Raw genomic sequence first — 230686 nt, 5'->3', positions numbered from 1 at the left:
GAAGGTTTCGGTGGAGCCCTGAAAGGGCGGAACGAAATGCATCAACTTGTTATGCGAATATTCTAATCTGCACTGACATCTCCATTACAAACATAGAAAGTGGCGTTTGAAATCTGCATGCTGATCAGTGGAACTGAGATTAACTGATGCCGAGCACATAGCCAAGCCTGAAAATGGGCTTGGTAAGAGCTGGTACAACTATATATAATGCCATTAATTTACAGAAGCCTATATGTATGTTTGCTAGGCGATACTTTGGTATGCTTTTGGATTACGACTAAAGGTGATCAAGCAAAAAATTTCCAAAATTTTAAACGTCTGTTCTCCTAACAACATCCCAGCTCCGATTATTCACAAGGAAAAAATATGGGTGAAACCAACTTTGAATTCATGCTCGACTACGATGCTGTTGAAGAAGCAAAAGCTATGGAACAGCAGCTGGATCAGCTCAACGAGCAACACCGCGGCGATCTCGTCCCGATAATGAAAGCTCTGCTGAAGGCTGACTATGTTGGTGACGAAGAAATTAACATCGAGAATATCCAACGCAAGAAGAGTTCGGTGTATCTATTTGGCTACGGAGGTCGGTCCGCGCAACCACCCTTCGATCTAGCTGCTTCGTTCAATGAACTTGGCTGCCAGCGTGCTTATCTTCAGGTCTATTATGATGAAGGTGGGCAAGCTCAGTACTTCATCGGCAATAAGCGTGTGAGCTTGGATGTCTTTACGACTGCCATGCGAAGAGATAAAGACAAAGGTGCTTTAAAGAAACTGTTTTTACCCAATGAGCGCATACAGGTAAATGCTACGCTGAAAAAACATGCGTGGGAGTCCAACAATCATGGTGACGTTTGCGTTATGCAGTTTGAAACGGACGATGGGCACACATTCTACTACAGAGGAAAATCACAAAATTTATTGTTATTAACTCAGGATGAGTATTCGCCTCACATAACATTCACTGCTGCGTTTGAACCCGGCTATCTCGACCACAACGCCCCTCCTGTTGCACTTGCCAAGAGACCGACCAAAATCAGCGTTAATAAGCTTAATGTACGTAAATGCGGGTTGCCGCTATTACGTGGCGATAACCACAAGTTCGCAAAAGAACGTGTCGGGTTGGCAGTGCACAAATACTTCAATACATTTGACTCTGACTGCAATACATACCTTAAATCCCTGACCGGAGAAAGCTTCCTCGGGACGGGGTTCAACAAGTTACTCAGGTATGCAGCGAACACTAAAGTTTATTCGTTTCTAGCTTTCGGACTTTATATTCGCATCGACAACGAACCCGTGAGACTGGAAATTCAAATTGAAGACCCTGAAATAAAAATTGATACGCCGGACTTGATCAAACACCTCAAATCAATGGATGTAGACTTCTTGAAGTGTGGGCAAGACGGTGCCAATTTCTGCTCCGCTTGGGCGACTACTAAGGTTTACATAGAATGTCGCGTCAATAACCGTCGTATCAATCTAAAGCTGGCTCGACGAATAAATGTTCTGGAGGATACTCGATCAGTCAAAGAGGTTTACAAGCACTTTGAGCACAAACACGGTATGGCCAGTGATGCTGATTGGCTTGATCTCTTTCAACGTTCGGAGAAGGAAGCCAAGGCTGGCAGTACTGATGCCATGTACGTTTTAGCCTTCCTGTTGGACACTTCCATCAGATGCTGGGAGCGCCAGCCTGAAGAAGCCAAAAAGTGGCGTGATAAGGCTGGTGAAGCCGGAGATTCCAAAGCATTACTTATAGCAGGTTTGAGATTAGGTAATCAGCGCAATCCTACGCCCGAAGACGTAAATGAAGCTATGGGATATTACCAGCGTGCTGCCGCGATGGGTGAGGATAGAGCCTGGGACGAGATATCTTATCTGCTTGATCGATATCCTGAAATGATAGAGTCGATCACGTTGGATAGTCCTATAGATTTGGAATTTGATCGCTCAGCTTGGCTGCGGAACGATAAAGAATGGCTTCGCGAGAGACGAGCAAGCTGGAATACGTTAGAGCCTTTGCTCAAGTCTCAATACAAGGTGAAAGATTTAGCCAAACTGAAGAAATACTACCTGAATGGAGAGTTGCCCGTTAGCGACTACGGCGACCAGCAGCCACCCATATTCAACCTTTCCCTTTTTGATGTGCTCTGGTTACACCCCAGTGAAGATTATGACGAGTTGATGGCGCTGCGCCATAAAGTGTTTGCACATCCTCAATTTGGACGTAGGAAGTTTCATGAGTGGCAAGATGTGTTTCATCGAAGGCTCGTGATGCAACCGATGACCTTTCAAGCTGGTCATGTTTTTTACGGAAGCAGTCTGCATATTCTAAATACTGCTATGTATTTCAGGATTATCAATAATAACTACACTCAACACGGTTACCATCGTCATGGTGAATTCATTAAACTTCGCCCGCCAGCAGATCCCTTGAGAGACTGGATGGACTTGGCAGTGTGGTTTTGGCTACCCGAGCTTAAGGAGGCCAACCTTGCGTTTACTCTACTTGATCCGGATGCTTTGGAATGGTGGTATAGCCTTATGCCAAACAATATAGATTTCTTCAAACGGCTAAATGCCGATAAGCTGCCATACATTTTTCTGACTTTTTACCGAATGTCCCGTTTCGATGAACGAGAGATTGATTGTCCTGTGCGTAAAGAATTTAATACACGCCTGCAGGGCTTGCTCAACAAAAAACCATTCTGTGAAAAAATCGATCGTCTCTGGGTATATGTGCGCGATACTGATTTTACGCTTAAAGACGCTTGGGTTGATATGTATGGTTCTGTGGATGAGTGGAAGCTCCACAAAAATAAGTACTGATTTAATTCAAAGGTAAGTGGGAACGAGACTTCGATTACGTGTATTCATTGAACTTGGTGCGCGTATTTAATTTGCATAACGCCTAAATCAGGTGCGCCGCAGGCGTCGCCTGGATTTACTTGTTAGCTGCATATTTTAATTTGTACTCTTCAGCAAGTTTTTCGGCTTTGCTGATATCAGAGCCTAAAATTTCTTTGAGTTGGGCAAGGTTTTTTAACGCTTGACCATCTCCAGCTTCGGCAGGCATTTTGATCCATGCATAAGCTTTAACATAATCAAGTTCAACGCCATGTCCTTGAGCAAACATTAGCCCGTACTCATTCTGTGCTTGAATAACACCACTTTCAGCTGCACTCCCATACCATTGAGCCGCTTTTTCTTGGTTCGGTTCTACACCAAAGCCTTTACGATAAAATTGGCCAAGGTTGAAAATACTTTGCAAATCACCAAGTTCTGCTGCTTTTTCAGTGTACTTAAATGATGAATTTGGATCTTGCTCTACACCGTCACCCTGCATATACATAAGACCCAAATTAGCAATAGAAGGTAGATACCCTCCTTCAGCAGCTTGCTTGAAGAGCTTTACTGCAATCTCTAGGTCTTTTTCGACTCCTAACCCTTGGTAATACAAGCTTGCAGTTAAATGCTGACCAGCAGGGTCGCCTTTTTCAGATTCAGCATTAAACATTACAAATGCTTCTTTGTATTTTCCTGCATGATAAAGCTCAATTCCTTCATCAAGACCCGCATATGTGTTCATTGAAATGATTAATCCTACTACTGAAATTATCTTCTTCATTTACTCGTACTTTTAGGTGTGGGAGTAGCTAACGCCTCAAGCAGCGGCGCGCGTTAGCGCGTCCAGCCCCGCAGGGGCGATGCTGCCTTGACTTGTTAAGGGCTGCTCTACCATTTGTTCAGTGAATTCATAAGCAATTGGGCAGAGTGAAACCGTAATTATTATGGCAATCAAAATGGACTGTTCTTTATCAGCGCCAAGTTGCCAGTATAAAGCTAAAAATGAATATGCTAGCAGTAACCCTGATATTGCCATAGCTAGTGGTAGAATAGACAGCTGCTGGAAAAACAAAATAAACAGAACCGAGAGCGATTTACAGACGAGCGCTGCTATTAATGGTGCTATAGCCCTAGAAGAAAATTACGCAATTTGGGATAAATGCAAGATACGAAGCACAAGGATATAGAGCCGAATATATAGAGCAGCCAGTAGAGTTCTGTGAATCCCGCGATCCAATTGCCAACGAGCAAATACGCACTGAAATTTTGCGTGAAATACATAGCAAGAAAGCAGATGGTAACAAGTACCGAGATGGATAGACGTAACTTCATGTGACCCTTAACGCCGCTAGCAAGGGCAGCCGAAGCAACGCGTAGGCTGTCCAGCCCAGCCCCGTAGGGGTTGGGCGAGCTTGCCTAGCCTGGTTATGGTTGGCGCGCTCGGGACCGACTACCAGCACTTTGCCAGCCATAGTTTGGCTGGCCGCTGCCCAATATTTACGAGGAAAGAATACCGCACTTTCCCCAACCAATTCCTATTTTACTGGCACTCCACGAAATTGCAGCGGACTGCCCACCTCTACCACACTTGAGCAAATACCCTAGGAACGAAACTGCTTGAATAGCAACCAGTAAAAAGGGCTCAATATCGGCTGCAATTTAGTAGCACTAAAGCTTCAGTTACTACGAAAAATCAATAAAATCGACCGCCACAATAACGCCGGCCACACAGGCGAGCGCTTTTCGCGAGTCCAGCCAAATGCGTTTTTCGCATTTGGCGATTGTGCTGGCCCTTGTTAAGCGCTACAGGTGGACACATTACTAAACCCCGCTTTTGTAATGATTCCAGACAAAACACCTAATATTGATTCTTCGTCTGAAAGCTTATTTTTTCCCGTAAGCACCTGGACAATAGAGCGAGGCTTTGTGACCATAACACGCCACTCACCATTATTCTTACCCTCAGTCTCTGGTGTGCCACCAAGGCCTATAAAGTATTTATTACCTTTGAAAGAACAGCTGATTTCCCAGCCCCAATCCTCCTGGTAGGTATCAAGAACCTCAATGCCGGCTGATTCCATTTGAGGTTTAAACCAGTCAGCAGCATCTTCGCCAAAGCAGCAAGGATTGATAAAGTTATCCTTCTCTTCAGTAAGATTGAAAACATCAGTTTCAAACGTAATTTCTTTCATGGGATCGCTTAACGTCGCCATATCGGGCAGCTTTGGAGTTGATTTGTTTTGTGCTATTCAAGCATAAAACAAATCGGCGGAAAAGCTGTCCCTATGATGGCTTTGTTAGGGCGAACCCTCTAATACCTCAAAGACTTTCTTAACCAAGAATTTAGTATCCTCGCTTACATCCGCTCTATCAAAGAAGTCCTCTGAATTCCAATCACTTCGTATAATTCGAGAAGGGCCACATAAATCAACAGAGCCACTAACATCTGCAAACACTATATATTCATACCCTAGCTGAAATTTTTGGAACTCATAATTCTCAGCGTAAACCTGGGCCACACCATCTAAGCTCCCTTTGATTTGTTTCATCACATCAAATCGATAGAGAACCTTCCCCTCGAAATCCTTGCTTATTAATTTCGCCTCCACAGGAACTCCCCAAAAAATGGTAGAGCTTTCACTTGCAAAATCATTGATACTGAATTTCGGGCAGTCCATTGAAAAGGAAGCAACCGGAAGTATGAATATCATAAAGGTAATCACAGCTCGATGCATACTTAGCCCTAACGCCTCAAACACCGGCTTGGTGAAGTTGGCGGCTTTTTTGGAACAAAAAAGGTGACAGCTTTACCAAGTCCGCGTGCTTTGATTTGTTAGCACTAGTCCTCATCTTCAACCCATATACTCATTGCTGAATTCTTGCCTACACATAAAATGCCACCATCAAATGTAGAGCTAGTGAAAGGGCTTAAACCGAAGGAACTTGCACCATGGTATTTATGCCACTCTGCATTTGTATAGAAAGTAGATTCAGCCGGTGCCATAGAATAAACCAAATACTCTGAATATTTCTTTGCCTCTTCTCTTGGCATGATTTCACCACTATACGCGAGATCTCGCCAAAGTATTGCTTCTACGATCTCACTGGCAATATCAATTGATATCTCTATGAGGTTCTCCTCATTCGGAAAAAGCCCAAAGCCACTTAGAATTGACTTAATAGGATAATTCCAATTTGGTGAGAAATTGATTCTTAGCTCACCACAATCTCTTTTCTCGATTATTTCTGTAATGCTCATAGTACGTATAGGGTGCTAACGCTTAGATAACCTGCACTGCAGGCGGTAAAAAAAATGATCTGGCATTGAATTTAGGCCGAACTAAAGAGGCCCATTCCTGCAGTGTCTGGTTCATCGCCATGTTGTACATTCCCGCCGGCACTATCTTGCCGAGCCGCCCCCTTTATAAAGGAAATTCCTTTTTTCGCCTTAGACCACACTCTGCCAGTCAACTTTGTAGATTCATGGCACTGCCCACACTCTACCACCAGATCTTGGATTTGCAATCCAGCTGGGAGTCGTTGATCTTTCATTAAACCCACTTGATTACTACATAGATCGTGCTTTTTCTTATTGCACCCAGCATATAATCCATAACTCCGTACCATGTGTTTTCCTATTGGAGGTATGTGCTGCAAGACACGTCTTAAGAACTCTTCAGGCTTTAATCTTAGTCGCTTGCGTCGCTGGTCACGGTGATCAAAATAACGAAATTCCAGCCCCTTATGATCCACGTTTAATATCTGCTTTGGCTTCAGCGGGCCACCTTTGATATATCGTGAAAAATACAGCAGAACGCCTTGTCCATGCTCATATCGATCCTGAATACGAACTGACCATTCTTTGCGATAGCAAGCTTTAAAGAGAATATCAAACTGGCCAATGGGCCAACTGGGAGGCAGCTTGATTAGCCCAGCACGATACTGCTCTAGTAACAGCGCTTGAAACTTTCCCCTATAAAAACTCTTAACCACTCGCACAGGTAATAAATACTCACCTGTTTCTTTCCAGTTTTCTCTTAAAGTCAAACCGCCAGCGGTGATCAGGCAGTGTATATGTGGATGTAAAGTTAACTGTCTTCCCCAAGTATGCAGAGCCATAAGCATCCCGGGGGTTACGCCGTGATAGTCCTTACTTGCCATCAATTCAAATAGCGTTTCTTTACTCGACAAAAAGAGTATATCTGTAAGCTTCTCCTCGTTGTATTGCCATATCGGCAGATACTCATGAGGTATAGTAAAGACCACATGAAAATGATCTGTATCAAATAATTTACGACGCTGCTGATCAACCCACTGGAGCTGTTTTCTGCCTGAGCAGAGGGGGCAACTTCTATGCCTACAAGAATGATGCTGTTCAGTGACATGGTTGTGCTTACAACGATAATAACTGCTTCCCATCGATTTTGTACGGCATTCTTGTATCGAGGAGATAGCCTTTAAATTTTTTAGTGGTTGCGCAGTTTTAGATAAATAACCACTGTACGCAGAAAATATATTTTGCAATACCCGGTTATGCATTTTCTAAAATGCCTCTTATAATTTAAAAGTGGCACCACTCCCGCGCAGCGGGTTTGTACAACATTTATATAGTAATCATTCTGATCACTATTATCCTGATTACTATCCTGGAACCAATCTAACGAAAAAACACACAAAACCCAAGCAAAATCAATATGTTATCCATCCTTCAGAACCATTGTACCAAATGGAAAAACGATCACTTTGACTACTATCTCAATTTCACCCTACTCACGTAACCCCATAATTTATAAGTTTTTTTTACCGCTTTTCAACCGAACCCAGAAATAACACTCATCATGATCATATTTCATTAAGATGGCACTTTCTAACTGGCGTAAATTATAGTCTAACCAACATTCGAATGATCTTAGCCGTGAACTGCGAGTAAGCTCCTGAAGATTAATATTTAGAAAGAGGGAGCAACTTGAGGGCAGGCATGCCTGGATGGCTTAAGTAGATTTTAAAGGCCAAGAAACTACCTCTACACAATAATCTGTTATACCTCTAACCTTTCTTACTGCCAAAAATCTATTTTTGAATATTTAAACGTTCTATCACTTCCAACACCGAATCAAAACCCTTGGTATGAAACGCAGTCATACCCACCTTATTCGCCACCTCTACGTTTCTAGAGATATCATCCATATACACAACACTACTGGCTTCGACTTCCAGCTGCTCAAGCGCATGCTTGAAAAATGCTTCATCGGGCTTTGCCATACCTATAAGGTGGGAAGCGAATATTGGGCCCAAATAGTTATGTGCATTAAATTCATGAGTGATGCGTGGCCAGTGAAGTTCATTGGTATTTGTCAATGCGGCCACTCTGTAATTTTTCTCTAGAGAACTGAGTAATTCAATTGCTCCTGGATAGAATCCCGTAGGCCAGTTTGTGAAATGATCGATTATCGTCTCTATCGATTCCTCTATTTCCAATTGAGACTTTAAAGCGTTTGCAAATTCTTCTGTGGTGATTTCTCCTCTCTCAAACTGCCTTACCGGACCGGAGATAATAACATCAGTCACAGGCGCTTTACCGGTTGGTAATGGACGGCCTTTTAGCTCTATTAGTACGCCGCCGAGATCAAACAGTAATACATCAACTTTCAAAACCCATAACCCTCATATTTTCAACGGCCAGAAATGCGCTGCTCACTCCTCACCATCAGATACACCTCGGTGAGACCAAGGCTAGTGCTATCAAATTAGCCAATATCATTCTTATCGTCCTACTTTCTTCCTCTCTATGATCTAAGATCCCAAGTACAATCAGAAGCTAGTAAGCAAACTATGACGACTTCCCTTCATGAGCTTGTGGAGATGGTGCTCGCAAGAAAGATTAGCGCAGTATCACTGATTGAAGAAGCTTGTGACAATGCAGTTGCTCATTCCGAACTCAATGCTTTCATCTGCCTCGATCGGCATGGCGCCCTTCAAAAAGCCAAATGCATTGACAGGGAATTGGCCTCCGGTAGCCACCGTAGGCCCCTTGCCGGTATCCCCATCGTTGTTAAAGACAATATCAATGTAAAGGGTATGCATACCACTGCTGGGACCCTTGGCATGAACTTTCTGCCGAAGTCCTCTGCCCCAGTAGTTGAGCGACTCGAGGGATGTGGGGCCATAGTGGTTGGGAAGACCAATCTACATGAACTCGCCTTTGGTGCAACCTCCAATAACGCTGCATTTGGTGCCGTAAGGAATCCGTGGGACATCGCTTGCTTCCCCGGCGGTTCATCGGGGGGCACCGCTGTTGCTGTAGCCGCGGGGATTGTGCCCGCTGGCCTCGGCACCGATACCGCCGGCTCCGTCAGATTACCCGCGGCGTTAACTGGTATTGTTGGCTTTCGCCCTTCAACTGGCAGCCTTAGCAGCCAAGGAGTCGTACCCTCTGTGCCAGCATTTGACACAATCGGCCCTATGGCTGTTAGTGTCGAAGATACCATCTATCTGTTTGAAGTGATGACAGGGGTCTCCGTACCCCAATGCAAGCCGATCAATCAGTTGCGCTTGGGGCTTGCCCACCCTCTATTTGACAACCTCTCACCTGGAGTAAACCAGTCTTTCAGGGCTCTAATCAGTACCCTTATTGATGCCGGAGTAGACCTGGTAGAAGTAGACCTTTCGCCAATAGTCAGCGCCGCTCTCGAAATCGGATTTCCCGTCGGGTTTCATCAGATGCGGACAGCCATGGGGCATTTTCTGGCGAATTATCAACCACAAACTCAACTAGAGGGTTTGGTAGCAATGATCAAGAGTGAGGATGTGAAAGCGGTCTATCAGGAATCAGTGCTCGGCCCTAAGTCACCGTCAGACTCAGCCTATCAAGCGGCCTTAAAGAAATTGCCTGCTGTGCGCGACAGCTATTCGAAGATTATCCAGCAGCATCAACTGGACGCGATCGTATTTCCAACTGCGCCAATCGAAGCGCAATCCCTGGAAACATCCTCATACCAACTGGAGCTAAATGGACAGACACTCCCCACCCTGGACACACTGATATACAACAATGTCTCCGCACCAGTTACCGGTGCCCCAAGCATCAGCATCCCCATCGGGCCTGGCACCAATGGATTACCGGTGGGCCTGGAGATAGATGGGTTACCTGGAGCGGATTTGGCACTACTTGCCGTAGCTAGACAGCTCGAACAGGTACTAACACTCCAAAAGTAAGAGGAACTATCCCCCCTCTTCCCCTCGGGGAATTGTCTTCCATATAGCGGTGTTACTTGATGAATAAATTGCTTTACCGTCAGTTGCTACGCTATACACGCCGCCGGGAACAGGGTAAAGATTAACCAGGGAGCCGTTCTCTCGATAGTGTCGCAGCCCGTCACCTGCCGCCACCCACAGATCATTTTTGGGGCCAGTAACAATAAAACCATCAGGAATCCCTACTGGTACCGACAAAACCCATTGCTTCTCTTCCAATTTTTCCGGGGATGGCAAAGCGCTTACATAAATGTCTTTTGTTTTTTTGGGGTTGTAAGGATTCTTTCCATCGATAGCTGCAGTATCACCAATATAAATTTGGTTGCCTATTGGAGAGATTGCCAACCCATGAGGCATCATGTACTCCGCTGACAAGCGAATTAACTTTTTTGTTGAAGGATCAAAAGCATAGACAGCTGGCGTTAACATTGGCTCAGGCTTGAAGCCTTGGTTGTAGCCATAATCTGGATCGGTGAAGTAGATCCAGCCAGAGGGTGACTGTACAACTTTATTGGGTGAATTAAATGGCTTGCCTTTATAGGCATCTACAAGCACTTCTCGTTGACCGTCTGAAAGGCTTATGCGGCTGATAGCGCCCGGGGTTACTCCTTTCCCCTGCTCTGCAACCAATAAATGTTCACCGTCATTGCTAAGCCACATGCTATTTGCCATATTGCTTCGGTGCTTCCAGGTTACAACTTCTCCAGTAATAAAGTCGTAGTAACGGATCGATATTTGTGGATTCTCAATCTCTAAATCTGGAACACTGGTGAAGTAGAGACGTTTCTGGGAGGGTACATAAACAAGCCCCTCATGTGCATCCGTTTCCACCAAGATCGAATGGGTAGCCTGCATCGGGGAATTCCCCAGTAGATAATTGCTGTAAGTAATAGCCAAGAAAAGGACTGAGCTGAAAAGCAGAGAAGAGAAGACACTGGGGGGTTTAGTAGTCATATCGCCCCTAATTAGACTTTATCTGTACGGATAGTTCTGCAACTACTCTACTGTGAGCCGCTGAAGGTATCATCAGGGTCATTCTCTGACCCCACACTGGAAACGGCCTTATCCAGCATTCTATTGATCTCCCCACTCTCCTTTAGGCTTTCTAGAGCAGCATTTAGTCGCTCGAGCAGTTCCTTATTCCCTTTCTTAACACCGATACCAAAGGGTTTTGGGGGGAAGTCTCCACTAATATTCACCAGACGATATAAAGTCGGATAGGCTGATGCCTTACGCAAAAGTACCAGGTTAATAATGTCGTTGGAGGCAGCATCAGCATTTCCACTTTGAACAGCCTCTAAAGTTGCTGAGCTTGTGGGCGCTACAACCAATCTGGCCCCCTCCAATGACGGCAGGACAGCACGCATTCTTTTCAGGGAAAGTGAGCCTTTAGTAACAGCAATTATCTTACCTTCCAGATCGATAAAACTCTCAATATCACTATCTTTATGGACCAGTAAACCCTCCCCCGTAACGTAATAAGGAATCGAAAAGTCCACTTTTTCTTCGCGCTCTGGAGTGATGGTAAACTGGGATACCACCATATCCACTCTTCCGTCTTCAAGTGCCTTTATACGATCCTCATCCAGCACACGGGTTAGCCTTATATAGCCAGGGCCGCCAAATAACTTCTCCCCAATTGCCCTAACCAGGTCAGGCTCAAAGCCTTCTATCGCGCCAGAAGAGGGTTCTCTATACGCCAACCCTGGAATATCATAAGTAACCCCAGCAACGAGCTCTCGGTCCTCAAGATCAGCCCAAACATACCCCACATAAATAACCGATAAAACTAGCAAGCTGCCTATTAGACGGGACACTAGATACATAGCTAAGATCCAGTAATTTCAAATATATTGGCTCAGAGCCCCCTAAGTAATTCTGTAATATCCATTGAGACACCAAAGGCCGAAACCTTAGTCGACTAGCAGAAAGAGGCTATAGGTAAATATAGGCGTATATAAAACCAATACAGGTGATACTGCACTTTAAGCTACTAAGGATATTGGCTTGCTGGCGTATCTATAATTGATAAGCGGACTATTCGTGCCACCAATACAATAAGCGCAATGTTTTTTCATTTTCATAATTACTAACATTGCGCTTGTTGACACCCACTTACTGCTTAGCACCTAACCCTTTCTCTTTTTCAACACCATCAGTTTTGCAAAGGTACGCACGGAAACTGTCTCCACCAAGTAGAAAGGACTATCACTAAAGAGTTGGTTCCATTCACTCAACGTTCGCTCCCGCCCACGAGTTCCCATCAACATCTGCATGTCCATGGCAGCCAAATTAAGGTCTGCGCCCTTTTCAGGTAATACTGCGTCAACAATGGCGAGCGTAGCATTTTTCCCTTGCATGGCAGAGTAAATATTATTGAGGAGTCGCTTTGCCTTACTGTCATTCAGCAAGTGAAAAACGGCCGTACACAAGTAGATATCCTTATCACTATTAGCTACCGGCAGCCTATCGTTAATAATATCTGCCGGGAAGAAGTCCAATCGCTCTTCAACTGAATCACTCAATGAGTTTTTCCAGTACTCTCTTGCCGTCCCCTCAACATTATTCCTGTCGACCACCATCGCCGTCATGTGTTTATATGAAGAGAGGACACTCGCACTTTTGCTGCCTTTTGCCCCACCCAAGTCAATAATCCTATCAAACCTGCTCCAATCAAAATCTTGTAAATACTGTAGCCCGGTAAGATTATCAACGGTATCCATAGCGTCCGAAAACAGCGTGCTCACAGATTGATGATCATTCATATAATCAAACATTTCCTGATCATAAACACCTTCAAAAGGCACACTCCCATCTTTAATATGATCTTCAAACCCATTAAACCAAGGCTTGCTGAATTCTGGGGAGTTATGCATAAGCACCATGCTTCTTACGCTGTTACTGGCATCACTGCGCAACACTTCAGAGTTTCGATTGTGCGAAAAGTGCCTTGCTTTTACCTCCTTAAAAATCCCCATTGCACACAACATCCTCATCAATCGATATAGATGCTCTTTATCTGCATTACAATCATTTGCCAGTTTTTCTACTGGAACGACTTCACTGTTAATATGATCAGCTATATTTAATCGGACAGCCGTATACAGACATCTAGACTGCCAAAATAATGATCCAATTTGCATTATCCGAAATGGCGGCGGCATCAGAGCATTAGGAATATTACAAATACTATTAATCATATTAGAAGCGCGCTGAAAGACCCAATTTACGGCTCTATTTCTTTGCATTGACTGGGGCATAAGAACTCCTCAGAAATAACATCTGATTAAAAATAGATATAAGAGACCGGCCTCAACTTGCTGAGGCCTTATCGCTATAAGCTTTGCAAACCTGACTTCAGAAGTCGGCCATTAAACTCTGCAAGCTGTTTTAAGAAATCGGGGTCCATAACGTGCCCCATTTGCTCTTCCAGGACGGGTTTGGCCAACATCGGCAACATAGCCAAACTGACAAATGAAATCCTGAGTAAATCATACTTGGGGTCTTCAGGTTCAGCTTCTTCACCCTTAATTTCAGCTAACCGCCGAGACCCCCTTTGACGCCCCCGCTCCAGGAGCTGACGGATCACATTTTTCCCCGGCCCTTGATTAAGGGCCATGACTTTCAGGATCAGAGCCGGAAATTTGGGATTCTCTTGCATGGTGGAGTAGTAAAGGGCAAAGAAATCTCCAAAATCCCAATCGCCATCAAGGCTGAGTTGCTCTACGGCCTCGATCAATGGCAGAAGGGTTTGGCGGATCATATCTTCATAGAGGCCATCCTTGCTACCGAAGTAATATCGAATCATCGATACCGCCACTCCAGCCTTAGCAGCAATCTGGCGAGTTGTGACCCGGTGGTACTCATCGTTCAAAAAGCACTCTCGCGCCGCATCGATTAGCCGATTGGCAACATCCGACTCCTGCATAGGCTCGCTCCTTCCTATCTAGCTTGCAAGAGAGGCTAACAGGGTACCCTACTGCCTTCCAGGCTATTTGTTGTTCAATTTGAGGGGTTTGTACGACGGGTTGAGGTGGCCCCATATCCTCAAACTGGATACGACCCCACTCATTCATATGAAATTGTCTCGAAGATATTCGTAGTTTAGAGCAAGTGGATTTGGATCTGGCACTAATTACCCAGCTAACAAAGCACCTAGGTGATCTCTAATATTCAGAACACAAGTATTGCTAATAACACCAAGATATACATTCAAAAATTGATAGTCATCCTCTACATTTTATCGCTTTCGTGAGTTCGCCCTTCGAGAAATGCCACGAATCAAATTTCGCATTCTGAATCAACTTAAAACCACCTATCGACCTCAAATCCAAACATCGGTATTCTCCCGCGCGGCGGCATATTCATCCTGACTTAACTTGTTGCCAGAGTTAATCAGACATGCCTTCCACTCGACTATTTATGGATAAAAGTTTGGCAAAACTTTAAAAACATTTTCAAAGCAGGAACATGAAAATGAAACTATTTACCAGTACAGCACTGGGAATTTCAGCGACCTTGACTCTAACCTTGCAGTCGGCAGTGGCATACAGCCAGACAGCTAATAAAGCGATACCGAGTTATACCAGCAATGAGTTTGCTCAACTGGAAGAGCATCCAATATCAAGCCAAGTCATTATTGATGGCAAGCTATACCAGCTGACCGGAGATATGCTGGAGCCAGTTCAAGAGGATTCCGGTCAAGTTAGCATTATGTCCGCTGTTGAAATATCAGCGAATAAGTGGCCTGATGGAATCATATATTACGACTTTTACGATAGTGTCACCGAAGAAAATCAACAGCGTTTTATCGACGCCACCAAAGTCTGGGAAGAAATTGCGGACTTACAATTTTTAAGGCGCACCGATCAATCTGACTACGTTCACGTAAGAAACGGAACTGAAAACCGCTCCATGGTTGGAAAGACTGGCGGCGGACAATTCTTCAGCATGAACAACTGGAATACCAAGTACATTATTGTCCATGAATTGGGCCATGTTATTGGTATGAGGCATGAACATCAGCGATCTGATCGTGATGAATATGTCGAAATTATTGAGGACAATATTAAACCCGAGTATGTCCACAATTTTGATATACGGCAAACCCACAACTACAGTAACTATGACTTCCTGTCTGTAATGCACTATCCATCACGTGCATTTTCGGTTAATGGGCAAGAGACTATTGTCCCTAAAACGGGTTATGAGCACTTCAGCCGTATAATGGCCCAGCGTATCGACTTGGGCGGCGGTGACCAGGTTGCAGCAGCATCCCACTATGGCGTGGTCAATATTAATATTCCTGACCCTGCATTCAAGTCATATTTGACCTCCTATTTCGACACAAACAATGATGGTGAGATCGACAGCCTGGAAGCAGCAAACATTGAAGAAATTCGCACTCCAGGCAATGGGGAAATCCAGTCACTGCAAGGTATTCACGTATTCCGATACTTAAAGCACTTAACCGCTGTTAATGAAAACCTCACCGAGTTACCCGAACTACCTAAACGTCTAGAAACGTTAAATATTGCCGGCAACTACTTGGATACTGCGCAATTCGAATGGGTAATGGATCGACATTTCTTAACCGCTATTGATGTTACGGACAACCTCCTCGATGTCTACTCCTGCGAGGCACTTGAGTTAATTGATTCTTATCTTAATGAAGGGAGCATTAGCTTCAGCCCCGCTAAAGGCGGTAATTCATTAGTTTGTGATGAGGAGGCAGAGCTAACTCTTATCCCATCAAAAACACGAGAGAATTTAAGTAGCAAAGGCGAAAAAGTATTCCATATCGACGTGCCCGAAAATGCTCAAACCCTGACAATTATTACTGACAATTCAGGCGATGAACTGGGCGGTGAAATGAATATGTACGTGGCCTATAATCGCCAACCTACCCCAGCCGATTTTGACTTCAGTTCTGAAAATAGCGGTAATATTGAAGATATTGAGGTCACTTCGCCGGAAGCCGGCCGCTGGTACATATTACTGTCTCCTATCGAACGCTCCTTCGAGGGTGTAGATTTAACGGCAACGGTAACCCTGGCTGATCAGTCCGACAATATTCTGGTTAATCAGAAACCTGTCAGCGGTCTTAATGCCAATGCAGGAGAGTCGTTGTTCTACACCATCACAGTACCGGAAAATGCCAGCGACCTTTCATTTGAGATAACCGGTGGTAGTGGCGATGCGGATCTCTATATTCGTTTTGCTAGCAGACCTACTGAATCAGTCTATGATTATCGGCCCTATTTAGGTGGCAATGAGGAGTCCGTTGCTATAGCAAACCCAACTCCCGGGATCTGGCATGTCATGCTCCACGGCTACTCAGACTTCGATCAAGTATCCCTGACCGGCTCTTTTACTGAATCATCTACTGATGAATTTTTAATCCCCGGCGAGGTTATCTCTGACCTGAATGGCCATGCAGGAGATCAATTAGAGTTTAAGATTGAAGTTCCTGAAGGAGCGACCCAGCTTTCTGTAGCTACGGGGGCTGCTCTATTCAACTCCGTTGGTGATGCAGATCTCTACATCAAGCACGGTGAACCCGCCACTGAGTCAAATGCCGACTACGCTTCTGAAAACTGGGGCAACTATGAATCCATAGATTTGAACGCTCCTCAATCGGGCACTTGGTATATTACCATCTATGGTTATACCGACTTTGAAAATGTTTGGATTAGTGCTGATTATTGATGCATGAATAATTAACTAATATGTTGGTAGTAGAGCTTCGTTAAATCAACGGACTCTACTACTCCTCTTGAGGAGTAAATTTGCATAGAATTTTACTAATAACTTAACCACTTGTAACATTACAGTATGTATTTAGAGGTTAAGAAATGACTATTCCAACGCGCCAGATCCGCGCTAGCTTTAACAATCACACCATTCGCGTCTACCAAGCATACAATACAGCCATTGCAAATTCCGCCCTACAAAACGGAACCTTTGTATCCCCACCATTCAAAATGGAACGTATGACTTGGATTAAACCCTCTTTCCTATGGATGATGTACCGTTCGGGTTGGGGAGAAAAAGACAACGGACAAAACCGCATTCTGGCGATAGATATCACTAGAGAAGGATTTGAATGGGCCTTACAGAATAGCCTGCTTAGCCACCAAACCAATCAATACCCTACGAAAGAAGCATGGTTGGAGGCTAAGAGAACTACACCTGTCCGTATTCAATGGGACCCTGAACGGAATTTAGATCTGGAACCCCTTCCTCACAGAGCTATTCAGATTGGGCTGTCGAATAAAGCTGTAATGCTTTACGTTAACGAATGGATTCAGAAAATTACTGATGTAACTGAAAGCGCCCACAGAATTCACCAACTAGTCAAAGCGGGAGAATTTGAGCAAGCGGAGAATCTTCTTCCCTCAGAGGTTGAGTACCCCTTAAGTGTTTCATTAAAAGAAAGATTGGAAATGTAAATCTGCACGGCCAATACCAGCGTTAAGCCCCTGTGACACATCCAAAAACCGCAAAGTCCGATGAAAATTTTGGTCAGCAAATGGGGCTCAATTGAACTGATGGTATTACTTTTAAAAACCAATATAGAGAATGACAAGCAGCGTTATCCTTCTCCCCAGAAATACAACAACCCACAGTAGACTTTTCAAAAAAACACAAAAATATAGGCACTAAAATGATCTTATTGGATTTTATTAAGTTTGTTTTAGTGTCAAAGCTGCGTAAAATTGATGAATATTTATCGGAATTAGAGTCTTACCCAGCAGTTTTTTAAGGATTGTTGATTCAAGTAAATCCAAGACTCATTTCTCAAAGGAGAACAGTAGCGTGACGTAAAAGTAAGAAAAACGCGCTGACCCAAGGTGCTACCAACACCAGGGGCCAGCTAACCAACTTGATAATCACAGTATCAAAGGTCGAGTAGACCAAAGGAACTTCCCCTTCGACCTCTCACAGAACCGTACGTGAACCTCTCAATTCATACGGCTCTTCGTATTCAGCACATTTTCAATCTTCCCATTCTCCAGTGTGCAAACAAGCCGCGCATTTGTTGACGAACTTTTCCAATAAAGGCCCAACTTTTGAAACAGCTTCGCTTTAGATGCTTAAACTTCTTCCTGGCCCAACGCATCAGCGTTTGGTCAAGATACTTCTGAAGTCGATAAACACCATATCTCCGCCCAAAGTGACCATAGTAGTTCAGCCAACCCTGTATTGCGGGATTAAGTACTTTTGCCATTTCAGATAGTGATCGATCCACCCAGTTTATTACTCGCCATTGCCTGACCTTATCCTTAATCCTCTTGAAGGCCTTAGGGCTCATTGAAGGACTAAATGCGGTGAAGATCTGTCCTTGGCGATTCCTTGCTTTTCTGGGACCAAATCGAAAGCCCAGAAAGTCAAAGTGGATCACTGGGTGGGAGTCTTTACGATTACTGTTCTTGCAATAGACCTTGCGCGTTTTCTCTGGATGAGCCTCAAGCCCGCAGGTAGTCAAGCGTGCTTTTAGAGCCGCCAGTAAGCGATCCGCCTCTCGAGGATTACGACAATGGTAAACAGCATCATCCGCGTAACGCTCAAAAGGAATATCTCTGTGCGTTCTCACCATCCAGGCGTCCAGCGCGTAGTGCAAAAACAAGTTTGCCAGTAGAGGGCTGATTACACCCCCTTGTGGAGTACCTTGTGTTCGCTCTTCAAGCTGTCCGTCCCGATGTTGTACTGGAGCCGTTAACCAGCGCTGTACATAGAGTCTGACCCACTGATGATTATTATGTTTATCTAATGCCTTCAGCAGGAGTTCGTGATTAATATTGTCAAAGAAACCCTTGATATCTAAATCAACTACCCAGATTCTATCCCAGCATCGTTGTCGAGCTCGGCGCACTGCGTCTATAGCAGATTTGCCTGGCCGATAGCCGTAGGAGTCAGGGTGAAATACCTTCTCCAATTCTGGCTCCAGCAGTTGCTTAGCCACCATTTGCGCAATGCGATCTTCGATTGTGGGGATACCCAGTGGTCGCAGGCTGCCATCGAGTTTCGGAATATCCACTCGTTTGACGGCTGATGGAAAATAGCTGCCAGATGACATCCGATTCCATAGCTTGTACAGGTTTTTGACAAGACTCGATTCGTATTGCTCTATCGTTATCTCATCAATCCCCGCTCCGCCGCCATTAGCCTTAATCTGCTTCCACGCTTCCCAAACCGCTCGCTTGGGAATATTGAATGGCTTTGCGCTAATCGTTAATTCCTCCCCATCTGGGTTGATTACACGGTTAGTCGCCGAATACGACAACCCCTTCGCTCCACGTCCATTACAGCCGCTTCTCCACTACTACGGGTTGTTCCGCCCCTGTGACCAGTCTTGGTACTCAACGTCTTGTAGGGCCTCTACTTGACGCTCTTCCTTAACACCTGGACGACAGGTTCTCCTGTTCCACCCAAAAGCCTGTTGTGTGTTCACGCCACCTCTATGCCGGATGCCACTCGGTCGGTAAACAGGTAACCTCCAAGCTTATCCCCGCACTTAGCCAGTGCACGGGTTTTGACATCATCTTGGTAATACGCTTTCGACACCTCATCAGTGGTTCATTTGCATTCGTCTCTACACAACATACCTGACGTATCTCTTACGCCTTTTCCTCAAGCGCTTCTAACCAAAGCTCTTTACTCCGATCACCTTGAGGCGGTTTGTTATCACTTCCTGCAAAGCGATAACGGAGGGCCGACCTCCATCTCCTGGATAGCACGTATTTATTTTTTATTTATAAAAATAAAAAAAAAATACTCAGGACGCACTGGCTATATGCATAGTACGCTAGAAACCCGCTCGTCTTCAATAAAGTCGAGAAGATCCAGTAGTTTGGAGCGATTTCCCAAGCTCTGGGAGCGTAGTGCCCGCCTTTTCTTCTTTCATGCTTACCGTTCTCGCGCTCCTCCCTGCCCTTCCTGCAATCACGTCTTTCTAAGCCTTCCGGTTTCGGAGCCAAAAAAATAGCTTGAAATTCAGTAGGACAAAATATGTTGATCTTGAAGCGTCGGACTGGTGAAAACCTAAGAATTGGAACAGACATCTCACTCAAAGTACTGGAGGTTAAGGGCAACCAAGTAAAGATCGGGATCCATGCCCCCAAATCCCTAGCAGTTCACCGCGAAGAAATTTATATTCGTATTCAAAGGGAGCAGAAACTCAGCAACAAAAAACGCTGAGAATCAACTTCCCCTTAAATGAGGGCCCACAGCGGGCCTCAACCTCGCTCTATCGGCCAAGGCTTTCCAACTCTTCCACAAAGAGCAACTCACTAAGCCAGCCCAAAAGAAATCCATAGACTCCTTGAGTATCCCATCTAAGTTAGCGCCCTTACATCCTGGCCCGCTAAATCCAAAGCCACTAAAACTACCACCTTTGCCCACTTGATCCGCAAATGCGAATCATTATCATACTCAGCAGTTTACTTGCTGGAAGTCCTCTCATGTTTCGCAAAACCCTGCTAGCTACCGCTCTCGCAGCCGCAGTACCCGCCTCCCTCGCCAATGAAACTCCTTCAGATCAGCCCACTGTAATGGAGGAAACCGTAGTAATCGGTGTGCGCCAGCGCCTCTATGAGCGCGGAGCCTTGCTGGATGCAATCCAGAAAACTGAGGTTGTTGATGAAAGCCTGATCAAATCCCTACAGGCAGTTAACCTCACTGACGCTATTGAAAAGTCCCCCGGTGTTCGGGTTTCCAATGAGTGCTCCATGTGCGGGGTTAAACGAATAATGCTGAACGGTATGCGCGGTGAGCATTCCACCATCCTCACCGACGGCGTTCCTCTTCACACCATGATGGCTGGCTATTACGCAGTGGATGCACTGGCCACAACGGGTGTCTCTCGTATCGAAGTGGCCCGAGGTGCGGGAGCATCGCTGCTCGCACCCGAAGCGATCGGAGGAACCATCAATGTCATCTCCAAGGAAGTCGAGGAAACCGGCCTCAACATCAATGCCTCTATGGAGGACAACGACAGCTATTTCCTAGGCATGATGGGCGGCTATGTAAGCGATGATGAACGCACCCGTACATCGCTGGTCATTCAGGATGATAAGCACCACCAGATGGACAATGATGACAACGGTGTTAGCGAAGCACCGCTGCAAGAGAACACCAGTTATGTAGTTCGCCTCTCCCATGACCTGGGTGATCGGGACAACGTGGTACTGCGCACAGCCTATACCGACTCCAGTATTTTTGGCGGCCCCCAGGGATACAGCATTGGTTCCGTCCTGCAAGGCTACGATGGTGTGGAATCTAATCACTTGTTTGTCGACGACGATGTGCGGCAGCAATACATTGGCAAACCCTGGGAAACCACCGAATGGATCTCTACCACTCGCAGTGAAATTTCCTCAAGTTGGCTCCACGAATTCAGCGAATCCTATAACACGCTGTTTACTGTCGCCTGGTCTGAGCACAAGCAGGACTCCTTCTACGAAGGATTCGATTACACCGCTACAGACACACTCAACTACTTCGACCTGCGCAACAATTTGATCCTTAACGATCAGCACATGCTCACATTTGGTGTCGATCTTCGCAATGAATCCATGCGTTCCGACTCTGTCGCAGGGGAGGAAAGTGATAATTACATCGAAGACAGTTTCGACTACCAAACTACCGGCCTCTACATACAGGACACCTGGACCGTTTCACCAGATCTTGAAGTGGCACTGGCCATACGCGTGGACAACGCCAAAGCCGACTTTGTCGCCGAGCAAAAACCCGGTACAGAAATCGATGAAACGGTGGTGGCCCCGCGTATAGACCTCCGCTATCTGCACGACGATCAGTGGACCTCCCGGGTAGCGCTGGGACGAGGCTACCGAGCCCCCCTATCCTTTTTCGAAACAGATCACGGCATTCTTGATGCCGGTGATGGCTTTGCTATCGAGATCGAAAACCTTGAAAAATCTCTATCCGCAACTTATGCATTGAGCTTCGAGGGAGAACGCCTCAACAGCACCCTGTCACTGGCATTTACCGAAGTCGATAACCTCGCAGCACTGAGCGAAACCGAGGATGGAGTACCACTGCTTACCCAGATGCAGGAAAGCGCCTCCGTAAGTGCTGCCGATATCACTCTCGGCTATGCGCTCACCGAAAATTTGTCTATCGGTGGCACACTGGAAACCTATGATTACGACGATGTTTTCCGGGAATCTTTTGCCATTGCTCCAGTAGAGCAGCGTGCACTATTCAATCTGGATTACAAAGCGGATTACTGGATGCTATACGCCAGCGCTACCTGGGTGGGCTCCCGGGACTTGGATGAATTTGGCTACGAAGGTTTCAACCAGTTGGGCGACTCCACGTTAAAAAGCACAAGCGCAGACGCCTATTGGACAGTAGATCTTAAATTAACCTTTGACGTCACTGAAAACCTGAGCCTGTATTTGGGCGGAAACAACCTGACAGATTACACCCAAGTCGAGGAAGGTGAGAGCCCTCTATTCTGGGATGCCAGTGGTGCCTACGACGTAGCCTATATCTACGGCCCCCTGCGTGGACGAGAATATTACCTGGGCTTCGACTGGAACCTGTAATGCGAACCTGGCTCGCACTAATCACACTTCTGTTCGCGCCTGCTGGCGCGACAGAAGCTGCCATTTCCCTTTACGATTTTGAACTGCGCAGCCTCGCCGGCCCCGAGCGTATCAACCTGCAGCAATTCAAAGGGAAACCCAGCCTGATATTACTGGTTGAACCTGACTGCCCCTGGTGCTTTCGCCAGGTTCGAACACTCAACCGGCTTACTAGCGAGTGCTCCCAACAGTTTCAACCCATCGCTCTAGGTATCAATGGCTCCCGAAAAGCCCTACTGACTGAATATCGAAAGCTACGCCCGGAATTTCCCATGCTTCAGGCAAGCACACAGCTTCAACAAGTACTGGGCGAAACTCCCGGCACTCCATTTAGCTTCCTTATCGCCTCCAACGGAGAGCCGCTCAGCTGGCTAAGGGGTTATATTCCGGATAAGAAACTACAGCCGATTTTGGAGAGGAGCTTTGGTTTTAAATGTGAAAGTAGCTTTACGTTTCAACCTGGTTAAGCAAGAAAGATGAATTATAGACTTGAAAAACCCCGTGATTAGAGCGACCAGCCAAGCTTGATAGACACATCTATCGCCCCTAATTATTGACATCAAAAACTAGTACTTATCACCTCCGAACTTCCCCCCAAAGAAACCACAACTAAATATTAGTACGATCATGCTTATTAACTGAAAGCAAGAGGAGCACCTCTTCTACATCAAAACACGAGCCCCCACTAATAAGCCTTCCCAACAGATCCTTCTACGAAGCCTATACAATCACGCATAATTTTTCCTACTTAATAAAACCAATACCAGATCAAGTAGCAGTTTTTGATGGCTACTTCAGTAGTCAAGTCCAGCCTCAGCACGAAGACGTAGCAAACACCCAAAGCCAAAGAAACCGTCGAGTAAGATGTTAAGACAAATGGAAAAAAGATATGAAATGAATAAAATGGCTCTTTATGCCGACACAAAAAACAGCATACTCTAGAAAGGCTCACAATGTTAGAAACAGGTTACTATTGAATCTGCCTGTACAGACTAGTGATTACCTCAACCCCGCATTACCTGAATTAGCTATTTACACTGACAGGGTGAATTGATCAGCCCCCTGAAAGGGTCAAGTGAAAATATCCAGGGGGTAAAGTGTCAAATGGGATTAATTGCCGGAAACATAAAAGTAACCAAATGTTGGGTACCCTCCTGAGTGGCACGTATCAGCCAAGTAAAAATTAACCTTCTTTTTTGCATGAAAAGCAGCCATCAACTGAGCTAAAGTCTCTTGCCCATTTACTGCATCACTACTCCAACGAACAGAATTCTTTGAACATTCTTCCGGCCCTACCACCTCATCAATTGTTACATAACAAGTTGAATCATTAAGGTGGCAGCCCATCCTTATAATCTCTTTTTCACCTGACATATCAGCGAGAGTTGAAGCTGAATAGCCCACTCCAAGGATAGAGACTAAGAAACCAATGAAAAAATCCTTCTTAAACATATCTGTACCAAAATTTAGCAATTTGTTATACACGGACATCGTGTTGAATAGCAACCATTGTAAGATGGCTGCCAGCCATCAACTTATTAAGCACTATCGATTTTTACAAATATTCTTTAAAAAGTACACAACTACAACAGGGGAATTGGGGCTTATTTACTACTTAAACTGAACAATTAAAAGAGGACAAATAAAGCTAACATCAGCCTCTAGCCCAACTTTTACTATCTATACAGTTAAGACCGCTACTAAATCCCTTTTTAGTCATATAATTTTATTTGCAACATGGAGAGGGTAGTTTCATGTTTAAATTACCTACTTTTTTATTAAATCAATCACGACGAAAAACAGCACGCTCGTACTTAATCATAAGCCACAACACTTCCCTAAATGTCATTTCTATACCGGTATCACTCTCCTGAATCCTCCCTAAGTACCGTGTGTTATTGCCCACTCCCTTCGGCTCCCATCATTTGATGAAAGAGAGTAATTCATAAAACTTCAAGGAAGCTATAGAGATATGCTACGTCCACCCTTTCAAATACCAGAAAGCACAAGTTTTAAACGCTAACAACGTCATTTCTCTCATACACCAAGTAGTAATTCTTGTCTAGGTGGCAACCGTTTAAAATTTAATCGCCACCCAAATAGAATAGCGTATATTATCCTATATGAAATACTAATCGACTTACATGATTTGCATAAACAAACCATTAAATTAAACACCTTTTGTATATTTCATCTAAGGAACCTCTTATCAATGGAGCATTTTTCTAGAATTAAGCTGAATTGTTTTAAAAAACTCACTTTTCTATGCAAATACGCTTAATTTCCGCGCAATAGCTCCCTAATTTTTTACCTGAAAACCCCGGTAGGCGAATTTCAGACACACCCCCTAAGCGGCCAAGTATTCTCTCCCTATTAGTAAGTTGGTAAAACCTGCTAGCAAGCACAGCCGCTCAGTATTTTTTAACAGTCCCCGATAGCGGACCTTGTCATAACCAAATACCCGTTTAGTATAGCGAAAGGGGTGCTCTACCTTCGCTCTTATCTGTGCCTTGATCTTTTCTACCTTACGTAGCACATCACGCCCTGGAAGAGTTTTTAGCTTGCTCGGCTTCATTGCTATGTGCCAATCCATCTCCCGCACCTTCAACTCTTCACGCTTCTCCGCACCAATGTGCCCAGAATCACCCCAGACTCTTCCTTCTTCCCCGTGGGGGACTCGCTCTGCGGCTGTGACATCATGTGAGCTCGCTGCTGTTGTTTCTACGCGATGTATTACTCCGAGCACGTCTTCAACCCCGATATACATCTTCATTCCAAAGTGCCGCTGATTGCCTTTCTTTGTTTGATGCATTTCTGAATCACGCTCTTTCTTTTTATTCATAGTTGAAGTTAGCGTAGAGATAGTAGCGGCATCTACAATGGTGCCTTCACGCAGTCCCACGCCATTTTCAGCAAGATGTTTATTGATTTCATCAAATAGGGCTGTACCTAGCTGATTCAGCTCCAGTAAGTGGCGAAAGTTAAGAATCATTATTTCGTCGGGAATTGGGCCGCTCAAAGTCAATCCAGAAAAATTACGCATAGATTCAATCTCATATAACACATCTTCCATGGAAGGGTCACTTAAATTGTAAAACAACTGCATGCAATGAATACGGAGTATGATACTCAATGAATATAGTTGTCGGCCACGTTTGTCTCGGGGATTACAAGGAGTGATCTGAGTTTCTAGTCACTGCCACGGGATGAGGGCTTCCATTTGAGAAAGAAATTTTTCCCGACGAGTTATACGGCGCTTTAGATTGTATTCTGCTTCAGCAAAGGTGACTTGGTGCATAATCTATCGTAGCCTTGACGGATAACTGAATACTACCAAATTGGCTCGGAATTATTCAGAGGTTCCCTAGGTTTAATACCCAAATCAACGATTCTAGAAACCTCATCAGTAGAAGCTCTATGATCCTCATCATCCCTTTTACCTGGAGCTGTGTATTCCGAATCACTCCACATTCTCATCACATACTTTGCATCTTTAACTTGCTTGGGGGTAAAGGATAATATCTGCTTATCTTTAGCTCCTGGCTGCCTCTGAACTTGAACAAGGCGTTCAGATAAATCATAAGTGAGACTCAAATCTAAAGAATCTATAATACGCTGCACAAACCCAATGTAATTTCCCCCGAAACACGCTCACATACTCGAAATGCATTACCGTCATTCGATGCATAGCGAGCAATATTAAAACTAAAACTTAAAAAGTGCTTATCTGTAAGTGCAGTATGCCAGCTAACTTTATCAAGCTTATTTCGCAAAGGCTGACTTTCAGAGTACAACCAACTCTTATTAGCCTGCTTTATCTATTGGCAATTAACAGGCCCCAAATAGTTGGGCCATCGATATTGAGTCAAATCAAATGGGTCGCTTTTTAAACCTGGATCAAAGTTATGAAGGTCTCTCAATTCATATCGGCGATATGCTTCTTTTGTCAGTACTCTCGCATCAAATAAACTTTCATTAACTGGAAGATCCTCTATTGAAGTAACAGCAACTACTAGGCCAACTTTACCGCCATCCCCCCCTATAATGGGCAGCCCCTTAAACCCCCAACTCTTAGATACGTAACATCTGGAAATTTGACTTTATCGTCCAAGTTATCACTCGAACGGTATGAAATTGGGCAAAAAATATTAGCCTTATAAATATCAAATTCCCCAGTCTCTGCCTCCCATTTTTGAGTAGAGGGAAATGGATCCGCTGGAGGGGGGGGGCATGAAAGAAAGTTTAGAGCCGGATAGTGTTTTCTCTATCCTTCTCGCACTACGGAAGTTTGGCCCACGAGAAAAAATATCTTTCAAAAAATTCATATGAAACCTATTTTTTGACCACACTTTTCTTTAACAATTACTTCAAGGGCATAGTTGACCCACTATAATATTGTTTATTTAAGCTTGGAATACTTGCTAACATTGTATTGGCTATAGCGGCCGCTAGAATCCCAAACAATGCTTTTGCACCTGCAAAAGAAAGATTCGAAGCAGCCTCTACAGTAGCAAAAGCTACAACATTCGAATCAGCTCTTTTATAGATTTTTACAGCAGAATCAAAAGCACCTACAAGTTTATTGGCTAACTCTTCTCTTGCTCGCGACTTGCACAGCTCACTTACCTCCATTGCTTCCTTTCCAAGTCCTAATTCAAAGCCATCAAAAATCTGGGCAACACCTGACGTGGCTTTATACCAGGTTGAACCTGTAGTGGTCTAATACTTCCAGACACTTCGCTAAGATAGTAAAACTACCAAGCGGGGTGAAATATGACAAAAGAAGGTGCACATCGGCAGTTCAAGCCGGAATTAAAGAAAGACGCCGTAGCCCTAGTCTCTGAGCAAGGGTACTCGATTTCTAAGTCCGTAGAGACTGTAGGAACCACTCCCAACAACCGGCGACGCGGGATGCCCGCGAGTGAGCGGAATTGGGTCGGTTGCGACACGAAATCAAGCAATTGCGGATGGAGAAAGAAACCCTAAAGAAGGCCTTGAAATTGGGTGTTACCGAGTGCGTAGGCTCATTAACAAGCTAGGTTTGGCAGTAAAACGCAAGAAGCGATTTATGTTGACGACAGAGAACAAACACCAGCTTCCGATTGCAGATAATCTTCTGAATAGGGAATTCTCATCAAGTGTTAAAAATCAATTTTGGACGACTGATTTTACGTATATCTGGATTGTGCAGGGCCGGTTGTACTTGGCGGTAGTGATTGATCTTTATTCGCGTCGGATTGTTGGTTGGCATCTAGGTCGCCAGATGGAGACTGCCTTGGTAAGCCATGCGTTGCTGATGGCTACCAATTTGCGTACACCGCCAAAAGGCTTTTTACATCACTCTGATCAAGGTAGTCAGTATGCCAGTTATACTTACCAAGCACTGTTCAAGCAGCATGGGATGGCATACTCAATGAGCCGCAATGGAAATTGTTGGGACAACGCGCCAGCTGAACGTTTTTTAGTGGCCTGAAATGGGAGTGGTTAACGGGAAATCCCATGCAGCAAGGGAGTATGCCATAATCGATATGAGAGCCTATATTACTTATTACAACTCACGCAGAATACATACAACTCTGGGCCCCTATCGAATTTGAGAAATGTGCTTAAAGAGGTGTTCGGTTGGACTTGACCACAACACCGACGTATGGACAACTCTTAAGGTCTCTCACTACATAATCTACATGTACTCCGGCGCCCTTTAACATAGGGTGGCCAACAGACATTGAGCAGAGCATTTCCCAACAATACCGACATATTTGTCCCGGTGGTGGGTATTCGGATACAGGGGGGGCAGCAATACCAAGTCATTTCTGCAAAGACATCCATACCGTGGGTCTTAGCTCAACGCCCCCTAAGCTGCAGCCATTCATAGTCGTCCGCAACGTAATAACAACCGGCAACGATGCTTACTGGAGCGCGACACTACATGCCAAAGCTGTTCTCCCGGCTGGTGTCGACCTCAGCACTCAACTATGATCCTGCCATGTCAGCTAGAAAGTCCAGCCCGCCATGACCATGTCGACATTGTTTCGCTCCGCCGACCACCGTAATGATGGCGGGCGCCTGCCTTCTTTTTCTCGGCGGACTCTTAATCGGTATTCCTGTCAGCGCTCCGGGTGCGTCGATCATCGGCATGGCACACACGCTCGGTCTACTCGAAACCGTGTTCATGCTCGCTTTCGTCATGCTCCGGCCGTCTCTCCGGTTCAACTCGTACAACGCCTGGTTTTTTTGCGGAGTAACGATAGCCTGCTTCTATTGCAACTTTGCAGGTGTCTCCCTGACGATACTGACCGGCGCCGGCCAATATCTAACGCCATGGAGTACGTATCTCGGCAACACGCCATCGCCGGCGAACACGGTGGTCGCCTCTTAACTTAATGTCAGCGCACTCGCGCTAGTGCTTCCGTTCATGCTGTTCTCCGGCTGGATCGACAAGACGTGCCAGAGCGACTGGCTTCAGACCGTTATAGCCATCGTCGCGACACTGGCAACGATCGCGCTTGTGGCCCTCACAGTGGTGACGTCCTGAGCCGGGCCCAACCGCACAACACTTTCCGCTCGGATAGCGGTCGATTGATCCCTCCCTTCAACAACGGACACACCAATGAGCAACTGGTTTTTCCTCAACGGCTGTTCCCCACTCACGCCCAAGAATCAGCAGGAAGCTAGCAGGTTGACCATAAAGCGACAAACTGGCGAAAACCCAAGAACTGATACGAATGACTTGATTACAGTATTAGGAGTGAAGGGAAAGCAAGTAAAGTTAGGCATCCACGCCCCCCATATCTTTACCAGCTCACAGTAAAGAGATCTTTGTATGTGAGCCTAGCTACCTACCCCACGAACGTACCAATAAAAAATTTAGCGGTTAGCATAAATTAAGGGACAAGCCAATCTTCTAGAAGATACAAAAAAGACATAAACCTATCAAATAAAACCTATTTTTCTTTATCTTGTTTTCAAAACAACAAAAGCTAAGTCCATAAAAAAACTCCTTGACTCTCTCCCTCATTCAAAACCAGTATAGGTCCTGTCTATTTTGACATTTAAGAAAAAACAAAATTTTTTACACTATAGAGCCAAATCAACATGAAAATTTCAAAGTTATGTTTACTACTTCCCGCTCTGGCAATTTCCGCTCTATCAACTGCTGAGGAGAACCCCTTCTATTTTGGGGTTGGTTACGGCCAGCAAGATTTCGAGGGAAAAAGTAACCTATCTGTAGATTTTATTGATGGGGAACGATTTAAAGATCAATCCAATTCAATTGATATCTATGCTGGCTATCAGATAAACCCGTATTTTTCTGTCGAAGCTGGATATAGTCACTATGACAAGGCAGCCGATACTTACACCTATAACCTCGCGTCAATAAATGACAAATCTATCGATAGCCTCGATGAAAACCCATTAAGCAACAACTACGAAGAAATACAAGTAGATAGCGCACAACTTAATGCCGTATTTCATTACCCTATACTCGACAGAGCTACCATGAGCGCCTACCTCGGACTTGCCTATACCAGTATTGATAGCGAGCTCAGATTCCCACCGGGAACTGTTTCTATATATCCCGAAATAGTCACCCGATCCAGCGACAAAGACTATGACCTGGCCTACGGCCTCGGCGTGAAATATGATTTTACCGATCGCTTCGCAGGCAAACTACAGTGGAAGAACATTGATAACGGCACCCTCGAAATAAGTGGGTTGCACCTGTCACTAGAGACCCGCTTCTAAGTTGCTGAACAAAAGGGGCTTCTAAACAAGCAGTCACCAAACAAATACTCGCACCTTTGTGGGGCCCCTTCCCTACATTAGAGTCACCATTACAATGCGCTCGCATCTGCGGCCCATTCCAGCATAGCTCTGTGGAAATTCCAGGCGTATAGCGCCAGTTCCTATTATAGTGACGCCTTGGCGAAGATTATCCCAATAGCAACAGTTCCGGACACCCACCAAATAGAGTGTTGGCATTGCTTCAGTAGAGCAGCGTGCACTATTCAATCTGGATTACAAAGCCGATTACTGGATGCTATACGCCAGTGCTACCTGGGTTGGCTCCCGGGACTTGGATGAATTTGCTTCCGAAGGTTTCAATCAGTTGGGCGACTCCACTTTAAAAAGCACAAGCGCAGACGCCTATTGGACAATAGATCTTAAATTAACCTTTGACGTCACTGAAAACCTGAGCCTGTATCTGGGCGGAAACAACCTGACAGATTACACCCAGGTTGAGGAAGGTGAGAGCCCTTTATTCTGGAATGCCAGTGGTGCCTATGACGCAGCCTTTATCTACGGCCCGCTACGAGGGCGTGATTATCACCAGGGCTTCGACTGGAACCTATAATGTGTAGTAGTTCAGACTTGATCTGACAGTTACTGGTCTTTCAGGAGGTACTCTGTCAGGTCAAGTCTGAACTACTACAGCTGATAAGCTCCACCTGAGACTCAATGTCTACAAAATAAGCACAAAGACATGTGCAAACCAGTTCTAGCACCTGAATCTATTGATGCCTACAGCATTAACTTATTGACCGATTTATCTGATACAACAAGCAAATAGATTGAAAAAATAATTACAGTTCAATTTTTGCCCGCTACATATTTGAAGGCCGAAGCTTCTCAATTATTGGTTTGTCATTGTCACTCCCCCTATTCTCGCCTAACCCCTATCAGCTCAACCCAAATAAATTAACATTCACTTAAAGAATAGATAGAGACTAGACCATCGAAAGTGCAATAAATTTACTTTGCAATAGTCTATGCTGCTATGAGACAAACCTCCTCAAACAATGCGGTTTTTCAGCCCCCCAGAAAACCTTCCTGCTCCAATACAATTTAGGCAAGCTAATGAGGCTAGTGTGTATTTTTCGTTTTCATTAATCCGTGGAGCCCTCTGTATTTAGCACATAAACTTCAAGCTTTTATACCGCCCTTCATGCTTTATTTTCTTTGACAGCCATCACATTGTCACAAAACACCAAAAATGATTTCATTTTTTGACCCACTACTCAAGCAACTATTGATTAATGGAAACGTAAATTTTATTAAAACATGTTAATTCATGTATGGCATGGAACCCATGTCCACGTGAAAGGTCTGTCTTATTAGCAATTTTTAACGGGCAATTATTTATTTACTAACTGAATTTTTTGATCCTGGTGACAAGGAAAGAATGGCCGACATCCTCAAACACCAACTTATTTCACAGTATTCACCAGGAAATTGAACTTAATATTCCAGTCGTTCTAAATAAATCGACGAGAATAATGTAAACCAGGAGTAACCTTATGCTTTTAAGAAAAAAAAGCGCGCTTGCGACAATGTTGCTGATACCTTTCAGCTTACAAGTACACGCTCACGGCTGGTCTGAATTTCCAAAAGCCAGGCAAAAAATTTGCTATGATCAAGGCAATATCTGGTCTGGAACACCATCCAATCCAGGCTGTGCCCTGGCAAAATCCATTTCTGGATCTTATCCTTTCCAACAACACAACGAATTCTCCATTAACATCCCTGACTACAATAATTCTGCCGCTGTAAAAAGTGCCATTCCTGATGGAACTCTTTGCTATGCAAATGACTCGCAGAAAAAAGGAATGGGAGCAGCAACTGATGCCTGGACCCGTGTAGAAGTCAATGCGGGAACATTCGAATACGTATTCCAGGCAACAGCGCCACACAACCCATCTTTTTGGGAGTTTTACCTTACGAAGGCGGAAGCAGACCTGTCACAACCACTGGCATGGGATGACCTTGAGCTTATCCAGGAGGAAGGGGACGTACCTGTCGTCAATGGTCAATATCGCATGAATGTCACCATTCCAGAAGACAGGGTAGGTAATGCAATTTTATTTGTACGTTGGCAGCGAGTAGACCCAGTTGGTGAAGGCTTCTACAACTGTAGTGATATCACTATTGTAAATACTGATGTTGAACCGCCTAGCGAACCTGATCCCGGCACCACACAGCCGCACCTGATTCAAGGCAACACCTTTATTCCAGAAGACAATAGTATAGATTCGGTTAATGTGGGGGACACCGTCAATTATACGGTATTCAATAAAAATGGTGAGGAACACTCATCATTTTCGCTGGCAATTACCGAGGATAATAAGAATGACTGGGACAGGCTTTTAGCTTCTCAAGTCACCGGCTGGTACCAATCAAACCACAATGGAAATGTTTTTATTGGTCGCTGGCATGAAGAAATGAATCATTACATGTACTTCCAGGGTGATTTACATGGTAACTACTTCAACTCCAAAGACTCACGTGCCTCCGGTCAATTCACTATTACAAGCAACGGAAGTGAATTAATCGCCACTATCACACCTAAGGTTTTAAAACCGCTTGATATAGCTAGAGTAGAGCATGGGGATTTAGTGGTACTTTCATCGGGAGAAAGTGTCGGAAATATCAATAATACGGAATGGTCACAGGTAAGTGGGAGCCCTGCTGAAACCGCAACCGGGCCCAGCAGTGGTGCACTGGTTATCGACACGTCAAGCTTAACAAATGAACAGCATGAATTAAGTTTCAAGTTAACCGTAAGCGGTGACTCTACTGTTGATGACGAGATCTACTCATTTACTGTTGAACCATCAACTACCACAGATCCCACAGATCCCACAGATCCCACAGATCCCACAGATCCCACAGATCCCACAGATCCCACAGATCCCACAGATCCCAGTATTCAAGCTTGGGATAGCAACGAAATCTACACCGCAGGTGATATCGTTAGCCACAATGGTGAAACATGGACTGCCGGATGGTGGACAAGGGGCGAGGAGCCGGGTACAACCGGCCAATGGGGTGTTTGGCGTTAAGTTAAAGGTCACCAACCAAAACAAGTAGCTAGTAGAAAATTATCTGCTAGCGCTTATCTGAAAGGCCTCAATAATCCTGAGACCTTTCATTATAAAAGCTCACCCCAAAAGAGTTACCTTTCAACTGGATCAACATTTGGAGATTGTGGACTGGAGTAGTCGACATTTAGATCCCAGAAAGCGCGGCGCCTTTACTGAGAATACTCCCCTATTCTCCAGCAGCTGGAAATTCCATCAAAATACTGATCAATCTCAATCGAAATTTTGAAAGCCACTATAAAGATAACGTAAGCGTTGAAGAGGCTGTGCGACATGCTTGCAGCGAGCGCGATAAGCGCTGGGTACACAGCATAAGGACTGTCGGCACAACCTTTCTCCAGCGCCCTGCTAACTCCACTCCGTCACCACCATCATTACTTCCAGCTTTCACCTAAAACCACAATTTTTAATCCAAATCTGAATTCTTGATACTTTCATTACACCTTAGAAAACTAACAGACTGGGAGAGCATCTGATTCACCGCCAGCGCCTCTAGCACCACTCTTCAATCTGTTGGCATGCTGGTTTTCTGATGCACCGAATCAGGAAAGGATTGGTTATATCTAGCGGTAGTGATCGACCTATATAGTTGGCTAGTTATTGGTTGGGTAACGTCGAAAACGGGTGGCTAACTTATGACGCTTTTCAAATGACTATATGGAGATGTAAGAAGCCTACGAATGTTCTCCTGCATACTGACAGGAGAAGTCAGTATTGCTCTAGGAATTATCAACCTTTAATTACAGCGTATGATCTGCGGTACAGTATGAGCGCCAAGGGTAATTACTACAATAACGCCTTTGCAGGTACCTTTTTCCACTCACTTAATGCAGAGCTAATCCATGGTATCCACTGTTGATGGCTAGGATCAAAAATTGCCACTTTCAAATAGTAATACCTGCTATCTCTTGCACTTCTAGCTGCCTATCAAACCCTCTACAACTCAACTCAATAAAGATCGAAAACACTTCTCACCGAAGACAAAGTTGCATGTATATTTTACAGCAACCTCTGTTAGAGCCAAATAAACCTTACTTTCTGCCAAATCACTATTCTACTTATTTCTAGGTAAGATGGAAAATGGTAATGACTACCCATTCCTATTATTTCTTACATACAAATCAGAACTCTCGGTAGAATATTTCAAGTATCTCTGTGTATTTTTTAGAAAAATCTTAACCCTCTTATTCAGGCAATATTCACATAGATAATTTAGAATTACTTTTCTAGCGAAAACATTAATTTAAATGCTAGAAGGTTAACCTTTGTTGTTAATGGGGAAGTATGTATGAAAGTGAATTCTCAAAAATTAATTATATGCCTTGCAGTTACTGCTCTGCTCTCTGGATGCGGAGGTAGTTCTGGAAGTGACAAGTCAGCGAACAGTAATTCTGAAAGCGAACCAGTTAGTGGAGGTGGGAGTGGCTCTGGAAATGGGACAGGGAATGGTTCCGGGAGTGGATCTGGAGATGGAGATGGAGATACCACTACACCTCCAACGGACGACCCCGATGCTGGCAGCTCGCGCTTCACAGTTAGCTTTACACCTTTAAGCGGCAGTACTATTGGCAAAGATAAGGAAATCTATTTAGATTTTAGCGAAGCTATTCTGATCGACAACATTGTCATATCTGGGAGCATGGGAGAGGCCGGTGAACTTTCTCAACTCGATGAAGATACGCTTATATTGCATCCCAGGGGAGACTGGACCAACTCTTCGAACTACTCCCTAACAGTTAACGCCACAGATGATTCCGGCTATGATATCGAAGCGCTAACTGCCACCTACTATATTGATACGCTCTCCCCTTCCATTACTAGCTTCGAGCCAGATATCACTCGCCTGGAGAAAGATGACACGATCAATGTCCTCTTCTCTGAGACCATGGATATCGAGAGCCTTGCCTTATCTGGTACTCTCGTAGAAGATGACTATACAATCAACTGGTCAAAAACAAATATACCCGATGATACCTTAACGATTAGTCCTGTAGATGGCTGGAAATCAGCTCAAGATCGTAGCATTCAGATTGATATAGACGACCTTGTAGGGATTCCATTGATCACTTATGAGAATAGCTTTACTGTTCCCTTTTACTTTGAGAATTTTGATCCCGCACAGGTCGTTATAGGGCAAGATAACTTCTCCAGCACAGATTTGGGAATAAATGCTAAAAATTTTGCCTTTCAGCCATCCGGTGATGTCAGCATCGATGATGAGGGGAAACTATTTATATCAGATACTTCGTCCAATCGCGTCTTAGTTTTTAATTCAATTCCTATGACAAATGGCTCACCTGCAAATGCAGTAATAGGCAAGGACGGACTGGACACTCTGGCCTTATCAAATCCGGAACAGGAATTATTCGGTCCCTCAGACATTAGTTTTGACGGAGAACACCTGCTAATTTCTCAATACCGGGAAAGGCATATTTCTATTTACGATAGTGTGGTATCCGGAGCAGGAGCAGCGCCTACACTGACTTTAAATATTGGAGATTATGACATCTCCCCCTGTAGAAGCCTGGGACTTTGGATTAACTGGGGAGCCACCGTTACTGATGGCAAAATATTGGTTACTGATGCAGCTAATTCCAGGGTGTTAATATGGAGCCAAATTCCTGAAAGTAGTTATACCTCCCCGGATCTCCTTGTTGGTCAGTCAGGGTTAGAAAACTGTGATCCAAACGATGTAGACCAAAGTGGTATATCATATCAACTATCAGCAAGCACCCTATACGATCCAACAGATGTTTGGAGTGACGGAGAAAAGCTGGCCATTATTGACAATGGAAATAACCGAATTCTTCTTTGGAATAATTTTCCTACCAGCAGTTTTGCGCCTGCTGATATTGTTCTCGGACAACCCTCATTCAGCGAAAGGAATATTGAACTACCCGATGTGGACGGTACTGAATGGCCAGTAAATAGTAAGACCCTAAATCGTCCAGAAACTGGCATCTGGTCAAATGGCATTCAACTCTTTGTTGCCGACGCGAAGAACAATAGAGTTTTAGTCTGGAATAATTGGCCAACCAGCAATTTCGCCCCAGCAGACACAGTGCTTGGACAAGCTGACTTTGTAAGCTTCAAGCCAAATGATGCCAACCAAAACGGTATTAGCTATCCTGATGAACCTGAATCACCTACTGCTTCGACTTTAAAGGAACCAACAGGAATTTTTGGATATAAAGACAACTTATTTGTTACTGACTCTGGAAATCATCGAATTCTGATTTTTAAATCTAGATAAAAAAGATCGCTTGACAAATGGCTGTATAACCCGTAGGGGATATATGCGGCCATTTATCAATTTATGCTTAAAAGCTAACTCTGCTTATATGAGTATCTTAAACATATATACGATCTAGAAAAAAACAAAACACAAAAAACCAACTCAAGCGCTTACCAACCCCCATTTTACACTAGCGAAACAATCGACTTTTATTTATTCAGTAGGCTCTATCCAACCATAGTTTTGAGCCAAGTGTGCCGCTTCAACTCTATTACTGACATTCAATTTTTGGCAGCTGCTATGGATATAATTTCGAATGGTACCTGGGGAGAGTGAAACTTCTCGCGCAATATCCTCAGTGGTTTTCCCAGTATAAGCGAGCTGAAGAATCTTCTGCTCTTTAGTGGAGAGCGGATTGTCCCCACAATTGAGTGCTTGCTGCACTAATTCAGGAGCAACGACAGTTTTACCTGCTGAAACTTGACGGATACAGCTTGCGAGCTGGCTCGGCGGAGCATCTTTAAGAAGGTAGCCGCTTACCCCTGCATTGAGTGCTCGACGAATATAGCCACTCCTTGAGAAAGTTGTCAGCATTACAACCTTGGGAGGATTTATAAAGCGCTGTAATTGCTCTGCGAGTTCAAGACCTGTCATCCCAGGCATTTCTATATCACTAACTACCAAATCCGGGCTGCAATTATCGCAAATCTCAAGGGCCTCTCGCCCATTGCTCGCAGTTGCGACGACCCGAATATCTTTCTCCAAGTTAAGTAATGCTCTCAATGCACCGAGCACCATCGCTTGATCTTCAATTAAAAGCACTTTAATCATCATTTAATACAACTACTTATTTGAGGGGAATTGTGGCGTAGATATGACAACCACCCTGGAATTGTATTTTCAAACTGCCTCCAAGTTGGTTCCAGCGATCGCTCATACCACTAAGGCCATGCCCCATAGATACCTTTCCCACAGCCTTTCCATTGTCACAAACATGCAAAGAGAGTAGTTGCTTATCAAGCCACAGCGAAACTTCACACATGCTTGCTTGGCTGTGACGTAGAATATTTGTGGTGGCTTCGCGAATAGTCATTGCCAACGTATTGTCAACGTGAATGGGTATTTCTGTGGCCTCGATATGATGTATACAGGTAATATTCACTGATTCTAGTGCAAACTTTGAACTCGCCAGCTCATTGGCCAGTGTACTGATTTTATAATTCGATACCGTTTCTCGAACCTCGGTAATCGCTGTTCTGGAGATTTTTTTAATATCAAGAATATGCTGCAGTGCCGTTGCTGGATCAACTTCGAGAAGCCTTTCGGCAAGCTCCGCCTTTAAAGTGATACTCGTAAGACTCTGACCGAGGGAATCGTGCAAGTCTTGTGCAATACGCTCACGCTCAGAAGTCTTTGCCATAGAGGAAATTTCCTTTTGGCTTTGTTTAATAACCAGGTTAGATAAGTACTTTCTCAGTTGAAATAGAAAGTTCAGACCGTTGATAGCTGTAAAAAATAGTCCCGTCAAAACAACATATAGTGATTGTCCAGTTAAGTAGGCAGTACTCAAATAAGAAAAAGTAACAACAAACAGCAACACAAGGGATGCATAGAGTTGCCTGTACGCCGAGCAAGCTGCAGCCGCAAAGGCAAAGAAACCGATACCGGCAAGTGAATAAAAAGAAGTGATAACACCTAAAAGGTTTAGCACCAGGACAATACCAGTAACTTTGGTTCCTTTGCACCAAAATACGAGGAAGAACAAAGGGAAGAGAAACAAGTGGCAAATCACTACTACCCCAAAAGCAATTTCACTAAAAGTATGAAAAATAAAGGGCAAGTATATAAGGATCTGAAAATATGGTACTAAGTTCAGAGCACCTCTCAGATTCTTGGGGAAAGAGTAGAACCTTTGCAAATAGTGATATGCCGGCATTAGTTATTAGCTTCCAAAAATTGTACTTCATGCTCCATCCATTCTTTCACATATACAGGTGCCATGGCATGGCCCATACCTTCTACCCACAACGTTTTAGCACCAGGAATGCGAGCTGCATACTTTTTGGCTTGAGCAATACTTAACAGGGGATCTCTATCACCGTGGATAACCATAGTGGGGACCTCTAAGCCCTCCAATCGCTCTAATCTCGAGCCAGAAAGAGAGATTGCTGTAAATTGCTGGACTGGCAGATTATGATCAAATCCTTGCCTATGACGTAGTTCGTAGAGAGTAGTGTGTGCAATATGTTCAACATCAAAGCCTCCCTGCCCCTGAAGACTGTGATAAGTACTTACCATCAACTTAGCCATACCCTCATCGGAGCCACTGAGTCCATAGCGAAGAAATAGCCGAAGCATATTGTATCTGAAGGTTTTTCCCTGGGGTAACTCGGGGTCGTCGAGAAAACCTGAGGACATGATTGAAGTAAGGCTTTTCAAGCGATTGGGAAATTGCAGGGCCATTTCTTGCGCAATCATCCCTCCCATTGAGGCGCCCATAACATGAACTTGCTTAATCCCCAGGGAGTCCATAACCGCAAGGTTATCGCGCATCATGTCGGAAAGGTCGTAAGCAGTCTCCTTAGTCCAGTTGGTAACCCAACTCGAGGCACCGCAGCCACGATGATCGGTGAGTAGTACTTGATAGCCAGCAGCTAAGAGTGGCTCATAGACTTCAGATGGCCAGTACAAAGAAGAAGAGCCCATACCGTTTATCAGTAACACAGTGCCACGAACCGGTATCCCCTCTGGCCTTTTAAGCTGATACCAAATTTTAAGGCTCCCTGAGCGAACATATCCGCTCTGACCTGAGATCAGCTCAGGTAGTGGTTTCTCAAGACTCAGGTTAAGTCGTTTCTGGATATCCTCGGGAAGTTGAGGTGTTGTAAGGACCCAAATAGTACAGACTACCACCAGAAGGAACACTATCGCGCCAACGATTAAAGAAACTGTCTTGATCAATGTAAGCCTCCATAAACACCTTAATACCGGTGCAGAAATAATATTTATAGGTAATATCAGGCAATAGCGGAAATTAGGTAAGTCATTTCTGTCACCAACTATATATGACATTTGTCATCTTTTGTTGATGATTAAACTGCCCAGCTACAACGACTGGATGATAAATGTACATATTGAAATTAATCCTCCACAAGGGGGCTAAGGGTGCAACCCTATGTATGGACCTGCCTGCAGCTCATATCTTCAATAATCATGCAACAGAAACTATAAGGTATAGAAACCAACAATGGACACAGCTGCTTTATGGGCCTGATGCTCCTATAGTTCTGTATAATGCCCAGGTGGATATTATTGGTGCAAGAAAATTACTCCCACCCGCTAAAGATAAAAAATGCCCAACCTCTGTAAAAATTTGGAAGATATCAGAGTCTCTAGCAGAAATTTCACGAGCACCGGATGATTCCAGTTGAGCAGTACAAAAATACAAATGGTCAATTTGTATTACATCCAGCAGCATTGGGCACCAGATCCACCCCTCCCTGACAGGCTATATGACCAGATTTCGTCACAGCTTCCTGAAACTGTTTCCTGAAAAGGTATAAGAGATTGACTTCCCTAGCACCTGAGTAGTTCTTTGATATTTTCTATTCTTAGCTTCTGAAATATACATGAGCCCCCTAATTACCACCCTGCAAGGTCACAATGAACTCTACATAGACACGGCCATTTACTTGATTCACAGTGGTAAAGATCATGGCTTGTAATTAGGTGCAGTTCCAGGAAGGTATTAGTTTTACCCAATTCCTCAAAGAATATTGTACCGAAGACCAGTGTTTCTAGGCTCTCTGCCGGGAGGGGGTAACCATCATTGAAATCAGCGGCCAAGCACAGCAAGAATAATTGATTAAAAATATTCCTACTTCTATACTCAGTATTAGTTATGTTGGAAAGCTATTTCCCAATTACATGCTCCAGAAACATACCCTACTAAATCAAGCTCATGCACTTCTTAACCACATTAGAAAAACTTAAAAAATTGGATCAGGTAGATCCACAAGAACTGCTTGAGTTTTACGATAATCTCTCACCTATATCAATAAACTCTCTTATCGGCCGATGGGAAGCGCAAGGATTTAACACACAACATCCTTTACAGCATGAAATGGATGCAGGAAAACGCTGGTACGGCAAAGAGTTTATTAATTCTGAAACGGTCTATCCTTTACTATGCTGGGATTCAGACTTCAAATCTATCAACGCTTACGATGCCCCTTTGTTCTTCCGCACCCAACAACTACATATAACCGCAAAAGCCCAAGCCCGCCTGCGCATCTTGGAACACAGAGGGAAATCAAGTGCCACTATGATTTATGACACGATACCTATGCATGATATGATGCGAAAAGTCGATGAGGATCATATTCTAGGACTTATGGAGAGAAAAGGAATGGATGGCCGCATGTTCTTCACTATGAAAAAAACTAACTGACTTTATTGATTTCTATTGAATTGCTTCTGCCTAAATCCCAACCCCATACTTTTAACTTAAGCTCCTTTGTAGTGTGACTTTGCGCTCTCCTCACCCAGAAGCTGATCCAGTTAAATATCCCTACCCTTCCTGCGACAAAACAATCCGATACTTAGCCTTTCCTGATTTCAAATGTTCAAAAGCCGCTTCTATCTGGCTCATTGGAAAAATCTCTATCTCAGGTTTGATCTTATGATGCGCCACAAAATCAAGCATGGTTTCGATGGTACCAGGGCTGCCGACTGGAGATGCTGAAATTGAGCGCTGCCCAAATAACAAGGGAAATAGAGTAAATTGTATTGGGTTAGTTACAGCTCCAACAAAGTGTAAGCGCCCTTTAGGTTTCAGAGCCTGGATATACAGATCCCAATCAAGACTGACATTCACAGTCGACAGAATAAAATCAAAGCTCATTGCCGCTGCTTGAATCTCTGCGGGATCGCGGGAGTTCAGTGTTTTATGAGCACCGAGAGCTAAGGCTTCTTTACGTTTTTCCTCGCTGGATGTAAACGCAGTAACTTCACATCCCCAGGCATGGAAAAACTTCAAGGCAAGATGGCCCAAGCCACCAATACCAATCACAGCCACTTTGTCAGTGGGTTTTATATCAAATTGGACCAATGGATTGAATACGGTAATACCCGCACATAAAAGGGGGCCGGCCGATGCATAATCCACACCATCAGGGATAACAACCAGGCTACTCATATCCGCCCTGGCTTTATCGGCAAAACCTCCATTGGTGAGTATGGTGAACTTTGCCTCTCTACATAAGTTGAGGTCACCAATTCGGCAAGTATGACATGTCTCACAGTAGCCTGAATTCCACCCCAACCCAACCACCGTGCCCTTTTTAAGATGAGCTACTTGCTCCCCCATCGCGGTAACACGGCCGATGACTTCGTGACCGGCAACCATAGGGTATTGTCCAATACCCCATTCATTTTCAATCATGCTCAAGTCACTATGACAGATGCCACAGTACATGATTTCCAGCTCAACCTCTGTTGCACCCAACTCTCCTGCTGCAATTTGGTAGGTCTTAAATGGACCGCCGGCCTCTAAGACTGCATAGGCATTAATAGTTGATGCAGTAGACATGGCGGGCTCCTTGAAGAAAAGGAAATCACAAATGACCTTAAAAGTTTAGACGCCATTCAGCTGTAGACTTTATTGCACCCTTACAATTTTATTTTCTAGAAACTAGTGGCCCTACTATCTAGCACAGAAATTAAAAGTGTTAACCGGGAGAAAGTAAAAGATTGAAATTAAAGCTGTAAAACAGAAAAAAGGCCGGGGGTACTTCCCCCGGCCAGTGCCAAGTCCTGTGAGGTTGCTGAATAGCAGAGGACTGATGGGAAATTGGACCGCAGTTTTACGCAGAAGATCAATTCAACACTCGATATCCGCGACCAACCAGGCAATTCTTGATGATGTAGGTTGCCTCAGAGCTCGCACTACCCGCCCCTGACAAGCCCCCAACAAGCGCGCCGGCACCGGCTCCGGCTACCGCAGCACGCCCGCTGTCACCGACTATTGCACCGAGCGCACCACCTACTACAGCACCACCCGCAGCACCGGCAGCTGTTCTGCGCCCTTGGTCACTGTACGTGGAGTAAGCGATTCCCTTACACTCTGCAAGGTCCGCTTGATACTGATTCATGTTAACGCCCCAGGTATCGATAACGATTCCACCGGCACCGGGAACCTGCTCTGGCTGATTCGCACAGCCGTAAAGCAGCGACATCATAATTCCAGCAGTTGCAGAAATAGCAGTCTTCATCAAACACCCCATATCGCTTTCGCCACAGGATAGTGAGCTTGTCACGCTTTTCTTCTTTAGGTTTAGCTGCTGGTAGAACTTGGCGCCAGTCCGGCGCCTAAAAATGAATGACCCGCTGGGCAACAAATTCAACAGGCGTAAATAGTGTTGTAGCTATTAGTGGAGGGCGCCTTTTTTCTATGGATCTGCAGGCTGGGTTCCTATAGGCAGAATTGAATATTGGTAAAACACTTCTAATTCTTGAGATTTCGCTTGTGGATCGAGGATATTTACTATGCCCTTAAAACTCTTTAATCGCCGACTCTCCGTATCGTAAGTGAGATTTAAGTCCTCTACGAAAAGGCGGATAAGAGGCTGGGCAATATCTACTCGTATACAAGTATTTTCGCCTGCCGCTTGATTACAGGATACTGCCTTAGCGCGCAGCTTTATCGATCGACCATGCAGTGGCGAAGCAAAATTGAATTTAAGAGTTTTTCCTGAGGACAATAAGTCCCAGTGGTCACGCACATAAGTATCAAAGCCTGCATCAACTACATCAACACTTCGTGCCTCTCGCAAACTTACTTTCCAGGCTTCGCCCTCGTTGGCTCTATAGCGCATCATCCACTGGCCGTCATCCCAAAGGACTTCACGGACTTCACCGTGCCTCCGATCTATTTGAGTGACACTAGGTAAGGCACTGCGACCAGCTGCGGGGCCATTTCGCTCTCGAAGGGTTTTCTCTGCTATTAAATCACCCTGGGGTGCATAGTAGAAAACAGTTATTTCGCCATTATCTTGCGAAGTATAATATTCACAGTACTGTAACTGTTGATTATCCGGATCATAGGCCAGACCTTTTACCAGGAAAGGCCCTTCATAGTGACAGTTAGTTCCGGCAATAGCCGACATCGCAATAAATTCAAGCATTGCTCACCTCTTTTTGACAAATCTCTCTTGCCAAATAGGCAAACAACGGCAGGATGCAGGCCCAAATTACACTTAATGTTCCCAGGGATTGCCACAGGGGCCTGTGCAATTCCACAGTGCCATTTAGGAATGCACCGGTAAAGTAACTAAATGGTCCGAAAAAACCACCCAGGATTACCGCCAACCATAGATTTTTCTGTAAGAAAACCAAACTGTATCGCAAGGTCATGGCAAAGTTCAACCACAGGCAGATCAGCCATAAGGGAGGCCAGGAGGAGCCACTATCATTTCGCATCACCCCCAAATGAAACAAGATAGAGTCTATAGACACACCAAAGATAAACACCCCCGCTAACCAAAGCGGTTCCCTGGGCAAATTGGCGATATAGCGCAGATGTATAAAAAGGTTCAACAGAGTAAAGGGAACCACCAACCACACCTTGGCCACTATGACGCACAGTGGCCAGGCGATATCGAAAAGTAAGGCATTAGCGACAAAACGCCACATGCAGGAGAGCCTCTGGTTGATTCCGTAATATCCTTGGGTTGCAAACTCTTAAAAAGTTTAAACAGTCTCCTGAAATCACGCCTTGATCCTGAGCCATTCTGAAAGGCAAACACTTCACAAGATTAACTTGAGAGAGTTTAGAAACTGCCCAAAAACCGAGGTTTGGCGAACACAAATTGGGCGGTACCAATCACTCGTTGCAAAAATCCCCCTTCGCAATAGCATAAATAGAATTCCCACATACGGATAAAGCGCTCATCAAAACCTAACTCGCGCACTTTGGAAATTCGCTCAAGAAATGCTTTGCGCCAGTCACTTAATGTGCGGGCGTAATGGGCGGTGATGTCTTCAAGTCCAACAATCTGCATATCTGTTGAATTGGCAATATGGTTCGCAATAACCTGATTAGACGGCAGGCAGCCACCAGGGAAGATATATCGCTGGATAAAGTCGACCTCTTTACGATACTCGTGGTAGCGCTGGTCGCGAATGGTGATTGCCTGCATCACCATCAAGCCATCTTCTTTGAGTAATTCGCTACAACCAGCGAAGAAGGTCTTGTGAAATTCGTGCCCTACTGCCTCCACCATTTCAATCGATACAATTTTATCGTACTTACCTCGCAGGTCCCGATAGTCTTGTAATAAAAGAGTTATCTGATCCTCTAACCCCTCATGCTTCACCCATTGACGGGCATAGTCATATTGCTCTTGGGAAATTGTAGTAGTTGTTACTTTACAGCCATAGTACTTGGCAGCATGAATGGCCATCCCCCCCCACCCACTACCAATCTCAAGGAGGTGATCGGAGGGTTTTAACTTTAGCTTTCGGCAGATCAGTTCCAGTTTGTGATTAGAGGCTTCAAACAGGGTTGCATTTTCAGACGGGTAGACCGCAGATGAATACAGCATGGTCCTGTCCAAAAACAACCGAAAAAATTCATTGCCCAGGTCATAGTGTGCAGAAATATTCTTGCGTGAGCCATTGCGGTTATTCGCATTTAATTGATGTAACCAGCGCAAACCTAATCGGGGTAAATAGCTCCAACGACTATCGATACCTTCCACCAATTCCATGTTGTCCACCATCAGGCGAATCAGGTCCACGGTATTGGTTGAGGTCCAGGCGCCCTGCATAAAGGCTTCTCCAGAACCAATGGTTCCGTTTAATAGCACCTGTATATAGCTGGATGGATCATGTACGCAAATATGTGCCGAGATCTCTGCTTCTTCTGGTCTCTGGCCAAAGTGGTAACACTGCTCCCCCTCTTCGATTAGCAAGTGGCCACGATCAATACCCTTGAGTTTTTCCAACACCAGCTTGCGGGCCAGGCGAACGAGCCAGGACTGTGCCGATACTTCTGATTTTGACGACGAAGCCTGATCAACTTCCTGAACTGCTCTCATAGTTGTTTATCTCCTGCCTGAACCTCGGCGTCGTCGCGAGGATGCGAAAATACCGGGATACGCTTGACCCATAATTTCAGTGCCTGCCAATAAATGGCGGCTATAACTTTTACGGTCATCAAGGGGTACTGGATCAATATTGAATTAAGCGATCGGCCGCTAATTTCGCAGCGCTGTAAACTCAGGGTTGCATCAAACATTGGGCGAGTGCCGTCTTCTGTATCCTCGGCACTCGCATCAAAATTTTGCAGGTAAGCTGTCAGCTTTTCTCCAGGTTTTGTCCCCCTCCATCGATACCCTTGGGCCATGGGCATAAAAGGCGAGACATGAAATGTTTTTGCGAAGGTCGCTTTTTGCAACTTGGTATTATTACGGCAATCCAAAACATAGCTGTGACGCTCTTTCCAGGGAGTGTTGTGCACATCCAGGAGCAGCCAATCCACATTCTGTCCCTCAGCATCGAAACAATAGTAAACACTGAGCGGATTCATGTTGTAGCCAAAGTAGCGCCAATTGGCCAGCAAGCGAATAGGCCCGGAAGGCTGCTCTCCCACTTCCTCCTCCACCCGCTGTCGAACCGCCTTATCAAGGCTGAGGGATTCATCGCCAAAAAAATCACTGCGACAAAATCTCGCAGGTGCGCGCCGCTGAGAGGACCAAAGAGGTGAGAGCTGACAAATGGCTTCCACCTCTGCCAGATCGACGTACATCATAAAAACCTGATAGCGAAACTGATGAACTCTGGGCGCAAAGCGCCGGTGTTCCAACCACCCGGTATAAATCGCACTTTCCATGATACCGGCCTCCTTACCAGTCAACACCCAACCCCCGAGCCACTCGCAACGCACTCGTTACACCGTCTTCATGAAATCCATTTGCCCAATAAGCACCGCAGAACCAGGTGCGGTTAACACCATTAATACTATCCCACTGCTGTTGCGCTCGTGTTCCGGCCACAGAGAACTGGGGATGGGCGTACTCAAAACGACCGAGCACAGACTTGGGATCGATACGCTCTTCGGCATTCAGGGTGACACAATAGGTTTTCTCGGTATTCAAGCCCTGAAGTATATTCATGTTGTATGTCAAAACAGGCAGTGCATCCTGTTCACTGCGCAATTGGTAATTCCAACTCGACCAACTGCGACGGTGACGGGGTAGCAAGGTGCTGTCTGTATGCAGGACCACGGCATTTTTTGCATAGGGTATAGCCCCCAGGATTTTTTGCTCACTGCCGCTGGGGTCGGTCAAACATTGAAGGGCCTGATCGGAGTGGCAAGCGAAAACAACGGCATCAAACTCCAAATTTTCCCCTGCTGCGGTGCGAACATTCACACCTTCCCTGCAGCGCTGCACCGCCTCAATGGGCGTAGATAAGCGAATTTTATCTGCGAAAGATTGTATTAACGGATCAATATATTCACGCGACCCGCCCTTGATCACTCGCCACTGCGGGCGGCGCACCAGGTTGAGCAGGCCGTGATTGACAAAGAAGCGGACAAAGAAACTGACAGAAAACTCCAGCATTTGCGCCACACTGGCAGACCAGATAGCAGAGCCCATAGGTACCAAATAACGATTGGCGAATTCCGCGGAGTAACCGTTCGCAGGTAGATACTCACCCAGGGTCAATGTCTCGCTCAGCCTCCCCTCCTGCCAGTCGCGGAGGGCATTGCGGTTAAAGCGCACTATGTCCCAGAGCATACGCCAGTGCCCAGCGCTGACGATGTTCGAGCGCTGTGCAAACAGGCTGTTGAGATTGTTACCCGCATATTCAAACCCCTCCTGATCGCAGCGCACACTAAAGCCCATGGAGGTGGGTTGGGATTGAACTCCCAGCTCTTTAAGCAAGCGAATAAAATTCGGATAGGTCCAGTCGTTGTATACAATAAAGCCGGTATCCACTGCTAACCGGCGTCCCCCCTCGTCAATATCAACCGTAGCGGTATGCCCTCCCAGGCGCGCCTGTGCTTCAAACAGGGTGACATCGTACTTTCGATTCAATAGATAAGCGGCAGTAAGACCGGCAATGCCGCTGCCAACAATAGCGATTCGCATCAATTCTTCCTTAGTGTGCGGATTCTTGTCATTTTGGGTACGCAAAAACGGAACCAGATTGAGCTGAAAAAACCCAGAAACCGCAGAGACCAACTGAGCCGTTTGGGAAAATCGACTGTGTGCCCAACGCCACAGAGCCCCTGTTCAATACGCTCGGCAGCCTGCTCTGGAGTCATTAAAAAAGGCATGTCAAAGTCATTGCGCTGGGTAAGGCGGGTGTCGACAAACCCCGGGCGAATGTGGACCACTCGAAGTGGAGTAAGGCTGGTATCGGCGCGCACCGACTCCAGAAAATAAGCCACCGCCGCTTTGGAACTGCCATACGCTTCGGCGCGGGGAAAAGGTACCACTGACGAGAGACTGCCGAGCGCGGCAAATACCGGAGACCGGCTTGCGGCTAACAGTGGCTGCGCGCACTTTAAGGTATTCACCAAGGCAAAGAAATTGCCATCAAATACCCGTCGGTACATGGTGACATCCAATTGAAGGTCGTCGTCATATTCACAGGTACCAGCGCAAGCAATCACCATATCCAGATGATCTGTGAAGTCCGCTAATCGCCGAGCAACACCCGGCATCACCGCATCATCACTGAGGTCACAGTCCAGAACCCTGAGGCGACTGGGGGCTATGTTCTGTAACTCCGTCAGCGCATCCAGCCTGCGACTGCTGGCAATCACAAAATTATTCTGTTCCACCAGGCGCAATGTAAGCGCGCGTCCTATACCCGAGCTAGCACCTGTGACCCAGATGGTTTTATCGCGAATCCCCTGGGACACTTAGTTGCGCTCCATTCGCGACTTGATAAAACCAATGCAGGAGCCCAATACCGGCACCTGCTCGTAGACCATGGCACCCATATCGTAAAAGTCCTCGTGGTAGTGAATCTTATCGGTGTAACGCAACAGGCTACAGCCACGAAGTTGTAATGGGCGTCCACCTTTGAGTGATTGGTGTCGGTAGTGCATGATCCACGAAAGGCAGGCGCTGCCCTCGCCCACCACCGGCAGATCATCAAATTGGAAGCGGCACTGGGTAAGCCCCCTGCTCATTCCCGCAAAGTAACTCTTTAAAGCAGGCAACCCCTCTATCCGATGCAATGGGTCACAGAAGATGACATCGTCGCTATAAAGTGATCCAAGGCTGCCAGTTTCCTGCATCAGGAAATCTTTGTAGTACTCCTCTAGCTCCTCAATCAACACGCTCATCATCGGATTCCTTACTGTTCTATCTGCGGATAAATACGCCACTACCCTTCGGGTGGATCACCTCTTAATAAAAGGTAGGACAGAGAGATCCAGTTATGCTCGGCTTGCGTAAGTAGTTAGCGGACAACTTGGAAGTCTCCCCCTGAGAGCCTGCTGCAGAATGTGGTACACGGATGTACCACAACAGGTCTCAACACTAATTTCCAGACATGCTTGATTGCGTGAGTATCGACAACGACAGAAAGACCGTTAACATGGCGCATAGCCCCCAAGCAAAAAGTGAAATACGCCCGGTGAAACTGCCACAAAGAGAGGACCAGGACTGGAGTGCCCTGCTGACGCGAGTCGGTGCGGAGCGTGATCGCCAGTCCTTTGAGCAGCTTTTTCACCACTTTGCCCCACTAATTAAGGGTTTCCATCACAGCCGCACCACCCAGGCAATTAGCGCTGAAGCCGCCGATGAGCTAGTTCAGGAAACCCTGTTTAAAGTCTGGCGCAAGGCCCCCAGCTTCGATGCCAGTAAGGCTTCTGCCAGCACCTGGATATTCACCATTATGCGCAACACTCGTATCGACATGTTGCGCCGCAACGGGCGTCATCAAAACGCCGAGATTATTGAAGCCATGGATGTTTGGGATGAAACCCCCGAACACCAACCGTTGATATTTCTACAGAGAAGACGCAACGAAAAGGAAGTTGCGGAAGGCCTGCACAGCCTGCCAGCAGAACAGAGCCACGTCTTGGAAAAGGCTTATATGGAGGGAAAATCCCACAGTGAGATATCCAAGGAGCTGGAATTACCATTGGGCACGGTAAAGTCCCGCGTGCGACTGGCCCTAAAGAAGTTACAAGCGAGGTTGGCCAAGTAGGTTTAGTATGATTCGCCACCACCCCGATAAAAATTTACTCCTTGAATACGCTTCCGGCAGCCTGCCCAAAGGCGCCAGCCTGGTCGTTTCCGCCCATATACAAATGTGTGCCGAGTGTCGCGCTCAATATCGAACCATGAACACCCTGGGTGGCTCCATTCTGGAGTCCTGTGCACCACAGGCCGTAAACGATGAGGCTTTCCAACGCCTGATGGGACGTATTGATCAGGCAGCTAAACCGGCGCAACAAGTGGCTCCCGAGAGATCCAAATCCACAGAGCCCATGCTGGCGGATGCGCCGCCAGTCGTGCACAAGCTGCTGGAAAAAAATCCCCCGATCAAATGGAAAACTATCGCGCCCGCCTTAAAAATGTGTCGACTAAAAACCGGGCAGGATCAATATGAAGTGAGCTTTCATCGCCTGAGTTGTGGCGGCAAAGTTGCAGAGCACGATCACCGGGGCTACGAACTCACCCTGGTTCTGTACGGCAGCTTCTCTGATAGCGATGGTGTTTATAGTCCAGGGGACTTTCTGTTGCGGGAACCCGGCGACGTGCACCGCCCGACGGTCACAGAAGATCAAGAGTGCCTGTGCTTCTCTGCAGTACAGGCACCGGTGGCGATTACCGGTGTCAGCGGCTGGTTGCTAAACCGCCTTATCCCGTTTCGTCCGGGCTGACACCGATTAAAAGAGCTGCGGCGTCTAGGACGCCGCCAGAGAAGTCGGCTCTTGCTCCCCGTCCACAAATACTGCAGAAAGCTCATCCCAACGATCGCTGACCGCCGCGAATTTTTCCTCGCGCACATGGCCATAGCCACGCACTTGAAGGGGGATTTCGAGCAGCTCTTGTGCCTCTGACAGGTTTTCGCCGGACAGATGCGCGGCTACGCTATCAACTGCTTTGGCCACCTGTTGGGCCCAGCGCCGTTCAGCACGGCGCTCCTGGGTGTAACCGAAGACATCCAGTGCAGTACCGCGAAGAACTTTGCCCTTAGCCAACAGCGGCATCAGCTTGCCCATCCAGGGGCCAAACTGCATTTTGCGCACGCGACCACTGCTATCGGGGCGAGCAAGAAGCGGCGGCGCCATATGGAATTTCAGGGTGTAGTCGCCGCTGAATGTCTCACGTAGCTGTCGCTTGAAATCTTCACCGGTGTAGAGGCGCGCCACTTCGTACTCATCTTTATAAGCCATCGCTTTATAAAGGCTGCGCGCGCCCATACGGGTAAGATCGCCCCGAGCAGCTGGCAGTGAGGATTCTGCTTTGCGCAGCGCCTCTATATGGCGAAGGAATTCTGCCGCATAGGCCGGGCTTTGATAGTCGCGAAGCTCTGCTGCCAATCGCTCCAGCAACTGCTCCACCGACTCCTCAGGCTCCACCAATTTCACCGGCTTGGCCGGCACTGCCAATTGCTCGATCGCTTTAGGGTTCTCCGCCAGCAAACGGCCAGCGCGGAAAGCGCGCAGGTTGTTCTCTACCGCCACGCCATTGAGTTCGATGGCCCGCTCCAGGGCCGCTTCACCGATTGGCAGCAGTCCTTTCTGGCAGGCAAAACCCATAATCATCAAGTTACTGGCTACGGTATCTCCAAACAGTGCCTGGGCATATTTATTCGCATCAAAGGCAAAATACTCCACACACAGGGACTCAATACTCTGTTGGGTCGCATCGGCGGGGAATGCCAACTCGTTGTCGCGAACAAAGGCCGCTACCGGTACTTCAGCAGTATTTACCAGGGCACGCATTTCGCCGGTGGCAAATTTGGTCCGCTGGCCAGCGGCGGTGACCATATCGCAGCCCAGTAATAACTGGGCCGCGCCATCGCGAATACGAGCGGTGGTAATCGCCTCCGGGTTTTCTCCCACTTTTACATGAGCCACCACGGCACCATTTTTTTGTGAGAGACCGGTAAAGTACAAAGTTGTACTGCCCTTCTCTTCCAGGTGCGCCGCCATGCCCAGCAGTGCCGCCACGGTAAGTACGCCACTGCCACCAATGCCGGCCACCAAAATACTGAGGGGCTGGGCCAGAGTCGCGACCGGCGCAGAAGGTAATCCGGCAATAGCCACGTCCAAGGCATCCGCCAGGGACTGCACCGGGGGCTTTTTCAGTTCTCCCCCTTCCACAGTGACAAAGCTCGGGCAGAAACCATCGGCACAGCGCATATCCTTGTTGCAGCTGGACTGGTTGATCTGACGCTTGCGCCCCAACGGGGTTTCCAGCGGCTCCACGGCAATACAGCTGGACTGAACACTGCAATCGCCACAGCCTTCGCAGACCCGGTGGTTAATCAGCAACCGCTGGGATGGATCGACCATCTGTTTTTTCTTGCGGCGGCGGCGTTTCTCGGCCGCACAGACCTGCTCATAAATAATCGCCGTCACACCGGCAGTTTCCCGCAGGCGACGCTGCACGGCGTCCAGCTCGGAGCGGGGGAGAACTTCTACAGCAGCGGGCAGTTCGCTGCGGTGTTCACGCCAGTGGTCAGGGTTCTCCGTCAAAAGAATAACGGTACCAACTCCCTCGGCCAGCAACTGTGCAGCCAGGGAGGGAGCATTAACTTCGCCATCGGCGGGTTGGCCACCGGTCATGGCCACCGCATCGTTCAGAAGAATTTTGTAGGTGATATTCACCTGGCTCGCCACGGCCTGGCGAATGGCCAATAGCCCGGAGTGGTTGTAGGTTCCATCGCCCATATTCTGGAAAATATGCTCGGCGCTGGAGAAACGGTGCAGTCCTACCCATTGGGCGCCCTCGCCTCCCATATGGGAATAGGTATCGGTGCGCAGGCCTTTACCCAAAGCCATAATATGACAGCCAATACCGGCACTCCCCAAACTGCCTTCTGGCAATTTGGTGGAAGTGTTATGAGGACAACCTGCACAGAAAATGGGTTCACGAGCCAACAAGCCCTGAGCCTTTGCAGCGACATTGCCCCCCAGTTTTTCTGCCAGGGGAATAAGCTGTGGCGCCAGTTCAGTATCCACCAGCCAGCGGGCAATGGCCTTGGCCACCTGATCCGGGCCAAAGCCCCACACTGCCGGCAACAGGTCCTTGCCATCCAGGTCTTTCTTACCGACTACCTTCGGACGATAACTATCTTCCCAACCGTAGAGCAGGTTTTTCAGCTGATCCTCCACCAGGGGACGCTTCTCCTCGACTACTAGCAAGCGCTCCATGCCCTTGGCGAACTCACTGATGCCCCTAGGCTCCAGCGGCCAGGACATCGCCACTTTATAGATGGAGATGCCGGCTGAGTTCAGATCTGCCTCTGATAAGTTGAGCAGTTTCAAAGCCTCAAGCAAATCACCGTGGGCCTTACCCACCGTTACAATGCCGAAGCGTTTTCGCTCCGCACTGTGGGTGGTTTTATCCAGGCGGTTGGCATAGGCGAATGCCTTGGCTGCAGGCAAACGCTCCTCCAGCATACGGCGCTCGTACTCGAGGCGCTCGGCAGGCCAATTCAGGTGGGGATCGTAGTTCAGGCCGTGTGGCGGGATTGGGAAGTCAGCTGGAATTGTAAACTGGGGCAACTCCGGCACAATCAAGGAAGCACCGGCCTCTACAGTTTCAGTAATTGCCTTAAAACCCACCCACAAGCCCGAAAAACGGGATAAAGCAATGCCCGCGAGGCCCAGGGTCAGGTACTCATCAATGGAGGACGGAAATATCAGCGGCATCATTACCGACTCAAAAATCTGGTCGGTATTGTGGGAAAACATGGAGGATTCTGCTGTGTGGTCATCCCCACACAGCGCCAAAACACCGCCCAATTTTGAGGTACCCTGAATATTGGCTTGGCGGAAAACATCTGCGGTGCGATCTACACCGTGGCCCTTGCCATACCAAATAGAAAAGACGCCGTCTTTCGTTGCCTGCTGGCGATAGTGATCCAGCAACTGGGTACCCCAAATATTGGTCGCCCCCAGGTCTTCATTAATGCCCGGCTCAAAATGGATTTCCCGCTCGGCCAACAGCTTCTTGTGCCGCCACAGGGCCTGGTCGTAACCGCCCAATGGGGAACCGCGATAACCGGAAACAAAGCCAGCTGTATTGAGGCCCGCCAGCTCATCCATGCGCTTTTGCATTAAGGGCAAACGAACCAGGGCGTCAATTCCGGTCAGGAATACACGGCCGGATTCACGGGTAAAAGCCGCTTTCAGCGAATACTCGCTATCAAAGCCCAATTCCTGATCGCCTTCGACCATTGCCATGGGTACCACCTATTTTATCTTTATTGCTTTATTGCTTTCATCACTCCAGTTCTCGACGCCAGTAACATGTCGCGAAAATATTCGCGGCATCTCCTGAGTTACAGCAGAACAGACCAGAGCTGTTTAATAGCGCTAAAATTAACACTGCCCGGCAGAGCAGGTCATACCAAAATTGGCCCAACTCAGGCATAATGCCGCCATAACTCGCTAAAGATGACCAGCTACTGGCAACAAATCACTCAAAATGAAGTATTTTGGGGGATACAACGGAAAGGACATGCCCTCTTATGGTGCTCACCTCTGGCCTTCACACTCTGTGTGACTAAATAAGCGCCAAAGGTTCAGCTTTTTGAGAGGCATAGCCTGGAACTGATCAGGGGATATCAGTTTCCACCCGATTGCAGTTAACTAGTATCAACCGGTTGGGCAAAGTACCCATTAGCGGGAAATTAATAAAAAACGAGAAGGTCTCACAAAAGATGCGCAGTATAGGAAGCTACTGCCATAACAAACCAAAAAAAACCATGTACGCAATGCACACAATTTACCGGAGAACGCTGGGAAGCAAAGATTCACTGGCAGGTTGATGATTAGCAGCCGGCGATACCGGCGTACGTTCAGAGAGATGAGATACGGAATATAACCATGGCCTATTTACTGGATGCCATCGACAAAAAAATTCTGGAAATCCTTCAACAGGATGCCACCATTCCAAATATTGAGCTTGCAGAAAAAGTCTGCCTCTCACCCTCCCCCTGTTCACGGCGGGTTAAAAATCTAAACGAGCAAGGGTTTATAAAACGCGCAGTTACCCTGCTTGAACCGGAAAAGGTTGGGTTGCCGGTAAGTGTATTTATCCAGGTTACTCTTAACCACCAAGTGAAAAAAGAGCTGCAGGACTTCGAATCGGTTATCGGCCAATGGCCGGAAGTGATGGAGTGCTACCTGATGACCGGTGATTTCGACTACCTGCTGCGAGTTGTTGTACCCAATTTGCAGGCTTACCAGGAATTCCTGGATAAAAAACTCACTGAACTCCCAGGCATCGATCATATTAAAAGCAGCTTCTCTTTAAAGCAGGTACGTTACCGCACTGAGTTGCCGCTGGATCAGTTGTTGGAAAACCAAAGCTGAGCCTTTTTTGACGCCTGCATTTTTGCGGGCGTCTATACAGCTTTGAGTTTATTCACTGGAAAGTATTACAAGTCACTCAGCGCTTTTTGGGCTGTCTACTCGCGTGTTAAGTGACGCCCTATCCGCCTGATTTAAAAGACTATACACCAACCACTTTACGAAAAAGCCTGTCAAACTCTGGAAGATCCAATTTTGGCCTTTCCTCTATAGAATTGGCACCAGATCTATCCATATTTTCCTGTATCCAGCCATCCAGTTTGCCATCAACGGCTATCAAATCGCCCTCTTCAAGCTCCTTCTTTTTCAAAATCAAACTGGAAAGAATATCCAGAAGCCACTCACTTCCTGAGGAAGGCAACAACTCGTTATACATATGACTAAAGTCCACAGGAGGAATTTTTGTAAACTCTTTTATATACAGAGCATTAAGCAGTGAACGCAGAACATAAAGTAACTTCTTGACCTTAATCTCTTTAAAGCCTCGATCATCCTCGCGAATAAACCTGGAATAATTATTAAATCCCATGCTGACATAGTGATGAGCTAATGCTCGCGGCTGCCAACATTTTAAAGCCAAATCCTGCAATGACTTCAAAACATCTTCATTTCTAAAATAGACCTTTGGCGAAAATAGCCACTCAATTAAAGTGGGGTTACTTGCCCTCATTAAAGTTAAAGTCTTCTTGATATCCCAGCCGACCAAGTCCAGTTCATCACCAAGTTTTTTATCAAATGGAACCTCAACAACATCTCTGGGAGTACCTACAGTGAGATATTGCTGAATATTACGTTTGTAGATAAACCTTACATCCCAGTCACTATCAGGGGATTCAAATCCCCATGCGCGGCTTCCTGACTCACAGGCATAGATAATTTCAATATCTCGCTCTACTTCCAGTGATTTCAGACGGTCCTTTATCAGCGATTCCATATACATCCACCTGCTACGTCAAAACAAATCAACTATACCCGAAAAGCTCGTTGATTACTCTTAGGAGACCTATCGGTTTACTCTCATGAGAGAGACATTAGGGCAGCTGTCTCTCTCTCCTAACAACTGGACTAGGAAATGTTAAACATAAACCTCTAATAGACTATGATAAGCGCTAAAAAATGGCTCCCAGGAAGCTAGCCCCATGGACGGAAACCCAAAAGACTCTATCACTGTAAACAACCACTCTATCTCTTATTTCCAGAAGGGACAGGGAGAACCCATTGTTCTTGTACATGGCGCACTGGCCGATGCTCGCATGTGGCAAGAACACTGCAAAATTCTATCAAATGAATTTAGAGCGATTTCATTCACCCAAAGGCATTTCGGTAATCCGGGTAATCCTTCGGAAGGCCCCTTTGGAATTGATACCCATGCAGCAGACCTGGTAGGGCTGGTTGAGGCACTAGATATAGGCCCTGCCCACCTAGTAGGATGGTCCTATGGTGCCGATGTAAGCTTAAATGCTGCCATAAAGGCACCTAAATTAATCAAAAGTCTGTACCTTTATGAGCCTGGATATCCGGGATACATTGAAAGCAATAACATGGAAGAGTATCGCCAAGATGCTGAATCTATGTTTGCAGAAATTTTCAAAACAACAGCTGAAGGTGAGCTGGATACTGCCGTTAAGCTACTAATCGACGGCTCTGGGAATCAAGCAGGCTACTTCTCTCAGCAGCCCCTTAAATATCGCGTACAGCAGCTGGATAATGCCTACACCCTACCTCTACAGCTTAATCAAACTGAACAATCCGCACTGAACCCAAGTAGTCTTTCAGGCATATCTATTCCAGTTTCCGTGGCCTATGGCAGTAATACTCGCCAGCTATTTAAAACTGTATCGCTTGTGGCGGGAACATTAATTCCAGACACCCATCCACAAGAGGTAAGCTCAGCAAATCATATGCTACCTCTGGAAGATCCTGCACGCTTTTGCCAACTTGTGAGAGATCGCATTACCAATTGCTGTGACCAGCAACCTGTAACTTAATAATAAAGGGCAGGGAAAGAACACCTATAAGGCATGAATACCGATTTTAGGCTTAGTCTCTCGAGTATTCTTTCCCGCTCAACAGTTAAAAGCCTCTTATTATTACTCATTATCAATTAAATACAGGGGGTGGAATTATCCCCCCCTAAAGTGCTCTAATCAGCTTTACAAATCCTTGCGTCTGAATACCAAACTCCCGCTTGGCAGCTGGAACCCTCTTCACAGTGTTCATCTGTTTGACAATAGCACTGACCATCGGGATTGCAGCCAGGAGTTAAATAGTTTTCCAAAGGATCAGCTCCACTTACCCGATTCCAAAAGGGGTTGGAAAATATATTGTTTGGGTCCAACTCTTCTTTAACATCCATAAACTGGGACCATTTGGGGAATCGCTCAGCCATGTCCTCAAAAATAGCGACTGAATTCTTACCCCAGTGAGGCCTGGCTCCATACTTCCGGAGGGACATTTGCTCAATTTCCAAATTGACAAAGTAGTTCTTTGGCACAGCTTCACCTCGTTGACGAAGGGTATATTCAATCCCTACAAACGCTGTATCGCGGCCTGCTGTCATCCCTAAATAGCTGTCGGAAGACTTGCCAAAACGGAAATAAATACCATTCAGCGGAAAACAGGTTTTTTCACTATTTGCAATAATCTGGCGGACATCCGCAATCCAGTTGGGCAATTCTTCAAATGGAATCGCGACTTCCTGAAGTGCAATTGGAAGGTTGTCCCAGACACATTTATCTGGCTCTTTACATACGAAATGTTGCATCAGGTCCGCATGTCCAGTGGGCTTAATAAACTTTTTCAAGCCTGAGTCAACATCCCTGAAATAGGAACTGGAGCGAGCAGTATGGCGAAGAGAAGCTGCAAAACACTGCAATGCGGCACTATCGGCTTCATGAAGGCTATCAAATATCAGCCCAAATAAATATTCGGAGAAGTCTGATACATCTGCCTGGGCATTGTAGGCATTACCCTTAGTCGACAAAGGTACCTTGTTGTAAGTTGTTACGGTATAGCGCCCTAATCCCGGGAACCAGGCAACATTAGCTGAATGATTATCTCGAGCCAAATCAAGAACAACATCCTCCAGCTCATCATCGCTGTGATACCCCTTTACTTTTGCTTGTACTTTATAGCCAGGTTCAACCTCTATGGTCACTTCAACAACTACGCCTAAAACACCTAGGTTTACCCTAGCGGCATTGAGCATCTCACCATTGATTACTCGTAAGTCCCCATTGCCATCAACCAACTTCAATTCGGTGACATAATCAGAGATCATGCTGCTTTTTTGTGTAAAAGTTGAACCGTGGGTACCGCTTCCCAGCATACCGCCTATCGTGAATATGGCCAGCTCTGTCACCATCGGCACACTTAGTTCATGCTCTCGAAGATAGGCGGTCAAATCCCGGAATCTCATACCGGCCTGGACAGTAACCAACAGGTTATCTTTGTCTAGGCTAACGACCTGATCCATATTTTCCAGAGTGATTTGCACCTCTCCATTACCTGCACAGGCCGCATCAATCTGACTATTGAATCGGCGACTCCCTGTCATCACTTTACGGCCTTGATCCGCTGCATCACGTACTATCTGCTGAACTTCATCAATACTGGTCGGATCATGGATAACACCAGGGAAACAATCCTGAGTATCCTGGTAGTTTTTTAATACCTCAGGCACTTCAATTGGTGGCGGTAGCTGCTCTGCAACACTTGTAGCAGCCATGAAAACGCCCGCTATACAAAGAGCTTTTTTACACCACCTCAATAAATATTTGGATTTGGTTATTATTTCTGCACACATACCTAAACTCCCTTTATTGCATTAACTTAGACTGGATAAATCAACCAAAACGGGGAAGCAGCTCCCCATCGATAATGTCCCGAACATTACTGCTGTGATCAGGCGCTTTACTGCGAAGAAAATCAGCATAATTTGACCGGTAGGCTGATAAAGGGCGACGACCAATGGATGGCACCCACAGTGCATGATTCGTGGTTGCAAATTCCAGTGATCGGTTAGCTAGGATACAAATTGGCCCACCGCTGAGACGTGCCGCATCAAAAATCCAAAACTCTTTACCATTGGAATCGGATGTCGTTGGATATTTGCGTACAACTGCTGCAATCACATAACCGTCGTTCTGGGCCGTGGAGCCCGGGCGGGCCATAAATTGCGGTGTACGCATTACGCAATCTTCTGGGAACTGAAAGGCATCCGCAATTTTCATATTGACGCAGTCCATATGAATCAAGGCAGAGGGACGACTTTCTTCAGGCATATTCCAATAGCCGTAGTGGCGCTCAGGATAATCGCGATATGCCCAGGAAACCCGCATAGATATATGGTCAGGCCTGTAACCCACAGCAGCCCAATAAAGGTGCTCAAAGGTTTCAGGGAACTGGAAGTGCCCACGGTAAGCAGGATCATTCATATCCCAGGAAAGCGCATCATCCCGAATAACCCGGTAGTCTTCTTTTATCTCAAAAGCTGAATTTGAGTTAACTCGAATCCGGGCACGTACCAAACCTCCAACATCCAGCGGTGCCGCAGGGTATCCGGACAACCACTTGGGTACCAAACCTCCCTTCTGCAGGATTTCAAAGCGGAATAACTGTTCAGATTTATCCATTGCCCCCATATATTGGCCATACAGGGTAATCTCATCCGCATTGTCATCGTAGTTGCAGACAATGTCCGACGTATCAAAGCCAAGCTCCAGGTAATCTGCGATAATAGTTTCAGTACCCGGCACCATGTCGGCCTTCCGAATAACCCAACACCGGGTCCTGTGTTCTTGAGGCAGAACAATTCGTGTTCCAATAATTCGGGTAGACTCAACCCTCGCTGCAGTTTCAAAGACAATGATATGGTTTCGCGTTACCCCAAGGGAGTGTGAGCTTGCAGCAATATAGGCGTTGTTACCCTGACGATCCCGAATATTCCAGCTTTCAAATGCACCCTCTCGATCCCAACGGATTAAGCGAATAAATCCTGAGCTACCAGAATCACCGATATTTCCTCCATAGTTGATGGTGATACAGTTACCTGTTTCCAGATCAAAGAAAGGGTGACCGGTAGTCCGGACCTGTGGAAATAGCCACTTTTCCGGGGTTAGATTTTCAAGTAGCGGGGGTAAGCTCGATTTCCATTCATCCATTTCTCCAATAGGGGTTACCATCTCCAGAGTTGTAGCATCAAACTCATAGGGCATACCCCCTTCATAACTCATTGCAAAACGGTTATCTCCCATGTAGTTGGGGGCTGTATTGCAGTAATTCATGAATCCCAGATTCGGGCTTGAGTATATTGTTCCACCCAACAAATTAAATTTATCGAAACCTGCTAAATCCTGCTCCTGCATTATCGCAGACGCGGTGCGTATCATTTTTCGGGTATAGGGAACTTCACTTTTATTGCTCCGCCCAGTAAAGTCGAGCCGGGTCAAAGCCCCCTTTCCATTAGGTGTAAGATGGTTGGACGCCAGTGGAATACCCTCAGCCATAAGAAGATGGCCGATAACATCATCAGGTAAGATTCCCTGTATTACACTGAGTACTCCGGAGGAATCTGATAGATTACCAACCATTATTGACTCTGGGAAACTAGAGTCATCCAAAGCATTACTTGTTCCAGCCTTAGCTGATGCCACTCCCATAAGCGGTGATGCAGACATTACACCTGCAGCCTTCAATAGATCTCGACGCTTCATTTTTTATCCCTAAAAAATACGGCCGACAGCTTAACCTGACCATAAAATTAAATTTTTCAATGAAATAATTGGCGCAATTTACACCCAAAGTAAACCTTTAAGCGAAAACCATTTATTATTTTTTATCAAATCAAACCTCCAGAATTTTACCCCCTTAAAATTCACACTATCAACCTATATACCACAATAAAAATAAACCAAACCAGGAAATAAAACCTATCAAACAGAACAAAAAACAAACACCAGTCAGTCAAGCAAAAAAATATCGATAAGAAATCCGATATCACCCGAATTAGTCACCACATTATTATCAACAATAGAATTTAAAATAAGCATTAATGATCATTGAATCGCACAATATTTAATATATCTGTGAGGCATCTCATATATAAACCCCAACAGATAGAAAGCTGCACCAGTCCACACACCCTGAGAGGTACAGCCTGGAAGTAACGGATATACGAACAATTCTATTAGGCATTGAGTGAATGATTATTCATTGATGTTTAATAGTATTGGTATACAATCTTTCACGCACAACTACCCTAAAATTAATTTAAGGTGACATCAATGTTTAGTCATATTATGGTCGGGGCCAATGATATCGAGGAATCAAAGGTATTTTACGATTCCACTTTTGGAATATTGGGTTACAAACCCGGCACTATTGATGATCGTGGCCGCTGCTTCTATTTTAATGACAACGGTATTTTTGCCATCACCAAACCCATCAATGGGGAGCCCGCAAGCCATGGCAACGGCAGCACTATTGGCTTTACAGTAAACAGTTCTGAAGAGGTTGATGCCTGGCATGCTGCAGGTATTGCCAACGGTGGTACCAGCTGCGAAGAACCCCCAGGCGTACGGGATAGCGCCGTAGGCCCAATCTACCTCGCCTACTTACGAGACCCTGCTGGCAATAAGCTTTGCGCACTGTATAGAGCAAGCTAATTAGGGTTCGCTATCAGGTGCCTCCCTTTACAGGGAGGCGCTTTAGAAGTGGACTAATAGTGTAATCAGTCCCAGCGGTTGAAAATAACGTGCATACCGTGATGATCGTCACTCACGAATACGAAATAGCCGGCTCCAGTATGTGCAGTTGCGCACACCTTCGTCCCCTGGGAAGTCTCAGAACACTGCATTTTGTAGGCTTCAATTCCCGAAGTATCGTATTCACACTGACTGTATTGTCTGTCAAGAGTTTGCACTAAATCGCGGCTGCTCCTTGCCAATACATAGCGGTAATCACCAAAGTAGCGATAGTTATAGGCATCCAGGTAATATGCTTGGGAATCAATACCCCCTTCCAGAAGCTCGCTATAGCAGAGTTCAGGCCTGGCCATCCACAGCGTTTCCTGATCATTCGAGGAGTGTATTCCTGGCCAATTCTGTTGATCATGTTGAGAGAGTACTACGTTGGTTGAATCAACATAGTCTTTCACAATGACGTAATCACCTTCATCACTTTCTATTCTGCAAACTGGTGCACCGCCAATAAAATTATCACACTGAACCATATCCAGGCTGACTTGACTTGTCTCCCCAGCACAGCCTTCTGCAAAGCTTTCAGCCCAGTTTTGTACAGCCTTAACTGCATACTCTCGAGAGTCTTCTATTTCATAATAGAAGTCTGAAAAGATGCGATAAACCTCGCGATCATTAGTATTACTTGCAGAAGCCGCTACAGAACACTGACTGAACTTAGGCAGTTCAAAAGTCTGTTCTGCTTGAGCGGGAACCGCACCCGCAATAGCAATCGCAATCGCTGCTGTAAAAGTGGCAAGAGTTTTCATTAGATGTCCTCCGTGAACAATCATCCTAAAAGGGACGCGGATTCTAGCAGAGGAAAAAAACTATCAAAAGCGATGTAACGATATGAAAGTTCAGGTACTTTCTTCCAAGGTTGCAAATATCTGAATAATATTAATTATCTGCATGAGTGAGTTAACTCGATAAAACGCTCCAACTGAAATCCAGCCTCAGTCTTCCCTCCATCTTTACCTTCAAGCGGCCAACCACAATTCACCCGCACACAATCACCGTAAAGATCAAGCGTGCTGAAATCTGCACCGCCCAACAAGGCTATATTTTCTTCGGAAGCCATACGGCAAAGACTCCGGCTATCCAACCCTGGGATCTGCAACCAAATCACCATTCCTCCATGGGGATCACTGATGCGCGATTCATCGGGCAAGTTTGAACTTAAGTAGTTGCGATAGGATGCGACCTGGAAGGCAAGCTTTTGCTTGAGCCCCTGCACATGACGGGAGTATTGAGTAGTACCGATGAAATCGGCTACCGCTAATTGGACGGGCAAGTTCACACCGAAACTTTCGGTAAATCGATAGCGTTCATATTGTTTTCGATACCTTCCTGGTAAACACCACCCCAGGCGATAGCCTGCGCTCAATGTCTTGGAGATAGAGCCACACCAAAGCACATACCCGCTCCGGTCCCAGTAGCGCACGGGCATGGGCAGACTTCTTTGAAATCCGAGCTCCAAATACACATCATCCTCGACTATTGGAACCCGATATTTACCAGCCAGTACGGCCAGGTTCTCTTTCTGCTCCGAGCTCAGGGACACGCCCGTAGGATTCATATGACTGCTGCTAAAAAGACCCGCTTGGACCAATCCCTGTTGCATATAGCGCTCTAGCTGTGCGAGGTCTAAGCCGTTTTCAACAGTCGGTATCTCAACAACTTTTCGCCCCATCAAAGCCAACAGATTAAGAAGACCGTTGTAACAAGGAGAACTGATCGCAACCGCATCACCGGGCTTAGTCGTAATGGCAATCGCCGTGCGGACGGCATCCATACAACCATTCGTCACTACTAATTCATTGGCAGAGAAATGCAAATCATAGCTGGCAAAGTGTGCACTAAGCGCACTGCGCAAAAGCGGCTCCCCAGAGGAAACCGGATAGCCATGCATCCTGGCGCCAGCCTCTCGGGTTGCCCGCCGCATACTGCGCTCCAGGGAATCTAACGGCAATAGCTCTGGAGATAAAGACGCAACACCCAATGGCCCTGTTCCCAACCCACGGAAATAGCAATCGTGATTTACTGGATCTGTTGTCCGGCAGGTGAATGCGGGCATTATGGGAGGCGGGTTACTGCTGGGAGGAACTGAGGCAAAGAATCCAGATTGCGGTCGAACCTTCGCCCAGCCGAGTTCCTCCAGCAAGTAGTAGGTGCTTTGGGCTGTTGTCAGGCTCACTTCGTTTTGTGCAGCGAACCGCCTGAGGGACGGCAGTTTATGACCGCTTGGTATTCTCCCTGACTGAATATCCTCAATACAGCGTTCGGCAAGCTCTTTATACCGCACCTATCCCCTCTCCGATTCCGTCTCCGCCCAAACTGTATACCTATTTTATACAAAAATTGCATCTGTATACCTTTTTTCATTTCTTGGATAGTTAGCCCCGAGACAAATTGGAGGGGCTGATGCGGTACTCGGATTTATTACTTGGTGTGCTACTAATGGCAATGTGGGGATTCAACTTCATTGTTATTCAGATGGGAACGGAAGATCTGGACCCACTCCTTCTGGTGGCTTTACGCTTTTCTTTGGCAGCCTTTCCGGCAGTGCTTTTCGTTTCCAGGCCGACAGTCAGCTGGAAGTACGTTCTGGCCTACAGCCTGACTTTTGGCTGTGGGGTTTGGGGGATGGCCACCTGGGCAATCTCTAGCGGACTCTCTGCGGGAATGGCCTCACTTCTTTTGCAAGTAAATGTTGCGATTAGCTTACTATTCGGCTGGGTATTCCTGAAAGAAAAGATTATCCCGCAGAAAGCTCTTGGGGCTCTACTTGCCTTGGGAGGGCTGCTGCTAAGTTTGATGGTTGAAGATGGCACTGTGCCCCTGATCAGTATTGCACTTATCTTAATAGCGGCTAGCAGCTGGAGCATCAGTGGGCTCATTGTAAAGGCCAGTGGCACACAGCAAGTATTTAGCTTTATTGTCTGGGGGCTATTATTTGCACCGTTACCACTGTTCGCTGCTACCTATATTCAAGATGGTGCGGATGTATTTTATGAAATTCAAAACAACCTTAGTGGAAAGTTGATTTTCTCCATATTATTTCAGGCCTACCCAACCACTCTGCTGGGATACTGGTTCTGGAACCGGTTAATCGTTAAGTACCCGCTGTCTACTGTTGCACCTTTAGGTTTACTCTGTCCCGTTTTTGGACTCTTTTTTAGTTGGTTGTTAACTGGCGAGTCGATTGGTCCCGAAAAGTTAATGGCCGCTGTTATGATTTCCTCTGGTCTGGCACTTGGTATTGTTCATTTTTGCCAGAGCTTTAAGATGCTAAGAAACTCACGGATTTTTGGCATATTAAACATATCGCGATGAACAAGTATCCAGGTTGAGATTTGCTAATTTCCAGACAATGTACTAATGGCGCTAGTCCCCATTGGCCAGAAGCAAGGATTAGTGCAGTTACCTTTCGCAGTAACAACCTGCAACCACCTCGTTCGGTTGAAGCAGAAAATTCTATTCATTAATAAGATTTATCGTGGATTTGGCACTCAACCAAATGCCCGACTCTCCTAGTTTGGGCTAATTCTATAAGTAGCTATTTATACAGGTATCGATATCATTCTATTTTAGCCAGCCGTATAAATAATAAAATAAAGTCTTAAGCTGAATGTTATCAAGGGCAAAGGTCAAAAATACTAACCAGGTTTATTACTTTTTTCCCTCACCAGCCAGTAGGAAACTCCCAGGGCGATAGTCACCAGAGCAATACCGACTATTTGCTCTGCATTAACAAATTTCAAGTCGAGCACAATAACCTTCCGAGCTACAGCCATTAAGGCTGTAGCTAATACCAATTGCACCGGTATCACATTTGTACCCAGGTAGAGTCGGATATTGGTGAAAATTTCAATGGCAATAAGAACGGCGAGAAAGGCCCCAAAAGTCTCGAGGATATCTTCCATATCCAGCAATAGGAATGGCGTCTCCATAAGCCTTTCATAAAGCACATAGACGACATCTGCAATGGTCCAGAATATGACCAACACCATAAGAATGGCGAGAAATTTAACGGCATATTTTATTGCTCGATGTAATTGGTTGATCAGGGGATCAGCATGATCCTCATGTATCTCGTCATATTTCATGGGCTTCGCTCTGCCGATTGATACCGCACATTGCTTGAGTTCGACTATAGGCGAAATCCCCGTATTCAGCCGAGAGAGCTTCCTTTAGTGAGCGAGTAGTAAGAGGAATCCCGGCAGCATATTCACCGCCGGGATATTGTGAGTCGTTAAGGTAGGCAGGCTGCGTTAGAGAAGAAATACTTTACTTCGTAGTCACTACAATCCTCTGTTGCACAAAAGAAGCGGTAATTAGTGCCGATATCGCCTATATGCATGCTTTCGCCGGTTAAGGAATAATCCAACTTCGTATCAACAACCCTTGCCTCAATACCAGCAACATCACTGACAGCACAGCTATTGCTGATGTTTCCCGCTGACTTGTGTTCGTTAAAGCTCTCATAATCAATGCCACCTGAGGAGGGATCATCCAGGTCCAGCCACTCGGTTGCGTAGTACCCTGGATTTACCAAGCTGTTGGACAACTTGTGCACGCCCAAAGCATCGATTTCATCACCGTGGCGCCCGTGGAAAGCAAAAATTTGCTGGGATGAAGTGGAAGAATAAGTTGTACAAGTCCCCTGCTGAGTCCCCCCGGAAATAGATGAGCCATTGCTCGACGTCAATTTAAGGTAGTAAACACTACCCGTATCATGCTTTTCATCGTCGACACAAATTTTAACGTCATCCAAATACTCGCTGCTGGCGGAGTTGAAACTCAGTACACTCCCCATCGAGCCCCCATCTCCATCACCATATTCAATACAGTATTCATGATCACTGGCTGCGGCATGGCTTAGGGACTGCTTAAATTCATAGCAAGCTTTCAAACCATCAACTCGTCCACCAGAACGAATCTGGACAGATTTCAGATTCATAGTACCGCTGCCGAGCAGTTTACGTTTTACCAGGTCGATTGAATCAAACGCATCGCCTCCGGTACCACCGACGGCATCTTTTTTGATGTAGCCAAAATCCGAGTAACTATCTTGGTTGGCGATCCAGAACCCACCAAATGGTTCGTAGTAATTCACCCAAACCGAGGTAGTTACACCTTCTGAATTCCTCTTGGCATAGAGCGCGGCATTTTCCAAAGCGTTATAAGGCATTCCATAGCGGTAGCCATCAGCTTCACAGGCGGAGTAACCTTCACTCCAGGTTCCCAATGCACTGCTGATGTGCCAGTTTCGCTCATCGTCCACACAGGCAAACACTCGCTCCGTGCTACAGCTATAGTCACGAATTTCACCGTCATTACTTAACCAGGCGCAACTATTGTTACCACTGGGAGAGTCATTCCGCCAAGACCACGTAAAATCTTCAATCTGGGGTGCTTTAGAGGCACCTATAGTGGTCGCATTGGCCTCCACCAGCGCCAACTCAAGCATGTTATACCCAGATACTGCTTTCTCCAGGATCTCACTGCCGGAATACTTGATGTCATCCTTGCTATATTCCGTTGTTGCATCCAGGGCGACACTTAAATTCCCATTGTTGTAGTGGCTGGTTGCGCTGGCATTACCATCGATATCTGCTGTTAGCTGGCTGGAATTTTGTGCAAGTGGCTCATTAGAAGTGAGGTTTCCAGATGCATCCATTTCATCCACACCGATCCAGACATTGCGCCTGAATTTCGATGTGTTTGACTCGTCATGGTAATCACACAGATTGTTATCACCAGTGTGCGGATACTCTCTGGGCACCTGAATAAATAGGATAACGTTGCGTCCCGCATCCAACACATCCTGTTTAGTCAGTGTTTGCGCCGGCAGGGAGGCGCAATCATCTTCTGTATAGCCCCAGTCGGTAGGCTTAAATACCAGATCCCCCAACCTGCTTTCAATTTTCTCACCAATCTTATTGCGGAAGTTCTGGTGGTAATCAGAATCGTAAGCCTCAAACTTTAGGAATATGACTTCATCGTTATTATCGTCAAGAAAATCCTTAATCTCATCCAGCCCATCCCCCAGCGTTGCAGCTGTACCAAACATATAAATACACATAGTGGCCTCTTCCAGGCCCATATGACACAGGTGCGGTGTTGAGCTGAAATTGGAAGCGGGGTAAGTATCATATTCTACCAGACGTATTCCCCGACTGAATAATTTCTCCGGCGCGTACCACTGGTTTACATCGGTATATACACCCTGATCCCACTGATAGGATGCATAGGCATTATGCGCTCCCGCCCACAAGGTCTTTGACAAGGGAGCCTTTGTATCAATCTGCCCCTGTAAATCCAGGCGCCTCACTTTATCATCGCTAGCATCAATTTCGCCGACAACAGACATCGAAAAACTCAAAAGCAAACTTGATACCAAACCAATTGTTTTATGCATTATTCTTTTCCTGATAAGTATCTTGATAGTTACCGCTAAAATAAAAATCCCAGTAAGTATTTCCCCTCAGTTGAATTGACCAATTGGAACAAGCGTACACGCCTGTCGTGAACCGCTAAATTACAACAGTACTGACTGGTCAATTTTAGTCATTTACCCTACTTTACATTTTCATAATTTGCGCACTTTTCAGTACTGACAAACATCCATCTCCGAATTAAACATTCATAAAACTACCCGCTAGCGGGGGGCGCAAATAGTAGCTACAGAGCATGACCAATCAGTTACGAGCTTAAGGCAGTTATGTAAATATCTGCCCATTTGTAACAGGGCCAACATAAATGACAGACCAAATGTCCCTCCAGTATTTAGGGTTCAATCACAACCTTGGAAGTAATATCACGCACGTTAAATCTTCTGGTTTAGGAGCAGAGTTTGGGCATCTAATTCATCTTTTCAGATTATTGATAGTTTCAAAATATAATTGGGACAAACCTTAAAAGAGTCAGCATCACACTCATCAGCTAACATCGATAAAAAAATAGACGACAAGAAATCTTCTCCTTAAAGCGTAGAGTTGATTTAAAGCTAAGCCGGATTCAGATATAAGAAGAATACAACTTAGATATTTATACTTACCAAACAATGAATTGAGCACCCAAGGAGTGGTAGGCTTATTGAAATATTACATTCATAGAACAAATAGAAACTTATAATTTCCGCCCCAGGAAAGCAGCCTTATCAAGGAGAGAGAATGAAAAGCAAGGCACTTATCATACTGAGTAGTATTCTTATCGCCTCATGTGGATCTATGCGACCGCAAAATGCAAGCAATTATCAGCAAGACCTGATCACCCCAGAAGAAACAGATAACTTTGTACTCACCGAAAGCAGCACCTTCGATGAACCCATGCTGGGAATTGCCCTAAAGTACGATAATAAGCAGTATCCTACCGATATTATCAATGTCTATGTATACCCTATCGATAGCATCACATGGGAAAATACAGATGAAATCATCTCCATTGAAATGGGCGATATTATAGATGAAGTTGACTTTGCTATAGAGCAAGGGCATTACAAGTCAAGATCACCAGAGACTATTGAAAACTTCAGTTTTAAAATCGGTGAAAAGCTATATTCTGGAAAAAAGTCATCTTTCACACTTACCAACAGAAACGATGCTGAATACTTCTCAAATAGCTATGTATTTGTCGATAAGGATAAATATATAAAGTTCAGAACCAGCTTCGACAGCAGAGCGACCGTAGAATGGAATGGCGACTCAGCAGTGAAAGAAATACTGCCTGAAATAGTTGTTCCCGACGAGTCTGCGTACATGAAGAACCTGAGAGCTGAACACCAAAAAGAAATCACCAAGAATCTGATAAAATCACTATTCCAAGCTTCTCAAGAATCACAACCCAACACAGAATAATTTCTCAACTAACTTAATAGCAATTGCGACAAATCCAACTCTGTCAGAGCTGATGGCTACTAGGTGCCGCTTAGCACCAGAGAATTACGAGCGGCACGCTTTAACTGAAGCCTCCTGTACTTCAATGGCATGAAAGCACACTCCTTTCCCCATTGGCAGGAGTTTAGCCCTAGGCATCTCCAATTCAGAATTTAAGCAAATCCCACTAAAATCTACACAAACTGGCAAATGAATTTCTCAGGTGCTTGAGATAATACTGGTACTTCGGCGTCTATGATTAAGGAGGCACTTAGGAAAGGAAATTCGAATCATGAGCAAAATCCTGCCTCCAACTCTTGTTCTTCTGCTCGCCGCATTTGTTTTAGGCGCGCAAGCCAACAACTATGTCAGTAAGGATAGTCAAGCCACTTCGCCTCTCGGATGTATCAGTGCCACATCAGTACTATCTACCCATACACCGACAGATATTACTGCTGCCGCCAAAACATGTACCGAACAATCCAAATTTGATGAGGCAGCTGAGCTGTTAATGGTTGCCAGTGCCTTTGCTTATTTCGACACACAGAGGGTTAGCGATAAAACCGGGCACAATGTATTAAGAGTGATTTTCAATAAAAAATTTAATTCGATGCCAGAGGGAGATCGAAAAAAACTATTCGCCAGCATTAACTCTCTTGATCAGGGCGGCGCAAGGAAGCTGGAAGTTTGTAACTATTTGACAGCCGCAAAGCCGCCATCCTATATACCAAGCTATATGATTTCTCATGGGTTAAGAAAATTTACAGGCGTTACTGAAGCCCCCCTGATAAAAGATTTTGATGCCGATCAAAGTTGGTTAAACTCAATGGTGTTTGTCAAATGCCGCAGTTAATCGGTATCTTGTTGCATAGAGACGAAATACCTATATCAGGCTCACCTTTGGGCTGAATATAAGTATCTAAGGCAGTAAAGATTCCCACGCCTTAAATACTAGCCATCTAGATGCCCTCAAGCATATTCGGCCACCGCAATTCTGGTATTTCCCTGATGCTTAGCTAAATCGCCACTTCATGAGTTCCCTTTGCCACTATTTACCAAGCGTAAAGTTTCAGGCATGATTTTCCCATAGTCGAAATTTTCTCTAATCGGATTAACGGGAAGAACTGTGAAAGAAAACGGAATGCTCTTTTTATTTTGTGGAAAGATGGGCGCAGGAAAAAGTACAAAAGCTGCGGAGATAGCACAAACTACAGGAGCTATTCTTATTTCCGAAGATGAGTGGCTGTCTAACTTATATCCCCATGAGATCACCTCACTCTCCACTTACATAGAGTATTCTGCAAGATTAAAACCAATGATCAAGTCACATACTCAGGATATCTTAAGGAGTGGCATCTCGGTAGTACTGGATTTTCCCGGCAATACAAGAAAACAAAGATCTTGGTTCAAAGAGATATTTCTGGATAACCTCTTTCCCCATCAATTAATCTATCTTAAAGCCGATGATAAATTATGTTTACAACAAATTGCCCAAAGGCAAAAATCACATCCGGAACGAGCCGCCTTTGATACCCCTGAGACCTTCAAACAAGTTAATAAGTACTTTGAAGAACCTTGCCAATCAGAGGGATTCAATATTGAAGTAGTCCATCTGGGAGGCATTTAAACGTACCCACTCCCTCTAATAATTGGGAGTAACCTCTACTGGACTCTCTTTCCGTTTGCCCTATCTCCTCCAGTGTTGGAGAAACTAAAGGAAGCCTAAGTCTCGATGCTGGCTCAGTATTTTGACTCCCTGTGAACCCGTTATTCGACTAGCCGGTTCCAAGCAGATTCAGAAAGGCCCGACTGAGACTGATGCACCTTTGCTTTGCCTCATATTTCGATTATTATGGAAATATAGAAATTTGGAGGTAACTCATGATGCTACCAAACCACACCCCCATCAATATTCTTAATCGCCTGGTGGACTCCCCTCCCAATGGCGACCCTACCAGGATTCTGGTGTTGTACGGATCCCTGAGACCCAACTCCTTTTCGCGTCTATTGGCCAACCAGGTTGTTGAAATATTGCAGCATTTTGGTGCCGAGGTTCGCTTGTTTGACCCTGTCGACCTCCCTCTTTACGACGGCACCAGCCAGGATCACCCCAAGGTGCAGCAATTGCGCGAGTGGTCTGCCTGGAGCCAGGGTCAAGTGTGGATTAGCCCGGAAATACATGGAAATGTCTCGGCCGTTTTCAAGAATCAGATCGACTGGCTACCACTGGACCAATCTGCAAGCCGGGCAACCCAGGGAAAAACCCTAGCGGTCATGCAGATTTCCGGTGGCTCGCAGTCATTCAATACTGTCAACAATTTGAGGGTTCTCGGCCGCTGGATGCGCATGTTTACGATTCCCAACCAATCCTCTATTGCCAAGGCCTGGCAGGAATTCGATGAACAAGGGCACCTCAAGGATTCCCCATTCCGGGACCGGGTGATTGACGTTCTGGAAGAGCTGGTAAAAACCACCATTTTGTTGCGTGGCCAGGGTAACTATCTGACCGAGCGGTACAGCGAGAACAAATCAGAGGTGCAGTCAGCTTCGACAACATCTATTCAGACCTTGGTGGCTGAAAGCGGTGTCGCAGAACCCAGCTAAAAGTACTGGCATTTCGCTGCCGAAGGTCCACATTTAGCAAAGGTCCATATCTAGCTATGGACCACTAGCTGATAGGAACTCCGATAAGGATCTCGTCAATGAGCTTTTCCCTGGACCCGGAATTTTCACGTGCCCTTGGCAAGTTTGGCGACTTGCTGGATACCTTGGCAGAAGCGCCTATTGGGGATGTGGATACTCGCCGTAAGAATGGAGCCGTGGTCACTCAAGCACTATTTCAGGGTCGCAGTTTTCCATCAGATGTTTCTTTTCGGGACTTTACCCTAAAGAGTTCAGACCAAGAGGAGATCCAGTTACGCTGGTACCAAAAGGAGAAGAGCAAGCCAGGCTCCGCCATACTCTACATTCATGGCGGTGGGCTCATCTGCCACGATATCTCACGGTACGACTTGGTCATCGCCAAATACGTAGCTGCCAGCGGCGTGCCCTTTTTATCAGTAAATTACCGAAAGGCTCCGGAGTTCCCCTACCCTATACCGATTGATGATTGCTATCGGGCATTCATTTGGCTGGTGCAGCACTCACAGGAACTCTCCATTGACCCCTCGCGAATTGGCATCATGGGAGATAGTGCCGGAGGGGGTCTGGCTGCAGCCCTGACAATTGTCGCCCGTGACAAAAAAGGCCCGTCCCTGGCACGGCAGATTTTGTTATACCCAATGCTGGACGACAGAACGGTTACTCCCGATCCCGAGTTATTGCCATTTATTATCTGGACCTATGAAGACAATCTCACCGGCTGGACTGCTTACCTGGGTAATCAGGTGGGCAGCCCTACGGTCAGTCCTCATGCTGCCCCTGCCCGCCTGCAAGATGCCAAGGGTCTACCGCCAGCATTTATCGATGTTGGCGAACTAGATATTTTTCGCGATGAGGATATGCAATACGCCCAATTACTCACCGATGCCGGTGTTAGCACGGAGCTCCACGTTCGACCTGGCGTGATTCACTCTTGGGAGCTATTCGCCCCGGACATTCCCGTCTCACAGCGCGCTCTTGCAGATCGAGTGAGAGTCATCCAGGAAATCTAAGCGAGCACGGTGCACCCGACTATGGAACAGCAAAAACAGAGACTATTTGATAGTCACTTCCACATCATAAATCCCAAGTTCCCCCTATTCCCAAATCACGGCTACTTGCCGCCAACATTTACCGTGGATGACTATCAACTCAAGTTACAAGACTACCAGTTAGTGGGGGGCGCTGTAGTTTCCGGCTCATTCCAAAAACAGGATCAAACCTACCTTATTGATGCCCTGGAAAAGCTGGGCAAAAACTATGTTGGGGTCACACAGCTATCCGCCGACACTCCCGACAACACCATTTTGTCACTCCACAAACATGGAGTCAGAGCCCTACGATTTAATTTGGTACGGGGTGGCTCGGAACAGATCGGTTTTATCGATACCCTTGCCCGGCGAGTTTTTGACTTGGCAGGCTGGCATGTCGAACTATACCTTGAAGCCTCTGCATTGACCCCTCTCTATAATAAATTGATCGCGTTACCAGCCGCCTCTATTGATCACATGGGAATCACCAAGCAAGGTTTTCCTATCTTACTCAAACTGGCAGAAAAAGGGATAAAGGTAAAAGCGAGCGGCTTTGGCCGCCTGGATTTCGATCCCGCAGCGGCAATTGTCGACCTCTACCAGGCCAACCCACATTGCCTGATGTTTGGCTCCGATCTTCCCTCTACCAGGGCACCGCGCCCCTTCAAACCTGAAGATATTTTGTTAATTCGCGACACCCTGAATGAAGCACAAGCAGAAAATGTTCTGGTAAAAAATGCCTATCAATTTTATTTAAAAAAATAATGGAATGAGGGGGCAGTATCAGGAACTGAGTTCTTCTTCTGCTGTCATTCACTACGCTGTATTTTCTAAAAGCGCACGATATGCCTAAATTCGTGCACTTCTCTATACCCACTCAATTCATGCTACAGCAGTGTAATCTCGGGTCATCGATCATCTTTATAAATCACTGGCAATTAAAACATGCGAATTGTAGGATGCGCCGAATATTTCAGGCCACAGGGAACCTGGAAGATACAGTGCAGGAGGTTGTAGTGAAAGGACTGGTAACGGTTATTTTTTCCCTATTTGTGCTATCCGGATGTACCGGCATTGGCACAAAACCCCTGGGAGAAAAAGAGGTAGCGCTAGGCGTAGATACTGAGCAATCCATTAAAGAGAAGCTCGGTAAGCCTTATGAAAAAGGCGTGTTTGTAAAAAACAACCAACAAATTTTAACACTCGCTTATGCTTACCCCACTACTGGCAAAAAGGCGGTTAGCGAAAATATTAGCGGTACCCGTAACCAGGGTTTCTACTTTTATAACGATAAATTGGTTGGGCAGGATTTTGTCAGCTCTCTCGCTGAAGATTCCACCGATTTTGATGAGTCAAAAGTACCACTTATCAGCGAAGGCCAAACCAGTATTCTCGAAGCTCTGGATTTATTGGGCAAACCCTCCGGCGAATATCAGTACCCACTGATCAGCAATAAATCCGAGAAAGCCAAAGTGTATATGTATAGCCAAACCAATAAGGCTATTTTCCAACCGGCCTCTTATCAAAAAGTATTGATTCTCAGTTACAATACTGATGGCATCATCACGAACGTGAATTTTGCAGAATTAGGCAATAGAAATTTAAGCGAGCAATAAATCATTTCTCAGACAGGGGAGCCTTATCCGCTGGCTTCCCCGAAACAAATAAAAGGCACACCACCAGTCCCACCATCGCCAGATAGGCATTAACCGTGAAAGCGCGATCGATCCCTGTAGAAATATCGGGAGCCATTGCCACAATTGTGGTATTCATACCCAAGCCTATTGCTCCCCCACCAATCTGGAACATATAGAGAATTGCTCCCGCCAAGCTCGCTCGCTCCGGCGCTACAACCGTAATTGCGGCAGTAGTAATAGCAGAATAAAACAGGCCAATACCCGCCCCGAGAACCACCAGTCCCGGTACCATTTGCAAAAAAGTTGTTTCCTTATGTAAATGAGAAAGCATAAACATACCGATACACATGGCAATGGTGCCCGCTGAGACAATCGTTTTTGCACCGAGCGTTTCGTAGAGCCCACCGGCAATAAAAGACACCAAACCAAATGAGACCATCATAGGAAGTAGCCCCATTCCCGAGTACATCGCCGAGTGATTATGGACTTTACTCAAGTATTGGGGAACGTATACAAGGGCTGCAAAGAACACCACAGACAGCAACAAGGTAGCTATACCTGCGGCAAAGAAACCGTGATTCGTTGCTACATCTACGGGAATTAACGCATCTCTGCCCACATGGCGCTCAACCAGTATAAACGCCCCCATAAACAGCAAGGTGGCTAGTGCCAAGACAATAATCACCGGGCTCTTAAAGCCGATATCCACGACTAAATCCAGCGCCAGCAGAAGGCAAAACAGCGATGTGGTCAGGGTGATTACACCACCGTAATCAATGCGCTCGGTGACATTTTCCGGTGTGTCATCCGGGATAACCTTCCAGCAGACCCAAAATGCCAATGCAGCCACCGGCAAGTTGATAAAGAAAATCCAGCGCCAGCTCAATAAGTCTGTAAGAATGCCCCCCAATACCGGACCAATTGCATTCGCAGCGGCACACATGCCCATCACCAAGCCCCCGGCAAAGCCCGAGCGGTCCTCCGGTAACATCCCGTAGATCAGCCCCAGGATTGCCGGCCACATAAGGGCACTGCCGATCCCCATCAATCCCCGCGCCGCCAGTAGCATTGGAATATTGGTAGCTATGCCACCGAGGAGGGAGAAAAATGCAAAGGAGGCCATGCCGATGAAAAAGATTTTGCGCCGGCCAAACATATCCGCCAAACGCCCGCCCGAGATCAGCAGTATCCCAAAAGCCAATGTATAGCCGTTGATAATCCATTGGGTGGTGGTGATATTGGAGTTGAAGTCTTTTTCGATGGCTGGAATTGCTACGGAAAACGCAGTGAGATCATTTCCGATCAGAAAAATTGCCAAGCTTAGGGCAAACAGTCCCAGTACCTGAATTCTGGTCAGTTTAGTTTTCTCATCTACCATGTTTCGAGTCCAGCCACAGAGTTCGGTTTTACAAGTGTGGCTCAAACTCGGGAAACGGCAGGGACACTAACTACGCCCCTGCTGGCAAACAAAATGGTGAGAGCCTGCGACTAACGCTCACCTGAAGTGTCTTGAAAGAACTCCTCTACAGGCTGGTAATCCGGATTGGCACCACAAGAACCCCGCACGACCAACTCGGTAGGTAGTACATCTGGCATCGCCGATTTTCCAGAGAGGAGTTCCATCATTTTCTCCACCATCAATTCACCACCTCGGTGGATGTTCTGGCGAACGGTTGTCAGAGGAGGGGTAAAAAACGGCGCGATTGGGATATCGTCAAAACCCACTATGCCGACATCTTCTGGCACCTTATAGCCACGGGCCTGTAGCGCTTTTATCGCCCCCATAGCGATACTGTCACTGGCGGCGAAAATGCCATCAAAACTAAGCCCTTCCTGCGCAACCAGGTCGATAATGGATTGATAACCACTTTCACTGGAGAAGCCGGCGGTCAACTGCCTGGTAGTGCCAGACAGATCAGCTTCATTGAGCGCGGCACAGTAACCTTCAAATCGCCCATTGACCTCCGGGTGAGCTGTGTCGCCGAGAAAGAGAATTCGCCGCCGCCCCAAGCTCATTAAGTGCTCTGTGGCCTGACGCCCACCCATTTGATTGTCACTACTGACGATGCAATATTCGGCCCCCTGCCTTGAGGTCCCTCCCCAGACAACAAGAGGGTCCCCCTGCTGCTGCAGATCACGAAGTGGGGTATCGTCCACCCCTTGGCCAATCACAATAACGCCATCAGCCCGCCTGGAACTCATCAGATAAGAATGCCAATCCGAGCGGCTGGCGATACTGCTGGAAAACAGTAAATCGTATTTATGCACCGCGAGGCGATCGGCAATTGAACCAATCATATCGATCATAAATGGATCAGAAAATGTCTGGCCGCCACTGCGCCCCGTATTAATCACAACCGAAATTGTATGGCTGCGTTGCAGGCGTAAGTTTCGCGCGCTCTCATTGATTTTGTAATTCATGGAGCTCGCGATTTTTTGAATACGCTCGCGAGTCTTTTCGTTAATCAATGGATTATCGTTCAGCGCTCGCGAAACAGTAGATTCAGAAACTCCCGCCAACCGAGCAATATCGGACATGGAAACGGGAGAGGAGGACCCCTTGGGCATGGCGTACTTCACCTTGTTCGCGGGAAAAATGCCATCTTAGGCCCGTCGCCCAAGTTTGTAAAACCACCCTGCTACCCAGCCAGGGGGGCTGAGGCCTCAAGCGTCTCATCCCCCCGCTCTACGGCGCGACGGAAAAAGAACAGGGTAATCAGAATCACTGTGATGGGTACCAAGGATAAGTAGAAAGCCACCTGGCCATCAAAGGCCTCGAAAACCGACCCGGTAATCAGGGAGCCCGTTGTACCGCCCAGCGCAGAAAAAATCACCAGTAAACCTGTCATTGCAGAGTGCTGGTGGGTGGGCAATGAACTGAGCATCACAGAGTTGATAGCTGGATACACTGGTGCCATAAACAAGCCAATCAGCGGTAAAACAAAAGCCGCCACTGGGGCACTAAGCCAGTTTACATCGGGATTCGCCACAATATTACTCGCCAGGGGCAAGCTAACGACCACCAGTACTCCCATCGCAACTAAGCACACATTCAGCATCGGGTACCAGTGTACTTTACGCATCATCACACCGGCACCAAGTCGCCCCAACGCCAGCCCTGCGGCAAAGATACTTGCAGCCTGAACACTCATCGCAGCGGGCAGCTTAAGAATTTCATTATTAAAAGTCGGCAACCAACTTCCTATCCCCTGCTCAATCAATACATAGAAAAATACGGAGATCACGTAGATGTATACCAGGGGTTTGGCCATCAACTTTATCATCGCGATAAAGTCCTGTTTCGGGCTAGCCTCTTCGATTCGCGCCCCGGATTCATCCAGCTCTGTGCACCAGAGCAATACAAATGCAATCACACAGACCACCGCCAACACCCAATAGACATTGAGCCAGGCAGTCGACCCTTGGTTCGATGAATCAATAAAAGCGCTAAACAGCCAGTAACCACTGAGAACCCCCACCATAAACACCCCCTCCAGGGTGTTTAGAAGGCTCGCATGTGCGCTGCGGCCCTGCGCTAGTAATCCCACGGTGGAGTATGCGGCAACCTTTACCAATGCGAACGCAACACCCACGGACAAGAACAGTAACTTCGCCGTCCAAAACCCGGGTAACAGGGGCATAGCTGTACAAGCCAGGGTGACGATTGCCAACCCCGCCAGCATCGCCCGCTTAAACCCCAGCCGGGGAAGCTGGGAGGCAATCAGGAAAGACACAATACCGATGGGGATATCCTTGAATCCCTCCAGCACACTCGCAGCAGACTTACTCACCCCATAGGTATTGATTACCTGCAGGATCACAGTACCCACGCTGTTCAACAAAATGGCAAAGACAAAGTAGATAGCGAATAGAGATAGGAGTATGCGCTGATTCTTCATAGTGGATTCTATCTGGCTCTGTGGTTTAGGCAGTCAGCCGTACCAACCTGTTATTGTACATTTTTTACCCAGACTTTGTGGAGAAAGGCGACTTCGCCCCAATGCCTGAAGAGACCCAGTATGTATCAGTCAGGCAAAAATTTGCAATCGTTTGCATAAAAACCAATAAAAATTTGGGAATGCCTTATGCCGATCAGTCACAAAACAACTGGCAATTGACCCAAGATAAAAAAATAGTCCATATTTTTCAGTAGCTTACAGATTTTTCGGAAATGAAAATCAGGCCTATCTTCTAGTAACAGCCAGGCTTAACCCCAGATTTGCAATCGATTGCAAAAAGACATCAACTACGGATAGACTGAAAGCCAGTTGCCGAAGGCCCAGCAGGCCCGGCCCTAGGACCCAATCTCCAATCCAGTGAAAGTGGTATGAAGCAAAAACAACAAATCAAACACAAGATCCACCCCTGGGACCTGGTGGAGGACACCTTCCAGCCCGAAGATTACAGCCTCAATGCCACCCTATTCTCCCTCGGTAATGGCTATATCGGCTTGCGCGGTACCTTTGAGGAGGGTTTCGATCCAGAACCCTTCACGGATGGTTGTTACCTGAATGGAGTCTACGCTAGCGAACCTATCACCTATGGTGAGTCTGCTTATGGCTACGCGCGCAACAACCAGAGGATGTTGACGGTTCCCGACGGCAAGACCATTTATATCAGCTTGGATGGAGAACGCTTTAGTCTCGCCCAAGGCGAGCTGCTCAACTACGAGCGCCGCCTGGACATGGCCGCGGGGATCAGCGAGAGAAAACTCACTTGGCGCTCCCCAAAAGGAAAAACCATTGAACTCAAAGTGCAGCGCCTGGTTTCCCTCAGTGAGAAAAACCTGTTAGCTCTGCAACTGGAACTCACTCCCATCGATTTTGACGGAGAGGTACACCTGCAATCCTGCCTTGATGGTGACCTTGCCCAAGCAGAACGCAGTGAGGACCCACGCCTAGCCTCCCCTATTGATCGGGGAGATATCGAATGGCTGGAAAATACAGCTGAAGATGGTTATTTGGCCCTGCCTCTATCCGTTAAGAGCAGTCGCTTCTCTATACGATGCGCAGCCCTGCACCTTTGTGAGAGTGACAGCGATTACACGTCCAATAACCTCCGCAGTGAAGACTGCGTCTCGGTTGACTATCGCTTTGCTGCCCGCCGCAACACCCCTATTCGCCTAACCAAGTACATCGCTTACTTTGCACAGCAAAATGCTGAGCCGATATCAGAAGGCGAATTGCATCAATACCTGGAGCGCTGTGCGGCTAAAAGTTTTGCGAACCATGTCGAAACCCAGCGTATACAAATGGACAATTTCTGGCTCGAATCCGATATTCAGGTCAGTGGAAATGATGCCCTGCAGCAGGGAATACGTTTCAACCAGTACCACTTGTTCCAATCCCTAGGCCGGGATGGCAATACCAATATTGCAGCCAAAGGACTTTCCGGTGACGGCTATGACGGTCACTATTTCTGGGATACAGAAATCTATGTACTACCGTTTTTCCTCTACACCCAACCCGAATTAGCGCGCGGCCTACTGGAATACCGCTACTCAATCCTCGATGCCGCACGAAAAAGAGCGAGGGAGATGTCGATTCAAAAGGGAGCACTGTTTCCCTGGCGCACCATCGGCGGCGAGGAGTGCTCAGCCTATTATCCGGCAGGCACTGCGCAATACCATATCAATGCGGATATTGCCTACGCCGTACAACATTACTGCCGGGTTACCGGTGATGTCGATTTTCTGCGCAACAAGGGCGCAGAAGTCGTGATAGAGGGCGCGCGTATGTGGTTGGAGATTGGCCACTTCAACGCACTTCGCGACAACCAGTTCTGCATTAATGAGGTTACCGGACCAGACGAGTACACCGCACTGGTTGACAATAATTTCTACACAAACCTGATGGCCAAGGCCCATCTTGAATATGCTGTTGAAGTATTACAGTGGTTAAAATCATTCGATCCTGCAGCATGCGATGAGTTAATCCAGCGTATTCAACTCGACAAACAGGAAATTGATAACTGGGCCAAGGCCGCAGAAAGCATGTATCTACCCTACGATGAAAAGCAGGGTATACATTCTCAAGACGATAGTTTTCTAAACAAACCCCGCTGGAATATTGCCGAAACACCTTCCGATCAATTCCCGCTGTTACTTCACTATCATCCCCTGGTGATCTATCGACACCAAGTTTGTAAACAGGCCGATGTCGTTCTTGGCCTGTTACTGGAAAGTTCAGAGTTTTCAATTGATCAGAAGCGTCGGGATTTCGACTTCTATGAACCGCTCACCACACACGACTCCACTTTGTCCGCTTGTATTCACAGCATTATTGCCAGTGAAGTTGGGTATCCGGATAAAGCGCTGAACTACTTCCAGCAAGTCGCGCGAATGGATCTGGATAACCACCACAACAATACCCAGCACGGCATACACACTGCCTGCATGGGGGGTACCTGGATGTGTATGGTCCAGGGATTTGCAGGAATGCGCCTGCACGGCAATGAACTCAACTTCAATCCATATCTGCCTAATGGAATGGACGGCTATCGTTTCCGGTTGCAATTCCGTGGCCGCACGATCGCAGTCGATGTCGATTCTTACAGCGCCAGGTACACCTTGGTGAAAGGTGAAGCGCTCAGCCTTCATCACGGCAAGCAAATTCTATTCCTGGAGACACCAGGGCAAACAGAAACCATTCAAATAGCACCGATGGAGGAGGTATCCTGATGATCTATCGTGCAGCAATTTTTGATCTCGACGGCGTAATTGCAGACACCGCACGTCTCCACCTGATCGCATGGCAACAGCTGGCTGAAGGGCTCAACCTTCCCTGGACAGCGGATACTGAAGAGCGCTTAAAGGGCCTGGAAAGAATGGCTTCTCTTGAGGTGATTCTCGGGGAAAAAAGCAGCAATTACACTGAAGAAGCAAAAATCGCACTGGCTGCTAGAAAAAACAGCCGCTACCAGGAATTAATTCGCAGCCTCTCTCCCGCAGACTTGTTACCGGGCGCCGGTAAACTGCTCGCATGGTTAAATTCTCAGCATATTCCGGTTGGCCTCGCCTCAGCGAGTAAAAACGCGCCGGCGGTATTGGAAGCCCTGGGAATATCCCGGTGCTTTTCTGTTATTGCAGACCCGGAAAAATCTGCACCTAAACCTGCACCAGATATATTCCTAGCCGCCGCCAAAGGTCTAGGAATTGATCCAGAGTTTTGCATTGCTTTTGAGGATGCGCCCGCAGGAGTCAGTGCAATTAAGTCCGCTGATGGTATGACGGCTGTAGGCATAGGCAGCCCAGATGTCCTTAAAGATGCTGACTACACCCTGGCAACCCTATTGGAATTTACACCAAATGACTTTTTCTTATCTGTACTAGCAGAGTCCGGCATTCGTCAAAATATGAATATCGATAAACGACCCAACGAAAAAATAGATTAGAACCCTATGGCTCTACCATGCAAGCAGCAAGACTCCAATATATAACGAACCTCTAAATGAGCTAATCACGTCTATATCACACCGGATAATCCCGGTGTGATATTTTAGTAATCGGCCAAGGCTTATATTAATATCCGCGCACCCTTTCACCAAACATCAGTCAAAAGAATAAGATTTCGCTAGCCTTCTAGGGAATAATTTTACGGCTCATTGATCAATACAGGCGCCTTCTATATTATCAGCCGTATTGCCAAACCAGGTATTAAGGCAAGGTAAGGGATTAGTATCCTCAAGATCGGTAGAATTGTTATCAGTTGCCATATTGCCAACAATTACATTTCCGAATTGGCTATCCGTATCAAAAAAAAAGCAGATGGGAATGGCGAACTTAGCCAACGATATACCTACCGAAGTGCCGGGAATAGGGTTTATAAAACCAGTGAGTTCAACCGTATTTTGAGCAATGAAATTACCATTGCTACAAATTTCCATACCATAGCTATTAAATCCAGCTATCCTATTAGATATCATGGTTGAATTATCTGCCCCAAGATCAAGAAAGATACCAGTATCCGCAAATCCATCTGAACTAACAATCTCGTTATCTATCACCGTTGAGTTACTGCCTCTAATAAACACACCAATACCACCAAATGGTACATTAATTAACGAACCAGACAACGTATTGTTGTCCGAATCGAAGAAAACCCCATCTCCTGTAACATCACTTAACGTTATACCCGTAATTGTGTGGCCACCGGAACCTGTTGCAATGACTCCTGTACTACATTCATCCAATGTACCTCCAGAGGCGCCGCCAGATAATACAGCTCCTGTACCTTCAAGAATGACACCTGTTCCCCCCACACAATCAAACGTAAATCCATTCAAATTCAGGCTTCCTGTAGGGCCAGTTATTTCTACACCGGCATCACAAGAAAAGTTCCCAGTTAACACCTCTGGAGTTGTAATAGTACCGCCACACACTATGTCTGCATTTACACTTCCAGAGATTACTAACGCACTACCGAAAAATAGATAAGAATATAGTTTAGACTGCGTTCCTTCCTGCCAAATATTCATAATGAAGTCCTAAAATAATATTGTACCCCCCTAATAAAACTGTTTAGCTATTGATTACTACTCACCACCACAGCTAATTGCCACTTAAACCCGAGCTACCGGTCAGCCCAGCAACTGTTAACCCAATCAAATTACAATTGAGATCCTTACTTATTACTTCTGTACTCGCAATGGTATCAGCGTACACATCATCGGCATTTACATTATCCGAAAGAGCTGAAGTAGACCCAATAACAATTTTTAGTCATAACCATTATGCCCAGGCAATAAAAATCCTTGAAATCAGAAAAAAGAAAAAAGAAAAAAGAATATTGGGATACATTTTGAGCCCAAAGAGTGAAATATCCATAGGAAAATATTCTCAATAGCTCTGGCAAGTAAAAGGTAATGGCATAGAGAATCTTGGGCAAGTAAAATAATCAAAACTCGTGCATAGACGTGAAGTGAAAAGCTTAAAATAGACTCCATAAAATTTACGCCAAAATATCCATCAATAGTAAAGCGTAACTACAGCTTAAACTTTAGGCTTAACGAATGAAGCGACTCAAACAACTATCTATCTCACACAGTTGTTTTGCTACAGGATCATCAACCTTGATTAAATTGAAATCCGAAAATTCAAACCCCGGGCCTACCGAACATCCGACCAAAACAGAACTCCCAATTGGCTCAGCAGCCTGCCAAGCACCAGCAGGAACAACATGACAAAATGTATTATTCTCTGCGGAAATCTCAGTCCTTTGCAAACAGCTATCCCCCTCAGTCCAAATATAGAGATATAAGCCTTCCCCCCTATATAAATTCCAAACCTCATCAGATTCGACCCGGTGAAACCTAGATACTTCATCTTTCTGTAAGGAGAAGTAAATATGCGTCAATGCGCTTCGCTTCTGCCCATCCTCCCTTGTTACTTTTGAGCTCGACTTAAACACCTGAAGAAATTTTCCGCCTTCAGGATGATCAATTAAGCTATCAGGCTTCATGGATTAATCAGCACCTTGTAATCAGAGTTAGAAACATGTCTGATACTACATTACCACATAATGTATCAATGAAATTTAATCCTTATAGAACAACAAGCAAAATAGTTGAGCGGATACGAATTGAACACAGGCTCACCCAGTTTACTTTAAGGTGAATCTTGCAAAAAGCCTTAATTTAAACAACTGGGATTAGCAGTAGTAAAAGTGTTTCCACGCCAGACATTAATATTACTACATGCATTTGCATTTAGATCCTCCAAGTCAAAATCAGTATTTCCCTTGGATGTGTTGTTGAGAATAAAGTTAAAAAACTGATTAGCTGCTTCCATATAGATACCCACTGAACCATTCATCTCAGAGGTGTTCTGGCTATAATTCCCAAAGCTGGAATCAGCAATATAGATCCCATATCGATTATTATCATATATATAATTTTGGGCTAAACTTGGGGCATCACCATCCAACTGAATCCCATCTAGTAAGTTACTTTCGATAATATTTGAGATCAAGGTATTTCTTAGCCCCGTAACTAATATACCAGTATTACCATTACCATTAGCACTTGAATTAGTAATTAGATTGAAGTCGCTCGATACCGCCAACCCTACAAAGTCATTATTGTTAGCAGAAATATTGGTTACATTATGAAATCCATCACCAGCCAATCTAACGCCCGTCTGGCAGAATGATATAGTACCTGCGCCCTCCAAATACCCCACAAGACCGACAACATCTATGCCTATTGCAGAATTATTGTCACAAGTAATGGTATGACCATTCATATCCAGGCCACCAGTTGGGCCAACAATGGTTATCGCGATATTATCTGTACATACCAAATCATCATCCAAAACTTCTCGGGTGTTAATGGTATCACCACAATCAACCGCCGATGCAAGCCCGGATATTAGCAAGCAAAAAGCACCTGCAAATATAGATAAAGTACACTTCATACCTTTTAATTGCCCTAGAGCCATCTTACTACCCTCTACAAAATCAGTTAATAATGACCTACTCCTGAACAGAGTGTGATCCAGCTTGCTAAAAGGGCTATAAGAAATTTCTCTTAAAGAAATGGCAACTAAGTACGGAATCTAAACATCTGTGAATGGTAAATAGTGGCTATCTACGCCAATTAGACAAAACGCAAGAAAGCAGTGTTGGATATGAAGCCAGTGGGCCTTTACATGGGAAGTTTAAGGGGGCGGCACTCATTACCCTCCTTTTCCCTCCCCTAAAAAAAATCTGCGCAAATCTACCGCCAGCCTGATTACTATTATTGCTCTTTGTCTCAAGTAACTTTGACACCTTTAATAGTATAAATTAGCGGAATCTCATGTCCTTTAAAAGACAGGTAGTATTTCCCCTTCTCACGCTCCTCCATGCCATCAAAACAGTTGTAAGGGCTATACGGGTATTCTTTTAGTTGGGTGATTTGAATACCATATTTTAATAATGCACTCACAACATCGCTAATCGGATGTGACCAGGTGGCTAGGGTAGACTTGTCACCCCGATCATTCTCTGTATAGGTACCCTGCTCTTCAATATCTGGGTCGGCTCGATGAAAGTATGTGTAACCAGAGAAAATATCATAAAATGGATGAAATTCCGCGATGTAGAAAGTCCCCCCCGGCTTTAAGCATTGAGCAACAACTGATGCCCACCGCTCGATATCCGGCAACCAACAGAGTGCGCCGTATGAAGTAAAGACGACATCAAATTCTTTATTGTTTGACTCTCCAAAACTGTAGATATCGTTGCAGATAAACTCTCCATGTAAACCTGAACGATCAGAAAGAACCTGTGCTTCAGCAATGGCTATAGAAGAAATATCAACTCCCGTCACCTTCGCCCCCAATCGAGCCCAAGATAAGGTATCCAATCCAAAGTGACACTGTAAGTGAAGTAAACTTTTTCCAGACACACTACCTATATCTGAAAGCTCAACTTCATTTAAAGTAGATTTTCCGCTTAGAAATCCATCAACATTATAAAATTCAGACTTCACATGAATACGGGTGCGGCTATCCCAGGAGTGTCGGTTAATTTCAAAAAAATCCATAACTCACCTTCTAGTCACTTATATTTAATTATTAAGGGTAAGAAATTTAAATCTACTTGTAATCCCTATTCCGTTATATCTTGAGTTCAAGAAAACTAAAATCGCCAATCATTCTAACTATATATTTACAGCAATGCTCCAACCACAAAACGCCCTATTGAACTAAATTGCAAGTACAGATCATGATTTACTACAAAGCAGGCTGATAATTTTTGAGAGAAGCCCTAAATGGGGAAAATAGAAGGTAGAATCCTTAATCTACGATTGATTATCCTCATCATATCTTAGGCGCGCTTTACGAATCTCGGGATGATGTTCATCTGCCCAAGAGACTAACTTCCACACAGCTGCAGATAACCCCCTTCCCAGGTCAGTTAATTCATACTCCACTTTAACTGGAACCTGCGCAAAGACAGTACGGAGTACAAAACCATCGCGCTCTAAGTCGCGTAGGGTTTGCGTTAACATTCGCTGTGAAATCCCTTCAATGCGCGACTTCAGGGAGTTGAAGCGATCTGGACCATCAACAAGGGCAAACAATATCAGGATGGACCACTTGTCACCAATTTGAGCTACCACATTGCGAACGGGACATTCATCATCATTCACAAACACGCGCCTCTCACTATTTTTATTCTGCGTCCCCACCCTTCCACTCCATAGGTTATCAAAAAGTAACTTAACCACTTAATAGTGCCTTATTGGCAACCAACTCTCAAGTGAGTAACCTAGTATAAATAAGTAACTTAACCCGAAATCACCTATAGACCCATATAAATATATACCCTGTTATGACCCAAGCTCTCTTAGACAAGGCCCTGACCGAATACGCCTCCAATAGACCCTCAACCGCTGACGATACATTTACACCGCAGTTTGTCTCTGTAGGGAAATTTAACATTCGCTTTCTACGCAAGGAAAAACCTCAGGCTCCCAGCCTACTACTGCTGAATGGTCTACCCCAAAGTATTCGCATGTGGGAGTCATCCATTGAAGCATTTAGTGAAAAGTTTGATGTGCTAGCCTTTGATATCCCAGGATTTGGCTTATCAAAAGCGGAGGAAGGAGATATGTCTCCAAGCAGCCTGAGCGAAGCCCTTATTCAAATAATGAACCATTTTGGCATCAAGCAGGCCCACTTGGTAGGGCCGGATGTGGGTGTGCCTATTGCTTTAGCGGCCGTTATTAACCACCCTCAACGATTCTTGAGTCTCAATATCTTTGACGGCCCAGGCACCTTCCCTCCAAAACTCTCTCCTATTCTTATGGCCGTTGTCAGATCCCGAATGGTTCGCTGGATAGCAAAAGGCTTAAACAAGAAGTCAGTAATGAAAACCAACTTCCTGACTGCCGTCAAAGACGGCTATCACAACTACAAGCCCAGTAAACGAGCTATCCAGGAGTACTATGACATAGCCTTTGATAGTGACAGTCACAAGTGCGCCATCAGTTTCTTTGGAAGCTATTCGAAAGAGCTTCCATGGATTGAGAGAAAACTAAATGGTATTAAAGTTCCGACATTGATCACTTGGGGTAAGAGAGATCCATTTGTTTTAGTAGATAATGCGACTGCCTTATCCAAGCATATCCCCAATAGCAAGCTAGTTATATTTGACAACGCATCTCACTTCTCATCGGAAGATGCTGGACAAGAGTATGTTGACTTGATAATCAATTGGGTAGATGGCGGCTTTCTTGAGCATCGTGACACTTGAGTTTTTTAAATCTTCAAGTACCAGATACCTAATCACTAATTGAATTGAATTGAAAGTGGCGCTACCTAATCTCGCCACTGTTAAATCAGGGGGGCACTCTACAACCATCATTAGAGCGCCCTTTATCAAATTGGTTTTTTAACTCATTAACTTTGACTCTGATTCAGCATCATCCTTCCCCTTTTTGGCCTTAATCTGTGAAACACCAATCAATGCGCGGCCTAGGTCTGAAGCATAAAATCCTGCAGCCAATATTACTAAGGCGCCAAATAATGTAATTCCATCAGGCAGATCTCCGAAAATTACAAAGCCAATAACAATAGCCCAAAATAGTAAAGCATAACTAAAAGGCTGCAAAATCGAAGCTGGAGTAAGTGCCAGTGCCCTAATCAGCAAATAGTGGCCCATTGCACCTAAGAGTCCATTCAAAATCAACAATTGCCATCCTGATACTGTCGGCTTTACCCAATAAAATGGTGCTAAGCTTCCAAAAATAATAAGACCAATGGTCGCGGTATAGAAAACGGTTGTATCGGCACTATCAAAGTGTGAAACACGGCGTGAAAGCACTTGATATACGGCCCATAGGATAGCTCCTAAGATGGGAATCAAGGTTTGCCAACCCATCATTCCCATTCCAGGCCTAATGATAATAAGGGCACCTATAAATCCAGCCGTAACACTGACCCAGCTCCTTGTGTCTATTCTCTCATCTAAAAACCATCCAGCCATTAATATTGCAAATAATGGGGCTGTCGCAGCTATAGCATGCACATCAGCCAAAGACATCATACTAAAAGCAAAAATAAATACTGACACCTCAAGAGCGAGAACAATAGAGCGAGCTATTTGAGTGCCAAATATTTCACTTCGCACTATATCCGAGCTCCCTTTGAGTGTTGCCAAGCTTATAACGATGAAGAAAAATATTGCGAAACGAATCGCCATTATTTGAACGATAGAATAGTTCTGGATGAGTAGCTTACCTGTCGCATCCATACCAGCCAAACAGAGCATTGCCAAAATAGTCAGAATAATTCCACGACTGCCTTTAAACTTCACTTTAAACTCTCTAATAAAGACTACAGATTCTATAAACAGCGCCGCTGATTATAAATTAGTTATGAAATATAAGAACAGCCTGAATGCCTTGGACTACCTGTGAACAGAATGCCGGAATATAACTTATCCCGGCACTAGTACGCCTTTAATTTTCAGTTACTGTAGAGGAAAGCTTGAAGTGGCTGAGAGCCTTTTCAGCAATTTCTTTACCATATTCCTGCACAAAGTGGCCCGCCTCCGCTATTTTGAGAGGCTCGGGGCAGTTTTTGATGGTTCCCCTCAGCAACTCCATCACTTTCTCACCAAGTACAAAGTCCCTCATTCCAATCGCCATAAAGCTCTCACCACCCCAGCTCCTAGACCAGAATTCTCGAGCCCTTACCCCTAGCTCTGCTCCCTCCATATCAGGATCAACCGGTACAATTGACGGGAATCGACGAACGCCAGCCTTATAGCGGTTGTCTGGAAAAGGCGCATCATAGGCTACTATATCGAATAAATTGACCTCAGATTGAGCATCATTGGCAATGAGCCCTCCCACAGGGATTTCAGGCACATTGACAGAGAAGTTCCGCCAGTGGTAGAACCCCTCTGATGCACCATCCCCTGCTGCGATAGCCGTATTCATTACCAGTAATCGGGTAAATCTATCCGGCATATCCATTGGAAGTGTCAATCCGAGAAGTCCACCCCAATCCTGACAAACCAGCGTAATATTCTTAAGGTCCAAATCCTCAATCAAACGCATCAGGCTGTTACGATGGAAGTTAAAGGTGTACACATCTTCACTGACGGGCTTATCTGAGCGACCAAACCCAAACAAATCTGGAGCAATTACCCGGTGTCCTGCCTCAACAAAAACTGGGATCATTTTTCGATATAAGTAACCCCAACTGGGCTCCCCATGGAGACAAAGAAAGGTAGCATCCGCATCCTGCTCCCCCTCATCGATATATGCCATACGCATAGAATCGTAGCCTTCCAGGCTATCAATATAGTTGGGAGTATACGGAAAACCCGGTAGTAGGGAAAAGCGCTCCTCAGGAGTTCTCAATCGTTCAATAGACATCGGCAACCCTCTTTTAGTTGAAAGTTAAGTTAGCGCCTTGCCACTGAAAAGCTAGATCAGTGGGAATCCAGAGATTCCCCATTGTGGCGCTTCTATCGGTGCTTCATATCTGAAAAGATAACTGTAGAAAAACACCTATTATCCTACTAGATAATAAGGATAAATATGCTCCTAAAACATGGCACGATCTCTAATTTTTACATTTAGAAACCTTATTAGGCGCCAGATCACTTAAATTACCCAATAATGCCAATCTGGCAAGTCTGAAACCATTGGGCTAAGTACAACTGACCCTATCAAAGCCGATTAATCAAACTTCTTACCATTAAAAACATGTTAGATGTATTGAGATACCCATCTGGATGTAAGCTGTCTACCAGCAATACATCTCAATTATCAGTGAACTGGAATTGGAGCCTAGGGAAAATTAGGCTACAAAAATCACCGGGAGGCATATATCACTAGAAGAACAATATCTTTCATGACTATGAATCATGGACAACACCTCAATACACTTTACCAAAGCCCGCCAAGATCCAGCCCCTTTTCACTGGAGAATCCATCTCTACCTCCCTGGCGAACAGGGTTTTGGGTGCTGACTCCATGATTTTATATCCCCCATCATCAACATAAGTGACTAAAGCAACATGGGCAATATATCCTTTTTCAGTCTTTCTATAAAAAGCCAGATCCCCCAACTTCGGCTTATAAGATGCTGGCTTCAAAGATTGAATAGACTGGAAATAGGAATATAGATTTCTTGCACGGCGATGGAAAAATGGGTTCTCTGGGTTATTACCATTTCGAGCATCATAAAAATTTGGATTTTTTACAAAACTATCTCTCAATAAGACCTGAAATGAATATCCAGCCATTCCGTAAGCGATATTAGGTACATCACTACAGACAATAAATCCAAGTTTCCCTCCTATATTATTATACATCCCCATCAGTGGATCATAAGGCGTAAACCAAAGAGAATATGCATTATCGACAACCAGATTAACATTTGGAAGGCCATGATGATTGGTAAAACTTCTCTCCCCCTTATAGGTAGAAAAATAGACGAGCAGTGGTATTGCCAAAACAATAACAACAAGAAAGCCAATAATTTTTTTCATATTACCCAAAACATACCAACTCAAAACCACCAATATAAATAAAATAATACTACATCTAATTAAAGGCGAAAAAAAGAGTATAGATAACAAATCCCCGCACCACTTTTACGCCACTTTCAGCATAAAAGTCAGCATCCAGATAGCAAGGGGAATAAAGAGGGCTTTCCATAAAGCAGTAGAAGCTGCTTTCCTTAGACAAGGACACCCTTACAGACATTAACGTTGAAATCTTATATTTGACATACTCTTAGATTTTGTCTTTTTGATATTAACATTATAGTTAGTATTTATATTTCTATGAGACACCCCTCTATTAAGGGTTTCATTTAAATGAACGTTAAGAAAAACTAATTTGAACAATACTCAAAAGGTGCAATCTATAAATTTTATACTGACTGCACCTTTTACTCACCATCAAGAAGTAAGTTCTAAAGAAGGTCTATCTTACTGTTCACTCCTCATAAAGTGCCACGGTTTCCAATAACTGCTCATTGAAAGAAAAAATTTCGTCAAGTGATGAGATGGGATGCCTTGTTTCCTTCTTTTCTGCATCGAAAATACCGATGTACTTTTGCTTTGCATTAAAGTGAAGCCGACAAAGAGGCTTTCTATTATTATCATCAAGAAGAACACCAAAGTAACTCTGTGTATCTCTAGGGGCTACTCGATTAACATCTACTTTTTGCCGAAAAATAGCTTTAACAATATTAAAACCATCTATCTCTTCTTCTGTAGTTTGGATTTTAGACTCAGTCTCCTGACCGCTTTCTCCCCCCTCTTTAGCATCTCCTATAGCTTCATCCTTACTATTGACATTTGAACTTCTATCCTGATCTATAGCGGACTTTAAACGCTCATTAATGCTATCGTTCAAGAACTGCTTTAAGGCTTTACTTGTAATTTCACTAAATTGAGATTTAACTTTAGCTGTTAAAACTCCATCATAAACTCTCGATGCGAAGAATTTAACAAAATCTTCCTCTGGCGATTCAAATTGGAGTTCTAGCACTCTCTTGATTTGGCTAAGATATTTAAGCTCACCTGCAGCATCAACAACTGACTCAACATCAAAGGAGGACTTCGTTAACTTCTTCACCTCGGGGACTAAGTGCTCATCAATATCAGTCAAATCAAGAGTCAAAAAAGGCTTGTCATCCATTTTATTTGGAGCATCCAGGTCTGTATAAAATTCATAGATGCCCCCATTTGTAAGAATTGCAAGCCTGGCATTCGTCACAGAAAAATATCGGAAAAGTTGACTCGCATGCTTTGAAGTCAACTTTTCACCATATTTTTTACACTCAATTAATATTTGAACTTCACCGTCTTTTATTAGTGCATAATCTACTTTTTCACCTTTTTTAGTTCCTGTGTCTGCAGTAAACTCAGGTATTACTTCATTCGGATCAAAAACATCATACCCGAGCACAGAGTGAAGAAACGGCATCACTAAAGCATTCTTTGTAGCCTCTTCGGTTACAAGCCCAGATCCAACCTGCTCAATTTTTTTAGATAAACCTTGAAGTCTCTCAATAAAATCCATCACTATTATCCCTTCGATTTCATTACTTTATTACAAAATTAACCAGCCAAATATTTCTTGAGAAAGAATATGAATCAGACACACATTATCAATTGCTCTTGAAGCAAAACTAAATAAAATCTTGATATACCAACTGATTCACCCTCTGCAATGCAGAAAATTCTCAAACAAGTAAAGCCCCACTTACCTAAAGGTTAGCAAGTTAAGCAATTTTAATATTTAATGCACATAGTATCCCTGTCAGTACAACTCAAGCAACTTGAATTCCACTTATAGGCCACCCATAAATCAAATATTTTTTATTATTGAGCAGGCCTTTTGTTTTGCGACTTAATTTGAGCATTTGAAATCAAGATTAGAAAAGTCTATAACTTATTGATTTAATTAGGTTTAATACTTTTCACATGAGAGCATGTAGAGTGTCAAGAACTACCAATTACTTTATTGCGAGGCCAAACGGAGTAGATCTTGAGCTCAGTCAAAAATGCCCAAAGCTCTGTTCTGATTATGGTTTCGGAGGTAATTTACAACTAGATTTTAAGCAATAAAAAAGCCGCACACTGGAGAAGTGTGCGGCAAAGCTTGGAAGCCTATGGGAGAGGCATGAGGTTAAAAATCGTACGCGAAACTGAGCTTGATATTGCGCGGCAAGATGTAGCGGACATTAGACGCTAGCGGATCGCGGGGATCACCTTCAGTGATACCATCTTCATCAGTTAAGTTGTCCACAGCCAACTGGACAGTAATATCATTGATATAGGCCACCGCACCCAGATCAACTTTTGTATAGGCTGGCAAAGTTACTTCATTGTTGCTTCCATTAAAGCGATCACCTACCCGACTGATATCGGTATACACAGCCATATCAATGTTATTCAGTGTGAAATCATAATTCTGGCTCAGGCGCACCTGGTATTCAGGCTGACGCATAACCTGGTTGCCTTCATATTCACCACTCGTAATTTCTGGCTTTTGCAGGGTAGTATTTAACCCAAAGGTGAAATCTCCCCAGTGAACTTTACCGTCCAATTCGAGACCAAGCGCCTCAGTCTCTAAACGAGTACAGGTACTGCTGCCAATGATACAGTCAGGCATGCCCTGGGTTTCGTTGTAGAACAGAGTCGCAAAGAGGGAATAATCTTGCTCCTGCAATTTATAACCCAGTTCGTATTGGTCAATGTCGATTACAAGGTCAGACCCAGCAATGAAGCTATCACCGAACTCGCGATAGTTGTCAAAGTCTGCGAACTTAAAGCCGGAGTTTATGCGGAAGAAAGTGCCCATATTTTCGGCAAAGGCCCAGTCCACTGCGGCAGTATAAGCAGTGCCATCTTCGTCCGCTTTATAAGTGGTAAAATTGCCGTCTCGCTCACCATGATCCACGGAGTAATTGGTTTTGCGGTTTGCGGAACGCACGCCCAGATCGAAGGTAAAGTCCCCTAAGTAGAACTCACCGGCGACATAAAGCGCGTTTTCACGGGCATCACCCACGGCATCCACATCATATTTCCAATCACAAGTGGAAATATCTACAGATGTGTTACAAGCGAGATCACCAGTTAGCTCAGAGCCATCAGCAGTTCCTGTGATCAGCTCCCCACCTTGACCCAGTACGTAGTATTTCTGGTTACCCAGGGACCACCATTCATCAACTTCCCAGCTTGAGGTGTAATAACCGGCTGTTACTTTAAAGTTATCCCACTCTTTTGCCAGGCTAATGTCATTTGTCGTAGCCTCGATATCTTTGCGTACTACCCAGGCACCAAACTGCTGTACCACAGTATCGCCACTAAGTTCGTTTCCAGAGGCGGTTACTACTGCTTGATCAGTAAGAGAATTCAGCGATACAGGCGCACCATTAGGAACAAAACCCAAAGTATCAGCGTTACCTGCTGTAAGTCCAAAGCGTTCGGTGAGACTCCAACCATCCCCCAGGTCTAGCTCCAGATAAGCACCGGCTACATTGCCATTCCAGCCGCGCCCTTCGCCCATATCGAAAGTTTCCCAGGTAGTTTCTGAGCCGCCATTACCGTCAGCCTGAGTAATGGGTACAGAAACCTTGCGATTACTGGGGCCTACCTGGGTGTAATCTGTTTCCAGAAATGCAGCATTGGGCAAATACCAGGTACCAGTATCTTTTGTATCCCGGATGTAAAAACCCGCTTTGCCGTTATCCATCTCTTTGGTGATGTGCAGGGTAAATTGATGCCCTTCTTCCGCATCAAAACCCGCATCACGAATGCCAGGGGAGGAAGATACGTAGCCTCCAACCATGTAGTACACATCATCCGAAACCTTACCGGTCATCACGGCATCGGTCCGCTGCAGATCATAGTCAGATAAAGTGTACTTAAATCGCCCCTCAGTCTCTTCAGTACCTTCTTTTAAGATAAAGTTGGTAGTCAGACCTGGCTGGCCATTGGAGAAAACCGGATTGGGTCCACCGCGCAGAGCTTCCACTCGCTGAATAGTTTCATCGACACGAAATAGAGAAGAGTTTTCTAAAAATGAGAGTGTTGGCGCTGGATACAGAGGCAATCCGTTCATGGATACCGTGACAAAGGGTGCATCACTACCGCCAGGGAAACCGCGAACATCGATATTTGCCCCAGAAACACCGCCAGAGCTCTCAACCCACAGGCCTGGAACGGACTTCAACAGGTCTGCAGTACTTGAAGGAGAGGCTTTGCTAATCTCATCATCACTTAAAGTTGTGATAGAAAAGCTGGCATCCAGCTTACGCATGCCTGCACCGCCAGGGGTGCCTGTTGTGATGACTTCCTCCATCACCATATCGTTTTCAGGGCTAATTTCTTGGGCTGCGGCATAGCCGCAAAGACCAACGGAGAGCGCGGCCATGGATACGGCCTGCGCCAATGGTTTCTTGCTCATCAACTCTTCCCTCTCGTCGTCATTCTTATCTGTTCTGATACTTCGGTGCTATTTTTATAAAGCTTTATGCAATCGATTGCGTAAAGAGTTGCTAAACGCTACTTGATGCACCGTGCTTTAACTATAATGCGCAAATGCAATCGATTGCAAATTGAATTGATGGCTAGATTTGAGTGACTAGTCATCCGTAAGGCCATCGCAGATCAAGATTTGAGGGGTAGGGGCAGATTTTCTGCCATTGATAGAAGATCATATTTGGAAACTACACCCGGATGTTCTTAGATTTAGTATGTAGGGCTGTCCAAATGTGGCGCCAAATTATTGATTCTAGAAGCATTCGGCGACGAGTGGTTCCATGCAAGTGCCAAGCGGCCGGGAGAGTTATCGTGGAAAAAGGCAAGTGCCAACAGGCGGAGCATCATTCACATACACATAATAGCCACTGTGGCCACACAGCCATTCGCCACGGGGACCATATCTGCTACCTCCATGACGGCCACCTACACCATCCCCACAAAGACCACTACGACGAGCACGTCTTGGAAGTAAGCATCCAAAACCCGGAGGGTTGCCACCCTGTTACAGGGGGCTACGACAGCTCCCATGTCCACGGCAAAAACTGTGGCCATGAGCAGGTTCCCCACGGAGATCATGTTGACTACCTGGTTAACGGGCGACTTCACCATGTTCATGGTGATCACTGTGATGACCATGGGCCGGTCGAATTGGCTCAACATCAGTAAGCCTGCTAGCCAAAACTTGGCGAGGCCAAGATTTATAGCAATCCAAAGTTATCTGGGCGCCGATCACATAAGCTGAGATTTTATTTCTACTGACGGCGCCCTTTCATGTTCAGATCTCGTTTTAGCTGCTCTCTATGCCTATGCCGTTAATCCAACTGCTTCGAATTTGAGACTCAGATCAACTCATTAACACTAAAGACTTTTGCATTAAAAACTCCTGAAATAAAAATATCTGGGCAACCTAAATGAAAGCCCCACCGAAGAGAAAGAAAAGTACATTGGCCAACCTGTTTTCTAGCGCTGAAGATGAAAAGAGTTGCCAAGCAATTCCTTTTTGGTGAGATCATTCAAGAAGCGGCCATCCTTTTGTTCAACGCAAGGGGAATTATTAAAGAAGATCTCTTTGGTGATCTGGAGGTAAAAGACCTGGAAGTGAAAGCCGGTAAATGCCTTATTTTCTCACCCCTAAATATGCACACATCCTATGCAAACACATCAAAAGATAAATCTCGATTTTCGTTTGCCGGGAGGTATACAGCTAATTACATAAAAGTTGTTCCTTATGGCAAAGACAACATTTCAACCATGGTGGGCTTGCTGGAATTCACATTGCCCAAAGTAGGTAATTTTCAGGTGTTTGGCAAAGATTCTTACGGCTACAATAAAATTCTGGATGATAATGAGTCTACTTCAGAATCGGTGTTACCCCTTCTACTATGGGGCAATTAGCAGTAAAAGCGTTATTTCGGTAAGTTTGGTAATATAGTTTAAAGAAATATAAGTAATGTAGCTTCCTCTCAATATCCTAAGAAACTAGTGGCAGCACTAGCTTGAGCAGCCCCCCACACGACACTTTATCTTTAGCACTAAACTGTATATATTTCGACGAATATAGAACTTATGACCAAATCATGATGGAAATCGAAGAAGTAGCCAAATCGCTTAAAGAGCTGGGACACCCAACCCGCTTGTTGATCTACAAAAAAGTAGTCAAAGCTGGCCTACCGGGTATTCCTGTAGGCAACATCCAGGAGCAGTTAGATATCCCCGGGTCAACCCTTTCCCACCATATTTCCAGTCTGATTTCGGCGGGATTGATCTTCCAGCGTCGTGAGAGCCGAACCCTGTTCTGCGTAGCCGAATATCAGCACTTAACTGAGGTTATTCAGTTTTTACAAGATGAATGCTGTCACGATGATTTCAATACACCGATAAAGTGTCCTGATATCAAGTGTGCGGTACCGGATCAGCACTGAACAATGTCGCTCCTGCTTTGGGCGACCTCTATCGATGACGTCCGAACTTTCCTCTCTTCACCCCGATAGGTACATGTAGGCCCTAAATTCTGCATTAGGTACCGCTAGAATGACCATTCACAGCAATAGCCAGCTTTAGTTGGCTCCCTTCCCTTGATACCTTTCTTAGATACCTCGGAAATAACTCGAACACACACCTTTACTTAACACCTATATTTCCATTATTCTAGAAATATCATATCATTTGAGTTGTGTACCCCAGCATACAAAGGCCAGAGGAAACCATGAAAAAGAGCCATCCAAACGCCATTCAGGCAGCCAATGAAGCGGTAGAGTGGGGGCTTGCCCATGGCTTGGCTTTCAAATCTAGTCGTGGCTCAGCGAGCCATGTTCCTTTTAGCCTTACCCCAAGTACTATCGCTCTGGAACGGTTTGAGACGTTAAAGAAAGCAGTACCCCTATTGGGAAAGCTGATCCATCAAGTCTCAGAAGATCACCAATTTCTTCACGAAGCTATCAGTCCTGTTGCACATGGAGACCCGTTTTTCGGTGCCTTACTCGCCATGCATGGTCAAATAAAAAATGCGCCCCGCCTCCCCCTCCTGATTATGAGAAGTGACTTTATGGACGATGTGAGCCAAGGACCAAAGCTCATTGAGTTCAATGGAATCGCAGCAGGAATGGGGCCCTTTGGGCAGCGTAATTACGAGTTGCACCAATTCATCCGCTCGCAAAGTCCTGAGACCTATTCCAATTGGTCCAATACTTCGAACGGCCAACCTATAGAGAACCCAGCAATTGAGCGACTCTCCCAAGGCCTTGCCGATGCGACAAGAGCCATCAAAAGCGAGTTTGGAGATGGTGGCAACCCAACATTTCTAATGGTGATACAGGAGCATGAAGACAATGTCTTCGACCAACACCTTCTTGAATATGCCTTAGCTGAAAAAGGCATACGTACGGTACGAAAGACCTTTCGCGAACTCAAAGCGGGCCTGGTAACAGGCCCCAACAATAGGCTCCTGCTGCAAGGAATAGGCCCTGTAGATTGCGTGTATTTACGAGCCGGCTACAACTACTGTGATTATGTCGCCAAAGACCTGGATAGCGAGCGCTGCTGTGAAACACTGATGCAATCGCGAATTTTGCTTGAGAGCCATCGGATCGCAATTAATGCAACCGTAAGCCAACAACTGGCTACCAGCAAGCGTGTACAAATGATCCTTTCGTCCATGTCAGTAGAAACGCTAACCGGATTCAATGTATCCCAGGATGAAGCGGTTCTAATCAAGTCATTACTTGGCGAGATGCAACCAATTTCATCAGAGACGATAGGATGGTTCAGTCAGCAGAACGCCTCTAAGTGGGTGCTCAAAAATCAGGGAGAAGGCGGCGGGCACTGTGTCTTTGGCCAGGATATCAAGCTGAAACTCAAACAGCTCTCAGTAGACGAATACCCTGCCTGGGCACTAATGCCACGCTTGAGCCCGCCCCCTAGAAACAACCCCGCCCTGGTAGTCAGAGACTCTGAATTATATTTAGTAGGCGATTTAATCAGTGAAATAGGTATGTTTACGATTCATTTCAATGGTCAACCAGCTACTTCAGAGCAAGGTTTTGCCGGCTACTTAGTTCGGAGTAAATCCTCTCAGGAAATGGAGGGTGGCGTGCATAGCGGCAAGGGCGTTTTAGATTCACTGATATCCAATGTCGCCTGACAACATCACAAGCAATCCGTAAAAGGGATCTCTTGGCACCATAAATCACACTTCAAAGCTAATGAAAACACACTGACAAAATTCATTATTTCTATATTTCTAGTACTACCAATTTAATTAAGGAGCTAAAACAATGCCCCCAGAGTTCGTATCCATGCTAGAAGAAGCTCTCTCTATGTTTGCTTTTCTTGCAGTTGAGCTGACAGTATTATTTTTAGCTATCAGCTACCTCGTTGGTGTATTGCAGCAGTACATTACACCGGAAAAAATCCAAGCGACCCTAAGCTCACGCAATGGCCGAGGCTACGTAATAGCCGCATTACTTGGCTCCATTACACCTTTCTGTTCATGCTCTACTATTCCATTTTTGAAGGGTCTACTTCGCGCCCGCGCTGGTTTCGGACCAATGATGGTGTTCCTATTCTCCAGCCCTCTACTTAATCCGATTGTTATTGGCTTGTTGATCTTTACATTTGGTCTCAACGTAGCGATTTTTTATTTCACTCTAGCGATGACTGTGTCAATTTCTGCGGGATTTGCACTGGAAAAATTTGGATTCGAGCGTTTTGTCCGCGATGGTGTCTACCGAGACACAAATAGTAAAAATCCCCCTTCACCCAGTGAGAACAAAGGGATAGCCAATAATTTGGCATTTAATAATGGAGTCTTGGCTACAACTGGCGCAACCAATACAGCAACAATATCTTCTCTATCATCAGCTGCAAAAACTGGAGAAACTACATCCTGCTGTATCAATACTCCGGCAAATAGCTGTGATTCTGAGGGGGGAGTAGAAACCCAGAAACTAAATCGCTGGGTCATTATTTGGAATTCCACCTGGATAGATTTTAAAAAAACACTCCCCTATTTACTGCTCGGTATTTCTCTGGGATCATTCATTTACGGATTTGTTCCTACTGATTTGATCGTAACCTACGCAGGAGAAAACAAGTGGTACGCGATTCCAATTGCAGCTGTAATCGGTATTCCACTCTATATACGTGCCTCTGCTGTTATCCCTCTGAGTGCTGGTTTGGTGCAAAAGGGCATGGCTCTCGGATCGGTAATGGCACTAATTATCGGCAGTGCTGGCGCCAGCCTGACAGAAGTTATCCTATTAAGGTCCATCTTTAAAACCCAGATGATCGCAGCATTTTTAGTGGTTGTTTTAGGTATGGCTATCACAGCGGGTTACCTGTACACCCTTCTGTTTTAATTCCAGGTATTTTGGAGGTAGAGACTTATGAACAAGATACACGACGCGATTATCATTGGCGCAGGGCCTATTGGAATTGCTGCCGCTGTACAGCTCTTGTCGAGAAAATTGAAGCCCTTGGTTTTAGAGAAAGGCATATCGGCCGGCAGCGCCATGCTGGATTGGGGCCATGTTCGGGTTTTTACACTCTGACCCTATATCATTGATAAAGCAGTTGCTAACCTCCTTGATATGAATGGCTGGGTATATCCAAATAGGGAATACTTACCTACAGGCCGTGAAATAGTGGACGAGTATTTAGGTCCATCAGCCAAAACTTTGGAGCTAATTAATAAAAGTACTCTTATTTTATTTAGCTCCATAAAATTAATTGGAGATGATTTCCTTAATCAATTTATGGTGATAGATTTAGAGATGAAAGCTGGGGAGTGTTTGATCTTTTCTTCATTGAACTTACATGCTTCCCATTCCAATACCAGCGATAATAGTAGAAGGTTCTCCTTTGTAGGAAGATGCACTGCCAACCACATAAAGGTAGCCCCCTACGGAAAAGATTTATATTCAACCTATGAGGGACTTGTCGAATATGATACCCCTAAAATCGACACTTTTCAGGTTTTCGGCAATGATACCTACGGTTACAACGAAATCCTTAAAGAATAAACGTTCATTTAAAGCTTTGTCAGGTTTTGGGTATATGCTTGTCGTACCACCGGAAAAGATACGGCGAGCTTTGCCAACATCCGCACCAATATTTTATTTAGCAAGGAATTTGAGCTTATAATCCGCCTAACAATTTCTGTCTTTCGAATCGTCGCCGCGCCTATTTTACGCCTTTCATCGGAATAACTATCTACTGTGCCGTTTATAATCGCATCAACTGCAGCTATCGCATCGGCAATACCCAGATTCATACCCTTGCCACCTACGGGAGAATGGCAGTGAGCGGCGTCTCCGACTAAAAGTACGCGCTGGGAGCGATAACTCTTCGCCTGCCGAATTGAAATTTGAAAACTACCGGAGCGATGGATATTCTTAATTTTTAGCGGCACATCTAGTGCTCCCAACGCATCTGGCTGGGTAGCAACTACTCTTAAACGCTGTTTACCCATAGGTAAAGTAATTGTAAATTGATTGCCGGGCCGCTGAATATCCACGCTAACTAAATCGGGATCACACTCTCCTTCTATATCTACATCAGCGACTCCCCAAGGTTCCGGCAAATCTGTACCAGAAAATGGAATACTCAGCTTCTCACGAATTGTTGAATGAACGCCGTCAGCAGCAATTAACCAGTCAAAGCATTCGACACTACCGTCAGACAGGGTGACTTCCACTCTGTGCTCACTAGAGTCCACCTCAGTAGCGGCAATACCGTATTCAACTACGACACCCTGTGTGAGCAGAGCATCCTTCAAGATCTCCTCAGTGCGATTTTGTGGTAACCCAAAGCCCACATACTCTTTATATGCATCGCCTCGGTTATCCAAAAATAACAGCGGCCTACCCGCTTGAAGATATTGAACTTTACAGAGTCGCATCGCCTCAGAGACCAAATTATCTGAAACACCAACCTTGAGAAGGCGCCTGATGGTGCAGGGAAAAATACCGACTGCCCGAGAGAGTTCACTGGGTTTGCTACGGCGTTCAACTATTCGGCATTTGATTCCATAGAAAGACAAAGCACAAGCTGCCGCCAACCCCGTTGGACCCGCACCAACCACTAACACCCGGTCTATATGGCTCACTGGTACCATTGCACCCTGTCGTAGAACTCACTTCTATTGTAGAAGCCAGGGAAAAAGCAAGGCACGGCCATCATAGAAGTAAGCTCACCTGCTGTGATAAAATCGCAATTTCAGGGCACCCCCCATATGATCGACCTCAGTATTTTACCCGCCTTCTTGATCGCAGCGATTGTTCTAGCGGCCTCCCCTGGTCCTGACCTACTGTTAATATCTGCTTACTCTTCGGCTCGCGGATTTACTGCAGGAGCAATGATCTCATTGGGCATTTTTACTGCCGGGATGGTGCAATCGGCGCTAGTTGCTCTCGGACTCGGACATATTATGCAGACGATGCCTCTGGTAGCACTGGTAGTAAAACTGGTAGGCGCCGTATATTTAGCTTGGCTAGGATTGTCACTCCTTCGCAATTGGCGTTCAAATAAAGTGACACAAAATAACCAACCAGATACAGTGGTTCTGTCGGCAACACAGCTGATCGCCCGGGGCTTACTCAACAACCTAATGAACCCCAAAGCCCTACTTTTCTTTAGCCTTTTCCTGCCTCAATTTACCGTGTCATCCCAGGCAATCACGCCCCAAATTCTTGTATTGGGCGTACTCTTAAGCATTACAGCGCTGGCTTTTAACACCCTGGTATCCCTTTCGTTTAGCAAGCTGGGAAAATCTCTTGCTACACAGGCCAGTATTCAGCGGCACCTGGATGGTTTTCTTGGAGTTATTTTCCTCGGCTTGGCCTCTCGCCTGGCTTTTGACCGCTGATTTTTTATAGTTTTATGGACGACAGGAAGCTTTCTGTGAAAATATAGCGGCAGTCAAAGTACTTTCAGCAGTCCAGCGGAGAGCTCAATGCGAATAGCGGTCCTGTCTGACATCCATAGCAATGTTTATGCCCTCGATGCCATTGTTGCTGATCTAAAAAAGAGAGGCGCCGATCTAACGGTGAACCTGGGTGATATTTTATATGGCCCTATTGCGCCACGACTCACCTATGAACGCTTAATGGAGCAAGGTTACACGACTATTCGCGGTAATCAGGACCGGCAAATATATGAAGCCACACCTACCGAAATAGAAAGCAACCCAACTCTGCAATTTATTCTGAAAGACCTTGGTGTTGAACCACTATTATGGATGAAGCAGTTACCACCCAGCTTACAAATCACCGATGAAGTCTTTCTTTGCCATGGAACACCCAGTAGTGACCTCATATATCTGCTGGAAGATACCAGCAGCGGCCGCCCCCAGATACGTTCCAACCACGAAATCCTCAACCTCCTTGGAAAGATTTCCTCAAAAGTAATTCTATGTGGGCATACACATCAACCACGCTGTATCTCTGTCAGTAGTGGCCAGCTGGTCGTAAATCCAGGCAGCGCTGGGCTACCGGCTTATACTGACAGTGAACCGCAACCCCATATTATGGAAACCTTTAGCCCCCATGCGAGTTACGCCCTGATAGAGAGAAGCAAAAATGGAGCCTGGAGCGCAGAATTTTTTAAGGTAAGTTATGATGCAGATAAAGCTGCCCGAGCTGCTATTGCACAAGGGAGAGATGACTGGGGTTTCTATCTATCAACCGGACGAGCCAGCTAGGTAAATCTGCTTACACAGGATATTGGATAAAAGGAAATTCGCTAAATGGAAGATTATCGCCCTTGGGATATGGAACTAAATACCTTCATAATGCTGCTTCATCTAAGTCAATTGGCTTGGATCGTAATTCCTGGTGCTGGTTTTGTTTTACCCATTATTATGTGGGCAACAACAAGGGACCGTTCTCAAGAAATCGATAAACACGGCAAGATGATATTTAACTGGATGTTAAGCTTGCTTATCTATTCCATTATTTCCGTCATACTGATATTTTTTATTATCGGTATTTTTGGGCTGATTGCATTAGCAATAATCAATGTTATATTTATTGTGATTGGTGCAATCCGGGCTAATGAAGGCCAATTCTGGCGCTACCCACTCAGTATTCGATTTTTTGGTTAAATACTAAACCGTACCTTCCAGATAGAAAATCGGGAGAGCACCTCCCGATTTCCCTTGGCTATAAGCCAGTAATCTCTATATTACATTCAGCAGGTTAGTGCCGATTAGTAGTAACCAGAGACATCATCGGTGATAGGACCGAGAGCACGGTAAGCGTTAGAAATGTCTTCGCCGTTTGAGCGCTCACCACAGGCCAAGCCACCACACTCGTACCAGTCAGGATCAGAGAACCAATCGTACTGGGTAACGTTTTCGCCGTATTTCCAAGGGTAAGCCATGATGGTAGAGAACTTGTTATCTACACCGTGACCCATACCGTAAGAGTAAACGCCACCAGAGGTATCACCCTGCTTGGTTGAGTGAAGCAGACCCATATTGTGGCCCAGCTCGTGAACGAAGGTGTTATAACCACAGTCAACGCCAGTTACGCTGTAAGCACGCTCTTTTGCGCTGGAGTACATGGTGCCATTGCTACCCCGTCCAACCCAGGCAATACCACAGGTGATGTAGGTGTTGCCGTCGATTACAGTTTCTTCAGCTTTACCCAGGAAAACCACCATATCCGCCTTTTCAGAGGAACGCCAGTCATTCACAGTGTCGTGGAAGGTAATCAGGTCCAGGGTTTCTTCGTTAACACGGAGATCGGAGCTGGTAGCTTCCCAGGTGTCTACCAGGTTCAACTGGATATCAATACCATTCCTTGAAAAGGAATTGTTCGCATAGCTGATATAGCTATCGATCTTGGCTGAGATATCACCGGTATACTCCGCAGCAGGTGTAGTGTACATAATAGCGATATCGACGGTATCGGCACTCGCAGCGCCAGAAACAGTCAGTGCTGCAATAGCAGCGGCCAGGCTTTTCTTCAGGTTCATTATAAGACTCCTTTTATTATAATAAGTAGTGCACACTCCTCCCCCAGCAATTAATTAAAATTGCTGCCCAAAGGAGTAACAGTACGCTTTTAATACCCTGACTCGATTAAAAAACTATCCCTAGTCCTTTAACCGCCTGAGGAGACGAGCCCCCGGTATCTGCAGGATTTACTTGGGCCTTCCTTTGCCTGATTATTAATTCAAAGCATAATTACTTTGAATCAATTTCTTCTTATTTGAAGTCGTTTAGCGGTAAATCGTCATCCGACCAGGTCTTTTCACGAGGTGCTTCCGAGGACATATCCTTATCGTGTTTCTCTACGTGGTTTTTAATTAATGCACCATTAGGCGCTATCCACGCATAACTACCCTGACCTTCCATTGTGTATGACCCGGAAGGTAAGTTTAGCTGTGCATAAACAGAGTTTGCTCCGAGAGTAAAAGTTGCGCCATGCAGGCGAGTCATCCCCGGGAGATTTAATTGTACGCTTTTGTTGCCACTGGCATGCTCTTCAATACTGCCAACCTGAGCATCGTAATCACCTTCAATACCTGGCAAGTCAATGTCGACGTAATCACCAACAGTGAGATTCCGGAGCATATCAATATCCAGCTCGAGATAGGTTTCACCATTGAGATCTACTGGTAGGCGACCATTTTCATAAAGAGCTTCCCTGGCCAGCTCTGACTCAACCCAAAGTGCTTTTTCTTCATCACTTTCGAGGAGTTCTTCTTCACCCACCTGAACCTCCTCAGGTTTAAGCGGCTCTGCTTTTTGAGTAGATTTACTGATAGCTGGCTTGGGCTTTTCCAGCTCAGCGACTGGTTTTTGACCTTCAGATTGGCTTTTGGACCAAACGAAATACCCTGCTGCCACTGCAATGGCGACGAGAGGAATTATTTTTCTCACAAGCTTTTCTCTCAAAATAATGCTGCGTGCAACGGCAAAGCACGTCCTATCGACAGCTTAACCAGCCCTACCTCATGTTGGCATCTTTACGATTCTTAACATTCGATATTTAGTTGAGACGATCGATCCTAATTATCACGCAGCTTTTTTTTGGGAAATTTTTCACATAATTTTCATAAAAATTGAACAGAATCTAAATTATTTTTCAAAACTGTGGGGAACGTCGGAATTAAAGCAGACATATTTCACGAAAACCCTTTTTGCACCAAATTAGTTCAAGCCAAATACCAGTGGCGAGATTCCCCCAAATACGATCAGGAGCACCTGCAAAAACCAAAAAATAAGTTTCACAAGAAACAAATTTGGTAGATTTTTAAGCAGAATTAATAATTTCAGTGTACGAAAGGCAATAGAAGAAAAAAGTTGAAGCTCAAAATTTCTCTTCGATTTTGGAATAGAATTTTCTGTTAGAAAAAAGTGAATATAAGGACAAACTAGAAAATCGTAACTAGGCAGGCAATTCAGACAATCTATTTATTCTTGATTGGGTAGAGATAAAGCTGTACGGAGTAACTTCAGCGCACAGCAGTTAATTGGCCAATGGTGACACCGTTACTCAACTCGATAGCGCAACAACACCAAATTATCCAGGACTATATTTTTTGACCAGATAAATTTAGCACCACTGCCATAAAACTGTTTCCGAAAATTCATATACGCCGCTTTATTGTCCACACCTATCTGCTGCTCCGTGTACTCTGTCGCATAAGGCCAAGAAAGATAGCAATCGTCGACTTTCCAATTTTTCGGAATATCCCAGTGCAGAGAATAGACTTGTGCACCTGGTTTTGGGGGCCTCTCAGCACAGTCCGAGGAGGTTCGCTCTTCTCCCCGCTCTTTCATGCACCCCAAATCATAAATAGGTGCAGTATAAAAAGTTTGTGCATGCCACTTTGAATTCGTTTTGGTACCGTCAGAAAAGCTGGCAATAAAGCCACCGTCACCGGCGTGAGTGCGGACACCTCTATTACTCTCTGTGCCCTCCCCTAAGTTCTCCTCCCAGTCAACCGCTTTTACAGCGATATCGTAGGGTCTCTTTACCCTGAACTTAACCACACTGGAGTTAAATGGCGTAAATGGAACCGGATCAACAGCAACTAACTTGCCATTGATATATAGCTCAAAATAATTGTCGGCAAAGATATAACCGGTAACCACCTCGCCTTCTTTGTCGATATCGACCACCGGTACCTTTGTAAGGTCCATATCCTCCAATGAGGATGGAGTGACCCCAGAGCACTGGTTATAGAGATCTGCAGCAAAGTACCGCTTGCTGTAATTCACTTCAGCCGGAACGGTAAAGGCTTTGCCCTCTACCTGCTTCACCCCCATTGGCGACAACCGGGAGCGACCGGAAGCACAGGAAAACAGGTTCTCCGTTTCTACTTTGGCAGAACCCTCAGCCACCGCCCATTGCTCGAGTAAGGGTTTTCCAGAGACCAGGCATTTGCCGTAATCGATATAAGGCCCAGGAAGGCCGCCTGATATCGTTTTCCCATCGTTCCAACCTCCTTTCGAGAGACAGCTATAGTCGTAAGCTCACCAAGCTGTAGCCCTATTAATCTGACAAGCTGCAAGCTTAATGATTTACAAAGTAATCAAAATGCACTTTTTACCTTCTATATAGAAAGCTAACACAGTAAGAGAGTAATAGTTGCCGGGGTCAACAATTCTTAACCCTGTAGCCGAGGCAGCTTTAAGAATATTTACACGAAAGGGGTAAAACAGAGGGGGGTTAACGGCACCCGGCCTTAAGCAGATCGGGTGCCGTTAAAGAAGGGCATTAAGCGGGCTTGGTTCGCACCCACTTATGATCAAAGAAACCGCTGACAAAGCCAGCCAACACTATAGCCATCAACAGTAGCCATATCAGCTTTTCCGGCTTATCACTGGGAGTCGGCTCTGCAACCTGCTCCAGCTTCTGGCCACTGACCTGTTGCGCAGCATTGGCGCTGCTAACCTGAGGGTTATCCAATACCTGGGCATTGGCCAGGGCCGCAAGGCCGAACCCTAGTGCCTGCTGATTGACGAATTCCTTGAACTTGTCATTGTCGGTAGCCACATCAAACTGATTTGCCAGCTCGGTGTAGGTCTCTACCATTTTCTCCAGGGTTTCAGGCTTCGCATCCCAATATCCCTTGCGCACCGCTTCCAGCATTCGCTCCAACATCTGGGCCAGGGCCTCGGCATTGTGCTCTTCGAAGAATTCGCGCATGTCCATTTCATATTTGTCATCCACGTAGACTTCAAACATTTCCTGCCATTGGTCGTCGCGAATGGTTTCCGGAGTCATTACTTCCCAGCCCCACATATTGTTGACGCGATCCAGGATAGCGGTAGCGCCGGCGTAGCCGGAATCCTGCATCGCCTCAATCCAGCGGGGGTGGAAGTAACGGCTGCGCATTTCCTGGTTAACGAACTCCGCAAGGGTTTGCGCTTTTACGTTATCTTTGCGACGCAAATTGGAAACATACATTTCCGGCGTTGCGCCATCCAGATTGCGAACTGCCAGACCGATACCGCCAAAGTATTGGAAGGGATCATCATTGGTCATCATGGCGTAGAGGTTGGTGGAGCGGGAAAAAATCACCCCATCAGTGCCAGACAGCACCTTGCCGTACAGCTCAACACTGCGCTGATCCTCGCTCCAGCGGGATTCATCTTTGCCATAGGCAAAGCCCATACGGCGCATATAGAGGTCAGCGAGCTTGTCATCCCCCTCCCAACTGTCAGAGGCCAGGCTAGCGGCGGCAAGACCCGTTCCATAGTTGCCGCTTTCATTGGAGAAGATACGCACCGATGACAAATAGCGTGAATCCTCTTCACTGTTGCCGTCTTCCAGCAGCTGCTGTTGCAATGCCTGGCTGTGGCGGTAAACAAAGTTATTGTCTTCTTTCATCTGCGCCACTTTATCGATGGCTTCTGCCAACCACAGCATCACGTTGGGGAAAGCATCCCTATAAAGGCCTGTCGCAGAGATTACGACATCAATACGCGGGCGCTTTAATTCCGAGTAGGGAATAACTTCTGTACCGGTAACATTGCCCTGCTGGTTCCACTTGGGTTTTAGGCCCAGGGCGTGCAGGATCTGGGCTTCCAGGGCTCCCTGGTGGCGCATGGTTTCAAGGGACCACAGGGAGAAAGCCAACTTGTCCGGGAAGCGGCCATGCTTTGCATGGTAGTCAGCAATGGTCTGGTCCATCAGCTGTACACCAGCTTCATAGGCTTCCTTCGATGGGACCTTAGCCGGGTTAAAGCCAATCAGGTTGCGGCCGGTGGGCACCGCCTGCGGGTTGCGAATCGGGTCACCCCCATGGCTTACAGGAATGTAGTTACCATCGAGTGCCGACATCAGGTTTTCCAGCTCGGCAATTTTGGCAAAGTTATCGGAGTATTCCCGGGCCTGATCCAACTGGGCCTGCAAGGGCTCAGGAACCTGCTCCAGCTCACCGCCCTCCAGGAAGGTATCCAGTAACTGGAACCCTGCCTGCGCTTCCAAAGCCACAACATTGCGCTCGTCCCGGGTTTGCTCTTCCGGCAAACGCAACCCGTGCTCCGCCTCATATTCATCCGCTGCGGTGATAAACCCTTCACCCAACATTTGCAGCATGGTGCTGGTGAGGTGTTCGGTTTTGGGCAGCTGACCAAAACGATGGATGCCCAGCGGCTGGCTCATCTCTGCCAATTGACCCAAATGATCCTGCAAGCGGCTCAGTTGGCCATCAAAATCCGCACTTAAGGCTTCAGCACTGATTTCCAGATCCTTGAGCATATTGAGCTCTTCGGCCAGACTGATAATACGCTCTTGGGTATTGGCCCGGGTCTGCCCCTCAGACAATACCAGGTAATTGCCAATTAACTCGGACAACTCAGCCACTTCCGCATACAAGCCCGCTTTCGCGAAGCCTGGGGTCAAGTGGCTGATCATGGTGGCACGGCCACGGCGCTTGGCCTGCATGGCCTCTCCCACGTTATCGATAATGTAGGGGTAGAACACCGGGATATTTCCCAGGGCCAAACTGGGTGCATCGTAAACCGACAGGCCCCGCTCTTTGCCACTGAGCCACTCCTGGGAGCCATGGGTTCCCAGGTGAATGTAGGCATCGGCACCAAAGGTTTCCCGCGCATAGAGGTAAACCGCCAGGTAGGCGTGGTTCACCGGGGTTTTCATATCGTGGTATAGGGAAGAGTGATCCTTGGCATTGTCCGCGCGAACGCCTTGCGGCAACACAATCAAATTGCCAAGGGTCATCCGGGGAATAACAAATGCAGGCTCGCCGTTATGTTCGGCCAACATGGCATTGTCTTCCGGCTTGCCCCAACGCTCTACAATAGGATCCCGTACAGTTGCAGGCAGTTGGTCAAACCAGGCTTGATAGGTGGACAGCGGCATCCAATCAGCCAGCCCTTTATCGATCAAGGCTACGCTGTCTTCGCGACGATAATAAGGGCGCAACAACTGCCCGGCCCAATCGATAAGGGTTTTTGAATCCCTGATATGTACCTCATAGCCTCTTTCGCGCATTGCCTGGGCAATCGACTCAATCGAGCTGGGTACATCCAGGAAAGCCGCACCGATATTTTTTTCCCCGGGCGGGTAGTTCCAAATAAACGTTGCCACCTTTTTATTGGTGTTGCTTTGATAAGCGAGGGAGGCGTGATTCCAGGCGCGCTCTATCAAGGCCTGCATCTGTACATCCATCACTACTTTATTGCCGTCTTTATTAGCAGCGATAATCACCGGATCGATGCTGCCAGTATCTTCAGGCATTACCAGGAAGAATGGAGTCAGGGATGGAGATACACCGCTATTATCAGCAAAATATTCTTCTTCGCTGCCCTCGGTGTAATTGAGCGCGTGAATAACCGGCACTCCCAACTTCTCAAATTCAGCGCGGCGCTTGCTGACATAGTGCAGGGAGCGGTAATTAATCATCAAGTCGACACGGGTATTGCCGCTGTCGGTTTGCAATAAGTCTGGATAGGAAAGCGGCAAGTCTTCGCCTTCAAAGAAGAAGGCGAAAGCCTTGGCACCTTTAGCCTCAAGACCATCCAACAGGGTGTCGACAACCTGCTGCTGCTCGTAATCCACCACGGAGCGATGGATAGCCACAGCAATCACTGGCTGCTGCTCAGCGGGCTTTAACCAGTCAAAGAAAAATTCCTCTTTATCGGTGACAAGCTGCTCCAGGCGGGGATGATAAAAACCCACCTTGGGTACAATTATCGGTTCCGGTACTGAGCCACTGGAAAGGTCAAATACCTCTGCCGACAAAAACTGCATCATATACCGGTAGTTTTTGCGGCCCGCATTATTAAAATAAGCGGCTATCGCCCGATGCTCGGACTCTGCCAACCCCTGGTTCATGGACTTATTATCTGCATCCCCCAGGGAAATCACCGGAACTTGCGGATGCTTGGCCAGCATTGGCTGGAACTTGCCAAACATAAAAGCAGAAAGCGCCGGGTTGATGCCATCCAGCATTATCAGTTCAGCGGAAGACCAAGCCAGGTCGATTTCCTCATCACTCTTACCTTTGCTGTTAAAGATCTCCAGCTCAAAGGGTTGGTCTGCAGAGAGATCAGCCAGCAATGTACCTTTTGCCTTGGCCGTGTGGCTCGACATCATCAAGAGTACTTTGGGTTTATCACTGGCCTGGGCAAAGGTTGCAAAAGCCAAGCTCATCAATAGGCACACAAACTGTGCCCATAGTTTATTACGCACCACTAATTCCCCCCCGAAGCTTTTTCACCGGTGGGAGCATCTTTACCTTCCCCTTCCGGTACATAAACCAGGCTGCCATCGGCCATCTGGTAAGCCACTCCCGCACGGGTGCCCTCCCCTGAGCCAATTTCCCCGGTGGATTTGTATTGTTTGATTTCCTTACCGTCCTTGACGATCACTTCCATATTGGGTTCGCCGGCATTTTTAATCACCGTGACCTTTTCATTGGAAAAAACGTTCAAGGGATTTTGCGCAATAGCAATCAGCAGCGCGGCGATAATGACCAGAAACACATCGATCAGGTTCACCGCGCTCAGAATAGGATTCAGTTCTTCATCTTCGTCGAGGAAGCGCATCAGTCGGCCTCCTTCAGCTTGCGGATATTGATCAGCTCAGAGGCAAACCAGCGCTTTTTCACTGAGGCAGGCCAGAAGGTAATCGTGGAGATTACCAAGCCCCAGATCACAGCGGCGAAAGCAATAATCAGGTTTTCACTGATTCCCTGGATATTGCCATCGGCCAGGGCGCGAAGTGCCGGCCCCATGGGAATCATGGTGGCAATCAAACCCAACATGGGCGCGATCCGGGTAGCCATGCGAAGAAGCTCCAGTTTTCTCAACGCAAAAACTTCCAATTCGTCGTCACATGCCAAAGGGTTATTCACGAAAAAGTTGTGTACTTGGTAGCCCGGCAGGCGCTCAACCCGACCTTGCTTCAATGCCAACCGATAGGCTCCGGCATTTTTGCGGCGAAGCATCCACAGTGAAATAAAGCGCCCGGCGGCATAAAGCGAGTAGATAAAAAGTACCAGGATCGCCAGTAATACTGGGGCCATAAACAGGTCGGCCACATCCGCCATTAAGGTCTCAATTGATTGAATATTCACTGCAAGCCTCCCAAGCCCCACTATTGATGCCGTTCACAAATTTGAGCGGAAAGTACCCAAAGAAACTTTTAAGGTCAAATTTAATCTAATTGATATTGATTCGCATTTACCTTTACATTTTAATAAGTATCCATATAATCTCGCTCCGAACTGGTCGACAAGACCAAGCGAAAGGGCAACCAGAGACCCTTAACGAGCAGACCGAATCAACGACATCAAGGAATTCACCATGAAACGTCGCCCACTAGCAGCAGCCATTTTGGGCTTAGCCTCCGCCTCAAACCTGTACGCAGAGACCCCGACCTCTCCGTCCAGCAATGAACTCGAGCTGATCGTCGTCAGCGGGCGCGCAGAAAAACCCCTGAAAGACGTTGCGGGCAGCGTTTCCGTGGTGACCAATGAGGAAATTGAGCAGCTTCAGCTCAATGACATGAACCAGTTGTTCCAATACGAGCCCGGTGTTGAAGTAACCGGTGAGGCTGGCGGCGCGCAAAATATTCTGGTGCGCGGCATGGGCGGTGACCGTGTACTGATTATCAAAGACGGTATGCGGGTGAACGAGGGTTATGGCGCCAATGGCCAAAACGACATTGTTGGTCGCGGCTTTATTGAAGTGGACACCCTAAAGCAGGTTGAAGTTGCCAAAGGCGCAGCCTCCTCCCTGTACGGTTCAGACGCCCTTGCCGGTATCGTAGTATTCACCACCAAAGATGCTTCCGACTACCTGGAAGATGGCGAGCAGTTTGGCGGCTCTATCAAGACCGGCTACAACGGCATCACCAGCCAGCACAATGTTTCCCCTACCCTTGCCCTGCGCACCGGCAATTTTGAGCAACTGCTGCACACCACCTTCCGCGATGGTGAAGAACAGCAGAACTACGACGAAACCCAGGACCCCTTCGAGATTGAATCGAAGAGCATCCTGTACAAAGGTAAATACAACCTGGGTGGCGAAGACTTTATCAGCTTCAGCATCGATCACTGGAACCAGGAAACTGTCGGTGACAGTGCCGATGGCCTGCTGTATTACTTCCGCGGACTGGCCGACTACGGCTACAACATCGTCGCTGAACAATCTGTTTCCGACAAAGAGACCACTGCATACCAGCTCCGCTACCACAGCGAGACTCCAACTGCGATTTACGATCAGGTAAATATCAGCTTGTACAACAACAAGTCTGAACAGGAAGACGAGCAGTACGGGCAACTGGACATCAACGCCCCCATGTTCGGTGTGATTGAAATCCGCGACATGTGGGAAACCGGCCTCTACCGCCAGGACACTATCGGCCTGCTGTCCAACGCCAGCAAAACCCTGAATGAGACCCACACCCTGGGTTACGGTCTGGACCTGGAGCAAACGGAGAGCGAGCGTACCGTTCACCAATACCGTGAAGTTGCGGGTAGCTCCACCCTGGACTCCACCACCGAGAAATTCCCAGAAAACGAAGTGGCGCGCGCCGGCCTGTTTATCAATGACGAAATGTCATTCGCCAATGGCCAGCTGACCGTTACCCCGGGCCTGCGCTACGACTGGTACGAAATGGACCCCAACGGTGCATTGAAGTCTGATGACACTCCATTTGCCACCATTGAAGAAAGCAATGTTTCCTTCAACCTGGGCACGCTGTACCGAATCAATCCGAAACTGTCCGCCTTTGCCCAATACGGACAGGGCTTTAAAGTGCCGGCCTACGATTTAGCCTATATCGAGCATTACCTGCAACCTACCTCCGAATACATCTACGAGGTTCTGCCCGCCGACGATTTGTCACCAGAAACCAGTGACACCTTCGAGCTCGGCCTGCGCGGGCACCTGGGCCCTGTAGCTTTCAGTACTGCAGCGTTTTATACCGAATACGATGATTTCCTGGAAACCACTTTAATTCACCAAGAATCTGTAAATGGTGATGACGGCAGTTTCTCCCATGTATTTGAACAGTACCAGTACCAGAACATCGAATCTGTCACCATCAAAGGTATAGAGGCGAGCGCCAGCTGGTACCTGTCTCCAACAATCGAGTTGTTTGCAAATGCCAGCTACCAGCGCGGCGAAAACGACACCACCGGTGAATACCTAACCAGCATCAGCCCACTTTCTGGCGTGGTCGGTGCAAGCTACAGCGGAGCCAAACTCTCCAGCCAGATACTGGTGCGCTGGGCAGACCGTATGGAAAAAGTGAACGACGGCGCTACTGAAACTGCCGGTTATGGCACTGTAGACTGGACCCTGGGTTATCAGGTAATGGACTCCATGTCTGTGAACTTGGCGGTTAACAACCTGATGGATAAATACTACGTTCCCTACCTGAATGTTGCAGGCTGGGATGAAGGTAGCGATCTTTCTGTCAATGCGGCGCCGGGACGTACTTTCTCTGCGTCAATCAGATACGATTTTTAATTAACGAGTTTTACACTCTCCTATCTCGCAAATAAGTCCCTTGATGGCCGTACTCCCATGCGGCCTTTTTTTATTTTGCGGCGTCAAAAAATACAATTAATCCGTGTAAATCTTCTCCATCATTTCTTTCACTTCCGCCTGGTATAGCCGCAACGCTTTTAACAGCTCAAGTCTGAACAGCGGCATATAAAGCAAGTACACTAGCTGATAAATTGGGTTCGCAGAGTGCATTTTGAAATAACACTGTCTCTCCCAGTGACTTGCCCCACCCTTCATTTCGGTAATGGTGTAACTGAAATGGCCGGTGATGTGTTTAGTAATTGGTAAAAATAATAGAACCAGCGCACCACCGTAAATCGTCTTCCCCTCCCAGGAAATTTTGTTGGGCCGCTCATAATTTATTAATTGATGCTTCATTACGTGGTAGCCAGTAATCCCCCAATATTTTTCGATCGCCACGCTACCTACAGTAGACTTATCGCCCCCCAGATTGTATTCCGCAAATAAAGTGTTCGGATATTTGCTTTCCCAATTTCGCAGGTCTACCACATAATCAAACAAGGCTTCGGGTGGAGCTTGTATAATGGCCGCATTTTTGTAGAAGTAGGACTTGTCTTTAAAATACAGCACCAGGCAAATCAACACATACAGAATAATTACCGCATATATGATGTCTAGTATCATCAACTGCCTCCACCACTAAAAAACTTAATACCGGCACTGATATAAATGAACTAGAAAGTCACAAGTCTAATTATAGAAGAATAAAAAAATGCCAGAGCTTTACGGCCTGAATTCAAAATAAATAAAGATAACAATCAATTTGAGAGGGGCGATTAAATCCTCGCAGAAGTGGATATAAATTTCATGGCCAAACGGTCTGCAAATACCGCCACCCGGCGCGGCTGGGCCCGGCTTGGAGGGAACAACATTTGAAGCGGTACCGGCGGTGGAGTGTACTCTTCTAGCAGGCGAACCAGCCTGCCCGCCTGGATATCCGACCCTACATCCAATTCCGATTTTAAAATAATGCCACTTCCCTTCAGGCACCACTGGCGAGCCAGTTCCCCGTCATTGGTCACCCGGTCGCCGCGTACCACCACAGTTTGCTCACTCCCCGATCCATCGCGGCTGTCGAGAAAGCGCCAGTGGCTATCCAGGTTTTCACCGAAACGCATTACCAGACAGTTGTGACCCTTCAGGTCCTCGGGCCTTTGTGGAGTGCCACGCTCTTGTAAATAGCTGGGAGAAGCGCAGAGGATGCGCTGCTTTTGGCTCAGGGTCCTGACCCGAAGTGAACTGTCGGTGATTGCACCGAAACGCAAGGCAATATCAATACCCTGACCGACAATGTCCACATAACCATCCGACAACAGCAATTCAATAGAAATAGCCGGGTGATCCAGTAAGAAGCGGTCAATTTCCGGGGCCACAATCGCACGCCCCAAGTCGCAGGGGGCACTTACGCGAATGCCACCGGACAGGGTCTGTGCTCCTGATCGAATACGGCTTTCAAGGTCATCCACTTCACCCAGAATCTGTTTAGCACCCTCAATCAGGGTACGCCCTTCCTCTGTCAGGCTAATTGCCCGGGTTGTTCTATTCAATAACACCACACCGAAGTGCGACTCCAATGCCGCAAGGCGCTCGGAAACCCTACTGGAAGATAGGCCCGAGTCCCGCGCTGCGGCGACCAGGCTACCTTTATCAACAATTTGCAGGAACAACTTGAGATTATCTATCAGCATTGATCGGAAATACCGAATATTGATTTCTATTAATAGCAGTTTATCCGGTAAATCAAAGCAACCACAATACCCCTATCGCAGTAACTACTGCACAGTCACAAACTTACACTAGGGAGTTTCGGTATGGATAACAGTATTCGCATCGGACACATTGCGCTCTCTTTCCACGAGGCCAGCGCCCGGGAAGTCGCCAAGGTTCTTGAGGCTCACGGCCACCAAACCAGCTTCAAGTCCGCCCCCCATGAGGCGGCCTTCGAGCTGTTAAAAAACGGGGAAATCGACCTTTTAACTTCGGCCTGGCTGCCCTCCAGCCACGAGGTCTACCTGAATCCCCTGCTGGACCAGGTAGAAAAAGTGACCGTGCTGTATGAGCCCTACTGTATCTGGGGCGTGCCGGATTATGTGCCCGAAAATGCAATTGCCAGCGTTGATGACCTACTCAGCGAACCCGCCCTCACCCGTATGGATCGCCTGATCCAGGGAATCAATCCCGGTGCCGGTATTAGCCGCTTTTCCGCTGAAATGATCCAGGCCTATGGCCTCGATAAGGCAGGTTACGAATTCCGACCGGGAACAGAAGCGGACTGCTTCAACCGTTTTGAAGACGCCGTAGCGCAGGAGCGCTGGGTAGTGATCCCCTTGTGGCACCCGCAATTTCTCCACAACCGCTACACCATCCGCGCACTAAAAGAGCCCAAAGGGCTTCTCGGCACTCAAGATGAAGCAACGCTCATCGTGCGCAAAGATGCCAAACAGAAAATTGGCAGCGCCGCCCTGGCTGCACTGTCCCAGCTTTATATCGGCAACAAAAAACTCAGCGCCTTGGAAGATGCGCTGCGCAAACAAGCCAAAAACTAAGACACCGTAAAATTTAAGGAAGTCGCAATGAAGTCCCCGAAAATACTATTTGCCGCACTGGCTCTTGCAGGTGTTGGCAGCTTAGCCTCCAGCGTCTCTCACGCAGCTGAAGCGAAGTCACTGCAAACAGTCACTGAATTCAGCGAGTCCCGCGCTGCCGGTGTCACTGTCACCCCCAATGGCCGGGTACTGGTCAGCATGCACCCACTGGATGCGCCAAAACTAAAAGTACTCGAGGTAATGGCCAACGGCTCCAAGCAACCCTTTCCCAATCGAGATTGGGCGGATGGGTCTGAGCAGGGTGAAGTGGGTTTTGGATCAGTAATTGGCATTCACTCTGACAGCAAAGGCATCGTCTGGATTTTGGATATGGGCGGTGAAAATACACCCGTCCAACTTGTCGCCTGGGACAGCGTCAATAATAAACTGCACCAACAGATTGAAATCTCCAAGTCCGCATTAGTGGAAAATTCATTTCCGCAGGATTTTGCCCTGGATGAAAAGCGCCAAAAAATCTACATCGCCGATATGTCCTTCGGTAATTTTAACGGCGCGACTAAACCGGCAATTATTGTCGTCGACCTGAAAACCGGACGCTCTCGGCGCGTACTGGAAAGCGCTAATGAATTTATGCCGCCAAAGCAGGATCTCATTATCGGCGGAGTTTTGCTGGCGGCTAAAACTGAGGGTGATACGAATAAAAGCCTGCACTTTGGTCTCAATCCCATTGCCCTGGACGACAAGTCTGAATGGCTCTACTTTGGCAGCCTCAGCGGCGATAAAATCTTCCGTCTTCCTGTGGCGCAGTTGGCGGACGCCGATATTTCCGAGAGCAAACTAACCACACAAATTGAAGAGTTTGGCCCCAAAAACCCCAGCGATGGCATTGCTATGGCACCTGGAGGTGGCGTGCTGGTTACCGACCTGCAGAATAACGCCATTGGACTGACCACCCAGGGCAATTACCAAATCCTATTACAGGACAAACAACTCTCTTGGCCTGACAGCCTCGCCATTAGCAATGGCTGGGTATATATCACCCAGGATCAACTTCACCAGCACCCTGCTTTCAGTTCTGGCCTTGGTAATGCCAAGCCACCCTACAAGCTGATGCGCTTCCGCTACACTCCATAAACTCCCTCTCACCGCCAGGAGATAGTTGCCCTGGCGGTTTTTTATTAACGTCGAAATAAATTCACCAGTAAACTCAATACCAAACTAACGATAATCATCGATACAATTGGAAAGTAAAAACGGGTGCGCCCCGACTCCACACGAATATCTCCCGGCAAGCGCCCGAACCAGCTGAATAACCCTGGGGAAAAGTGCAATAGCACCCCAACCAACACTAAAATTATTCCTGCGATAATCAACCAGCGGGACATCCATTCACCTCCCTACAGAGTGATTTAACGCCCTGACAGTTACCCTGGCGCACTGCCTGGACATTCCCCAGTGACTACTCTATCTATGCTCAATCCCGAGACAAATCGATAGAGGCCATGTGGTGAAATACCTCCTTAGTGTAGTTGTCACAATCTGCATCTTTTTTAGCACTGCTGCCAATAGCCAGAATAATCCTTTGATTTCCCGAGGCACTATTCCGCTCGCCGAAGAAGTTACCCTTACTTCAGTCGCCGGCCCACTTGAATACCCTTGGGGTATAACCAGCCTGCCTGATGGAAGTTTTCTTATCACCCAGCGCAGCGGACAACTCAGAATTGTAAAAGATGGAAAATTATTAGCGAACCCTATCGAGCTTCCAGCAGAAATATTGTTTCTTGGCCAAGGGGGCTTGCTTGATATCGCTGTGAGCCCCACCTTCCCTCAAGACCAGATGCTCTACTTCAGTTATGCCATTGGCAATATGGACAGCAACCGACTTGCCATTGGTCGGGCTAAGTGGAATAACGGCAAGTTGGAAAACTTTGAAGAGATATTCAAGTCCGCGCAGGGTAAAAATAACGGCGCACACTTCGGTTCCCGGCTCGCCTTCCTACCTGATAAAACGTTGCTGGCTACCATTGGCGATGGCGGTAATCCCCCACAAGAATTTCTCGATATTTTTGCCAGGGAACAGGCCCAAAACCTGCAAACCCACTTCGGCTCTATTATTCGTATTAATGGGGACGGTTCCATTCCCGACGACAACCCTTTCAAAAACCAAGCAGATGCCCTGCCGCAAATCTGGAGCTTTGGCCACCGCAACCCGCAAGGATTGGTGATCGATCAACAAAGTGGGGAGATCTGGTCCTCCGAACACGGCCCCGCTGGAGGCGATGAATTGAACCGCCTCAAAGCTGGCAGTAACTATGGCTGGCCAAGGGTCACTTTTGGTCGGGACTATCGAGATGGCTCCAATATAGCCTTCAAAATCGAGGATCCAGAATTTACCTCACCCGCACTGGCCTGGCTCGATACCCACGCCCCTGGAGGACTGGCATTCTATACCGGCAATGCCTTCCCCGAATGGAGAGGAAGACTGATTTCCGCCGGGTTAGTTAGCGAAGATTTACGGGTCATTCAGATAAAAGATGATGCCGCTATTGGCGAGCTAAGGATACCTATTGGGGAGCGCGTACGCGACGCAGAAGTTGGCCAGGATGGCAGTCTTTACATATTGACCGATGGCCCCAAAGGCCGTTTACTGCGCATAGATCCAGCAAAACAATAACTCGAACTTCAAGATATTCGACTAGTTGGGGCGAGGTTCAAAGTTCGCCCTATAAGGCAAGCTATCTATGCGTTTTTTCCGCCCCCTTACCGCCACTCTACTTATGGCCACCTCACTGTGTGTTCAGTCCACCACTCTGATTCACAATGTTTCCGGCTACCAAACTACTGATGATCAACTACTCACGTTCGATGCTTTAGCCTTTGATCAAGGCAAGGTACTGGCAACTGGAAGCTATCAACAGCTGGAAAAGCAATTTCCTACAGCCGATAGAATTGATGCGCAGGGTAAAACCCTACTTCCAGGCCTAATTGATGCCCACGGCCATATGCTGGGCCTGGGCCAACTCACCGGTGAATTGGACTTACGCAATCACTCCCTTGCACAAGCACTCTCAGCCATCAAGAAATACGCCCGGGACCTGGGGCCCGACGAATGGCTATCCGGCCGTGGCTGGAACCAGGTTACCTGGCCCTGCAAAGCTTTCCCAACCCGTAAACAACTGGATAAATTGGAAATAGAGCAGCCAATTTGGTTGCGCAGGGTCGATGGCCACGCAGGTTGGGCCAATTCCAGGGCCCTGGAGTTAGCGGGGATCGACAAGGAAACCCAATCACCCGATGGCGGTGAGATTCTACGGGATGAAAACGGCAACCCGACAGGCATCCTGATCGATAACGCCATGAGCCTGATGTACAAGGCGATACCCGCACCTACTTTAGCCCAGGAGAAAAAGAGTCTACAAAATGCATTTACCACCGCTCTCTCCCTGGGATTAACCAGTGTGCATGATGCGGGTATCAGCGAACAGACCCTGAACGCCTACCGAGACCTGGCAAATAAGAAAGCCATCCCGTTGCGTATTTACCCCATGCTTTCAGTAGATAGCCACAACTATGCCCAGTTACTTCAGGCGGGGCATATTGGAGAGCCATCGGACCGGCTGTATATGCGCAGCATCAAACTTTCCGCCGATGGCGCCTTGGGAAGCCGAGGCGCTGCCCTGCTGGAGCCCTACCACGACCGCCCTCAGGAAAAGGGGCTGCTGCTCTACCCGGAAGACAAAATGTTGGCTTTGCTCAAGCTGGCTACCGACAATAACTTCCAGGTTAACGTACATGCAATCGGCGACAGGGCTAACCATATCGTATTGAACCATTTGGAAACCCTAAACAAGGCAGAGAGCCAGGCTAGCTATCGTCATCGTGTGGAGCACGCCCAGGTTATTGAGGTGGAAGATATTCCGCGCTTCGCCCGGCTCAACCTGATTGCCTCTATGCAGCCCACTCACGCTACCAGCGATAAGAGTATGGCCGGAGACCGCCTGGGGAATGAACGACTGATCGGCGCCTACGCTTGGCAGACCCTGCTGGAACAAGGCACTTCCATCGCCGCAGGCTCCGACTTCCCTGTAGAACCCGCAAACCCGCTTTTCGGTCTACACGCCGCAGTTACCCGCCGCGACCGTCAGGGAGACCCCAGTAAAGGCTGGCGCACAGAAGAAGCTATGACTCTGGAGCAAGCCCTGCGCGCCTTTACCCTGGATGCAGCCTATGCCAGCCATCAGGAGAAAGTCATCGGCAACCTTGAAGCCGGGAAGTTCGCCGATTTTATTTTGCTGGATAAGGATATTTTTACGATAGCTCCCCAGGAGATCTGGAAGGTACAGGTTCTGGAGACCTGGGTTGAAGGAGAACAGGTCTACCGTAAACCCCTTTAGCCAGTCACTAACCTTCATTTTTCCCGCACTTCAAACCGCGAATACCGGCGAAAATCGGTATTCGCAGAAACAACGACCGCCCCATAATTCACCAAGAGCCTTGTATTGCGGTATTGCTATACTACTTTTTGTGAATACAAGAAAACTTTATTGATAAAGCGCATATAGGTTAATGCCTCAAATAGAAACCAAATAGACCGCGCTATGAAATACATCCAAATACCCGTAAGCGACGCACCTTTGTATCTTCTACTCGAAGCAGATCCCTCAAAGAAGAAAATAGACAGCTATTTACCTGAATCCTGGTGTTTCGCAGCAATTGATGCTGGCGCTGTGGAAGGTATATGCGTAGTAAAAGAAATTGATACCGCAATCGCTGAGATTTTCAATATCTCAGTTTCTCCTGAGGTGCGGCAGCAAGGGATTGGATCAAAACTGTTAAAGTTCTCTCTTTCAGAGCTCACCACCAAAGGGATTCACCGAATAGAGCTGGGCACTGGTACATTCGGTTACCAGTTAACCTTTTATCAACGCCATGGTTTCAGGGTTGACTCTGTTATTAAAGATTATTTTTTGCACAACTATGATCAACCCATTGTTGAAGACGGGGTCCAACACAAAGATATGTTGCGACTCTCACTAGATCTTACAATTAGACGACAATAAAACTGTCTGCGGCATAGTGCCTACCCAAAATGGCAGGCTTGTACCTATTAATCATCGCTCAATCATCACCCAACGCGCCGGGATCAAAGTCGTCATAAAGCCATTCAGTTATAAGTGAAAATTTCCTTTCGCCTAATCTAACTTGACCTGCCAAACATCAACATTAAACCACCCACCTTAAATACTGTATTTATAAACAGTAAACTTAAAGCGACCTAGAAAGAACCAAGGGAATACTATGCCAGTAAAACATGAATGGCGAAAAAAAGAAAAATCCCTCTATCTCCCTAAAACTCTACCTGAAGTTATCGACATCCCCAAACTCAATTACATTACTATTCATGGAGAGAGCAGCCCTGCCGAGGAGACATTCACAAACTGTATCGGCGCTCTATATTCCCTGGCTTATACTATCAAGATGCTTCCCAAAAAAATGGATGAGAAGCCGAGGGGGTACTTTGATTTTACAGTCTACCCATTAGAGGGAGTCTGGGACATCAATGAAAAAGCCAAAGAGAGTTATTCTGGGGAGATCAAAAAAGAAGATTTAATCTATAAGCTGATGATACGTCAGCCTGATTTTGTCGAGCTACCCTTTTTCAAGGAAATACTTAACTACATTAAGAACAAAAAACCAAATCCACTACTGAATCAAGTTAACTTTGAGACTATTTTAGAGGGGAAGTGTGTACAAATGCTCCACTTAGGGAGATTTGAGGATGAGCCTATCAGCTTTGAGAAAATGGAAGCCTTTGCTAAAGATCAGGGCTTAAATCGCCTATCCAAGGTACACAAGGAAATTTATCTTTCAGACACAAGAAAAGTTGCACCGGAAAAATTGAAAACCGTATTAAGGTTTCGGGTTAGCTAAATAATGGCTTATTTTCACCCCCACAGCCAACTTTTATCATCAGATCCCCCCAGTATCCCAAACCCTATTTGGGCACCAGCTATACACTAACTCTTATCAAGAAACCCTCCAATTCTGAAAGCCATTTATTAAGTTATACATCAGGAATATATTCAAGGTGTTTATGTTTCCAGCTAAGTTAATTAGCGCCTGCGGCTAAACAAGTAAAAGAACTTCACAGAGGGTGAGATCAGAAACCAGCTGAAATACTCACAGACCAAGTTAAATCAATAAAAAAAGCCGCATCGAAGGATGCGGCTTTTTTGTCACGGGGACTATTGCAAATTAGTCCTTAACAGCTACCGTGCTCGCTTTCTTTTCAGGGATCGGGAAGCCACGATCGCGCATTAATGCTTCGATATTAGCATCGCGACCACGGAAAGAGCGGTAAGCGTCTGCCGGGTCCAGCGCATTACGAGGAGCGAACAAGTATTTCACCAGTCTCGCCGCCACTTCCTTATCGTAGAAGCCGCCTTTGGACTCGGCGAAAGCCTCAGAGGCATCGGAGGTCAGTACGTCGGCCCACATGTAGCCGTAGTAGCTGGCCGCATAGCCTTCACCGGAGAAGATATGACCAAAATGAGGAGAGCGGTGACGCATCACCAGTTCATCCGGCATACCCAGCTTCTTCAAAGTTTCACGCTCAAACTTGTCTGGATCGATACCTTCAGGGTCAGCAGTGTGGAACTTCATATCCACCAGTGCAGATGCCAGGTACTCAGTAGTGCTAAAGCCTGAGTTGAACTTGGCTGCTTTCTTGATCTTTTTCACCAGATCCGCAGGGATCGGCTCACCAGTTTTGTAGTGCACCAGATAGTTATCGATTACCGCATCGGTAGACAACCAGCGCTCCAGCAGCTGAGACTGAAACTCAGTGTAGTCACGCACACCGCCATTTAAGGTCGGGTAAGTAACGTTGGACGCGAGGAAGTGCAGCGCATGACCAAACTCGTGGAAGAAAGTCTCTGCATCATCCCAACTTACCAGTACAGGCTCACCGGGAGCGCCCTTGATAAAGTTGGAGTTGTTGGAAGAGAGAACGTTCTTCTTACCATCGAAAGTGGAGTGGTCGCGGTACATGGTTGCCCAGGCTCCAGAACGCTTACCCGCGCGAGCAAATGGGTCCAGGTACCAGAGGCCGATATGGTCGCCGCTCGTCTTATCGGTAACTTCCCAGACCTTAACATCTTCATGGAATACCGGTACTGAGCCTTCCTTCACTGGAGTGAACTCAAAATTGAACAGCTCTCCAGCCACATAGAACATGGCTTCACGCAGGTTATCCAGCTGCAAGTACTGTTTAACTTCATCGGAGTTCAGGTCGTACTTGGCCTTGCGAACTTTTTCTGCGTAGTAGCGGTAGTCCCAGGGCTCAATAGTGATATTGGCTTTTTCAGCATCAGCCACAGCCTGCATATCAGCCACTTCTTCCTTCACGCGACCAACTGCAGCCGGCCATACCGCTTCCATCAACTCCATGGCACGCTCAGGTGATTTGGCCATACGATCGCGCAAGCGCCACTGAGCGTAGTTGTCAAAGCCTTGTAGGCCGACACGCTCATCGCGCAGCTTCAGGATTTCAGCGATAATGGCGTTGTTATCGCGCTCATCACCATTATCACCACGACTGTAGTAATTGGTCCAAATCTGCTTACGCAACTCGCGATTGTCAGAGTAAGTCAGGAAGGGATCCATGGAGGAACGGGTATTGGTAATCGCGTACTTACCTTTTTCGCCCTTCTCTTCCGCCATTGCTGCCGCTGCGGCGACAAAGGAATCCGGTAGGCCGCCCAACTGATCTTTTGTCAGGAAGATATCGTAACCTTCCTCATCAGCCAGTACATTGTTGGAGAACTTTGTATAGAGCTCCGCCAAGCGCTTGTTGATTTCTGCATAGCGCTCTTTCTTTTCCCCTTCCAGGGTGGCGCCATTGGTTGCGAACTGGGTATATACCAACTCGACTACGCGCTTCTGCTCAGCGTCCAGATCCATCGACTCACGCTGATCATAGATAGACTTGATGCGCTTAAAGAGGGCCTTGTTCTGGTAAATTTTGGACTCGTAGTCAGCCCACAGAGGTGCCAGTTCACGCTGGACCTTACGGAATTCCGGGGAGGACATATTGCCGGCCCAGATTCCATAATAAGAAGATGCACGACCCAACTCTGCACCACTGCGCTCCATCGGAACAAAAGTATTGGCGAAAGTAGGCTTGGCAGGATCGGCGGCGATGGCGTCCAGCTCCGCCAGATTCATCTCAATACCCTTCTCAATTGCGGGCTTGAGATCTTCAAGATTCATCTTGTCAAACGCAGGAACACCACCAAAAGGACCTGTCCACTCCGCCAATAGCAGGTTGCTGGCGTGCTCCGGACTAACTGTCATGGACTTCTCGGCATTCACGGTATCTTTGACCACCTCAGCCTGTTGTGTCTTTTCACCACAACCGCCCACTACCGCAAGAGCTGCGGCCACGGATAGTGCGATCATTGTTTGACGCATCGGTATCTCCTCTAGGATAGAGCTTTGTAATAGTTTTAAGAGCGGGAGTTTAACCCCAGTTGGCCTATGCCCGCCAATACTACCGCCATTCTCAGCCAAGGCTGCGACAGAGTGAAGGAAATACACGACGACTTCCTTCAGCTTTGACCATATGGTCTAGGCGTCCCACACCTCTCCTACTCAATGGTCCCTTCTGAAGGAACCAAATCAAAAAATTCGGCCCATATCGCCTACCCGGTCATAGTCAGCTTACTTCCATCACCATCAGAAGCTCACTTAACCCCAACAGAAACAAAGCCTTCGGCAACAAGCTATTGCAGCTCCACATCCTTGTTTGCCTTTTTAAAAACTAAAGAGTATTACCTCGCACCTAAAACTGATGCTTTAAATCAGAGGAGCCCCCAGCAGGAAACCAAGTTTCATTTAAGACAATTAGCGACCAATAAAACCGCCCCTAAACCAAACACAAACACAAACAAACACCTTTAAATATATTTAGGGAAACCTGTTCCCATTTATAATTAGATAAACTTTCCCCCATTAAAAACAGTCACCTCAATATAAACCCCTTGACTACCGGAAATATTCCCCTGCAGAGAAATGTAATTAGCGACAACCGATAAAAACATCAGAATATTTGCCATACGTATCAATGCATTTCGGAAATAAATCTATAGACGCCAAGCAACGGCGCTTAACTTATCCGATTTTTTATAATTATTTCCATTAAAAAATACTATCAAAACCTCAAAACAATATTTATCTAATCAAGATAAATCGGGCAATATTTAAACAAAAAGCAGGCGCTCCTCTTCAGACGCAAATATCAACCCAGAAAACCTGGCTTTTTATTCATATATTCGCCCAACTGATTAAAGGTAGAGATAGACTCATGCAAAAGAAATACATTTTACCACTTAGCGCAGCTCTTGCGGTTTTATCAATGGGTGTCGCCACAGGCTCACAAGCTCAGGCGGTTAGCTGCGGTGACGTAATAACCACTCCGACCACCCTCGATAGTGATTTAGTGTGCACTATTGCTGATGAATTTTCTGTCGCAATAGCAATTGAAGGGCCATCTGGCAGCCTTTCAATGGGAGATTACAGTTTGACCTGTTCCACCAATAAATTTGGCACAGGTATTATTTTACTGGAAAGTGGTGCCCGGCTTAGCGGGGGTAGCGTAATCGGTTGCGGCGACGCTGTGACTGTTGTAGGTGATGGTGGCCATTATGTTACAGGTGTCACTATCACTGATTCTGGTAATAATGCTGTTTATGTCAAAAGCAATTTCAATGTAGTCAGCAGCATGACAATCACTGGAGGTAGTGGGGTTGTGGATGAAGGTATCCTAATCCAGGGTAACAACAATCTCGTCAACAACAATTTTGTTGGAAATACTGACAATCCTGGCATCGAAATTACAGGAGCCTACAATCATGTTTATTTTAACGAGGTCTATTTTTGTGCAACCGATGGAATTGTAGCTGGCGGTATTTTTTCACGTGTAACCCACAACACATCCAACTTCAATGGTTACCAAGGTATTTCAGTTGCTGGTAGCTACGGCACTATCGCGCAAAATAAGATTACAGATAATGATTTTGCGGGAATCCAGATACTACAGGGCGAATTCAATAATATTGCCAATAATAACGTTGTTGATAATGGCACTTATGGGATATATATTGCGGACAGTATGCCCACCGACAATACGATTTCTGGCAACTTCTCCAAGGGCCATACCTACGACTTATATGATCCAGAAAACTTTGCTTGCATAAGCAGCAATACCTGGATAAACAATACATTCACAACTTCTGACCCGGGCTGCCTCGATTGAATTGATAATTTAAGACCATATAAGCATATGGCCAGAAAAAAATCATTAATTGAGAATTTAAATGTACAAACGACCCTCTTTTAATTTCAAAAAGAGGGTCACCCTTAAACACACGACAATATCAACTAGGAAAATATACCGCAATCCTCTACATGTTAATTAACACAGGCAACAACGGATAACCCTACCTACCACTTTCGATCAGGTTCTAGCATAGTGAGTCCGCAGATCTTATTCTGGCATAAGATTTATATATTAATGTCTACAACCCCATGTACAACACTAGCGAACTCGGTATAGAAATAGAGATAATAGGGGCGCTCAACTAACCAATGGTAGTATTAACGGATTATATTTCAGTGTAGATAATCCAGTTTTCACTTCAAACAAATCATAGAAAACAATATATTCACAATATCTAACTCCTACTGTCTTGATTATGTAAACCAGAAAAATGAGGAGCTTTATATAATTTTCTGATAATTACACACAGGCCCCAGACACACGCAAAAACCACCAAAAACTCCGTAGCGCTATAAAAGATATAGACAGCTAATACTGCCTCATTAAAGTATATCACCGTATTAATATCTACACTTCTTATAGCTGTTAAAAGGAGTTACCCATGTTCTACCCTATCCAATACCCTAAAACCCTTTCCATGACTCTATTTACTTTAGGTGTCTCCCTATCATTAACGGTCAATGCCGTAGATTGCGGAGATGTCATTACCGAACCCGCCACCCTAACCGAGGATCTAGTTTGTGAGTTTACGGATGCTCCTGCCTTAACAATTCAGGGGCCAACTGGAAGTCTGTATATGAATGGACATTCCTTGACTTGCTTAGGATCAGATGCAGGCAATGGAATCGTGCTTATAGGCACATCAGCTGAATTATCCACCGGAACAGTAAATGGTTGCAATGACGCAGTTTTACTCTTAGAGGCGGGTGGGCACACTGTATATGGCATAAATGCATTGCTTCCACTGGACGATGCCATTGTTGTAAGCAGTGATAGCAATATCGTCACAGGCAATTATACACTTGGTGACGGGAATGACTCAGATGATGGAATCGATATCAATGGTAACCTTAATTTTATTTCCCAAAACATCATTGAGTTATCCGGTGACGAGGGCATGGAAGTTGACGGCACTTCCAATACAATAATCGGCAATACTATTACTGGGTCCGACGGTGATGGAGTCGAATTAGATGGGGATTTTTCAATCTTTGTCTCGAACATTGTACAAGACAATGACAATACAGGTATTGAAATTGAAGGAAGCTCATGCACCGTTTCGAATAACACAACAGTAGAAAATGGATCTTCTGGAATTTCATTAGAATTTTCCGCATCCAACAATGGCATCAGTCAAAATACCAGTAGTGACAATGGAGCTTACGGTATATTAGTTATCGGTGTTAACGCCATTGGCAATAACATTGTCTTTAACACTGCCACAGGAAACGGCTTATTCGACCTTGAAGATCTTTTTGAGAGTGAGGATTGTAGCGTTAACAATAACCTTTGGTCAGGCAACACCTTCTCATCCGCGGAGCCAAGCTGCCTTGAATAAACCCTAAGTTACGTCTGCCGGGGTTATTAGCCTTTAAACTAAGGCAATAACCCCGCCCCCCTTTACTGCCAATGCTACTATTTCAGGTCGGCATTACCCCCCTTTTCAAATTAACTTCCAGAGACAACGGCATCCATCTCAATCTCCACTAACCAATTAGAGTCAATAAACCCCTTAACCTCCACAAAAGTACAGGCAGGGCGAATATCTGAAAACAGTTCCCCATGTGCCCTGGCCGCATCTTCCCAGCGCTTTATATCAACTAACATAATCCGGGTTCTAATAACGTCAGGCAGAAGTCCACCAGCCTCCTTCAGAGCAGTGACAGCAATATCCAAGCAGAGTTTGGTCTGGCCATAAACATCACCGATAAAGGCAGTTTTGCCCTCTGATATAGGAGCGGTCCCCGATATAGCGATTTGCCCCCCGATCCTACAGGCTCTTGAAAATCCTATGGGATTCTCAAGGTATGAACCGGAACTTACCAATTTTCTCACTTTAACTCCTTCTAACGAGTAAATACGGCTATTTTATTTCCATCCAAATCCCTAAAATAGGCCCCATAAAAAGATTCCGAATTCCTATAGCCTGGATCACCTTCAGATGTCCCTCCAAGTCCAAGCGCTATAGAAAAAATCTTATCGACTTTATCAATACTGCCAACGTTAAGGGCTAACATTGTACCGTTACCAATACTCGCCGGCTTTTCATCATAGGGAGCAGTAACAGCAAGTTTTGTGGAGGAGCCTTTAAACTGCCAGAAAATAACTGTATCAGAGTGATAAACTTCCTCTGCAGCAATAGGGGCTAAAATCTTGCAATAAAACAGCCCCGCCCTGGGCAAGTTATTTGTACCTAATGTTATATGAGAAATCATGTCGTAAAGCACCCTATTGGAAAAGTAAAACCTAAGATTTTATGGTCTAACCGCTAAAGCAACTACTGTATTTCAAAGTTTTCAATCCGTGATCAGGTCTCTATTTAGTGAGAACGGCACCTCCAGATTATTGCCCCTACCTAAAATCTACAAATTCCCAGTAGTCAACGGGCAGGTTTCATATTGGCACAGCTGGTGATCAGGACCGAACTCAAACCGGCCTTTAATTTCATTTAAATACTCCAACAGTACCGAGACTCTCTTGGGCTTATTGACTCCGGGCCGATAGACTACATAAATTGGCATAAATATCGCGTGCCATTCGGGAAATATTCGTATTAACTCCTGCTTCTCCAACTCGCAGATCATGCTGTTAACCGGAATTTGAGCTATTCCCACCCCGCCAGCAGCAGCCCTTATTGCCGTTTCTGGATTGCCACAATGGAAGTTACTTCGCACTTCGATAGATTCCGTTTTGTTTTCGGATACCAGAGTCCAAAAAGCAGACTCAGGGGAAGTCCCGGCTGTAATACAATTGTGCTGCCTGAGCTCCTGGGGTGACTCAGGTATTCCGTACTCCCTTAAATAGTCCGGACTGGCTACCAGAACCTGAGTCGTATACCCGATTTCTTTCGCCACCAAACGGTCATCGGCGATCTGCCCGACACGAATTGCCAGGTCTATACCCTGAATAAACAGGTCATCAAAAGTGTTGGATAGCTCCAGCGAGATTTGGGCTTTCGGCCACTGCTGGAGAAATGGAGGGAAAATATACTGGGCCAGGTAGCTCCCCATGGCCGGGGGGGCCGATACACGCAGCAACCCCTGTACTTGCTGCTCTATCTCCCGCACATCCTCGCGCAAGGATTTAAACTCCTCCACCAGTAAAGAGGCCCGGCGAAGGGTAACCCTACCCGCATCAGTAATCTCAATTTTCCGTGTAGAGCGCTCCAGCAGCTTGGCTTGCAGTTGCTCTTCCAGCTTCGAAATGGCTTTGCTCACTGTAGATTTGGGCAGCCCCAGCTCCTCGGCACACTGGGTGAGACTCAGCAGTCTGCAAGTGGTCACAAAGATCGATAAAGTTCGAAAGTCTATAGTTTCCAAATCGCGAACAATCAATTTCAAAACACCTTATTGTTTCCAATAAGCTGTGAGCTTAGTCTGTGCGCCATCGATAGACAACTGCTTTTCGTGACAACATTGAGGCACACAAGATGACTGCGACACAGGATCTGTTTACAGGTATTCAATTAGGTGATGTGAAGCTTGCCAACCGTGCGGTGATGGCCCCCCTGACCCGCGCAAGAGCTGAAAACCACGTACCTACCCCTTTAATGGCTGAGTACTATGCACAGAGGGCTGGCGCCGGCCTGATTATTGCCGAGGCAACTATGGTGGCAGAGGGAACTTCAGCCTTTATTTCTGAGCCAGGTATCTACTCCCAGGAACAGATCGAAGGCTGGAGACAAGTGACTGACGCCATTCACGAGAGAGGCGGCAAGATATTCCTGCAACTTTGGCACGGTGGGCGAGCCAGTCACCCCGATTTGAATAATGGCACAACGCCGGTTGCAGCCAGCCCAATCGCCATTGACGATACGGTTCACACACCGAACGGAAAAAAACCTTACACCACCCCAAGATCCCTTGAAACTGTGGAGATCCCAGGAATTATCGCGGCTTTTAAACAGGGAGCAATCAATGCTAGAGATGCTGGCTTCGATGGAGTTGAGGTTCATGGTGCAAACGGCTATCTCTTGGACAGTTTTTTGCGGGATGGCTCAAACCTTAGAACAGACGAGTACGGTGGGTCTTTAGAGAATCGTGCACGCTTGCTGTTTGAAGTTCTGGAGGCCGTTATCGAAGTTTGGGGCTCCGGCAAAGTTGGATTGCGAACTTCTCCCCTAAACGGATTCAACAGCATGCGCGATAGCGATCCTGAGGGACACACTCGCTGGTTTGCATCAAAATTGAATGAATATAATTTGGCCTACTGGCACTTGATGCGAGCCGACTTCCTCGGCGAGCAACTCGGAGATGTATTGACTCCAGCAAGGGAACTGTATCAGGGCAATCTGATTGGCAATATGGGGTACGGGCGAGATGAGGCCAATACAGCCATTGGGCAGCAGCAAGTAGATGCGGTTGCCTTCGGCGTTCCATTCCTGGCGAACCCGGACCTGCTAAAGCGTTTTAAAGCCGATGCGAGCTTAAATGAAGCAGACCCAAACACCTTCTATACCGGTGGCGCAAACGGATATACCGATTACCCCACAATGCCCTAACCTTTAAGGAGCAAGCAGCTAGGTCGCCTTAAGCGGGCGACCTGCTTTCCGTACTCGGAGCACCAGCAGTCTCGGAGCGGATCTTCACGTTATTAATCAGTGAGACCAGTACAAAACTCAGCAGCATCAGTAGATACCATGAACTGAGCTTCGCCAGAGATACCATTTGCCATTCATGGGATTGATTAGGGTAAATCCATATATTTGCAAAAGTAGCAATATTTTCAGCAAACCAAATAAACAGTGCTACCAGCAACCACCCCAAAAGAAGCGGCATAGAGCGATGCTTTTCAACGACCTTAAAGTAAATATTGGTTCGATAAAACAATAACACTGTTCCCGCTAGTAACGCCCAGCGGAAATCCCAGATATAGTGATGTGTAAAGAAGTTGACATAGATAAACACAACCAGAACAACTGTCAGCAATTTCGATGGATAGTGAGAATATTCAAATTCAAAAATTCGCCACACTCGAGCAATGTAACTGCCCACTGCGCTATACATGAACCCTGTAAACAGTGGCACATTACCAATCCCAAAGAAGTACTCTTCCGGGTAACTCCATGAGCCAATAGCGTCAGATGTCTTAAATATCTCCATGACGGTCGCAACGACATGAAATACGACAATAACTATTGACTCCCTGAATGTTTCCAGTTTTGTAGCTAGAAGAAAGACCTGAAAGGCTATAGCAGCCAGAAAGATAAAGTCATACCGGTGAATCGATTCCAGTGGATACCAATAGTTGGTGACAATCATAATTCCCAGCAAGAAGCCACCGAAAATACAGGCATAAGCCTGCCTCAAGCCAAACAACCAGAACTCACGAATATATCGTTTCAAATCCACACTTGATAACACTGCAAACAACACCTAAGTGGAAAATTTCTGTGGCTTCAAGCCTACCGATTCCAATACCTTTCTATTTTTAGAAAAAATTATCTGATATTTATGTTTTTAAATCCAAACTCTTTACTCCCGGCCTTAAAGCCGAGATTCAAGATTTCAGTATAGTTCTCAGGGACTTCAAAAAACACGATTTCCAGCTCGGCCTCAGAACCGCGGGGAAGCTCCAGATATACCATTCCCCTCACTTCCTGCCCACCCCTAAATGCCTCATACTCCTTGAAGACAGCGCCATCTTTCATAATCAGGCGCCAGGAGGAAAGCCTTACTTTTTGCCGACTTCTCCGATTAGTCACGGTCATACGGCACTGCACTGTACCGCCCTGCCTTACACAATTATTGTGATGAATCTCGACCCCTTGCAGGTAAACAGCACCACCTTCAGAAGTCGTTTTTGGAAGACCCGCAACAAAATCCGGACTGTGATACTCCTTCCCCAGAATAAAAAATGAAAAACAAGAGATCGAATAAGCCAAAACCACAACCACACCAAATAGGTAGCGATTTTTTAAGTAGCTCCAAATACAAAGAGATAGAGAAGTGCACACAATCACAATAGCCATAAAGGCTACAAAATACTCAGGGCGCCATATGCCGTATAGGTAAATCATGGGCTCAGGAAATAGATACTGGGTAAGTGCCCATAACACTGCTACTAATGCCGACAATACGCCCAATATTTTTGCAGCAAAAAACTTCCTGCGACTGACTGAGTAATGTCCCTTTACCATATCTGTCATTTTGCTTTATCCCTATACAACCAGCGTCAAGCTGGTTAGCTAGCACTGCTGACAAGTCACTTAAGCTTCAAGCCAGCGCAAAATGGTACATGATACAGATTTAAAGACCGAAATCGATTACACCTTATTTCTCTGCTTTAACGAACATGATAAATCAAGGACTACTTCTATACTATTCAATTACCTTGTATAGCGGTCTCTTTGGGTATGAGAACAACTTAATTACATCAAATTTTAGTCATGCCGGTTGCATGTGAAGGGAGCTGTAAGGTTAGGAAACTTAATAGAAAGTGCCCGATGGGAGCTAAACCCCTCATCAATAAAAATAAAGCACAGCCCGCAACGATAAGAACTCCTTCCTCCTGCACTGTGGCAGTCCATATATATAGGTTATACAGCTGCTAATACAACACCCTATACAACTAGAAATGATACTAAGAAAATGCTCAATAGAGCCAAAATAAATGGCAACAATAATCCAATATAGATTTTATTGAAGATAACCCAACCCCAACATAAAAAGGAGATGCCCCCACCCCCTCCTTTTACCCCCTCCGGAACAGCACCCTTTTCTATCCGGAATTACTAGCAGTATTAACATCGAAATTTTGGGCGCGAATTTCATTTTTCCAATGTTGGCCACTCAATCAGACTGACTTTAAAAATACCTTCATCAACCTAAACAACCAAACTAATCATCTCTACCGCTTGAATCACTGCTATACCAGCCATCACCTAGATTTCTGCCAAACGAACAAACCTCCCCACCCTAGAATCAACACTCAAGTCAGGGGAGGGCGAACATTTAAACTTGTACGCGACGGATTACTCGAAAACCACTAGAGCAGCTATCATTCCAAACCTGAATATTTACTTCCTTTCCTGTCGAGTAGGCAAACAGCAAAAGAGAAATTACTTGATTTACATCACTTCGGTCGGCATCTACAGCAAATACAGCCTCATTTCCAACACCATTACTACATCCCGCCGGGTTTTCGGAAACACTTTCACCTACTGTAAAATATGCATCTCTATCTGAATAACCGGCATTAACGTGAACCACATCAAGCCCACCGATATAGGTATATTCCTCTGCCGAAACAGATAAAGAGAAGAGGGTAACAATCAAAAATAACATTCTATTTAACATAAAGATTTCCCTTCAAAACTAACATTGTAAAATTATTAAATTTCCACTTAGTACCAAATATTAAATAAGCCAACGGGGAGCTTGTTACACAGAGGAGAAAGCACCACCCCCTCCAACTGGGACAACATGACTCCACCTGTAAACATCTGAGAGTTTAATCTATTAAAATTGCCCTCCCTGCAACACTATCCAACCTTAAAAGGTTAATCTAAAACAACCCGCCCCACAAACCCCGACCCTCTGAATTGGAATAATGCTAGGCCCCCTCAAATACTCCCCACAACATAAGCACTCAAAAATGACTTTAAAGGCAATTAGTATTTTCTATGTATCTACAAGTGGAACACTTATTCGGAGGCAACACAATAAATTCAGCGAGATCAAGAATTCCCCAAGTAAAACAAAAAACCTCTTACTAAGACTTAAGTTTAATATAAGAGGTTTTATACACGGGATTATCTGATTAAAGCGAACTACAAATCAAGCAATTCGTCCAGCGCGCAACCATTCAGAAACACAAAACGCCAGCTCTAGCACCTGATCGGCATTCAGCCGCGGATCGCATTGGGTGCGGTAGCAACTGGCCAGGTCTGCTTCAGAAATTTTCCAAGCTCCACCGGTGCACTCAGTGACATGCTGTCCGGTCATTTCCAGGTGGATACCGCCGGGATGGCTTCCCTCGGCCCAGTGTACCGAGAAAAAGTCGCGAATTTCCCGCAGGATTTTTTCGAAATCGCGAGTTTTATAACCGTTACCCGCTTTAACAGTATTACCATGCATGGGATCAGTACTCCATACCACCGAGCGCCCCTCCGCTTGAATGGCGCGCACCAATGCAGGCAATTTTTCTCCCAAAGTATCGGCGCCCATACGGGTAATCAATGTAAGGCGACCTGCATCGTTCTCGGGGTTGAGCTTATCGATCAAACGCAGCAACTCATCCGGTTGCATCTTTGGACCAACTTTCACCCCAATCGGGTTGCAAACGCCGGAGAGAAACTCCACATGAGCGCCATCCAGTTGCCGAGTGCGTTCACCAATCCACAGCATATGTGCGGAGCAGTCATACCATTTGCCAGTAAGGCTATCGGTTCTTGTCAGCGCTTGCTCGTATTCAAGTAATAGCGCCTCATGAGAGGTATAGAGTGAAGTCTCACGAATTGCGGGAGAGTTCTCTGAGGTAACACCACATACCGCCATAAACTCTAAAGCTTCCTGAAGGCGTTCCGCCAGCTGGGCATACTTTTCCCGCTGAGGGTTATTTTTCAGGAAGCTGAGATTCCATTTGTGCACCTGATGCAGATCAGCCAATCCCCCCTGGGCGAAAGCTCGCAGTAGGTTCAGGGTGGCTGCCGATTGGTTATAAGCAGTTACCATCCGCTGAGGGTCAGGTATGCGCGCTTCAGCGGTAAAATCAATGCCGTTGATAATATCGCCACGGTAGCTGGGCAGCTCTACACCGTTCACTGTCTCGGTATTTGCTGAACGGGGTTTGGCATATTGGCCGGCCATTCTCGCAACTTTCACCACCGGCAGGTTACCGGCAAAGGTGAGCACGACAGCCATCTGCAACAATACCTTGAAAGTATCGCGAATGCGGTTTGCATTAAAATCGGCAAAAGATTCAGCACAATCACCGCCCTGCAAAAGGAAGGCTTTCCCCTCGGCAACCTGAGCCAGCTGACGGCGCAGCTCGCGAGCCTCTGCCGCAAAAACCAGGGGCGGATGACCAGAGAGCTGTTTAGCCACCTGGGCAACATCTTCGGCAGACGTGTATTGGGGCTGTTGATGTGCGGTGAAGTTTCGCCAGCTCTGGGGGGTCCAAATTTGGGTGGGGGATTCGGGCACTGGGACTCCTAGCTCAACTTCCATCTTTCACTCTTACTTCTAAAGGATAAATCTTAAGGGTGAGCATATTGCTCACCCCCAAATGTGCCGAATTTACAGCACGCTGGCAACAGCCTTACAGAAGTATTCCATATTATTGGAACTCAGGCCGGCAATACTGATGCGACTCGAGTCCACCATATAAATGGAATAGTCCTTTTGCAGCTGTTGTACCTGTTCGGGATTGATACCCAGGAATGAGAACATCCCTTTCTGCTGGCGGATAAAGCCAAACTCACCGGCAGCACCCGCTGCGGCGAGTCCTTCTACCAATCCAGCACGCAAACCGTTAATACGCTCGCGCATTTCGGTCAGCTCAGCTTCCCAGTTCGCTTTCAGTCCCGCATCAGTAAGAATAGATTCTACAATGGCAGCACCGTGGGAAGGTGGCATGGAATAGTTGCCACGAATAGCGCTCAGCATCTGGCTATGGCCTTTATCGGCGGCTTCGCCATTCGCATAAATCACCATAGCCAGGCCGACACGTTCGCGATAGAGGCCAAAATTTTTCGAGCAGGAAGCTGCAACCAGCATTTCTGGAACAGATTCAGCCATCAAGCGCAGGCCGTAGGCATCATCTTCCAGGCTCTCGCCAAAGCCCTGATAGGCCATATCGATAAACGGCGTGAAGCCCTGCTTTTGCGCCATCTCCGCCAACACTTTCCACTGCTCACGGGACAGATCCGCACCACAGGGGTTATGACAGCAGGCGTGGAAAAGAACAACGTCGCCCTCACCCACATCTTTCAGGGTCTCGACCATTTTGTCGAACTGCAAACTGCTGGTAGCGCGGTCGTAGTAGGGGTAGCTCTTGATTTGCAAGCCCGCATTACCCAGAAGCGGCACATGGTTAGCCCAAGTGGGGTCACTCACCCACACGGTTGCCCCAGCTTTGGCGCGATTAATCAATTCCGCCAGAACTCTTAAAGCACCACATCCACCGGGAGTTTGAGCTGAGCGAACGCGACCGCCCACCAACGCGGGGTGCCCGGCACCCAGTACCAGCTCCTGCATGGCGGTGTTGAAACCCGGAGTTCCGGCCGGGCCGATATAGGCCTTGGTTTCCTCACCCTGTAATAAGCGGGTTTCGGCTTCCTTGACGGCTTGCAAGACAGCGGTATGGCCTGCCTCATCTTTATAGACGCCCACACCGAGATCAATTTTGCTGGGGTTTTCATCCGCGCGGTAGCTGGCCAAAAGGCCCAAAATCGGATCTGGCGGAAGGCTGTTTAAATGCTCAAACATCTGAAAACTCCTCTTAGTTATCTCATTTATTCATCAACGAGGCCGCGCTCAGACCATTCCTTCGCGCGCACCATTAACTTATCAATAATGCTATCCAGTTGTTCCCGCTCCTCAGTGGAGAGGGATGCCATCAAGTCATTCTCGTACTGATGGGCCAGCGGCACTATGCGAGCATAAATATCACGCCCCAGCTCCGACAGGTTCAGCACTTGCCGGCGCCGGTCACCGGGATCTTCACTGCGTGTAATGTAGTCATTCTTTAACAGGGAAGAGACGGCTCGACTGATTGCGACCTTGTCCATCGCCGTCTGCTCAACCAGCTCGGCGGCAGATAAATCGGGAAAACGACCCAGAATTGCCATCACCCGCCAAGCGGGAATGGTGAGGTGGAAGCGCGCACCATAAGCTTGCGCAATAGCATTACTCACTCGGTTGGAGAGTACCGAGAGGCGGTAGGGTAAGAACTTTTCGAGGCGCAGCTCGTCGTTCTCAACAACGGTGGGTCGCGTGTTTTGTTCGATTGTCATAGCTGCCCTCAAACCTGCCTGCTCGGGTGTCCCGGTTGTACCTGATACTCAATTTAACTAACATTGGTTTCAAATGTAACCACTATCGGCACAAATACTTTCTGGAAAAGTTACCGGGCCATACGAAAAAATGGCCGGACAGTATAGGTTTTTTTGCGCCATATTTGCGAACTAATTGGGTCTATGGCGCAAGAAATTTGCGTGTAAGTGGCGCTGAGATGCTCAATTTTTCGCCACACCTTCGAACCATCCGCACAGAAGCGAGGCCACGCCATGAAACAGTGGATCAGCTTTCCGCGAACGGAAGGAAATACAAGCCGCCAAGCCCATGCAGATTTCCCACCCAACAGCTTTGAAAGGGAAATGGGCAAAGAGGGTTTTTTTGGGCCCTGCACCCACTTCTACCATCGTCATCCCCCCACCGGCTGGAGCCAGTTCGAAGGTCCACTGCGTCCCCACGCTTTTGATGCCACGCAAATGAAGCACAATGGAACAAGCCCCTGGGATCAAAAGCCGATCCTGCGAAACCAGGATAGCCAGGTCGCCCTCTGGACCTGCCGGGAGCCTATGGATCATCTGGTACGCAACGCTGACGGCGACCAACTCCTGTTTATACACAATGGGAGCGGCGACTTGTTCTGTGATTTCGGCCATCTCTCTATTCGCGATGGGGACTATATCCTGCTGCCCCGCGGCACCTTATGGCGCCTGACGCCGACAGAGGATGAGCCACTGGAACTATTGATGGTGGAGGCGATAGGCAGCCATTTTCAGCTCCCCGAAAAAGGGATCCTTGGCCCCAATGCGATTTTTGACCAAGCGATGCTGGATGTGCCTCGTATAGATAAAGCCTTTCTCGATCAACAGGGCGATGATGAGTGGCGGGTTGTGGTTAAGGCCCGGCAACAGCTGTCGACCATTACCTACCCCTTCAACCCACTGGACGCCTGTGGTTGGACTGGGGACAACCTGGCCGTTTGCATCAACTGGCGCGATATACGCCCACTGATGAGCCACCGCTACCACCTACCCCCTTCGGCTCATACCACCTTTGTCGCACAAGGTTTTGTTGTAGCGACTTTTGTACCTCGCCCGATTGAGAGTGACCCGGGCGCACTCAAAGTCCCCTTCTTTCACAACAATGATGACTTTGATGAACTCATCTTCTATCACCGTGGTGACTTCTTTAGCCGCGACAATATTCATCCGGGGATGCTTACCCTCCACCCCATGGGATTTACCCACGGCCCCCACCCCAAGGCATTTGCTACCGGGGCCCGGCATGCGCGCAAGGAAACCGATGAAGTTGCTGTAATGATCGACAGCCGCACCCCCTGGGATATTCTCCCGGATGCCCATGCCGTGGAGCTAACAGATTATGTAAACTCCTGGAAGCCAAAGTGAATACAGCGCATCCAGACAACACCAAGAAGGCTGACATTCAAACAGCCAAACGCCAAAACAAAGAAAAGGAAAGAGAATGGACCTTTACGGATACTTTCGCTCATCCGCCAGCTACCGAGTGCGTATCGGGCTCAACTTGAAAGGCCTGGAATACGAATATCACCCGGTAAACCTGCTCAAGGGAGATCAGCACGGAGACGACTACCGCACGCTGAATCCACACGGGCTACTGCCAACCCTGAATGATGGCGAAACCAGTCTCACCCAATCCCTCGCCATTTTGGAATGGCTGGATGAAACCCATCCAGAACCAGCGCTACTTCCAAAAGCTCCTGAAGCCCGCGCACATATCCGCGCGCTCGCGCAAAGTATTGCCAGCGATATTCAACCTATACAGAACCTCAGGGTTCTGCAGTACCTCCAGGCTGAACTCAAAGTCAGTGATGAGCAAAAAATTCAATGGATTCAGCACTGGATACACCTGGGCTTCTCCGCAATGGAGAAGCAATTAAGACCCGCGCCTTTCGCCGCTGGAGACAATCCAGGGTTGTTCGAGTGTTGCTTACTCCCGCAAGTATACAGTGCAGAACGCTTTGGCCTGGATATGACCCAGTACCCCAAAATCCAGAAAATCACAGACGCTTGCAATGAACTGCCGGCCTTTATTAAAGCCCACCCTTCAGAACAACCAGACTGTATTGTGTAGTACCCTTTTATGGATGCCTGGTCTCATCGGGCATCCTACATACACTCGAAAATTTCACTACTTGCCACATTTCATTGCCTGTGGTTAATATCTCTATCCAAACTTGAAAACAACTCGAATAATAATATTCCCCACTGCTGTAGCTAATCAGCCGAGGTCATCAATATGAACTCCCAAGACCAGATCTCCCTCAAAGAAAAAGAAGTCATTAAGCATGTCAAGAAGCTGAAGAGCTTTTACCAACACCTAATCACCTATTTATTAGTTATCTCGGGACTAGTAATTGCCAACTTAATACTCGCCCCCGGATACTTATGGTCACTCTGGGCGGCATTTGGCTGGGGTATAGGGCTCGCCTCCCATGCAATTAGCACCTTCAATTTATTTAATTTCTTTGGTGAAGATTGGGAGAGAAAGCAGATAGATAAGAGAATGGGGCGTAAATAGCAATAAATCGTGTGCGATGGGGCATCGCCAAATACAAGCATATGCTTTAGATGTTAGAGTACTTTCCCAAAGTACTCTTCTCCTAGCCCCTCACTGTCAACGCAAAAACTCCAAACACTTCCCTACTTACGAACACGAACAATTACCTGTAATCTAAACAAAAATCTATATACTCCAAGCCGTTTGACAAAAAAACAGTTAATTAACAGGCTTAAATTATCGAGCTCTGGTAACAAAGTATTAACACACTTCTTATATAACAAATAATAAATATATTATTAAAATGATAACAGGAACCCCAATGTCCTTCCTCAAAGTCTCTACAGGCGCTCTATGTCTATCACTTTGGATATCTATACCCAGCATCAGTAAAGCTGAGACTTTTCACTGGCCCGATTACCAAGCAGAAGCGGCCACCAGTGAGCGCCGTATTGATGAGCTTTATTACTTACAGCCCCATAACAGCTATGAGCGGCTAGAAAACGGTGAAACACTGACTGACTGGCTCGACAAAGGCTTTCGATCACTGGAAATCGATGTCGTAGATCACGGTGCCTGGCAAGGTAGCAGCCATGGGCCCTATGTTGCCCATGGACAAAACGACATCGGTAATCACATGTGCAATAGCAACGGAGACGATGATCATCTGGAACACTGTCTGGACGATATCAAATCCTGGCTCTCCATTAACACTATTGAAGCGCCAATAATGCTGTATATCGATATGAAAACCAATTTAGATTGGTTTAACGCCTGGTATGCAGATGAAATTTATTTGCTTGACCAGTATATCCAACAAGAGCTGGGCGACCTCCAGTACAGCTACCAGGATATGCTTACATATTTACAACAAATTTCTTCCTCAGAAAATTACCGTACCACGCTTAAAAGTACGGGATGGCCTAGCGTTGGCAACTTATTAAATAACGGCAAAAAAGTAATCGTTATTTTTACCGGAGGACAATCAGGCAACGTCAATAATCGAATGGAATCCGCATTAGACTCCTACGAGATGAGCGCATTTTTATGTCCTGATATAGATACCGCAGATCCAGAAGAATTTACCGGCTCCATTGATTCAATAGACAGCAGTAGTTCGCAAAGAATATTTTGCGGCAATGTCCAGGCTGGCGATCATTACCAGATAACAGCCAACGCAGCCGCTGAAACCAAACAGCTAATGCACCTATGGGATAGTTCTGGCGATTTTAGCAATACCGACTACGGCTATATATTTGCAGCAATCGCACATGGTGCCACTGCAATCGGGATAGATCCTGATACAGTCGCAACCACCCCCAATTATACCGGCATGGCAGTTCCTTTTGTCGGAGTAAGGAGAAGTCTTCCCGGCTATTTGAGAATCCGTTCTGCCTCAAATGCTGACTTGTGCATGACCGTCTCCCAGGGCTATAGCAATGGTTCAAACCTAAATATGAACAACTGTGGCTCCAGCAATGAACAACAGTTTGTTTATACTGCTGAAGGCCAACTCCGTCCCAAGGGTAATAATAAATACTGTGTTGACTTCAACACTGGCTCTGCTGATAACGGCGATAAAATGCACCTGTGGGATTGTGACGGCGGCAATTCGGAAAAATGGCAAATCCAGGAAAGTGGAATCATTCAGACTCGCGATAAGAACTGGACCTACTGTATAGACGCACCGGGTAGTTCAACCGAAGAGGGTGAGCGCCTTCAAATTTACAAATGTGATAAGAATGATAAGAGCCAGCAGTTTGTTTTAGAAGCAGTCAATGATTGGGCGCAGAATAGCTTTTAAGGTTTGATTACGATTAAAAAAGGGCGCCTTAGTAGGCGCCCTTTCTCAAAGAGGTCACAATGTTATAGAACCTCAGCAATAATATGTGTTACTGCAGAAGTAAGCTCTGAAAGATTAATTTAACTCCCCTGCTTCACACTGCCTCCAGCCCTCGCTAAAGATACCATCATCGATGGCTACCCAGGTTTCGTAGGTGAAGGTCAACTCCGGGATTTCTTTAATATTAAATGAGAAATGGAAGCCTTCTATTTTTTCATCTGTGCGCATACAGGGAACAGAGGGTACCCATGTCTTGAAGTCCAGAGACTCTCCCTCGCTAATAACCTGTCCCTCTGCAAGACCCTCGAACCATGGTGTAAGGCTAGCCAAACCGCCATTGATATGCTTCACCTGTACATTCTCAATGGTGTAATCGGCATCAACTGCAGTCAGAGACCATTGTAGGTATTCATCTTCGGTAGGGGATGTATCCCACCGTAAATCTGACGGAGTACCGTAGCTTGGAATATTTTCGTACGGCATGGGCAGCCAGAGGCTCTCATCCCAGGAATTGATGTTGCGCAGACGCACACCCTTAGCTTCGCTCATGGGCTCAACTTCTACAACAAAATCGTATTCCGGAGCATCGTCAATCAAATCTGTAGCGTAGTAGCGAAATACGTAGGTGCCCGCTTTGGAAAACACGGTACCAGTGGTATTTTCACAATCTTCACTATCTGGATAGTTGGTAAATTCACCACCTTCCGGCGTGCTGATCAACTCTTCATAAGTGAATACTTCATCGCCATCTGCATCAACTACCACAGGGCGATGCAACAGGGACATACAGGGCAGGATTTGGAAATAATCTTCATCAGTGGACAATCTACCCCAGTTGCGCGCCCAAACTACAGAGCGGATTTCTGGTGCAGTGTTGGAGACTTTGGCGAGACCATCATCTTCAGAGTAGGTCTTGGCATATAGACCACGATCATCACTCACGATCAAACGTGCAGTGTAGGAACCCGGCACATCAGTAATTACCTGAGCACGGCGAAGCTCACCACTCTCAGGTTCGGTGATTGCCTCAATTACGGCATTACTGCCATCGGGCCTGTCAACCAGTTCCCAGTGGAAGGTCATTTCATCATTATTAGGGTCGCTGCTGGAGGCATCAAATACCAATGCATCACCAACGAGTACAGATTTGGACTGAGCTTCGACACTACGGGTAGAAGGATAACCATTTACCTTGCCAATCTTGGCTTCCATGGTTGCTTCCAGGTCTATCTGATTGGTTCCATCAGATACGGTCATGCTTACGCGATAGGTACCAACCACATCCAGCTCTTGGATTTTCTTACCCAGCGGCTTCCAGGAACCAATATCAACGAGCTCGGCAACACTACCTTCAGGCTTTTCAATCAGCTCCGCTTCAATAATTTGTAGAGCATCACCCTCGGGGTCATAGCCAACAAAATTAAATTCAGCGCGAAGCCCCAGCTCTTGCTCACCAATACTGTAGGACGGGTAGTAACCAGTAGCCTCGATCTCACCAATTGGAGCTTCATTCGCCTCAGCTTCAGGGTCAGCCTCAACTACAATGGTTACTTCGCGCTCTTCACTCTTTCTGGCGCCATCAAAAACAAACAAAATTAAATTGTAAGTATCTGCTGCAATAGGAGTGAATTTAACGGTAGAGGTTGTCTCGCCTTCCAAATCGGGAACCGGAACACCATCAGTTTCCACTGGACTATAAGCCCACTTCCAGCGGTATTGCAGAGAGTTACCTTCCGGGTCATAACTTTCGCTTGCGTCCAGAACAACTTCTTCGCCGAGAGTAATAGTCTGGTCTTCTGTTACTGCAACAGGAGGTGCATCACCGGCGGAAACGGTTACCAGCACTTCCGCAGGCTCACTGTCAACTCCGTTGTAAGTAACAACTAATTCAAGCTTGTAGTCACCTTCGATATCCAGGTGCAGTGTAGCTTGACTAGAGTCACTGTTAGTCAGGTACGCAGCACTGTCGAGAGGCTTTTCAACCAGGGTCCATAAATATTCTAGATTTCCAGTCTCACCCGTTGGCGGAGTACTCAAGCTGCCATCAAGGCCCAGAGTATCTGTTCCGAGAATAATACTGTGCACCGGCTCAGTGATTGCCACTGGATTCGGGCTGGTTGCAGTCAGGGTCATACGAGCTGCTTCACTGGTTTCAGTACCGTCATCTACAATCAGGCTCACCACATAGTCGCCCGGGAGATCAGCAGTAAATTCAGTGTAGGCATCTTCAGTGCTGGTCAGCTCTGCCAAGCTAAGCTCAGGCCATTCAATCAGCTCCCAACGATAAGTCAGGCTTGCATCTCGCGGACTACTGCTATCAGTGCCATTCAATTGAACCGTAACATCGCCATCTGCCAGCGAGAAAGTGGTATCAGCAGGAGACAGCAAGCTGAAACTGGCAGTGGGCTTTTCCACTTTGTTATTTGAACCGCCACCACCACAGGCAACGAGTACGAGAGACAGACACAGTGTGCCCAACAGGGCCATTGCTCTTTTCATCTGTGGGACTCCAAATGTTTAATATTGATAAGTGAGACTGAGTCTTGCAGTACGCCCAGGTGCAGGCACCAAACCGAGGCTCAAGGCATCGACGTAATATTGATCGGTTACGTTGTCGACGGTGAAATCCACCGAAAAACTATCGTTAAATTGGAAGCTGCTATAAACATCTAACAGTTCGTAGCTCTGCCACAGCACCGGCTCAGTAAACCCTGCTTGATCGCCGTAATAAGGGACAGAGTTTCGCTCCCCCATAAAAGTACCGCGCAGCCCGAATTCCAATTTTTCCTGGAACAAACGGAACCCAATATGCGCGCTGGCATGCCAGTTAGGTGGGACCATATTGTTGAAATAACTGTTTTCTATACCCCAGTCCGTGCAGTAGGTACGCACGTAGCTGGCAACATCACAGACTTCAATGTGGCTGTATTTAGTACCACTCAGTTCAACTAACCACCAGTGGGCATCGTATCCAAGGTTCAACTCAAAACCTTGAAGGTCGAGGCTATCGATATTACGTATACGGAATAAATCGGAGATACCGCTACCTTGCTTGTCTTCATAGGCGTTGACCCCGGTGCGAGTCAAATAATCGTCAACATGGTTTTCGAAATAGGAAAGTTTCGCTCGAAGTTGATGATGAGCCGCAAATAGCTGGCCGTTAAGATAATTAATCCCAACCTCATTATTTTTTGCATGCTCAGGCTTAAGGGTAATATCCAGTGCGGGGCTCGATGAGAAACCAGTGGTACCTTCAAACAGGCTCGGCATACGCAAAGCCTGCGCATGGCGGGCATAGAATTGCAAACCCTTGATCGGCTCCCAGGTCAAAACCACGATAGGTGCAGTACCAGAGTGACTATTGCTGTAGTAAACGTCCTCACAGCCCCCTTCACCATCATCTACACAAGAATCAGAATCGATGCTCAACGGAAGGGGATTATTGTCTTTCGAAGAGAAATGGGTATAACGAACCCCAGACTCCAGTGTCCACTCTGGCGACGGTTGCCACTCAATGCCTGTAAACACGCTGTATTCATCACGCCCACCACTGCGGGAACCGGCATAAATACCTTCAGCGGTCTGGGTATCGCTATCCAAGTCTTCCCATTGTAGAGAAACACCATAATCCCAGCGCAATTCACCCATGGGGTAGAAGCGCATACTATTGGTGATATCAAGACCAAAGCGCTGATAGTCGTCGTTTCGCGCAGTATTATCTTCCAGGTCATTAGAGAAAAAATCCGGCGTGTTCAGGTCAGTGACTGCATCGGTGTGCCAAAAATTGACACGCAAGTCGGCCCAGTCAAATTCCACCGGCTGCCAACGGTAGCGGGCAGTGTAGGTTTGATTAAGTACTTCACTGTCGAACCACTGCCGTGGCTGCTTAAGATCTGAAAGAATCTGCGAGGGCATCATCTCACCAAAGATGCTGTTATAACGGATATAGCCCAGCTCAAGACTTTGGTCTTTTGGCAAGTAGAGACTGCTTTTTAGCAACCAGGAATCGCTAGAAAAACTCGTGTTCGGAATTCGCTCCCCGGCTCGGTAAGGGATACTTTCCCCCAGCTCACTTTCCAACTCAACCTTAGTCTCGGTATACCATGCCGTTTCCTGAGGTTCACCAATAACAACTTTCGGCGCGGGGCCATCAGTACCCGCATAGTAATTTCCCTGTTCACGCTGGGCGTGAGCCACCACCAGATCACCCCACTCAAAACGCTGGGCGCCCGCAAAGCTCGCCGCGTAACCCTCAAAATCCAACAGGCTGGACCTATCCATCCCATGGTCCGGCGCAAAGCTGTCCGGCATTGTATAGTCAGCTGTGCAATCACTAGCAAAACGGCAATCGGAGTGATAAACAGCGCGCGGCACATGGTAACCAGCATAAGTGCCCGGCTCTGGCGCTTCGCTATTGTTTCCGATACCACTGACACGAACACGGAAACCCGACAATTCACCGGGTTTTACGACATCTTCCGCTCGCAGGGTACTTACACTGACAACGCCACCGGTAGCGCCGGTGCCCTCAGCGCCCATTACCGGGCCCTTATCAATACGCAGAGACCCGATCAAATCTGGGTCGATATAGCTGCGACTGGAAACCCCAGCATATCCGCGATAAATAGTTGTTTCCTGACGGCTACCATCAATTAAAACAGGCACCCTGCCCTGCCCCTGCATACCGCGAACATTCACATCCAGCCCACCGGAATTGCGGTTTTCACTGATAAGTACGCCGGGGGTACCCTGGAAAATATCGCCAACACTGGTACCACGAAAGCGCTCAATATTTTTCTGGGTGAGGATATTTACAGAGGCGGATTCGCGAAAGGCCTGGTCTTTTTCACCGCCATCACGAGTCTCAACCTGAATGCTGTCCAGCACCATCAGATCCTGCTCTCCAGCAGACTGGATCAGCCAGGCACCACTACCAACGGGAACCGCTTGCAGGTTGGTACCGCGCAACAAGCTCAACAGAGCTTCCTCTGCACGATAGCTTCCAAATAGTGCTGGAACAGAAATAGTTTCCACCAGGTTCTCGTCGAAAGAGAGCGTTACCCCAGCCTGACGCGAGTAGAGGTTAAGCACATCTCCCAGATTGCCCGCAGGCAAGCTGAATTCGATCAACGCTGTATTGCCCTGCTGGGCTTGCGCAAAACTCGATACGGGAACTACGGCCAACAACAGTGCCAACAAGGTGGGCAAAATATGTTTTGGGGCGCGGGACTGCATTTAAGCGGCTTCCTATTCTCAGGTGTATAACTAGGAAGCCGAACGAAAATCAAAAACCCGTAATCTAAATGAGAATTATTTTGTTTTTTTTACTTCGGAGGGAAAACTAGCAATCAAAAGCGTCATCAAAAATAAAAAATGACACCTTCGGATAACTTTTTTGTGGTCATCTGGCAATAAGAGCAGGAATTAAAGGTTGCCCGTTCCGAAAAAACCGTCAGCCCGGACGCATAGGGGAAGGCAGGGAGCGATGCGACTTACTATCAGCCCGGCAATTGAATCGTTGCCCACCAGCGCGTGGTATAGCTCAGTTCAGCTCCCGCCGAACGCGCCAATATTTTTAGGATGGTGTCGATATCGTGAAGCTGGAAAACCCCGGAAACCTGGTGATCTCTTAATGCCGGATCACAGCGTAAAAAACCAACACGATAGCGAGACAACTCTTCAAGCAGTGCCCCTAATGGCATGCTCCGAGCTGAAAGCACCCCGTCAATCCATCCGCTGTAATCAAACATCTTGCTGTCCAGAGCGAGTGAACCGGCTCCAGTAAGGCGATAAGCCTCACCCGCTTTAACTGCAAAGGGCTCTATATCCGCACTCAGCTGAACCTGCACCCCACCTTCCACAACCTGCAAAATCGTGTGGTCATCGCCATTGCGGACAAAAAAGCGCGAGTCACGGGAAATCAGCTGCCCCTGAGGCACCGATACCTGCATTGGCCTCGGGTCAGCGGCACTGGTCAAGTGCATTTCACCTTTAGTCAGCACAAGGGAACGGATTGCTGTGCCCGACTCCCATTCAATGGCACTACCGGTGTTTAGCCAGACTTTGCTCTTATCATCCAGAGTATATTGGGCCGGCTTAGAACCAGAGGAATAATCGGCAGACATATACTTCAGCAAACCGGTGTCATATCCCACCAGGCCAACGGCAAAAGCCCCAAGGACACCACCGCCCATGGTTTTAAGAGCAGCCCTGCGATTTAAACGGCGAATTTCTGCATCGGTTTGATTGAGGGTGGAATGGGCCAAACGCGGCGCTCGGCGAGCCACCGTATCTAGAGGTGACTCCATCCGCTCAAAACGCTGCCACGCCAGTTCATGCAGAGGGTCCGCCGAACGCCATTGACTGCAAGCATCGCGCTCTGAGTCAAGCGCCTCACCGGAACCCAGGCGAACGCGCCAGCTAACGGCTTGCAACAGTACTGCTTCAGGAATTTTTTCTCTATTTTTTTCTGGGGCGTTTGACATCGGCAAGCAAGTTCCAAGTCCATAGAAAATTATTCGTTATCGTACGCAGCGGCATAGCACTTGAGCATGGCTTTTGCGATATATTTCTCTACTGAGGAAAGGCTCAGCCCCTGCTGCTCAGCCACCTGGCGGTATGTTAAGCCGTCTAGTCTCGCCATTAGAAATACCGTTTTCTCTATCGGGCGCAGACCACTGAGCAATTGATCAATTTGCTCCAAAAGCCCCAATAGCTCCCACTTATCTTCTGGGGAGGGACATTCCGGTTCCGGCAAATTTTCCAGCAGCGCTAAATAATTTTTCTCCAGCACTTGGCGACGGGCTTGGTCGATCAGCAGGTTCCCGGCCACTTTGGTTAACCAGGCCCTCGGACTTCGAATTCCCGCAGGCAGGCTCGGCCTATCCAGCAGACGAATAAAAGTGTCCTGAGCTAAATCCTGGGCATTATCAACACCGGAAGTTCGGCGCGCTATCCAACGGACAAGCCACTCGTGGTGCTCTTGGTAAAGCTCATCAAATCCTGGGGCTGAAGGGGTTTCCGGGGCCAAAACTCAGACCTTGCGCTGTAATCTTTTGAGGGCGGGGACTGTAAATGATATCTATTCTCATTTAAAGTAGCTGAGCTGAGAATGTTATATCAATTTGGAATAACCCGGTGAATTTTTCAAAAAATATTGATCAACGGGATGGGTTAATTTGAATTTGGTCCGTCACCCATTACAAAGCCACCGGAATAACCGGGCGGTTATTGTTTAATTTGTTTTGGAAAAATCCCGTGAGCAATCCAGCAGAATGCCAATCCGTTGAACCGACAGAGCCCACCTTTTCCGCTTGGCTGAAAGAAGGCACTAATACGACCCACGAGAGTCTAGATAAACGCATTATGTCCCTGTCACCATTTTCCAATCGCGAGCGATATGCACTGTTTGTTCGCACGCAGTCGCGACTGCATCAAGCGGTGTCTGATTGGTTTCAAAGTGACGAATTAAATAATTTTTTGCCCGGCCTGAAAGAGAGAGACCGCTCTGAAGCAGTCCTCCAGGACTGTGCTGATTTCGAAATGCCCGAGAGCGATTTAAAAGCTGATCAACAAGCCGCAGCAGAAGTCACAATTACTGATTTCCACTCTGCACTGGGCTGGCTCTACGTAGTTGAAGGCTCCAACTTAGGAGCGGCATTCCTTCTCAAGTACGCGCGCAAACATCTGGATTTATCAGAAGAGTTCGGCGCACGCCACTTGGCAGGACATGAAGACGGTCGCGGGTTACACTGGCGCCAATTCAAAACTGCGTTAGATGCTCTTGCACTCAACCAAGAGCAAAAAGAAATAGCCCTCAATGGGGCCAAACAAGCCTTTGCTTTTGCACGACAAAATGTCGAACAATTATTAGCGCCCGCTACACCCTAATTTATTTTTCACCTGAAGCCAGGAGTCGGTAATGAAAATCTGGACTGTAATTTTATTGTGCCTGCTAGGCAGCACATTGGGCCCATTGCCGGCTTTAGCGCAGGAAAATAATTCCAACTCAAGCGAACAAAGCAATACAGAAATAGTTCTCGAGGGAGATGTGGAAACCTCCGTGGGGTTGCAAGAAAATCAAGACAACTCTACCTCGACTGCAACCTCCAACATTGGAGATACCGCTTTCAGCGCACACGATTTATCTCCCATGGGAATGTATCACGCCGCGGATATCGTCGTTAAAAGCGTAATGATCGGCCTACTCTTGGCCTCTGTTTTAACCTGGGCGATTTGGCTTTTTAAAACCGTGCAGCTGGTAATAACACGTCGCAAGGCCAAACAATTATTGGCAACCCTGATCCAAAGCAAGACATTCGCAAATGCCGAATCAAAGCTTTCAGGCCAAACCGGCGGTGCCCTGTTATTGGTAGAAGCGAGTCGCCACGAACTCAACTTATCTTCAGGTGGCCCAGTGTCAGATGACGGCTTAAAAGAACGTGTTCTGGCTCGCCTGGAAAGAGTCCAGGCTTCTCTCGCTACCGACATGAACCGTGGCACCGGAATTCTGGCAACCATCGGTTCCGTCGCCCCCTTTGTCGGTCTATTTGGAACTGTTTGGGGCATCATGAACAGTTTCATCGGAATCGCAAAAACCCAAACCACAAACCTGGCCGTAGTGGCTCCAGGTATTGCGGAAGCCCTGCTGGCAACTGCGATCGGCCTGGTTGCTGCGATTCCGGCGGTAGTGATCTACAACTACTTTTCCCGGGCTATCGGCAATTATCGCGCGGTATTGGCCGATAACGTCACCGCCTTAATGGTACTGATTAGTCGGGACCTGGATCGCCACCACCCAAATGCGCGCCCGCTCGCCGAACTGGTTAGCGCGAACAAAAAGCGCGCAGTACCGCAGGTTCAGGGCGTCAACTAATGGCATTCAATCTCAACAGCAGCAATAGCGAAGAACTGCCAGAACAGCACGATATCAATGTCACACCTTTTATCGATGTGATGCTGGTATTGCTAATTATTTTTATGGTTGCAGCTCCGTTGGCCACTGTAAGCGTGCCCGTCAATCTACCCTCGGCGACAGCTCCACAACAACCCCAGGCAGAAGATCCGAAATATCTCACCCTGCAAAAGGACCTCACCCTGACTCTCGGTGAGGACAAAGTTATTGTGCGGGAGAACTTGGCTGCTGAACTCCAGGCAAATGAAATTGGCACAGAACAGCAAATCCTGCTGCGTGCCGACAGCAAAGTGGAATATGGGGATTTGATGGACCTGATGAATCGCCTTGCCAGTGCCGGATACCAGAAAATCGCTCTGGTAGGTCTGGATAAACCGGCGACCGTAAACCAATGAGCCTCTTGGCCGGACCAAAGGTAAAATCTGCAAGGCATCCGCGATTTTTTCTATCGCTCTGCGCCTTTTGCTGCGCCCTAGCCCTTCACGGACTTATTGCCGCCTATTTTTTATGGCAGCCCAAATCCGAACTGGCGCTGCCGCCTGCTGCAGCACCACAGGTATTTGAAGTCAGTATGGTAGCCGCTCCAGTGGCACCACCCACGTCGCTACCGGTAGGTCCTCAACAACAGGAATCCTCTCCCGCAAACCAGCAGAGCAACGAGCCACAAAAAACCTCTGCGCAGTCAGAGCCTGTTATTTTGCCAGAAGCCCCCTCGGAAATTGCCATTGAGAAGCCCGAAGAGGAGCCCCCCACCGAGGAAAAGGAAGAGACCCCTGAGCCAGTGGAAGAGAAGGAAATCGCACAGCAACAAGACTCCAGTGGAGAGGCTACTGGAGAAACTGCTGTTGAAGAAACATCAGCCTCTCTCGCGGCAGATGTAGCAGAAGCAGAGCAAGCTGCGGCACCGGAAGTGGGCGCCTTGAACCAGAGGGAATCACAAGCCAGATTAACCTGGCAGAACCAATTACAGGCTCACCTTGAGCGAAGAAAACGCTACCCCCGTAGCGCCCAAATACGGCGTCAACAAGGTATTCCCTGGGTACAATTCACGATGGACAGAAAAGGCAAAGTACTAAAGGTTGAGCTGCACCGAGCCAGTGGCATATCGTCTCTCGACCGAGAAGTCGTGGCCTTGGTGCGCAGGGCAGAACCACTGCCTAGACCACCAGAAGAGGTACCCGGTGATCCTCTGACAGTGGCCGTTCCGGTCGAATTTTTTATTCGTTAACCAAAATAAATTGCTTTCTCAGAACTGGGAGGCCTGGTTTCACATAAACCAGAAAGTCACCTCCCTGGACAGAGGAAATCATCCACATAATCCGTTACCCTGCACTAGCGACCTATCGGCCTGCTGACTCTATTGACTAGGTGCTGGGCAAACTGCTTATGAGCAAGCAGACCAAGCGGACAAATATTGTTACTTTTGATGCACAACTACTGCAATAAGCTAGAAGGTAGAGGTACCGAATGAAAGAATCCACTGAAGACAGCGTAATGTCCTACACCCCGCCGTTGGCAAAGGGCTGGATGCGCTGGCTGTGGGGCGCCGCTGCTTGCTTTTTTATCGCCCTTGGCATTATCGGAGCCATTCTTCCCGGCCTGCCGTCGGCTGTATTTATTGTCCTCGGTGCCTGGGCCGCATCACGCAGCTCCCAGCGCCTGCACCAATGGATCGAAGAACACCATCTCTTTGGGCATCTATTGCGGACTTGGCGCAGTGGTTATGTAAGCCGCAGAACCAAGTTACTGGCCAGCCTGACAATGGCTATATCCCTAGCTTTTGCCATCCTTCATATCAGTAATATTTACCTTCTTTGCTTTACCATTGGCGGCATCAGCTGCGGCGCCTACTGGATTTGGTCCCGGCCGGAACCCAGGGAGTAGACAACGCTAATTTCTACCCCTATTTGGCAGCAGACACCCGTAGATTTTAGCGCTATAGTCCCCCAACAAGGATTTGTCTGGGGGACAGGATGTACAACGTAGTACTTTTTTTTCACCTTCTAGGTGCAACAATTTGGACCGGTGGGCATCTGATACTTGCCTGCACAATACTACCCAAAGTTTTACGGGATAAGGATGTAGCTTTTCTTTCCCGGTTTGAAAGCAGCTACGAAAAGATTGGCATCCCCGCCCTGCTCATTCAAATACTCTCCGGGCTATATCTCTCATATACCCTACTGCCTGACTTATCGCAGTGGTTCAACTTCTCCAATCCAATTTCTCGCCTGGTATCCTTCAAACTGATTCTTTTGGCATGCACTTTCTTACTGGCAATTGACGCAAGGCTGCGAATCATTCCAAATCTTTCTGAAAAAAATCTCACTGCACTGGCATACCATATTATCCCAGTTACAGTACTGTCCGTTCTCTTTGCTTTTGTTGGAATTTCATTTCGAACGGGATGGTTGTTTTAGATTGCACCCCAGTGCATATACTGCTGAATCAGAAGGAAAAGCCAAAAACGTCCCCACTGGCTTGCTTGATCGATATACTGAGCAAAAGTGGGATATGACAGGAGTTCGGGGTTTGTCTATAGCTGAATACTATGAAGTGATTTTCGATACGCTGGAAAAAAACGAATCCATCCAAGACGGCCTTGAAAACCTTTCTTTTTGGGCTGATGGCCGAACCCCCAATTTGGCATGGCTAAAGCTGCCCACTATGCTAGGAACGGATGAACTTGACCTAGCCCAAACATGGTTCGATACAGAACTGGTAGCTGCTGGGGACTCGCTTCCTCCTTCAGTCCTATATTTCGAGCTGCGTGAATTCAGAGATAGTATCGGCCGGGAATTCCCGGATATCAGCTTAACACTACTTCCTCAACTATTTAAAAGCAGACGGGATTGGATATATTCGAATTCTGATTTGGGCTCGAGATATTTGAGAAATATTGCAGCCTTGTGTAAAGGAGCTAACAAGCCGAAACACCTAAATAGAGACGGATACATTGGTTTCAGCTTATGCTATACATCCCTCCTAGCACGAGAACTCTGCAAAAACGAACAACTTCTCCAATACAGTGAAGAAGCACCGATTAAAATTGTTGTTGGATTTTCTTCTGGAGACCTTCTTGAGATTATGCGTATATCCAACGGCCTGCATTATTACGAACGTCGCTTTGCGCAGTTAGAGAGCCTGTAAATAATTAGCTATATCTCTGTGGACTTTGAAGACCCGCCCTAAAGGACACCCAGGTATAAGTATCCTAGCTTCCCTTAGCCTTAGAAAATTGGTACCACAAAGCAATCTGGCATAAACACACCAACTATCACAATAATTTTATACTGACCGAAAATAGCATCTATTGCTCAAGGAAAAAACTAATGGAACTAGCAATTTATCAAGTAGATGCCTTTGCCTCCGAGGTATTTGAAGGTAATCCTGCTGCTGTGTGCCCTCTTGATAACTGGCTTGCGGATGAGACACTGCAAAAGATAGCTGAGGAAAACAACCTCTCTGAAACCGCATTCTTTGTTAAAAATGAAGATTCCTTTTCTCTGAGGTGGTTTACTCCTGAGGCAGAAGTAGATTTATGTGGCCACGCCACACTCGCAGCTGCCCACGTTCTATTTACTCATTTAAGATACTCAGGCCAAACCATCCAGTTTGATACAAAAAGCGGCCCACTATTAGTCCAGAGATCGGGAGCTGTCTATAGCATGGACTTTCCGGCTAGCATTCCGATATCCACAGAAGCACCAGACGCTCTTATTGATGGCCTCGGTGTCACTCCGCGAGAAGTTCTGTGCGCATATGATTATATAGCTGTCTTGGGTAGCGAAACCGATCTAAAATCTGTAAACCCAAATTTTATAAAACTCTCCCAACTGGATAAACGAGGAGTTGTCATTACCGCTCCCGGGATGAGTAATGATATTGATTTCGTTAGCCGATGCTTCTATCCAAAATTAAGGGTAAACGAAGATCCTGTGACCGGGTCAGCGCACTGTCAACTGGCACCATATTGGAGCCAACAATTTAAAAAGGATGTGCTTTTAGCTAAGCAACTCTCCAAGCGGACTGGACTAATTCACTGCGAACTGCATAGTAACAGAGTCTCTCTCAAGGGAGGCGCTGTAGATTATCTTCGCGGCAGTATTAAGATTTAATAGCTTGGAGCGTTAAATTTATATAAGGAGCCTCTAAATAAATCCGTGATGCTTCTGGCTCACAGAGATATTACGGAATTGTTCAGAAGCTCCATAAGTCATCTTGCTACGTGTTCTCATTGAAAGCTCTTCAGCTCTGCTTAGTGGTAACCTTCCCCCCCAAGAAAACAGAAAAGCTACTATCCGAACCTCCAGTTACAACCTGACTCAACTCCCTAGCCTTTTACTTATCTCAAAGTGAGAACTTAGAGTCTATAGATGTCTTCCCGACCCAGAATGTGGATCCAGGCAATAGTTAAAGGTTGTGCGCCCCTTGTAGTACATCAGTGAATCACCTAACCTTCAAACACGCCCACCATTGAGCGCAAGTCGTACAAATAGTCCATTATTTGGACAAAGTCATATGGCTGTCAGGTAGGTGTCGCAAGAACATCGTAACCAATAAGGACTGTCCCCCTGAAAATGGAGCTCAATTTTCAGAGGACAGAAGTATGGAAGTGAAAGTTAACTCAAAGAAAATTATTAAACTGAGAACAACTAGGGCTTGGAGTCAACAACAACTAGCCGATGTTGCATCATTAAGCCTTAGAACCATTCAACGGATAGAAAAAAGTGGAAATGCCTCTCAAGATTCAATAAAAGCAATATCTTCAGCATTTTCACTGAAGCCCATAGATATAATCCTTCAGGAAAACCCAAAAATATCGATGGCCAAGCAGGGCAGAAAATATCTTACCGCAATATTGGCCCTAGGGAGCCTCTGAATAACTCCGTGATACCTCTGGCATGCAGAGCGGTTCACAATCAAGGCGCGGCTTCGCAGGAATGTCTAGACCTTTCAAGAAGTCGCAACGCGGAGTGTGAATCGCTCTGCAAGCCCCGAAGGGCGGGCCTTGAAGGCCACAGCTGCTGCGTTGCAGCTCTTGCAAAGGACTAGGCCATTCGCGGCGAGCTGCGCCTAACATCTGCAGCCTTCAAGACCCGCAGAGGCATTATGGAGTTATTCAGAGGCTCCCTAGGTACGACTTTACTCTTGTATACCTCCTTATCGTCAGCTTCTCCAATAATGCTTAAGGTAGATGCCAGCACCAGAAACGAGAACCTAGCCTCCGTCCGCCTCCTCAACAACGAAGGAGATGAAAGCGAAATCCAAATCGAAAACACACTTAGGTTCGAGGTGTCTGCCGAACAAGTTTCTGAAAACCAAATTCGATTGCAGACAAAAATATATGAATTTGGAGCTTCTAGTGGTTACAAGCAGATAGCAAGTCCCATTCTGGTAACAGGGTTCAATCAAGCTGCAGAGGTAGAGTTTAAAACTTCAAACGGAACTCCGTTTAAAATCCAAATTACCCCTGAAATTTAGCCAGCCCAACAAGGCTGGCACCCCTGCCAACGCCACCAAAAATATCTCTTGGGCCTACCTTTTTTGGGTGGGACTGAGAGGTATGCGGTGAGTGACATATATCCTAGCAAAAACTGCCTGCAGCTCCACCCTATGAAAACAGCCTTCCTGAGGACACCCAATAGTCATTGCAAATAAGTGCACACTTACATTTAGGGTAGAATTTTGAAAGCGCAAGAATGCAAGGCTCAGACATTAATCCAAATGCCAACATAAACAATTCTTTACATAGGAATACATCGCATATTGCAACAATATTTTAAGCCGTAAATCATTAGCGGATTAAAAAACAGGAAACGACGATCATCACGACCAAAAGGTGCTACAAGTCACACTTTTAGCATGCAATCCGTGCTAAATTCAGCGCATTCAAGTCGAGGTCAGCTTGATTGATTGCCAGACCGAAAACGCTGGTAAGCTCGCTGTAGGTAGTATTCCAATCATATATTGTTTTGTGCCAATAGGCTCGATACCCATCAGCAGACAATTAGAAGTATGCCCTCCACAAAAGGAAGTAAATATTTACTTACAGGTCGAGCCTGAAGTAAATAGCGAGAATATAGCGATATCAACAGCAATCGCAAAAATCGATCGTAGCTTAAGGTCAGAAGAGCCTCTTCTTCACCTTGATGCAAGCACGAGAAAACGGGCATTGCAACTCTACGAGAGAGACGAAAACTGTAAAAGGACAAAGGAAGTCGTTCTTAAGGTATGTGCACAATAGGGAAAAGGCAGAGACAGGGATATTTTAGGTGACCAAAAGCACTGATAGTCTAATTTTCTTTTTTAGTAAAACACTCACAGCAAAGAAAAAAATTTGACATAAATGTAGGGCCGTTTGTTTTGATAGGTTTTATTCAGTATCAAAATAATCCGTACCCGCCATTAGAAGTGCCTTATCACTTTTGAAAATTTTGATTTTCCGATTTAACAAAAACCCAACGTATCGACAACCCTGTAACCACGGTTATCGGTGCAATCGACGCAACAGCTGACTTTTCTATACAGAGAGACTTATTTCTATGAGCACTGACAAAAGCAATGACTCCACACCATTTTTAGCAGGCATGAGCGCTGTTGAGCAGCAATCATCTCTTTCGGGCTCAGGCTCCAAGTCAGTGCTGGGTGAAGGTATTAACTTTCGTGGCGAGCTGATCGGCACCGAAGATCTGCACGTGGAAGGTACTGTTGATGGTACTGTGATCATGGTTGGCCACAACCTTTCTGTTGGCACTGGCGGTGCAGTTACTGCCAATATCCACGCAAAAAATATTGTTGTAGAGGGCACCTTGGATGGCGACGCCCTTGCCGATGAGTTGATCGAAATCCGCAACACCGCACAAGTTAATGGCAATCTGATTGCACCGAGAATCAAGCTGGACGACGGCGGTAAATTCCGTGGCTCCATGGATATGGTTGATACCGATTCCGAAATGAAAGAGCGCCACAAGGAGTTCTCTGATCGTCTGGTACACCCAGACCTGCCCGCAGCAGAAGAGAAGCCCGCAGCCCGTACTCGCGGCAGCTCTACCTACTCCTCCAGTACCACGAGCACGAGCGATTCCTCTCGCCTGTCCGACACCAGCGACTACCTCTTCGGCACTAAAGAGACCGAAGAAGAAGCTGAGGAAAGCTAGGAAACCTTCTTAGTTAATCCTCAATATGGGCCCCGGCTAATGCCGGGGCTTTAGTTTTGGTGTGGGAAATATGTTGCAGCATCATTCATTTGGTATTGCTGCTTTGGTGGATGAAGTCATTCAACCAGGTAGTAAAGTTTTAGATTTGGGATGCCTTTCGTTTGGCACCACACAGCCTTTATTGGAGCGCTCCTGCCAGACATTTATCGAAGATTTACGCAGTCTGCTACTGGATACTTCTGCCCTCGATAAAGAAGTCAGGGCCGTTAAGCTTTCTGAATATCTCACCAAAAAGCCCCAACGAATCAAGCTTGATGTGGTGCTCTGCTGGGATCTATTCAACTTTATGGAGCCTGAGCTTATTACCAAGCTCATTGAGGAAATCCGCCCCCACTTAAAGCCGCGTACCATTTTCCATACAATGCTGTACACCGGCACTATGCCCAAGGGGCCCGCAGATTTTAAGCGCCTTTCTGGCTTTACCTTCAATACAGAACCACTCCACCTGGAAGAACCACTGCCCACTTATAGGTACTCATCCCTGAATTTAATGAAGACTATGGGCAACTTCTCCCTGCGTTCCTCCCTGCTACAAAGAGAGGGGATGCGTAAAGACCTTATCGAATTAATGTTTGAGTATGGAAATGTAAAATCGCCAACTTCAGTGATGGCCAGTGGATCATCAGCAGCGGTATCCGCGTTCCAGAAAAACCGCCTTACTAATATTTCGCTAATCGCTCTGGACACCGCCCTGACTCACGTCAAGCGCTCACCGGTCAGCAAAGTTCTGGATATTGGGCAAAAGGCTGGGAGAAATATGGAACACCTCCAAAGGGAGGTGGGCGAACTGTTTATTTCTGATTTTTACTCATCGCTCGCTTGGCAAACCAGCAGAAAAGTGCCATTTGAAGAAGCCGTTCAGGCCGCGTTGCGACAGGCAACCCTACCAAAGGATCTCAATTGCATCCTCCTCTGGGATCTTCTCAACTTCTTTTCCACCGAGCAAATACAATCGATCACTAAGGCCCTGTATCAATATCTCAGTGAAGGAGGCGTGATGCACTTTTTGCTATTCAAGCAAAACAGGCTTCCCGTCAACTGTGGTGTATTTGAAATTCAAAAGTCGGGCCAGGTTGGAACCTATGTTCACGCTTCGGGTAACAAGCAGCCCCAGCTCCGCACTATCACCGATGTAGTGAAATCTCTACCAGAGATGAAAGTACTCAGCCAGGGAACCGGGCGAATACCCAACGGACCTTTTTATCACGAAATAACAATGCAAAAAGTTGTAAAGGATAAATAATGACCCAGTTTTTCTATCACTGGTTAACCAAGTTGTCTGCGGAACAGGTTACCGACACCTTTCTTATGGTCATGCTTGCCATTGGTGCTATAGCCATAATCCTCTACCCTTTAGGCAAGTTTCCCCGCTTTGTAAAGGAAACGCCGTCACTACTGACTGCCCTCGGTATTTTAGGTACTTTTATCGGTATCATTATCGGTATCTATGGATTTGATCTAAACGATATTGACACCTCAATTTCAGAACTGATGCAAGGTCTGGAAACCGCCTTTATGACCAGTATCTTGGGACTCTTCCTGTCCCTGATATTGCGAACTATTTTTCAAATATTCACTAAAGAACAAGCCCCTAAAGCGACAGCAGATGACATATTGCAGGCTATTAATGGTCAGCGCGAAGATCTGGCAAAATTCCAGCGACAGATTAGTGATGAAGTCCTACAGTCACTCACTGCGGTTGTAGAAAAGTTTAATAGCGGCCTGAATGCCCAGATGGGTGAGAACCTACAGCAGTTTACCCAGCAATTGGAGGCCGTATCCCCTGCCCTGCAAGCCCTAATAGATCAGCATCAGCAACACGCAGAACTCGCAACTATTTACCGCGACCAAACTGCAACTCTTCTCAATGAAATTAATGGTGCTCAAGAAAACCTTCTGCTGTTACACCAGCGTATTACTGAGCTGCCAGAAATTTTCAACGTGATTCCCACCCTGGTAGAGCAGCAGCGCAATCACGCAGAGCAGATATCAATCATGCTGAATGAGCAACAAGCTTCTATTGAAGTTCTACAGCAATCGATCCCCGATATTGCGGCCAAGTTTGAAGCGCTCACCCGAGGAATTGACCAAGCTCAACAGCAACTGGGGGCCCAGGTTTCCAACCTGATCTCCCTGAGTAGGACCCAGGCGGAAGTATTCGACCAAAGAACCAGTAGGGTCGTAGCCCTGGCCGATGTGGTTACCAGTATGGACCCCAACCACTTCTCTAAAGCAATTCACGAGCAGGCTACCAGTCACCGGGAATCCATGGCCGAGCTAGCTCAGCTGATCGCCAAAACTCACAACCAGATGATTACCGAATTGTCACAAGTGATTACTCGCGATCTTAGTAATGCCGATGTCAGCATCAAGCGTCAATATGAACTTCTGGATGAACGTTTGCGCGATGAAGTAGAGAGTGTTATGGCAGCGATGGGCGATGCTCTTGGCACGTTAAGCGGTGAATTCTCCAGAGACTTCCGTCAGCTCATCCAGCAAATGAAGAGAATCGATGCGCAAGCTCAGAGAGTCACTGGAGAGGCACATGTTTGAAAGCACGCAAGCCAGTAGTGAGTCCAGCGATAGTCAATGGATTAGCCTATCGGACATGATGGCTGGCCTGATGATGGTATTTCTCTGTATTGCCGTCTTTGTAATGCGCTCCCTTATCGACGAACGCGCCAAGATCCGCGAACTCGCAGAGTCGTACCGGGACACCCAGTTGGCCATCTATCAAACTCTGCAACAGGAATTTGCCCACGACTTAACTCGTTGGGGAGCGTCTCTGGATAAGCAAACCCTGGCCATCTCCTTTAATAACAGTGATGCCTTATTTAAAACCGGTGATTTTACCCTGAGCGACAATGCCCGCGAGATTATGTCCTCCTTTGTACCTCGCTACATCGAAGCGCTCACGCCCTATATGGATTCCATTGCCGCAATCCAAATCGAAGGGCACACAAGTTCTGAATGGGGAGATCAATCCGCACCGGAAGCTGGTTATTTCCACAACCTACGACTTTCCCAACAGCGCTCCCGAGCCGTAATGCAATATGCCCATTCATTACTGCCTTCGCAGCAAGCCGTCCTGGTACGGGCCAAGGTAGCAGCTGTCGGTTACTCCTCAGCTCGCCCAGTCTTGGATAAAAATGGGGTAGAAGATCCAGATCGTTCTCGCCGGGTAGCATTCAGGGTAGTTAGAGACTCTGAGAGCCATATCCTGCAAATCCTTGAGGAAGCTCTGTGAACCTCACAAAATTTCAACCCATTCAAAACCGTCAGGCTATCACAGCATTCCCAAGCGCCACACGAGCACTATCAGTACCTTATGTCATTAACGATGGTGATTCATTCTCAGCCGGCAAACGTCCGTTAGCACAGCGCTTGTCTGAAATGCCTGATCGAAACAGCTTAACCAAAGCCATCCGTACTGGAATGCAACTCGATTCAAGTGATCTGGACAGCGTACCTGTGGCTTGGCGCTACCGGGGTATACCGGTTTTTTTATTTGGCCTGGAACAAAACCCGGACTCTTTTGGTCAAGTTCATATTTACCCCAAGTGCCCAATAGTGAATAGCTATAAGGGTCCGGTTTGGATAAGCAGTGACTATAGCGAAGCGCGAAAGGCATTTCCCCAGGATCAACTAAAGCCATGCCCTCACTGCTTACGTCACCTTTACAGCCACAATATTCCCGATGTTGTACACAAAGACCGTTTCGGCAATGTAACCAATATCGACTGGCTGACCTATACCCGATACTTTGCCAGCAATATTTTTAAAAGACACTCTCTCATCTGGAAAAATGGCGAACGCCCCCAAAAAGTTAGTTCTGTATTCACCCCTGAAAACCCGAAATATAACTGCTCTATCTGCCAATGCGATATCAAAGCCGGTGGATGGGCACTCAACCAAGAGCTTGCAGAAAGTAGCGGTCTCCCCAAAGAGATTTGCCTACTCTGTGCAGAGAGAAGGGCCCGTGCCGTCATACTCGCACCACCCCAAGCCTCACTAAGAGCCGCTACATTGCGCTACGAATCCCTGGCAAAGCAACTGGGTAGTGATCCTCAGGCCTCATGGATGATCGCAGAACAGGTAGTCCCAGCATCCTGGCTACCATTAATACAGAGACTCAAATCCCTAATGGGGCCACCCAAAGTCTTCCAAGTAATCGCGCCCAGGGTATTGGCCGTACTATGCTGGCCAAACCTCGGCCGCGCCATCCTTGCCGATGGCACCAAAGAGGCAAAGATACCAGCCAGTTACTCAGTTTGGAGAAAGGCTCAGATTGAGCGGGAATTAGGACTTAGCAACTAGATATATTAATGTGCTGCCTCCGGGCAGCTTATTTTTGTTACTTATCGGCCAAACTGGCAACTCTATTTCATCTTGTAGCTCTCTACATCACTAGATCAACCCAGATTAAAATCTATTCTCTTCTACCCCACCGAGAATTAGCACCTCCTCAATTTATAGATCCAACAAAGCCATTTCAAGAACCTCAAGACTTTTGACCAAAAATGTGGTTACAAATAAGTCACAAAAAAAATTAAACTTTTTAGCTCGGAGTGCCGTAAGGGGATGCAGTATTAGATAATGTGATCACACTACCCCTTCATTCTTTACACATGTAGAAGATTTTCTACTGTAGATTACTTTTTTTCACAAAAGCTATCCCTATAGATAATAACCAATAGAAAACCAGAAAAAATACAATTAGCCCAAAATATCTATCACAGGAGAACCGACTTAAAAGACCAAAAAATCTATCCTAGAAATCATACTCGATACGACCATCTCCAAGATTGCCAATATTAATAAAAACTACACTACAGGACATTAAAAGGGAACCTACCTCACAAAGGACACAAACCCCTGGGCAATAAACACCCCCGAAAGAAATAACTCACAAACTAAGACAAAATTTGGAAAGGTGTTGCATTTATTTCTTGAACCTAACTTTCATGAAGAGTAACTTGATTAGCAATACATGCATTACAAAAACTGAAATATGATAACTCCTGCTTTTGCAGTTGTGTCCAAGCCAAATAAAAAGGTTCTACTCGACGAGAAATACACCGAGCACATTCGACGCTAAACCAGTCGTTCTATAGCAAGATGGAGATATAAAATGCCAGTAAACAATATAACCCTGCAAGACGCAAAGGCTCGTGTTCGCGCCACATTGCAAGCCGGAGGGCTAGTGATTGTCCAAGAGCCGCACAATGATGTACCTCACGGTTTCTCCTTTGCAGCTGAAGCTATAGCTGATAATAGCGATCAGCCTCACTCATTGTTCGTCGAAGCACCGCATGAAATAAAAGCTGCAGGAACTCTCTCCGCTTACCCCAATAGGATAAAAGACTATTTCGCGGGTGGCGTAACTGATACTGAAACATCAGCGCTATTAATCAATATAGCTTCTCGGAAAAGTTGGGATATAGCCTGTGTGGATTCATGGAGAGGAAATGGAGAGTGGAAATCTTCAGAAAAACGTCAAAAGGGAATAGCAAGAAGAATTATTCACCACTTTAATATAGGCGGGCGTCCAGGCGGAATAATCCCTATAGGTTCTGCGCATGTCACAGGGTTAAGAATGGGAAGAAACATGATTGGAGGCCGACGTGTTGCTCGTACTATAAGCACTCTTTCAAACCAAATCCCCGATGATCAAGCCATTAACTATCAGGGTTACTGGGGATTGGGAAGGTATATTGCCGGACGGAACTTACAAATGTATAAATTCACAGCTACCGGAGATTATTCCCATATCAGTGCACCGAATGTTTCTCGAGACCTGCACATTCAGTTTGTTCCTCGCGACAGAATCTTTCGAGCTCGAAATCTTGCCATCTAGAACCCCCAAAAGCTCTTGCTTTTGTAATGCTTAACAAGCATCTGATCCCAGATGATAAACTCAGCCATGATCCAAATTTTCATTTTCCGTCAGCAATCACCACCTACCCGAATTGCTGACGGGCTTCTCTCACAATGACGCCATTTCTAATAGATAATAAACATAGCCTTCCTAGGTCGCATATACTAAAGAATCAAATTCCAAAAGAAAGATTATTGAGAAAATGCTGTTAGCATATATTCCAATCAACGCCCTAAAGAAAGGAAAGATCATTACTAAGGGATATCAAAGTTGACTTGAAATTGAACAAAGGATGTTCAGATCAATACGATGATCTGATGGCTGTTATAATCTATAATTCTTCGAGCAGAAAGATCTCACAAAACACCTTTCTCTAGTACTTACCTGAAAATAATTACGAATAATACAAATAATATTTAAAACAACCATTTGGTAATAATGTACCAAAGCCCTCCATTACATCGAAGCCTCAGAGTATACCAATCGACATAAAATATCTGTATAAACACAGATCCAGCACTTGCTTTAAATATTCATTCGGGCTTATTAAAATGTATATAGGATTTAATAAAACTCTACCGAGGATTCTCCTGGCAGTCACACTTCTAACGTCACCCTTTATCGCACATGCCGACGATTCGTTACAAGAGTTTCTCGAACAAATACTTACTAATGCCCGAGATAGCAACAACCTTCCAGCAGTCGGTGTACTAGTTCAAATCGATGGCGAAATCGCTGCCATGGCGGTAGACGGAGTTCGCGCACAGGGCCATAATGAAATAGTAACTATTAATGATCGCTGGCACATAGGTTCTAACACCAAAGCGATTACGGCGACAATGGTAGCGCGCTTAGTCGAGCAGGGTATATTACAATTTGAGGATACACTAGCTGACTCATTTCCCTCTTTTGCAAAAGATATAGACCCCGCTTACCGTAATATTACGATCACACAATTGCTCAGTCACACTGCCGGCCTACCCCCTTTATCCAGCTGGTATGAGCTTCCTACATTAATGAAAGTAATCGAGCCGGAACACAGTATTCGAGCGCAACGCATGGCAGTCGCACGCCATTACCTCACTGTACCTCCCAGCTCCGAGGCTGGCTCAGCTGAATATTCCAATCTCGGCTTTATCATTGCTGGGGCTATCGCCGAAGCTCGAACAGACAAGACCTGGGAAGATCTCATCAAGGAGCAGATCTTTGCTCCACTTGGTATCAAGAATGCAGGTTTTTCAGCTCCCGGCTCTTCGGCCACATTAGATCAACCTCGTGGCCACAAAAAATCCTGGCTGGGCAAGCTCATCCCGCTAGACCCTGCCGACAAAAATAGTGATAACCCACAAGTAATGGGTCCCGCAGGAACTATCAATATATCACTCCAGGATTGGACTCTTTTTGTAGAAGATCAGCTCAATGGCGTACATGGTCGCGGTAAATTGCTAAAGACTGAAACCTATCGCAAGTTACATTCACCGGTGACAGGCAATTACGCTCTCGGGTGGGGCGCAGTGTACGACTCTGAGTTATCACTTCTTGCACATACTGGCAGTAATGGATATTGGTTTACTGACGTGCGTATCATGCCCAAGCATGACATAATCTTTCTAATTGCGATAAATGCGGGGCACAAGACTGCGGAAAAGTCGATGAAAGATATCCGCAAGCACCTTACAAAACGTTTGAAACCATTTGAGTGATTCACTGGAGCAAGCGGGCTTGATTGTTCAGGTCCGCAGCAGTTTCTCACTATCCCCTCCTATAGACGCCCACATTTTGTGGAAAATAGCAGCCGCATTAAAGAAAATCGCCCACCTTTAAATATGTTAAAATAAACATTTATGAAAATTAATTTTAAAAAACCACACCTCAGACCCTTAAACAGAATAAGCCAGAATAATTATCAACCCATACGGACACATAGTAAGACCCTATTAGCAACTAGTGGGCCAGCTAAAATTTAGCAAATACCGAAATTCGATTCAAAAAGTATTTAACACCAAAATATAGAGATACCTCCTTGTAAGCAACGGTGTGATTGGCCATTATTGAACTACGGCTGAGCAATAAGGCACAAGTAAGTAGTGGTCTGTGAACTGACTCTCCATATTCTGACTAGAATAGTAAAACCATCGAAACCAGACAGAAATACTAACAATACTGACGAAAACAGCTATTAAAAAGTTCCACCCTAGGCAATCAATGTTGTGCCTGGTATAACCTACAAAAATAGATAATACTCATGAAAAAGCTGATTTTCTTTTTACTATTTTCTAGCTGTGCAAATGGAACATCTATAGAGCCTGCAACACTGGAACAGCTTCTAGAAAGCACCGATCACGTTCTACATGTTCTGGTTCAAAAGGTAGATTGATCCCCTCAAGTGGAGAAATCACCTTTAATCCAGATGGGAGAACCAGCCCTTTATCAGGGAATAAGATTAGGCTCCATGTTAAATTGATGCCAAATGGTGTAATTAAAAGCAACCTTGATCATGTCCCCCCGGAATTTTACGTAGAACTTTGGGAAATGTGGCACTATCAACTCGGCAATATCCAAGGGTTATCATTAGGCGAAGAATTTATTTTTCTACTGAGAGGCCCAGACTTAAACAAGGTATACCCCCGGTATTTTATGAGAAAAACAGATGAAAAATCTAACATTATTGAACTACTGAAAAATCTACCTGACTAATTAATGCTACCTCTAAATTCACCCTTAAGTTTTCAGTCAGCATGAAAGTCTCAGTATAATGCTTAAACACTAAATACTGTATATCTCTATTCTAAATATCGGGAAGGGAGGCAACATATAGCTTCTCGGATACTCTTGAATACCCTGCCACTTTCTCCAGCAACACCAAAAAGGAGTACATGTTTTGAAATTAATCACAGGCACTGATTCCACCTGGTCCTTAAGAGTCTGGATATGCGCCCAAATCGCAGGCCTTGACCTTGAGATCAAAGCCATAGACCTTTCCAGCCCTAACTATAAAAGCGAAGTACTTAAATATTCCCAAGCTGGACTTGTACCTGTATTGTTGCTTGAAGATACTTACATTCATGATTCACTGGCAATCGCTGAGTATTTTAATGAGCTCTCCAAAGGCATCTTGTACCCTTCATCAAATACTGAGCGAGCACAATCAAGAAGCCTATGTGCTGAACTTCACTCCGGTTTTATCGCCTTAAGAAGCAACTGCCCTTTCACTTTAGATAAAAGCAACTCCTCTCCGGATATGAACCCTGGAATTCAGGCTGAGTTAAAAAGGATTGAAGATATTTTCTCGAAAGCAAAACTGCCCTTCATGTTCGGTTCTGCTGGGGCTGTAGACGCATTTTACGCAATACTCGCTTATAGACTATATGTTTATAATATCTCATTAAGCGAGAAAGCTGCCAAATACCAGCAAAGTCTTTTGGAATGGCCAATCTTGCAGCAAGCAATTAACCTGGCTGCAGAGTGGAGAAACTCATAATTAAAGCTGTCACCAAATGTTGCTTTGGAACTTTCTTATCAACTCATCGATTACAAGGTTGGCTGTAGCCAGCCTTGTAGTTACAACAGCATCAACACGGCAAAAATTTGTAAGCTATTTACCTAATTTGCCATAATCACTAATAAGGCAATCAATCTTAAAGGGCCTCGGATAAGATACATGCCTATATCCAGCCTACACTTGAGTACTGAGCAAGCAAGAAGCGCCACATCTCAAACTACTTGGCTAGCCATTATCAGCCTCTTCTTAGGCGCGGCCTGTATCCAGTTGGTTATCATGCGCTTTTTTAATGGGCAAATGGCGCCCGATGTCTTCGTAAGTTCGCTACATCAGCTTGTACAAATTAAGGGCACACCTGCACTTGTCAAATCACTGGCCAGCTACCTTATCCCCTACTCAGTTTTTGTGACCTATACGCTCCATCTAGCACTATTGCTTGCTGGGACCCTCTTGATATTGCGTGTTTTTATTGTTTTGGGCGCAACACTCATGTTTTTCGGCTTTATCTTGCTGTGGGGGTTGACTTACATGGGAGAAAACAGCTGGTACTTCGAGTTTTTGTCACCTGCGTTATATGCCTTAATCTTGGCAGTTAGCATTTACAAGCTCCATAAAGACTCTCAATACAATTTTCGTTCTCGGTTTTTAGGCGCGGTGATAGCACCGAGAGTAAGCCTATTAACCTGGGGTTGTGCGATTGTTGTAGCATCTGCTCTCTTATTTGGAGTCTTTACTATGTCACGCAATGGTGGCGATTACGTATTCACTGTAAGCGCCCTATCCAGCATTACCATTGCCATTTTATCAATAGCTTCAAAGTATTTAGACAAGTATCGAAATACTCCCCCCAAACAGGATTCAACTCCGATATTAGGGCGCTGGATTGATCTTTTTACCTTCACCATCGGGGTAATGTTAGTCTTTCAGGTTTTTGAGGATGGGCTATTAAATTGGTTTAATGTAGAAGGGTACCGAGGTCTCATTAACTCCTATGTCGAATACGGGAATACACCGTATTGGTATCGGGGAGCCTTGGCCTGGGTAGCGGATCACGCCGAGATCTTTATGCCAACCCAGAGAGTATTCGAGACCTTTGCTGCAATCTGTATGGTAATTTTAGTCTTTCGATTTCCAGTTGTACTGCTGGCGACCGGTCTCTTTGCCATTCTCTCTTTTACGGAATTTGGAGTTACGAATGCTTGGCCTCCCGCTCCAGGCAAGCCTCCCGCCTGGGTATTTGAACTACTGCTTACAACATTGGTTAGCTTTACCTGCGGTCTCTATTACTTACTAGATGCTATTGCGCACAAATCCTGGAAGCATTGGATATTGGGTCCCAAAATATTTGACTCAATATCAGATTTCAATAAGTGTTTTTTATTTATTTTCTTACTTATTATCGAAGTAGTTATATTTTCCTCCGCTCCCATACAAGAGGAGACCAAATTCATTTCACTACACTTCTCAGTACTGTCACTTATTCCTTTATTATTCATTATGATCATTCTGGATAAATACCGCACAATCACACCCAATATAGATTTTTATACCAACCCAAATGAGAAAAATCATAACCAACTACCGTAAGCTCCCACCTACTTTAGCTTTAAGTAATCAACCCTATAAAACGGACGTTTGTGCAATTTATATAGCCGGCAATATTACAGCAACAACTAATAGGATTAATTCCACGGTACAATATGGGCATAAGCGAATATTGGTAGCCGAAGCTCCTTCGCCTACGAACTTCCTCTGATTACGTTATAGAAATTTTATTGAGTTAATTTGCATCATGAAGACTCTTCATCTGGTAATTTTATTAAGCATCCTGTCTATTTTTTCTACTTATGTGGCAGCAGAGAGAATCAAGATCGACAACTCTCTCACTATCCACTACGAACAAGCGGGTAATGGCGATACGACAATCATCTTTATTCCCGGCTGGATGATGTCTACAAAGGTTTTCGAGCATCAACTTGCCCATTTCAAGGGCTCCACCCAGTATCGCGCGCTAGCTTATGATCCCCGCGGCCAGGGCATGTCATCCAAGCCTGTTGAGGGCCATACTTATCAGCAACACGCTCGAGACTTAGCTGCACTGATTGACAAGCTGGGGCTTGATAGCGTGATTCTCGCGGGTTGGTCCTATGGAGTGACCGAGCAACTGGCCTATCTCAACCAGTTCGGCACTGACAAGATAAAAGCCATGATTATGATCGACACTGGCCCGGAGATTTCTGGGGCCAGCCGGGACGAGTGGGTCTGGTATCTGAATGATGATTCAGACGGATACTCGCGCTCATTCACTGAGGGGATTATTGAGGATCGCGAAAATGTGATTGCAGAGTTCGTCAAATGGATGCTTGAAAATCCCACTGCAGAAAATATTGCCTGGGTGTCTAATATCGCCAATCAAACCTCTAGCAGCGTCGCCGCAATTACCAACGCTACTGGTTTTTATCTCGACTACAGCAAAGACCTTATCGGCCTTGAAGGGAAGATTCCCATGCTATATGTGGTACGAAATGAAGCTAAGGAAGTGGCTAACAAATGGATCAAAGCTAATACCCCTTCCGCCACTACCGCTTATATGGGAAAGCATATGATGTTTTGGGAGAGGCCCGATGAATTCAATGCAGTGGTCGATCAATTTCTGAAGAATATAGAAACTAAGTAGCATTTACTATTTTGTTAAACTTAGGGCAGACTGACTTCAGCCTGCCCTAAGCTTTAAGTCTGCAGGCCCTACTTCATCGACTTACCCTCGCTCAACAAGGCATATCTCCTAGTCAAGGCACCTGACATCTAAAGGGTCAATAAATAGATTTAAGTCATATAACAATAAATTGTTAACTTCTTCCGGCACAAATATCGGCGCACGTCGACACGAGTACCCTCTACTGAAAATACCTGACAAGTAGGCAAAAGCAGCTTTCTTCAGCCAGTTTTAGCTGGTTAATTTAACCCGAACTTTAGTGTTACACCCTAAAATAATACCAACAAGGAGAGTGGAAAATGAGAGTTCTATTTTTAGCCTTGATAAGTGTTTGTTCGCTGATAGCAAATGCTTCAGATTTTATTCTCGCACAAAAGACGGAAATCAAATCAGATTTCCTTGGTGAAAACCGAACCATCTTGGTGAAACTTCCCGAACAATATAAGGATAATGACAAAGAATATCCTGTGCTCTACGTATTACATGCTCAGTGGGACATGCTTTCTACTTTGTCTACTATCGATTTACTTGAAGGCCAAGTGCCCAATTTTATCGTGATTGGTGTAGAGGGAATGGGTAAGGAGTTGCGCCCGGATCAAGGTAAATCGACAGTATTTTCTCAGTTCCTAGCGAACGAAGTTGTGCCCTATGTCAATAAAAACTATCGAACTGCAGATTTTAGTATTTTGTCTGGGCACTCCAACTCTGGCCGCTTCGTACTGGACTACTGGCTAAACGACAAAGCACCATTTTCACAGTACTTTGCTTTTAGCCCGTCATTAGAGGATAAATATATAACCGGGCGAGTTTCCAATTTAGCACCTAAACAACTCAAAGAGCTTTCCCCGCTGACCGTGACCATCGCTAACGAGGGGAATCATATGCAAGTCCCATTTGACGAATTGAGCCAAACTCTCGCAAATGTACCAGGCGCAACCTTTACCTTCCAAAAATTCCCAGAGCAATCCCACAGAACGACTAAACATCACTCTATGCAATTTGCCCTTCAACACACCTTTACAGGGTGGGAACCTACTTACGAACTTAAAGTAAGTGGGTTTGATGGACTGACAAATCACTACCGTAATTTATCAGATAAATTTGGCTTCAAAGTAGTTATTCCCACCAATACCCTGCAACGCTTGATGGCCCACCATGCCATTTCCGACTCTGAAAACGCAGCTAGCGAATTAAAACTCCATATCGCATATACCATCAAAGAAGTTTCGAGCGGGATCGCTGCCACAGTTGAGACAGCAGAATACCTGCTGAACAATGGCTATGAAGAGGCGGGGAAAACCATACTGAAAGAGATGTGCAACCAGGCTGAAGAGCACGCTCGCTGCAAAGGCTGACAAAATCTACTCGAAGGCCAGACACACTCTTAATATGAAGCGAGCCCACTAAAACTTTAAGGAAAGCTTGCAAAGTAAAAAAGGAAGCTGCCCGCCCTATCATGATTTAGGCGCGGGCTTCCATAAAGGCAGGCTCTCGTTAGCGGCGTGCGGCGAAAATGCCACCGGTCATTACCGCTAAAGAAGATAAAAGTCCAACACCTACCAAGCTATACAAGCTAATGGATTGCTTGGCCATCTCGGCAACTACCTCACTGAAAGGGAACTGCCAGGCAATGATCCCTAAGGCAGCTGCTACCGCGATGTACTGAGAATAACTGGAACGACGCTTTGAGCGTTTAGGCTGCGCAGGGAGCGCGGCCATCACGCGGTCACAAAAACCATCGTTATCCAAATGGGGCTCATTGAACTGGAGCTGTTCACTTAGCCAGGCGTCAAACTCCCGGTCGTTGCCCTCTAAAGCCATTTCACTCAAGGCGTTACCTTTCGTGTTGCGCTGTTCAAAGTTAACCATTTACCACCTCCTCACGCCAGGGCTGTAGCAAGCTACGCAGCTTGGCCCGAGCACGGTTGACATGGGATTTTACCGTACCAAGCGGCAATTTCATAATACTTGCCGCCTCCTCGTGAGAAAAGCCCCTGTGCATACACAGATGGATTGCTTGCCGTTGCGGGCCACTCAGGGTATCCATCGCGGCAGTGAGGTCCCTAGCCATCCCTAACTGCCGAGATTCTTCAATAGTCTCATCGGCCTGAGCCCTATCCACTGCCTCTTGATCCACATCGGGCATATTCTTACGCTTGTGGCTCATGACGAGATTATAGGCGATACGGTACAGCCAGGTGCTGAAGCGGGCATCCCCCCTGAACGCCGGCAACGCCTTATAGGCCTTAATAAAGGCCTCCTGCGCCATATCGTCTGCCAGACCCTGGTCACCATCACACAGCTGTCGGAGCGAGTATCGCAGCTGAGATTGATAGCGACGAACCAGCTGGGCGTATGCCCGCTGGTCCCCGTCTTTGACGGCCCGCCTGATTAATTCCTCGTCATTGAGGTCCATACCCGCCTTTCCTACACCTGCTTGTTATCAAGCTTCCAGTTCACATAGCGAGCCACACCGATAAACAGAGGGATCAAGCCAAGACTGCCTACTCCAATACCTGCAAGAGCTGAGAGGGAGATGAATACTGCAGCGCCTATTGCAATCAGAGTGATACCGCGATCACTGGAGCTATTTGGCTCTCTCTCATCTAAAAGATCAATTAGCTCCGGGGGCACATCCCGACCATCAGCAACCATCTGGTTGATATTGCTCATAACCAGTTGTTTCTTGCGATAGCTGCTGCGCGTTACCAACCAGACAATAAATACCGGCATACCAAATATACAGAGCAGTGCTACAACTGGGATTACCGATGAGTCGTCACTTCCTGAATGGTGTGAATCATGGTGATCCCAGTGCCTACCACGGTAATCACGACTCTCCGATAACCTGATTCTGACATTGTCCGGTACGCTATTCAGGGTATCTTCAGTTACCTTGCCGTCTACATCCAGAATGCCCTTGCTTTTCAGCCGTTCAATAATTTCCTGGCTTAGGGGGCCGCCAAAGTCCTGCCCCAAGTCAACCCGAACTTCACTTTTCTCACCATTCTCGCCTTCGGATTTGATCGTGAGAACACCATCTTCACGCAATATACGGACGCGGGTTTCAGATTCGGAGGCTTCCACACCTGGCGGCGGCGGGGGCTCTGGGACAAATGAGTCCTCCTCCTGGGCCCAGCTGCCCATGCTTATGCTGGATGCCGCAATGGCCACCCAACAGCAGATGACTGCCTGGAATGATTGTTTATTTCTCGCTCTCATTACTTACTCTCTAATCATTTTCGTTATCAGTGGTGTAAACCGTCGTTGGGGGGGGTGACCTACATCACCATCATTCGAGCCTTGGAGTAGGGGTAAGCCATTCCTCCTCGGGGCTCTTTTTCCTCAGCAATACGCACTGGAGGTAGCCGGTTAACTTCCTCACTCTTATCAGTGCACTCACCAAGCTTTTTAAGTATTTGCTGATCAATTTTCTGGGTGAGCTCTCGGTGAATCCCATCCTGGGAAAGCGTCAGCTCGGAGGCATTAACCTGACCCACTTGCAGAGCCGCAACTACCAGAGATAGCGCGACGCAAAATTGTACCTTTTTAGTTGATCTCGCAGTAAACATTGTGATCTCCCGATTTTCCCTTGTACGCCACTATGACGATTCAGGGAGCCCAGTTGGATGCAGGTGTATAATTTTTTTTACGCCAACACTTGGAACCACCTTCTAATGGTCATCACTGGGCTGGAACGATCGGATAAACTCGGAACACAACACGGAATGAGAACTTCGATATGACAACCCCTGATGATGTCCTGGTTTTTTGGTTTGGCGGCACTGATATTCGTGGTAACTCTATTGCTGCAGAGAAGCAGAGTTTATGGTTTGCCGCTACTCCGGAAGTAGACGCCGACATCAAGGCAAGATTTGGAGCTATTGCCGAGTCAGCGCTGCGTGGAGAGCTGGACCGTTGGCGGCAAACTTTGGAAGGCGAACTCGCCTTGCTACTGGTTTGTGACCAATTATCCAGAAACATTTACCGGGGCACCCGCCAGGCATTCGCTGCAGACTCCCGGGCTCTGGCAATAGCGATGTCACTGATTCAGCGCGGAGAGGCCCCGAATCTTGGGCTCTACCAGCAGATATTCCTGGGCATGCCGCTAGAGCACAGCGAAGACCTCGTGACCCAGCAGCGCTCGGTAGACTACTTTCGGCAGTTGCAGCAAACCTTCGCAGAAGACAAAATTGCCTCGCCCTATCTCGACACTCATTATCGATACGCCCTTGCCCATCAAGAGGTCATTGAGCGATTTGGGCGCTTCCCTCACCGCAATGCGGCTTTGGGTCGCACTTCCACTCAAGCAGAAAAAGAATGGCTGGCTCAAGGGGGCGGCTTTAAATAATGGATTTACTCAGTTGGTTATCTCTCGCGGGGATCTGTGCCCTCGGCGCTATGTCTCCGGGACCGAGTCTTCTTATCGTCTTACGCAGCGCCTCCTCAGGCCTACAGCAAGGCCTGGCCAGTGCTATTGCTCACGGAGCCGGGGTCGCTATATACGCAATTCTTACCGCATTTGGCCTGGCGGTGCTGATTACTAGCTCTCCTCTTCTATTTAACATTCTGCAATGGGCCGGTGCAGCAATGCTGGTCTACCTGGGCTGGAAAGCCCTCAGTGCACCCGCACCGGGTACCAGTACTGCAACCGTACAACCTCCACACCAGAGCCTGAAGCGCTCTATCGCTCAAGGTTTTGGTGTTGCCTTCTTCAACCCCAAGATCGCCGTATTTTTCACCGCCCTATTCAGCCAGTTTGTGTCAGAACAGCAAGCCCTGAGCACCAAGCTGGGCATGGCGGCGCTGGTTTCAGGAGTGGATGCAATTTGGTACTGCATCGTTGCCCTGGCGGTTCACGCCAGCCGTAAACGCCAGCTGGTGAGCAAGCATATTGGCCATCGCATCCAACAGGTTTTCGGGATCTTACTGATAGGACTGGCTGCCCGGCTGATCCTTAGCATCTAAAGCCACAGGCCTGCAGAAACCTTCACTACCTTAGTTTCACCACACCCAAATAAAAAACAGGCCCGCAAGCGGGCCTGTTAAATGATGTGAAGACAGCCAGTCGCCCCGGGGGGAATGCGTCTGGCTGTATGCACATTATGACAGTGTTCACGCTTAATGGCGGACCAATCATCGCACCTGCTGGTCTTTTGACCGCACAGAGCCCTTTCTTCACCCCATCGTTGACACTGAATATTTATACAGTTAGGGTAGCGGCATACAAACTAAGTGGACAGTCTAATAGACGATTGGGAGGCACACGATGGCCGTAGTAGCTGTTTGGAAATGCGATAGAGACGGAGCAATGTTCGACAACAAAAAAGACGCTGAAGAACACGATAAGATGCTGGAGCTCGCAGCTAATATCACGTCGCTGATTGAGCGCCACATCGACAGCATTGATGAGCAAGTGGGCGAAGAGATCGGCCTGCTGTTGGCCAAACGCCGCGATGCCCTGGCTAAAGCCTGTAAAGGGAAGCCTGAAGTACTACTCGAAGAAGACGAAAACATGGTGCAGGAGAGCGAAGATGATCGCGTAACTCCGCTCGCCGCCAATCAGTAAACGCTTATAGATTCATCCCTGTACTCTGCCCGGTTCTACCGGGCTTTTTTGCGTGAGGCTCATACTGAGCCTCACCAATAAACTTCAAAGATTAATTACGGCATTAACAATGTTAATGACCGCTAACACAACGATAACGACCCAGCTGATTAAAGTTCCCCAGAAGCGCCCAAAGTGCAGCCCGCCTTTGCCCTTGGTCAGTCCATAGGCATGAAATACCCGTGAGATAAAAAAGAGCGCCCCGAAGAGGTGTAACCACAGTGCAGGCAAACCGCCCAACTCTGCAGCCAGCAACAGAAGCAACGCTATCGGAGTGTACTCAATCGCATTAGCGTGAACTCGCACCCTAATCTCATTGAAACGATCATCTCCGGTTCCAATTCCCACTTTCTTTGTGCGACGAAACTCGACTACCCTGAATGCCAAGTAAATAATCAGAAGCGCACAGAGGCCGGTGTAGAGTGCTGTGATATTCGCCATGTTTTTTCCTTGTTCTTATCAATCTGGCCAGGGAATATATCCCCGAAAGCAAGTATTCCGCCACACAAATCCTGTACAAGCCAATGGACCTTTCAGATCAATAGGCGGAAAAAGAAAAGCGGGCTAGAAGCCCGCTCTTTGCATACTAGTGCTTGTAACCAAATTCATGGCCCTTTGCGGGCTTGAGGTGTCGATCTCTGAGGCGCGTTGAGCGATTCACCAGGGATTGATTCTCACCCTCAATCAGGATCTGCTCAGCGTAGCTGGTAACTTCCAGGGGATCACCGCTCCAGATCACAATATCCGCAACCGCGCCCTTCTCCAACGTACCGCCCTCAAGGTTAAAAATCTCAGCAACATTGCTACTGATTGCCTTTAGCGCTTCCTCATAAGGCATACCATGGGCTACAGCGTTGCCCGCCGATTGGCGCGAGAGGTAAACGTTGTGGCTAGCCACCATATCTGGGCCACTGATAGCTACCGTCACCCCAGCCTTGGCCAGAAGTGCAGCATTATCCAGGCGTGCGCCCAAACTTGAGAATGATGCTGGAATGTTGTTGATTGCATCGATCACAACAGGCACTTGTGCTTGCGCCAGTTTATCGGCAACCATCCAGCCCTCAGCTGCACCGATTATAATGAGCTTCACCTTGAAGGCTTCACCCAGTTCTAATACCGCGAGGATATCACTGGCCCGGTTGGCAGTTACCATCAAAGGCTCCTTGCCATCGATCACAGGCTGCAGAGCTTGCAGATCTGCCAGATCGTAATCCAGCTCTCGCCACTCTCCACGGTGAATCGCTGCGCGATTATCACGATACTCCTGAGCTTCACGCAGAGCACTCTCCACCTTGGCATAAGCATTGGCACGGCTGCCACCGGCCAGCTCGCCACCGGACTCTCCCAGATAAGCTTTTTGCGCAACATTCTTTGCTTCGACGCTATCAAATTCACCATTCAACTTGATGGCAAAACTGCGCCCTGCAAATATCCGCTGAGCATCGATAGCACCGCTGTCCCAAGTGCTGATTCCCGGTGAAACAACGGCACTGGTGACTCCACCCGCCCGGTTGAATGGGATTAGGGTGGACTTAGGGTTGTAAGCAGGTACCGGATTGAAGGCACTACCGATACTGTCACCGGTCACCTGGTGATCATTGGTGGCGCTGGCCGCACTGATCTCGACCAACCCCAGTTCAGAAATGGGCGCTATCACACCGGGCGTCACCACCTTGTTGCGCGCATCAATTACCTGATCTGCAGTCACCTCCAGAGAGGGGGCCACCTGTTGGACCTTGCCATCCACAACCAGAATATCTGCGGACTCCAGGCTGCCCTGCCCCGCCAGGGTGTGTACCTTGCCACCCTTGATCAGGATGGTCTCTGCCTGGCCAGTGGCTGACATCAACCCCAGGGCCAGCGCACAATAAACAGCTACTTTTCTCACAGTCGCTCTCCCTCTGCATCGAGAATACCCAACTCGAAATCGGTGCGTGGCTGACGTTTCTTGTCCGCGCGATCGAACATCAATTCCCCATCGATGAAAACTTGATCTACATGGGTGTAAACACTGAAGGGGCTGCCGGACCAAACAACGATATCCGCCATCTTGCCGCTCTCAAGGCTGCCAGTTTGATCGGCAATACCCAGAGCCTTGGCGGGGTTCAAGGTCATCCAAACCACCGCATCCTTGGGCTGAATATCGAAGCCCGCACGCTGACCTGCAGTCATTGCCTTCGCGGTCTCCTCGTGCAAATGCTGTACGCCAACACCGGAGTCCGAATGAATCATTGCGCAGGCTTTGGCTTGATCCACAATGGCGATATTGGCCTCGGTCATATCGTAGGCCTCATGCTTAAAGCCCCACCAATCAGCCCACATTGCCGCACAAACATTGTTTTCAGCCAGCAGGTCAGCAACCTTGTAAGCTTCCACTGCGTGGTGGAAAGTGGAAATTTTGAAATCAAACTCCTTGGCAACGTCCATCATCACCGCCATTTCCTCACCGCGGTAGCAATGGTTGTGAACGAGAATATCGCCATTGAGTACGCCCGCCAGAGTTTCCATCTGCAGGTCGCGCTTGGGCTCATCCCCTCCGTTCTCAACGTAATCCTCCCACTCCTGCTTGTAGGCACTCGCCTTAATCCAAGCATCTCGATAACCGGCGACGTTACCCATTCGAGTTGAGGGAGAGCTACCTTTACCACCGTAAACCCGCTTGGGGTTTTCACCACAGGCCATTTTCAAGCCGTAGGGAGCGCCGGGGAATTTCATATCCTGAACACTGCGGCCGGGTACATTTTTCAGGGTGACACTGCGGCCGCCAAACAAGTTGGCCGAACCCGGCAGGATTTGCAGGGTTGTTACACCTCCGGCAAGAGCCAAGGGAAACTGGGGGTCTTGGGTCCAGACAGAGTGCTCCAACCAAACCTGGGCAGTGTTTGGCGAGGTCATCTCATTGCCATCCTGGGCAGATTCAATCCCCGGAGCTGGATAATCACCCAGATGAGAATGCACATCGATAATGCCAGGAGTGACCCACTTACCTTTGCCATCGACAATCAAGGCACCTTCAGGGGCCAGTAACCCCTTACCGATCTCCTTGATCTTGCCATTTTCAAACAACAGGTCCGCATTTTCTTGCTGCTCCCCTGTACCGGTTAGCAGGGTAGCTCCCTGAATCAACACAGGGCGGGACTGGGTTACAGAATAAGTGGAAGGGAAGGCGTCCACACGAGCGAAGTCGAGAGATCTCGGCTCACTGTCAACACGCTTCTCACCGCATGCGGACAGCAGTAGCGAGGCACTTAACAGAGCCGCGATACTGCGCCCGAGAAATCGGGGTTGCAGCTGCATAGTCATTCATCCAATCGTTTTGAATATGGCGGTGAATGCTACCAGTTTGTGCTGACAGCGCCACTATCCAAATTGTCACAAACGACTGTTTAGAGATAAGCATCTCCCAATCCAAGGGGCCATAACTGAACCTGAGAGTTACCTCAGTACCACCAAAGCACACTTGATAACAATACGAACTAAAAATAACAGCCAGTCAGCAAAGAATGTCTACACGGTCAAAATACGCCGCCCCAGCTATATACTTTTGTACGTCTTCATGGTGGAATTTCTGGCGGAAAAACAGGCAGCCGCACTCAGGAGGAGAAATAGGTGATCAAGGAAAGTAATATGCCCATTTTTCCCCTTTCACCATCTACAGCTACCACCTCGGATAGAGACTCAACCCAGGTCTATGAGGCCTTACGTAAAAGTGAGGAGCGCTACCGGGAGCTGGTGGAGCATGCAAACTCGATCATAATGCGATGCGATCAACACGGCCGTATCACATCCTTTAACGAGTACGCTCAACAATTATTTGGCTATACCGAAGCCGAGATTATTGGTAGGCACTTAATTGGTACGATTGTTCCCGCCAGCGAAACGAGCGGCCGTGACCTGCGGCAATTGATAGACCGTATTTGCCAGTTCCCAGAGGAACACCGTTACAATATTAATGAAAACATTACAAAGTGCGGGAAGCGAGTATGGATCGCCTGGACCAATAAAATTATCTCAGATGAGAAGGGAGATCCCGCGGGAATTCTCAGTATTGGTTCGGATATTACTAAGCAGCGGTTGCTGGAGGAAGAGCTTCGGCAAGCTCAAAAAATGCAAGCTATCGGTGAGCTTGCCGGCGGTATTGCCCACGACTTCAACAATATGATTCATGGGATCAATGGCTATGCTGAAGTTATTCGACAAATTTCCACCGATGCCAGAATCAACGAGTATACCAACCATATACTGACTACTGCCCGCCATGCCGCAGAGCTGACCAAGCAGCTACTCACTTTTGCCCGCAAGGGAAATTATCAACTTAAGAGCTGCAATACCCACGAAATCATTCGCGATGTTTGTGCGATGCTAACCCGCACTATTGATCGAAGAATCGAGATTGATCAGCAATTAGATGCAAATCGTCCACATATTGTGGGCGACCCTGCTCAACTTAAGAGCGCTTTGCTAAATATCGGAATCAATGCCAAGGATGCTATGCCCTCTGGTGGCTCCCTGAGCTTTGTCACAGCCAATATCACCATAGAAAAATCGGCTTCTATCGCCGATTTTGAGATTCAGCCTGGCCAATACCTTTTAATAACGATTACCGATAATGGCACTGGCATGTCTGACGAAGTGCGACGCCGTATTTTTGAACCATTTTTCACTACCAAAGAAAGTGGACGTGGTGCTGGACTGGGCCTTGCCGCAGTGCACGGCACCATTCATTTACATAAGGGCGCTATACAATGTCAGAGCCGTGAGGGAATTGGCAGCAGCTTTAAGCTATACCTGCCAATTTCCAAGCCCCCAATCAAAAAGAGAACTTACCAGGCCAAGAAACTGGCTCGCGAGCGCAAATTGCGCATTATGGTTGTCGACGATGAGGCAATTGTCCGCACCTACTCTAAAGCCCTGTTCGAAATGAACGGCCATAGCGTCGTTACCTTTGCGACGGCAGAGCAGGCAATAACTTACTACCGAAAATATAGTGATGAAGTAGATTTGGTCCTGCTGGACATGATTATGCCCGGCATGGATGGGCAAGAATTATTCGCTTTTCTAAAACGGATTAACCCCGAAGTGAAGGCTATTCTCTCCACCGGTTACAGCGTGGATAGTAAAGTTCAGGAAGTAATTTCTGACGGGGTACTGGATTGCATCCAGAAACCATTTACATTTGAGCATCTCAGTAAAAAGATCGAAGAGATGATTGCCAGCGGAAAAATAACTTTACCCAGGTAACAAAATAATTCTACCTAAATCGCCGCAGCCGGCCTAGCTGACAGCTACGTCACAGAGTTCAGCTACAAACAGGTTGGCTTATGGAATGACCTCTATGATAACCGGCTGTAAAAAGTGAAGTGATAAAGTAACCAGGATAAGGCTATACAAAAGCAGCTCAAGCGGAATTCCCCATTATTTTAGTGCTTGCAGACTCCCCCAAACCAAAGTCAATCGATATGTCATCATTTTCCTGTTCAGTATAATCTCGATAATTTTCAAGCCGATACTATCTTAGTCGTACATCACAATTTTGCTGCTACGGCCCCCTTCCCCACCAATGTTGTCAGCTTGATGTTCTCGTCTCCTATTTCTGTGGACACGGTCTCCACGAAACGCACCATGCCCGCTAAAATCGCTGCGTTATAGTGCTCTTCACTTGCCTCTAGCTCCTCAACGGCTGCGTTCATATCCTTGAGAGCCCGGGATGCTTCTAGGTCCCACTCCTTCAGCTTGGCGAGACTTGCCCTGGCAGATGCCACTTGCTGTTCATTCACTCCGTCTTGAGTCGCCGCAAGACTTGCTTCCCGGACGGTTTTTATCTCAGCATCATATTTACGAATAGTAGTCAGAGATCGACGAACAATACTGTTCAACTTGATAACAGTATCCCGCTCAAATGCGGCCTTGATATCGTTGCTAGCCAGTGCCACTGAAGCAGGTGTTTTTGCGGGGTGGATAACGCTTTCAACATTCGGTGCCGACTCCTGTTTACCTACCCAGACCTTCTCGTTTTCGACTGGCTCTATGAGTGTGTGCGTAGCTAAAAACCCAAAAGCGATTATTCCGAACACTGCCCCTGCAATATATCGTTTGCTATTCATACGGTGAGTTACCTTTGGTATGGCCGCCCCTTACGGAGCGGCACCTGATGGAGAGTGAGAATTTAGCTCATAGCGTAAAAATAGTTTACCTGCGAGTCCTTGATCTACTAATCAAACTAAATGCTTCAACGTTGTTCATTAAATTCTGCGCGATCTGCTCGCCCATGACTTGGCCTGCAATATTGTCAAAGTCCCAGTGCACTCCGTTATAGATACGGCTGAGGCCATTTTCTTGCTGAGCGGCGGTATAGGATTCAAAACGGACAGGTACCAATGGCCTCGGTGTATCCGGCGTGAAAGGGTCGAAGCCTTCCCCATTGTATTCTTCCGATACAAAAGTAAAGGGCTGGTCTCCAAACATACTGCGCATAATCTCGAAGGTGGAAGCACCGAAGGTAGCATGGCCCGATGGGTAGGAGGGGAACGGCGGTGTTGGCCTAATCGCGATGGTGGTGTTGATGACTGACACCCCTACTGGCAACCATTGCTCATCCTGCAAGGTCGATGGGTTGTCGTCGTCGATGCGAATAGCGGTAACCGGTCTCCAGTAGTTGTAATAGTACTTACTGTCCCACGCAGCGATACCAGAATCCGCCAGGCCTACATTGATCAGTGCAAAATAGCGAGCCAGGTCCAGCTCATGCTCGACTTTGTTGTCCAGCGCAGCCTGCAGGGCAATTAGGTTATATAGTCTCGGGGGGATGCCCAATAGTGGTACACCATCATATCCCCAGTAATTCCCGATAAATCGTGTCTCTGCTGTGGACGTCGATGGGGTAATAGCATTGGCTGGGGACCCGCCGAGGGCCGCTACCTCTTCATAGGCTTCAGCATATTCCTCAGACGTTATTGTGGGTGGAATAGGACTGCGGAATTGATCGCCTGAACTTAGTGAAAAAGGTGTCACACTGCCCCAATAGGCTCCCAGAGCCACGGAGTCTTGGCCGACCGGGTCGACAGGATCAGGCTGCCATTCTCCCGGTACCGTGGCCCCAGTATTAACCGATGTAGAGTGATAGGTCCCATCCCCATCCGCGACAGCGCCGCCCTCACCATAAGCGGGTTCCAAATGCTCGGCCTTATCATTGCTGCGCACTGCAAGCATTGCCGCAGCAGCGGCTTCGCCAATCACTTGGCCCTTGGCAATTCTATCTGCGCTATCTCTTATCTGGTCAAGATCTGATAGCAGTAATTCCTGCAAACGCTCTGACTGATCGGGGTAGAGTGCGCGCAAGGTATCGTAAGCGGCGTAAGCGATAGCTGCATCTTTGGATGCATCTCTGGTGTCGAGTACACCGAGATCATTATAAGGTTGGTATTTACCGTCAAAGGCGTTCAGAGCGTCAAACACAGCAGTTTGTACGATGGCGAATGCGCGACTGGACCGGGTAGGGCCGCCTTGGTAGAAATCCACTTCGCCGGTATCAGGGTCGGGAGTATGATCGATAGCCGATGAGTCGAGCATCGTGTTGAACCAAAATACAACCCGATCTTTAGGTCTATTAAGCTCGCCAGACTTCCCCGAAGTCCGCTCAAGCCGATCAAGTACACCTTTGGAGAGAGTTGATCGGCTAGTTTCTCCTAGATAAGCACTGGTTTGTCCCTTGGGCTGCTTACCCTTTGTCTTCTGGGCCTGCACAGCACCCGATGTCAATATTAAGCCTGCTGCCAGGAAGCAGGCCGATGTTTTTAACAGAATGTGGTTCATTGTATTACGTCCTTTGATATTGAAGGGCGCGCTGAATCAGTAAATCTATCAGTGGGCCGTAAGTTTGTTTTCAAATTGGCTGTTGTTGACCGCACTGGGTTGTGGAGGCCGTACCAACCTGTCGATACACCGATTCAGCTAGACCTTAAACTGGACTTCAGTAGAATGTCTCTTCATCTATTACACTTGTGATCCCTAGCACTTCAATCCCTCAACGACTTAATTCCAAATGCATTTCGTGTCGATAGCAAAAAATGAGTAGATGCTAAAACGGTTTTCTTTTCCAGCAGTCAGATTTTTATCGGGCGCTGGCTATTTTCCCATCCCCAAGTTCAATTCCGAGGAAGCCCTCAGTACTTTTTGGCTCTCTATAATCTGTATCGCAGTCAACATCGATTCCTCCAGGATCGAGAGCAGATTTACATAGAGCTTCATTTGCAGATGTGATAACTCCATCACCAGTCTCTAGGTAAACATGGTCAGTTGCACTAGATCTGGCTCTAGTTGAGACAATAGCAATAATCGTGTGATTTAATGCGACTTGATTAAATACAAATGCCAGGTTGGTTTTTTGTGAAATCATACCTATGCCTATTATTCGAGTTTGTCCAACTCCCTTCCCAGACTAATCAGGTTATTATCCTGTCGAGATCAACCTCAAATATAATATTTATTGTAAAGTTGTAGACCACCACCTGGCTTCACAGTTCCTGACAATTACCTTCAAAGCTTAAACCCCAAAAAATAAAATCGCTGAAATCTGCAACCAAAAATGTATAGAACAAAAAACAGCTAACAAGGTAAATTTCTAAACACTTAAAACAATCAAATCACCAACAGGCACTAAAGAAATAAGGAATTCCGGAGCTTCACAGGAAAAGGGATTCTGCCTTATTGACTCAACATATAAACAGACCCTTTTAATGATGCTCAAACTTGGGAAAATAATTTGACACCAGCCCAGGCAATTTTGATCGGAAAAACACTCCCCCACCCTACTGAGGCTCGCCCAGAGCCACCATTAGAATAACAGCGCCTCCGCAATCAAACTGAAACGTCGATTTACCTCGTTAACTTCACGACCTGCCGGATAAGCACCTTTTTGATTACATCAACCATAATGTCGAAGGTATCTCAAATAAATCAAACCTCAAAATCAACGGTTCATTTTTACCACCCAAAAAACGAACACAACACTACACGAGAGCCCGCTGAGCTATATGGCATCATATCTTTACACAAAGGCACTATGCCCTACCTCAGCAGCAAACAAGATACAGTTACTTCAAACTGTACCTGCCAATTTCCGCCCCTCATAATTAAATAAATTTATCAGGCCAAAAAATTAATTCACTAATAAAATCTGCACACACGCTGAGACCCGATTTGAAATAAAAAATAACGGCCCTGTTAATATTACAGGCGCCGAACAGCGCGATATCTGACTATAGGAAGTTGTTCAATAGGGTGGACTTTGCGTATCTGGATCGAATGATACCGCAAAGAGGCAGCTAGGAATTGATCACTGTTCTGGACAGTATTGACCCAGAGGGGAAAGCAATTCCCTTCTAGAGTTACAGAGTTGACAGTAAGATTCAGGAAGTCATTGTCAGGTGACGCTTTGCGCTGTATACAGAAGCCCTTCACATTTGAATGTATCAACAGGAAAGTTAAAGGAATAAATACTGGCGGGAAGTAAGATTGGTGTATCACAAAGAGCAACACACCTGATAGCTTAACAAATGCGTCCGACCTAAGGGAACTACGCCCTTTGGTCGGACTGAGCTCAATCAACTACCAAAAGATAGGAGGCAGAGTGTACTCATCATTGGCAGGAACTCTCTTCCCAATACTGAGGTGCGGCCGATGGGGACCACCAGTTTGGCCCGTAGGTTGAAATGTAGACCTGACCACTGAAAGTTACCCGATCTCCAACTTGGTAAGCACTATCACCGGCGTAGGGCTGCTGGAACTCAGGACAGGAAACCGCAGAGCTATCATCTCCACCACTGCTATCAGAGCTGTCATCGGAGCCGTTATCAGAGCTATCGTCTGAACCACTATCGGAGCCATCGCAGGTAGTTTCATTCCAGAATTGCGGTGCAGCACTCGGCGACCACCAGTTTGGCTCATGTGTAGATTCATAAGCAACATTGTCATAAACAACTACGTCGCCAATCGAGTAGCCTGGATCACCACCATACTGCTGCACAAACGCTTCGCAGCTAGAGTTTCCGGAATTTCCAGAGTCGCCATTGTCTCCACTATTATCCGAATTATCGTCACCGGAATTATTGTCGTCATCGGTAGAGTCATCATCCTGATCTTGGATAAGCTCGTATCCAATTTCAACACTCTCTAAACTGCTACCTTCTAACAAGTAGATACTGTTGATGCCATATAGAGGCTCAAAACTACTGCTTCCATCGTAATCACCGGCGCGGATGCTGCTCTGTTCCTGGTTAATCAGCTCAGCCAAGTCGTGAGACCAGTTTTCAGCGATACCCTGCTCATCTGAAGCAATTTCCAGGACAGTAGAATATGAGGAGTTTTCACCGGAGCTATCAAATACACGAGTGTAAACTTTATCGCCTACGTCCAAATCTTGAGTTGGATTAATAGTGCCTGCAACACTCCAGTCAGTATTGACAACATTATCACCATCAAACTCGACATCGATAACATTATAGAAGGCATTAACCGTATCACCCACATCCCAAACTGCAAGAATTACGTGGTAGCCTTCACGTTCCGGCACCTGACACTCATGTGTCGTATTTACCGCAGGCTGCTCATAGTTGCCATCAACCTCACAGAATGGATCTAAATCAAATTGGTCGCGGGTCAAAACCGCATTTGGATTCCAACCTTCTTTGGTAATGTAATATTTCCAGTCCCGGGTTACATGATTGGCTGTGAAGCGCCATTTAAAAGTTTGCCAACCGGAGCTAATATAATTCTTAACCCAGCGATCAGAGGATTGTTCGTTCAGCTCAGACCAGGAACTATCTCCTGCACTGGCTATCTGCCCATCAGCAGGACCACTTTCGGGAAAACCTTCATTCCCTTCTATACTTTGCGGTTCCCATTGAACAGCACCGCAGTCAACATTCATCTCTCCTGTATCGAGAGCATATTTACACAAGGTTCCACGAGCGGATGCAACACCACCATCAGCGGCCTCTACATAGCCGTGGCTAAGTGCATTTGAACTCATACCGGCCAATGCTATTGCCATCAGGGCGCTATTTAATACGGGTAGTTTAATTGCAGATGCTAGTTTGGTTTTTCGTAAAATCATATCTATGCCTGTTATTCAATTTCGTCCAACCTCCTTCCCCAGCTGAACCAGGTCCTTATCCTGAATACACATATTCGATGTGTAATGTTGGCGACAGAATTATGGACCGCTACTTAACAGCACGGTTCCTGACAATTATTGATATAAATTTACAAACCTCAGAAGATCACCAGCACACCATTTTCCTTTAAAAATAATATTAAAGGGTATTTTTTTTCAAGAAAAAACACTAAATTAAAAAATAGGACGAAAAAACTGCAACGATCCCTAAATTAGAGAAAAGGCAAACCTTTAACAGGATGAGAAATTTCACAGACGATTTTTAACTTAATACAAGTTCCCACACTCATTAATTATCAATAGATGACACCTCTCTCTCACGAACAACCCCCTATTAAAATTCAAAATAGATAAGCCTGACTGCCTTAAAATCATAAGTCTCTCGAGATTACCTACCCACAAAAGTTGCCAGCAGGGCGGAAATTGGCAGCTACCCCAACCTACGAACACGTATTTCATCCTGAGAAAAAAACCTCTTTACAAATCAGAGAACTATCACTGTCACCGCTTTTTTTAAACTGTCACTGCAAGTGTTTTCCTGGCAACAAATACAACTGCAGACCAGTAAATTATTCCTATTAGTAAATTACCACTGGGATAAAAGACCTATATTCGCTCACCTCTGTCTACACTGGAAAAGAACCCGGATGATTTTGAGTTTCCCTAACCAATCATTTTCTTGTAGTCACCATTCGTAGTAGGAAAGGTAGGATCAGGGATGATGTTGTACTTGATTATCCGCAGGCTCGGCCTGTGTCTGTTATGTTCTTCTCTTTTGCTTCCAGCCTGGTCTTTGGCTGAAACGGCAACAAACCCGGATAAACGGTGGACTGCAATTGTTGGAGCCGGCCCGGGATTTTCCAATCGTCGCAACGAGCTCACCCAATATCGCCTTGCCATATCCAAGGACCTGCCCTGGCAGTGGTCCCTTGCTGAAAAATGGACGCTCAAAACGCGACTGGAGACCAGTTACTTTGAATGGCACTCCAGCCTGGACGATAGCGATCCAGACGTCTCCAAACGGGGAGAGGATTTAGTTCACGGTATGTCAGTGAGTCCGGTATGGAGGCTTGAGTACCTACCCCAGTGGGACAAGCCTATCTTTCCCTACTTCGAGTTTTCCGTGGGGGCCAGTTACATTACTGAGTCCAATATTGTGAGTAAAAACACAAATCACACAACTCTGGGATGTCATTTCCAGTTTGAGGATCGAATTGGATTGGGCTCTGACTTTGGGAGTGAGCGCCGCTGGGGAGTCACAACTTACGCACTGCACTACTCAAATGCAGGAACCTGTTCTGAAAATTCCGGAGTGAATTTTTTTGAGCTGCGGCTGCACTATAACTTTTAAACAAGAGGATTGAGCAGGCGCCGGCTTGATGTCGGCGCCTGCAGTCGTTGGCGGGCCCTAGAGGATGATATGTGGCAGATAACGGCTCATATCCTGGGTAATCAGGTTTGAATCTTCCCGGATGGACATTCCCGCTGCCAGGCCATCAACGAGCCAGCTTCCCACCAGGGTATGGTTCTTTCCAAACTTGGGCAGAGGATGCAGAGCCTGATAGATAAATCCTTCTTGCCCATAGGGGCCATCGGACAGCAAAGTGGTATCCGCTCCTTTTACTACCGAAATATTCGCCCCTTCTCGTGAAAAGATTGGCTTCTTAACTAATTCCGGGAAATCCGCAGCCTTGTCCAGCTCATCCTCAAAAAAAGAGGGAAGCAGATTCGGGTGCTCTGGAAAAAGCTTCCACAACATTGGCAGAAGCGCCTTATTGGAAATAATCGCCTTCCAGGGCGGTTCCAACCAACGGACATTGCTTCCTGCCAACAGGGTCCCAAACTCCTCTCGGAGCATAAATTCCCACGGGTACAGCTTAAACATCCAGGTAATTACCTGATCATTCAAATCGGTAAACTGACCCACTTCATCCCGGCCAATATCTTCGATAAAGACAAAATGATTATTGATCCCCGCTTCGGAGGCACAATCCTGTAAATATTGAACCGTGCCCCGGTCCTCTTCCGTATCTTTACAGCAGGCGAAATGCAACTCCCGCCCTGGGGTCAGGAACTGTAAATCATGGAAGCGGTTAACCAGCTTTTCCTGCAGGCTATTGAACTGATCAGACTGTAGCGGCAGAGACCTGCGATCGACATTGTCCTGCAACCACAACCACTGCCAGAAGCCGGTTTCATACAGAGACGTGGGAGTATCAGCATTGTTTTCATAGAGCTTTGCCGGCCCCTGTCCGGAATAGGCAAAGTCCAGGCGAGAATAGAGACTCGGGTCGCCATTACGCCAGGATGTTCGCACAAAGTCCCAGTGCTGCTCGGGTATACAGAACCGCCTCAGCAACTCCTCATCCTCAAGCACACGGGCAACGACATCCAGGCACATCTGGTGAATTTCTTCAGTGGGATCTTCAATGTGCTTTTCTATCTGCTCCAAAGAGAATTGATAGTAGGCGCTTTCATCCCAGTAGGGTTGGCCATACATGGTATGGAAGTGAAACCCAAACTCCTGCGCTCGCTCTTGCCAACGCGGGCGCTCACCAATCGGCAACCTCAGCACAAATCAACCTCCCCAGCCGCGCGAACCACCACTGCTGGAGCGCCCCCCTCCCCAGTTGGATTTGGCTGATGCCACTGCACCAAAGCCTCCACGGGAAACTGTTTTGGTAACTTTAGGCTTAGGCGCCGTAGCGCTTTTATCCACCTTATAAGATGAACGGCCATAGTCGCCAATGATGCCGCCGTCAGCTGTCATCAGCTTGTCGCGGTAACGGGAACCTGAATAGCGGTAGACCGGGTTGTAGTAGCCATAGTTATAGTGGCGATCCCTGTCATTGAGCATGGAACCAACCATAAAGCCCGCCATCAGAGGCATCCAGACGCCGCTACTGGTCTCTTGGCAGCTACCAAACTCAGCCTCACACTGAGAGAGACGGGAATACTTGGGCCCGGTGCGCTCAGCTTCCTCAACCGCGCGCTGATAAGCTGCTTCACATTGAGCTTCGTCCAGCTGGGTATTGGCCACACAGTCATCTACTGAAGAGACAACTTTAACTTCCTCATCTGAGGAGCAACCGACCAGGGCAGCCGCTACACCTAAGGCAAGTGGGCGCAGTAAAAAATTGGAGCCACCGCCCTTGCGCATCCTTGCCAGGTTAATATTCTTGGTACGCTTCATTACCACCCCCAATTAGTAGCTCATGCAAGCCGCATTCAATACGCCAACAGCGATTGTAGTTGCAGCCAACATAACACCGGCACTCACCTCTCCATCTTCGATGCGCTCAACAATACGCGGCATAAACCCAAAGCGGATAATGGCAAAAGCAATTAACTGGGCGATCAATGCAACCAGGGCCCAGATGGCGAAATCGACAATAGAAATAGAGTTACTGGCAGCACCACCAACGGCAATTGCAAAACCCAAAACAGCACCACCAAAACCAATAGCGGCAGCCGTATTCTTATCTTCGCGGATCAACTTCCACTCATCGTGAGGGGTCACCAGTGCGTATAAAAATTTAAACGCGATCAAAAGTACCAGCGACAGGCCAAAGTAGGCCGCAAAATGCAATATACCAGTCAGTAAATCATAAGGCTGGTCCATTAAATATCTCCTTATTATCCGTGTATTGTTATTTGTGAGGGGGTCAGAGTAATGCCGGTGCTAATCACCAGGCTGCGGCTTAGGTAGCCTGCATCCTCTTCTTTCTCTTCAGCTGAGAGAAAAAGGGATTCGGTTTGCTGATCAGACAATTCGCGTTCAAAAAGCATGGTGAATTGATCCGTTACTGAATAATCACCATCTTCATCGTAAGTCTTCTCGGCCATATGCACTGGGTTGTGGTAGTCCCCTGCTGCGGTCCATACACGGCTATAAGAGCGATCCTGCAGGTGATAACTGGGTGCGCCAATATCACTCTTTAACAATTTATCCCAAGCCTGCTCCGAACCAACATCCAGAGTGTCGTAAAAATGGAACAGCTTTACATCGACAACATGCTCATCCCGCTGACCGCCCTCAGCAATCACTTGCAGCCAGGCATCATCATCAGTGTAAAAGCGATAAATCCAGGTACCATCTAGTTCGACAACACCGGCCGCTTTAATGATCTGGGTCGGTGAACAGGATTCAATGGTCAGTTCATCGAGTATCAGACGAATGGCCAAAGGGTCCAGCTCAAAACTCGCCCCCATTCGCAAGCCCATAATTTCTGGAGTCTTGACCTTTGGAGCGTCCTTTCCCTTTATTTTATTTATCAGTTTGGTAAACATGTACCAACACCTTCTTCATTACTTTTTATATCGAAACAGCTTTTTTCATCGAGCCGCTTTGCAGAGATATAATACAGCATGTCGCCCTCGGTGACCTGATCGGTAAGCCCCGGGTTCACATCAATTTTAACCACGCCCTTTCTACGTACCGCAATTAGGGTCGCGGAGAGATCCCGCTTAAAATGGTCAAATAATTCACCGACAGGAAGAGGCTTCTCACCCCGATATTCAACGCTGTATTGGGTCATGCCGTATGTGCTATCGAGCAACTGTCGGTGCAACCTTGCGGAACCGGGGTCAAGCGAGGATTTTGCCAACATCTCTACAGCGACAGAGGGAATACATTCAATATTGGGACAGTGGGCACGGAGCAATTCACCCACATTTTCATCTTGGAAATAAGCCGTTTTATGGCTGTTCGGGCTGAGCTTGTCGCAGAATAAGGCGGTTGTAAGGGTTACATCATCCAGAGGGTTGTCGATAATAATTCGAGCGGCATCGGCCAACCCTGCCCTCTGCATACCTTCCCCGTGGGAAAACGATTCCACCCGGACAAAATCAATCTTACCCGGCATCGGATTTTCGATATCGGCTTCAACACAGAGGACAATCTCTGCTGCGCTACCGTTTGTTTTGGAGAGTAGCAACTCAATCAAGCGGAGCGTTCTGGTACCGTTCCAGCCGATAATTACTGTGTGATCAATATGGTTTGTCATACGCAAGCCCTTCTTGCCGCGATGCACAAATTCTGAAACCGCAAAGCCAATTCTTGTGACCACCATGGCAAACAGGCTGAGGCCCACTGGGATCACCCAAGCGGCAACTACGACTTTACCCTCAGGGGTTACCGGGGAGAAATCGCCGTAACCTACTGTCGATGCGGTAACGACCAACCAGTAAAAGAAATTCTCGCCCGCGACAATATCAGCTTCACCGGCAATTTTGAGCAGCCAATAGGAGATGAAAACATAGCTGCCTACAGCTATGAGAATGGTGGTTACATTGGCCCGAATGAAAAGCGACGCCAGAAGGCGTCGCACTCGATAAAGCAGCACTGTGTTAAGCCTTTTCGCGGCCCGCTAACAGTTGAGCCAACTTATCGCTGCCACTTTTCTGGCCGCCGGGCTTAATGCCCGCCGCTTTCAGCTTGGCATCCAGGCTGGAGCCGGTTTCCTCTGAAGCCAGCTCTTCCGCAGCTTCAAGCTCAGCAGCACGCTGCTCCTGCTTGTTTTTGATGCGATCCAGGCTGTCCAGCGCTGTTTTGATCTTGCTGTTCGCACCCATGTGGCGGGAAGAAACCGCTACCTGTGCTTTTTGAACAGACTCAGTCGCTTTGATCTGGTCAATCTGCTGCTCCATACGGCGCACATTGGTTTTTGCCTGGGTAATATTACCTTTCAGGGTGCTCTCTGAACTCAGGAATCCATCCAGGATGCTGCGCTCAGTTTCCAGCTGGCTTTCCAGCTCGGTAACACGCTCTGCACACTCAAGAGCGAGTTCGTTATCGCCCTTTTCACTCGCGTTGATTGCGTGAGTGCTATAGGTTTCAACGTCGGCTTGCAGCGCTTGGACCTTACTCTCAGTAAGTTTGCGCTTCGCCATGATTTTGGTCAGGTTTTCATCGCAAGCTTTCAATTCTTCCTTCGCCTCGCGTAATTCTTGGTCAAGAATACGAATCGATTGGCTATCCGCTACTGCTTCTGTTCCTTCGTTAACTGCGCCTTTCAAAGCAGTCCAAATTCTCTTAAGGCTCATGCTACACCCTCCGTTTCAAAATGATCGGCAAATAAATCCAGGAAGTCACCCACATTGGAAAACAGGGTCTCAACCTCCTCGATAACAACTTCGTCCTTGCTGGACACCGACAGAGCACCGAAAGCAACGTAGTAGTTCTCACCACCAATATTCTTAATCGCAATGGCTGTCAGGGGCACCAGCTGATGTGTTTGCAGAACCATTTCATTGAGCGCTGCCACATCATCTACCTGGCTCACGGGAAACAGAATGCTCTCTACAACTATCTGCTTCTCGCCAACATAGACAAACGCATCGACGCCTTCATCGTTGGAAATACTGAGGCAATCCCCCTCAGATTCGACCACCCATCCGGAGTGGTTTTCCGCCAATTGGCGCAGGTTCTCATTGTTCCAGGTCATCTCAACTCCCTCGCTGTGGAATATTGGTCACAAATATAGCACCAAAAAATCTGCGGTCAATAACTTATTACAAACTAATGTTGCAAATAATACACATAAAGATAATATTTACCACATTGGTGATAGTGAATAGGACGGAGTAGAGCCCATGGACCACAAGCAAAGCCTGAGCAACCAGCAAGCACTGACCCCTTACAAGCAGGCAATTGCTCGCTATGTGCGCGCATCAATGGCACTAAAGGGCATGCGTTACGGGGATCTCGCCCAAGCACTGGCCGAGAGAGGAATTTCAATGACACCGGAAAACCTGCGCAGCAAAGTCAGCAAGTGCATGTTTTCAGCAGATCTGCTGGCAGCCATCATCGATGCCATGTCGGTGGAGGACAGCGCCATGCTTGAAATCCTCAAACAGGCCCGTGAACTGCAAGATCGAGGACTCTATGCCGAGCAGGAGAAAAGCTAACACGCCATCTCCTTGGACACCAGTACACGCGATCACACTTTGACTCCGTCGTCAGTAATCAAGCTTACCCGCTGAAAAACCGGGGTATCCACGACTCACCTGCACAGCTCCTTTACAGGTGAGTTAGTAGTGATGCAATTTGACGACCGGCTCACCATTACCGCACTTTCCGACAACCTCAGGCTCTGAGAGCTTGGCCCCCGCAGGAATAATCTTATTCGTTGGCCACCAAACAAAGCAGGCATACCTGAAATTGACTGCCCAGTTACAGTAGAGGCGTCCGTCCTCTTCCTCATAGAACCGCGCCTGGCAGAAACTTAAAGTGGGACTTCGCACCCCTTGAACCTGCTGCGGATCAGCCAAAGAAACTTGCGCTCCGGCAATTGCAACCGCAGAGAAAGAGAGAATCAGCAACCAGGATTTCATAGATTTACTCTGGAATTTTGCTCAAACCTCCTTGAAGACTAGCAGCTGCGGCGTAACTTTCATCTCTGAGCCCTAAGCAGCGGCACTAACCGTCAGAAATAGCAGCTTCAGATACAGGCACTTTTTCCTGCTGAAGGATCGTCAATAACTGCTCGATGCAGCCCTGCTGGTCTTTTAGCCAGTTAATATACGGCAGGGGAAAAACCGGAATGCCCGCCCGATACAATGCCTTGTAGACCTTTACACTAAAGTAAGACTCGTAGTCGCCGGGATACCCAATCAGGTCAATACCGATAAAACGCCCACTCACAGCACAAACCACATCTACAATCTGCCCAGCCACAGGAAAGCCTACCCAATGGGGAATTTCGTGCTGGGTTAATAAATGGCTAACTTCACTCGCAAAACGACATACGATTTCATCACCCTGCAAATGACTGCCAACGGAGTGTGGAAACTCAACATATTGACGCAAGAGATGATCCGTAGGGAGAGCTTGGGGCTCAATGGACAATGCAACCAACTGCTTTTCTTTTGCCCTGGTAATTGCGACATTAAACACATCCGCCCGGTTTAAGTAGCTGGCTGCCCGCAACGAATGACTATCAATAGCCATGGAGATAAGCATTAAATCTCGCTCCTCTCCTTGAAAACCATAGGGCGTGGCAACGCGCACAGAAAAACTCTGTAACTTCTGAGAGGAGAAGACCTTAATCAACTCCCCTTCCAAATAATCGGCCTGATCCCGATAGGGAGACAAAACACCGACCGACGGCCGAATTGCAGCATCGGCATAGCGCTCGAAATGCGCTTTCAATTGTGCAATAACCCAGTCGCGCTCTACGGTGTTTCTCCCATTTTTCCTCCGGCGCCCTGGCAGTTGATAAAATTCTAACGCCGAGTCCAGTAATGGTTTGGGCCTGGCCCGCATAACTTTCAAGCGGCCGGAGTAAAAAGCATGGTTACTGAATGCGATCAGCTCTGGATGGCTGCGAAAGTGCTCATCCAGCATCACAACAGCTTGTTGAGTGGGAATCACGTCTGAAGCCAAATCCAAAAGTGATTGATCCCTATAGCTCAGTTTTGGCGGCACCCCGGCATCTTTTACCACTCCCTGCCAGATACTTTGCTGCCGGTTGCGGGAAAGAAATGAAACATGCCGCAGTTGTTTACTGTCACCGACAATCACTGCCCGCTCAGCTCGAAACAGAGCCGGCAGTGAACTCGCAATATCACACTGGGTTGCCTCATCAAAGACTACCAAATCGAACATGGCGGGCGATAACGGCAGCACTTCATTGAGTTCATCTGCCTCCACCAGCCATATGGGGAACGCCTGCATTACCACCCGCATATCAGTTTGGGCAAAGCGCTCCGCCTGTACTTTTGAAGTTCGAGATCGCAAGGCTTGATTGAATTGGCTCAGGGTACCTCGATTCTTTTCCAGCAGTCTGTGCAATGTATCGCGGCGATAAGTATTCAAATACTGACTTGCCAGGCTTTCAAAGTTGCGCCGACAATCATCAATCGCACCTTGTGATTGCCACAGACTTTTAACACTCAATCGATTTGCAAAGAAGCTCCAGGCATGTCGTGCTACCCACTGAGCAAACCGACCTACACTAACAGCGCGCGCCAATCCCAGCTCTTTGGAGAAGCGCTTCTCCAAGCCCCTCAAGGCTCGATAAGCCCTCTTCAGTTCCCTCTTCACCTGGGCAGGCTTTCTCTCTGGAAGTTCCACCCCCTCTTTCAGCAGCCTATCCAGATGAGCTTTCAAGCTGGGGATAAAACCCCGCTCCTCTCGATGTACATACCCCTGAGTCAGCCCGTACTCATCTCGCAACTTATCCCGCACCACATCCAGTGCTTGCTGGTTTTTCGATACCACCAAAACACTTTCACCATGCAGCACTCGATCAAGAAGCATAGCGGCGATCGTAAAACTCTTTCCCGTACCGGGCGGACCTGAAACAAGGCTAAGAGGAAAGCGAGCCGCATTTTCCAGTGCCCTCTCCTGAGCCCCACTCAACAGACCCGGCAGCATATCCGGCTCACACGCTTTCTGTGCAGTTTCCCAGTGGCACTCTCCCAGTAATGCCTGTAACGGAGGAGATAATTTTTTTTCCCTGCCTAAAAGTTGTAATTCGTGCAGTACTCCACGAGAGCCCCTCGATCTATCCGCAAGAATTACCGCACCCGCCGAGACCAAGGACAACTGAGCACCCTTCGGTGCACTTTCAATAGCTGCCTTACCACTCAGGTTAGGCCAGCGCCCCAATTCCTCTACATTTTCCAAAATAGTGTAATGGGTTAGCCAGCGACCGACGTCAGCCAGCTGTGTCGAAGAAAGCGGCGAAGCAAGCACTGGGAAACTATCTGTTATTGAGGAATCAACATCAGGTTTAAGCAGTTGACGCAAAACAGGGAGATTAACGTGAATGTTTGCAGAGTTGATCTCTACAAAACAATCCTCATCAAAATGTAGCTTGGCGGGAAAATAAAGTAGTGGTGCACAGAACTTGCGTTTTGCACTTAGTCCAGATTGGAGAGCGTAGTTACCACAAATAAACAGGCAACCATAAATCAGCCGCCGCTCCTTTCGGTAAGCATCCACTTGTTCCAGCAGTTTTGCTCCCGCAGTAGTGGAGATAGGAACACGTGGTAACTCATCAGCCCCCAAGTAGTCCCGCTCATCCAAGAACAGACGACGATTCGATTTGAGATTTAGAATATTGTTGAGGGAGAGGTCGTAACTGTCAGCTTGATAGCAGCGCCGAAAGTATTCGATTAACTTCTTGGGGGGATGCTGCATTTCAAATAACTCCTGGGGGACAACAAAATTCTAACGGATGCCGGAATCTTGTTATACCCCCCAGAGATTACTTGTCCTCAGCCATCCGCCATTAGCGATTGATATTTGCGGCGCTCGCCCGCACTCAGCTGAAGATCATACTTATCTACGATTGCCATAAACCGCTTGAGGTAAACTTGCTTGACTGGTCCATAGGGCGGCATCCACTTGTCCGGCCCTTTGTGGCCTTTACTTTGGTTACGACCGTCATCAACCAGCCATAAATTCTCGATGTCCTCAGCAAACCGCTGCTTTCGCTTGCGCGTCCAATCGGCTCCCCCGTGATCGTGCGCCCACTTTAGCGGCACAATATGTTCTACATCAAGATCTGAGGCTTTTACAAAGAAGCCGCCTGTGTAGGGATCCAGCCACAAACCGGTGTCTACTTTGCAGTGATTGGAGCGGGTATAGGTTACCGGGGATAGTGAATAGCGAATTAACAACTCATGGCGGGTATCCTGACAATCCCGATCGGAATCAGACCACTTGGGCAGCCACTCCGCCCGATCATAGGACGCTGCAAAAGCGGAAAAACTGAAGGAGAAAACTACAGCAATGGAAAAAAGCTTAGAAACTGACCGAACGCTCATACATCAACTACCAATCAAACCAGAGCGCTAGGTTACAAGAAAGTGTGTACCAATTGTATGCGGCGGTTCAAATCAATAAGAAATGGTTCAAACGTTATACAAAACACCCCAAATGAAAAAATAGGGCTATAGCAAGAGTAATCAAGAGCAGGATATTTCGATCAATTTTTTTACACCTAATAAAAATGCCCTGCCTGATTAACGCTTGACAGGGCATAATTTATCAATGATAGATTTTGCTACTTGTCCAGCCCTACCGCTTGAGGGATATAGATTGCGTGCAACTGTCCTCCGGCCATCATTTCCTGAATCAATTGTGTAGAGGGACCATTTTTTTGGTCACGCACATTAAAGGAATTCAGGTAACTATCCACTCGACCTTCAAAATCATAGTGAAACTGGGTTGAACTCAAGAACCAACCATCACCCAGAATATCGCCCACATAAATAACCCCGGATGCTTCAGCATCGGTAGAGAGCGCAGCCTCTATCCCGGTATCATCCAGCCCACTGCGAACCTTGGAAGATTGTGAGTAGTATTGACGGTAGGGCTTACTCTCCACATGCTCTTCCAGCAGTGCTTGGTATTCCTCATCGGTAGGCTCAGCTTCCAATTCTCCACTTGCCAGCTGTTTCTCGATCTTCAGATCGAGCTCGTCTTCACTATCGCCAATAATTTCCGGGTTAAATTCGGCAACACGAATCATCTCTCCGGTTTCAGGGTCGAGAACGTAGATTGGTGAGTAATAATTAGATTTATCAAATTGCAACACCAGGCGAGTCTTATTATCGACACCAGCAACCGCTGCCATATTGTCGAAATTCTCATAGTTGTCAGTTATATCGCCATCGGATTTGCTACTCACTACTCTCTTGATGATTCCACCATCTGTTGGATTGGTGATATCCGCAAACTCAAGCTGGTATACACCGTACTTGGCTCCAAAATAAAAGCTATTGGGATCCAATGGGTCCCAATCACCATCTTCCGGAGAACGCCACTGGGAGACCTCCATTCCAGTGGTATGAATACGGAAGGCCTCCTGGCTCATATCGCGAATATCTTCTGGCTTCCCATCTCCGTCGGTATCCTGGCTGGAGAGTTGTACCAACTCAAACATCAATTCGTTATCGTCGAACAGCGCTCGATTGTTACTATCACTAAAATCAACCATCGGCGCGCCATCGCTATCCAGAACCCGAACCGCATACAGCTCACCATTGGTCAAGCCAGCCTTATCAACTTCACTGCCTTCATTGGTTTTTTCACCAACATAGACTGTGAGAAAACCTCCATTGCGATAAGCATCATCTTCATCACCCCGAGGCCGTTCATCATCGACAGACAGCAGTATGGTTTTATCCTGTGCTTTATAGTTGGGTACGATATTCTCAAAGCGAGATTTACCGAGTAGTGGCAATTCATAAGCATCACCAGCATTGTCTCCGGTTGTCAAAACAGCGATACCGCGACCGATATAAATTTCCGATTTGTCGTACTCGTAGACAGACTCGATCTCACTCTTGGCTTTCGCCTCACCACTGATGCTACCAAAAGCATCAAATCGAAGGCCTTCATAACCACGCTTCTCAACCAAACCATCGTAATAAGTTTTGAGGCTCTCGCCACCGTCACTCTCTTCGCCGGTCAAGAACATCCGCACCTGGGTACCTTTGCCGCTTTCCGCATTATAGAAAGCAGTTTCAGCTGGCAGAGTTGCGGAGCAGAAACGTTCGAATGCTCCCGTATTCACAAGGTCCCCATCCGCATCAAAATAGGGTTTCATTTGTGTTACGTAGGTATATCCTGGAGATTCAGCAACCTCACCATCCGTGTCATACAGGGTACGCCGCCAGGCATAAACACCTTTAATCAGATCCTCACCACCCTCAATTTCCCCGGTGGTTTTATTGATTACCCACTTTGAAATGAAGGTGCCTGTCGATCGGAGACTGCGATTTGAGTTCTCCAGCACCACCCCATCACCGCCAACAAAGTTGTAGTGTTCCTGATTCATAAACAGGGTAAATGTACCGTCGTCATTATCCAGATACCCCAAACCATCGGGTTCTCCAGACAAGACATAAAGGCCATCCGTATCCGCAGCATCGAGACTTGGGTGTTCCTCGAATATAGGAAGCATATCCTGTTGGGGAACGTTTTCACTGGAGTAATCGGTGGGGAGATAACCATTGCTGAGCAGATTAATTACCTTGACGTTTTCAGCCGTGGCGACAACATGTGGTACCTGTATTGTTGAAGGACCAATATGCGCAGCAGCCTCAGAACCAGCAACTGATTCAAATAGACTGACTTCCTCTGGCACTTCCGGATCTGGAGTTACCACTACCGGATCATCATTATCGTCACTACAACCAGCCAAAATTGCCGGCATAGCGATAGCTAACGCTGCTCTTTTGAAAAATTTATGATTTTTCATTGCCACTCCAATGCGTTGTTTCCCCACCCGAAGGCAGTTCCAGTTATAAAGGCGGCATAGAGTAGTTGTGCTAAATGACAGACTTAATAAGGTTTGATTACAGGCGAAGAATAATTTAGTTCAATAAATTTAATTTTCTGCACAAAGCTCTTCATATATTTCAATGAAAATCTCCCTCTCAGAAAACAACCTGGCAATTAATGGATAAAAAACGAAGACAAAAAAAATCCCGTACCAAGTGAATAGTAACTTGGCACGGGACTCTTAAATCAGCCCCCAATTAGGGCAAGCATGTTTTAAACGGATACAGGTTCGCTAATAGCCGCCTCTTTGCGCTTCTCTTTGGTTTCAGTTTCCCCGCCGATTACTTCGTTGGGTCTCACTTTGTGGAATACCGCGTAGAACACAGGGATTGCAATCAGTGTCAACACCGTAGCAAATCCAAGCCCACCCATAATTGTCACCGCCATATCCGCAAAGAAAGCGTCGAACAGTAGCGGGGACATTCCTAAAATAGTAGTGACAGCGGCAAGGAATACCGGACGCAAACGGCTAACGCTGGCCCGCTGGATAGCTGTCAATCTCGGTAGGCCCGCATGAGTCTGAACCTCAATCTCATCCACCAAAACCACGGCATTTTTAATCAACATACCAGACAAGCTGAGAACACCGAGAAGAGACATAAATCCAAATGGTAATCCCGTCGCCAACAACCCGACAACAACACCGACGAGACACATAGGAACAACCAGCCAGATAATCACTGGCTCCCGAACAGTACCGAACAGCAATATCGACACCAGGATCATAATCAAGAAGCCCAAAGGTAAACCTTTACCTAACGACTTCTGCGCATCGGTAGAACTCTCGTACTCACCACCGAATTCAACCTTGAAGCCTGGTGGCAACTTCATCTCTTCAACCCAGGGACGTATGCGACCAAAGGCTGCCATTGCCGTAACACCTTCAGGCGCATCCGCACTGATGGTAATAGTCGGCACCCTGTTGCGTCTTTGGATCAATCCTTCATCAGCGGTTAACTCGAAATCAGTAATCAACTGTCCTGCCGGAATATATCCCTGCTCATTAGGGCTCCACACCAAGCGGTCTTCCAGTGAACCCACCTGATTGCGATCTCCCTCTGGCATACGGGCAACAATAGGGATAATACGGTCACCGCTTTCAAAGTCGCCAACGGTGTAACCCGCAGTGGCAAACTGAATCATACGGCTGACATCAGCATTGGTAACCCCGGCAACTCGCGCTCGCTCATCATCCAGATGTGCGTGCAGAGTAGGCTCTCTGCTGCGCCAGTTGTGACGAATATCTTCCAGTCCTTTTTCACGGAACTGCTGTTCTACACTGACCGCCAAGGTACGCAGTGTCTGGTAATCCGGACCTGAAATACGCACTTCAACATCCGATCCGCCACCGGGACCAAACACCAGGCGCTTGAAAGTAATCAATGCCTCCGGCTGCGCTACACGCAACTTCGCCTTGGCACTCTCAATCAACTGGGGGATTTGCTCCCGGTTTTCAGTGCGGACAATCAACTGGCCATAAGACGCATTGGGTGGCTCGGGAGCATAGGTCAGCATAAAGCGATCAGCCCCGCGACCAGCTACCGCCGTTACGGAGACAACTTCATCCTGCTCCTGGAAGAATGCAGTCGCTTCCTGAAGCGCCTTGTCTGTACGGTTAATATCACTGCCCTGAGGCATGAAGTAGTTAACATAAAACAGAGGAGCATTTGAATTGGGGAAGAACCCCTGCTTCACAAACCCGAAAGCAAAGTAGCTGGCCAGGGTCACCACAATAAGTACTGCAATGGTCAGGCCCCTGCGCTTCAACGCTCCTGATAAAGCACCGGAATACATGTTGTAGAAGCGGCCATCGTACGGATCATCCGAGTCGGCTTGCTTACCCGGCTTAAACAGGTGATAGCCCAAGTAAGGGGTAATAGTAATTGCCAGTATCCAGCTGAGTAGCAGGGAGATACCAATTACCGCAAACAGGGAGAAAAGGAATTCACCAGTAGCATCATCGGACAGACCGATACCGGAGAACGCCATAATACCGATAATGGTCGCACCCAGCAGTGGCCAGAAAGTCTGGCGGACTACGCGCCTGGCAGCACTCTTAGGCTCTTCTTTTCTCTGAACCCCCATCAGCATCCCTTCTGCAACCACAATGGCATTATCAACCAACATACCCATGGCGATAATCAGGGCACCGAGAGAGATCCGCTGCAAATTCAAGCCAAACAGGTTCATGATTAACACGGTGCCCAAAACGGTCAAACCGAGGACAGTGCCAACCACAACACCGGATCGCCAGCCCATAAATACACAAAGTACTAGAGTAACGATCACGACAGAGGAAACCAGGTTAAAGAGGAAACCGTCAACACTCTCCTCTACTACCTGGTGCTGTTCGTAAATAGGATGGATTTCTACACCCAGGGGTAATGCCTGTTTAATCTGCTCCAGCCTGGCCTCTACCGCCTTGCCAACGTTCACGATATTGGTATTTTCCGCACCGGCCACACCCAGCAGAATGGCCTGCTTACCATCAAATCGGGCAATAAAGCTTGGGCTCTCATCGTAACCGAGAGAAATATCGGCGATATCACGGACGGCCAGCATCGCGGTAGAACCGGGCACGCCGACGAGAATATTACGAATGGATTCCAGGTCACTCGCAGGATTATCAACCAGTATACGGGTACGTAAATCCTGACCTCCAATCTCGCCGACTTTCTGGGTCGAACTTTCAGATTGCAGTACCTGCGCTAAGTCATCCAGGGAAAAACCAAACTGGGCCAGACGGGATTCATCAATATCCAGGTAAGCCACTTCGTCGATAATGCCTGAGCGGGAAACCTTGGCAACTCCCTCAACTCCCAGTAACTCCCGGCGAATCGCTTTGGTAATTTCACGCATTTCAGTCAGCGAAAACCCTTCTCCGGTAATCGCATAATAAATACCGTAAACCTCACCAAAGTCATCATTCACAATGGAGGGTAAAGCACCGCTGGGCAGGTCACTTTGAGCATCATTAACCTTGCGCCGCAATTCATCCCAAACCTGGGCAAGTTCCTGCGAGGCATACTGATCTTTGATTTCCACCCGAATTTCAGACATTCCCGGACTTGAGGTGGAAGAGACCTTGTCCAGCTGCCCCATTTGTTGGATGGCCACCTCAAGCTTTTCGGTGACCTCCTCTTCTACACGCTGGGCGCTGGCGCCTGGGTAGAAAGTGTAAACACGGGCTTCCTTGATCGTAAACGCAGGATCTTCGAGGCGACCAATATCTGAAAGCCCCCAAAGACCACCGATTAAGCAAATCAGCATCAACAGCCAGCTATAAACTGGCTTTTCTATAAATATGTCAGAAATCTTCACAACATTTTCCCTACTGTTAACAGGGCCAGAGCTAACACACTAATTAGTGCTGTGCGTAATTGCGTACTTTTGCACCGTCATAAAGGTGCTGGCCGCCGGTAGCAACCAGTTTCATAGCAGGGCTAATGCCATCTTTAATCTGAACCGACTCACCATCAGTACGCCCGAGGGTCACGGAAGCTTTGGAAACAGATTGGTCTGCATTAATTTGCCAAACATAGGGCTTACCTTCCGGGCCAGTCTGCACTGCTGAAAGGGGAACCCACAGATCACCACTCGCTTTATTCAACTTCACACTAACGCGAGCGGTCATGCCGGGAAGGATCTGTACATTTTCGGGGCGGGGCATTCCAAACTCGACAACGTAAGTCTGGGTAACGCTGTCTGCCTCAGCCTGGTGCTCACGGTAAGAAAGTGGGAACTCCTTGCCCGGCAAAAATTCAAATTCGGCGGTCATGGAGTTGACTTGCTCTTCATTAACCGTGGCCAACAGCTTTTCAGGCACGGAGATTTGAATTCGAACTTCAGAAATATTCTGCAAACGGACAATTGCCTGGCCGGCCTGGACGTTGGTGTAATTCTCTACCAGCTGGCGAGTTGCCAAAGCATCGAAAGGAACCCTTAGCTGTGTATAAGCCAGGTCCTGCTCAGCACGTTCCAGGGTCACTTTAGCTAAGTCAAAGTTACTTTTCGTTTCATCCAGCTGCTGCTGTGAAATAACTTTTGACCCTGCCAGAGAGCGCTGACGATTGAGGGTTTTTTCCAGCAACTCTACATTTAATCGGGCTTCTTTTACCCTGCGCAGGTAATCCCGCTGATCAAGCTCTGCTATCAGGGTTCCCTTTGGAATAATTTCACCTTCGCGAATTGTGAGCTTGTCCAGCTTCCCACCGACCTGGAAAGATAGATCGACACTCTGCACTGCCTTAACACGACCGGCAAACTGTCGATCTTTGACCTGGTTATTACTGGCAACGGTAGCTACTTTCACGGGCCAGACGTGCTCTGCCTGCGCCTGCTCCGTCTTCGATTCGGAGCATCCTGCCAGAACTGCAACTGCTGCGATCAAAACGGCCAATGAGAAACGCGATCTTGGCGATATATTCATATTCATCATCCACAAACTGTATTAACTGGGGCTGACCTTTAGTTCAGGTCGGCAGAGAGCGCCAGCAGACGTCCCTGTAAACGTTCAATAATCGGGTCTTCAGACTCAACCACACCGAGTACGCGACCCAGGAACATGCCCTGGGCCGCCAGGATTAGCAGTTCCGCCATTTCCGGGTCACGATACGCATCGCATATATCGCGACGCTGCTGATCCTCTTTGTCTTTTACCGGCCCCAGCAACATGGGGTCTTCGGCCACGGCGGCGATCAGTGAGCGAGGCAGCCCCTTGTCGTCCTCCATCAATTCAAAAATGCTCTTCAAGCGCGACACCAACAAGCTGTCCCCCGAGGACACAAAAGTGGCAACACTGTCATCTTCACGAGCTATTGCCGCCTCCAGCATCGCCTTCAGGAGTGACTGCTTAGTTCGAAAATGATGAATCAAACCGCCCTTGCTGAGCCCGCACTGTGCAGCCACCGCATCCAGGGTCAACTTGCGCGCCCCGCGATCCCGGACTACTTCTTCTGCTGCTCGAACAATGGCAGCTTTGTCGACTCTCGACACATGACCTCCTGGGCACCATCAATCAAAACCAACCGGTTGGTCGGTATCTTAGCGGCAACATTTTAAAGGTCAAGCTATGCTACGCTCCCTCACCAGAAAACATGGTTAAAAAGTGTTACGAGAGCGTTAAGTTCACGCTGGAGAGATGATTTATGACGGATCGGTACTGCCCCTGTGGATCGGGCAAGCCCCTTGATACCTGCTGCGGACTCTATTTGTCGGGAAAGGCTTACCCCAATAATGCAGAAGCGGTTATGCGCAGTCGCTATACGGCCTTTGCAACCGGAAATTTTCGGTACCTGAAAAAAACCTGGCATCCCGACACCTGCCCAGAACTGCAAGCTGAGGATATTGAAACCCAGTGGACAAATTTGGAAGTTATTAAGAGTAAGGCGGGACTAAAAAAGTCGATTGTGGAATTTAAGGCTTGGTATACAGAAAATGACCAAGAACACCTGATTCACGAAATTTCACTATTTAAGTTATTTAAGAAGCGCTGGGTATATTTGGAAGCTCTACCCAACTGGCCTGATGGGAAATAGGCTAGCAGAAAACACGGCTAGCTAAAGAGGCGATATCAACGAAAAAATAGCAGCAAAAGCCTGGGGGCGGGAGTCGCACTCCCGCACCTCTTTACGTAGTTTCTGCTTACTAGCGAAACGCCCCGAAGATTTTGCCTTTACGTGGGCACCGCCCTTTCTCATTAGCGGATTACGCGCAACGTAACTACGAATTTTTTCTTTCTTTTTCATAAAACTTCACCTTTTACTTTTAGTAGATCCACTCTTCCAAATATCTTCTCACTCAAAACTTGTATTGATACCTCCATATTTACCCCTTGATACAAATTACCTGGCGCAACGTGTGCACCACTTCCACAAGATCGGACTGGTTCTCCATCACCTGGTCAATATCCTTATAAGCAGCAGGAATCTCATCCAGAACACCCTTATCTTTACGGCATTGCACACTTCGGGTCTGATCTTCCAAGTCCTTTCTGGTAAAACGCTGGCGAGCCGCTGTACGACTCATTTTTCGACCAGCTCCGTGTGCACAGGAACAAAAAGATTCCTTATTACCAAGCCCACGCACGATAAATGACTTAGCCCCCATAGAGCCGGGAATAATTCCCAACTGATCTCTCTGAGCACTAATAGCCCCTTTGCGAGTCACGAATACATCTCTATCAAAATGGCGCTCGCGAACAACATAATTGTGGTGGCAGTTAATTGCCTCTGTGGTCAAAGTAAACTTTGGCAAGCTTACCTTCAGGCATCCAAGCACAAGCTTCATCATTTCCTGCCTGTTCCAGCGCGCATATTCCTGCGCCCAATTAACCGCCTCAATATAATCGTCAAAATTCTGGCAGCCTTCTGAGAAATAGGCCAGATCCTTATCCGGAAGATTGTGCATATGCCCAGCCATATCCCGTCGGGCCAACTGGATAAAATGCTGACCAATAGCATTGCCAATCCCTCGACTCCCTGAATGCAACATCACCCAGACAGCACCACTCTCATCAATACAAATTTCGATAAAGTGATTGCCCCCCCCTAATGTACCCATTTGGGTCACCCAGGTTTTTTGTGGTTGATGCAGCTTCTTCAGTAGCCCTGGATGCTTTGAAAACAATCTATCCACACCGGGAGCTAAAAGTTTGCAGGCAGATTCCCTGGCGCTGATCAGTTTATGTCGTCCCTGACCAACCGGCACTTTCACCTCAATGGCGTCCCGCAGTGCTTTCAGATTGTCTGGCAGCTGATGGGCATGTAGCGAAGTTCGCACCGCATTCATTCCACAACCAATATCCACCCCAACGGCAGCAGGAATTATCGCACTTACCGTTGGAATCACCGATCCTACCGTTGCCCCCTTTCCCAAATGCACATCCGGCATAGCAGCAACATGGGAGTGCACAATAGGAAGCTGGGCAATATTCTTTAACTGTTGCATTGCCTGGGGCTCAATATCATCGGTATAGATTTTTACCGGTACCGTGCCAGGCGGTGCATTTCGATTTAACACTGTTTTTACAGGCATATTTTATCCCTGGATTAATCCACTTAACTGAAACGGCAATCCAAGCTGAAACAAAAAAGCCCCGGCATTTGCCAGGGCTTTTGGAAGGTCTGGCTTGGAAAGCAATATCACTTTCCAAGCTCAAGTGCGTGAAAAGCGATTAAACAAATAAACTCTTAATATCTACATTTCGCATTTCACGGCTCCTTAGTGGTGCGATCCACTTCAAAAATACTGCCAATTAGAATGCCAACCTTGAAACTAGATCAGCAATGGAATTTAGGTGCAGTTTATTCTCATTTGGTACCATGTCAAGCCTGTTTTTTGCCTATCGATAAAAATTCTACCCTGAATTCACTAACCAACTTTTACTTTTCAGCATAGCTTGAGGGCTCGCTATACCATAAAATCGTGTTACCGAAATTACAGTCCAGTCGCCACGCCCCCAAAATGACCACTCAAGAACCTACCATTCTCTTTGAAGACGACTACTTACTTGCCGCTTATAAACCAGAGGGGTGGCTTGTTCACAGATCAGAAATAGACCGCCATGAAAAGCGTGTACTTTTGCAATATTTGAGGGACCTATGTGGTAGCTTTCTTTATCCAGTACATCGACTGGATAAGCCTACCTCCGGTGTTATTATTTTTGCGAAAAGCAGCGAGATTGCTGCGCAGGTACAGCAGCAGCTGGAAAGTGATTTATCATCAAAAAAATATATTGCTGTATGTAGAGGGTATAGCCCGGAAGAAGGTGTCATTGACTATGCCCTCCCCCCCGTTGCCGACTTTAAACACCAGAGGAAGCGACCTAAAACGGATCTGCCACGTCAGCAGGCTGTTACACTGTACCGACGCTTGGAGACTATTGAGTTACCTTATGAGGTTGACCGCTACCCGACCAGCCGGTACTCCCTAGTAGAAATCCAATTGAAAACAGGGCGGCGCCATCAAATAAGACGACATTTCAAGCATATCCACCACCCACTAATTGGCTGCCCGAAATATGGAAAGTCAACCCATAATCGTTTCTTTGCCAGCAGGCTCGAGTGCTCTCGACTGCTTTTGCATGCATCTGAGCTCAAGCTTGAACATCCGGTGAGCGGTTCTCAGCTGAAAATACAATGCGAAATACAGGGAAGTTTCTTGCAATTAATTCAGCGATTTAAATGGAAAATTTAATTTATAAAGCCTCCAAGTTACTCAGAAACCCTCAAGCCTTACATAGTGCATGGGGCGACCTGCCCAGGATAGGAGCACAATGGCGCTGAATTAATAATTTCCGATGTACAGCAGGCTGAGCTTCCGCCATTTAATTGGCCGCATCCGGGGCCGCCACAGGCCCCACACGAGCTGGAACAGCAAGCTCCCGACCCATTGTATATTCCAGCTTTCTCGTTTTCGCATACAGCCCCCTTAAGGCCATATATCTTTCTCCCTTGCTTCACTGAAATATTGTCAAAGTAGGCATAGACTTTTTTGGAGGGTGACCACAAAGCTGAACTACCGCCATGAAAAGTACTGAACTGAAATTTATCAATAGCTACCCTATCACTACCCGTCAGCCGCAACCCTTGTTCCTCTACAATTTTTTTGCCATTTATAAATAGCTCGATATATCCGTCAGCATTATTTGCACTGCTATTTAATTGCACAAACAACTCAATCCGATACCAGGTATCCCGCTCAAATCTAAAGCTGTCATTCCCTTGATACCCATCTCCACACCGAGCGACTCTATCCTGATGATAGGTATAGAGCCCGACCCTACCCTCCGCACCAAACTTAACCCGCACACTCCAACTCTTCGGATCAATAGGTACGCATCCTGAAGCCTGTCCCCCACCAGCAAGGCCGTGTAGCTTACCGCCCTTAACAAATTCGAAGTTCCGATGAAACTTCACATCGTAAGCGAGAGTTGCCGATGAAGCAGATTTGGCTAATTGGGTTGATGTACTAATTCTCTCCGAACCCTTTTCATAAGGAATATACTGAGCTTCCAGAGCATAGCCATCACCGGGCATTGGAATTAAATTTAAATGCTGATCATCAAACGTAGCCAGTGGTTGCAAATCAAAAGTTCTTCGCAACAAGGTAATATCGGTATATTTCATATAGGGAATCCCAACCCGATATCTACCAGAATTTGAAATTGCTCTGAATCTGCCTTGATTTGATGAGAACCCATGTACATAGATCTTCTTTCTTACAAACTTTTTCATTTCCTCATAATTCAAATAAAACTTGAATCCATGGGGAACGCCCTGGGTATCACATATATTGGCAATTCCCTTTGACGACTTCTGATCAGCTCTGGAAACTTTTAATGGAAACCCGCTTCTACTGTCTCCACCTAGATAAAGACCAACAGAAACTGACTTGAATACTCCTTTCTGACACGCCCACCCAGAAACAACCAAGCCTCCCCCCAAATATTCAACCTGATCAACCCTACCGATCATCTGGGCGAAATCCTGATTACCTGTACTAAATGAAAAAAGAGTCACGAGTAAAAACACAGAAAACATCTTGGATAATACCCGACAGCATTGACATCACTATTAAATATAGAAGCTACTTGTTCAGGTGAGTGAGACCACACACAGCCCGAGAAAATCATAAGAAAGCGCGAAAATAAATGCTAAAGGCTTCCGCCGTCTTGGCGGAACAATATTGGATTTAAGGGCGTTTAACGCCCTTTAGAAACTTGATGCAAAAATATTCACTGAGATGAAAGGCGGTAGTCACGCCAATGAGGGGCGCAGAAACTAAAGTCAGTGTTCAGAATTACCGTGAGAAGCCTCTTCTTGAGATTTACTGCGAATCCCAAATAGCCCCTTGCGCTCAGTTATACCTTCTGGCTCCGGCTGCAGAAAACTACGCAACTTATCTTTTTCCCACATGGCATCCTGATAGCCGAGATCGATAAGTTCTTCGATATATGGCCTTTCAAATAATAGATAACTGGCTGCAGAAACACCGCCACCGGGATTGGTCGCACCCGTAGAGCGGAATAACCAGCGTAGCGCCGAGGGAAGGTGACCAAGCTTTCTGCCACTAAGACGCCCTAAACTCTGCGAGGGCTCAATAACAACCGACTCTACCGAACGCAACAATTTCAAATCCGAATGATCTGTTGGATCCACATAGTCAAGTAACATATTTACTCGATCCAGATGCTCCAAGTCTGCCTCCAAGCTATCGATAAATGCGGCATTGAATAACTGAGCAGCTATTTGCGCCATCGAAGGGGACTCCATCTGCGCAGGGCTGTTGCGACTCCCCCAATGGGCTGGAGAACGGTTGTCCGACACACCCACCACGAAGACACGCTTGGCACCGAGATGCAGCGCTGGACTAATCGGAGCCATCAGACGAATGGCACCATCACAAAAATAAACTCCATCCAACTTGACCGCCGGAAAAATGGCAGGAATTGCTGCTGACGCCAATAGGTGGTCCGAGGTTAATTGAGTGGGCACTCCAAAGCGACGAAACCGCTGCCATCCTTTAACATTCTCCGCTCCCTGAAAAAAGCTGACGGACTGCCCTTCACTATAAGAAAGCGCATTAACACTTGTGGCATGCAAATGCCCAGCCGAAATATTTTTTTGAATATTGTCAAAGTTAATCTCGCGCTCAACCAAGCTGCGCAGCGGGCTGTTATCCAGGAGTGCCAAAGGTTTTTGTCTACCCACACCTTGGTTCAAGAGCGAACGACTGATAGAAAACAGGTTCCCAAGTAAACTACGCCAACTGGTGCGATAAACCTGCTCAACACTAAGCTGCAACCAAACAGAGCACATTCTGTCGACAGCTTCTTTAAAGGTACCTGTTTGAGAGGCGAGAAGCATCGCGTTCATAGCTCCTGCAGAGGTGCCGCAGATTATTTGAAAGGGCCGAGGATTATCTTCTGGAACCAGTTCCGCAAGCGCCCTTAAAACGCCCGCTTGATAGGCAGCACGCGCACCTCCCCCAGAGAGAACCAGAGCGTTACGCTGGCCAGGTTTGTTACTTTCACTGTTACTTGTCGACAAAGTTTTCTTCCAATACAACAAGCCCGCAAACAACAGAGTCCGCTTAAAGGCTATTGAGAAAAAAGCCCATATACAACTCAGATTCAGAGTTGCCGGGGATATTTGGTAAGATAAATAGAATCTTTTAAGTGTACTTATTATTCTAAATCGATAGATCTATTAGAGAGCCATATCTACAATGTAACGACCTATTCCATGCCCTCTATTTAAGCGCGCAAGAAACTCTGGAGCCTGATCAAGGCTAATATTCTCTGCAATACTGTCGAGCTTATCGCCGATATACCACTCACTGGCCAACCGCTTCCATACTTCTGCCTTCTTTTCTATTGGCAAAACAGCGCTATCCACACCCAACAAACTAATACCGCGCAAGATAAATGGAAATACATTGGCGTGAAATTGAGCACCTGAAGCCATACCACAAGCAGCCACTCCGCCGCCGTAGCGCAGGGATTTAATGACATTAAAAAGCGTTTCCCCGCCCACAGTATCTACAGCCCAAGCCCACAATGGCTTGGCCATCGCTTTATTGGCAAAAGGGGCCAGCGTATCCCGGTCGAGAACCTTCCATGCGCCCAATCTCGCCAAATAATCAGCAGACTCCAACTTTCCCGTCACTGCTGCGACACGAAAGCCTAGCTTCGCCAGCAAGGCGACGGCAACAGAGCCGACGCCCCCGGTTGAACCTGTTACCAGAATCTCTCCATCCTCAGGAGATGCGCCGGACTCCAGGAGCTTTTCCACACAAAGCGCGGCGGTAAAACCCGCCGTACCCAGTGCCATAGACTCCCAAGCTATTAGGCCCTCGGGGACTGGTAAGGCCCATTGCGGAGGAACGGCAATACGCTCTGCAAGTCCACCAGAAGTATTCATGCCCAAATCGTAGCCATTGACCAATAATTCGGCACCCGGTTGAAACGTCTTGCTCCGATCGAACAGCACTTTGCCCACCGCATCAATACCCGGGGTATGGGGGTAGGCATTAGTAATCCCACGATTGCCAAACGCAGATAAAGAATCTTTGAAATTCAAGGATGAATAACTTACGGCCAACAGCAAGGGGTTATCGGGAAGCTCAGAAAGCTGACGCTCAACAACAGACTGGTCAAATTTTCCCGAAGCTACTTCGGCAACCTGAATTGCCCGAAATTTTTCATCCCTATCTATTTCCATGGGGTATATCCCGCAGCACTATCAACCTGTAACGTTACAACTATTGCGCCTGATGACGCAGAGCTGCCAGCCGTGAAAAGAGACGAGTGACCGCCGATTCCACACCTGCTTCTGCCGCCAACCCTATTTTCTTAGCTATATTTTTCCGTTCTTTGAATTCCACCTGATATAAGTCGCAGTCCTTAGCACAACTGGTCAAGTACTCATCTGACGTTTTCAGCTCATCGACCAGTCCCAAGGATAGGGCTTTTTGCCCGAACCAAACCTCGCCCGTGGCAACTTTGTCGACGTCGAGTTTTTGACGGTACTCCCCGACAAAGTGTTGAAACAGAATATGGATCTCATCTAAATCTTCTTGGAACTTCTGTTTACCTTCCTCAGTATTTTCACCAAACATGGTCACAGTGCGCTTGTACTGGCCCGCAGTAAACAGTTCGTAATCGATATCATTGCGCTTCAGCAAGCGGTTAAAATTCGGCATCTGAGCTAAAACACCAATAGAACCCAACATCGCAAAGGGTGCTGCCAGGATACGGTCTGCAACACAGGCCATCATATAGCCCCCACTGGCAGCCACTTTATCGACAGCAATAGTCAAATGGATACCTGCACTGCGAATCCTGGTTAACTGGCTGGCGGCCAAACCATAGTTCGCCACCATGCCCCCAGGGCTTTCAAGACAAAGGAGAACTTCATCTCCGGACTCTGCCACTTGAAGAATGGCCGTCACCTCTTCACGCAAATGGGAAAGCGCACTCGCTTTGATATCCCCATTAAATTGCATAACAAAGACACGCTTACGCTCGGAGACCAACTCCCCTTTTATACCCTTGGACTCATGCTCTCCTTCCTCTTTAGCAACGTCGGAAGAAGTAGCAGCACTTTTTTCAGGCTGCTCTTTGCTCTCAGCTTTATGTTTTTTAGCCAGGGCTTTTTCCTGAGTCTTCTTTTCTTTCGCCATTTGCTTTTTACGACGGGCAAATTCGTGCTTATCCATCACAGCTTCAAGCAGTGTTTCTTTAAACTGCTCATAGCGATCATTCAAATGTGTAACTGTGATATGTCCCTGAACTCGCTCTTTCAGCTGCTCTCGATTTGCAAAAATAAAACCTATTAACACCATTAAGGCCACGACAACCGTAACAATTTTGGCTAGAAAAAGGCCGTATTCAATTAAAAATTCCACTTAGACTCCATTTTCCGTCTTAACTAATTTTTATTTAGCTTCAGTATTTTACTGCCAACCTTCCAAGGCGGAAGTTGCTCGCTGATTAAGGGGGCGAGCCAACAAACCGCTGTGGCTAATACGCACCTCGTAAACCGCACCGTCCTCCATAGGTAGAAATGTGGCACTGCCATATACCGCATCAACAAAGGGCAACTTGCGATCAACACCGCGTACAAACTGCCAGACATCCACGCCATAGTTCGCCCCCTCTATTTCGTGGACAGAACGCTCGCGAGCTCGCTCATCCTGCAGCGTGAGATAGCGACCACTCAACCTGTCCAGACGATAAGCGGGCTTAATTCCCCAGCGGGCTAATTGACCCTGCCACTTGAGCATTCGGGCATCCAACTGCCACTGATCCCCAAGCAATTCAAACTTTTGCGCTATACCATCCGCATCAGAAAACTTGACCTCAAATTGCTGCTCGGCAATTTTACGAAACGAAACAATGCCAACACTGTGCTCTTCAGCCAGGTTTCTATAGCTGTAAACATCTGCAGCAATCAGGACAATCCAAAGAGCAGTTGCAAAAAGAAAAAGACCGGCGGATCCACGTATAAACCCCAGGAACCAATTTCCCGATAGCAGGACTCGCGCCCCCCAAAAAACAAACAACAACGCCAGGATGGCAATAATAAAGGTAATTGCTATATACATTATGATTTCTACTCCCTGATACTGCGCAACATCTTTAAACCAACCTTACAGGCGGTTCTTCGCTGCAGCCTTTTCGACAAAAGTGTGGATCAAGCGGCCGGACAGGGTTTGTATGGGCGGTATAGCTGGCAATGAACTGTAGTGGAACCAGTTTGCCTCTTCTATCTCATTGGGATCCAAGCACAATCCCCCACCTTGCCACTCCGCCAAATACCCGATCATCAACTGCCCGGGAAAAGGCCAGGATTGGCTCCCCACATACTCCAGGGCACCCACTTTGAGCCCCACTTCCTCATAGACTTCACGCACCAGCGCTTGTTCTGCACTCTCACCGGGCTCTATAAACCCAGCGAGGGCCGTATAAGTTGCATTTCGACGCGAGGCATGACGAGCTAAGAGACACTCATCTCCCCGTGTAACAAGCATAATTACACAGGGGGAGATTCTGGGGTAGACAGTAAGATCACAAGCCGGGCAGGTGCGAGCGCGATCATTAGAGTGATAGATGGTGGGAGTGCCACAACGACCGCAAAATCGATGTTGGCTATCCCAATGGGAAATCTGTAGCGCCCGCCCAGCCAATGCAAACATCGGCTCCTCAACCAAAGTCAGCAGGCTGCGCAGGTTTCGCCATTCATAGCCGGCAATTTCAACCTGGCGAGACAAAACGTGGACACCACACGCCCGCCCACTTAGCTCTCCCAAATAGTGGCTGGATTGAACAGCCTCTGCTACCAATACCTGGGCGTCGTGGAGGAAAAAATCTCCTCGGCAGAGAATCAGCCCATCAGCAATCAGGATATGCTGGGAAAATTCCGGGACTGCCCACACATTACCTGCTGGGACAAACTTATCTACCAAGGAGACCTCCTTAATTATGCGGCCTCAACGGGATAACCCAGAGCAGTCAAGCTTTCGATAGCGAGACTGAGGGATTGAATATCTGCTTGCCTATGCAGCTTTACCTCTCCCAGGTAGTACTCAAGGCTGATAATCGCATCGGCAAAAATATGTAAAGATTGCTCTACTTCAGGACCGGCATCATGACGGTCGATAACAGTTTCAACAAAGTTCAGCAAACCTTCAACTACGGCCGCCGCTCTACTTAAGTTGAGAACGATCAAGCCTCCGCGCACTGAGTTCAAAGTAGTGGAAACATTGCGAATATGGCCATGATCAAAGTCGGACTCTGCATAGGCCGCCAGCGCTCTCTTAATCAACGCCAAACCTGCTTCAGCCTCTTTAAGTACAGCCACTTCCGCTTCCGCCAGCTGGCTGTGCTCAAAGGCAATATCCGCATGACCGTATTCATCCAGATCAATAGAAGTACTCTGCTTGAGCGCTCTTACCGTGCTATCAACCATCAACACCTGGCCTGTCAGTTTCTGCAGTGCGCTGTCCGCTATGAAACCGCCCGCGCCGGAGGCACTCTGGTATTCCGCAACCGCGCTGCGCAGACTCTCTCCAACCCGCTTAAAATTGAGCATCTGCAAGGTACCGGCCACTCTCTGTAGAGAAGAAGCGAGGCCATCTTCTGCATCCAAGGAAGTAGTACCAATTAACTCAGCGTCATCCAACATTCGGCGCACACCGGACAACTCCTCCTCTAAGGCGTTAGCAACTGCGGTAATTGCCGTGGCGCCGGGGCCTCCAAGGGTGGCTCGCTCCCGCTCTAATTCCTCTTCACTGTAATCAAGAGGCTCTGCGGAGAAAGCCTCCAGCAACTTGCCACCAAAGCCCTCGGGCTTGGAAAGAGTCAGCCAATAGAGGCACTCTTTCAGTAAAATCGGTGGCGCAGGCTGATCTAAAGCTGTGTCGCACTCTTTTTGTAATGCTCGCAGCCAGCGATCAAACATACTGAAAACCATCACCCGGGATCGACTGATGCGCATTTCTTGGGAGGCCATGCCCGCAAGTGCCGCCCCTGCTACCACCCATAAACGCCCGTTTGGGCGCCCCATGGTGATGCTTGCGATTCTCTCAAGGGCACGAGACATCATCGTGTACGCTGGGCCCCGAGGTTTACCTCGCAACAGAGCCAACAAACCAACCTGGTACATATGACGGAATCGGCGAACAAAACTATTCAAGTCTTCCGACATAACCGCAGAAGCCCCTGCACCAGGCACAGCTCCCTCCAAGTTACAACGGAAAAAATGACTTTCCGGCACAGGGGGCTGGGACCGGGCCGCGCGCAAATTATTGATATAGGGGATCAGCAATTCTGGACGGGCAATGGCACGACTTTGAACAAATTCCAAGTAGCGTCCCATTACGTAAAAACCTGTACCCAGCGCTTCCATCAGTTCTTCTGAGGCGCTCTGTCTCTCCTCTAATACCTCTGTAAGCGCTTTGATTTTCTCTTGGGCAAGGAGCTCAGCTGCCTGGAGCTGCACCATCTGCAATACTCCACTAACCTGCCTGAGTGCAGCTAAACTCTGTTCGAGAGCCTGCTTTTGGGAAGTATCCGCGGCAAATTTATCCAAGTGTGAGGCGGCATTATCGATGGTAGCTACCAGCTCATCCTTCACTACATTGACAGAAGTGATATTGATCTTGCGCAATTCAGTCTTTGGCTGCACCGCTGCATTCTTCCTATAATCGAACAAAAAACAACCAGATCAGAATGATTCTGGCCTCATTAAGGGCAATTTACCCCAATAAATAAAAGAGTCCACCTTTCGCCAAACAATTTCCACCGAATAATCGACAAATAACCTAGCGGCGGGGCTGAAGCCCCTAAATTACTTGAATTTTCCAGAAAACCCAGTAGCGTTTGCTACTTTCAAGTTTAAAGCTGTACGTTTTTTTGTGTTAAAGAACAAAAACCAATCAATCTGTGCACAATAAACCCGGGGAAGCACGCAGCGATAATTGAGCTCAGGTATCTATTTCGCATACACCGCCGATTCCCAAAGATTCCATTTTGACCCACAACAATGGGTTAACCAAGGAAGTAAATGATGAACACTTACAACAACACCATTGCGGCATCCGGCGGCGGATTTGGTCGCGCCTTTGCCGAAAATTTTCTCGGCGAAGCGCCTGATTGGTACAAATTGACCATAGCCGCCTTTTTGCTTCTCAACCCATTAATACTGTATGTATCGGGGCCTTTTGTAACAGGCTGGGTCCTTATTGGTGAATTCATTTTTACCCTGGCGATGGCCCTGAAGTGTTACCCACTTCAACCCGGCGGACTGCTCGCAATTGAAGCCGTATTGATGGGTATGACAAGCACCGATGCCGTCTACCACGAGGTAGTTGAGAATATCGAAGTTATTCTGCTGCTAATGTTTATGGTGGCCGGCATTTACTTCATGAAGAGCCTGCTTCTATTTGTATTCACTAAAATTTTGATTAATGTGAATTCGAAATCTCTGCTGTCACTACTTTTCTGTGCTGTATCTGCAGTACTGTCAGCGTTCTTAGATGCCTTGACCGTAACTGCTGTTCTGATTGCGGTTGCCGTAGGCTTTTACTCAGTCTATCACCGGGTCGCCTCCCAGCAGCCACACCACCACAACGACCACGACCACTCCAACGATGAGCATGTCGTGGAGTATCACCGCGAAGACTTGGATCAGTTTCGAGCCTACCTTCGCAGCCTGATCATGCATGGCGCCGTAGGCACTGCTCTCGGTGGTGTTTGCACCTTGGTTGGAGAACCGCAAAACCTGCTGATCGCTGAGAAAGCCGGGTGGGAATTTGTACAGTTTTTCCTGCAGATGGCCCCAGTAACCATTCCAACATTCTTTGCCGGCCTAGCTACTTGTTTCTTTTTGGAGAAAATTAAAATGTTTGGCTATGGAGCCCAGCTCCCTAGCGCAGTACGTGAGATACTGGTTAATTTTTCCAAAGAGGAAGAAAAGAAGCGCACCTCGGCGCAGGTTGCCGAGCTGTGGATTCAGGGCATTGTCGCTGTGGTTCTGGTTTTTGCCCTGGCGTTTCATGTTGCCGAAGTCGGTATCATTGGCCTGATGATTATTGTACTTCTGACCTCGTTTAACGGCGTTGTTCAAGAAGCTAGAATCGGCCACGCGTTTGAAGAGGCACTGCCATTTACTGCACTGCTCGTGGTTTTCTTTGCAATTGTTGCAGTGATTCACCAGCAGCACCTATTCGAGCCTGTAACTAACTTCGTTCTCGCACAAAAGCCCGAACAGCAGCCAGGATTGCTATTCATGGCAAACGGTATTTTATCGATGATCAGCGACAATGTTTTCGTGGCAACGGTTTACATTAACGAAGTTAAAGCTGCCCTCACCGCAGGTGACATTACCCGTGAACATTTTGACAAGCTGGCCATTGCCATCAATACCGGAACCAACCTACCCAGCGTTGCCACTCCCAATGGACAAGCTGCATTTTTGTTCCTGCTGACATCGGCCCTGGCACCTCTCATACGCCTATCTTATGGCCGCATGGTGATCATGGCTCTGCCCTACACCATCGTACTGAGTATTGTTGCTTTGATTTGCGTGGTCTACGCGATCTAAAGAGAGCTTGTATAAGAGACTATCTGGATGGGTGGAGATTGATAATTCCCACCCACTCAGAAAAAGAAAAGCGCAATAAACATCAAGGTTAAAGAGAACACCTCTTCATTGATGTGCTACCAGAAGTGTTTGCCCGCTGATTTCTCCAGCAAACCTAGCATCGATTGATGCGCTTCAGCTTCCTGTGGCGTAGCACGCGCTACTAGCAAGGGCGCGCGATCTGCCGATAGGCGACGAATGGCTTCACCCGCCGCATCATTTTCCGCCTTCTTACCTTCCTCCCCTTCCGAGGAATCACCCTGTGCCAACACCAAATCGGTTTGGCCACCGGTCATCATCAGGTAAACGTCGGCAAGAATCTCCGCATCCAGCAATGCGCCGTGCAAATCCCGCTGGGAGTTATCGACAAAGTAGCGCTTACAAAGAGCGTCCAGATTGTTTTTCTGCCCGGGGTGCTTTTCCCGGGCCATTGTCAGGGTATCCAAAACCCCACAATGCGCATTAACATTGCGCCAGCGCGGATTACCCAGCAGCCTCAGCTCAGCATCAATAAAACCGACATCGAAGGGCGCGTTGTGAATAACCAGCTCTGCACCTTCACAGAAGGTCATAAATTCATCGGCGATCTGAGCGAATACGGGTTTGTCTGCCAGGAATTCATTAGTGATTCCATGGACCTCAATAGCCCCATCTTCCACTTGTCGCTGAGGATTGATGTACTGGTGATAGTGACGGCCAGTCAACTTCCGGTTAACCAGCTCTACGCAACCAATTTCAATAATACGATGGCCGCTTTTGGGATCGAGACCTGTTGTCTCTGTATCGAGAACCACTTGACGCATATGCAATATTCCCCTCAGGACTCCAGTTCATCGACGCCACGATTTGCCAACTGATCGGCCCGCTCATTGCCCGGGTGGCCGGCATGACCTTTAACCCAGTGCCACTCTACATCATGCTGGGAGACGCTCTCATCCAACTGCCGCCATAGGTCTGCATTTTTGACAGGCTTCTTACTCGCCGTTTTCCAACCATTCTTTTTCCAGTTGTTAATCCAGCCGGTAATTCCCTGGCGCAGGTACTGTGAGTCAGTATGTAAATCAACTTTGCACGGCTGTTTAAGAGCCTCCAAAGCTTTGATTGCAGCTAACAGTTCCATACGATTATTGGTGGTATGCGCCTCCCCACCAAACAACTCTTTCTCCCGCTCACCGTACACCAACAGGGCACCCCAACCGCCGGGGCCAGGATTACCGCGACAAGCGCCATCTGTATAGATAGTAATTTGTTTCAAAACTTACGCCAAAATTAGATATGGGGCCGATTTTCAGCGAAATCAGCGCTTTTGATGCTTCCCGCGTGCTGCAACGCGAGGGCTCGACGGGGTGGCAACCAAAGCGGGCTTTCTCTCGGCCCGCCAATTGATTTTAATAGTGCGAACACGTGCCACTTCTTTGCGGGCGACTATGATGTAAAAGCCCCCCCATGGCAAGTGCAAGCGGGAGCCAAGGCGCTCCATCCAAGCCGTCTTGGAAAGCAATTCCTTTTGCTGTAATGGCAAGCGGAAGAAGCCGCGATCTACCCTCTCAGCCTGCAAGTCCAACAGATTCATCCAGTCGGCAATTCGAGCAGCCCGCAGTTGATTTCCGCGCTGGTAAGCCCCCCTGGAAAATAGCAGACGGGACAAGCCGAGCAAGGAAAACGGGTTAAACCCGATTAGCAGCATATGACCACCGGGTATCAAAACCCTGGCCGCCTCTCTCAATACTTGGTGGGGATGACTGGAGAAGTCCAAAAGGTGATGCAGCAGTACTACATCGATTGAATCGGCGGGGAGGGGCAGTTGCTCGAACTCTACTACCGCAGCCCCGCCCTGCTCAGAGGTCGCCCCCAATCGAAAACGATGATTGATACGACTGAAAGTGCCAAAATCAACGGATTGGGTCACGCTGGCCTGTAGAAAGTGATAACCGAAAAAGCCCTCCACTAAAGGTTGGGCCAACGCCAGCTGTTGCGAGAGAATCTCCTCTCCCAGCGAACTGGAAAACCAATGGGATAGCGCTGGGCAGACCTTGCCAAGAGGGGATTGCTCCTCATCATTACCAGGCCTGCTCTTTCCGGTCATCATATCTCCATTGATCAATCTAACAGCTATTCAATTCTACACTCGGGCGATGTTTCCAGGGCCTTATCTAAGTAAACCAGTCCTCAGGTAACAATTCACACCGTCTCACGCCTTCCATGATATTGTTCTGCTATTCAGCGATAAGACGATCCGATTATGCTATCCATCACGCCAATCCCCGCCTTTAATGACAACTATATCTGGCACCTGCAAAAAGATGGTCAGCACTGGGTAGTCGACCCTGGTGATGCGCTGCCAGTAGAAAAGGCCCTACAAGGGACCAGGCTCAGCGGCATTCTCATTACTCATCACCACTATGACCATACCGGCGGCATCGAAACGCTTTGTCGCCAGTACCAGTGCCCTGTCTATGGCCCCGAGCAAATACCTGGTGTCACTCACCCCATTGCCGGTGGAGATTCCTTACAGATCCTTGGCATGCCCTTCCAGGTACACGCTGTTCCGGGGCACACTCTAGACCACTTAGCTTTGGTTTTGAATGAAACCACAGCAGCAGGCGGTGAACAATTGCACCTTTTTTGTGGTGACACTCTTTTTTCCGCTGGCTGCGGCAGGTTGTTCGAAGGCACTCCAGAGCAGATGTACCATTCTCTGCAGAAGCTCAGTAAATTACCCGCCGCAACTTTTGTCTATCCTGCACACGAGTACACACTCGCCAACCTGAAGTTTGCCCAAGCGGTAGAGCCTAACAATCAAGCCATTGAGGCAAGGGTTGCTCAGTGCAAAGCCTTGAGAGTAGAAAACAAGCCAACTTTGCCTTCAACTATCGCCCTTGAGCTAGACACCAACCCATTTCTTCGCTGTCAGTATCCGGAAGTTAGGCAGACAGCTATCAATTCGAGACCGGAGTTAAATGACGGAAGCGATAACGTAGATATTTTTGCGAGCTTGCGCGGCTGGAAGGACAACTTCTAAACGCCCAACTTCACCTAAACTCCTCTCAGGCTGGGTGATAAACTAGCAATTTGCATACTTTTTAACCGTCAATATTGACCGAAACTAATTTGCCTAATTAGAATCAAAAGTAATTGACCAAATGCCTGGCGCTTTACCAATAATTGTTCTGAAATGCGTCAGGATGAATTACAAGAAAGACTCGCGGATATCACACATGGTTCACAAGAATTTTGCCGTAGCATTACTAGCCGCTACGGTAGGGGCCTGCTCGCAATTACCGGAACAGGCCTCTGCGCCCGAAACTGAAAATATCCCTGCAGAGGAAACCTCTGTCGCGAGTGACCGAGCTGTTAAAAAGCACGAACCCTCTGAAGCGGTCCCTCCCCCCGTAGACATCTGGGCAAGACTTCGTCAGGGATTCGCCCTGGATCACCACACCAGCGACCCCAAGGTTAAGGAATATATTGCTTACTTCGCCCGCAACGAGGGCTATATGGCTCGGGTAACCGAGCGCTCTCGTCGCTATATTTTCCATGTTGCAGAACAGCTGGAACAGGCAAATCTCCCACTTGAATTAGCGCTGCTCCCCATTGTCGAGAGTGCATACGACCCCTTCGCCTACTCCCACGCCCGGGCTTCCGGTATGTGGCAGTTTATCCCGGCCACCGGGCGCTCTTTCGGGCTCGAGCAAAACTGGTGGTATGACGGACGCCGCGATGTCCATGAATCCACCCAGGCTGCGGCAAAGTACTTCAACTACCTACACGATCGCTTTGATGGGGACTGGGAGCTGGCACTCGCTGCTTACAACGCCGGTGAGGGAACGGTTCGCAGAGCCGTAGAGCGCAATCGTCGCAACGGGCTTGGCACCAGTTATTGGGATCTCAAACTGCCGCGGGAAACCAAGCGCTATGTGCCCCAGCTGCTGGCTCTGGCGGAGGTTATATCCCGCCCGGACCATTACAAAATCCCACTGCATGATGTCTCCAATGAGCCCTACTACGCCCGTGTCGATGTAGGCAGTCAGATCGATCTGGCCCAGGCTGCGGAACTTGCAGAAATTGAGATTGAAGAGCTCTACCTACTGAACCCAGGCTATAATCGCTGGGCAACCGACCCCAACGGAAACCACCAACTACTGATTCCAATAAAGACCCAGGAAAAGTTTGAGAGCGCCCTGGCACAACTTCCCAAGGAAGAGAGGGTAAGCTGGCAGCGCTACACCATTGCCCGAGGCGACACCCTTTCCACTATCGCTCGCCGCTACCAGACCACCGTCGGAGCGATACGCGAGACAAACAAACTGCGCAGTAATAATATTCGCGCCGGTAAAACACTGTTAATCCCCAGCGCATCGGGCCCCGCGGGACAGTATGCCTACGCACTCGATCAGCGAGTTAAACGCAAGCAGTCTTCCGGCAAGGGCCAGAAAGTTAATTACACTGTACGCCCTGGCGACAGCCTTTGGGGGATTTCACGCAAGCTGAATGTGACCGTAAAGCAACTGGCCAGCTGGAACAGCATGGCACCGGGAGACACCCTGCGCCCTGGACGCACCCTGGTAGCTTACAACGGCTCCCCCGCAGTATCAGAGAACAACCGCACTACCCGCAAGGTTTCTTACCGGGTACGCAGCGGCGACTCTCTATATCGGATAGCCAATAAATTCAGTATCGAAATCGATGATATTCTCCGCTGGAATAAGATAAACAAGTCCAAGTATTTACAACCCGGACAGCGCTTAACCTTATTTGTGGATAGTGCCAGCAACACTTAAAGCGCCCACTACCCTACAGGGAGTTAGTCATAAAAAAACCCGGCAATTGCCGGGTTTTTTTATGACTCAATAACAACCGTTACTCGGCAGAAGAGGCCAGATCGATTTTTGCCTGATCGGACAAGTAGCGTTGAATAGCTGCTAACTCGGCCCCACCATTTACAGAGGCCAATTGCTGCATCAGTGCCTGACGCTGCTCTTTGCTCTGCTTGGACAGTTCGCCCGGGCGCACACTGCGCAGATCGAGAACTACCAGATCACCATTATTTGTAGCGAAGCTGGTCACTTCATCTTTGCCAGCAGATGGTGCAGGTAATGCAAATGCCTTGGCATTAATCTCACCGCGCTGAGCAAAACCACCGCGACGAGTTTTATCACTGGTCTCCAGGGTTAAACCTTGCGCTTCCGCCAGTTCCGCAAAACTAGTACCAGTAGCGAGTTTCTCTTTTAGCTCTTCCGCTTGCTTAGCCAATTGCTCACTGGCCTTATCACGCTTCAAACGGTCAACAATTTGCTGGCGAACCTCTTCCAGAGGGTAAGTACCCGCGGGCTTAGAGTCGGTGACCCGCAAAACGACAGAGTGCTCATTGTTCAGGTTGATCACATCTGAAGTATTACCATCCTCCTTCACTTCCACAGAGAAGGCAGCCTCGATAACCTGCCCGTTAGAAAGTACGCCAGATGCGCTCTCGCGCGAAAACAGATCGGCAGTCTTCAGGGGAACACCCAACTCTTCAGCGGGCTCAGCCAGGTTGTCCGCGTTGTATGCCAGATCGGCAAGACGGGACAAGGCATCAACAAACTCGCGCTCGGCAACAGATGCACGCAGCCTATTCTCGATCGCCACTTTTTGCTCTTCGAAACTTGGCGGCTCACTCTGCTCTACTTCCAGCAGTTTGATAAAGTGAGTTCCACTATCGGTGGCCACTGGGGCAGAAACCTGGCCCACTTCCAGCGCGGCTAAGGCCTGCTCGAATGCCTCTGGGAATACATCACCCGTGGTGTAACCCAACTCACCGCCTTCCTCCGCAGAGCCTACGTCTTGGGAGTAAGTCTTTGCCAACTCGGCAAAATCTTCGCCGGCATCCAGTTTGCTCTGAATCTCGGCAATTTTTTCTGCGTCAGCTTCTTCAAGCAAAATATGTGCAGCGCGGCGGCGAAGTTCCGATGCGAAACCTTTCAATTCTTGCTCGTACTGAGCGCGAACATCGCTTTCAGAAATATCAATGTTACCGGCAAATACTTCAGGTGTTAGCTCGATATACTCAACCGCCACCTGCTCTGGACGCTGGTATTGCCCTTGATTCTCCTGGTAATACTGTTCTACCTCAGCATCCGAAACCTGAGTCTCTGCTAGCAGGCCTTCAACTGGCATCACCACGTAATCAAAATCACGCTCTTCCATAGAGGCGGCAACAATCTGTTCTGCATCCGCCTGGGTAGTAAAAGCACTTTCAACCACACTGTTTGCGTACTGCTCCAGCGCCATATCATTTTCCATAATCTGGCGGAAGCCTGCGGGGCTATACCCCATTCGACGCAAAGCATCGCGGTACATTTGCGGATCAAAACTGCCGTTCACCTGAAAAGCCGGAATTCCCACGATCGCTCTATCGACCGCCGCAGAACTCATCACCATACCGCTGTCCTGAGCAGCTTGGCGCATCACAGCACTGGAAACCAACTGGCGTAAAACTGGCTCACGCAACTGCTCATCGCTGATTAAATCAGCGGGCACATCTTCGCCGTACTGACTAATGATCATATTCCGGCGATTTTGAATTGCGCGTTGCAAATCCAAGTTTGTAATTTTTTCGCCATTAACCTCGGCTACCGCATCGGCAGCACCTCCACTGGCACCGGTGAAGAAATCAATTCCCCCAATGACCATAATAAAACCGAAAAAGGCTGCGACAATAATCGCGGCTGTCCCTTTCAGGTTGTCACGCATGGACTGAAGCATGCTCAGCTCCGAAAATTAATTGTTTTTAACTGCTATCAGATACAAAAAAGGCGCATCCCAACTGACACGCCTCTTTGACATTCAGACTCTTTTACAAAGTCTCAAAGCCTGCTGAAAACTTAGTTTACAGCGTCTTTCAGGGCTTTACCGGCCTTGAAGTTAGGAATTTTTGCCGCAGCGATTTCAATGGGATCGCCAGTGCGAGGATTGCGACCAGTACGAGCTGCACGCTCTTTCACAGCAAAGGTACCGAAGCCAACGAGGGCAACTTGATCACCTTTTTTCAGGGCATCAGTGATGCTATCAACCATTGCGTCCAAAGCACGGCCAGCTGCTGCTTTTGGAATATCTGCAGATGCGGCAATTGCTTCAATCAGTTCGGACTTATTCACGCTTAATCCCTCTGTTCTTTTTAAATATGCTTCGGGTGATCTACAAAAGACACCCATACTTTAAATTTTTTAGCCTTCGGCAATTTACGCGCCGGGCAATAAGCCCCGTTTTATACCAACTGCCCAGAAGCGGGTCAAGGAACCATGCGGGTTTCCAGGCAGATGCACACTTTTCAAGCAGCGTAGATAGCCTGATTGGCGAAGTTTTGGCCTTGCAAGTTGTAAAGGGGCGACAAAAGTCACCCCATTACAAGAGTCAGTGAGTTTGGATTCCTCGCTGCGAGCGCTCCTCTGCCTTTTTCTGTAAGGCGGAATACTCTTCATCAGACAGGGATTCAGGCTTGTGTTCGAGCGCCAGCTCAAGTACCTGATCGATCCACTTAACGGGCCTAACTACCAAGTCCTGAAGAATATTATCGGGAATATCCTTCAGATCTCGCTCGTTATCAGCAGGAATCAGTACAGTTTTTATACCGCCCCGATGCGCTGCCAATAACTTTTCTTTAAGACCACCAATTCTTAAAACTTCTCCACGCAGAGTAATTTCTCCAGTCATCGCCACATCTGAGCGAACGGGAATATCCGTTAACACAGACACCAAAGCGGTGCACATGGCAATACCCGCCGAAGGGCCATCTTTGGGGGTGGCACCTTCAGGCACGTGGATATGAATATCCCGGGTCTCGTGGAAGTCCGGACCTATTCCCAGTGCCTGGGAGCGAGAACGCACAACCGTCAAGGCCGCCTGAATAGACTCCTGCATAACATCACCGAGGGAGCCGGTTTTGATCATGCGCCCTTTACCCGGCACAGCTGAAGCTTCAATGTTAAGAAGCTCACCACCCACCTCGGTCCAGGCGAGACCGGTAACAATTCCGATTTTGTCCTCTTCCTCCGCACGACCAAAATCAAACTTGCGAACACCGAGAAGCTCTTCAAGTTGCTCTGGCTGTATTACAGCCTTCTTCTCTGAAGGGTTGCGAACGTGCTCCGTTACTACCTTGCGGCAGATCTTGGCAATCTCCCGGTCCAGGCCACGCACACCCGCTTCACGGGTGTAGTAGCGGACAATATCTCGGATACTGTCATCGGAGAGATCCAGCTCATCATCTTTAAGGCCGTTGGCCTTGCGCTGCTTCGGCACAAGATAGCGCTGAGCAATATTCAGTTTTTCGTCCTCGGTATAACCGGGGATTCGAATAACTTCCATACGATCCAGCAACGGGCCTGGAATATTCATTGAGTTAGAGGTGCAGACAAACATCACATCGGAAAGGTCGTAATCCACTTCTAAGTAGTGATCATTGAAGGTTTTATTCTGCTCTGGATCCAAAACCTCAAGAAGCGCTGAGGCGGGATCGCCCCGCTGATCCATCCCCATTTTGTCGACTTCGTCGAGCAGGAACAGGGGATTTTTCACTCCAACTTTCGAAATTTTCTGAATCAGCTTGCCCGGCAGTGAGCCAATATAAGTGCGTCGATGCCCGCGAATCTCGGCTTCATCGCGAACGCCGCCCAGGGCCATACGCACATACTGACGATTTGTCGCTCGGGCAATAGATTGACCGAGGGAGGTTTTACCCACCCCGGGAGGACCAACCAAACATAAGATCGGCCCTTTCACTTTCTTCACTCGCTTTTGTACCGCGAGGTATTCCAGAATCCGCTCTTTAACCTCTTCCAAGCCGTAGTGTTCTTTCTCGAGAATTTCCTCGGCTTTAACCAAATCGTGTCTCACCCGGCTGGCTTTTTTCCAGGGCAGGCTCAACATCCAGTCGATATAACTGCGTAAAACCGAAGCTTCCGCAGACATAGGCGACATCATTTTCAATTTAGCCAGCTCAGCGCGGGTTTTCTTCTCTGCCTCCGCACTCATGCCGGATTCGGCAATTTTGTTTTCCAGCTCTTCAATTTCATTGGGCTCTTCGGTGATCTCGCCCAATTCTTTTTGAATCGCCTTCATCTGCTCATTGAGATAGTACTCACGTTGGCTTTTCTCCATCTGCTTTTTCACACGCCCACGAATGCGTTTTTCCACCTGAATCAGATCGATTTCAGCATCCATAAGGCCCAGCAAATGCTCCAAACGCTCTTTAACACTGAGAGTCTCTAGAAGCTCTTGCTTCTGAGCCAACTCAAGGGACATATGTGCAGAAATGGTATCTGCCAAGCGGCCAGGTTCATCAATTCCCGACAGGGAGGTAATAACCTCATTGGGGACTTTCTTACTTACAGAAACGTACTGTTCAAACTGAGACATCACAGAGCGCACAAGGGCATCTGCTTCGCCTTCCGGCAACTCCTG

Annotated in this window: 199 protein-coding genes and 2 pseudogenes (1 of these 201 only partly in view); 89 read left to right on the top strand and 112 right to left on the bottom strand. The window is 47.1% G+C overall.

The features are described 5' to 3' along the window. The first annotated feature begins 366 nt into the window (after positions 1 to 366). Positions 367 to 2829, top strand: a complete 2463-nt coding sequence (locus tag ACJJIN_RS03270; protein WP_444896864.1) for a tetratricopeptide repeat protein — start codon at positions 367 to 369, stop codon at positions 2827 to 2829. Positions 2830 to 2944: 115 nt separating this feature from the next. Here ACJJIN_RS03270 and ACJJIN_RS03265 read toward each other — a convergent pair whose 3' ends face one another. The 6 genes from ACJJIN_RS03265 to ACJJIN_RS03240 all read right to left on the bottom strand — a co-directional run bounded on the left by ACJJIN_RS03265 (position 2945) and on the right by ACJJIN_RS03240 (position 8499). Beyond that, positions 2945 to 3628, bottom strand: coding sequence for a tetratricopeptide repeat protein (locus ACJJIN_RS03265; RefSeq protein WP_444896863.1), 684 nt, complete (start codon positions 3626 to 3628; stop codon positions 2945 to 2947). Positions 3629 to 4643: 1015 nt separating this feature from the next. Next, positions 4644 to 5039, bottom strand: a complete 396-nt coding sequence (locus tag ACJJIN_RS03260; RefSeq protein ID WP_282931845.1) for a hypothetical protein — start codon at positions 5037 to 5039, stop codon at positions 4644 to 4646. 105 nt (positions 5040 to 5144) lie between these two features. Then, a complete protein-coding gene (locus ACJJIN_RS03255; protein ID WP_444896861.1) occupies positions 5145 to 5570 on the bottom strand; it encodes a hypothetical protein in 426 nt (141 codons plus the stop codon). A 116-nt stretch (positions 5571 to 5686) separates the two neighbouring features. Beyond that, positions 5687 to 6106 carry a hypothetical protein gene (locus tag ACJJIN_RS03250; protein WP_444896860.1) on the bottom strand — a complete coding sequence of 140 codons (420 nt, stop codon included), beginning with the start codon at positions 6104 to 6106 and terminating at the stop codon, positions 5687 to 5689. 71 nt (positions 6107 to 6177) lie between these two features. Continuing rightward, a complete protein-coding gene (locus tag ACJJIN_RS03245; protein WP_444895881.1) occupies positions 6178 to 7371 on the bottom strand; it encodes an IS91 family transposase in 1194 nt (397 codons plus the stop codon). Positions 7372 to 7917: 546 nt separating this feature from the next. Beyond that, positions 7918 to 8499 (bottom strand): HAD family hydrolase, encoded by a 582-nt coding sequence (locus ACJJIN_RS03240; protein ID WP_444896859.1) that lies wholly within the window; start codon positions 8497 to 8499, stop codon positions 7918 to 7920. 180 nt (positions 8500 to 8679) lie between these two features. Between ACJJIN_RS03240 and ACJJIN_RS03235 the strand changes: the two genes are divergently transcribed. Continuing rightward, positions 8680 to 10062 carry an amidase family protein gene (locus ACJJIN_RS03235; protein ID WP_444896858.1) on the top strand — a complete coding sequence of 461 codons (1383 nt, stop codon included), beginning with the start codon at positions 8680 to 8682 and terminating at the stop codon, positions 10060 to 10062. A gap of 6 nt (positions 10063 to 10068) precedes the next feature. Here ACJJIN_RS03235 and ACJJIN_RS03230 read toward each other — a convergent pair whose 3' ends face one another. From ACJJIN_RS03230 to ACJJIN_RS03215, 4 genes are all read right to left on the bottom strand, one after another. Continuing rightward, positions 10069 to 10956 carry an SMP-30/gluconolactonase/LRE family protein gene (locus ACJJIN_RS03230; protein WP_444896857.1) on the bottom strand — a complete coding sequence of 296 codons (888 nt, stop codon included), beginning with the start codon at positions 10954 to 10956 and terminating at the stop codon, positions 10069 to 10071. Positions 10957 to 11102: 146 nt separating this feature from the next. Beyond that, the gene (locus ACJJIN_RS03225; RefSeq protein ID WP_282933242.1) at positions 11103 to 11927 is read right to left on the bottom strand and encodes a transporter substrate-binding domain-containing protein; all 825 of its coding nucleotides are present in this window, start codon (positions 11925 to 11927) and stop codon (positions 11103 to 11105) included. 303 nt (positions 11928 to 12230) lie between these two features. After that, positions 12231 to 13361 carry a methyltransferase gene (locus ACJJIN_RS03220; RefSeq protein WP_444896856.1) on the bottom strand — a complete coding sequence of 377 codons (1131 nt, stop codon included), beginning with the start codon at positions 13359 to 13361 and terminating at the stop codon, positions 12231 to 12233. A gap of 74 nt (positions 13362 to 13435) precedes the next feature. Further along, positions 13436 to 14029, bottom strand: coding sequence for a TetR/AcrR family transcriptional regulator (locus tag ACJJIN_RS03215; RefSeq protein WP_444896855.1), 594 nt, complete (start codon positions 14027 to 14029; stop codon positions 13436 to 13438). 548 nt (positions 14030 to 14577) lie between these two features. Between ACJJIN_RS03215 and ACJJIN_RS03210 the strand changes: the two genes are divergently transcribed. Together ACJJIN_RS03210 and ACJJIN_RS03205 are read left to right on the top strand one after the other, a co-directional pair. After that, positions 14578 to 16809, top strand: coding sequence for a pre-peptidase C-terminal domain-containing protein (locus ACJJIN_RS03210; RefSeq protein WP_444896854.1), 2232 nt, complete (start codon positions 14578 to 14580; stop codon positions 16807 to 16809). Positions 16810 to 16955: 146 nt separating this feature from the next. Then, positions 16956 to 17552, top strand: coding sequence for a DUF4291 domain-containing protein (locus ACJJIN_RS03205; RefSeq protein ID WP_282933246.1), 597 nt, complete (start codon positions 16956 to 16958; stop codon positions 17550 to 17552). A gap of 536 nt (positions 17553 to 18088) precedes the next feature. Here ACJJIN_RS03205 and ltrA read toward each other — a convergent pair. Then, complete coding sequence (gene ltrA, locus ACJJIN_RS03200; RefSeq protein WP_444895509.1) at positions 18089 to 19387, bottom strand: group II intron reverse transcriptase/maturase; 1299 nt, start codon at positions 19385 to 19387, stop codon at positions 18089 to 18091. 725 nt (positions 19388 to 20112) lie between these two features. On the opposite strand from ltrA, the gene csrA reads away from it, so the two are divergent. The 3 genes from csrA (at position 20113) to ACJJIN_RS03185 (ending at position 23179) form a co-directional block, all read left to right on the top strand. After that, positions 20113 to 20301 (top strand): carbon storage regulator CsrA, encoded by a 189-nt coding sequence (gene csrA, locus ACJJIN_RS03195; RefSeq protein ID WP_444896853.1) that lies wholly within the window; start codon positions 20113 to 20115, stop codon positions 20299 to 20301. 263 nt (positions 20302 to 20564) lie between these two features. After that, positions 20565 to 22673, top strand: coding sequence for a TonB-dependent receptor plug domain-containing protein (locus ACJJIN_RS03190; protein WP_444896852.1), 2109 nt, complete (start codon positions 20565 to 20567; stop codon positions 22671 to 22673). Further along, positions 22673 to 23179: a TlpA family protein disulfide reductase gene (locus ACJJIN_RS03185; RefSeq protein ID WP_444896851.1), complete on the top strand. Its 507-nt coding sequence runs from the start codon at positions 22673 to 22675 to the stop codon at positions 23177 to 23179. Before ACJJIN_RS03190 ends, ACJJIN_RS03185 begins: the two co-directional genes overlap by 1 nt. A 643-nt stretch (positions 23180 to 23822) precedes the next feature. Here the strand turns inward: ACJJIN_RS03185 and ACJJIN_RS03180 are convergent. The 4 genes and pseudogenes from ACJJIN_RS03180 to ACJJIN_RS03165 all read right to left on the bottom strand — a co-directional run bounded on the left by ACJJIN_RS03180 (position 23823) and on the right by ACJJIN_RS03165 (position 27344). Continuing rightward, complete coding sequence (locus ACJJIN_RS03180; RefSeq protein WP_444896850.1) at positions 23823 to 24164, bottom strand: hypothetical protein; 342 nt, start codon at positions 24162 to 24164, stop codon at positions 23823 to 23825. A gap of 895 nt (positions 24165 to 25059) precedes the next feature. Then, positions 25060 to 26010: pseudogene (locus ACJJIN_RS03175) on the bottom strand (IS5 family transposase). Between the two features lie 32 nt (positions 26011 to 26042). Further along, entirely contained in the window at positions 26043 to 26333 is a 291-nt protein-coding gene (locus ACJJIN_RS03170; RefSeq protein WP_444896849.1) for a hypothetical protein, read from the bottom strand. Positions 26334 to 27074: 741 nt separating this feature from the next. Next, on the bottom strand, positions 27075 to 27344 hold the full coding sequence (locus tag ACJJIN_RS03165; protein WP_444896848.1) for a hypothetical protein: 270 nt from the start codon (positions 27342 to 27344) through the stop codon (positions 27075 to 27077). A 289-nt stretch (positions 27345 to 27633) separates the two neighbouring features. On the opposite strand from ACJJIN_RS03165, the gene ACJJIN_RS03160 reads away from it, so the two are divergent. From ACJJIN_RS03160 to ACJJIN_RS03125, 8 genes and pseudogenes are all read left to right on the top strand, one after another. Further along, positions 27634 to 28185 carry an IS3 family transposase gene (locus tag ACJJIN_RS03160; RefSeq protein WP_444896847.1) on the top strand — a complete coding sequence of 184 codons (552 nt, stop codon included), beginning with the start codon at positions 27634 to 27636 and terminating at the stop codon, positions 28183 to 28185. Between the two features lie 579 nt (positions 28186 to 28764). Continuing rightward, entirely contained in the window at positions 28765 to 29091 is a 327-nt protein-coding gene (locus ACJJIN_RS03155; protein WP_444896846.1) for a hypothetical protein, read from the top strand. 65 nt (positions 29092 to 29156) lie between these two features. Further along, positions 29157 to 29387, top strand: coding sequence for a hypothetical protein (locus tag ACJJIN_RS03150; protein WP_444896845.1), 231 nt, complete (start codon positions 29157 to 29159; stop codon positions 29385 to 29387). 420 nt (positions 29388 to 29807) lie between these two features. After that, entirely contained in the window at positions 29808 to 30458 is a 651-nt protein-coding gene (locus ACJJIN_RS03145) for a porin family protein (protein ID WP_444896844.1), read from the top strand. Positions 30459 to 30750: 292 nt separating this feature from the next. Continuing rightward, positions 30751 to 31068 carry a hypothetical protein gene (locus ACJJIN_RS03140; RefSeq protein ID WP_444896843.1) on the top strand — a complete coding sequence of 106 codons (318 nt, stop codon included), beginning with the start codon at positions 30751 to 30753 and terminating at the stop codon, positions 31066 to 31068. Positions 31069 to 32011: 943 nt separating this feature from the next. After that, positions 32012 to 33553 carry a lytic polysaccharide monooxygenase gene (locus tag ACJJIN_RS03135; protein WP_444896842.1) on the top strand — a complete coding sequence of 514 codons (1542 nt, stop codon included), beginning with the start codon at positions 32012 to 32014 and terminating at the stop codon, positions 33551 to 33553. 593 nt (positions 33554 to 34146) lie between these two features. Further along, a pseudogene (locus tag ACJJIN_RS03130) lies at positions 34147 to 34439 on the top strand (DDE-type integrase/transposase/recombinase); the annotation flags it as partial. 441 nt (positions 34440 to 34880) lie between these two features. After that, entirely contained in the window at positions 34881 to 36845 is a 1965-nt protein-coding gene (locus ACJJIN_RS03125; protein ID WP_444896841.1) for an NHL repeat-containing protein, read from the top strand. A gap of 195 nt (positions 36846 to 37040) precedes the next feature. On the opposite strand, the gene ACJJIN_RS03120 is transcribed toward ACJJIN_RS03125, so the two are convergent. The 3 genes from ACJJIN_RS03120 to ACJJIN_RS03110 are packed head-to-tail and all read right to left on the bottom strand — an operon-like array spanning position 37041 to position 39788. After that, a complete protein-coding gene (locus ACJJIN_RS03120; protein ID WP_444896840.1) occupies positions 37041 to 37661 on the bottom strand; it encodes a response regulator in 621 nt (206 codons plus the stop codon). 13 nt (positions 37662 to 37674) lie between these two features. Beyond that, on the bottom strand, positions 37675 to 38763 hold the full coding sequence (locus tag ACJJIN_RS03115) for a sensor histidine kinase (protein WP_444896839.1): 1089 nt from the start codon (positions 38761 to 38763) through the stop codon (positions 37675 to 37677). Beyond that, positions 38763 to 39788, bottom strand: coding sequence for an alpha/beta fold hydrolase (locus ACJJIN_RS03110; protein ID WP_444896838.1), 1026 nt, complete (start codon positions 39786 to 39788; stop codon positions 38763 to 38765). Before ACJJIN_RS03110 ends, ACJJIN_RS03115 begins: the two co-directional genes overlap by 1 nt. Positions 39789 to 39952: 164 nt before the next feature. Here ACJJIN_RS03110 and ACJJIN_RS03105 point away from each other — a divergent pair, with 164 nt between their 5' ends. Both ACJJIN_RS03105 and ACJJIN_RS03100 read left to right on the top strand, forming a co-directional pair. Then, on the top strand, positions 39953 to 40258 hold the full coding sequence (locus ACJJIN_RS03105) for a hypothetical protein (RefSeq protein WP_444896837.1): 306 nt from the start codon (positions 39953 to 39955) through the stop codon (positions 40256 to 40258). A gap of 530 nt (positions 40259 to 40788) precedes the next feature. Next, positions 40789 to 41277 (top strand): DUF4334 domain-containing protein, encoded by a 489-nt coding sequence (locus ACJJIN_RS03100; RefSeq protein WP_444896836.1) that lies wholly within the window; start codon positions 40789 to 40791, stop codon positions 41275 to 41277. Positions 41278 to 41397: 120 nt separating this feature from the next. On the opposite strand, the gene ahr is transcribed toward ACJJIN_RS03100, so the two are convergent. The 9 genes from ahr to ACJJIN_RS03055 form a co-directional block, all read right to left on the bottom strand. Then, complete coding sequence (gene ahr, locus ACJJIN_RS03095; protein ID WP_444896835.1) at positions 41398 to 42417, bottom strand: NADPH-dependent aldehyde reductase Ahr; 1020 nt, start codon at positions 42415 to 42417, stop codon at positions 41398 to 41400. A 286-nt stretch (positions 42418 to 42703) separates the two neighbouring features. Then, positions 42704 to 43099 (bottom strand): YMGG-like glycine zipper-containing protein, encoded by a 396-nt coding sequence (locus tag ACJJIN_RS03090; RefSeq protein WP_444896834.1) that lies wholly within the window; start codon positions 43097 to 43099, stop codon positions 42704 to 42706. Positions 43100 to 43276: 177 nt separating this feature from the next. Next, complete coding sequence (locus ACJJIN_RS03085) at positions 43277 to 44011, bottom strand: hypothetical protein (protein ID WP_444896833.1); 735 nt, start codon at positions 44009 to 44011, stop codon at positions 43277 to 43279. Next, positions 44004 to 44519, bottom strand: a complete 516-nt coding sequence (locus ACJJIN_RS03080; protein ID WP_444896832.1) for a DUF2878 domain-containing protein — start codon at positions 44517 to 44519, stop codon at positions 44004 to 44006. The genes ACJJIN_RS03085 and ACJJIN_RS03080 overlap by 8 nt, the downstream gene beginning before the upstream one ends. Positions 44520 to 44656: 137 nt before the next feature. Continuing rightward, complete coding sequence (locus tag ACJJIN_RS03075) at positions 44657 to 45925, bottom strand: class I SAM-dependent methyltransferase (protein WP_444896831.1); 1269 nt, start codon at positions 45923 to 45925, stop codon at positions 44657 to 44659. Next, a complete protein-coding gene (locus ACJJIN_RS03070; RefSeq protein ID WP_444896830.1) occupies positions 45922 to 46719 on the bottom strand; it encodes a DUF1365 domain-containing protein in 798 nt (265 codons plus the stop codon). Before ACJJIN_RS03070 ends, ACJJIN_RS03075 begins: the two co-directional genes overlap by 4 nt. A 13-nt stretch (positions 46720 to 46732) precedes the next feature. Continuing rightward, positions 46733 to 47983, bottom strand: coding sequence for an NAD(P)/FAD-dependent oxidoreductase (locus ACJJIN_RS03065; protein ID WP_444896829.1), 1251 nt, complete (start codon positions 47981 to 47983; stop codon positions 46733 to 46735). Continuing rightward, positions 47983 to 48762, bottom strand: coding sequence for an SDR family NAD(P)-dependent oxidoreductase (locus ACJJIN_RS03060; protein ID WP_444896828.1), 780 nt, complete (start codon positions 48760 to 48762; stop codon positions 47983 to 47985). The genes ACJJIN_RS03065 and ACJJIN_RS03060 overlap by 1 nt, the downstream gene beginning before the upstream one ends. Then, positions 48763 to 49194 carry a nuclear transport factor 2 family protein gene (locus ACJJIN_RS03055; protein ID WP_444896827.1) on the bottom strand — a complete coding sequence of 144 codons (432 nt, stop codon included), beginning with the start codon at positions 49192 to 49194 and terminating at the stop codon, positions 48763 to 48765. Positions 49195 to 49445: 251 nt separating this feature from the next. On the opposite strand from ACJJIN_RS03055, the gene ACJJIN_RS03050 reads away from it, so the two are divergent. Both ACJJIN_RS03050 and ACJJIN_RS03045 read left to right on the top strand, forming a co-directional pair. Then, positions 49446 to 50060 carry a sigma-70 family RNA polymerase sigma factor gene (locus ACJJIN_RS03050; protein WP_413665318.1) on the top strand — a complete coding sequence of 205 codons (615 nt, stop codon included), beginning with the start codon at positions 49446 to 49448 and terminating at the stop codon, positions 50058 to 50060. Between the two features lie 7 nt (positions 50061 to 50067). Continuing rightward, positions 50068 to 50739, top strand: coding sequence for a ChrR family anti-sigma-E factor (locus tag ACJJIN_RS03045; RefSeq protein WP_444896826.1), 672 nt, complete (start codon positions 50068 to 50070; stop codon positions 50737 to 50739). Positions 50740 to 50763: 24 nt separating this feature from the next. On the opposite strand, the gene ACJJIN_RS03040 is transcribed toward ACJJIN_RS03045, so the two are convergent. After that, positions 50764 to 54276: an indolepyruvate ferredoxin oxidoreductase family protein gene (locus ACJJIN_RS03040; RefSeq protein ID WP_444896825.1), complete on the bottom strand. Its 3513-nt coding sequence runs from the start codon at positions 54274 to 54276 to the stop codon at positions 50764 to 50766. Between the two features lie 645 nt (positions 54277 to 54921). On the opposite strand from ACJJIN_RS03040, the gene ACJJIN_RS03035 reads away from it, so the two are divergent. Next, a complete protein-coding gene (locus tag ACJJIN_RS03035; RefSeq protein ID WP_413665315.1) occupies positions 54922 to 55410 on the top strand; it encodes an Lrp/AsnC family transcriptional regulator in 489 nt (162 codons plus the stop codon). 139 nt (positions 55411 to 55549) lie between these two features. On the opposite strand, the gene ACJJIN_RS03030 is transcribed toward ACJJIN_RS03035, so the two are convergent. Then, positions 55550 to 56341: a nucleotidyltransferase domain-containing protein gene (locus ACJJIN_RS03030; RefSeq protein ID WP_444896824.1), complete on the bottom strand. Its 792-nt coding sequence runs from the start codon at positions 56339 to 56341 to the stop codon at positions 55550 to 55552. Positions 56342 to 56546: 205 nt separating this feature from the next. On the opposite strand from ACJJIN_RS03030, the gene ACJJIN_RS03025 reads away from it, so the two are divergent. Continuing rightward, on the top strand, positions 56547 to 57395 hold the full coding sequence (locus ACJJIN_RS03025) for an alpha/beta fold hydrolase (protein ID WP_444896823.1): 849 nt from the start codon (positions 56547 to 56549) through the stop codon (positions 57393 to 57395). Between the two features lie 155 nt (positions 57396 to 57550). On the opposite strand, the gene ACJJIN_RS03020 is transcribed toward ACJJIN_RS03025, so the two are convergent. Together ACJJIN_RS03020 and ACJJIN_RS03015 are read right to left on the bottom strand one after the other, a co-directional pair. Then, entirely contained in the window at positions 57551 to 59134 is a 1584-nt protein-coding gene (locus ACJJIN_RS03020; RefSeq protein ID WP_444896822.1) for a D-arabinono-1,4-lactone oxidase, read from the bottom strand. Positions 59135 to 59252: 118 nt separating this feature from the next. Next, positions 59253 to 61121, bottom strand: a complete 1869-nt coding sequence (locus ACJJIN_RS03015; protein ID WP_444896821.1) for a carotenoid oxygenase family protein — start codon at positions 61119 to 61121, stop codon at positions 59253 to 59255. A gap of 570 nt (positions 61122 to 61691) precedes the next feature. On the opposite strand from ACJJIN_RS03015, the gene ACJJIN_RS03010 reads away from it, so the two are divergent. Beyond that, the gene (locus ACJJIN_RS03010; RefSeq protein WP_413665310.1) at positions 61692 to 62072 is read left to right on the top strand and encodes a VOC family protein; all 381 of its coding nucleotides are present in this window, start codon (positions 61692 to 61694) and stop codon (positions 62070 to 62072) included. Positions 62073 to 62137: 65 nt separating this feature from the next. Here ACJJIN_RS03010 and ACJJIN_RS03005 read toward each other — a convergent pair whose 3' ends face one another. Both ACJJIN_RS03005 and ACJJIN_RS03000 read right to left on the bottom strand, forming a co-directional pair. Beyond that, positions 62138 to 62914 (bottom strand): hypothetical protein, encoded by a 777-nt coding sequence (locus tag ACJJIN_RS03005; RefSeq protein WP_444896820.1) that lies wholly within the window; start codon positions 62912 to 62914, stop codon positions 62138 to 62140. A 134-nt stretch (positions 62915 to 63048) separates the two neighbouring features. Continuing rightward, positions 63049 to 64449 carry an aminotransferase-like domain-containing protein gene (locus ACJJIN_RS03000; RefSeq protein ID WP_444896819.1) on the bottom strand — a complete coding sequence of 467 codons (1401 nt, stop codon included), beginning with the start codon at positions 64447 to 64449 and terminating at the stop codon, positions 63049 to 63051. 119 nt (positions 64450 to 64568) lie between these two features. Here ACJJIN_RS03000 and ACJJIN_RS02995 point away from each other — a divergent pair, with 119 nt between their 5' ends. Beyond that, the gene (locus ACJJIN_RS02995) at positions 64569 to 65480 is read left to right on the top strand and encodes an EamA family transporter (protein WP_444896818.1); all 912 of its coding nucleotides are present in this window, start codon (positions 64569 to 64571) and stop codon (positions 65478 to 65480) included. A gap of 323 nt (positions 65481 to 65803) precedes the next feature. Here ACJJIN_RS02995 and ACJJIN_RS02990 read toward each other — a convergent pair whose 3' ends face one another. Together ACJJIN_RS02990 and ACJJIN_RS02985 are read right to left on the bottom strand one after the other, a co-directional pair. Then, positions 65804 to 66253: a phosphate-starvation-inducible PsiE family protein gene (locus tag ACJJIN_RS02990; protein ID WP_413665304.1), complete on the bottom strand. Its 450-nt coding sequence runs from the start codon at positions 66251 to 66253 to the stop codon at positions 65804 to 65806. A gap of 146 nt (positions 66254 to 66399) precedes the next feature. Continuing rightward, on the bottom strand, positions 66400 to 68568 hold the full coding sequence (locus ACJJIN_RS02985; protein WP_444896817.1) for a jacalin-like lectin: 2169 nt from the start codon (positions 68566 to 68568) through the stop codon (positions 66400 to 66402). Positions 68569 to 69322: 754 nt separating this feature from the next. Here ACJJIN_RS02985 and ACJJIN_RS02980 point away from each other — a divergent pair. The 7 genes from ACJJIN_RS02980 (at position 69323) to ACJJIN_RS02950 (ending at position 75311) form a co-directional block, all read left to right on the top strand. After that, positions 69323 to 70006, top strand: a complete 684-nt coding sequence (locus ACJJIN_RS02980) for a hypothetical protein (protein WP_444896816.1) — start codon at positions 69323 to 69325, stop codon at positions 70004 to 70006. A 310-nt stretch (positions 70007 to 70316) separates the two neighbouring features. Then, positions 70317 to 70877 carry a hypothetical protein gene (locus ACJJIN_RS02975; RefSeq protein ID WP_444896815.1) on the top strand — a complete coding sequence of 187 codons (561 nt, stop codon included), beginning with the start codon at positions 70317 to 70319 and terminating at the stop codon, positions 70875 to 70877. A gap of 273 nt (positions 70878 to 71150) precedes the next feature. Further along, positions 71151 to 71651, top strand: a complete 501-nt coding sequence (locus tag ACJJIN_RS02970) for a P-loop nucleotide/nucleoside kinase family protein (RefSeq protein ID WP_444896814.1) — start codon at positions 71151 to 71153, stop codon at positions 71649 to 71651. A 254-nt stretch (positions 71652 to 71905) separates the two neighbouring features. Beyond that, positions 71906 to 72628, top strand: coding sequence for an arsenical resistance protein ArsH (gene arsH, locus ACJJIN_RS02965; RefSeq protein ID WP_413665299.1), 723 nt, complete (start codon positions 71906 to 71908; stop codon positions 72626 to 72628). A 98-nt stretch (positions 72629 to 72726) separates the two neighbouring features. Continuing rightward, complete coding sequence (locus ACJJIN_RS02960) at positions 72727 to 73677, top strand: alpha/beta hydrolase (RefSeq protein ID WP_444896813.1); 951 nt, start codon at positions 72727 to 72729, stop codon at positions 73675 to 73677. 21 nt (positions 73678 to 73698) lie between these two features. Further along, the gene (locus ACJJIN_RS02955) at positions 73699 to 74460 is read left to right on the top strand and encodes an amidohydrolase family protein (RefSeq protein WP_444896812.1); all 762 of its coding nucleotides are present in this window, start codon (positions 73699 to 73701) and stop codon (positions 74458 to 74460) included. Positions 74461 to 74654: 194 nt separating this feature from the next. Continuing rightward, complete coding sequence (locus tag ACJJIN_RS02950; protein ID WP_444896811.1) at positions 74655 to 75311, top strand: hypothetical protein; 657 nt, start codon at positions 74655 to 74657, stop codon at positions 75309 to 75311. A gap of 1 nt (position 75312) precedes the next feature. On the opposite strand, the gene ACJJIN_RS02945 is transcribed toward ACJJIN_RS02950, so the two are convergent. The 3 genes from ACJJIN_RS02945 to ACJJIN_RS02935 all read right to left on the bottom strand — a co-directional run bounded on the left by ACJJIN_RS02945 (position 75313) and on the right by ACJJIN_RS02935 (position 79231). Then, positions 75313 to 76710 carry an MFS transporter gene (locus tag ACJJIN_RS02945; protein ID WP_444896810.1) on the bottom strand — a complete coding sequence of 466 codons (1398 nt, stop codon included), beginning with the start codon at positions 76708 to 76710 and terminating at the stop codon, positions 75313 to 75315. A gap of 110 nt (positions 76711 to 76820) precedes the next feature. Continuing rightward, on the bottom strand, positions 76821 to 77900 hold the full coding sequence (locus ACJJIN_RS02940; protein ID WP_444896809.1) for a LacI family DNA-binding transcriptional regulator: 1080 nt from the start codon (positions 77898 to 77900) through the stop codon (positions 76821 to 76823). Positions 77901 to 77971: 71 nt separating this feature from the next. Beyond that, positions 77972 to 79231: an MFS transporter gene (locus ACJJIN_RS02935; protein WP_444896808.1), complete on the bottom strand. Its 1260-nt coding sequence runs from the start codon at positions 79229 to 79231 to the stop codon at positions 77972 to 77974. 101 nt (positions 79232 to 79332) lie between these two features. Here ACJJIN_RS02935 and ACJJIN_RS02930 point away from each other — a divergent pair, with 101 nt between their 5' ends. From ACJJIN_RS02930 to pgmB, 3 genes are all read left to right on the top strand, one after another. After that, positions 79333 to 79485, top strand: a complete 153-nt coding sequence (locus ACJJIN_RS02930; RefSeq protein WP_444896807.1) for a hypothetical protein — start codon at positions 79333 to 79335, stop codon at positions 79483 to 79485. Positions 79486 to 79659: 174 nt separating this feature from the next. Further along, positions 79660 to 82011: a glycoside hydrolase family 65 protein gene (locus ACJJIN_RS02925; protein WP_444896806.1), complete on the top strand. Its 2352-nt coding sequence runs from the start codon at positions 79660 to 79662 to the stop codon at positions 82009 to 82011. Beyond that, on the top strand, positions 82011 to 82724 hold the full coding sequence (gene pgmB / locus ACJJIN_RS02920) for a beta-phosphoglucomutase (RefSeq protein ID WP_444896805.1): 714 nt from the start codon (positions 82011 to 82013) through the stop codon (positions 82722 to 82724). Before ACJJIN_RS02925 ends, pgmB begins: the two co-directional genes overlap by 1 nt. Positions 82725 to 82931: 207 nt before the next feature. Here the strand turns inward: pgmB and ACJJIN_RS02915 are convergent, their stop codons facing one another. From ACJJIN_RS02915 to ACJJIN_RS02895, 5 genes are all read right to left on the bottom strand, one after another. Next, a complete protein-coding gene (locus ACJJIN_RS02915) occupies positions 82932 to 83807 on the bottom strand; it encodes a right-handed parallel beta-helix repeat-containing protein (RefSeq protein WP_444896804.1) in 876 nt (291 codons plus the stop codon). Positions 83808 to 84334: 527 nt separating this feature from the next. After that, positions 84335 to 84790, bottom strand: coding sequence for a cupin domain-containing protein (locus tag ACJJIN_RS02910; RefSeq protein ID WP_444896803.1), 456 nt, complete (start codon positions 84788 to 84790; stop codon positions 84335 to 84337). 170 nt (positions 84791 to 84960) lie between these two features. Then, positions 84961 to 85767, bottom strand: coding sequence for a right-handed parallel beta-helix repeat-containing protein (locus tag ACJJIN_RS02905; protein WP_444896802.1), 807 nt, complete (start codon positions 85765 to 85767; stop codon positions 84961 to 84963). Between the two features lie 314 nt (positions 85768 to 86081). Further along, positions 86082 to 86855 carry a class I SAM-dependent methyltransferase gene (locus ACJJIN_RS02900; protein ID WP_444896801.1) on the bottom strand — a complete coding sequence of 258 codons (774 nt, stop codon included), beginning with the start codon at positions 86853 to 86855 and terminating at the stop codon, positions 86082 to 86084. A gap of 258 nt (positions 86856 to 87113) precedes the next feature. Beyond that, complete coding sequence (locus ACJJIN_RS02895; protein WP_444896800.1) at positions 87114 to 87542, bottom strand: winged helix-turn-helix transcriptional regulator; 429 nt, start codon at positions 87540 to 87542, stop codon at positions 87114 to 87116. A 104-nt stretch (positions 87543 to 87646) separates the two neighbouring features. Here ACJJIN_RS02895 and ACJJIN_RS02890 point away from each other — a divergent pair, with 104 nt between their 5' ends. Further along, the gene (locus ACJJIN_RS02890; protein ID WP_444896799.1) at positions 87647 to 88570 is read left to right on the top strand and encodes an alpha/beta fold hydrolase; all 924 of its coding nucleotides are present in this window, start codon (positions 87647 to 87649) and stop codon (positions 88568 to 88570) included. Between the two features lie 138 nt (positions 88571 to 88708). Here ACJJIN_RS02890 and ACJJIN_RS02885 read toward each other — a convergent pair whose 3' ends face one another. From ACJJIN_RS02885 to ACJJIN_RS02865, 5 genes are all read right to left on the bottom strand, one after another. Continuing rightward, a complete protein-coding gene (locus ACJJIN_RS02885; RefSeq protein WP_444896798.1) occupies positions 88709 to 89632 on the bottom strand; it encodes a DMT family transporter in 924 nt (307 codons plus the stop codon). Positions 89633 to 89777: 145 nt separating this feature from the next. Beyond that, the gene (locus tag ACJJIN_RS02880) at positions 89778 to 90701 is read right to left on the bottom strand and encodes a haloalkane dehalogenase (protein WP_444896797.1); all 924 of its coding nucleotides are present in this window, start codon (positions 90699 to 90701) and stop codon (positions 89778 to 89780) included. Positions 90702 to 91207: 506 nt separating this feature from the next. Next, complete coding sequence (locus ACJJIN_RS02875) at positions 91208 to 91822, bottom strand: CHAP domain-containing protein (protein ID WP_444896796.1); 615 nt, start codon at positions 91820 to 91822, stop codon at positions 91208 to 91210. Between the two features lie 451 nt (positions 91823 to 92273). Further along, a complete protein-coding gene (locus ACJJIN_RS02870) occupies positions 92274 to 93365 on the bottom strand; it encodes a type I restriction endonuclease (RefSeq protein ID WP_444896795.1) in 1092 nt (363 codons plus the stop codon). 609 nt (positions 93366 to 93974) lie between these two features. Further along, the gene (locus tag ACJJIN_RS02865; RefSeq protein WP_444896794.1) at positions 93975 to 96257 is read right to left on the bottom strand and encodes a TonB-dependent receptor; all 2283 of its coding nucleotides are present in this window, start codon (positions 96255 to 96257) and stop codon (positions 93975 to 93977) included. A gap of 386 nt (positions 96258 to 96643) precedes the next feature. On the opposite strand from ACJJIN_RS02865, the gene ACJJIN_RS02860 reads away from it, so the two are divergent. The 7 genes from ACJJIN_RS02860 to ACJJIN_RS02830 all read left to right on the top strand — a co-directional run bounded on the left by ACJJIN_RS02860 (position 96644) and on the right by ACJJIN_RS02830 (position 101853). After that, a complete protein-coding gene (locus tag ACJJIN_RS02860) occupies positions 96644 to 97000 on the top strand; it encodes a hypothetical protein (protein ID WP_444896793.1) in 357 nt (118 codons plus the stop codon). A gap of 306 nt (positions 97001 to 97306) precedes the next feature. Beyond that, positions 97307 to 97729, top strand: a complete 423-nt coding sequence (locus ACJJIN_RS02855) for a hypothetical protein (RefSeq protein WP_444896792.1) — start codon at positions 97307 to 97309, stop codon at positions 97727 to 97729. Positions 97730 to 97911: 182 nt separating this feature from the next. After that, the gene (locus tag ACJJIN_RS02850; protein ID WP_413665278.1) at positions 97912 to 98256 is read left to right on the top strand and encodes an ArsR/SmtB family transcription factor; all 345 of its coding nucleotides are present in this window, start codon (positions 97912 to 97914) and stop codon (positions 98254 to 98256) included. Positions 98257 to 98540: 284 nt separating this feature from the next. After that, positions 98541 to 99974 (top strand): hypothetical protein, encoded by a 1434-nt coding sequence (locus tag ACJJIN_RS02845; RefSeq protein WP_444896791.1) that lies wholly within the window; start codon positions 98541 to 98543, stop codon positions 99972 to 99974. 133 nt (positions 99975 to 100107) lie between these two features. Then, positions 100108 to 101190: a permease gene (locus ACJJIN_RS02840; protein ID WP_413665276.1), complete on the top strand. Its 1083-nt coding sequence runs from the start codon at positions 100108 to 100110 to the stop codon at positions 101188 to 101190. A 27-nt stretch (positions 101191 to 101217) separates the two neighbouring features. Beyond that, the gene (locus ACJJIN_RS02835; protein WP_413665275.1) at positions 101218 to 101382 is read left to right on the top strand and encodes an NAD(P)-binding domain-containing protein; all 165 of its coding nucleotides are present in this window, start codon (positions 101218 to 101220) and stop codon (positions 101380 to 101382) included. Between the two features lie 39 nt (positions 101383 to 101421). After that, positions 101422 to 101853, top strand: coding sequence for a phytanoyl-CoA dioxygenase family protein (locus ACJJIN_RS02830; protein ID WP_444896790.1), 432 nt, complete (start codon positions 101422 to 101424; stop codon positions 101851 to 101853). An 8-nt stretch (positions 101854 to 101861) separates the two neighbouring features. Here ACJJIN_RS02830 and ACJJIN_RS02825 read toward each other — a convergent pair whose 3' ends face one another. Then, the gene (locus ACJJIN_RS02825) at positions 101862 to 102938 is read right to left on the bottom strand and encodes an FAD-dependent oxidoreductase (protein WP_444896789.1); all 1077 of its coding nucleotides are present in this window, start codon (positions 102936 to 102938) and stop codon (positions 101862 to 101864) included. Between the two features lie 126 nt (positions 102939 to 103064). Here ACJJIN_RS02825 and ACJJIN_RS02820 point away from each other — a divergent pair, with 126 nt between their 5' ends. The 3 genes from ACJJIN_RS02820 to ACJJIN_RS02810 all read left to right on the top strand — a co-directional run bounded on the left by ACJJIN_RS02820 (position 103065) and on the right by ACJJIN_RS02810 (position 104933). Continuing rightward, complete coding sequence (locus ACJJIN_RS02820; protein WP_444896788.1) at positions 103065 to 103697, top strand: LysE family translocator; 633 nt, start codon at positions 103065 to 103067, stop codon at positions 103695 to 103697. Between the two features lie 87 nt (positions 103698 to 103784). Next, on the top strand, positions 103785 to 104531 hold the full coding sequence (locus ACJJIN_RS02815; RefSeq protein ID WP_444896787.1) for a metallophosphoesterase family protein: 747 nt from the start codon (positions 103785 to 103787) through the stop codon (positions 104529 to 104531). A gap of 45 nt (positions 104532 to 104576) precedes the next feature. Continuing rightward, a complete protein-coding gene (locus tag ACJJIN_RS02810; RefSeq protein ID WP_444896786.1) occupies positions 104577 to 104933 on the top strand; it encodes a DUF4870 domain-containing protein in 357 nt (118 codons plus the stop codon). 104 nt (positions 104934 to 105037) lie between these two features. Here the strand turns inward: ACJJIN_RS02810 and ACJJIN_RS02805 are convergent, their stop codons facing one another. From ACJJIN_RS02805 to ACJJIN_RS02780, 6 genes are all read right to left on the bottom strand, one after another. After that, complete coding sequence (locus tag ACJJIN_RS02805; RefSeq protein WP_444896785.1) at positions 105038 to 105808, bottom strand: zinc-dependent metalloprotease family protein; 771 nt, start codon at positions 105806 to 105808, stop codon at positions 105038 to 105040. Positions 105809 to 106040: 232 nt separating this feature from the next. Beyond that, a complete protein-coding gene (locus ACJJIN_RS02800) occupies positions 106041 to 106718 on the bottom strand; it encodes a protease inhibitor BamI-like protein (protein ID WP_444896784.1) in 678 nt (225 codons plus the stop codon). A 612-nt stretch (positions 106719 to 107330) separates the two neighbouring features. Continuing rightward, positions 107331 to 108185: a hypothetical protein gene (locus ACJJIN_RS02795; protein WP_444896783.1), complete on the bottom strand. Its 855-nt coding sequence runs from the start codon at positions 108183 to 108185 to the stop codon at positions 107331 to 107333. Positions 108186 to 108561: 376 nt separating this feature from the next. Beyond that, positions 108562 to 112503, bottom strand: a complete 3942-nt coding sequence (cobN, locus tag ACJJIN_RS02790) for a cobaltochelatase subunit CobN (RefSeq protein ID WP_444896782.1) — start codon at positions 112501 to 112503, stop codon at positions 108562 to 108564. Between the two features lie 2 nt (positions 112504 to 112505). Beyond that, a complete protein-coding gene (locus ACJJIN_RS02785) occupies positions 112506 to 112859 on the bottom strand; it encodes a DUF2149 domain-containing protein (RefSeq protein WP_444896781.1) in 354 nt (117 codons plus the stop codon). Then, positions 112859 to 113389, bottom strand: coding sequence for a MotA/TolQ/ExbB proton channel family protein (locus ACJJIN_RS02780; protein WP_444896780.1), 531 nt, complete (start codon positions 113387 to 113389; stop codon positions 112859 to 112861). Before ACJJIN_RS02780 ends, ACJJIN_RS02785 begins: the two co-directional genes overlap by 1 nt. A gap of 229 nt (positions 113390 to 113618) precedes the next feature. Here ACJJIN_RS02780 and ACJJIN_RS02775 point away from each other — a divergent pair, with 229 nt between their 5' ends. Then, the gene (locus tag ACJJIN_RS02775; RefSeq protein ID WP_444896779.1) at positions 113619 to 115790 is read left to right on the top strand and encodes a TonB-dependent hemoglobin/transferrin/lactoferrin family receptor; all 2172 of its coding nucleotides are present in this window, start codon (positions 113619 to 113621) and stop codon (positions 115788 to 115790) included. A gap of 96 nt (positions 115791 to 115886) precedes the next feature. Here the strand turns inward: ACJJIN_RS02775 and ACJJIN_RS02770 are convergent, their stop codons facing one another. Together ACJJIN_RS02770 and ACJJIN_RS02765 are read right to left on the bottom strand one after the other, a co-directional pair. Next, positions 115887 to 116474: an SRPBCC family protein gene (locus tag ACJJIN_RS02770; RefSeq protein WP_444896778.1), complete on the bottom strand. Its 588-nt coding sequence runs from the start codon at positions 116472 to 116474 to the stop codon at positions 115887 to 115889. 152 nt (positions 116475 to 116626) lie between these two features. After that, the gene (locus ACJJIN_RS02765; protein ID WP_413665260.1) at positions 116627 to 117538 is read right to left on the bottom strand and encodes a LysR family transcriptional regulator; all 912 of its coding nucleotides are present in this window, start codon (positions 117536 to 117538) and stop codon (positions 116627 to 116629) included. 123 nt (positions 117539 to 117661) lie between these two features. Between ACJJIN_RS02765 and ACJJIN_RS02760 the strand changes: the two genes are divergently transcribed. Next, the gene (locus ACJJIN_RS02760; protein WP_444896777.1) at positions 117662 to 118396 is read left to right on the top strand and encodes a glycine betaine ABC transporter substrate-binding protein; all 735 of its coding nucleotides are present in this window, start codon (positions 117662 to 117664) and stop codon (positions 118394 to 118396) included. Positions 118397 to 118423: 27 nt separating this feature from the next. After that, on the top strand, positions 118424 to 119530 hold the full coding sequence (locus tag ACJJIN_RS02755; protein ID WP_444896776.1) for an L-dopachrome tautomerase-related protein: 1107 nt from the start codon (positions 118424 to 118426) through the stop codon (positions 119528 to 119530). 44 nt (positions 119531 to 119574) lie between these two features. On the opposite strand, the gene ACJJIN_RS02750 is transcribed toward ACJJIN_RS02755, so the two are convergent. Next, the gene (locus ACJJIN_RS02750) at positions 119575 to 119781 is read right to left on the bottom strand and encodes a DUF2905 domain-containing protein (protein WP_282933328.1); all 207 of its coding nucleotides are present in this window, start codon (positions 119779 to 119781) and stop codon (positions 119575 to 119577) included. 122 nt (positions 119782 to 119903) lie between these two features. On the opposite strand from ACJJIN_RS02750, the gene ACJJIN_RS02745 reads away from it, so the two are divergent. The 4 genes from ACJJIN_RS02745 (at position 119904) to ACJJIN_RS02730 (ending at position 124327) form a co-directional block, all read left to right on the top strand. After that, on the top strand, positions 119904 to 121070 hold the full coding sequence (locus tag ACJJIN_RS02745; RefSeq protein ID WP_444896775.1) for a PQQ-dependent sugar dehydrogenase: 1167 nt from the start codon (positions 119904 to 119906) through the stop codon (positions 121068 to 121070). Between the two features lie 67 nt (positions 121071 to 121137). Beyond that, positions 121138 to 122790, top strand: coding sequence for an amidohydrolase (locus tag ACJJIN_RS02740; protein WP_444896774.1), 1653 nt, complete (start codon positions 121138 to 121140; stop codon positions 122788 to 122790). Positions 122791 to 122994: 204 nt separating this feature from the next. Continuing rightward, a complete protein-coding gene (locus ACJJIN_RS02735) occupies positions 122995 to 123456 on the top strand; it encodes a GNAT family N-acetyltransferase (protein ID WP_444896773.1) in 462 nt (153 codons plus the stop codon). A gap of 238 nt (positions 123457 to 123694) precedes the next feature. After that, entirely contained in the window at positions 123695 to 124327 is a 633-nt protein-coding gene (locus tag ACJJIN_RS02730) for a GyrI-like domain-containing protein (RefSeq protein WP_444896772.1), read from the top strand. A 324-nt stretch (positions 124328 to 124651) separates the two neighbouring features. On the opposite strand, the gene ACJJIN_RS02725 is transcribed toward ACJJIN_RS02730, so the two are convergent. Further along, complete coding sequence (locus tag ACJJIN_RS02725; protein ID WP_444896771.1) at positions 124652 to 126868, bottom strand: M3 family metallopeptidase; 2217 nt, start codon at positions 126866 to 126868, stop codon at positions 124652 to 124654. A gap of 892 nt (positions 126869 to 127760) precedes the next feature. Here ACJJIN_RS02725 and ACJJIN_RS02720 point away from each other — a divergent pair. Both ACJJIN_RS02720 and ACJJIN_RS02715 read left to right on the top strand, forming a co-directional pair. After that, positions 127761 to 128711, top strand: a complete 951-nt coding sequence (locus ACJJIN_RS02720) for a right-handed parallel beta-helix repeat-containing protein (protein WP_444896770.1) — start codon at positions 127761 to 127763, stop codon at positions 128709 to 128711. Positions 128712 to 129336: 625 nt separating this feature from the next. Beyond that, complete coding sequence (locus ACJJIN_RS02715; RefSeq protein WP_444896769.1) at positions 129337 to 130293, top strand: right-handed parallel beta-helix repeat-containing protein; 957 nt, start codon at positions 129337 to 129339, stop codon at positions 130291 to 130293. 110 nt (positions 130294 to 130403) lie between these two features. Here ACJJIN_RS02715 and ACJJIN_RS02710 read toward each other — a convergent pair whose 3' ends face one another. The 3 genes from ACJJIN_RS02710 to ACJJIN_RS02700 form a co-directional block, all read right to left on the bottom strand. Beyond that, a complete protein-coding gene (locus ACJJIN_RS02710) occupies positions 130404 to 130790 on the bottom strand; it encodes a RidA family protein (RefSeq protein ID WP_444896768.1) in 387 nt (128 codons plus the stop codon). 11 nt (positions 130791 to 130801) lie between these two features. Further along, positions 130802 to 131170, bottom strand: coding sequence for a VOC family protein (locus tag ACJJIN_RS02705; protein WP_444896767.1), 369 nt, complete (start codon positions 131168 to 131170; stop codon positions 130802 to 130804). A 147-nt stretch (positions 131171 to 131317) separates the two neighbouring features. Further along, positions 131318 to 132289, bottom strand: a complete 972-nt coding sequence (locus ACJJIN_RS02700) for a LysR family transcriptional regulator (RefSeq protein ID WP_444896766.1) — start codon at positions 132287 to 132289, stop codon at positions 131318 to 131320. Positions 132290 to 132384: 95 nt separating this feature from the next. On the opposite strand from ACJJIN_RS02700, the gene ACJJIN_RS02695 reads away from it, so the two are divergent. Beyond that, entirely contained in the window at positions 132385 to 133455 is a 1071-nt protein-coding gene (locus tag ACJJIN_RS02695; RefSeq protein WP_444896765.1) for an alkene reductase, read from the top strand. A 28-nt stretch (positions 133456 to 133483) separates the two neighbouring features. Here ACJJIN_RS02695 and ACJJIN_RS02690 read toward each other — a convergent pair whose 3' ends face one another. From ACJJIN_RS02690 to ACJJIN_RS02665, 6 genes are all read right to left on the bottom strand, one after another. Further along, positions 133484 to 134299 carry a DUF817 domain-containing protein gene (locus ACJJIN_RS02690; protein ID WP_413665245.1) on the bottom strand — a complete coding sequence of 272 codons (816 nt, stop codon included), beginning with the start codon at positions 134297 to 134299 and terminating at the stop codon, positions 133484 to 133486. A 95-nt stretch (positions 134300 to 134394) separates the two neighbouring features. Continuing rightward, positions 134395 to 135102 (bottom strand): hypothetical protein, encoded by a 708-nt coding sequence (locus ACJJIN_RS02685; protein ID WP_444896764.1) that lies wholly within the window; start codon positions 135100 to 135102, stop codon positions 134395 to 134397. 805 nt (positions 135103 to 135907) lie between these two features. Then, positions 135908 to 136252: a hypothetical protein gene (locus ACJJIN_RS02680; protein ID WP_444896763.1), complete on the bottom strand. Its 345-nt coding sequence runs from the start codon at positions 136250 to 136252 to the stop codon at positions 135908 to 135910. A 480-nt stretch (positions 136253 to 136732) separates the two neighbouring features. After that, on the bottom strand, positions 136733 to 138124 hold the full coding sequence (locus ACJJIN_RS02675; RefSeq protein WP_444896762.1) for a class II 3-deoxy-7-phosphoheptulonate synthase: 1392 nt from the start codon (positions 138122 to 138124) through the stop codon (positions 136733 to 136735). A 69-nt stretch (positions 138125 to 138193) separates the two neighbouring features. Beyond that, the gene (locus tag ACJJIN_RS02670; protein ID WP_444896761.1) at positions 138194 to 139384 is read right to left on the bottom strand and encodes an amino acid aminotransferase; all 1191 of its coding nucleotides are present in this window, start codon (positions 139382 to 139384) and stop codon (positions 138194 to 138196) included. Between the two features lie 26 nt (positions 139385 to 139410). After that, positions 139411 to 139911, bottom strand: a complete 501-nt coding sequence (locus tag ACJJIN_RS02665; protein WP_282933355.1) for a MarR family winged helix-turn-helix transcriptional regulator — start codon at positions 139909 to 139911, stop codon at positions 139411 to 139413. 273 nt (positions 139912 to 140184) lie between these two features. Between ACJJIN_RS02665 and ACJJIN_RS02660 the strand changes: the two genes are divergently transcribed. The 4 genes from ACJJIN_RS02660 (at position 140185) to ACJJIN_RS02645 (ending at position 144251) form a co-directional block, all read left to right on the top strand. Beyond that, on the top strand, positions 140185 to 141315 hold the full coding sequence (locus ACJJIN_RS02660; protein WP_444896760.1) for a homogentisate 1,2-dioxygenase: 1131 nt from the start codon (positions 140185 to 140187) through the stop codon (positions 141313 to 141315). Between the two features lie 76 nt (positions 141316 to 141391). Beyond that, a complete protein-coding gene (maiA, locus tag ACJJIN_RS02655; RefSeq protein WP_444896759.1) occupies positions 141392 to 142021 on the top strand; it encodes a maleylacetoacetate isomerase in 630 nt (209 codons plus the stop codon). A 165-nt stretch (positions 142022 to 142186) separates the two neighbouring features. Then, on the top strand, positions 142187 to 142468 hold the full coding sequence (locus ACJJIN_RS02650; RefSeq protein ID WP_444896758.1) for a 2TM domain-containing protein: 282 nt from the start codon (positions 142187 to 142189) through the stop codon (positions 142466 to 142468). 301 nt (positions 142469 to 142769) lie between these two features. Continuing rightward, complete coding sequence (locus ACJJIN_RS02645) at positions 142770 to 144251, top strand: ricin-type beta-trefoil lectin domain protein (protein ID WP_444896757.1); 1482 nt, start codon at positions 142770 to 142772, stop codon at positions 144249 to 144251. 114 nt (positions 144252 to 144365) lie between these two features. Here the strand turns inward: ACJJIN_RS02645 and ACJJIN_RS02640 are convergent, their stop codons facing one another. The 4 genes from ACJJIN_RS02640 to ACJJIN_RS02625 form a co-directional block, all read right to left on the bottom strand. Further along, positions 144366 to 146789 (bottom strand): PKD domain-containing protein, encoded by a 2424-nt coding sequence (locus ACJJIN_RS02640; protein ID WP_444896756.1) that lies wholly within the window; start codon positions 146787 to 146789, stop codon positions 144366 to 144368. 18 nt (positions 146790 to 146807) lie between these two features. Then, positions 146808 to 149525, bottom strand: coding sequence for a TonB-dependent receptor (locus tag ACJJIN_RS02635; RefSeq protein ID WP_444896755.1), 2718 nt, complete (start codon positions 149523 to 149525; stop codon positions 146808 to 146810). Between the two features lie 263 nt (positions 149526 to 149788). Then, positions 149789 to 150775, bottom strand: coding sequence for a FecR domain-containing protein (locus ACJJIN_RS02630; RefSeq protein ID WP_444896754.1), 987 nt, complete (start codon positions 150773 to 150775; stop codon positions 149789 to 149791). A gap of 29 nt (positions 150776 to 150804) precedes the next feature. Continuing rightward, complete coding sequence (locus tag ACJJIN_RS02625; RefSeq protein WP_444896753.1) at positions 150805 to 151320, bottom strand: sigma-70 family RNA polymerase sigma factor; 516 nt, start codon at positions 151318 to 151320, stop codon at positions 150805 to 150807. 227 nt (positions 151321 to 151547) lie between these two features. Here ACJJIN_RS02625 and ACJJIN_RS02620 point away from each other — a divergent pair, with 227 nt between their 5' ends. The 20 genes from ACJJIN_RS02620 (at position 151548) to ACJJIN_RS02525 (ending at position 173872) form a co-directional block, all read left to right on the top strand. Beyond that, positions 151548 to 152180 carry a biliverdin-producing heme oxygenase gene (locus ACJJIN_RS02620; RefSeq protein WP_444896752.1) on the top strand — a complete coding sequence of 211 codons (633 nt, stop codon included), beginning with the start codon at positions 151548 to 151550 and terminating at the stop codon, positions 152178 to 152180. 31 nt (positions 152181 to 152211) lie between these two features. Next, complete coding sequence (gene exbB, locus ACJJIN_RS02615) at positions 152212 to 153165, top strand: tonB-system energizer ExbB (RefSeq protein ID WP_444896751.1); 954 nt, start codon at positions 152212 to 152214, stop codon at positions 153163 to 153165. Then, positions 153165 to 153599 (top strand): TonB system transport protein ExbD, encoded by a 435-nt coding sequence (gene exbD / locus ACJJIN_RS02610; RefSeq protein WP_108732725.1) that lies wholly within the window; start codon positions 153165 to 153167, stop codon positions 153597 to 153599. Before exbB ends, exbD begins: the two co-directional genes overlap by 1 nt. Then, positions 153596 to 154432: an energy transducer TonB family protein gene (locus tag ACJJIN_RS02605; RefSeq protein WP_444896750.1), complete on the top strand. Its 837-nt coding sequence runs from the start codon at positions 153596 to 153598 to the stop codon at positions 154430 to 154432. The genes exbD and ACJJIN_RS02605 overlap by 4 nt, the downstream gene beginning before the upstream one ends. A 239-nt stretch (positions 154433 to 154671) precedes the next feature. Further along, complete coding sequence (locus tag ACJJIN_RS02600) at positions 154672 to 155088, top strand: YbaN family protein (RefSeq protein ID WP_108732723.1); 417 nt, start codon at positions 154672 to 154674, stop codon at positions 155086 to 155088. Between the two features lie 534 nt (positions 155089 to 155622). Further along, positions 155623 to 156351 (top strand): hypothetical protein, encoded by a 729-nt coding sequence (locus ACJJIN_RS02595; protein WP_444896749.1) that lies wholly within the window; start codon positions 155623 to 155625, stop codon positions 156349 to 156351. A gap of 182 nt (positions 156352 to 156533) precedes the next feature. Continuing rightward, entirely contained in the window at positions 156534 to 157319 is a 786-nt protein-coding gene (locus tag ACJJIN_RS02590; RefSeq protein WP_444896748.1) for a PhzF family protein, read from the top strand. A 491-nt stretch (positions 157320 to 157810) separates the two neighbouring features. After that, entirely contained in the window at positions 157811 to 158083 is a 273-nt protein-coding gene (locus ACJJIN_RS02585) for a helix-turn-helix transcriptional regulator (protein WP_413665225.1), read from the top strand. A gap of 302 nt (positions 158084 to 158385) precedes the next feature. Beyond that, positions 158386 to 158685 (top strand): hypothetical protein, encoded by a 300-nt coding sequence (locus ACJJIN_RS02580; protein ID WP_444896747.1) that lies wholly within the window; start codon positions 158386 to 158388, stop codon positions 158683 to 158685. 1061 nt (positions 158686 to 159746) lie between these two features. After that, positions 159747 to 160361, top strand: coding sequence for a bactofilin family protein (locus ACJJIN_RS02575; RefSeq protein ID WP_413665223.1), 615 nt, complete (start codon positions 159747 to 159749; stop codon positions 160359 to 160361). Positions 160362 to 160431: 70 nt separating this feature from the next. Continuing rightward, complete coding sequence (locus ACJJIN_RS02570; protein WP_444896746.1) at positions 160432 to 161664, top strand: class I SAM-dependent methyltransferase; 1233 nt, start codon at positions 160432 to 160434, stop codon at positions 161662 to 161664. Continuing rightward, positions 161664 to 162974 (top strand): MotA/TolQ/ExbB proton channel family protein, encoded by a 1311-nt coding sequence (locus tag ACJJIN_RS02565; protein WP_444896745.1) that lies wholly within the window; start codon positions 161664 to 161666, stop codon positions 162972 to 162974. The genes ACJJIN_RS02570 and ACJJIN_RS02565 overlap by 1 nt, the downstream gene beginning before the upstream one ends. Beyond that, positions 162967 to 163668 (top strand): OmpA/MotB family protein, encoded by a 702-nt coding sequence (locus ACJJIN_RS02560; protein WP_413665220.1) that lies wholly within the window; start codon positions 162967 to 162969, stop codon positions 163666 to 163668. The genes ACJJIN_RS02565 and ACJJIN_RS02560 overlap by 8 nt, the downstream gene beginning before the upstream one ends. Continuing rightward, positions 163665 to 164738, top strand: coding sequence for a hypothetical protein (locus tag ACJJIN_RS02555; protein ID WP_444896744.1), 1074 nt, complete (start codon positions 163665 to 163667; stop codon positions 164736 to 164738). Before ACJJIN_RS02560 ends, ACJJIN_RS02555 begins: the two co-directional genes overlap by 4 nt. An 814-nt stretch (positions 164739 to 165552) precedes the next feature. After that, on the top strand, positions 165553 to 166278 hold the full coding sequence (locus ACJJIN_RS02550; protein ID WP_413665218.1) for a hypothetical protein: 726 nt from the start codon (positions 165553 to 165555) through the stop codon (positions 166276 to 166278). Between the two features lie 572 nt (positions 166279 to 166850). Continuing rightward, positions 166851 to 168002 carry a serine hydrolase domain-containing protein gene (locus ACJJIN_RS02545; RefSeq protein ID WP_444896743.1) on the top strand — a complete coding sequence of 384 codons (1152 nt, stop codon included), beginning with the start codon at positions 166851 to 166853 and terminating at the stop codon, positions 168000 to 168002. Between the two features lie 1178 nt (positions 168003 to 169180). Continuing rightward, the gene (locus tag ACJJIN_RS02540; RefSeq protein ID WP_444896742.1) at positions 169181 to 169780 is read left to right on the top strand and encodes a glutathione S-transferase N-terminal domain-containing protein; all 600 of its coding nucleotides are present in this window, start codon (positions 169181 to 169183) and stop codon (positions 169778 to 169780) included. A gap of 201 nt (positions 169781 to 169981) precedes the next feature. Continuing rightward, on the top strand, positions 169982 to 171388 hold the full coding sequence (locus ACJJIN_RS02535) for a hypothetical protein (protein ID WP_444896741.1): 1407 nt from the start codon (positions 169982 to 169984) through the stop codon (positions 171386 to 171388). Positions 171389 to 171593: 205 nt separating this feature from the next. Beyond that, the gene (locus ACJJIN_RS02530) at positions 171594 to 172478 is read left to right on the top strand and encodes an alpha/beta fold hydrolase (RefSeq protein WP_444896740.1); all 885 of its coding nucleotides are present in this window, start codon (positions 171594 to 171596) and stop codon (positions 172476 to 172478) included. A gap of 338 nt (positions 172479 to 172816) precedes the next feature. Next, complete coding sequence (locus tag ACJJIN_RS02525) at positions 172817 to 173872, top strand: alpha/beta hydrolase (protein WP_444896739.1); 1056 nt, start codon at positions 172817 to 172819, stop codon at positions 173870 to 173872. Positions 173873 to 174011: 139 nt separating this feature from the next. On the opposite strand, the gene ACJJIN_RS02520 is transcribed toward ACJJIN_RS02525, so the two are convergent. The 4 genes from ACJJIN_RS02520 to ACJJIN_RS02505 are packed head-to-tail and all read right to left on the bottom strand — an operon-like array spanning position 174012 to position 176089. Then, positions 174012 to 174386: a hypothetical protein gene (locus tag ACJJIN_RS02520; protein WP_282933382.1), complete on the bottom strand. Its 375-nt coding sequence runs from the start codon at positions 174384 to 174386 to the stop codon at positions 174012 to 174014. Beyond that, positions 174379 to 174933 carry an RNA polymerase sigma factor gene (locus ACJJIN_RS02515; protein WP_413665211.1) on the bottom strand — a complete coding sequence of 185 codons (555 nt, stop codon included), beginning with the start codon at positions 174931 to 174933 and terminating at the stop codon, positions 174379 to 174381. The genes ACJJIN_RS02520 and ACJJIN_RS02515 overlap by 8 nt, the downstream gene beginning before the upstream one ends. Before the next feature lie 11 nt (positions 174934 to 174944). Then, positions 174945 to 175739: a DUF6249 domain-containing protein gene (locus ACJJIN_RS02510; protein ID WP_413665210.1), complete on the bottom strand. Its 795-nt coding sequence runs from the start codon at positions 175737 to 175739 to the stop codon at positions 174945 to 174947. A gap of 59 nt (positions 175740 to 175798) precedes the next feature. Beyond that, positions 175799 to 176089 (bottom strand): hypothetical protein, encoded by a 291-nt coding sequence (locus tag ACJJIN_RS02505; protein ID WP_413665209.1) that lies wholly within the window; start codon positions 176087 to 176089, stop codon positions 175799 to 175801. 170 nt (positions 176090 to 176259) lie between these two features. On the opposite strand from ACJJIN_RS02505, the gene ACJJIN_RS02500 reads away from it, so the two are divergent. The 3 genes from ACJJIN_RS02500 (at position 176260) to ACJJIN_RS02490 (ending at position 178086) form a co-directional block, all read left to right on the top strand. After that, positions 176260 to 176868, top strand: coding sequence for a DUF924 family protein (locus ACJJIN_RS02500; RefSeq protein WP_444896738.1), 609 nt, complete (start codon positions 176260 to 176262; stop codon positions 176866 to 176868). Then, complete coding sequence (locus ACJJIN_RS02495; protein WP_282933387.1) at positions 176868 to 177485, top strand: LysE family translocator; 618 nt, start codon at positions 176868 to 176870, stop codon at positions 177483 to 177485. The genes ACJJIN_RS02500 and ACJJIN_RS02495 overlap by 1 nt, the downstream gene beginning before the upstream one ends. Before the next feature lie 301 nt (positions 177486 to 177786). Beyond that, positions 177787 to 178086, top strand: a complete 300-nt coding sequence (locus ACJJIN_RS02490; protein ID WP_108732704.1) for a YebG family protein — start codon at positions 177787 to 177789, stop codon at positions 178084 to 178086. Positions 178087 to 178170: 84 nt separating this feature from the next. Here ACJJIN_RS02490 and ACJJIN_RS02485 read toward each other — a convergent pair whose 3' ends face one another. The 3 genes from ACJJIN_RS02485 to ACJJIN_RS02475 all read right to left on the bottom strand — a co-directional run bounded on the left by ACJJIN_RS02485 (position 178171) and on the right by ACJJIN_RS02475 (position 181422). Beyond that, a complete protein-coding gene (locus tag ACJJIN_RS02485) occupies positions 178171 to 178566 on the bottom strand; it encodes an MAPEG family protein (RefSeq protein WP_108732703.1) in 396 nt (131 codons plus the stop codon). 145 nt (positions 178567 to 178711) lie between these two features. After that, complete coding sequence (locus ACJJIN_RS02480; RefSeq protein WP_444896737.1) at positions 178712 to 180013, bottom strand: amidohydrolase family protein; 1302 nt, start codon at positions 180011 to 180013, stop codon at positions 178712 to 178714. Next, positions 180010 to 181422 (bottom strand): amidohydrolase, encoded by a 1413-nt coding sequence (locus ACJJIN_RS02475; RefSeq protein ID WP_444896736.1) that lies wholly within the window; start codon positions 181420 to 181422, stop codon positions 180010 to 180012. Before ACJJIN_RS02475 ends, ACJJIN_RS02480 begins: the two co-directional genes overlap by 4 nt. A 312-nt stretch (positions 181423 to 181734) precedes the next feature. Between ACJJIN_RS02475 and ACJJIN_RS02470 the strand changes: the two genes are divergently transcribed. Continuing rightward, on the top strand, positions 181735 to 183366 hold the full coding sequence (locus ACJJIN_RS02470) for a hybrid sensor histidine kinase/response regulator (protein ID WP_444896735.1): 1632 nt from the start codon (positions 181735 to 181737) through the stop codon (positions 183364 to 183366). 284 nt (positions 183367 to 183650) lie between these two features. On the opposite strand, the gene ACJJIN_RS02465 is transcribed toward ACJJIN_RS02470, so the two are convergent. The 4 genes from ACJJIN_RS02465 to ACJJIN_RS02450 all read right to left on the bottom strand — a co-directional run bounded on the left by ACJJIN_RS02465 (position 183651) and on the right by ACJJIN_RS02450 (position 189238). Next, positions 183651 to 184229, bottom strand: a complete 579-nt coding sequence (locus ACJJIN_RS02465) for a hypothetical protein (RefSeq protein WP_444896734.1) — start codon at positions 184227 to 184229, stop codon at positions 183651 to 183653. Positions 184230 to 184314: 85 nt separating this feature from the next. Continuing rightward, a complete protein-coding gene (locus ACJJIN_RS02460) occupies positions 184315 to 185937 on the bottom strand; it encodes a vanadium-dependent haloperoxidase (protein ID WP_444896733.1) in 1623 nt (540 codons plus the stop codon). Between the two features lie 298 nt (positions 185938 to 186235). Then, entirely contained in the window at positions 186236 to 186520 is a 285-nt protein-coding gene (locus ACJJIN_RS02455) for a hypothetical protein (RefSeq protein ID WP_444896732.1), read from the bottom strand. 1242 nt (positions 186521 to 187762) lie between these two features. Further along, positions 187763 to 189238: a lytic polysaccharide monooxygenase gene (locus ACJJIN_RS02450; RefSeq protein ID WP_444896731.1), complete on the bottom strand. Its 1476-nt coding sequence runs from the start codon at positions 189236 to 189238 to the stop codon at positions 187763 to 187765. A 778-nt stretch (positions 189239 to 190016) separates the two neighbouring features. Between ACJJIN_RS02450 and ACJJIN_RS02445 the strand changes: the two genes are divergently transcribed. After that, complete coding sequence (locus ACJJIN_RS02445) at positions 190017 to 190649, top strand: acyloxyacyl hydrolase (RefSeq protein ID WP_444896730.1); 633 nt, start codon at positions 190017 to 190019, stop codon at positions 190647 to 190649. 57 nt (positions 190650 to 190706) lie between these two features. Here the strand turns inward: ACJJIN_RS02445 and ACJJIN_RS02440 are convergent, their stop codons facing one another. The 7 genes from ACJJIN_RS02440 to ACJJIN_RS02410 are packed head-to-tail and all read right to left on the bottom strand — an operon-like array spanning position 190707 to position 195744. Continuing rightward, positions 190707 to 191873, bottom strand: coding sequence for a glutathionylspermidine synthase family protein (locus ACJJIN_RS02440; RefSeq protein WP_444896729.1), 1167 nt, complete (start codon positions 191871 to 191873; stop codon positions 190707 to 190709). Positions 191874 to 191876: 3 nt separating this feature from the next. Beyond that, complete coding sequence (locus ACJJIN_RS02435; RefSeq protein WP_282933397.1) at positions 191877 to 192491, bottom strand: DUF1190 domain-containing protein; 615 nt, start codon at positions 192489 to 192491, stop codon at positions 191877 to 191879. Positions 192492 to 192503: 12 nt separating this feature from the next. Continuing rightward, positions 192504 to 192920: a DUF350 domain-containing protein gene (locus ACJJIN_RS02430; RefSeq protein ID WP_282933398.1), complete on the bottom strand. Its 417-nt coding sequence runs from the start codon at positions 192918 to 192920 to the stop codon at positions 192504 to 192506. A gap of 14 nt (positions 192921 to 192934) precedes the next feature. Next, a complete protein-coding gene (locus ACJJIN_RS02425) occupies positions 192935 to 193588 on the bottom strand; it encodes a YjfK family protein (protein WP_444896728.1) in 654 nt (217 codons plus the stop codon). Beyond that, positions 193573 to 194643 carry a potassium channel family protein gene (locus tag ACJJIN_RS02420; protein ID WP_413665197.1) on the bottom strand — a complete coding sequence of 357 codons (1071 nt, stop codon included), beginning with the start codon at positions 194641 to 194643 and terminating at the stop codon, positions 193573 to 193575. Before ACJJIN_RS02420 ends, ACJJIN_RS02425 begins: the two co-directional genes overlap by 16 nt. Before the next feature lie 4 nt (positions 194644 to 194647). Continuing rightward, positions 194648 to 195343, bottom strand: coding sequence for a PspA/IM30 family protein (locus tag ACJJIN_RS02415; protein ID WP_282933401.1), 696 nt, complete (start codon positions 195341 to 195343; stop codon positions 194648 to 194650). After that, on the bottom strand, positions 195340 to 195744 hold the full coding sequence (locus ACJJIN_RS02410; protein ID WP_108732689.1) for a DUF2170 family protein: 405 nt from the start codon (positions 195742 to 195744) through the stop codon (positions 195340 to 195342). The genes ACJJIN_RS02415 and ACJJIN_RS02410 overlap by 4 nt, the downstream gene beginning before the upstream one ends. A gap of 148 nt (positions 195745 to 195892) precedes the next feature. Between ACJJIN_RS02410 and ACJJIN_RS02405 the strand changes: the two genes are divergently transcribed. Beyond that, entirely contained in the window at positions 195893 to 196207 is a 315-nt protein-coding gene (locus ACJJIN_RS02405; protein ID WP_108732688.1) for a DUF6471 domain-containing protein, read from the top strand. A 123-nt stretch (positions 196208 to 196330) separates the two neighbouring features. Here the strand turns inward: ACJJIN_RS02405 and ACJJIN_RS02400 are convergent, their stop codons facing one another. The 7 genes from ACJJIN_RS02400 to ACJJIN_RS02370 form a co-directional block, all read right to left on the bottom strand. Then, positions 196331 to 196633: a hypothetical protein gene (locus tag ACJJIN_RS02400; protein WP_444896727.1), complete on the bottom strand. Its 303-nt coding sequence runs from the start codon at positions 196631 to 196633 to the stop codon at positions 196331 to 196333. 85 nt (positions 196634 to 196718) lie between these two features. Continuing rightward, a complete protein-coding gene (locus ACJJIN_RS02395; RefSeq protein ID WP_444896726.1) occupies positions 196719 to 199445 on the bottom strand; it encodes a DEAD/DEAH box helicase in 2727 nt (908 codons plus the stop codon). A gap of 77 nt (positions 199446 to 199522) precedes the next feature. After that, complete coding sequence (locus ACJJIN_RS02390) at positions 199523 to 200074, bottom strand: GmrSD restriction endonuclease domain-containing protein (RefSeq protein WP_444894306.1); 552 nt, start codon at positions 200072 to 200074, stop codon at positions 199523 to 199525. A 239-nt stretch (positions 200075 to 200313) separates the two neighbouring features. Further along, positions 200314 to 202515 (bottom strand): hypothetical protein, encoded by a 2202-nt coding sequence (locus ACJJIN_RS02385; protein ID WP_444894307.1) that lies wholly within the window; start codon positions 202513 to 202515, stop codon positions 200314 to 200316. Positions 202516 to 202811: 296 nt separating this feature from the next. Next, a complete protein-coding gene (locus ACJJIN_RS02380) occupies positions 202812 to 205919 on the bottom strand; it encodes an efflux RND transporter permease subunit (RefSeq protein WP_444896725.1) in 3108 nt (1035 codons plus the stop codon). Between the two features lie 43 nt (positions 205920 to 205962). Continuing rightward, positions 205963 to 207027 (bottom strand): efflux RND transporter periplasmic adaptor subunit, encoded by a 1065-nt coding sequence (locus ACJJIN_RS02375; protein WP_444896724.1) that lies wholly within the window; start codon positions 207025 to 207027, stop codon positions 205963 to 205965. 38 nt (positions 207028 to 207065) lie between these two features. Next, complete coding sequence (locus ACJJIN_RS02370; RefSeq protein ID WP_444896723.1) at positions 207066 to 207593, bottom strand: TetR/AcrR family transcriptional regulator; 528 nt, start codon at positions 207591 to 207593, stop codon at positions 207066 to 207068. Between the two features lie 152 nt (positions 207594 to 207745). Between ACJJIN_RS02370 and ACJJIN_RS02365 the strand changes: the two genes are divergently transcribed. After that, positions 207746 to 208135, top strand: coding sequence for a YchJ family protein (locus ACJJIN_RS02365; protein WP_444896722.1), 390 nt, complete (start codon positions 207746 to 207748; stop codon positions 208133 to 208135). 21 nt (positions 208136 to 208156) lie between these two features. Here ACJJIN_RS02365 and ACJJIN_RS02360 read toward each other — a convergent pair whose 3' ends face one another. Together ACJJIN_RS02360 and ACJJIN_RS02355 are read right to left on the bottom strand one after the other, a co-directional pair. Then, on the bottom strand, positions 208157 to 208345 hold the full coding sequence (locus ACJJIN_RS02360) for a hypothetical protein (protein WP_413665191.1): 189 nt from the start codon (positions 208343 to 208345) through the stop codon (positions 208157 to 208159). Between the two features lie 79 nt (positions 208346 to 208424). Beyond that, a complete protein-coding gene (locus ACJJIN_RS02355) occupies positions 208425 to 209633 on the bottom strand; it encodes an RtcB family protein (RefSeq protein WP_444896721.1) in 1209 nt (402 codons plus the stop codon). A 429-nt stretch (positions 209634 to 210062) separates the two neighbouring features. On the opposite strand from ACJJIN_RS02355, the gene ACJJIN_RS02350 reads away from it, so the two are divergent. Then, positions 210063 to 210794 carry a pseudouridine synthase gene (locus ACJJIN_RS02350; RefSeq protein ID WP_444896720.1) on the top strand — a complete coding sequence of 244 codons (732 nt, stop codon included), beginning with the start codon at positions 210063 to 210065 and terminating at the stop codon, positions 210792 to 210794. Between the two features lie 38 nt (positions 210795 to 210832). On the opposite strand, the gene ACJJIN_RS02345 is transcribed toward ACJJIN_RS02350, so the two are convergent. The 7 genes from ACJJIN_RS02345 to ACJJIN_RS02315 form a co-directional block, all read right to left on the bottom strand. Further along, a complete protein-coding gene (locus ACJJIN_RS02345; protein WP_444896719.1) occupies positions 210833 to 211726 on the bottom strand; it encodes a polysaccharide lyase in 894 nt (297 codons plus the stop codon). A 660-nt stretch (positions 211727 to 212386) separates the two neighbouring features. After that, complete coding sequence (locus ACJJIN_RS02340) at positions 212387 to 213649, bottom strand: patatin-like phospholipase family protein (protein ID WP_444896718.1); 1263 nt, start codon at positions 213647 to 213649, stop codon at positions 212387 to 212389. Positions 213650 to 213808: 159 nt separating this feature from the next. Then, the gene (locus ACJJIN_RS02335) at positions 213809 to 214822 is read right to left on the bottom strand and encodes a YhdH/YhfP family quinone oxidoreductase (RefSeq protein WP_444896717.1); all 1014 of its coding nucleotides are present in this window, start codon (positions 214820 to 214822) and stop codon (positions 213809 to 213811) included. Positions 214823 to 214862: 40 nt separating this feature from the next. After that, positions 214863 to 216008 (bottom strand): protease SohB, encoded by a 1146-nt coding sequence (gene sohB / locus ACJJIN_RS02330; protein ID WP_444896716.1) that lies wholly within the window; start codon positions 216006 to 216008, stop codon positions 214863 to 214865. A 48-nt stretch (positions 216009 to 216056) separates the two neighbouring features. Continuing rightward, positions 216057 to 216707, bottom strand: a complete 651-nt coding sequence (locus ACJJIN_RS02325; protein WP_444896715.1) for a cation/multidrug efflux pump — start codon at positions 216705 to 216707, stop codon at positions 216057 to 216059. Between the two features lie 45 nt (positions 216708 to 216752). Beyond that, complete coding sequence (gene nudC, locus ACJJIN_RS02320; protein WP_444896714.1) at positions 216753 to 217568, bottom strand: NAD(+) diphosphatase; 816 nt, start codon at positions 217566 to 217568, stop codon at positions 216753 to 216755. A 14-nt stretch (positions 217569 to 217582) separates the two neighbouring features. After that, a complete protein-coding gene (locus tag ACJJIN_RS02315) occupies positions 217583 to 219289 on the bottom strand; it encodes a FimL-related protein (protein ID WP_444896713.1) in 1707 nt (568 codons plus the stop codon). A gap of 381 nt (positions 219290 to 219670) precedes the next feature. Here ACJJIN_RS02315 and nhaB point away from each other — a divergent pair, with 381 nt between their 5' ends. Further along, positions 219671 to 221206, top strand: coding sequence for a sodium/proton antiporter NhaB (gene nhaB / locus ACJJIN_RS02310; RefSeq protein WP_444898221.1), 1536 nt, complete (start codon positions 219671 to 219673; stop codon positions 221204 to 221206). A 116-nt stretch (positions 221207 to 221322) separates the two neighbouring features. Here nhaB and dnaQ read toward each other — a convergent pair whose 3' ends face one another. The 3 genes from dnaQ to ACJJIN_RS02295 are packed head-to-tail and all read right to left on the bottom strand — an operon-like array spanning position 221323 to position 223334. Continuing rightward, a complete protein-coding gene (dnaQ, locus tag ACJJIN_RS02305) occupies positions 221323 to 222048 on the bottom strand; it encodes a DNA polymerase III subunit epsilon (protein ID WP_444894319.1) in 726 nt (241 codons plus the stop codon). Between the two features lie 14 nt (positions 222049 to 222062). After that, positions 222063 to 222500 carry a ribonuclease HI gene (rnhA, locus tag ACJJIN_RS02300; protein WP_413665181.1) on the bottom strand — a complete coding sequence of 146 codons (438 nt, stop codon included), beginning with the start codon at positions 222498 to 222500 and terminating at the stop codon, positions 222063 to 222065. A gap of 42 nt (positions 222501 to 222542) precedes the next feature. Beyond that, positions 222543 to 223334, bottom strand: a complete 792-nt coding sequence (locus tag ACJJIN_RS02295) for a class I SAM-dependent methyltransferase (RefSeq protein ID WP_444896712.1) — start codon at positions 223332 to 223334, stop codon at positions 222543 to 222545. A 153-nt stretch (positions 223335 to 223487) separates the two neighbouring features. Here ACJJIN_RS02295 and gloB point away from each other — a divergent pair, with 153 nt between their 5' ends. Beyond that, positions 223488 to 224267 carry a hydroxyacylglutathione hydrolase gene (gloB, locus tag ACJJIN_RS02290; protein ID WP_444896711.1) on the top strand — a complete coding sequence of 260 codons (780 nt, stop codon included), beginning with the start codon at positions 223488 to 223490 and terminating at the stop codon, positions 224265 to 224267. Positions 224268 to 224463: 196 nt separating this feature from the next. Beyond that, positions 224464 to 226026, top strand: coding sequence for a LysM peptidoglycan-binding domain-containing protein (locus ACJJIN_RS02285; protein ID WP_444896710.1), 1563 nt, complete (start codon positions 224464 to 224466; stop codon positions 226024 to 226026). A 79-nt stretch (positions 226027 to 226105) separates the two neighbouring features. Here the strand turns inward: ACJJIN_RS02285 and ACJJIN_RS02280 are convergent, their stop codons facing one another. From ACJJIN_RS02280 to lon, 3 genes are all read right to left on the bottom strand, one after another. Continuing rightward, positions 226106 to 227989, bottom strand: a complete 1884-nt coding sequence (locus ACJJIN_RS02280) for a SurA N-terminal domain-containing protein (protein WP_444896709.1) — start codon at positions 227987 to 227989, stop codon at positions 226106 to 226108. A gap of 119 nt (positions 227990 to 228108) precedes the next feature. Further along, complete coding sequence (gene hbs / locus ACJJIN_RS02275; RefSeq protein WP_444896708.1) at positions 228109 to 228438, bottom strand: non-specific DNA-binding protein Hbs; 330 nt, start codon at positions 228436 to 228438, stop codon at positions 228109 to 228111. Between the two features lie 199 nt (positions 228439 to 228637). Further along, positions 228638 to 230686, bottom strand: partial view of an endopeptidase La gene (gene lon, locus ACJJIN_RS02270; RefSeq protein WP_413665176.1) — the 3' portion only. It continues 357 nt past the right edge of the window; only the last 2049 of its 2406 coding nucleotides appear in the window; the start codon falls outside the window, past its right edge; it ends in the stop codon at positions 228638 to 228640.

Source organism: Microbulbifer maximicatervae (SeqCode) (genome assembly GCF_052467505.1).
Note: the sequence above shows the minus strand (reverse complement) of the source record. Positions and strands in the feature narration are given on the sequence as shown.

Excerpts from the sequence above, each read along its gene's own strand:
- ACJJIN_RS03270 (WP_444896864.1), top strand. The coding sequence starts at position 367 with ATGGGTGAAACCAACTTTGAATTCATGCTCGACTACGATGCTGTTGAA.
- ACJJIN_RS03265 (WP_444896863.1), bottom strand. The coding sequence starts at position 3,628 with ATGAAGAAGATAATTTCAGTAGTAGGATTAATCATTTCAATGAACACA.
- ACJJIN_RS03260 (WP_282931845.1), bottom strand. The coding sequence starts at position 5,039 with ATGAAAGAAATTACGTTTGAAACTGATGTTTTCAATCTTACTGAAGAG.
- ACJJIN_RS03250 (WP_444896860.1), bottom strand. The coding sequence starts at position 6,106 with ATGAGCATTACAGAAATAATCGAGAAAAGAGATTGTGGTGAGCTAAGA.
- ACJJIN_RS03235 (WP_444896858.1), top strand. The coding sequence starts at position 8,680 with ATGACGACTTCCCTTCATGAGCTTGTGGAGATGGTGCTCGCAAGAAAG.
- ACJJIN_RS03230 (WP_444896857.1), bottom strand. The coding sequence starts at position 10,956 with ATGCAGGCTACCCATTCGATCTTGGTGGAAACGGATGCACATGAGGGG.
- ACJJIN_RS03225 (WP_282933242.1), bottom strand. The coding sequence starts at position 11,927 with ATGTATCTAGTGTCCCGTCTAATAGGCAGCTTGCTAGTTTTATCGGTT.
- ACJJIN_RS03220 (WP_444896856.1), bottom strand. The coding sequence starts at position 13,361 with ATGCCCCAGTCAATGCAAAGAAATAGAGCCGTAAATTGGGTCTTTCAG.
- ACJJIN_RS03215 (WP_444896855.1), bottom strand. The coding sequence starts at position 14,029 with ATGCAGGAGTCGGATGTTGCCAATCGGCTAATCGATGCGGCGCGAGAG.
- ACJJIN_RS03210 (WP_444896854.1), top strand. The coding sequence starts at position 14,578 with ATGAAACTATTTACCAGTACAGCACTGGGAATTTCAGCGACCTTGACT.
- ACJJIN_RS03205 (WP_282933246.1), top strand. The coding sequence starts at position 16,956 with ATGACTATTCCAACGCGCCAGATCCGCGCTAGCTTTAACAATCACACC.
- csrA (WP_444896853.1), top strand. The coding sequence starts at position 20,113 with ATGTTGATCTTGAAGCGTCGGACTGGTGAAAACCTAAGAATTGGAACA.
- ACJJIN_RS03190 (WP_444896852.1), top strand. The coding sequence starts at position 20,565 with ATGTTTCGCAAAACCCTGCTAGCTACCGCTCTCGCAGCCGCAGTACCC.
- ACJJIN_RS03185 (WP_444896851.1), top strand. The coding sequence starts at position 22,673 with ATGCGAACCTGGCTCGCACTAATCACACTTCTGTTCGCGCCTGCTGGC.
- ACJJIN_RS03180 (WP_444896850.1), bottom strand. The coding sequence starts at position 24,164 with ATGTTTAAGAAGGATTTTTTCATTGGTTTCTTAGTCTCTATCCTTGGA.
- ACJJIN_RS03165 (WP_444896848.1), bottom strand. The coding sequence starts at position 27,344 with ATGGAGGTAAGTGAGCTGTGCAAGTCGCGAGCAAGAGAAGAGTTAGCC.
- ACJJIN_RS03155 (WP_444896846.1), top strand. The coding sequence starts at position 28,765 with ATGATGGCGGGCGCCTGCCTTCTTTTTCTCGGCGGACTCTTAATCGGT.
- ACJJIN_RS03145 (WP_444896844.1), top strand. The coding sequence starts at position 29,808 with ATGAAAATTTCAAAGTTATGTTTACTACTTCCCGCTCTGGCAATTTCC.
- ACJJIN_RS03140 (WP_444896843.1), top strand. The coding sequence starts at position 30,751 with ATGCTATACGCCAGTGCTACCTGGGTTGGCTCCCGGGACTTGGATGAA.
- ACJJIN_RS03135 (WP_444896842.1), top strand. The coding sequence starts at position 32,012 with ATGCTTTTAAGAAAAAAAAGCGCGCTTGCGACAATGTTGCTGATACCT.
- ACJJIN_RS03125 (WP_444896841.1), top strand. The coding sequence starts at position 34,881 with ATGAAAGTGAATTCTCAAAAATTAATTATATGCCTTGCAGTTACTGCT.
- ACJJIN_RS03120 (WP_444896840.1), bottom strand. The coding sequence starts at position 37,661 with ATGATGATTAAAGTGCTTTTAATTGAAGATCAAGCGATGGTGCTCGGT.
- ACJJIN_RS03115 (WP_444896839.1), bottom strand. The coding sequence starts at position 38,763 with ATGCCGGCATATCACTATTTGCAAAGGTTCTACTCTTTCCCCAAGAAT.
- ACJJIN_RS03105 (WP_444896837.1), top strand. The coding sequence starts at position 39,953 with ATGTACATATTGAAATTAATCCTCCACAAGGGGGCTAAGGGTGCAACC.
- ACJJIN_RS03100 (WP_444896836.1), top strand. The coding sequence starts at position 40,789 with ATGCACTTCTTAACCACATTAGAAAAACTTAAAAAATTGGATCAGGTA.
- ahr (WP_444896835.1), bottom strand. The coding sequence starts at position 42,417 with ATGTCTACTGCATCAACTATTAATGCCTATGCAGTCTTAGAGGCCGGC.
- ACJJIN_RS03090 (WP_444896834.1), bottom strand. The coding sequence starts at position 43,099 with ATGAAGACTGCTATTTCTGCAACTGCTGGAATTATGATGTCGCTGCTT.
- ACJJIN_RS03085 (WP_444896833.1), bottom strand. The coding sequence starts at position 44,011 with ATGCTTGAATTTATTGCGATGTCGGCTATTGCCGGAACTAACTGTCAC.
- ACJJIN_RS03080 (WP_444896832.1), bottom strand. The coding sequence starts at position 44,519 with ATGTGGCGTTTTGTCGCTAATGCCTTACTTTTCGATATCGCCTGGCCA.
- ACJJIN_RS03075 (WP_444896831.1), bottom strand. The coding sequence starts at position 45,925 with ATGAGAGCAGTTCAGGAAGTTGATCAGGCTTCGTCGTCAAAATCAGAA.
- ACJJIN_RS03070 (WP_444896830.1), bottom strand. The coding sequence starts at position 46,719 with ATGGAAAGTGCGATTTATACCGGGTGGTTGGAACACCGGCGCTTTGCG.
- ACJJIN_RS03065 (WP_444896829.1), bottom strand. The coding sequence starts at position 47,983 with ATGCGAATCGCTATTGTTGGCAGCGGCATTGCCGGTCTTACTGCCGCT.
- ACJJIN_RS03055 (WP_444896827.1), bottom strand. The coding sequence starts at position 49,194 with ATGATGAGCGTGTTGATTGAGGAGCTAGAGGAGTACTACAAAGATTTC.
- ACJJIN_RS03050 (WP_413665318.1), top strand. The coding sequence starts at position 49,446 with ATGGCGCATAGCCCCCAAGCAAAAAGTGAAATACGCCCGGTGAAACTG.
- ACJJIN_RS03045 (WP_444896826.1), top strand. The coding sequence starts at position 50,068 with ATGATTCGCCACCACCCCGATAAAAATTTACTCCTTGAATACGCTTCC.
- ACJJIN_RS03040 (WP_444896825.1), bottom strand. The coding sequence starts at position 54,276 with ATGGCAATGGTCGAAGGCGATCAGGAATTGGGCTTTGATAGCGAGTAT.
- ACJJIN_RS03035 (WP_413665315.1), top strand. The coding sequence starts at position 54,922 with ATGGCCTATTTACTGGATGCCATCGACAAAAAAATTCTGGAAATCCTT.
- ACJJIN_RS03030 (WP_444896824.1), bottom strand. The coding sequence starts at position 56,341 with ATGGAATCGCTGATAAAGGACCGTCTGAAATCACTGGAAGTAGAGCGA.
- ACJJIN_RS03025 (WP_444896823.1), top strand. The coding sequence starts at position 56,547 with ATGGACGGAAACCCAAAAGACTCTATCACTGTAAACAACCACTCTATC.
- ACJJIN_RS03020 (WP_444896822.1), bottom strand. The coding sequence starts at position 59,134 with ATGGCTGCTACAAGTGTTGCAGAGCAGCTACCGCCACCAATTGAAGTG.
- ACJJIN_RS03015 (WP_444896821.1), bottom strand. The coding sequence starts at position 61,121 with ATGAAGCGTCGAGATCTATTGAAGGCTGCAGGTGTAATGTCTGCATCA.
- ACJJIN_RS03010 (WP_413665310.1), top strand. The coding sequence starts at position 61,692 with ATGTTTAGTCATATTATGGTCGGGGCCAATGATATCGAGGAATCAAAG.
- ACJJIN_RS03005 (WP_444896820.1), bottom strand. The coding sequence starts at position 62,914 with ATGAAAACTCTTGCCACTTTTACAGCAGCGATTGCGATTGCTATTGCG.
- ACJJIN_RS02995 (WP_444896818.1), top strand. The coding sequence starts at position 64,569 with ATGCGGTACTCGGATTTATTACTTGGTGTGCTACTAATGGCAATGTGG.
- ACJJIN_RS02990 (WP_413665304.1), bottom strand. The coding sequence starts at position 66,253 with ATGAAATATGACGAGATACATGAGGATCATGCTGATCCCCTGATCAAC.
- ACJJIN_RS02985 (WP_444896817.1), bottom strand. The coding sequence starts at position 68,568 with ATGCATAAAACAATTGGTTTGGTATCAAGTTTGCTTTTGAGTTTTTCG.
- ACJJIN_RS02980 (WP_444896816.1), top strand. The coding sequence starts at position 69,323 with ATGAAAAGCAAGGCACTTATCATACTGAGTAGTATTCTTATCGCCTCA.
- ACJJIN_RS02975 (WP_444896815.1), top strand. The coding sequence starts at position 70,317 with ATGAGCAAAATCCTGCCTCCAACTCTTGTTCTTCTGCTCGCCGCATTT.
- arsH (WP_413665299.1), top strand. The coding sequence starts at position 71,906 with ATGATGCTACCAAACCACACCCCCATCAATATTCTTAATCGCCTGGTG.
- ACJJIN_RS02960 (WP_444896813.1), top strand. The coding sequence starts at position 72,727 with ATGAGCTTTTCCCTGGACCCGGAATTTTCACGTGCCCTTGGCAAGTTT.
- ACJJIN_RS02955 (WP_444896812.1), top strand. The coding sequence starts at position 73,699 with ATGGAACAGCAAAAACAGAGACTATTTGATAGTCACTTCCACATCATA.
- ACJJIN_RS02950 (WP_444896811.1), top strand. The coding sequence starts at position 74,655 with ATGCGCCGAATATTTCAGGCCACAGGGAACCTGGAAGATACAGTGCAG.
- ACJJIN_RS02945 (WP_444896810.1), bottom strand. The coding sequence starts at position 76,710 with ATGGTAGATGAGAAAACTAAACTGACCAGAATTCAGGTACTGGGACTG.
- ACJJIN_RS02940 (WP_444896809.1), bottom strand. The coding sequence starts at position 77,900 with ATGCCCAAGGGGTCCTCCTCTCCCGTTTCCATGTCCGATATTGCTCGG.
- ACJJIN_RS02935 (WP_444896808.1), bottom strand. The coding sequence starts at position 79,231 with ATGAAGAATCAGCGCATACTCCTATCTCTATTCGCTATCTACTTTGTC.
- ACJJIN_RS02930 (WP_444896807.1), top strand. The coding sequence starts at position 79,333 with ATGCCTGAAGAGACCCAGTATGTATCAGTCAGGCAAAAATTTGCAATC.
- ACJJIN_RS02925 (WP_444896806.1), top strand. The coding sequence starts at position 79,660 with ATGAAGCAAAAACAACAAATCAAACACAAGATCCACCCCTGGGACCTG.
- pgmB (WP_444896805.1), top strand. The coding sequence starts at position 82,011 with ATGATCTATCGTGCAGCAATTTTTGATCTCGACGGCGTAATTGCAGAC.
- ACJJIN_RS02915 (WP_444896804.1), bottom strand. The coding sequence starts at position 83,807 with ATGAATATTTGGCAGGAAGGAACGCAGTCTAAACTATATTCTTATCTA.
- ACJJIN_RS02910 (WP_444896803.1), bottom strand. The coding sequence starts at position 84,790 with ATGAAGCCTGATAGCTTAATTGATCATCCTGAAGGCGGAAAATTTCTT.
- ACJJIN_RS02905 (WP_444896802.1), bottom strand. The coding sequence starts at position 85,767 with ATGGCTCTAGGGCAATTAAAAGGTATGAAGTGTACTTTATCTATATTT.
- ACJJIN_RS02900 (WP_444896801.1), bottom strand. The coding sequence starts at position 86,855 with ATGGATTTTTTTGAAATTAACCGACACTCCTGGGATAGCCGCACCCGT.
- ACJJIN_RS02890 (WP_444896799.1), top strand. The coding sequence starts at position 87,647 with ATGACCCAAGCTCTCTTAGACAAGGCCCTGACCGAATACGCCTCCAAT.
- ACJJIN_RS02880 (WP_444896797.1), bottom strand. The coding sequence starts at position 90,701 with ATGTCTATTGAACGATTGAGAACTCCTGAGGAGCGCTTTTCCCTACTA.
- ACJJIN_RS02875 (WP_444896796.1), bottom strand. The coding sequence starts at position 91,822 with ATGAAAAAAATTATTGGCTTTCTTGTTGTTATTGTTTTGGCAATACCA.
- ACJJIN_RS02870 (WP_444896795.1), bottom strand. The coding sequence starts at position 93,365 with ATGGATTTTATTGAGAGACTTCAAGGTTTATCTAAAAAAATTGAGCAG.
- ACJJIN_RS02865 (WP_444896794.1), bottom strand. The coding sequence starts at position 96,257 with ATGAGCAAGAAACCATTGGCGCAGGCCGTATCCATGGCCGCGCTCTCC.
- ACJJIN_RS02855 (WP_444896792.1), top strand. The coding sequence starts at position 97,307 with ATGAAAAGAGTTGCCAAGCAATTCCTTTTTGGTGAGATCATTCAAGAA.
- ACJJIN_RS02850 (WP_413665278.1), top strand. The coding sequence starts at position 97,912 with ATGATGGAAATCGAAGAAGTAGCCAAATCGCTTAAAGAGCTGGGACAC.
- ACJJIN_RS02845 (WP_444896791.1), top strand. The coding sequence starts at position 98,541 with ATGAAAAAGAGCCATCCAAACGCCATTCAGGCAGCCAATGAAGCGGTA.
- ACJJIN_RS02840 (WP_413665276.1), top strand. The coding sequence starts at position 100,108 with ATGCCCCCAGAGTTCGTATCCATGCTAGAAGAAGCTCTCTCTATGTTT.
- ACJJIN_RS02835 (WP_413665275.1), top strand. The coding sequence starts at position 101,218 with ATGAACAAGATACACGACGCGATTATCATTGGCGCAGGGCCTATTGGA.
- ACJJIN_RS02830 (WP_444896790.1), top strand. The coding sequence starts at position 101,422 with ATGAATGGCTGGGTATATCCAAATAGGGAATACTTACCTACAGGCCGT.
- ACJJIN_RS02820 (WP_444896788.1), top strand. The coding sequence starts at position 103,065 with ATGATCGACCTCAGTATTTTACCCGCCTTCTTGATCGCAGCGATTGTT.
- ACJJIN_RS02815 (WP_444896787.1), top strand. The coding sequence starts at position 103,785 with ATGCGAATAGCGGTCCTGTCTGACATCCATAGCAATGTTTATGCCCTC.
- ACJJIN_RS02810 (WP_444896786.1), top strand. The coding sequence starts at position 104,577 with ATGGAAGATTATCGCCCTTGGGATATGGAACTAAATACCTTCATAATG.
- ACJJIN_RS02805 (WP_444896785.1), bottom strand. The coding sequence starts at position 105,808 with ATGAACCTGAAGAAAAGCCTGGCCGCTGCTATTGCAGCACTGACTGTT.
- ACJJIN_RS02785 (WP_444896781.1), bottom strand. The coding sequence starts at position 112,859 with ATGCGCTTCCTCGACGAAGATGAAGAACTGAATCCTATTCTGAGCGCG.
- ACJJIN_RS02775 (WP_444896779.1), top strand. The coding sequence starts at position 113,619 with ATGAAACGTCGCCCACTAGCAGCAGCCATTTTGGGCTTAGCCTCCGCC.
- ACJJIN_RS02770 (WP_444896778.1), bottom strand. The coding sequence starts at position 116,474 with ATGATACTAGACATCATATATGCGGTAATTATTCTGTATGTGTTGATT.
- ACJJIN_RS02765 (WP_413665260.1), bottom strand. The coding sequence starts at position 117,538 with ATGCTGATAGATAATCTCAAGTTGTTCCTGCAAATTGTTGATAAAGGT.
- ACJJIN_RS02760 (WP_444896777.1), top strand. The coding sequence starts at position 117,662 with ATGGATAACAGTATTCGCATCGGACACATTGCGCTCTCTTTCCACGAG.
- ACJJIN_RS02755 (WP_444896776.1), top strand. The coding sequence starts at position 118,424 with ATGAAGTCCCCGAAAATACTATTTGCCGCACTGGCTCTTGCAGGTGTT.
- ACJJIN_RS02750 (WP_282933328.1), bottom strand. The coding sequence starts at position 119,781 with ATGTCCCGCTGGTTGATTATCGCAGGAATAATTTTAGTGTTGGTTGGG.
- ACJJIN_RS02740 (WP_444896774.1), top strand. The coding sequence starts at position 121,138 with ATGCGTTTTTTCCGCCCCCTTACCGCCACTCTACTTATGGCCACCTCA.
- ACJJIN_RS02735 (WP_444896773.1), top strand. The coding sequence starts at position 122,995 with ATGAAATACATCCAAATACCCGTAAGCGACGCACCTTTGTATCTTCTA.
- ACJJIN_RS02730 (WP_444896772.1), top strand. The coding sequence starts at position 123,695 with ATGCCAGTAAAACATGAATGGCGAAAAAAAGAAAAATCCCTCTATCTC.
- ACJJIN_RS02725 (WP_444896771.1), bottom strand. The coding sequence starts at position 126,868 with ATGCGTCAAACAATGATCGCACTATCCGTGGCCGCAGCTCTTGCGGTA.
- ACJJIN_RS02720 (WP_444896770.1), top strand. The coding sequence starts at position 127,761 with ATGCAAAAGAAATACATTTTACCACTTAGCGCAGCTCTTGCGGTTTTA.
- ACJJIN_RS02715 (WP_444896769.1), top strand. The coding sequence starts at position 129,337 with ATGTTCTACCCTATCCAATACCCTAAAACCCTTTCCATGACTCTATTT.
- ACJJIN_RS02705 (WP_444896767.1), bottom strand. The coding sequence starts at position 131,170 with ATGATTTCTCATATAACATTAGGTACAAATAACTTGCCCAGGGCGGGG.
- ACJJIN_RS02695 (WP_444896765.1), top strand. The coding sequence starts at position 132,385 with ATGACTGCGACACAGGATCTGTTTACAGGTATTCAATTAGGTGATGTG.
- ACJJIN_RS02685 (WP_444896764.1), bottom strand. The coding sequence starts at position 135,102 with ATGACAGATATGGTAAAGGGACATTACTCAGTCAGTCGCAGGAAGTTT.
- ACJJIN_RS02680 (WP_444896763.1), bottom strand. The coding sequence starts at position 136,252 with ATGTTAAATAGAATGTTATTTTTGATTGTTACCCTCTTCTCTTTATCT.
- ACJJIN_RS02675 (WP_444896762.1), bottom strand. The coding sequence starts at position 138,124 with ATGGAAGTTGAGCTAGGAGTCCCAGTGCCCGAATCCCCCACCCAAATT.
- ACJJIN_RS02670 (WP_444896761.1), bottom strand. The coding sequence starts at position 139,384 with ATGTTTGAGCATTTAAACAGCCTTCCGCCAGATCCGATTTTGGGCCTT.
- ACJJIN_RS02665 (WP_282933355.1), bottom strand. The coding sequence starts at position 139,911 with ATGACAATCGAACAAAACACGCGACCCACCGTTGTTGAGAACGACGAG.
- ACJJIN_RS02660 (WP_444896760.1), top strand. The coding sequence starts at position 140,185 with ATGAAACAGTGGATCAGCTTTCCGCGAACGGAAGGAAATACAAGCCGC.
- maiA (WP_444896759.1), top strand. The coding sequence starts at position 141,392 with ATGGACCTTTACGGATACTTTCGCTCATCCGCCAGCTACCGAGTGCGT.
- ACJJIN_RS02650 (WP_444896758.1), top strand. The coding sequence starts at position 142,187 with ATGAACTCCCAAGACCAGATCTCCCTCAAAGAAAAAGAAGTCATTAAG.
- ACJJIN_RS02645 (WP_444896757.1), top strand. The coding sequence starts at position 142,770 with ATGTCCTTCCTCAAAGTCTCTACAGGCGCTCTATGTCTATCACTTTGG.
- ACJJIN_RS02640 (WP_444896756.1), bottom strand. The coding sequence starts at position 146,789 with ATGAAAAGAGCAATGGCCCTGTTGGGCACACTGTGTCTGTCTCTCGTA.
- ACJJIN_RS02635 (WP_444896755.1), bottom strand. The coding sequence starts at position 149,525 with ATGCAGTCCCGCGCCCCAAAACATATTTTGCCCACCTTGTTGGCACTG.
- ACJJIN_RS02630 (WP_444896754.1), bottom strand. The coding sequence starts at position 150,775 with ATGTCAAACGCCCCAGAAAAAAATAGAGAAAAAATTCCTGAAGCAGTA.
- exbB (WP_444896751.1), top strand. The coding sequence starts at position 152,212 with ATGAAAATCTGGACTGTAATTTTATTGTGCCTGCTAGGCAGCACATTG.
- exbD (WP_108732725.1), top strand. The coding sequence starts at position 153,165 with ATGGCATTCAATCTCAACAGCAGCAATAGCGAAGAACTGCCAGAACAG.
- ACJJIN_RS02605 (WP_444896750.1), top strand. The coding sequence starts at position 153,596 with ATGAGCCTCTTGGCCGGACCAAAGGTAAAATCTGCAAGGCATCCGCGA.
- ACJJIN_RS02600 (WP_108732723.1), top strand. The coding sequence starts at position 154,672 with ATGAAAGAATCCACTGAAGACAGCGTAATGTCCTACACCCCGCCGTTG.
- ACJJIN_RS02590 (WP_444896748.1), top strand. The coding sequence starts at position 156,534 with ATGGAACTAGCAATTTATCAAGTAGATGCCTTTGCCTCCGAGGTATTT.
- ACJJIN_RS02585 (WP_413665225.1), top strand. The coding sequence starts at position 157,811 with ATGGAAGTGAAAGTTAACTCAAAGAAAATTATTAAACTGAGAACAACT.
- ACJJIN_RS02580 (WP_444896747.1), top strand. The coding sequence starts at position 158,386 with ATGCTTAAGGTAGATGCCAGCACCAGAAACGAGAACCTAGCCTCCGTC.
- ACJJIN_RS02575 (WP_413665223.1), top strand. The coding sequence starts at position 159,747 with ATGAGCACTGACAAAAGCAATGACTCCACACCATTTTTAGCAGGCATG.
- ACJJIN_RS02570 (WP_444896746.1), top strand. The coding sequence starts at position 160,432 with ATGTTGCAGCATCATTCATTTGGTATTGCTGCTTTGGTGGATGAAGTC.
- ACJJIN_RS02565 (WP_444896745.1), top strand. The coding sequence starts at position 161,664 with ATGACCCAGTTTTTCTATCACTGGTTAACCAAGTTGTCTGCGGAACAG.
- ACJJIN_RS02560 (WP_413665220.1), top strand. The coding sequence starts at position 162,967 with ATGTTTGAAAGCACGCAAGCCAGTAGTGAGTCCAGCGATAGTCAATGG.
- ACJJIN_RS02550 (WP_413665218.1), top strand. The coding sequence starts at position 165,553 with ATGCCAGTAAACAATATAACCCTGCAAGACGCAAAGGCTCGTGTTCGC.
- ACJJIN_RS02545 (WP_444896743.1), top strand. The coding sequence starts at position 166,851 with ATGTATATAGGATTTAATAAAACTCTACCGAGGATTCTCCTGGCAGTC.
- ACJJIN_RS02530 (WP_444896740.1), top strand. The coding sequence starts at position 171,594 with ATGAAGACTCTTCATCTGGTAATTTTATTAAGCATCCTGTCTATTTTT.
- ACJJIN_RS02525 (WP_444896739.1), top strand. The coding sequence starts at position 172,817 with ATGAGAGTTCTATTTTTAGCCTTGATAAGTGTTTGTTCGCTGATAGCA.
- ACJJIN_RS02520 (WP_282933382.1), bottom strand. The coding sequence starts at position 174,386 with ATGGTTAACTTTGAACAGCGCAACACGAAAGGTAACGCCTTGAGTGAA.
- ACJJIN_RS02515 (WP_413665211.1), bottom strand. The coding sequence starts at position 174,933 with ATGGACCTCAATGACGAGGAATTAATCAGGCGGGCCGTCAAAGACGGG.
- ACJJIN_RS02510 (WP_413665210.1), bottom strand. The coding sequence starts at position 175,739 with ATGAGAGCGAGAAATAAACAATCATTCCAGGCAGTCATCTGCTGTTGG.
- ACJJIN_RS02505 (WP_413665209.1), bottom strand. The coding sequence starts at position 176,089 with ATGTTTACTGCGAGATCAACTAAAAAGGTACAATTTTGCGTCGCGCTA.
- ACJJIN_RS02500 (WP_444896738.1), top strand. The coding sequence starts at position 176,260 with ATGACAACCCCTGATGATGTCCTGGTTTTTTGGTTTGGCGGCACTGAT.
- ACJJIN_RS02495 (WP_282933387.1), top strand. The coding sequence starts at position 176,868 with ATGGATTTACTCAGTTGGTTATCTCTCGCGGGGATCTGTGCCCTCGGC.
- ACJJIN_RS02490 (WP_108732704.1), top strand. The coding sequence starts at position 177,787 with ATGGCCGTAGTAGCTGTTTGGAAATGCGATAGAGACGGAGCAATGTTC.
- ACJJIN_RS02485 (WP_108732703.1), bottom strand. The coding sequence starts at position 178,566 with ATGGCGAATATCACAGCACTCTACACCGGCCTCTGTGCGCTTCTGATT.
- ACJJIN_RS02475 (WP_444896736.1), bottom strand. The coding sequence starts at position 181,422 with ATGCAGCTGCAACCCCGATTTCTCGGGCGCAGTATCGCGGCTCTGTTA.
- ACJJIN_RS02465 (WP_444896734.1), bottom strand. The coding sequence starts at position 184,229 with ATGAATAGCAAACGATATATTGCAGGGGCAGTGTTCGGAATAATCGCT.
- ACJJIN_RS02460 (WP_444896733.1), bottom strand. The coding sequence starts at position 185,937 with ATGAACCACATTCTGTTAAAAACATCGGCCTGCTTCCTGGCAGCAGGC.
- ACJJIN_RS02455 (WP_444896732.1), bottom strand. The coding sequence starts at position 186,520 with ATGATTTCACAAAAAACCAACCTGGCATTTGTATTTAATCAAGTCGCA.
- ACJJIN_RS02450 (WP_444896731.1), bottom strand. The coding sequence starts at position 189,238 with ATGATTTTACGAAAAACCAAACTAGCATCTGCAATTAAACTACCCGTA.
- ACJJIN_RS02445 (WP_444896730.1), top strand. The coding sequence starts at position 190,017 with ATGATGTTGTACTTGATTATCCGCAGGCTCGGCCTGTGTCTGTTATGT.
- ACJJIN_RS02435 (WP_282933397.1), bottom strand. The coding sequence starts at position 192,491 with ATGAAGCGTACCAAGAATATTAACCTGGCAAGGATGCGCAAGGGCGGT.
- ACJJIN_RS02430 (WP_282933398.1), bottom strand. The coding sequence starts at position 192,920 with ATGGACCAGCCTTATGATTTACTGACTGGTATATTGCATTTTGCGGCC.
- ACJJIN_RS02425 (WP_444896728.1), bottom strand. The coding sequence starts at position 193,588 with ATGTTTACCAAACTGATAAATAAAATAAAGGGAAAGGACGCTCCAAAG.
- ACJJIN_RS02415 (WP_282933401.1), bottom strand. The coding sequence starts at position 195,343 with ATGAGCCTTAAGAGAATTTGGACTGCTTTGAAAGGCGCAGTTAACGAA.
- ACJJIN_RS02410 (WP_108732689.1), bottom strand. The coding sequence starts at position 195,744 with ATGACCTGGAACAATGAGAACCTGCGCCAATTGGCGGAAAACCACTCC.
- ACJJIN_RS02405 (WP_108732688.1), top strand. The coding sequence starts at position 195,893 with ATGGACCACAAGCAAAGCCTGAGCAACCAGCAAGCACTGACCCCTTAC.
- ACJJIN_RS02400 (WP_444896727.1), bottom strand. The coding sequence starts at position 196,633 with ATGAAATCCTGGTTGCTGATTCTCTCTTTCTCTGCGGTTGCAATTGCC.
- ACJJIN_RS02395 (WP_444896726.1), bottom strand. The coding sequence starts at position 199,445 with ATGCAGCATCCCCCCAAGAAGTTAATCGAATACTTTCGGCGCTGCTAT.
- ACJJIN_RS02390 (WP_444894306.1), bottom strand. The coding sequence starts at position 200,074 with ATGAGCGTTCGGTCAGTTTCTAAGCTTTTTTCCATTGCTGTAGTTTTC.
- ACJJIN_RS02385 (WP_444894307.1), bottom strand. The coding sequence starts at position 202,515 with ATGAAAAATCATAAATTTTTCAAAAGAGCAGCGTTAGCTATCGCTATG.
- ACJJIN_RS02375 (WP_444896724.1), bottom strand. The coding sequence starts at position 207,027 with ATGAATATATCGCCAAGATCGCGTTTCTCATTGGCCGTTTTGATCGCA.
- ACJJIN_RS02365 (WP_444896722.1), top strand. The coding sequence starts at position 207,746 with ATGACGGATCGGTACTGCCCCTGTGGATCGGGCAAGCCCCTTGATACC.
- ACJJIN_RS02360 (WP_413665191.1), bottom strand. The coding sequence starts at position 208,345 with ATGAAAAAGAAAGAAAAAATTCGTAGTTACGTTGCGCGTAATCCGCTA.
- ACJJIN_RS02355 (WP_444896721.1), bottom strand. The coding sequence starts at position 209,633 with ATGCCTGTAAAAACAGTGTTAAATCGAAATGCACCGCCTGGCACGGTA.
- ACJJIN_RS02350 (WP_444896720.1), top strand. The coding sequence starts at position 210,063 with ATGACCACTCAAGAACCTACCATTCTCTTTGAAGACGACTACTTACTT.
- ACJJIN_RS02345 (WP_444896719.1), bottom strand. The coding sequence starts at position 211,726 with ATGAAATATACCGATATTACCTTGTTGCGAAGAACTTTTGATTTGCAA.
- ACJJIN_RS02335 (WP_444896717.1), bottom strand. The coding sequence starts at position 214,822 with ATGGAAATAGATAGGGATGAAAAATTTCGGGCAATTCAGGTTGCCGAA.
- ACJJIN_RS02325 (WP_444896715.1), bottom strand. The coding sequence starts at position 216,707 with ATGTATATAGCAATTACCTTTATTATTGCCATCCTGGCGTTGTTGTTT.
- nhaB (WP_444898221.1), top strand. The coding sequence starts at position 219,671 with ATGAACACTTACAACAACACCATTGCGGCATCCGGCGGCGGATTTGGT.
- dnaQ (WP_444894319.1), bottom strand. The coding sequence starts at position 222,048 with ATGCGTCAAGTGGTTCTCGATACAGAGACAACAGGTCTCGATCCCAAA.
- ACJJIN_RS02295 (WP_444896712.1), bottom strand. The coding sequence starts at position 223,334 with ATGATGACCGGAAAGAGCAGGCCTGGTAATGATGAGGAGCAATCCCCT.
- gloB (WP_444896711.1), top strand. The coding sequence starts at position 223,488 with ATGCTATCCATCACGCCAATCCCCGCCTTTAATGACAACTATATCTGG.
- ACJJIN_RS02285 (WP_444896710.1), top strand. The coding sequence starts at position 224,464 with ATGGTTCACAAGAATTTTGCCGTAGCATTACTAGCCGCTACGGTAGGG.
- ACJJIN_RS02280 (WP_444896709.1), bottom strand. The coding sequence starts at position 227,989 with ATGCTTCAGTCCATGCGTGACAACCTGAAAGGGACAGCCGCGATTATT.
- hbs (WP_444896708.1), bottom strand. The coding sequence starts at position 228,438 with ATGGGTGTCTTTTGTAGATCACCCGAAGCATATTTAAAAAGAACAGAG.